Genomic DNA, 230,686 nt, shown 5'->3' with positions numbered 1-230,686 from the left:
GACCTGGTTTTCTTTCATGGTACCAGCACCAGAAATCAACTCGGCATTACCCAGACCTTTGAAGATCGGTAAATTAATTTTGACATCAGGAACGGCAATTCCTCCAATAACAGGTAAGTTTTGTTTAGACATCTGAGCACTCAACACGGCCTCAGAATTCACTGCTTTGACCTCGGCAAAGTTAAAAGAGCTCTTTGCTTTTTTATTTTGGGCAATTTGTTTTTTAGTAACTTTTGCCACCTGATATTTATTCGAATTCCGAGCGATCAGGGTATTGCGAATTGGCTTATTAAAGAGCAAAGCTAACCCGACCAACAACAAAATTATTGAAAGTAAGGAAGTTAAGCGGTGGCGCCATTTGCGCTTCTTTGGTTTGCGTTTGCGGTGTGTACGTTTTTCCATGTTTTAATAGTCCTTTGACTTTTCTTGGTTGGTTAGGTCGGTATGTTCTGTTGGATTAGCAGCTAATGATGCTTCATTATTTTCAGGTTCTACAAGGGCAAAAGTGACAATTGAAGAGAGCTTATCCAATCGCATCACCCGAACTCCAAGTGTAGCTCGGCCTGATTGCGAAATATTAGCTACATTGGTACGAATAATTACACCCTTGTTTGTAATAATCATGATGTCTTCATTTCCATCAATGGTTACTAGACCAGATAAATAGCCATTTTTTGAGGTAATATTTGCTGTCTTAATACCCTTGCCACCGCGCCCCTTTGTGGGGTATTCCGAGCCTCGGGTGCGCTTTCCATAACCTTGTTCGGTGATAACAAGAACTTCTTGGTCATCTGTGATGCGAGACGCGCCTACCACTAAATCGTCATCGCGTAAGGTCACGCCTCGAACACCTGTTGCTGAGCGGCCCATTATACGTGCGCTTGCTTCATTAAAGCGAACAGAGTAACCATATTTTGTACCAATGATAATATCTTCAGAGCCATTTGTCAATAAGACATTAATCAGTTCATCGCCTTCTTTGAGATTGAGGGCGCGTAAGCCATTTTGACGAATATTTTGAAATTCTGAAGACTTGGTCCGTTTGATTACCCCTTGACGTGTAGTGAAAAAGAAATGTTTATCAGCTACTTCTTCTTTACGGGCATTGATAATGGTTTGAATGGTTTCGCCTTCTTCTAATTTTAAGAGATTGACAATTGGTAAACCTTTGGCAGTGCGGCCATATTCTGGAATTTCATAAGCCTTAAGGCGATAGACACGTCCTAGATTCGTAAAGAATAATAACGTATCATGTGTACTAGTTGATACTAGTTCTTTGACAAAATCATCATCATTAACACCGGTGCCCTGAACACCACGGCCCCCTCGTTTTTGGGCTCTGAACTCATCTTGAGCGAGTCTTTTGATATAACCTTTGTTAGATAGTGTAATTAAGACATCTTCTTCTTCGATTAAGTCTTCATCTTCGAGGGAGAGGACTTCACCAACCATAAGTTCTGTGCGGCGCGGATTGCCATACTTGCGTTTGATGTCGTCCATCTCCTCGATGATAATGGCCTTGATGCGTTCAGGCTTTGCCAGAATATCAGCTAAATCGGCAATCAAAGCTAATAACTCATCATATTCTGATTGGATTTTATCGCGTTCTAAACCGGTCAAACGCCGCAAACGCATATCAAGAATAGCTTGGCTTTGGCGTTCTGATAAGGCAAAACGATTTATTAATTCAGCTTGGGCAATGATGTCTGTTTGACTATTACGGATGATGGTAATGACTTCATCTAAGTGGTCTAGAGCAATCAATAAGCCTTCTAAAATATGAGCTCGCGCTTCGGCTTTGTCTTTGTCAAATTGTGTACGGCGGGTGATGACTTCTTTTTGGTGTTCGATATAATTATCAATGATTTGACGCAGGGTCAGAATTTTAGGAACACCTTTTTCAATGGCCAGCATATTAAAGCTGAAATTTGTTTGCAGACTGGTTAATTTAAAAAGATTATTTAAAATAACGCTGGCCGATGCTTCGCGTTTAACTTCGATGACAAAGCGGACGCCTTCGCGGTTAGATTCGTCACGTACAGCAGTGATCCCCTCAATGCGCTTTTCTTGTGCTAATTTTACGATATGTTCGTGAACCTTGGTCTTGTTAACACCATATGGAAATTCAGATACGATAATTCGCTCGCGACCATTTGGCAAAACTTCGATTTCTGTGCGAGAGCGTAGGACGATTGAGCCCTTACCAGTATCATAAGCACGGTAAATGCCAGAGCGGCCCATAACCAGGGCACCTGTTGGAAAATCAGGTCCAGGAAGAACTTCCATTAAATCACGAGTGGTAACGTCGGGATTTTCCATAACTAATTTTACCGCGTCAATGGATTCTGCTAAGTTATGTGGAGGAATGTTGGTCGCCATTCCAACCGCAATCCCTGTGGCACCATTTACCAAGAGATTAGGGAAGCGAGCAGGCAACACTAACGGCTCTCGTTCATTGCCATCATAGTTGTCTTGAAAGTCAACTGTATTTTTATTAATATCGCGCAGCAATTCAAGAGCAATTTTGCTCATGCGTGCTTCGGTATACCGTTGGGCAGCGGCGCCATCGCCATCCATGGAGCCAAAATTTCCATGTCCATCAACCAGCATATGACGGTAAGACCACCATTGAGCCATCCGGACCATGGCTTCATAAATCGAAGAGTCTCCGTGTGGATGATATTTACCCATGACATCCCCAGTGATCCGAGCTGATTTTTTATGAGGTTTATCAGGCGTGACACCAAGTTCATTCATGCCGTACAGAATCCGCCGATGGACTGGTTTTAAGCCATCTCGGACATCCGGGAGCGCACGAGCCACAATAACACTCATAGCATAGTCAATAAAACTAGTCTTCATCTCGCTAGTTAAATTAACATCTATTAAATTGGTATCTTGCATTAAAGGAATGCTCCTTTTCTAGTCAAAACTCTATATAGTATGTATATTATACCATAAAAAAGGAATTTTCGGGAATTGGAAGCGTTATCCGAAAACTATTTTCAAATTCTTTGTGAAAGTGATGACAAACACCCCCTAAAGTGTTAAAATCTATAGATATAGGGCCTTTGCAACCCTAAAAAATTGAAGGAGATGTTTAGAAATGACTGCAACTAAACAACATAAAAAAGTTATCCTTGTCGGTGATGGTGCTGTGGGTTCTTCATACGCCTTTGCTCTAGTTACTCAAAATATTGCCCAAGAATTAGGGATTATCGATATTTTTAAAGAAAAAACACAAGGTGATGCTGAGGATTTAAGCCATGCTCTAGCTTTCACATCCCCTAAAAAAATCTATGCTGCTGACTACCCAGACTGTCACGATGCTGACCTTGTTGTATTGACAGCGGGTGCACCACAAAAACCAGGTGAAACACGTCTTGACTTGGTTGAAAAAAACTTACGTATCAATAAAGAAGTCGTTACTCAAATCGTTGCATCTGGTTTCAAAGGTATTTTCCTAGTAGCTGCTAACCCTGTTGATGTTTTGACTTATTCTACTTGGAAATTCTCTGGTTTTCCTAAAGAGCGCGTTATTGGTTCAGGTACTTCCCTTGACTCAGCGCGTTTCCGTCAAGCCCTAGCTGATAAAATTGGCGTGGATGCGCGTTCTGTCCATGCTTACATTATGGGGGAACACGGTGATTCTGAATTTGCTGTTTGGTCACATGCCAACGTAGCTGGTGTTACACTTTATGACTGGTTACAAGATAACCGCGACATAGATGAGCAGGGACTTGTTGATTTATTTGTTTCTGTTCGTGATGCTGCTTATTCTATCATTAACAAAAAAGGTGCAACCTTCTACGGTATTGCAGCAGCCCTAGCTCGAATTACGAAAGCGATTTTAGACAATGAAAATGCAGTTCTTCCATTGTCTGTCTTCCAAGAAGGTCAATACCCAGGTGTTGAGGATTGTTATATTGGACAACCAGCAATTGTAGGTGCTTATGGCGTGGTTCGTCCTGTCAATATTCCTTTGAGTGATGCCGAATTGCAAAAAATGCAAAGTTCTGCTAAGCAATTAAAAGATATTATTGATGAAGCTTTTGCAAAAGAAGAATTTGCATCTGCTGCCAAAAACTAATAATACTATCTGATAATTAGACCTTTTGCCATTTAGATTAAGAAAAAGTCTCTGCTAGCTTTTTTAAGATTGTGGCAATAGAAACTTTCAAAACATACTCACAAGCAAAAAACGAATGACTTAGAATTGAAACATCTGTTTCTTTGCGTCATTCGTTTTTTAATACAATCATCAATCAAGCAATGTCTATTTTAACCAAGAAACACGTTTTGGGACTATTCCAAACAGCATAGCTCTAAAACTACAAAACAAAATTGTAAAACCAAGAAAACTTGAAAGTTGTGCGATCTATGCTTTTTAGGACCGTTTTAAGCAAGACAGTCTACTGCTTTTGTTCACTATTTTTTCTAATTTTATAGCTTAAAAACTGATCTTATCCTTTTGGTATTGCAAGAGGTAAGACCAGTTTTTGATTGCTGTTTGGAGTAAGTAAATGTTCCTAGGTGTTAAGCATTAGTTTACTCAGCGCCTAAGGCAGCCATAGTGATGTAGTTATAGGGTTTGTTAAAGTGCGGTAAGAAGAAAATATCCATGAGTGACAATTCCTCAATAGTCACCTGTTTTTGGATAGCTAAGGAGAACATGTGGATCCCCATTGAAATGTCTTCGTATGACATTAATTGTGCTCCTAGGATATGACGTGTGTCTTTATCATAAATCACTTTGAGCGCCACTTCATGGTTATCATGAGTGATGAATTCTGGCTTTTGGAGGTCTTTATATTCTGTTTCAAGGGCATTAAAACCAGCTTGTCTTGCTTTTTCAAGGGTAAGGCCGGTAGAGACCATATTTAAACCATAAATTGAAATACCATTTGAGCCTTGCACACCAACGCCTTCTATTGGATGGCCGGCGGCATTATGAGCAGCAACGATTCCTGTGCGAACGGCATTAGAGGCTAGAGCAATATAGTTGGTATCTTGCCTTGAATTATCGTAAATGGTAGCACAATCCCCAATAGCATAGACATCTTTGATGCTGGTTTCTTGTTTTTTATCCACTACCCATGCACTGTTGCGGAAGGTTTCAAGTTTACCTGCTCCTAGAGCAGTATTTGGTCGAAAACCAACAGCAAGAATAACCATATCCACATCATAAGTTGCTTTGTCAGTAACCAGACGTTCTACTTTCTTGTCACCTTCTATTGCTTGGACAGTTTGGCCAAAGGCTAACTCAATACCATGGTCTGCTAAGTTTTTGTTCATAGCATTGGTAAAATCACGGTCATAGTAGCCGCCAAGTGATGTTTCAGCAATATCAACAAGGACAACTTCTTTGCCTTTGCGTTGGAAAGCTTCTGCTAATTCGACCCCAATATAGCCTGCGCCAACGACAGCTACACGATTAATTCCTGGTTTTTCTAATTTTTGAATAACTTCTTTTGCATTTTGATAGAGTTTGACAAATTGGAGGTTTTCAAGAGTGGCTTTAAATTCTCGTGACCCTTCTTGAATAGCAAGTCCTTTGATTGGCGGAATAATGGGCTGTGAGCCAGTGGCTAAGATTAATTTGTCATAATTTTCAACATGTTCTTTGCCCTCAACCAAAGCTAGGACTTCTTTTTTGTCAAAGTCAATATTTAGGACGGGTGATTCCATGTAAACGGTGGCACCCATGCTTTCAAGTTCTTCCTTGTCTGAATAGAATAGACCTTCTGGTCCTTTTATTTGTTCGCCAATCCATAAAGCCATCCCACAGCCTAAAAAAGAAATATTGGAGTTTTGATCAAAACAGACCACCTCATTTTCGCTTCCGTAGGTTGTTAAGAGTGTTTTTATGGCTGCTGTACCTGCATGGTTTGTTCCGACAACGACAATTTTACTCATACAAGATTGTTCCTCTTTTCACAATATTTAGTTAGGCTTTTATTGTAACACAAGGCTGAAGCAGATGAAAGCGTTTTGCTCAGAAAACGTGATGTTTTTCACTTTAGGCTGAGTACTTGTGGCTATTGAAGATAAGCTTAGTCTGCTGTTAGTTTGCCGCTGTCTATGATGCGAAATAAAAGCCACCTTATGTGCAGTTTTTGATTGCTCCATCGCCATAGGAGATAAGCTAGTAGCTTTTGCGATGCTACCAAAAAAGCAAACACTTGGCTTCCCTCGGGGATAGCTAAAAAACCTATCCGTGTGAATAGGCTTACTGATGCTAAAACAAACGCATGAATTCTATCAAATAGAGATTAAAATGGACTTGGCGTGCATAATAAATGTTACCACCGTTCTTATACAGTTGACCACCTGATATAAGGGCTAGCGGATGGTAATAAAAATAACTTTCTGCGGTTCTATTGCCAAGGCTTGGGGCAACCACGGTTCTTGAATAAGTTTTAGCAAGCTGGATGGTATTTCGTCCTCCGTGCTTGGCAATATAATCAATATAGGCCGGGCCAAAATTGTAAGCCTGGACGGCAGTCCAAATGTCAACCTGGTGCTCACGAGCGGTTGCTAAATTTTCGGACAATAATTTTACCCCATGTGCGATACTGACTTGGCTGTCGGTGATTGAATTGGCGCGTCCATTGTTGCTTTCGCTGGATTGCATGACATCAACTTCACCACCTTTAGTTTCTGTGTAAATCATCGCTAGCACGAGATCAACATTGGCTTGCGTGTTGTTTTCTGCTAGAGCTTTTTCGACCATCGGTTTGTAATGTAAGACATTTTGGACATTTCGATGGATGATAAAGGCTTGATAGAGACAAAACACAAAGAAGGCGAGGAAAATGACACGTTTGATTGTTTTAAACATGCTATTTATTTTGAATATCCTCTATATTTTTGATTAAAATGGAATAGGTCCCATCATCATTTAAGATAAATTCTACCGATTCGGCATCTTGATAGATAGCATTGGGTACCGTTAATTCAATACCGTTTGATAAGGATAATTTTTGGCTTTCTAATTTTTTGCTTTGCCGTGAATAATCAATATCAGAAACGCTGATGGGTTGGGGAATGGCTTCTTTTAGCTGATCCACAAAAGTCAAGCGAGCAGTCAAGTTGTCATCAAACAACTGGTCTGCCAGTTTTTCAGGTGACAGTTCTTGTCCTTGATCTAATTGCTGGTGCAAACTTGATTTTAATTTAGATTGGAAGGCAAAATCGTCCTTTTGAAAGCCTTCGGCAATCTTTTGGGCTGTTTGTTCGATTGTTTTAATGGATTTTTTGACTGATTGATTGGGCGTTACCTTAAGCAAGTTTTGCGAAAAATAATTTTCAAAGCTCCCGTTATGCTTAATCCGCTTTTCAATGAGGTAATAGTGCTTAGTAGCCAAATTAATGACTAGTGCCTCATCGGGTGCTTGTGTAGCATTTGGCAGTGTATTTTGTGAAAGGCTAAAGGGACTTTCGGGATCGTTGCTATTATGGGCCAAGCTTTCTTTTAGGGTCATTCGCAGGAACGCAAAATAGGGTTGCCCTTCCTTTTCAAACTGCAAAAACACCAGGTCGTTGGTTTTTTGATCTTCGGCAAAGACAAAAGCCTCTTTCCACTCTTTAGCAATAGCTTGACTACTGGTTATAATATCATCAGTGATCAAGGTTAAAAAAGCATTGTCTGATTCAAATTGGCCACGCTTGGCATCTTCTGAGAAAACCTTGGTTAATTTTTTGCGAAAATAGTCGTCAATGCGTGGACTGATGGTCACTAGCACCTCGGCTAAGGTTAATTCCGTTTCACTGGGTGAAAACTGATGAATAATAATTTGTTTAATGTAAATATCTAACATGGGTGATTATTTCTCATATAAAGGAAAGGCATCGGTTAATTGACGCACTTCTTGTTTAATTGTTTCTAAGATGGCTTGGTCGTTGTGATGAACGAGTGCTTTGATAATGAGTTTAGCAATTTGCTGTGCTTCTTCAACGCCCATACCACGACTAGTCATAGCTGCGCAGCCAATTCGAATGCCTGATGTTTGAAATGGCGATAAGGTTTCAAAAGGGATGGCGTTTTTATTCAGGGTAATGTGGACCTCATCTAAAAGATTTTGTGCTAGCTTACCATTAGCAATGACTTTGGTTACCTCTACGAGAAAAACATGGTTATCGGTTCCGCCTGAAATCACACGAAAACGCCCATCCTTAGCAAATATATCTGCCATGGCTTTGGTATTATCAATGACTTGTTGGGAATAAAGAGCAAAGGCTGGATCCAAGGCTTCTTTAAAGGCCACTGCTTTCGCTGCAATGACATGCTCTAGGGGCCCGCCTTGCAAACCCGGGAAAATCGCCGAATCAATCCGCTTGGCCAACGTTGCGTCATTGGTTAGGATTAAACCGCCACGCGGTCCACGTAGTGTCTTATGAGTTGTTGAGGTGGTGAGATGCGCATAAGGAACCGGATTAGGATGCAAGCCAGCTGCTACTAGCCCGGCAATGTGCGCCATATCGACCATCAAATAGGCTCCCACTTCATCAGCAATGGCACGAAAGCGGGAAAAATCAATTAGTCGGGAATAGGCTGATGCACCAGCGACAATTAATTTTGGCTGGACAGCTTTAGCCTGGGCTAAGATAGCATCATAATCTAGCATTTCTGTAGTTGGATCAACTGAATAAGCGACAAAATGGTAGGTCTGCCCAGAAAAATTCACCGGTGAGCCATGGCTTAAGTGACCACCGGCAGCTAAATCCATCCCAAGGACAGTATCACCTGGCTGAATCAAAGCCAGATAGGCTGCGGCATTGGCTTGACTACCAGAATGCGGCTGAACATTGGCATAAGCAGCGCCAAAAAGCTGCTTGGCACGGTCAATCGCTAACGATTCAATCTTATCGATAAATTGAGTGCCACCATAGTAGCGTTTACCCACATACCCTTCGGCATATTTGTTGGTTAAAAGAGAGCCTTGGGCCTTCATTACAGCTTTTGAGACACTGTTTTCAGAAGCGATTAATTCAATATTTTGCTCTTGACGTTGCTCCTCGGCATGAATGGCTGCCCATAAATCTGGGTCAAATGCTTCATAGTCATCTTTGTCAAAAATCATTTTGCTCTCCTTTGATTGCTTTGTACGAGAGGGGACTTTACCAGCTAGATACTCCTTAAATACAAGTAAGAAACTTTTAGAGGGAGTGGGTTTTTGCTTCAAAGACCAGATCGGGCACTACCTCTAAAATAGCTGCTTGAGTGATAGCTCCTTGTCGCAAAATCTTGGCTTTAGGGCCAGACAAATCAAGTATTGTCGAATCCTGGCCTGTTAAAGCGTGGTCGTCTGCATAACCGATCACCTTATGATCAAAGCTAGTGAGAATAGTGCTAAATTGCTTTCCACTTTCTGTCCCAGAAACATTTGCAGAAGGGCCAATTAAGGGACCGACCTCCTGGATAATCCGGCGTGTTACCGGATGAGCGGGAAGCCGAAAGCCAAGGCTGGCTAAGCCTGAATTAATCCATGGCGGCACTTGCTCATTTGCCTTTAAAACAATCGTCAGTGGGCCTGGTAAAAAGGCGTCATAAAGGGCTTTCAAACCACGAGGTTGCTCTTTTGAATAAGCTAAAATGGACTGATAGTCAGCGACATTGAGGTTCATAGCCTTATCACGTGGACGCTTTTTAAGGGCATATACCCTATCAACGGCATCTTGGTCCAAGGCCTTTGCAAACAAGCCGTAGACTGTTTCGGTTGGTAAAACAACAGCCCCGCCAGCCCTAATCTCTTGTATTAACGCTTCAATCATCAATAGCTACCATCCGATCCTTTCCATAACTATCTTGTAAAATGCGCAGGCGTTTCTCTGGCAAGTAGAGCGTACTCAGCTCTTGCACTTGCTTTGCCTGCTTATAGCCGATTTCTAAATAGATTTTCCCCTGGTTAGTAAGATGGGGTGTGGTCTGTGACAATAGACCCCGATAAGCAGCAAAGCCATGTTCAGCAGCAAATAAGGCCAAATGTGGCTCAGATGCTAAGACATTTACAGCGACTTCTGCCTGGTCTTCCGGTGCAATATAAGGAGGGTTGGAGACAATAATATCAAAAGAACCAGTGATGGCTGATAAAAGATCAGACTGGATAAAATCAAGCTGTATTCCTAAATCACGAGCATTTTGCTGGGCCACATCAAGGGCATCAGCAGAAATATCACTGGCCACTACTTGCCACTCAGGTCTGGCTTTTTTGAGGGCAATAGCTATCGCTCCGCTGCCAGTCCCCACATCTAGGACTCTCTTATAAGAGTTATCATTTTCCTGCAAGATTAGCTCAACCAGCTCTTCGGTCTCAGGCCGTGGGATAAGAACGCGTTCATCAACTGTGAGGACCAAGTCGCGAAAATAGGCTTTTCCTGTAATGTATTGCGGCGATCGGTGCTGCAGTAATTGCTGCATAATAGCTTGCAAAAGCGTTTGATCAGCATCTGTTGCTGCTTGATTTTGGTGGAGCACAAAATCCAAAGTGGTCCAGGCTTTTAATTCTTTAAATACATAGATAAGATTTTGTGGATCTTCATCAACCGCGACTAGCTCCAAGCTGTAGCGTTGGATAAGTTGGGCGTAATTCATTAATTATTGAGGGATTCTAATTTTTGTGTTTGGTCATACATTATTAGAGCGTCCACCACTTCATCTAGCTTACCAGCTAAAATGGTATCTAACTTTTGTAGTGTAAGGCCAATGCGGTGATCGGTAACTCTGTTTTGCGGGAAATTATAGGTGCGAATACGCTCGGAACGATCGCCTGTGCCGACTGTTGACTTGCGTTCTGCATCTTGTTCATCTTGGGCAATCTGGGCAAAGTGGTCGGCTACGCGGGCCCGAATAATTTTCATTGCTTTGTCACGGTTTTTTTGTTGGGTGCGTTCTTCTTGCATTTCCACCTTAATGTTGGTTGGCAAATGGACGATCCGTACAGCAGTGGCAACCTTGTTGACATTTTGTCCGCCAGCACCAGAAGCGTGGTAAATGTCCACGCGCAAATCTTTGGGATCAATCTCGTATTCAACTTCTTCGATTTCTGGCATGACTAAGACAGTTGCTGTTGAAGTGTGTACGCGGCCCTGACTTTCAGTAACAGGGACACGTTGGACGCGATGGGCGCCAGATTCGTATTTTAATTTGGAGTAAACGGATTGCCCAGATACCATAGCCACAACTTCTTTGATACCGCCAACGCCATTGTAGGAAGCTTCCATGACATCAAAGCGCCAGCCCTGGCTTTCTGCAAACTTTTGGTACATGTTTAAGAGGTCTCCGGCAAATAAAGCCGCTTCGTCACCTCCAGCTGCTCCGCGAATTTCCAAAATGATATTTTTATCATCGTTGGGATCTTTTGGCAACAGCAGAATTTTTAACTGGTCTTCATAGGTTTCTTTAGCTGCTTTTGATTCTTTGAGTTCTTCTTTTGCCATCTCTTCGATCTCAGCATCGCCACCAGCTTCTTTGATTAGTTCTTCGGCATCTTCAATGGCTTGTAAAATGTCCTTATAGTGACGGTAGGTGGAGACGGTGTCTCTGATGCTCGCCTCTTCTTTAGAGAGTTCCATAAAACGTTTCGTATCTGCAACTACCTCTGGGTCGCTGAGCAATTCTCCTAACTCTTCATAACGGTCTTCAACGGACTGTAGTTGATCATAAATGTTCATATCCTTATACTCCTCTTTTATCCGATTTGCTTATTCTGCTCATGTCTGTGCGTCTTTTTTTGGAGGATGAAAATAGTGCTTACGACATACGGGAATGTAGGTTTCATTGCCTCCGATTTGAATCTGGGCGCCCTCATAGACGGGCTTACCATTTTCTGTCCGCAAGACCATAGTAGCCTTTTTGCTGCAATATTGACAGATGGTCTTAATTTCGTCAATTTTGTCAGCAAGCAAAAGTAGGTATTTTGAACCTTCAAACAATTCATTTTGAAAATCATTCTTCAAGCCAAAAGCCATCACGGGAATATCGCACTCATCCACTAGACGGGCCAAATCATAGACGTTTTCCTTGCTGAGAAATTGGCACTCGTCAATTAAGACGCAGTAAGGTTTTTGCGGGAGTGCTGCTATGGTGTCATAGACAGACATCTCGCTAGTAATGGGAATGGCTCGTCGCTTCATCCCGATGCGACTAGAAACAATGCCATAGCCTTCGCGGGTATCTAGTGCACTTGTCATAATAACCACTGGTTTACCTTGTTCTTCATAATTATGGGCCACTTTGAGAATTTCAATGGACTTGCCAGAGTTCATCGTGCCATACTTAAAGTATAATTGAGACATTTTTGTTTTATTTCCTTTTTTGTACCAACTGTACTCAAAAAAGTTCAGTTGTCAGTTGGTTGTGTGAGTCATTTACCTGTATCAACTAGCTTACACAGCTGGTTGGCAGCTGCTTTTGTATTATTGTCATCATTCCTAAATAAGCCAGGTCTCCTCTAAGTAATTGTTGATAGTGATTGATAACACTCAGAAGATTATTATATCATAATTTAATCGGCTTTGCCTGAGGAGTTTTTTACTAATCAATTACGCCTAAAAACCAAAAGCCTTCCACCTAGTCTCACCAATGCAAAAAAGATAGCCAGGCTACCTTTTTTAAAGATCTTGCTTAGTTAGTTTCTGGCTTTTTTAGACAGGTTTTTATAATACAGCCACTTGCCAATCTGCAGACTGAAACAATAAGCAAAAACTATCATCAACCACCACATCAAGTAAGGAATCTGAATACGATACAATTGAATCATGTTTCCTAAAGGCGTTAACAGTAAAATGGCTCCCGCGGCTAATGCGCTAAATGTTGCAAGAAAAACAGGGGGTGAGGCATTGCTCTTAATGAAAGGAAGCTTTTTTGTTCGTAAAATATGAAAGGCTAACGCCTGTGTGGCCAAAGATTCGATAAACCAAGCTGACTGAAAGAACGGAGCCTGAATGGGTGTTTGGTAATGCATGACAAACCATAAAATAGCAAAAGTCGTCACATCAAAAAGCGAAGAAATCGGACCGATCCGTAAGGCGAATTGGGCCAGACCCTTGGTATCCCACTTTACAGGATGAGCAATCTCTTGCTCATCAACACAATCCCAGGGCGTTGCTAATTGGGACAAATCATAAATCAAATTAAGTGTTAGCAACTGGGTTGATAGCATTGGTAAAAAAGGAAGAAAGGCTGAGGCCACTAGGACCGAAAAAACATTGCCAAAGTTAGAGGATAGGGTAATTCGGAGGTATTTCATCATATTAGAGAAAATACTGCGCCCCTCAACCACGGCTGTCTCCAAAACTTGCAAGGATTTTTCAAGGAGAATAATCGAACTTGCTTCTTTCGTAATATCTGCTGCTGTATCAACTGATATTCCCACATCTGCTGCCCTTAAAGCCGGAGCATCATTGATACCATCACCCATAAAGCCAACGGTATTTGCCTGACGCAATATATCAATAATCCGCGTTTTTTGTAGGGGCGATAGCTTTGCAAATAGGTGGGCTTGCATAGCGGCATCAAACAATTCTTGATCAGACATGGCATCAATATCTGCGCCTAAGTAATAGGTGGCCACCGGTATGCCGACATCAGCACACACTTTTTTGGCAACAATGGCGTTATCTCCGGTTAGAACCTTAACGGCTACTCCATGCTTGTGCAGACTCTCGATTGCTGTCTTAGCACTTGCTTTTGCGGGGTCCAGAAAGCCCAGAAAGCCTATCAGGGTCATCTTTTCTTCAGCACCTTCATCAAAGTTTGCTAGCTCTTCTTTTGTTAACAAACGTTGGGCAACAGTTAGCACCCGCATCCCTTCTTTGTTCATGTCTTTGGAAACGTTCCGAAAGGCCTTTCGTTTTTCTGGAGTAATAGGGACATCTCGGCCCTCAAGCCGCATATGGGTACAAATAGCTTCGACTTCTTCTACTGCACCTTTGGTGACCATTAAAATCTTATTATCTTCTCGAACAACAACAGATAAGCGCCTCCGTTGAAAATCAAAAGGAATCTCATCAACTTTTTGCATATGGGAGTAATCAAATTCCCGTGGATGCTTATTGAAATATTGGATAACAGCAATATCCATGAGATTTTTCCAGCCAGTTTGAAAATAAGAATTGACAAAGGCAGCATGTAAAACATGGCGTTTCTTTTCCCCTAGAGGTCCGACATAAGACATCATCACCACGCGGTCTTCTGTTATCGTACCTGTCTTATCGGTACATAAAATAGTCATTGAACCCAGATTTTGAATAGCTGATAATTGCTTAACAATGACTTTTTGCTTAGAAAGGGCAACTGCTCCTTTGGCAAGGTTGGTATTAACGACCATAGGCAGCATTTCAGGTGTTAGTCCAACTGCCACTGCGATGGCAAAAAAGAAGGCATCTAGCGGCGACGATTTGGTCAGCCAGTTAATGATAAACACAAGGGGAAATAAGATGGCAACCATGGTCAGTAATAAATGCGATATACGATTGAGTCCCTTGTCAAATGCAGAGGGAACCTTAGCATTGATTGATGATTTGCTAGCAATATCACCAAACAGCGTTTGCCTACCGGTTTTTACAATGAGAATATCGCCAGTACCTGATAAAACATCTGTGCCCATAAACAAAATATTAGGGACATCAATACTAGAGACATGTTCCCAATCTATCTGCTCCTTTGCATCCAAATCCTCTAATAAGCATTTTTCTATAGGATAGGATTCGCCAGTTAGACTGGATTGATTGATAAAAAGATCTTTTGAATTTAACAAGATGCTATCTGCTGGAACCATGTCACCTGTTTGGAGATGAATAATGTCACCAGGAACCACTTCATCCATAGGAATTTCATGAAAAATGCCATTTCGTTTAACATTTGTTGTGTTTTCAATAATCTCACGAAGGGCAGTTGATGCCTTTTGGCTTTTATACTCCTGCACAAAGGCAACGATAGCTGAAAGAATAATCATCACACACATATAACCAGCTGGTTCTATATCACCGGTCACAACCGAAACAATAGCCAAAAAAGCCAGCACAAGCGAAAAGGGATTGCAAAAAGCATGCCACAAAATAATATACCAGGCAATTTCTTGTTGCGCTGCAATGACATTAGGACCATATTGGTCAAGCCGATCCTGTGCCTGTTCACTAGTAAGTCCTGTAAACTGTGTCTGGAAGCGTTGAAACAATTCTGTACGGGTAAGTTGAGCAAACTGCATTAAGGCATTGTCTTTTTTTCCTTGAGTCATTTTAGCCATATTGAGGTTCTCCCTGCTTCAAAATAGAAACAGTTTTCTTTTGGTTTTAGGAATTGCTTTTCATAAAGAGGCAGTAAAATAAAGGGGTGACAGCTAAGGTTCAGGATTTTTTTGCTGTCAGATGCTTATCAAGGCTTACGCGTATTTGTTATAAAGTCTATTGTTAATACTGAGCTTATGCTTATTGCCATTACTAATAACGCACTGATTGTAAACAAGAAAGCTTAAAAAAAGATTAAGTTAGCAAGCTTATCTAAATAGCATGGTTGTTTAGGTTAAAAGAATAAGAATGATAAAAAAGAGTATTTCCCAAAAGTATCGCATTTTTTTGAGCAACATGCTAAAATAATCTACAACTTATAAACGAAAACCACTCATGCCATTTGTGATCATTAGATTATTTAAAGGACGCTCATAGACCAAAAGACGCAACTCATCAAGGAAACCATTGAGGTGAGTGAGTGTCTGCCTGGCTGATTACCTCAAAGACGCCCGTCCATGTTTTTATTTCTGCCTTACCAAAAGGCAGTTATTTCCCAGCTGGTTAGATAGAAAAAGGCAATATTAGACCAGCTAGTCAAGCAAACAGATAAGTAATTGCTTGCTTTTAGTCCATCATATATAAGACCAGACAAGTGCAGATGACAATAAGACTAGGAGGTAATTATCTGTATTTAACACATCAACTCAAACTGATGGGAACCCAGATTGACATTGCAGTTGACGCTACAGAACCTCAAAAACACCTTGCCCACGTTGTAGAACTGCTCCATCACTATAAACAGCGTTTTAGTGCCAATGATTGGGATTCTGAATTAATGGTTATCAATGACAAGGCAGGAGTCAAGGAAGTTGTCGTTAATTCGGAACTTTATGAACTGATTGCTCTAGGAAAATACCATAGCTTAGCGCAGCCTAGTAATCTTAATATAGCCATTGGACCCTTGGTGCAAACGTGGCGGATTGGCTTTAGCGATGCTCGATTGCCCGCGCAGGATAATATAGCTGCTAAAATGCCTCTGACTAATCCTAGAGATATTCTGCTTAATCCAAGTAAACACAGTGTTTATCTGCGTCACAAAGGTATGAAAATTGATTTAGGGGCACTGGCCAAAGGCTATATCGCCGATCAGGTGATCGCTTATTTAGCGCGGCAGGCTGCTACTGCTGCTTTCATTAACCTTGGTGGAAATGTGCTTGTCTATGGTGATAATCCCAAACGCGCCGATGGCTTTTGGTTTATTGGTATTCAAGATCCGGACAAACCACGTGGTCAAATAGTGGGAAGGATTAAACTAAAAAACCAATCCGTTGTCACCTCGGGCATCTACGAACGCCGTTTAGTAGTTCAGGGGCGGTCCTACCATCATCTTTTTGATCGAGTTACGGGCTATCCGATACAGACACCAATGGCTAGTTTGACAGTCGTTGCTGATGCATCAATTGATTGCGAGATTTGGACGACAAGATTATTTGGCTTGCCCATCAACCAAGCACTTGAGCTTTTGAATCAAACGCCTGGTATTGAGGGACTAATCATCACAAAAGACCGAAAGCTTCTGCTTTCTGATGGCTTGGGCTCCTGTTTTTACGCAGTTCATCAGTAAATCTTACCTCAAAACCTTTTGCCTCAAGCCCTGTCGCCCAGTGACAGCTTGGCTTAGACGAAGGAACATTGCTTTTCACTCACATAGGCATACCTGGTCTGCCATCCCAAGTATCTCAGCTGTCCAAATACTTGGACAGTGGCTGTCATTTTAATCAAAAAGACACTCAAGCATGCTCAAGACTGATATGTGTCCAGGATTCTGGGTACATATCAGACCGAGTTACTTGGAGTGTCCTTTTTTAATCTGAAAATCATCACAACCAAGAGCGAAGCTGATTGGTCAGAAAGTGCCGATCAGTCTCTATCAACCAGAACTGAGGTCTTATCTTTAATTTTACCATTGAAAATTAGGTTTAAGAGCACTGCTGTTACCGTAGCAACAACGATACCATTGGTTAGAAACATATTGACAGTGGTAGGTAAGCTAGCAAATAAATGCGTGCCGTTAAAGCCTAGGCCAGCGGCAATGGAGACGGCCGCAATAATAAAATGATGCTCATTATTTTCAAAGTCAACACGATTTAGCATCTGAATGCCTTGCAGGGCAACCATACCAAACAAGACTAACATTGCTCCTCCAAGCACGGGACTAGGAATCATTTGAGCAAGGGCACCAAATTTAGGCAAAAGACCAATAATCACAAGAAACAATGCGGTGTAATAAATGGGACGTCGTGTCTTAATGCCAGAAAGTCGGACCAAGCCAACGTTTTGTGAAAAACCAGTGTAAGGAAAGGTGTTAAAAATACCACCCATCAATACAGCCAGTCCCTCAGCGCGGTAGCCATTACGTAACCGCTGACTGTCAAGCTTTTCTTGAGTAATATCTGATAAGGCTAAATAAACACCGGTAGATTCAACCATCGAAACGGTGGCAATAATACACATCATGATAATGGAAGTTATCTCAAATTTGGGGGCCCCGAAATAAAACGGCGTTGGAACATGTACCCATGGTGCGTTTGCCACCGCAGAAGTATCCACTAGTCCCATGCCTGCTGCTAAGAGGGTCCCTGAAACAAGGCCTATTAAAATGGCGATTGATTTGAGAAAACCCCTAGCACATTTTTGTACCAGCAAGATGATAAAAATGGTGGCCAGAGCTAAAATCATGCTTTGAGCGCTTGGTTGATCGGCGTTGTCCCCCATATTACCCACCGCCACAGGAATGAGTGATAAACCAATAGTGGTAATCACAGAACCAGTGACGATAGCTGGAAAGAAGCGCGCGATTTTTGAAAAAATACCAGCAACAAGAATCACGTAAATCCCTGAGGCAATCAAAGCGCCAAACATAGCACCTGATCCCTGATGAGCTCCAATAATGGATAAGGGAGCAACTGACTGAAAGGCACACCCTAAGACGACAGGCAAGCCAACACCGAAGTATTTGTTGAGCTGCAATTGTAAAAAGGTTGCCACGCCACACATAAAAATATCGGTGGAAATCAAGTAGGTTAATTCTTTTGCGGAATAACCCAGGGCCCCTGCAATCATAATGGGAACTAAAATTGATCCAGCATACATTGATAAGAGATGTTGAATACCCAAAATTGCTGATTGGGAATGTGAATGAGCGTAATGTTCTGACATGCTATGCATCAGCCTCCATAAAGTTTAATTGTCCATTTTCAAAGCTAGCAATTCGTGCTAGTGAGGTCACAGGGATGCCGCTTTCTTCAATCAATGAGCGACCTGGTTGGAAGGATTTTTCAATGACAATGCCAACACCAACCACGCTGGCGCCAGCTTGGCCAATTATATCAATCAAGCCTTTTGCAGCTTGGCCATTTGCCAAAAAGTCATCAATAATCAGTACCTTATCTTCTTTTGAGAGGAATTTACTAGAAATCGAAACGGTACTAGTAACCTGCTTGGTAAATGAATAGACTTCAGCTGTCAAAATGCCTTCTGTCATGGTAATGTTTTTATGCTTTTTTGCAAAGATCATGGGAACATTAAGGGCTTCAGCAGCATAAAGGGCTGGTGCGATACCAGATGCTTCAATCGTAACGACTTTGGTAATGCCAGCTTGTGCATAATGATCAGCAAAGACTGCACCGATAGCTTTCATCAACTTGTAATCCACTTGGTGGGTTAAAAATTGATCAACCTTTAAGATGTCTTTGCCCAAGATATTACCATCTTGTAAAATACGTTTCTCCAATAGTTCCATGACTTCCTCTTTTCTAAAAAACAAAAAAACTTGCCACAAGTAAAGGTCTTAAACACTTTAGTTGTAATGGTAAAAACCAAGCAAGCTTAAAAGCTTACTTATTGTTAGACATTCCGGTGTCTTGTAGAAACACTGTGCCAATTCACAGTATAAATAAGTAATTGATTATTCAATTGTTCTGTAAGGTATGTTTTATTGTAACATTTTTTTGGTAATTTTCAACACGTATTTTAAATGGAATCCCCATTCCAAATAGAATTTTTAACGATAACATAATTAACTCGGCGCAGACTATCAATATCATCTCCGCCAGCGTAAGAAATCGAGGATTGCAAATCTTGCTTCATTTCCGTTAGTGTGTCTGCTAGGTGACCCTTGGTTGGTAAAAGAATCTTTTTTCCTTCGACATTTTTGTGCTCACCTTTTTGGTATTCTGAAGCTGAGCCATAGTATTCTTTGAAGCTTTCACCATCGATTTCTACTGTTTTACCCGGGCTTTCGATATGCCCTGCAAATAAAGAACCAATCATGACCATGGTTGCACCAAAGCGAATGGACTTGGCAATGTCACCGTGGGTGCGAATACCGCCATCGGCAATAATGGGTTTGCGGGCTGCTTTTGCGCACCAGCGAAGGGCTGCCAACTGCCAGCCGCCAGTTCCAAAGCCTGTTTTGACTTTAGTAATACAAACCTTACCAGGACCTATGCCAACTTTTGTTGCATCTGCTCCAGCATTTTCTAATTCACGAACCGCCTCTGGTGTTCCGACATTGCCTGCAATCACAAAGGTTTCAGGCAATTCTGATTTAATATGCTGAATCATCTGAATAACACTATCGGCATGGCCATGTGCAATATCAATGGTAATAAATTCTGGCGCATCTTCTTTTAAAGAAGAGACAAATTCATATTCGTAAGCTTTGACACCAACTGAGATAGACGCAATCAATCCCTGCGCATGCATTTTAGCAATAAAGGGTTTTCGACTGGCCTCATCAAAGCGATGCATAATATAAAAATACCCTGCTTTGGCCAACTCTTCAGCGATTGTTTCATCAATGATGGTCTGCATATTGGCCGGAATCACTGGTAGCTTAAACCGATAAGAGCCAAGTTGAACCGTGGTATCGGCCTCTGAACGGCTTGAAATAATGCATTTGTTGGGTACCAATTGAATATCCTCATAATCAAATACAGGCATGTCATTAAACATTTACTACTCCTTTTGAAACCTGCATACTAGCTCTAAGAGCAAGCAGGTTTTCTGTAAAAAAATGACCTTCCTATGATTTCAAAGTGAAATCATCACTAGGTAAAACCTTACCTTTCCTTGAAAAATTCTAATCTAATATTTCGGTTATGTCAATTTTACTATTTATTTATGAAAAAATGTTCGGTTTTTCTGGTAATATTTTCTTATTTGCTGATTTTTCTCTTGATTAGTTCACTCGGTTTATTATCCTGATACAGCAAAAAAGAGCTGGTCTTTTGGGCCAACTCAATAACCATCGTCTTTTATTGAAGCTGCAATCTAAAAAGAACTGCTAACTTGTACGGTCTTATCCAAATACCAAGCTAGTAGCAAAAATCTAGCATTTAAAGCATGATAAAAGACCAGCTGCATCATCTTGATTAGGAATCATAGCTGCTATGACAGGCTGTCTGGGCTACCATTTCCCATAAGTAAATACTTAATGGCTACTACACTACGCGGCTGATTGTGCTGATCGGGCAGCTCTTGTTGCTAATCTAATCTACTACCGTTGCTTGCAATGACTTGCTTATACCAGGCAAAGGATTTTTTCTTTGTTCGCTTGAGCGTTCCATTTCCTAGATTATCACGATCAACATAGATAAAGCCATAGCGTTTTTGCATTTCACCGGTGCCAGCTGAAACCAAGTCAATACAGCCCCAGGTGGTATAGCCCAACAGCTCTACGCCATCAAGATTAATAGCAGCACTCATAGCCTGAATGTGGTCCCTGAGGTAATCAATTCGGCAATCATCGGCCACATAGCCATTCTCATCTGGTATATCAACTGCTCCAAGACCATTTTCGACAATAAAGAGCGGTTTTTGATAACGATCCCAAATGGCATTAAGAGTAATGCGCAAACCAAGTGGATCAATCTGCCAGCCCCACTCTGACGCGTTTAAATAGGGATTCTTGATTGACGCAAAAATGTTGCCTGCCGTCTGTTCATTAAGCTTTGGATCAGCTGACGCTACTCGGCTGGAATAATAGGAAAACGAGATAAAGTCAACTGTATTTTCCTGTAGCAAGATCAAATCCTCATCTGTGATGTCAATGTCACTTCCTGATTGTTCCCAGTATTTCTTAGCATAATTAGGGTAGTAACCACGCGCCTGAACATCAACAAAGAAATAACCTTCACGGTCACTTTGCATAGCGGCCCAGTAGTCTTTGGGATGACTGGTATAAGGGTAATATTGCCCAGCAGCCAACATGCAGCCAATCTTATTATCAGGATCAATGTCATGACCAATTTTGGTCGCTAAAGCTGACGCAACTAATTCATGATGGGCTGCTAAGTATTTGATTTGTTCAACATTTTCGCCAAAGTTTTTGAATAAAAGCGGTGCAGCGAGAGTTTTCGACTATCTTTCAAGACCAATTTCCAGTAGTACTTCAAGGCTCGGTATTCAAGGGATTTCTTGTCAAACCGTTTCATGAGTTGAATGCAGGTTTGGTTTAAAGCCCGATTCAGGTGCTGGACAATATGGAAACGGTCAAGGACAATCTCAGCCTTTGGGAATAGGATTTTGATGAGGGGAATGTAAGAACCAGACATATCAACAGTAACGATTTTAACGCTGTTTCTAGCCTTTTTAGAGTACCTAAAGAAATGATTGCGAAGGGTTGTTTGCGTCCGATTATCAAGGATGGTGATGATTTTCTTGGTTTCAAAATCCTGAGCGATGAAGGCGAGTTTCCCCTTTCGATAAGCAAATTCGTCAATGGAGAGCACCTCAGGCAGTTGCGAGAAGTCTTCCTTGAAGGAGAACTGCTTGAGTTTTCGATGGACGGTTGATGGAGAAACCGCTAGGTTTTGAGCGATGTGTGTCAGCGCTTTACGGTTGAGCAGTCCTTGAGCGACCTTTTGCCTAAGAGGCTCAGAGATTTGGCAGTTCTTTCGCACCAAATTGGTTTCAGAAACAGTAACCTTACGACAGCTTTTGCATTGAAACCGACGTTTTTTAAGCCTGATCAGACTAGGAAAGCCATTGATGTCAAGAAATGGGATTTTCGACGGCTTTTGGAAGTCGTATTTTATCTGTTTTCCACCACAAGTCGGACACTCTTTAGGCTCATAATCCAGCCTTGCATAGAGTTCAATGTGCGTCTTGTGTTGAAAAACATTGTCTAAAGCTATATTTTTGTCTTTAATTCCGATTAATTCTGTGGTATTCTTAAGGTGTTCCATAGGATGCTTTCTAATGAGTTGTTTTGTTGCTTTTCATGATAAGTCATATGGGACTTTTTGTCTGCATGAAAAAGGCTCATCATCTCCAGAGTGGATTTACCCACTACAGATATTATAGAGCCGAAAAAACCTAAACAAATACGAAACCACAATCATTCGCCCAAAAAGGTAACGATGATTATCATTTTGTATTTGTTTAGGTTTTGCCTGCCTCTTCAGTAACAATCCTTTTTATTAAGTTGAGCATACCATTGCTCAAATCATTTTGCAAGCGCTTTTTTACTTTTCTTAAAATTGGTCAATGCGGTGATTAACTGGTGTCCAAACGTTGAATATGAATTGTGATATAAACTTGTTCGTCTGGGCTCATCTGAAAATGATGAGTTGATTCAATATAGCTTTTAATTTTTTTGCGAACAAGCAAATGCTTCTGGATAATTAGCCTTAACCTGCTCATAAAGAAAACTATCGTTTTTCCCTTGAACTATCCCATTTACGACCCATTGCGCAAAATATTGAAGATGGGTGATAAAACGATTATAGCTAATTGATTCATTATCTTGAATATTGCCATAAAAGAGTCTAACAATCCCAAGGATATCTGTGACCATTTTCGAAACGTGATAGGATTCTTGATTTAAGTGTGACTCTTTTTGGGCATTAATAAAATGCAAAGCGATGGAGGAAATTTCGTCTTCTGGCAACAGCACACAGACCCGTTCAAAAATCATCTTCAGTGCTTCTTTGCCCACTTGGTATTCTTTAGGATAGAATTTTCGAATTTCCCAAGCTAGCGGATTGTTAATATAGAGCCCTTGGGCAGCTCGCTCTAATGTATAATGCAAATGATCGGCCAAAGCGACGTATAGCGACGCTTCAAAAGTGGTTGCTAAAATCTCTTGTCCGTATTTAATAATCGCAAGGTAGGTTGCCATTTCTTCTGGACTAAGGTCAGTATATACTCTGGATAAGTCTGTGGCGACAGCATTATTTTGTAAAACAAAGGTTTTTTCAACTAAAGATTGATCGATTTGGTCACCACATTTTCCCCAAATCCCAGTCCTTTTCCCATTACAATAATCTCTTGATTATCACTTGATTTGACATGAACCACATTATTGTTATAAACTTTGTCTATTTTCATTTAGGTTTTCCTCATCTATTGAAAAATCAATCGATTGTTACTGGCCTCTATTCTAGCAAAAAAGACATTTTTTTAAAATATATCTTCCAAAAAATAATAAATTGAACCGCATCTACTTTAATAACTATTGAGCTGTGCCTAGCACAAGCTCGTTTCTTAGAGACTGAGATTTAGAAAGACGCTGCTGTAAAACAAAGCAAGGCCAGACAAAACTCTATTATTTTAGCAGTATGGCTACTACAAAAAATAATAGAGACTTTTAAGTCTGGCAAGCAGAGCACAAGGTGGTTACTTTTTCTAAATCTAGGGCTTGATGAGGCCTTTTTTTATCAGGTAATCTTTTGCGACACGATTGGCGTCTTGTCCTTTGACTGACACCCGATAATTCATAGCTTGCATTTCTTTTTCGGTAATTTTACCAGCCAACTGATTGAGGATTTTTTTAAGCTCAGGATGCTTTTTAATCAAACTAGCTTTCATTAATGGGGCACCTTGATATGGCGGAAAGACATGCCGGTCGTCTTTAAGGACTTTGAGGTGGTACTTGATTAGTTCAGCATCAGTTGAGTAAGCATCGGTTACTTGGATGTTTTTGTTTTTTATTGCTTGATAGCGTAAGGCCGGCTCCATGGTTGACACTGGTAAGTGTAAGCCATAAGCTTTCTGCAAACCTTTGTAGCCATCTTCTCGGTCCTTAAATTCTAAAGTGAAACCTGCCTTTAATCCATTTTGGTGAGCAGCAAGGTCACTGATGGTTTCAATCTGCTCCTGCGCAGCTATTTTCTCAGGAATAGCAATAGCATAGGTATTTTGATAAGCAAAGGGCTTCAATAGGACGAGTTTATCTTGTTCATATATGCCGTTGCGCGCGTCCTGATAGACCTGCTGGCTGTCGGTGGAAAGAGCGGGCTTTTTGGTAAGGAGACTTGAGGTGATGGTCCCGGTAAATTCTGGGTAAATGTCAATATCACCAGATTTTAAGGCCTGATAGAGGAAGGTGGTTTTCCCAAAGTTAGGTTTAATAGTAACCCGTAAATCTGATTGGCCTTCGATCAATTCTTTGTAGATATTGATCAGGACATCTGGCTCTGCTCCTAATTTACCAGCGATGGTAATGGTAGCCTGCTTTTTATTGAATTGACTTAAGACAGTCGGTGCATAAGAGGCAAACAAAGCAAAGACGATCAGGGCAAAAGCTGATAGGATTTTACGTAAGGAAGCTTTCTCTAAATATTGCAAGATGGTATTAAACAAAATGGCCAATAAGGCAGAAGAAATCGCCCCAATTAAAATCAAGCTGGTGTTATTACGGTCAATCCCTAAAAGGATAAAGGATCCCAGGCCACCTGCTCCAATCAAGGAAGCTAGGGTTGCGGTACCAATAATCATAACTGCTGAGGTCCGCACCCCAGACATGATAACCGGCATGGCAATGGGAATTTCAAACTTCTTTAGGCGCTCCCACTTGGTCATCCCAAAGGCGGTGCCGGCCTCGACAAGGCTTGAATTGATGCCATTTAAGCCGGTAATGGTATTTTGGATAATCGGAAAAATAGCATAAATAACGAGGGCCGTAACGGCAGGTACGGTTCCAATCCCCATTAATGGAATGAATAAACCAAGAAGAGCTAGCGAAGGAATGGTTTGAAAAATGCCTGTCAGCTGCAAGACAAAGTCAGACCACCGCTTGCTTTTACTGAGCAAACTAGCTAGGGGGATGCCAATTAATAAGGCAATTAGTAAAGAAACCAGCGAAATTTGCAAATGTTCTGCGAGAGCTCTGGTCCACTCGCCAAAGCGTTCTTGAAAGGTTGCGATGAGGTTAGTCATTTAGTTCTCCTTCAAATAAGCTAGCAACAAACTGATTAGCTGGATGTGCTTGAATGGCTTGCGGTGTATCCAGTTGAATGATTTCACCTTGGTCTAGAATGGCAACACGCTGCCCCAACTTAAGGGCTTCTTTAACATCGTGTGTGACAAAGACGATGGTCATATCCAGTTCGCGATGCAAAGACAAGATTAGATCTTGTAGTTGTTTGCGCGAAATCGGATCTAAGGCAGAAAAAGGCTCATCCATCAAGAGGATTTTAGGTTGTGCAATGATAGCACGCACAATGCCTACGCGCTGCTGCTCACCTCCTGATAAATCTTTTGGGTAACGGTTCATGTAGTCTTTTGGTTGTAAACCTACTTTTGTTAACAACTCTACCGTTCGTTGGTGAATGGCCTCTTTTGACCAATTTTTCATTTCAGGAATAATTGCAATGTTTTCAGCAACCGTTAGATTGGGGAAAAGGGCAATCTCTTGTAAAACATAGCCAATAGAAAGACGCATGTCCCGCAGATTAAGATCTTTTTGGGCCACCTGATTTAACAGAATTTCCCCTGAACTAGGCTCAATGAGGCAGTTTATCATTTTTAATAACGTTGTCTTGCCAGACCCACTAGAACCTACTAGGACAAAGAACTCATGATCATTGATTTGAAAAGTTTGATTTTCCAAAACGCGATTGTCACCAAATTGTTTTGAAACATTGTTAAAACGTATCATAAAAGCTCCATTTCGTTTCGTAAGACAGGACGTCTGCTTTGTGGTAAGCAACTAGAACAGTATCGCCTGCGCAAGGTTGGAAGTTCATAAGAACCCTATTTTAAGGGAACCCATCTGTGCGATCTGATGTGAGTCCGATCCCTCCCATGTAAGTAAGCCAATACAGCCTTACTTCCTTAGTCAGTGCTTAAAGTGATTAAAAAGATATACGGTCACTTTGAGAGTTAGTCCAAACAAATGTTAGCCAGGTTGTGCTTGAGTCTGTGTCAATATCACCAGATTATCCATTAAAAAGCAGCGCTCTTTTTGACTAGATTTTGACCACATCTAATAATCTTAGAAATGTCACTATTATAAAATGTGACACCAAACAAGTCAACTATTTTGACTATAATATAGCCAAATCTTAGTGGAAATTCCAAAACGCTCTAATTGCTATTTTATCTAATAATCGCTATTATGATGTTATGATTAAAACTTATCGTGTCTTAGCTATTATTACCAATCAATCTGAAACACAAAAAGCCATCTATAGCTTTTTACAAGAGCACTTTGACTACCTTTTTGAGATTATCATTTACTACCAAAATGCCCTTCCTGAGGAGATAGCTGCCTATGATGTGATTTTTTCATTTAAAGACGATACTTATCCTATTAAAACCTTTCTCTTTAGTGAATCTGCAGATCAAGCAGGCTACTATCTTGTGCCGGACTCTCTAAAAGACAGTCAGAAAGCTTATGAACTGGCACGTACCCTGACGCAGCTCTATCAGCAATTAACAAGCAATCTTCAGACTTACCTGCAACAATTTCCTAGCCAAATGCGCATGGCTAACGCTAAAGGCCAGATCTTATATCATAACCATCAGTTCAATGGCAGCTTTTTGCCCAGTGATGAAAACCATTTAGAAACTTGGATTTGGCAACACTTACGCAAGCAAGGCAATTTGCACCTGCTCTTACCCTTTGCTTCCTTGGATCATATCTATTTTCAATCTTATTATGGCTTACAAGATGAGAATGGTTGCTACGTAGGCTCTCTTGACCTTGTCCAAGATCTAAAACCCATTTTGGCTCAGTACTTGGATGAGACCGCGCAAGCTATTGTTGGTTGGTCTGATGTAACCTCAGGCCCTTCAATCTCTACTGACAAGCCTGATTACCCTTGATTCACGCAAAGGCTAGGCTAACTTTTTCAAATAAAAACCCTTATAGCTCCTTTGTGGTGACCCCAAAAAGGAATTATAAGGGTTTTTGCATCATTTCATTTAGCGATTAGATTAGGAAATCGCTCGCGCTCGTTTGACGCGCATCAGGCCAAGCAAGGCGACAAACACTGCAAAGAGAATAAAATAAAGGGCATTGCGCCCACCAAGGCGGGCACCCATTTCAGGATAATGTGCTTGTGCTAGAGCAAAGAGTTGTGAGGATATGGCTACCGCAAAGGCGCCCGCAAATTGCTGAAAGGTATTTAAAATACTATTTCCATCCGCAAATTCATGCTCCTTTAGCTGTGAAAGCGAGGTCGTCACCATATTGCTAAGGCCAAAGCCCATCCCCATCTTGACCAACAAATCCGTTAAAAGCAGACCCCAAACACTTCTAGTCATAATCAATAAGGACATACTGAACAAGCCTAATAGCGTCAAACCAAGTCCAAGCGTGATTGGCTTAAAGGAGCCAATTTTATCTAACAGATGACCAGAAAAGGGATAGAGCGCAGAAGCTAAAATAGCTCCTGGAAACATAAAAAGACCTGCTTGGACCGAATTTTGCCCAAGGCCAAGTTGCAAATAATTAGGCAGAACATAAGAGGTTGCTAAGGGGACCATTTGATAAGCTAATACCCCATAGAGTAGGATGAGAAAGGCCTTGTTGTTAAAGACAGTAAGTTTAAGGAGCGGCTGTTTGCGATTGAAATAATAAAAGCCAACAAAGCCTAAAAGAGCAACACAAGCCAAAAGCAAGGATAACTTTTCAATCGTAAGCAATAAAAAAGCAAGACCAATGCCTAGACTGATAAAAGCAGGAACATTCAATGTTTCATTCTTTTGCACCAAGCGACTAGGAATAGCCTTCAAACCAACCAGACAAGAAACTAGCAAGACCGGTAGTAACAAGACAAAGATCATTTTCCAACCAAGCGTAGCCAAGACTACCCCACCATAGGTGGGGCCAATCGCTGGCGCTAAGGAAGTCGTCATTGTTGCTATTCCCATATAAAGACCACGCTTTTCAAGCGCAACCTGGTGTAAAATAATATGAAATAGCAAAGGCAGGGCAATTCCTGTTCCCATCCCCTGTAATACTCGTCCTAGCAGTAATGTTGGTAACTGATTAGCCAGCGCATCTGTTGTTACTCCTGCTATAAATAAGGCGTTGGCTAGGATAAAGACCTGCCGCTCAGAAAAATTTCTAATCAAATAGGCAGAAAGAGGGACAACAATGGAAACAGCAAGCAGATTGCCCGTAGTGGCCCATTGAATGGAGGTGGCAGGCACATGAAAAACCTGCATTAATTCGGGAAAGGTCACATTCATTGAGGTTTCAAAAAGAACACCACAAAAGCTTAAAATGGCGGTTGAAATAATCGCTGGTAAAACACGCCATGAATTGATCTGCATCATTAAGTCACTACTCCTTCTAACTGATATGAGAGCCGTAAGAAAGGTACTACAATCACTCATAGTACCCATTTAAATAGCCCACAGGCTGCTTAAAATTAAATTATTCTCTCTTTTTCATATAAACAAGATTTATTATAACACAAGAATGACATTAAGCAAAGGCTGATTTTCTCTTGCCATGTTTAAGTCCCTTGGAAAGAGAAAGAATAAGCCTGTAACAAAATTATTTAGCCCAGTTCATCCAATGATAGCCTCTAGGACGAATGCCGCTGACTATTGGCAGGGTTTAAAAGCAAAGACAGCAGGCTCTCACACTCAGACTTGGACCTCCTATTTCCTTCGTTTAGCATACCCTTTCCCATATTGTGGGTACAAACAAGCCAGAAAATACCTGGGTTTGCTTGTCGCACGTTGAGGTGATAGCCTTCTTTTTGATTGTGTATTATAAATCACGGTAAACAGGCTGGGGACCGTAGGATTGTGAAACCGGCATGATTTCGATGCGATTAACATTGATATGCTCCGGTTGGCTAACAACCCAAGCTACTGTTTTAGCAATGTCAATGGGCTGGATAGCATGTGCTCCCTGATATAGGGCTTGAACTCGTTTGTGATCACCCTGAAAGCGGACCAGCGAAAATTCCGTTCCCTCACACAAGCCTGGTTCAATAGTTGTCACACGGATTTTTGTACCAGCTAAATCGGCTCGCAGATTAAGAGAAAATTGCTTGACAAAAGCTTTAGAAGCGCCATACACATTGCTTCCTGGATAAGGAACCGTTCCTGCTGTTGAACCAAGATTAATAATCATTCCCTGATTCTTGGCTACCATTTGGGGCAATATTTTTCGTGTCAAATAGGCCAAGCCAATAATGTTAGTATTAATCATGGTTAACCACTGGTCAAAATCAGCTTCATAGGCCTTATCCAAACCAAGAGCTAAGCCTGCATTATTGATTAACAGATCAATTGCCTGCCAATCTTTAGGTAAATCAGCTAGCGCTTGATCAATTGCTGCAGTGTCTGAAACGTCCATAGCTAGAGGATAAAAATCGTTAGCACCTAAGGTCTGCTGTATGTCTGTTAATAGTGAATAGCGCCGTGCAGCGCCAATCACCCGATAACCTTGCTGTACCAATTCCTGAGCGATAGCTAAGCCAAAGCCAGCTGAAGCACCAGTCAGTAATGCTGTTTTTTTCATTTTAAACGCCTTCTTTCTAAGCTAGTAAAAAAGTGGATGGCAAAACCCCACTCCACTTTTAAAAGCTCCGCTTATTTAGCATTATCAAGGGCTTGCGCTGCTGTGATAATGGCAAGTTTGTAAATATCATCAGCACTTGAACCACGTGAGAGGTCATTTACTGGCATATTCAACCCTTGCAGGATTGGTCCAATAGCCTCAAACATTCCAAGGCGCTGAGCAATCTTGTAACCAATATTACCAGATTGTAAGTCCGGGAAGATAAAGACATTGGCCTGACCAGCAACCTTACTACCTGGTGCTTTAATAGCGGCAGTTTCAGGGACAAACGCCGCATCAAATTGGAGTTCGCCATCAAGGATAATTTCTGGTTTCATTTTATGTGCCAATTGAGTCGCTTCTTGGACCTTATCAACTTGTGGTGCTTTGGCGCTTCCTTTTGATGAGAAGCTCAGCATGGCAATTTTGGGGTCAATGTCAAAGATTCTTGCTGTATCGGCAGTGTTAATAGCTATTTCTGCTAGTTCTTGAGCATTTGGATCAATGTTGATAGCACAATCAGCAAAGATAAGACGTTGTTCAGTATTTTCACGGTTCATCAAGAAGACACCGGAGGTACGAGAAATGCCGGGTTTTGTTTTTATAATTTGGAGTGCAGGACGAACAGTGTCGGCAGTGGAGTGGATTGCTCCTGAAACCATACCATCAGCCAAGCCCATTTTAACAAGCATCACCCCAAAGTAATTGACATCTTTAAGTAAGCGATCAGCATCTTCCATTGTTGCTTTTCCCTTACGGATCTCTACAAATACTTCTTTCATCTTGTTAAAATCAGCGTACTGGCTAGGATTAATAATGGTATACTTTTGGTCTGTAAACCCTAGCTTTGTTAAAAGGCTACGAATAGCCTCTTCATCTCCAAGGATAATTGGTTCAACCAGCCCCTCAAATTTTAAGCGCGCAGCTGCTCGTAAGACGCGCTCATCATTTCCCTCTGGAAAAACAATCTTCATATCCTTTCCTACAACTTTTTCTCGTAAGCTACCGAACAATGTTCTAATACTCATGTTTACACCTTATTTACACCTTTCTTTAAATCTATGATAACGCTGTCAAAGTCATCTGTCAACTTATTAGTATGCCGACTGATTGATTTTGTAAAGGGGTTATAAAAACTTAAACTATGGCAATGTAAGGCTTGACGAGTGATTCCAAGATCTAAACGACCTCCGTATAAATCATCCCCTAATAAGGGAAAACCAATGTGAGCAAAATGAACGCGAATTTGATGGGTACGGCCTGTATGCAAGCGAATATCAACCAGGTGAACACCCTTAGGATAGCGCGCTACAACCTGATAGGTGGTTCGTGCGTATTTACCGTCTGCTACAACGCGGCGGGTAATAATGCTGTCTTCACTGCGACCGATAGGGGCAATAATTTCTCCATAATCAGGAAGGTCGCTTGGACCAGCTACCAAAGCATAGTAACGCTTTTCAATCGAACGTGCCTGCAGCTGCTTATCCAAACGCGCATGGGCATAACCATGTTTAGCTAAAAGCATCAAACCGCTGGTATCGCGGTCTAAGCGTGTGACAATATGAATTTGCTGATTGGGATAGCCTTGCTCTAGGTAGTAGGCTTTGACAAAATTAGCCATCGTATTAGAATGATTAACACTAGGAATACTAGCAAAACCATGTGGTTTGTTGAGTACTAAGAAATGATCATCTTCATAGACAATAGTCAGAGGGTGTGTAATGGCCTCCAATTTCTCAAAAGCTGGCTCATCAGGTATATCAACCGTAACAAGGTCGCCAGCTTGCAATAAATAAATGGCATTTTGTTCAATGCCATTTACGAGAATATTACCGCCCTTATATTTTATCTTAGCTAAAAGGCCACGTGAGATATCATGCTCTTTTAACAGCGTCTTTACTTTCACTTGGCGAGAAGCCAGAAATTCAAATCTCATGGTTCAATGTCTCCAATAAAAGCATCGCGGACCCGCTCCCAAAAGCTGGTATGGTTTGAAGAAGACACAAAATTAATTTTTTTACGATCAATAGTATAGGTAACCTTCACCACATTGCGATGGGTAAACGTTTTATTATCAATGGATAGGGTGTAATTTCCAAGGCGCTGCGGCAAAATTTCAATAACATCTTTTTTGGGAATGATAAGTGACGATCCCAAGGTCCGAAAAACGCGATTATTCAAACTAGAAATTTCGGTTAATTGCAGAGCTTCGATGGTTGGATGTAAGACAGCACCGCCCAGCGACTTGTTATATGCTGTGCTTCCTGTTGGGGTTGATACAGAAATTCCATCACCACGAAAACTTTCAAATTTCACCTGATTAATGAGCACATCAGCCACCATGGTTTTTTCAATCCGCTTGATTGTGGATTCGTTTAAGGCCCGTCCACGAATCAAACGTCCATCTTCTAAAGTGATCTCAACACTTAAGATGGGATAAGCTATTTTTTCGCCCTGATCATGTCGAAGGTCTTCGATTAATTGCTCTACCTCAAAATCACGATAGTCTGTATAAAAACCCAGATGTCCTGTGTGAATACCGACAAAACGGACGTGATTGAGTTCTTTTTCATACATATGGAAGGCTGAAAGCAACATGCCATCACCACCAATGCTAATGACAATATCAGGGTTTCGTTTGGATAGGTAAAAATCTGGATCATCTTTAAAAACGGAGAATAATTTAGAGGCAATCCGCTTACTTTGGTATTTGCCATTAGCGATAATGGCGACTCTGGTAGTTTTATCGGTATAATTCATCTGTGTCATCACTATTTCCGACCCCGTCATTAAAATTGCGCGTAATCGGATCAAACAATAATTGCGCTTCGCGAATATCTTTTCGAATCTTGCGCATTTCCTCATCCAATTCTAAAGCAATTTTAGCCGTTGTCTCTAACCTTTTTTTAATTTCTTCAGGGAAAACCCCATTATATTTATAATTTAATGAGTGCTCAATCGTGGCCCAAAAATTCATCGCCAAAGTTCTGATTTGAATTTCAGCCAGGACCTTTTTTTGACCATCAATAGTATCAACCGGATATTCAATAATGACATGGTAAGAACGATAGCCGCTTGACTTCATATTTTGAATATAATCACGTTCATAGACAATCGTCATGTCTTGACGTTTGCGCAGCAAAGCTAACACTTCTTCAATATCATCAACGAATTGAACCATCACCCGTAGGCCTGCAATATCTTGAATATCGCGGGCGATATTTTCTTCTAAGACGCCCCGTTGGACCATTTTTTCTTTAATGCTGTCGACGGATTTGACGCGCCCAGTGACAAACTCAATTGGCGAATAACGATTTTGTTTACGAAATTGTTTGCGAATACCGCGTAACTTTATTTTTAATTCTCCAACTGTCTGGATGTATGGATCCAAGAAAATTTCCCAATCTAAAGCCACAAGCTAGCTCCTTTCTTGTCAAACGGTTGACTTTGATATAAGATTAATTATAGCATAAAAAGAAAGCAAAAGGAATGTACAGTGACCGAGCTTGAAATTGAATATAAAACCCTGCTTAGCTATGAAAACTATGTTAAAATACTTAAGCAAATGATTGCCATCTCACCTGTTACACAGGTAAATCATTATTTTGACACGAGTAATTTTCAGCTGAAATCCCATAAAATGTCCCTGCGTATCCGTACATTTACTGATCATGCGGAGTTGACTTTGAAAGTGCCAGAAACGGTTGGTAATCGCGAATACAATTTAGCCCTCACTTCTGACCAAGCAAAAACAATCTTAGCTTCTAATCAATTACCACCATCAGAAATTGCTGCGCTAATCCAAGAATCTGGTATTGCACTTGATAGAATTGCTTGCTTTGGAGCTCTAACCACAGTACGACGTGAAGTGCAAACGTCAATTGGTAAGATGGCATTAGACCTAAATACCTATTTAGGAAAAACAGATTACGAATTAGAATTAGAAGTGAGCGATCCTGAACAAGGAAAAAAAGACTTTGATGCTTTTTTACAAGAAAACCAGCTACCATTTATCTTTGCAAAAAGTAAAGTTGCGCGCTTTAGCCAAGCCTTAGCGCAAAAATAATTAGGCAAGAAACTTAGCATATTACCTGCTTTTTTTCTTTTTTTTTGCTAAAATAATAGTACTTACTGTAACTATTAAATCGTCTTACCTGGTGATTTATGAACGAATTAAAGGAGCTCATTTTCTCATGGCAGAACAGTATGCTGACAAGCAAATCAAATTGTTTTCACTCACATCAAACCTTCCAATTGCTGAAAAAATCGCTGCAGCAACAGGTATACCACTTGGAAAGATTTCTTCTCGCCAATTCTCTGATGGTGAAATCATGATAAATATTGAAGAAACTGTCCGCGGAGACGATATTTATATTATCCAATCAACTAGTTTCCCGGTTAATGACAATCTATGGGAATTGCTGATTATGATTGATGCTTGCAAGCGAGCTAGCGCTAATTCAATCAATATTGTCTTACCATACTTTGGCTATTCGCGTCAGGATCGGATTGCTTCATCGCGTGAGCCCATTACTGCCAAACTAGTTGCTAACATGTTAACTAAGGCAGGAATTGACCGAGTATTAACGCTTGATTTACATGCCGTACAGGTACAAGGCTTCTTTGATATTCCTGTAGATAATCTTTTTACCATACCACTATTTGCCAAAGAATATTGCAAGCTTGGTTTATCTGGTGAAGATGTTGTGGTTGTTAGTCCCAAAAATTCAGGGATTAAGCGAGCGCGCTCTTTAGCAGAATACCTCAATTCTCCTATTGCGATTATTGATTATTCTGCAGATGACAAACACCGTGAACAAGGCTATGTTATTGGTGAAGTCGAAGGCAAAAAAGCTATTATCATTGATGATATTTTAAACACCGGAAAAACCTTTGCAGAGGCTGCAAAAGTTCTTGAGCGAGCAGGGGCAACAGATATTTATGCGGTAGCAAGCCATGGCCTCTTTGCTAATGGGGCTGCCGAGGTCCTAGAAACTGCTCCAATCAGAGATATTCTTGTGACTGATTCGATTAGAACACTTAATCGGACTCCTAATAATACCACTTATATCACTGCCAGCCAGCTGATTGCGGATGCGATTATCCGCATCCACGAACGTAAGCCCCTTAGTCCCCTCTTTTCTTTCACACCCGAAGAAAGTTAATAAATATGATTTACCTTGACAATGCTGCAACCACCCCTATGACTGAATCTGTTATCACTGCGATTAATAATTATATGATGTCATCTTTTGGTAATCCCTCAAGTATTCATTCTTATGGTCGAAAGGCTCATAAATTACTACGAGAGGCTAGACAAACCATTGCTGATTTATTAGGCGTTGCCTCACGTGATCTGATCTTTACAGCTGGTGGAACCGAAAGTGATAATGCAGCAATCAAAGGCTATGCTTTAGCCCACCAAAAACAAGGGCGTCATTTAATTACGACAAGTATTGAACACCATGCTGTTTTGCATACCATGGCCTATCTAGAAGAGCAGTTTGGATTTGACATAACTTATCTAGAGCCTCAAAAGGGCACCATTTCGGTACAGCAAGTTGAGGAAGCACTACGCCCAGACACCATTTTAGTATCAATGATGGCCGCAAACAATGAAACTGGTGATTTATTACCTATTTATGAAGTAGGTCAGCTGCTCAAAAACCACCAAGCTGTGTTTCACGTTGATGCTGTTCAAATCATTGGAAAAGCAAAAATCAATTTAGCAGACAGTGGTATTGACATGCTTTCAGCCTCCGCTCATAAATTTCATGGACCAAAAGGTGTTGGTTTTCTATACAGCCATCATCTAATCTGGGATCCCTTATTGCATGGCGGTGATCAAGAAGAAAAACGGCGTTCCGGTACTGAAAACATGATTGGCATTATTGGCATGGCCCAAGCTTTACAAGATGCCTACCGCCAAATGGAACAAAACTGGGAAAAAGTCACAGCCCTAAACAGCCTTCTCTTAGATCAGCTGGCTGGACTTCCCTATTATGTTAATGGTTCAGATAAACGTCTTCCACACGTTCTTAATTTAGGATTCAAAGGATTAGTGAATGGCACCATTCTCACTCAGCTTGATTTAGCTGGTATCGCTATCTCAACAGGATCAGCCTGCACCGCGGGCACAGTTGATCCAAGTCATGTATTAGCTGCTCTTTACGGTCCTGACTCGAATCGTTTACGAGAATCTATTCGTATTAGTTTTTCCGATCTGAACACCACAAAGGAAGTACAGATCTTAGCACATGAATTAAAAAAAATAGTGAAAGGTTAATCCGTTTCTCATGGCATTTGAAAAAGAAATCGCTTTAAAAGATTGTCGTTACAGCTATAAGCTTAATCCTTCGGTAAAAAAATACACCCTCCGAGATAATACGTTTATCCAAAATAAAATTGGGAATTACGAACTCACCCGACTCTTAGAAGAAATACCTAATTCTGGTGAGGGTTTCCCCCTTAAAATTACAATCAACAAAGAGTTGAACGGCTTCAAATTGGCTATTACTGATCAGAGCGGCTTGCGCTTGGTTAATATTTTTAAAGCAGAGCAACACCATATCCTACAAGATAAATTCTATTTTTTGATGGATAGTTTAGTAGAACGTCAGATTTTTACGAAACACCCTCAAGTGTAATGACATTTCTTAAAAAATTTATCCCACTCCTTATGACTATGTAACAAGGATTGAAAGTTTTCTCATTGCTACTGCTTTTGTCATCTAAACTTGACCAAAGCAGGGCAAAATACTAAGTCTAACAGTGATACTATTTCTTACTCAAAATAGTTATTTCAAGATAGTTAGTATAGGGTAGTGAGTTTTTAAACGTTATCAGAGGGCACTTACTTGTGACCAATAGTTTTGGACTATTGGTTTTTTTGTTGCTGGGTGTTTTTCCAGTAAAAATTGTCTAGCTGTTGCATCTTTCACAAACTTTTTGATACAATAGTGCTAGATAATGACTGAATAATGAACAAAAAGGAGCTAACAAGGTGGTTATTGATAAATCTATACCCAAGGCAACGGCTAAGCGCTTGTCTTTATATTACCGTATTTTTAAACGTTTTCATGCTGATCAAGTTGAAAAAGCGAGTTCAAAACAAATTGCAGATGCTATGGGCATTGATTCTGCTACGGTACGCCGTGATTTTTCCTATTTTGGGGAATTGGGGCGCCGAGGATTTGGTTATGACGTGACCAAATTAATGAACTTCTTTGCCGATCTTTTAAATGATCATTCCACAACCAATGTATTACTTGTGGGTTGTGGTAACATCGGTCGAGCTCTTTTACGCTACCGTTTTCATGATCGCAATAAAATGCAAATCGTGATGGGATTTGATCTAGAAAGTAATCCTCTAGTTGGAACAAAAACAGATGATGGTATTCCGATTTATGCTATCACAAGTGTCGACACACACATTCAAGAATCCGGAATTGAAACTGCCATTTTAACAGTTCCAAGTACCGAAGCACAAGATGTAGCTGATCAATTGGTCCAAGCTGGCATCAAAGGAATTCTTAGCTTCTCGCCAGTTCATCTTAATGTTCCAAAAGATGTGATTGTACAATATGTGGATTTAACCAGTGAACTGCAAACACTGCTGTACTTTATGCATCAAAATCGTTAATCAAACAATTGATTTACTCCACCAGTCAGGGAAATAACAGGAAATTCGAAAAAAAGTACCTAAAGCAATACGTCACGTGACTGGTGCTAGGTAAGTTCATTCTACTCCTGTTTTTTGTGTGACTGGTTTTTTTGTAAGCTTAAGAGTGTCATAAAAGCTGCCGCAGGTGCTCTTCCCTATTTTATGACACTATGGCTTTTCCTATAAAATATCCGTTTTTTCACGAAAGCTATAATAAGAAGTTCGTGAAACAATAATATGATCTAAACAGGTAATTCCTAGATGTTCACATGATTGTCTTATTCTTTGAGTGAACTGCCAATCATTTTCACTGGGTTCGGTAACACCAGATGGATGGTTATGCACAATAATGATGCTTGTAGCCATATTTCTGCAGGCATAATGCAAAATTTCTCGAGGCTCTGCAATTGAACGCCGGACACTGCCAATAAAAATGGTTTTTTCTTCAATAATGCGATTTTGGGTATCTAAATAAATGGCTACCAAATGTTCCTGACGCTTATCACCAAGTACAAACATCATTTTTTGGGCGACTTGATAACTAGATAGAAGTTGATTTTGGTCTTTATCAACTGATTGCTGGATTCGTAAGCCTAATTCAATCATCGCTTTAATTTCAATTGCTTTGACCTTTCCCAGACCAGATAAATTTTGTAATTCCTGCAATGAACGATTTTTAAAATCAGCCAAACTATCTAGTTCAGATAAGAGATAGGCTGACAATTCCATAACATGCTTGTTTTTTTTCCCAGTTCTAAGAAAAATGGCTAATAATTCTTGATTGCTTAAACTCTCCGAGCCAAATTGCAGTAATTTTTCCCTAGGTAATAAAGAATTCGTTCCTTGTTTTATTGAATACATTGAAATACCTCCACTTATTCATTCGAAATTGCTCAATAAAAAAGGAAGCAAAGCCGATGTTATCCTATCGGTTTTGCTTCCTTTTTGTTGTAGTCCTGCTGACATCTGAATTAGTTGGTGTGACTGTTCTTTTTCTGCTGATGCCTATAAACAGTATAGTCCTTGATCAATTGGTAAAAAGTGGCAGCTAAAGGCACGGCTAACAAAATGCCTAATATTCCTCCCAGGGCTCCGCCTAGTGTAACGGCTAAGAGTACCCACATACCTGGTAATCCGATTGATCCGCCGACAACCTTTGGATAAATGAGATTCCCCTCAAACTGTTGTAAGACAACAAGAAAAACCACAAATAGACAAGCATCTGAGACGGACTGTGTGGCAATGAGGACAAAGCCAACAACCAAGCCAATATAAGCACCAATTACCGGAATAAGGGCGGTAAAAGCAACCAATACTCCCACTGTTGCTGCATAGGGAAATTGAAAAATTAGCATGCCAAGCGCTGTTAAACTCCCCAAAATCATTGCTTCAATGGTTTGCCCAACAAAGAAATGGTAAAAGCGATGATGCAGAATCAACCGAACATTATTAAAAGTTTTGGCGTGTCTGCCTAAATACGTATCCACCAATAGCTTACCCTGCAAGCCTAATTTTTCCTTACTTGCTAAGACATAGATGGAAAAAATTAAGCTAATGAAGAGATTTAAAATGGTCGCTGCAATCGTTGACATAGAGGTTAACAGATTAGTCAAAACACCAAGAAGTTGACTTAAGACTTGTTGACCATAGTGATTTAAACGCGAAATGAGTTCTTTATCTGTCCCCAAGTAATTCACCAGGTGCTTGACTTCCTTGTTCTGATTGAGGTGTTCAACAATATTGGTTAAGGCCCCTTGATCAATGGACATCAGCGTTTTTAAACTATGAATAAGATCAGGAATCACAATTGAAAAAAGCCACAAAATTAAACCAATAAAGGTCAGATAAGCCAAGATCATCGCAATGGCCCGCTTAAAAGCCAGCGCTTTAGGATGCGATCTAACAAGGGAAACATAGGCTTTTTCATAAAATGACATCACAATATTAATGACATAAGCCACACCTGCTCCCATAATGAAGGGAGATAAAGCTTTAAAAACAACGTTAGCCTGACTAGAAACAAAACCCCAATAAGCTTGAATCGCATAGCAGATCACAAAGGTCAAAATAAAATAATAAAAATGCTTTTTCTCTAATTTCATAAAAACTCCCATATCATGATTAATACCATTATACACTAGTTTCTCCCACTAAAAAAGGGGGACCAAGTAATCCCCTTTTAGGATCAAAATGTGGCCCTAATATCAAATAGTTTACCGCATTAGCTTGAAGTAAGCTTTGATAAGTAAAAAAGCCAAGCCTTAGCCTGGAACTTTTTTATGGTAAATCGCTGCGCAAAGACCTTACAACAAAGAGGGGGAATTATGCTTTTGTTCCTAGAGACAGTTTTTCTCCAATAACCCTAGATATTTGTTCATAGCCTTTGAGATTAAGGTGCAAGCCATCTTTTGTATTGGAATCAGCCAAGCCTCCTTCTGCGTCTTTTAAAACATGATTGACATCTAAAAAATCAACATCGTTTAATTGTGCTAGCGCGTGATTAAGCCCATCAATCAGCTCGTTAGAGCGCACCTTAACCGTTTTAGCAAATTGACTGTTTTTAGAGACAGGAAGAATCGATAAGAGGGTAATAGGAGCCTTAATACCAAAAGCACGAATAGACTGAATTAATGTTTGCATTCGCTTAAGAATAAGCGTTTCAGAATGACCTAAACCAATGTCATTAGTCCCAACCAATAAGACAATCTGACTAGGGCTAAGCTCAAGTATCTGCTGATCAAGATGGTCAATCAGCCATTGGATATCAATCCCTGCTATCCCTCGGTTATAAATTGGCTTGCTGGTCGAAAAATATTTGCGAAGAGGATAGAATTCAATAATGGAATCTCCCACAAACACAATTGCATCCTTATCAACCTTTGTATTGGCGTCTGCATAATCTTTGATGCGATCATTTTGATAGGCTAACAACTCTTGTGTAACAGTTTCAATCATTAAAACATCCCTTCCTATTTTTAAAGATATATTTAGTATAACAAAAAGCTGTTACTTACACACATTTTCACTTTGTTTTTTTGAAAATCATGATGATTTTCATGTGCTGGTACTTCCCTTATTTTCAAAATTTTTCAATCTAGCATCGAAAAAATGTTCAGTCACTACTTTTTGACTGAAGCTTAAAAAAACCAAGTAAAGCCAGCAGTATTTGTCCTGATTCTTTGCCAAACTGATCCATTGAGCATTTTTACATTAAAAGCTCGCGCACTTGACCTAATTCATTTTGGTTGACAACCACAAAAATGGTAGCCCCCGCCTCGAGTTGTGTATTGCCCGTCACGACTTGGGTGCGATGATGGTTTAATTGCGTTGTGATCAAAACGTCCATAGGCAGATTAAGGTCCTTGACTTGTTTTCCAGCAATTTTATCTGTGACGGTGAGTTCAATTAAGGTTGGTTCTAAGGTGCGGGCTGGTTTTTGAATAGTCATCTTATCCAGCATAGCTTCATAGATAGGGTGGCCATTTAGTAAGTCCATCATCACATAGGCCACAAAAGTCACCACAGCAATTGCCATCAAGGGTTTGAAATCACCTACCATTTCAGTTACTAAAATCATTCCTGTTAATGGTGCTTTGGAGACAGCCGCAAAATAACCGGCCATACCAAGTACAATAAAAAGGGTGGCATAGCTGGCATCAATCAACTGCCAGTGAATAAAAAGACTGCCTATAATCAAACCGGCTAAACCGCCTAGGGTGAGGATGGGCAAGAAAATACCTCCGGGCAAGCCACTACCAAAACTCAGCATGCTAATCACAAAACGGATAATAAAATAGACTAATAACAACATGATCGGCTGTGAAGCCTGGGCCAGCTGCAAAATTAACTGATGGCCACCACCTAATAATATGGGCAAATAATAGCCAATCATGATAATAAAGGGCAAGGTCAATAAGGCCTGCAGCGATGTAGGTAAGCCAATTTTGCTTGCGCAGCTTTGATACCACTGACTGATCTTGAGAATAATAACCTCATAGTAATAGCCTAAACAGCCCAGCAATAATCCTAAAATAAGGAGTAACCAATAGTGCTTCAAGGTCAACGTCGGCAAATCAGAAGGCATGGCTAGGACCGGGGTTAGGCCAAAGATTTTGAGCGAGACGATATTGGCGACTAAGCTGGCAACTAAGGCAGAAATCCAAATGAGGCGGGAAAAGTGATGGTAAATCTCTTCGACGACAAACAAGAGGCCAGCTATTGGCGCGTTGAAGGCGGCTGAGAGTCCTGCTGCTGCTCCGCTGGCTATCATGACGCGGCGCTCCATGTGACTGGCGCCTAATCGCTTAGCTAAGCCTTTAGCAGACATGGCACCAAGCTGAATAGATGGTCCTTCACGTCCCAGCATAAAGCCCGCAGAAATACCTAAAATACCACCTAGAAATTTTTTCCAAAGAACAGACCACCAATTGGGGGACAGAAGACCCTTTAGTTCACCTTCTACGTGGGGAATACCTGAGCCCTTGATGTCAGGCTCTAAATGGGCAAGGTAGCCTGCAAGTACCACAGCAAGTGCTGAGCCTAAGGTAATTAGGATTAACAAGTAGGGCAACTGGTGCGACTGGTGATAAAGCATGATAACCCAACCACCTACTTTTTCAATGATTAAGCGAAATAAACTCACAACGATTCCTGCAATCAATCCAACAAGGGCACCACGCCAGACAAAGGCAATGATTGACTCGTTTGAGAATTGATATTCGCGTTGATGATTTTCCATTTTGACCTCATTTCTGTTCAATACCTTTCTATTGTATCAAAGCTAAGGTCAAGTTTCTAGGGGCAGTTTCAGCCAACAAGCCACTAGCCTCTAGTAGGAAGGAAAACGAGCCGTTAATTTATTTTTTAGTTTATAGGCTTTTTGAAGAACAGCCTATTTCTTTTGATTAAGGGATAACAAGCCAAGGCAAGGCGTCTAAAAAGACTGTAACAAGTAGTCACAGTCTTAGTTATTCTTTCAACAGAACATTTTTAAACCTTATGATCCGTGGCATCACGAACACTTTTGGCTACAAGATCAGCCACGCCCGCATCAAACGCCCCAGGTATGATGTGAGTGGGTGATAATTCCTCGTCCGTGACGAGACTTGCAATTCCTTTAGCAGCTGCAATTTGCATCTCAATGGTAATGGTTTTTGCACGCGCATCTAGTGCACCACGAAAGATTCCAGGGAAAGCTAACACATTATTAATTTGATTTGGAAAATCGCTTCTGCCCGTCCCGACAATATAAGCACCGGCTGCTAAGGCCTGATCTGGATAGATTTCTGGTACGGGATTAGCCATGGCAAAGATTATCGGTTTATCAGCCATTAAGGCAATCCATTCTGCTTTTAGCACACCTGGAGCCGAAACGCCAATAAAGATGTCTGCCCCTTCTAGGGCTTTGTCTAAGCCCCCACTACGACCTTCCTTATTAGTTACTTTTGCGATTTCAAAATGATGTGGGGCAAGTTTGTTTTGATCAGCCTGATTGATAATGCCAAATCTATCAACGACAGTCACATCAGTCGCACCAGCTGCAAGTAACTTGCGGGTGATGGATAAACCAGCTGAACCGCCGCCATTGACAACAATTTTGGCTTGTGCAAGCTCTTTTCCGATTAATTTTAAACTATTAAAGACGGCTGCTAGCACAACAATCGCTGTTCCGTGCTGGTCATCATGAAAAACAGGAATATCGCATTCTTCAATTAGGCGTTGTTCGATTTCAAAGCAACGCGGCGCACTGATGTCTTCCAAATTAATCCCACCAAAAGTTGGCGCCATTGCTTTGACAATTCTCACGATTTCATCCGGATCTTTAGTATCTAATACAATCGGTATGGCATCAACACCGGCAAATGCTTTAAAGAGCGCTGCTTTTCCTTCCATAACAGGCATCGCCGCCAGAGGGCCAATATCGCCTAACCCTAAAACTGCTGTCCCATCACTCACGACAGCAACGGTATTTTTTTTGGTAGTTAAAGTATAGCCTAGGGCTGGATCATTGGCAATAGCTGAGGAGACACTGGCCACACCGGGGGTGTAAGCAATGCTCAAATCTTCCTTGTTTTTAATGCTCACCTTGGGGCTAACTTCTAATTTACCACCATGCTTGCGGGCTTGATCGATCGCTCGTTGTCCTAAATCTGTTGTCATGTGAAACTCCCTTCAAGATTAATGATTAATGGAAAATAAACCGTAAAATAGCAGTCATGGTGATGACTGTAATCGCCCCACCAAGACGGGTTGCAACTTGGGCAAATGGCATAAGATTCATCCGATCTGCTGTGCTTAAGATGGCAACGTCACCTGTTCCTCCCATCCCACTTTGACAAGCAGAGACGATGGCTGCTTCGACAGGATTCATGTTCAAGAAACGCGAGACAAAAAAGCCAACTGAAACAACGGTAAGCACGACGCTAATCACAACAATGAAATATTGCCAACTCAAGGTAGCTACGACATCTTTAAGGGGAATATAAAGCAATCCCAGACCAGCCATAAGCGGAAAGGTAAAATTACTTGAGATGAATTTATACAGCTGCTTGGCGCCATTTTGAGTTTCTTGAGGAATAATATTGACATATTTTAAGAAAGCCGCCAGAATAATCATCAGAACCGGTCCAGGAAAGCCTGTCAAATGTTGCAAGAGTCCACCAGCAATAAAAAGCGTACAAGCTGTCAAAACACCCGCTCCCATCAATTTAACATCCAAGGCACCCGATTGATCTTGTAAAGCATCGGACATATCTTCGGTCTTACCTATTTTAACCAGCTGGCCTTGGCCTGAGTAGTCAGGATGTTTTTCTCCAAAGCGGTTGAGTAAGGCGGTGCAAAGGATGGCAAAAAAATTACCAATGATAGTAGCTGGAATTAATTGTGCTACTAACTGCTCACTAGCAACACCTGTAATGGAACTATAGCCTAAAGAAAGAGGTAAAATACCTTCGCCAATCCCTCCGGCTAAGACAGGAGTTACAATATAAAAGAGGGTGTGTTGCCACTTAAGTCCCAGCAGGACCCCAACGAGCGTTCCGACCGCCATGGCACAAACCATACCTAAAAACATAGGAATAATCATCCGAAAAAGGCCTTGAATCAAGATTTTTCGATTCATACCTAGGATACTTCCACAAACCAAACAAGCAATATAAAAATAGAGAAAGTTGGCTTGTTTCATCAAAATATTGGTTGCGGCCAAAACATTGGGATTTAGGAGATTGAAAAATACCAAGATGGACGGAACCAATAGAGACAAGATTGCCGGACCACCAAAATGTTTGAGTCCTGGAATGGTTGCCCCAATAGTTCCTAGCAGCCAACCCAGTGTTAAGATAACCGCAAAGCCACCTAGCATATTGACCGGTAACTGTTGCAGGTAGCCCGTAACAAAAATAAGCGCAGCCATAGCAAGATATACAGGTAGCGGCACTGAACCAACTTTGACTGTCATCCATCCTTTAGTTGGTGGTGGTGTTTTTGGTAAATCATGTGATGTTTGCATTTCCATGAAAAAACCTCCCCTTTGTGATGCTTTCAGTATAATAAAATCAACGTTCAAGCAAAAGATTATTTAATTACTTTAAGTTCTTCAACTATTTCAATTTATTTAATTAATTTAAAGCAAACCTTTGTGGTGCCAACATGGTATACTAAAAACATGAAAAGACGATTTTCGCTCTGGCAAAGCCTATCTTTAACTTTGTTATTGATAATCATGGTAACATCAAGCCTGTTTTATACGATCATGATTAAAGAAAACTATCGCCACATCAAGGCACAAGAAACCCATTTATTAACTGCCACAGCTCAGTTTTTAGCAAAAGATCAGCGTATCCAGCAACTGCTACTCAATCAAGCGGATGGTCGCTCCGTTAACCAATATACCAACCGTATTGCCAAATCCTATGGCCTAGATTATGTTGTCGTCATGAACCAAGAAGGGATTCGCTTAACTCATCCCAATCCTCAAAAAATCGGCAAGCCTTTTCAAGGTGGTGATGAAACAGCAGCCCTTCGCGGTCAGAAAATCTTATCAACTGCTCGAGGAAGCCTTGGCAAATCTGTACGCTATCTGGTCCCCGTTTTTAATCAGCACAAACAAATTGGGGCCTTGGCTGTGGGAATCAAACTCACCACCTTAAATGAAGTGGTCCTACAGACTAAAAAGAAATATACTCTAGCTTTTTTGCTTTGTTTAGCACTGTCTATCTTGGTTATTACCCTAATTGCGTTGCGCTTAAAGCAGCAGCTCCATAATTTGGAGCCGCAAGAGATTTTTCAGCTATTAGAAGAGCGTAATGCGATGCTTGATCAAACAGAGGCTGCAGTTTTTGTCATCAACCAAGAAAAGCACATTAAACTATCAAACCACGCCGCTGCTACCCTCATTCAAGAAAAATTACAGCTCAAGCTATCAAATGGACAATCTATTTACGAGCTTTTTCCCAATTTTGCTAAGATTGATCTAGCAAACCATCATGAGCAACTCTTTCGCTTTCAAGACGACGACTATCTGCTAACTGTTTCTCCAATTATTGTCAATCGTGATCTCCGCGGCTACTTGATTTTCATTCGTTACGCCCATGATGCGCTAGCCATGTTAGATCAATTAGCCTATACAACCACCTACGCTTCTGCGCTTCAAGCACAGACACACCGTTTTATGAATCAAATGCATGTGATTTACGGGCTGGTTGATATTGCCTATTACGATCAACTCAAGATTTATCTAGATAGTATTTTAGCACCTGAAAATCAAATTATTTCCAGCTTATCTGTTTTAATTAAGGAACCCTTGTTAGCAAGCTTCTTGATTGGTGAGCAAGAAAAATACAAAGAATTAAACATTCAGTTGCGCTTTGAGATTATGAGTGAAGTGCCGCTTGCGTATTCCAAAAACCAACTTAACCATTGCTTGGCACTCTATCGCTTCATCCATCCTAAAGTTATTACTAGCTGGAAACCCCAATCTGTGTTAATGCGTATTAGTTGGGAGCAGGGTTATCTCTCTACAACCTATCTCATTGAAGATGAAAATTTGCAAAGCACCTCAATTGCCAAACTGTTTCATATTGATTACTTTAAGCAACTGTTATCAGATACCCAAACGGTCTTTACCAGTCATATTACAGATAACCAAATTGCCTTTACCATTACCACCCCTTACAAAGGAGCTGACTATGAAAGTACTCATTATTGAAGATGACCCTATGGTAGACTTTATTCATCGTAATTATCTTGAAAAAACAAATCTATTTGATAGTATCATTTCTAGCGATGCTCTATCTGATGCCTTAACCCAACTAGAACATTATGCTTTTGATTTAATCCTGCTAGACATTCACATTAAAGATGGAACAGGTATCCATCTGTTAGAAATCATCCGAGCACAGCACCACAACTGTGAGGTCATTGTTATCTCAGCGGCCAATGATGGCCAAACCATCAAGCGAGCCTTTCATTTAGGGGTGGTTGATTATCTGATCAAACCCTTTACCTTTGACCGTTTTCAAGAAAGCATCAAGCGCTTTTTAGAGGTCAAAAACCAGCTTAATCAACAACGCATCCAGCAACAACAAATTGATCAATTAAATGCCCCACAAGTAATCACGACGTCCTCTCACGCTATTTTATTGGAAAAAGGGCTATCTGAAGCAACGTTTAACTTCATTCTTAAAACGATTCAAGACTTAAATCAAGCTTTTACCATCCAGGAATTGGCGGACATTACCCAACTATCACATGTCTCTATTCGAAAATACATCGCTTTTTTGGAAGATAATCATTATCTAAACAGCGAACAGATTTATGTTAAAGTGGGTCGTCCTTATCGTGTCTATCGCTTGCGCTAAATAAAAAAGACTAAGCTTAGTCATGTCATCTCCTATTAGAGAGTCTTCATTACTAATCTTAGTCTTTTTGTCGTATCTGCTTGTATCTAAGCTAAGCGATTGGCCGCTAATTATTATTTACGATACATCTTAAATTGTAAATACAAGTCATTATATATGCCTAACCAATGATTGCCTAGGTTGTTATAGACTTCTAATTTCTTGATTGTTTGTTCATCAGGATAAAAAGCTTTATCTTCTTTAATTTCTTTTGGTAGCAAAGCTTTAGCCTGATTATTAGGTGTGGCATAGCCAATGTACTCAGCATTTTGAGCGGCGTTTTTAGGCTCTAACATAAAATTAATAAAGGCATAGGCTTCTTTTTTATGTTTTACTGTTTTGGGAATAACGAGATTATCAAACCAGAGATTAGAGCCTTCACTAGGGACGACATAACGTAGATGAGGGTTCTTATCCAGCATCTCACTGGCTTCGCCTGAGAAGGTTACGCCTACGGCAGCATCCCCTTGGATCATATAGCCTTTCATTTCATCAGCAACAATTGCTTTGATATTAGGCGTTAAATCCTGTAATTTTTTTTCAACTGCTGCTAGCTGGTCTTTATTTTTCGAATTTAAACTATAACCAAAGCTATTTAGACCTAGCCCCATGACCTCGCGTGCCCCATCAACTAACATAATCTTATTGTTATATTCTGGACGCCATAGATCAATCCAATGCTTGGGCACCTGATCCACCAACTGTGTGTTATACACTATGCCAACCGTTCCCCAAAAATAGGGTATGGAATAGTCGTTTTGGGGATCGAAGCTTTTTCCGACAAAGGCTTCTCCGATGTTAGAAAATCCTTTGATTTGGTGCTTATCTAGCTTGACCAAAAGTTTTTCTTTAATCATTTTGTCAATGGTGTAGTCGCTTGGCACAGCTACATCGTAGGTGGTTCCGCCTTGTTTAATCTTGGTATACATGGCTTCATTGGAATCAAAGGTCTCGTACTGAACTTGGATACCCGTTTCTTTTGTAAATTTTTTAAGCAGGGCAGGATCGATATAATCACCCCAATTATACACAACCAGCTTATCGGATTGGTTAGCTGAGCCCGATTTTTTAGTAATGGTAAACGAGAGGGTCGCAAGCAGCGCAATAATCACAAGAACCCCCAGGATAAAGGAATACAGTTTACGCATGCTTGTCCTCCTTCTCTTTTGAAATGTAATAATAACCAATCACCAATAAAATAGAGAAGAAAAAAACGATGGTCGAAAGGGCATTGATCTCAAGGGAAATCCCGTGGCGAGCACGAGAATAAATCTCCACTGATAAGGTTGTAAAGCCATTTCCAGTTAAGAAAAATGTCACCGCAAAATCATCTAAAGAATAGGTAAAGGCCATAAAATAGCCTGCAATAATCCCTGGTGTTAAATAAGGTAGCATGACTTCTTTGAGCATTTGGAGATAGCTAGCGCCTAAATCATAAGCAGCATTCACCATATCTTGATTCATTTCTTTCAAGCGAGGTAAGACCATCAAGACCACAATCGGTATCGAAAAGGCAATATGGCTTAGCAAAACAGAAAGCAGGCCCAACTGAAACTTCAAAGTGGTGAATAAAATCAAAAAAGAAGCTCCAATCATGACATCTGGCGAAACCATTAGCACATTATTAACTGATAAAAAAGCATTTTGCCATTTTTGGCGTCTTTCATGGATATAAATGGCTCCAAAGGTGCCTATAGCTGTGGCAATTAAAGCACTTAAAAAGGCAAGAACAAAGGTTTGAAGCAAAATAGACATCAAGCGACTATCTGCAAACAGGGCTTGATAGTTATCTAAGGTGATTCCCTTAAACCCATTCATATCACCGCCCTTATTGAAGGAATAAAAAATTAAATAGAAAATCGGCACATAAAGCAATACAAAGGTAAAAGTTAAATACAAGTTAGCTATTTTTTTCATTTACTTCTCTCCTTTGTCGCCCACATAATCACAACCATAGTAATAATTAAAACAACTCCAATGGTCGAGCCCATGCCCCAGTTTTGTGTCGTTAGAAAATGCTGCTCAATAGCTGTACCAAGGGTGATAACCCGGTTACCACCAATCAAGCGTGTCAACATAAAGAGACTAAGACTAGGAATGAAAACTGACTGAACACCAGCTCGCACCCCATTTAAAGACAAAGGGAAAATCACTTTTAAAAAGGTCTGCCATTCATTAGCTCCTAAATCTCGACTAGCATTAATCACATTGGTATCAATATCATCTAAAACATTGAAAATCGGTAATAACATAAAGGGCAATTCAATATAGGACGCCACAAAAATAAAGGAAAAATCAGTAAATAGTATCTGTTTGGGACCAATGCCGATAAAGGTCAAAAAGGCATTCACACCACCTTCTTGACCAAAAATCCCCATAAAGGCATAAGCCTTAAGCAATAGATTTACCCAAGTTGGTAAAATAATCAGCATGAGCCATAATTGTTTATGTTTTAGTTGCCTTAAAAAGAAAGCAGCCGGGTAGGCTAACAACAAGGTAACCACAGTAATAATCCCAGCATATAAAATAGAGTTAAAACTCATTCTAAGATAAGTCCAAGAGCTAAAAAAAGTCTGATAATTAGCAACGGTTACCTTGCCTTGAATGTCAAAAAAAGATTTATATACAAGGAGAGCCACCGGTGCTAGTACAAACAAAAAAATCCACAGAAAATAAGGAAGGGAAAAAAGCTTAGAGGTTTTCTTCATTGCGTTCCTCCTCAATGGCATTAATTAAACCATCTTCGTAGTCTTCGCTTTCCACATATTCTTCAATCCGAGCATCGAACTCTTCTTCTGTTTCATTCAAACGCATGATATGAATGTCTTCTGGTGTGAAATTAAGACCAATAACTTCGCCTTCGATCGCCTTTCGTGTCGAATGAATCATCCATTCATTGCCTCGTTCATCATAGGCAATAATTTCATAATGCACACCACGAAATAGCTGTGTATCAACCTTAACCTGTAATTTCCCTTCTTCTGGCAAGGTAATTTGCAAGTCTTCTGGCCGAATCACAACTTCGACTGGTTCATTGGGGCGCATGCCACCGTCTACTGATTCGAAGGTTTGTCCATTGAAAGAAACCAAATAGTCTTCGATCATAATGCCGTTAATAATATTTGATTCACCTATGAAATTAGCGACAAAATGATTGATGGGCTCATCATAAATATCTACCGGACTTCCCGATTGCACAATTTCTCCTTCGTTCATTACAAAAATCCAGTCACTCATTGCAAGTGCTTCTTCTTGGTCATGCGTAACAAAGACAAAGGTAATACCTAAGCGTTGTTGCAGTTCACGAAGTTCATATTGCATCTCTGTGCGCAGTTTTAAGTCTAAAGCAGACAGAGGTTCATCTAACAGAACAAGGCGCGGCTGATTAATAATTGCTCGCGCAATGGCAACGCGTTGTCGTTGGCCACCTGATAGCTTTTGAATCGGGCGGCTTTCAAACCCTTCTAAGTGCACCAGTTTCAAGGTTTCTGCTACGCGAGCAGCAATTTCTGCTTTTGGCACTTTTTTCAATTTTAAGGCAAATGCAACATTATCAAAAACATTCATATGTGGAAACAAGGCATAATTTTGAAAAACGGTGTGAATGTCGCGTTTGTTAATAGGCAAGTCATTAATACGTTTGCCATCAAGATAGACATCACCACTCGTTGCATCCAATAGCCCTGCCATGATGTTTAAAATGGTTGACTTCCCTGAACCAGAGGCTCCCAATAAGGTATAAAATTTACCTTCTTCTAGCTCAAAGTTAATATCTTTAAGCACCCTTGTCCCGCTATCTTCAAAGATTTTGGTAACATGGTCAAATGCGATAATTGGCTTAGTCAATTGTCATAAATCCTCCATAACACTTTCTTCCATTTTCTCACCAATAATGCGAACTTCTCGCTCGAGCCTGACCCCAGAACGAGCTTCAACAGTAGTAATAACATGGGCGATTAGCTTTTCATAATCAGCGGCGGTACCATCGGCAACATTAATCATAAAGCCAGCGTGTTTTTGTGAAACTTCAACGCCACCAATACGATAGCCCTTTAAATGAGATTCCATGATTAATTGCCCAGCAAAATGCCCTAAAGGACGTTTAAAGACCGAGCCACATGAAGGGTATTCCAAGGGTTGTTTCAGACGACGCAAATGATTTAAACGATCCATTTCCTGCCCAATCTGATCATAATTGCCAGGTTTTAAGGCAAATTTTGCCGAGATCACAATATCACCGGTTTCTTGAATAGCTGAATGACGATAACCAAAGGCCATATCACGTGCCGAGAGGGTTTTTATCTCACCTTCTGGTGTTAAAACTTTGGCCGATAAAAAGATATGTGCCATTTCACCGCCATAAGCTCCGGCATTCATAAAAATAGCACCACCCACACTCCCAGGGATGCCACAAGCAAATTCAAACCCTGTCAAGCTATGAAATTTAGCCACTTTTGTTGTCTCAATTAAGTTAGCACCAGCTTCTGCCTCGATGGTGTAGCCATTAACCGTCACACTATTTAAGTTATCTAATAAAATAACAAAGCCCCGAATTCCACCATCTCGAACAATTAAATTACTTGCGTTACCAAGCACTAACCAGGGGATGTCATGCGCATTTGCATAGGACACCACTCGTTTTAATTCGTAGCGATTTCTTGGAAATACTAAATAATCAGCCGGACCGCCTACTTTAGTATAGGTATACTTTTTTAAAGGTTCGTCGAAACGAATATCAATTCCTTCTAATTCACTAATCATGGATAACTTCTTTCCAATTCTTTACCTTTGACATTAAAAAATCGACACAAGGCGGGTATTATTATACCAAAAAAAATTAAAAATAACGATAATTTTTTCAGACCCTGCCTTGTCTAATTAACTTTTCGAACACCTGATAAATCTAAGGCTGTTAGATAGTGCGACAGCAATTTGCCGTCTGGCTCCAGCCGCAAGTTTGGAGCGATTTCTAAAAGTGGTATCAGCACAAAAGCGCGTTGTGTCATATAAGGATGCGGGATAAGCAAATCATCAGAAGTGATGCGCTCATGATTAAAAAGCAGCAAATCAATATCAATTGTCCGTGGTCCCCACTTCTCATGTCGGACACGGCCTAAGGCCTGTTCGATAGCTTGCGTTTTTGATAAAAAAGCATGCGCAGACATAGTCGTTTCGACCTGACACGCGATATTCAAAAAATCTGCCTGATCTTCCTTGCCCCAGGCTGCCGTTTCATAATAAGAAGACACAGCTATTAAATGCGTCTCGGGTAAATTCGCAATAGCTTGAACAGCATCATTTAAATAGGCTGTCCGATCTCCCTGGTTACTTCCTAATGATAAAAAAATAGTATTCATCGGCTACGCTCCAAATAGATGCCAACAGAGTCATAGTGCCCTGCAATTGGCGGATTTTCTTTACGAATAGTAATACAGATGGTTTGAATGAGAGCATACTCCCTAAAGAGCTGCTGACAAATGGTCTCTGCCAAATGCTCAATCAATTGATGCCTGGTTTGCTCTACTTCCTTTTGTATCGTCTCGTAAACCAGGCCATAGTGGACGGTATCTTCCACCTGATCAGATCGTCCGGCAGGTGTTAAATCTAACCCTAATTCCAAATCAATCACAAAAATTTGACCAAGCACATTTTCTTCTTTTAAGGCGCCATGGTAGCCATAATAGCGGCAGCCATTTAATAATATCTTATCCATCCCTACCTCACATAAGCTGGCTAAAAATAGAGACAATGTCTTGGTTAGCCTTAACATTGTGGACACGAACAATCTGGCATCCCTGACTTATGGCATAAGCAGATAAGGCTGCTGTAGCTCCATCACGCTCAGTGGCTTTCGTTTGACCTCCCATTAAAACATCTACAATACGTTTGCGTGAAATTCCAAATAAAACAGGGTAACCCAGCTGACAGACTTGCTTGAGGCCCTTTAACAAATCCTTATTATGCTGAGCATTTTTAGCAAAACCAAAACCAGGATCAAGCCAGATATTTTCCTTGGCGATCCCTGCTTTTTGCGCCATAGCCGCTCGCTCTTTAAGAAACACACACACTTCTTTGGTGACATCTTGATAGCTCTCTGCTTTTTGATTATGCATCAAAATAATCGGGACCTGGTACTTAGCGGCCAACTCAAACATCTGGCCATCATAAAGGCCCGCCCAGACATCATTTAAAATATCTGCCCCGGCTGCTAAGGCAGCTTGCGCTGTTTTTGTTTTATAGGTATCAATGCTCACTAAAACATCACAATGCTTTTTAATAGCCTTGATGACCGGTACCACTCGATTGATTTCTTCAGCAGTGGAGACAAATTGGCTACCTGGACGGGTTGATTCCCCGCCAACATCAATAATTTTTGCACCCTCTGCAATCATTCGCTTAGCCTGTTGCAAGGCTAAATCAACTGAATTATAAGCCCCGCCATCAGAAAACGAATCCGGGGTCACATTTAAAATCCCCATAATTGCAGCTTTGCCATCAAGGGAATACTTTCCTATCTGCATGCTATTTTCCTTTCCTTACGATTTTAATAACGTTAATAGTTCCCTACGTGCTTCTTTGTCAGCCTGGTAGATTCCCCTTGCTGTCGTTGTCAAAGTCTTACTACCAGGTTTTTTAACCCCTCGCATGGTCATACACATGTGCTCTGCTTCGAGCAAAACATAGACACCTTTGGGATCAAGTGCCTCAACTAGGGCATCTGCCACTTGAGCTGTTAAGCGTTCCTGCAATTGCGGTCTTTTGCTAGCCACCTCAACTGCTCGTGCTAGTTTACTTAGCCCTGTCACTCGTCCACCACTAGGTAAATAGGCAATGTGGGCCTTACCATAAAAAGGGACTAAATGATGCTCACACATTGAATAGAAATAAATATCTTTTACAATAACAACATCTTCATGATTTTCTGTAAAGACGGCAGTAAACTGATCTTTGGGTTCTTTTTGTAAGCCGGCAAACATTTCCTTGTACATGTTTACCACACGTTTTGGCGTATCAACTAAACCTTCACGCTCTGGATTTTCCCCCATCGCCTCAAGTAAGTGATAAATAGCTTGTTCAGCCTGTTCGATATTCATTTTTTGATTCCTTTACTGTTAAGTTACTGAGGTGGGTTCTTCATTGAACCAATATTGTCGTACTTGGGCAATAAAATAAAGGGAGCCTGTCACTAAGTAAAAATCCTCATTACTGTTGACATGGCGTTTAGCTAACCAGTCACGAAAATGCGCAACTTTAGGATATTTTGCCGGATAAGCGTCCAAAGGATAGGCCTTTGGATGAGAAAAAGTCGTCACCTGCAAGTCGCCCTGGTCTCCTAGCAAATCCAGCATCTCCGCAATGGGTTTAGTATCAATAGCAGCAAATAAAATATGGATTTTTTTGAGGGCATAGCGCTCTTTTAAAACCTCAATCAAGGCCAAAACACTTTCTCTGTTATGGGCACCATCAATCATGACATTCTGAGCCAAAAGCTCCGTGCGCCCCTGCCAGTAACTCTCTGCCAGACCACGCTTAATAGCGGCTACAGTGATCTTAGGAAATCGCTTGCGCAATAAGCAAGCAGCCATGATGGCCAAAGCCGCATTGGACACCTGATGCTTACCTGGCATAACCACATCAATGCCAGCAATTGAAACTTGATCCGCGGTAAAATAAAAACCCTGCTCTGCTTTTTGTAAATTAAAATCACGAGAAAATTCATATAAAGGTGAGTTCAGCTGGGCTGCCTGCTCCACAAAAACCTGGCGAGCATCGGGATTGGAAATGGCGATTAAAACCGGCTCACTTCCTTTAATGACGCCAGCTTTTTGTTTAGCAATAGCCTGATAGGTTGAACCTAAGATGGCTTGATGATCTAAGCCAATGGATGGACAGATCACCAACTCAGCCTGAAAAACATTGGTAGAGTCATAAAGGCCGCCTAAACCTGCTTCGATTACTGCGATGTCTACCGGATGAACCTGACCAAAATACACAAACATGATTAGCGTAATTAATTCGAATTCTGTCAACTGGCCAAAGCTAGTTTCTTGGATTAGCCGTTTGGCAACAGGTTTGACCCGATTTGCTACCAACACTAAATCAGCTTCAGAGATCATTTGCCCATTAAGACTGATTCGCTCTTTGAAATCCATAATATAGGGTGATGTAAAAGTTCCCACCTCATAGCCAGATTGCGTTAATATATGTTGAAGATTATTTACAGTAGATCCCTTGCCATTCGTACCAACCACATGCACCGCTACTAACTTTTCTTGAGGATTATCTAATGCTGCCAAACACCAGCGCATACGCTCTAATCCTGGTTTGATACCAAATTTTAATTGCCCCTGTATCCATTCTAGAACTTCTTGATAAGTCATGAGCTACCTCTTTATTTCTCTCCTTAACTAGTATAGCACAGCATAAAAAAAGCGGAAGCGATTGCACAAAGCCACTTTTTTATATCATCTTATTATCAATTGTCCGATACAACTAAGCCATCTTGATCAACCGATAAAGCAAGAACCTCTCCAGCTAAATTAAGCTTATGAAGTGTCTCTAACAAGTCAGGAACCACTTCCATAGGACATAAGGAAATAACAGTCGGTCCGGCCCCTGAAAGATAGGTAGCATAAGCACCTACTTGTTTGGCGGTATGTTTAATTTCTTGAAATTCAGGAACTAGCTTTTGCCGGTAAATTTCATGAAATTGATCATTTTCAATAGCACGTCCAGCTTCAACCATATTGCCTGTTAAAAGGGCGGCAATGGCAACATTGGCAACAGAAGAGGAGGTGACTGCTTGCTTATAGGAAAACTGCTGCGGCAAGACCGCCCGAGAATCCGTTGTTTTTAATTCATAATCAGGAATATAGGCTACTATTCCGACTGTGGGAAAGGGAGCCTTAATATAAGAGACATCGCGATTAACTTGTGAGGCTATGATCAAGGAACCAAAAATCGCTGGCGCAACATTATCTGGATGCCCCTCAATGGCTGAGGCAATCGCAAGCTTCCGATCAGCTGTCAAGTCTAGATGAGCTAATTGGTTGGCCAACTCAACTCCAGCAACAATCACGGAAGACGATGCCCCAAGACCTCTGGCCAAAGGAATATCTGAAAGCATTCGCAGGCGATGAGGTTGTAAATCCGGAGCAATTTGGAGGGCTGTCTGTAAAAGCAAATTACTTTTGTCATGGGCAATCCCATCTAGTGTATGTTCAATAAACCACTCATCTGCTTCTTCTAGCACCTCTATTTCAAGGTATTTTGATAAAGCAACACCAACTGAATCAAATCCAGGTCCTAGGTTGGTTGATGTTGCAGGTACTTTAATGAGCATCTTCGTCTCCTAACACTTCAAAACGTTCAATGAGGTGAGGCTGGCCGTTTCCTAAAAAACACAACCCAACTCGGTGCTAACTACTTTTAGTCAATAACAGTGCCATCTTTAGCAAACAAAATAGATCCTGTCGGAAATCCCTATCCATTCACTAAAAAAGCTCCTGGTCTGTTCCCATTAATATGCAACTGGTATGAATACCTAATAAACTTAGATGAATGAAATCAGCAAAAATGGGTACAAATACCCAGCTGATTTGCTTTAGTGGCATGTCAAGATAGCTAAACTTTTTCAACATTCCATTTACTTCATTATACCAAAAATTAATGGCAAAGACAGCGTTTCCCCTCAGCAATCACTAAAAAAGCTCCCAAAGCTGATTTAAAGCTCATAAAAACATGGTATAATAAGGTATTGATTTTATAAAGGAGTTTACCATGCTAAAACGTATGTTATCTGGGCTTGTAGCCATTGTCCTTTGCTTAACACTTGTCCTTGGACTTCTCACCTTTTTTAAGCCAAATTTGGTAAGGACACTCATCCATCCAACCACAACACGACAGGTGTCAAGAGCCACTCATAAGCCAGTAAATCAAAGTAAGACCAACCCTTCTTCTCAGATACCTCAAACTAAAAAGGCAAAGCAGCAAAAGGCCAACTGGCAAAAAACAAAACAGCCGGTTGCTTTTCCCATTCTCATGTATCATGCCATCCATGTGATGGCCCCGCAAGAAGCTCCAAATGTCAATCTCATTATTGCTCCTAAGCTATTTGAAGAGCAAATCAAAGCCCTGAAGTCAGCCGGCTACTACTTCCTTACTCCTGCAGAAGCCTACCGGGTTTTAACCCAACAAGAAAAACCAGCTGAAAAGATTGTTTGGTTGACTTTTGATGATAGTATGATTGACTTTTATAAAATGGCTTACCCCATTCTTCGTAAATACCAAGCAAAAGCAACCAATAATGTCATTACCGGCCTGACTCAAGCCAAAAGTCCAGCCAACTTAACATTAGAGCAAATGAAAGAAATGAAGCAAGAAGGCATGTCCTTTGAAGACCACACCGTCAACCATCCAGATCTCGCACAGTCTGATCCTGCTACTCAAGAAGCAGAGTTAGCTGACTCTAAAAACTATTTAGACCAAGAACTGGACCAAACAACCACCACTGTTGCCTATCCTTCTGGCCGCTACACTGAGCAAACCTTAGCCATTGCTAAAGCACTTGGATATAAACTCGGGCTTACCACCAATGAAGGCTTAGCTAGCCAAGCAGATGGTCTGCTGTCTTTAAACCGTGTGCGCATGATGCCAACGACTTCTGCCCAGCAATTGCTAGCCCAAATCGCCATAGCAAATTAGACCTGTAGCTTTTGATGTCTATACAAGCATTTTTTAAAAGCTCCTCCTTTTCTCAAGACACTGATAAGATCTTGAGAAAAGGAGGAGCTTTTAGTGCATAACAAAAAAGATTGAAGAAAGCAGCACAAGAGGGGGCTTTCTTCAATCTGAGCGGCTGACTAAGCTTAACAGTTTAATCATTCATTCTTAACTGCAGTGCTTGTCTTTGATAATGCTTATAGAGTAGGCCAAAATGGCCACGATGGTGCTTGCGCCAAGGCTTATCTCGTCCACAAAAATGAAGAAACAACGTATTTGCAACAATCCAATCATCATTACATTGACCTGAACTTCTCAAATAATAAAGCTTTGCCATTCGCGTGTCGAAGTTATAATAGTCATCGGCAATAACTAAGATTTGATGGCCATATAGTGCATTAAGAATATCCTGGTCAGGTAAAAAGAGCAAGGGGCCTTTTTCCTCTATAAATGTCAAGATGGTTTGTCGTTTAACAGTAGTGCGAATAGCCTGTAAATTCATTAACAGAACCCCAGAATTTACATAATTGGAGGCCTCGAAGTTACCCAACCGGAATTTATTCATCAGCTCTGTCACATTTCGTTCCTTAGTATGACTTGCTGCTGCATACAAATAGTCTCCCAAATGCATATGATAAAAGCTGGTAATGTCATTTAGACAGAGAATATCCGCATCAAGATAAAGAATGCGCTCAAGTTTTTTAGGTAAAAATTCATGTGCTAAGAGACGATAATAAATAGTCTCAGGGTATCTATCACTAGTAGGGGCCTCGGAAAATTGATTGTCACCAATCACTACGGGATGATAGACGACACGCTCAAGCTGTTGACAAAAATCCCTAATGTCAGCATCTTTTTGCAGTAAATCTCTTTGCAAAACATAGACATCAAATGTTGCCTCAGGGGTCTGTTTGACCACAGAATATAAGGTGACCATAAATTGGTCCACATAACCGTCATCAATTGAAAATAAAAGGTTGATTGGTTGCATACGGGCTCCTTTATCTAATCAAAATCTATTATAGCGACTTTTGCAAGAGTTTTCAAGAAGGCATCTAGCACCAAGTTAAAGACATGATAATTGGCAAACTTCCCTTAGCTACTAGGAATGTCACTGGTCCATACCAAGTACCGTACTCAAGATACACTCACGTCTTCCTTGGAGATAAAACACTACTGGACCAGCCTCTTCATTCTTAGAATTGGACTTTTTTTCTGCCAGCAAACATCACCAAACCCTTATGCTAATCCCCCAATATATACAATGACTGCTTTTTCTCGGGTGTCAGCACGAAGCCCTACTTAGTTGCAAACTAAAAAGCACTGCCAATCACAGTGCCAAAGATCATCTAAGTTGTTCTATTTATTGTGTGTTTCGAAAAACAAACCATTTACTAAGGATATAGTTGACAACAATGACCACAACTTGGCCGATTAGGGTTTCTATACCATTGATACGCGTCACATCATTTTCGACAAATTGACCAATAAGCCCAGGAAAGCGTTCAACGAGAAGGTAAGCCATAGCGACATCCAAAGCCAAAGTGACTAATCTAGCTAGGCCAAATTTGATCAAACGCGCCAGCCATCCGGTAGAGACCTGCTTAAAGACAAGGATGTCGTTGGTCACAAAGGCAAACAAAATGGCAATAATGTTTGCCAAAGTCGCTGACAGCGTTGCCTGGCCGATTAGCCAAAACAAAAACAAGCGACTAAGGATATAAACCAAAGTTGTCAGTATCCCAAAGATAAGGTATAACACCAACTCGTGATGGAGGATTTTCTTAAAATGAATCAGCATGTTTCTCCTGTTTTTGAATGAGACAGAGCTAAGCTGTCTGCTGAGGCGAGCGCTATAGTTAGCACCTAGATCCTACCAGCTCTGCTACTTTAGGTCGGTTTCTTTGATAATATAAACAGGCCTTTTTTTAGTCTCTAAAAATATTTTGGCCACATATTTTCCAAGAATGCCCAAGCAAAATAGCTGAAGACCTCCAATAAAAAGAATGACAACAATCATACTAGCCCAGCCATCAACACTACCACCGACTGTAAGCTTACGCACAATGACAAAAAGAATACCAAGCAAGGAAGCGACAAACGACATCAAGCCACTATAGGTAGCAATACTGAGCATGGCTTCAGAAAAATTAATGAAGCCTTCTAACGAGTAACGCACCAATTGCCAAAAATTCCAAGAGGTCGCACCAGCTACTCGCTCCCGATTATCAAAGGCAATGTAATAGGTATCAAAACCCACCCAAGCAAAAATCCCCTTGGAAAATCGATTTACCTCTCCCATCTCTAAAATGCTATCAACCACTTGCCGAGTCATCAAGCGAAAATCCCGAGCACCATCAACAATCTTGGTCTCAGAGACAGCGTTGATAATTTTGTAGAATTGCTTCGCAAAAAAGGTTCGAATCAAAGGTTCCCCTTCGCGGTTTTTACGACGTGTACCAACAATGTCATAACCTTCGAGAATCTTCTGATACATGGCACCAAGGAGTTCAGGCGGATCCTGTAAGTCTGCATCCATGACAGTAACATAGTCCCCACTTGCATAATCCAAGCCCGCAAGTAAAGCACTCTCCTTACCAAAATTCCGAGAAAAGGAAATAAAATGGACATTGTCCCACTTAGCACTGATTTGCCTTAAAACCTCTAACGTCTTATCATTTGAGCCATCATTTACAAAAATATAATCAAATATCAACCTATCTGCTAACTGGCTTTCATATTTTTGTGTCTCTGCCAAAAAAAGCTCAATTGTTGCCTCTTCATTATAGCAAGGAACCACAACCGACAAACGCTTCGTCCTATCAGCCATAAACTCACCTTCTCCTTATTTACACATTCATGCCATTTAACTCATCTATTTTATCACAAAATTGATTTCTTGGAGACATTTTCTTGCAAATCGCAGATAAAACCTGACTGTTTGCCAAGCTTTGCTTTGGTTACGAAAAATGTGAAAATTGCAAGTAAACAGCGCCAGCTATTCCTTAAACTGGTGCCAAACTGCGCTTGCCGCCCCATCATTTAGGAACTGAGCTCTTTAAATTAAAAAACAGAAGGCTAAATTTTAGCCTTCTGGGTATTCATGTGGTGTCTTGATAACTGCCTTGCTTGATAATGTTTAGCAGCCCTCAACACCAGCAGTTAACAATGTGTTTAAGCTTACTTGTTTGTGATCTTACTGATCATCATATTTTTTCTTGGACCGTTTAAAGAGGAATCCGCTCGTCAACAGGGCAAGCATTCCAGCGATTATTCCCTGACTCTTCTTATCTGCAGTGTTAGGAAGGACTTGTTGCAGCGTAGCTGTTTCAGTTAGCTCGGTTACCTGTACTGGTTTTGTGTCTAACTTGCTTGCTTTAGATTCTGCCCCTACTTCTTCTAAAGAAGGCTTCGCTGGGTTAGGGTTAACATCTGGAGCTGATACTTTTGGCAAGTCGTTTCCTTGCTGCGGCTGCTCAGATGGCGCTTTTGGCTTTTCTTGGTTAGGTTCTTGTGGGAGTGTATCAGTGTTTTTATCTGGATCAGTAGCCTTAGCTTTATTGAGCAGATCTGATAGCTTCACAGTCGCAAAATTACCAGCCTTGTCTTCAACAACTACTGTTAATTGCTCAAGAGCAACAGCAATCTCTTCACCATCACTTTGAATGATTTCTGGCAGCTGGACTTTTCCGTCTTTGTCTACTGGGAAGTAGTGATAAAGCGTTTGTTCACCCAGCTCTTCATCATTTGAAACATAGGTCAAGACTAGCTGAACACGGTAGACAGGTGTCTGAGTCACCTCTTTAGACAAGTCCAGAGTGACTGTGCGATCATTGTCCTCAAAGTGAGCACTTAAAGGCAGCATTGGGGCCTGCGTGCTAACTTGAACAAGGAAATCAGTCTTTTGCTGAATTGCTCCTTCAGCAACTGGGGTATAAAGTAAACGATAAGTGTACATACCATCAGCTACTATCTTTTCAGCTTTATCTAAACCTGACCATTGTAATAATTCCATCGGTGTATGACCAGCATTTCGAGTAGAATCATTAGAGAAATTTTTACGATAAGAAGGTACTGATTCGCTTTCCCAAATAATGTTTCCGTCTTTGTCAATAACTTGAGCTGAAATATCTTTAACATTTCTTAAGAATGTGGCTTGTGGGATAATCTCATCGCGGTTACCATCCTGATTAGGTGAAATCGCAAAGTATGGTTGATGGTTTGCATCTACTTCTAAGACATGTATCATTTGTTCGTTGACATCACGCTCAAAAGTACCTAAGATGATTCGCTTAGGACTTTCTGGAGCTAATTCTAGCTCGCCATCATTATTAACATAATCAACATAACCCCATGAGGCAGACTGTGTCAGAAGTGCAGTATAGTTATTGGTCTCAAATGGAGCATTTTCATTATATTCCAATTGGTCTTTATGATCAGAAGGATTTGGAGTGTAGTAGAAAGTTCCCTTTGAAAGATTATTGTAAATAGACTCTTCAAGAGCATCTAAATTAGCAAAGTCACCTTTAAAACCGACAAATGGGATACTCATTAATTCAGTAGCACTCGTTTCAGTTTCTTTAAAGCGTACAAAACCTTCTAAGAAATAGCCCTTGGCCATTTGCTCTGTTAATTTTTGAGTGAATTGACTGGTATCAATGGTGAATTTTAATTGAGTCTCTTTGCCGCTTAGGCTGACCTTTTGCCATGGAGTATCCAGTAGAGCTTGAGGTTTGAGGGTGAAGGCGCCATTTTCCACCTGATCTGTTACCACATTAACCTGATAGAATAAATCTTTGTTTTCTTTTCCAAGATTATGGATTGTAACCATTACTTCAAATTGGTCACCAACTTGTTTAAGATTAATTTTTGCTTTTCCATCAGTTCCTGTCACATAGTAGTGAGCGGCCATTGCTTTTTCTGCATCAACTACTCCTGCACCTTGTTGCCGAGGTGAATAGTAAGCCTGACTCTCTTGACTATATAAGGCTGTTGCCGAACTCATTAGAATGTTTTTAGTCATTTCTAACAATTGCTTAGGCGTTAAGTTCATATCCTTATATTTTTCTGCCAGGTGGCTTTTAAGCATTGCCATAATTCCTGCTACATGAGGAGCAGACATACTAGTACCAGACAAGGTTTGATAGTCATTATTATAAGCTGATGAATAGATTTCATAACCAGAGGCAGTTATATCCGGCTTGATATTTCCTTCAGGTGTCACACCCCAACTAGATTGTGGCAACATACGATTACCACCCACACTCTCAACAACTTCAAAGTCATGGTTAAATGTTAAAGTAGGAGCTCCGCTCTTTAAGCGATTACCTGCTGAGTTACTCATCACACCCACAGGTAATTCTCGATAAGGAATAAGAAAATTACCTTCTTTAACCTGATCATTGAAAATAACTACGCCAGCAACTCCTGCTTTTTGGGCATTTCTGATCTTAGTGGCAAAGTCAAGGCCGCCACCACGCTCAATAAGAGCGAGTTTTCCTTGGAAAGCTGTGGCATTAAAATCTTGCTCTGTACCATAATGGGCATAGACTAAATCGTAAGTTTTTCCCTTATTAAAAGGTTTAGAGGTTGTAATAGGAATTTTTAGAGTCTCGCCATTAACAGTTGCTACTACCACCTCACTCAATGTCGCTGCTGCCTCATAACTAGCAACACTCAAAGTATTCTCTGAAATGGCTGGGCTGTTAACAGTCCCGTAATCAGGATGTAGAGCGCGTGGCTTTCTGTAATCCATGCCAAAGGCACCCTCATTACCAGCTGCAACCACAAGAGCTACGCCTTTTTCGGCAGCTAATTGTAATGCTGCTTTCACCTTGTCATTAAGAATATTAAGGGAGTCTGCAGCTCTTCCAAGACTCATATTGATGGTTTGAGCTCCTAAGTTGACCGCATCAGTAATTGCTTGTGCATAAGATTCTGAAAATTTATCTGACATACGTTCAGCAGCAATTCTTTCTGGAATCCGCAGCAGCATTAACTGAGCATTCGCAGCTAATCCTTCCATCAAAAATCCATTTGCAGCTGGACGCTTACCATTTCCCGCTAAAATTCCTGCAACATGCGTACCATGTAGGATATTTCTGGCTTCTGGTCCATAGACGTCTGCCATTGCCGCTGCTGCATTTCCAATGATTTCTGTATTTTTATCATAATTATGAGCAAAAACAATCTTATCATTTATCCATTTACCATAAGCAATATTTTGCTCAGCTTTTAATTTTTCAAAGTCTTCCTTAGTGCGAAGCAAGCGTTTGCCGTCGGTTTGGTGATCAATACGGAAAATCTCATGATTAACATCAAAACCTGTATCAATAATCGCCACTAATGTGCCTGCACCTTTTTGAGTTGCAGCTTGTAATCCCGTAACCTTAGAAGGGTCCACAACAGTTAATAATGACTTGCTACCAGGAACACCTTCTTCCTCATAAGCAATTGGGCTATTTTCTGAACCATCTAAAGTTAAGGCTAATGTATCTAGATTGTCAGCTTGATTTTTAGGAGAATCTAGTGTTGACTCTGCTGCGTCAGGCTTAGTCAACCCCTCATTCTCAAGTCCAAGTCCCAGTGTCGATAGATCAAGATCCTTTGATAGTTCTTCTAATAGTTCATCTTCGGTTTTACCATCAAGATCAGCGGTTAAATCAAGATCTTCAACAGAGACTGTACTCTTGACCACAGTTTCACTAACAGCTGGCATTGCCTGCTCTTGTGCATTTGCGGCTTTTTCTTCTGCTTGGATCTGATTACAGTGCATCAGTAAAATACTAGTCGTAATAAGTGTTAATTTTAAAATTGCTTTTTTCGAGTGACGGTTGTTCACTATATGTTTTCCCTTCAAAATAAGTCTGTATATTATATTACAATAAAGTTAAAAGATTAACAATAGGTTTAAGTAAAATAATGGCTACTTGGTCAAAAATTAAGCAGCAAGACTTCATTCCTGCAACTCTAGGTTAGTTTTAAAGCAGCATGAAGCATCAGCAAGTTCAAAAAACATTCTGTTTATGGCATTTCCTATCAAGGAATTTCTTAGCTTATGTTTTGTACAAGGACCTAATTTCAAGTAACGTCAAGCATCTCAGAGGAATCCTTCTTATTACATTAAAATACTCTCATTTTCAAACCTTGTGATGCTTATTCTCTTATCTTTTAAGAGAATAAGCAATATGACAGCTAAAAGCAAAGAGCAAAGAGCTTTGTAGCCGATAACCAGCCACTTTAGATCGGCAAATTAGCTGTCAAACATCCAAAGGTCGGGGCACAGATGTCCACAGCCTTTGCTAACTTTCTTCTTATTTAAAAGACTAATAAATAAACGATGACCAGACCTGAAACAATTAAGACACATGGAATCGTGTAGGCCACAATCTGGTTAAATTTGAGTTTGAAATTGGACAGGTAAGACAGAGCCCAAAATGGCACAATCAAGTTAGTTGTCGCATCTCCCAGTTGATAGGCTTGTAAAATTTTCCCTAGATCATTGCCAACTTCAATCGTTGCAGGGACAATGTAGGGCGCTTCAATCACAAATTTAGAGCCACCTGATGGCACTGCAATGTTAAGCAAGGCTGAATAAATATAAGCAAAAACAGGCCAAGTGGTACCATTTGAGATATTGACAAAGAAGTGAGAAATCTCTAGTCCCAAACCTGTGCTTTGAATAATCCCAAAAATACCGGCATAAAAGGGAAATTGAAGCACTAAGCCCCAAGAAGACATCACGCCGTCTTTAAAGAGTGACGCGTAGTAATCAGGACCTTGTTGACCGCAAAGTAATAAACCTAGACCAAGGAATAAGAAGTTGAAACTATTCAAATCAAGGCCAGATAAGCCCACTACTGAGAAGTGATAGAGGCTGTAACCAAAAATGGCTCCACCAATAAGGTACATCACCACCCGTGAAGCGTTCATCTTCTCAGCTGGTGTATTTCTAGGAATGACGATATGTGAGGCCCCGTTAATACTATTTTGATAGATCTCATCATCCAGTTCCATAATTTTAGCGTCGTCTTTTGGATGTGCTAACAAGGCAAAACAAAGGGGTACTAGCATACACACAATCAAAAGACTGATGAAAGGAACATTTAAAACAGATTCTGTTAAGGGAACACTTTCAGGTACCACCTGTTTATAGGCTTGTGCAACACTGTTGCGCAAATAGTTTGGCGTTGCCGAATAAAGAACGGCTGCCCCTGACAAACCAGAAGTTGCTGGTAAAAAGGTAAAGAATAAGGTTGCAACAAACAAAGGGGTGTGAACTTTAATTCCTTTTTGTCGGGCTTGGACGAGCAATTCTCTACCAAATACAATCGCCACCATCATGCCTAATCCCCAATGTAAGAAACCAAAAACAGATCCTACAATGATTGAAAAGATAAAGATTTGCGTCCTTGTTTGAGGTAGTTTTGCTAAAAATTTAAAGAGTTTATGAGCTGGTGGTGAACTAGCGACTGCATTTCCGGTTGCCAAAAGCACTGTCATCTGCATGGCAAATGATAAGAGTCCCCAAAAACCATTGACCCAGCCATAGATAATTCCGCCTGTTTTTTCTGCACCAATCAAGGGACTATCTGTCATAAATATAGCCATTGCTACCACTAAAAAGGTTAGGATAAAACAGATAAACAGCGACTCTGGCATCCATTTCATGAAGCCATCAATGTAACGATCCATAAATCTTTTTTTGCTTTTGATATCATTCATGTTGTTCTTTCCTTTCGTATGGTCTGAAGAACTTTTCCCTATTTATCACACGATCTTTTTGACGAGTAGTTGTAAGCGCTTCGTCGGTTGTCATCCAGGTCTGTGTTACTTTTTTAAAGTTTTCATCCACATCTCAATTATGACAGCATTTTCAAAATAAACAACTATCTCTTTTTTATTGCTGCCATAAATGCTTCTTATGGACGTAAGCCTAGCTCATACAATAGAGTCACCATCAAGTGACAATGAGAAAAATTAACTATGGCAAACCAAAGCTCGTGTTGGCCAAGAACTTGAGCAGTCAAACAAGCTATGCTGATAGCCATTTTCAAAGAAGGATAGCAATAAGCTGTTCGTTCAACTTGTAAGTCCTTCCAATAGCCTTTATCACGGGGGTTAAGAGTATGAAGTATAGGCAGATGAAGCAATCACTTAGAAATAAAAAACCAGATGCTTAACACGTATAAACACCTGGTTTTTCTTGTTAATCACGTAGTTGTAAAGCAAACTTTTGTGGCAGGCTAGCGTGAAAGCCTTGACTCCTTTAGGAGTTTACAGTTTACTTTCATTATCTGAGCAAGGCTAGCTCATTTGATTTTTTCAGTAATGTAGCCTGCCAAGTCTGAAATAGAGAACTAGCTATACCAGGACAGGCCAGCTTAAGGCACTCCTATAAAGACTATCAGAAGCTGACTATCTAACCTTTTGCCATACTTAAAGCAACCCCACTTGCTGCTTGAATATCATCAAAAGTGAAGCCTTCGCTAATTTCAATCACCTTAATACCATCAGGTGTTACTTTAAACACACCCATTTCTGTGATAATAAGATCAACAACCCCCTTTGCTGTTAGAGGTAACGTGCATGCTTTTACAAGCTTATGTCTACCTTTATTGGTATGTTCCATCGCTACAATCACTTTTTTAGCGCCAACTAACAAGTCCATTGCACCACCCATGCCAGGAACCATTTTCCCCGGGATGAGGTAGTTGGCAATATCTCCATTTTCTGCAACTTCCAAAGCACCTAAAACAGTGAGATCAACGTGTTCTCCGCGAATAATTCCAAAGGAATCGGCACTATTAAAGAAAGCAGCGCCTGGATAAACAGTAACAGGCTGACCACCTGCGTTAACAATCACGGATTTGGGATCATCTGATTTGGGGCCTAAACCAATAAAGCCATTTTCAGATTGGAAATAAACTGTCACATCGTCAGGCACAAAATTAGCTACTTTTGTTGGTAAACCAATTCCTAGATTAACCAAAGCACCATCTGTCAATTCTTGTGCGACACGCTTTGCAATACGATTTTGAATCTCTTCTTTACTTAATTCAATGGCCATAGCTATGCTCCTTCTTCAACAATATAGTCCACAAAAATATGTGGCGTGTGAACATATTCGGGTTGTAAGGCACCGACTGGCACCACTTCTCTGGCTTGTACAATCGTAGTCTTAGCACAGGCTGCCATCAACTGGTTAAAATTATTTTCTGACCCACTATACTGTAGATTTCCAAGTTCATCAGCCTTATTGGCAAAAATCAAGGCAACATCTGCTTCAAATGGGTATTCTAACAGATAAGTTCTGCCATTAATGGTTTTCGTTTCTTTTCCTTCAGCCACCAAGGTTCCTACGCCAGTTGGTGTGTAGAAGCCTCCAATACCATAAGCTCCAATCCGGATTTTCTCTGCAAAGGTTCCTTGGGGGATGAGCTCGATGGTAGTTTCTCCAGCAGTCATCTGTCGTCCTGCCTCTTTGTTTAAACCAATATGGGTCGCATAAATCATCTTAAATTGGTGTCCAGCAACCATTTTGCCAACTCCTCGGTCAATGAACCCCGCATCATTACAAATTAAGGTTAAGTCTTTTGTGCCTTTTTCCACCAGTGCATCAATTAACGCTTCTGGTGTTCCATTAGCCATGAACCCCCCCACCATAATCGTATCACCATCTTTAATATGACTGATAGCCTCTGCGATTGAAATTGTTTTACTCTTTTTCATACGATTACCTTCTATCTTGCTACAATTAAACTTTGACCTTGTCCACCACCGATACAGAGTGTGGCTAGACCATAGCGCGCATCACGCTTAGCCATTTCTGCTAGTAGAGTCACTAAAATACGGGCACCAGAAGCACCAATTGGATGGCCTAGGGCAATTGCACCACCATTGACATTAACCTTGTTATCATCAAATCCAAGGTCTTTAGAGACTGCCAAGGCCTGAGCCGCAAAAGCTTCATTTGCTTCAATTAAGTCCATATCATCAATCGCTAATTGTGCTTTTGCAAGGGCTTTTTGTGTCGCAGGAATCGGACCGCAACCCATAATACTTGGATCCACACCAGCACTAGCATAGCTAACAATTCTAGCCAAGATTGGTAAGCCCAACTCCCCAGCTTTTTCCTTACTCATCAACAAGAGCGCTGCAGCTCCATCATTAATTCCAGAAGCATTACCTGCTGTTACCGTTCCGTTGTCCTTCAAAAAGGCTGGTCGCAAGGCTGCTAATTTTTCGGTAGTTGTATCAAATTTAGGGTATTCATCTTGATTAACGATAAGCGGGGCACCCTTACGCTGAGGAACCGTTACCGGAGCAATTTCATCTTTAAATCGGCCTTGTTCAATGGCATTCTGTGCTTTTTGTTGGCTATTAGCTGCAAATTGATCTTGCTCTTGTCTTGTCAGCTGATACTTCTGAACAATGTTTTCAGCGGTCATTCCCATGTGATAACCTTCAAAAGCATCACTCAAGCCATCTTTAAGCATGGTGTCCACTACTTTGGCATCTCCCATGCGCGATCCCCAACGTTGGTTTTGTAAAATATAAGGAGCTTGACTCATATTTTCTGCACCACCAACGAGGACAATCTCGGCGTTACCAGCTTGAATTTTTTGAGCACCTAACTCAACTGTTTTCAATCCTGACCCACAGACCATATCAATGGTAAACGCTGGTGTCTCATAAGGTAACCCTGCATGAAGAGCAATCTGCCTAGCGACATTTTGCCCAAGTCCAGCATGCAAGACATTTCCAAAAATAACTTCATCAATAGCATTAACAGGAACCTTTGTCTCTTCTAAAATTTTCTTTACAACTGTAACACCTAAGTCTACAGCTGAAATTAATTTAAAGGCGCCACCAAAACTCCCAATTGGAGTACGAAATGCTGATGTAATAACAACTTCTTTAGCCATAATTTTCTCCTTTTTTTAATTATTGAAACGCTTACATTTTTATTATATAATTTAACTTATAATATACAAATATCGTTTTATTATATTTTCCATAAGGAAAACTTATCGAAATGAGGGGGCCTATGAATATTTCGAGTTTAGTTTATTTTGTTGAAATCGTTAATTGCAATTTTAACCTTACAAAAGCGGCACAGAAAAATCATATTTCACAGCCAGCCCTAAGTAGTTACATCAAAACTATTGAAAATGAAGAAGATGTGGTCTTGTTTCAAAGAGAAAAAGGCCGACTCGTTGGCCTGACTTCAGTTGGAGAACGCTTTTTTGAGAATGCTAAAGTGGTGATTTCATCCCATGAACAACTCATAGCTGATCTTAGAAATGAATCAAAAAAATATAAGGGAGAAATCACTATTGGGATTCCCCAATTAATTTCTGGCATTATCTTTTCAGAGCTCATCCCGATTCTCATTGAGGAAAACCCAGATATCAAGTTTAATATCATTGAGACTGGGGCATATGAGCTGCAAAAAAAGCTATTTATAAAAGAAATAGACTTTGCTATCCTACTGACTCCTACAACGCTAGATCCTAATATTGCTGATATTGAAATCCTGCTAAGAGATCAACTGTGCCTTTATATGGGAGAAAAAACCTTTCAAGAGAAATTTCATCGAAATGCTCACATTCATATCAAAGACCTCCATCGGGATAGTCTAGTGACTTTTGATTCAACTTTCATGATTAATCATCAGCTCCAAACCCTATTTAAAAGCGAGTGTATCAGCCCCAAAATCAAATACTACTCAGCCTCCTGGGACTTTTTACTTAATAGCACGCGCCATTCTTCTTATCTGACCATTTTGCCAAGACCGATCACCCACTTTGCTAATATGAAGGGCCTTGTTGAAATCCAGCTCGTCGAACAACCCAAATGGGAAGTCGTGCTTGCCTCCTTAAAAAGTGATAAAACCAGCCATTTAAAAACATATATCAGAAATACCATTGTAGATTATTTCAGCAATCAGCATTTCTAAGCAAAAGTGCCAATCTACCAATATCACTAGTAACTGAGCAAACCCTAAACACAGCAAAAAATAGCCTTATTGAAAAGACGTACCCCAAAAGTTAGACAGAAAATCTAACGATTGGGGTGTTTTGGTATAAAATTAACCTATGCGACAAGTTTGATAAGCACTGTCATCACTCCTTTTTTAACGAACTCTAAAAAAGAACGTGTCCAATGGAAACAAGGTTTATCGCCATTGAACACGCTCAACTGAACTATTTTAAACTGTTAAAAGGGAAACTTACCGGTCACATTTACTCTTTTTCTGTTGCTAAATAGTTATAAATAGCAATTACTAATGCTAGTAAACTCAAGACACCAATGACTTGCACCAATAATTTGGTGGGCTGCCTAAGCGTCTGCATCTGTGTCAACATAATGAAAATAGCATTTATAAAAATGATAAAATGACATAAAATACTTACTATTTGAAATTTCATATGCTAGCTCTTTCTTATTTTTATGATATGGTCTACTTTATTATAGACATCAGGGGAGTGTGTCGCTATAATGATAATTCTTTTATCATTTTTTAGTTCCAATATGAGCTCAATGATTTCATCACTATTTTTTTTATCCACAGAAGCTGTTGGTTCGTCTGCCAAAATAATGGGAGAGTCTTTTAGGATTGTTTTAGCAATGGCTACACGCTGTGCTTCTCCGCCTGATAAGGAAAATATTTTTCTACTTAAAGCAAGATCCAAGTTTACTCTCTTAAGTGCGGTTCGCATCTGGGCTAAGCACTCTTTTTTTCCTAGTTTTTTACCAATAAAGGCCAGCTCTAAATTCTCTTGGATCGTTCTATTTTCTATTAATCCAAAATTTTGAAATAAATAGCTCAGATAATGCTTAAAATAGACCTTTTCCCTGATTTTACTTAGCTCAACTCCATCAACAAAGATGACACCAGAATCAATTGTTTCTAATTTGCCGATAATATTTAAGAGAGTGGTCTTACCAGACCCTGACTCTCCTATCAAAGCATAGGACTCTCCCTCACAAAACGCATAGCTAAAATCTTCTAAAACAGGGTGCTTATCAAATTTTTTATCAACATTTCGTAATTCTATCACGCTACTGCCCTTTCAAATAATCACGATGTACTCTTTTTTCCCTTGCTAGTTGACACGAAAATAGGAGTAACAACAAACTTAAATAAAGTATCGGTACTGTTGCTACAGTATAAGAATAGCCCAAAAAGAAGGTCACTAACCCAAGGAGAACATAACTCATGCAAAGGGTGAGCAAATACTTTTGATGTATGGCTACTAACCCTTGTCCCGCTAGACGCTCTAAAAAATGCACCCTTCTGCCTTGATAAAAATAGACCCGATTCATTAATAGGAATAATAAAAATGATGTCAGTGTGCTTATCCCTGTTGAGATGATTAACATGACTTTTTGGGTTAACATACTAGTCATGCGCGTTTCAATAGATAATCGTCCATTTGTTAGTGAACCAAAGAGAGCTGTTAACTCATGCTTTTGAATCATTTCGATGACTGTTTTAGGGTTATTTACCAATAGAGTGGCGGTCGATAACTCCTCAAAATTTGGTTTTTCAACAATAATAATCGGATCTTTAACACTAGCCACATTTGAGCATCGTCTACCAATAGTTGAGTAAACAGGATAGGTAAACACATCACCACCATCATATAAAAAAGCATTTATTCTTGCATTAGGATGAGGATTTTTAAATGTTGCATCTTTGGGCAAAAATCCCCTTTCTTCAAAGTAAGTCCATTGCTGCTTTAACACATGGAAATGACGCTTTTGCATGTTTGGAATCAAAATCATTTTATCATATGTCTTCATCTCGCTCATAAATCCTCTGGCCGCTTTGGATAACTGTAATCCTGTTTCTTTGACATAATTATTATTAACATAGATCACATTAGAGGTTAAATCTGCCGTCGGCTCATACTTAGAAGATTTTTGCTTAGTGGGTAGCACCGCTATATTATCCAACATATCAACCCTATAAATAATGGTGGTACTTTCAGATACCGCTTTAAAAAAGTTAGCCTTTTGTTGCTTTAATAGTGATGGTAGCTGCCTAGCGCCTATCGGAACATATGTATTTTGTAATTGTCCTGTTTCGTTATTTAATGGTTCTACTATTCTTCTAGCTAAGATTAATCTTTTTTCCCTAACAAAATGGCTAAGCTCCTTTGGAAAAACCACTGTAGATTTTTCAACAACAATAATATCTCTAAATCCGCCAAATAGTTCACTTTCGTGAGTTTTAATAAAGAGAGTGCCTATCACACTAAGCAACAGAAAAGAAAAGAGAATCAAAGCTCTTTTAAAATTATGATACATTTTTGTCCTTCACCTAGTATAACTTCCAGACGCTAGCTGGAATGTTCTTCTAAAAAAGGAGGATTTCTCCTCCTACATTCATCCGATAACAGGTGCATGTTTTTTTCTGTACACGCCAACCAGGCTAAACATTGCACTTGAACGGGATAGATACAAGCCCTGCTAACCTATGCAATGCTTAAAGGTAAAAGCTCTAATTAGCATAAAATCCGCTTGGATTGTAATAAAAAGTTGCAGGATCCCAAAGATCACCAATAGAAGCTTTAGCCCAAACACCTGGGCCCGCATTTTTAAAATTTTGGACTCCATTATTTGAATTAACCACTTTTGCCCCATGATTATTGTAATCATGCTTATAGTGAGAATAGGCATATCCAACTCCATAGCCATAATTCCACGTATCACCCAAAGTCCTAACGGACTCAGCGTAAGCAGTTGATCCAGCAGAAAGTGAACTAGCTATCGCACCAACAAATAATAATTTGTGAAGCTTTTTCATAGTATATCCTCATCTTTTTAAAAAATATTATATATTGCTAATTTTAAGAAAACCTGGACATTTTAACCAAGTCCATTCTAAAGTAAATTTATTTTTTACTTGTAACAACAAATAATGTTAAGAAATCACTCATCTACTTACCAATACTAAACCCAGTTGATTCTTGATAAAAGTGAATTTTTCATTTGTGTATTCTATCTATTCGATTTTTAAGTCAAAATCTTACAAAGAATAACCAAATTTTCAGTAAATATGCTTATAGTCAAACGGGGTCACCTATTAAAATGCCGCAATTTTTCTTTACTTAAAATGAAACCACTTTTATTTATCTAAATATATTTAATCATAAACTTATTATTTTATAAATATCTTTTTTGTTTTAGTTAATTTTTTATCATTTTTGACTTGTTAAGAAAAAGGAGACAGAAGGTTAAGGTAATTAGTAACTATTTTTTCAAACTCTATTGTCGATTGGTAGCCTAATACCAATTAGAGACATTGAAGGGTGCCATAAGCTTTAATCTTATTTAAAGATTTCAAGATGAGCTTGCTCAACTCTTCTGCTATAAATATCTCTAAATACAGATAAATAAAGGGTACTGCTTTAGTTGATATATAAGTTAAATCTTCCAGCTGCCATTCCATAGTCAATATCCGATAGATATTTTCTAGCCGTATACCCACCTTCAACACTGGCAAGTATTGCTGTATCCATAATTTCAAATTGATTTATTATTGTATTTGTGATGAATACCGCCTAAAATTTCATTTTTGGCTAGTTGCAATCAACCTTGATATCTTCAGTATAAAATGTTTACACAAAAAATAGCTCTCTGTTTCCTGAACAGTTATTAAAACGTCCTGAATGGTTACGATTTTATTGTGTAAACCCATTAAAGTAGGTCCATTAAAAAAGCCCTTAGAAAATGAATTCTAAGAACTTTATCTTCAATCTGACTTCTTGTTGTCCAACAAGAAGTTCATTATAAAAGACTGTTCCGTACCCGCCTTTATCTGAAGGAAGTCTCAGTAAAGGAATAAATTAACTTTCCTGAACGCTTAAAACGGCTAGGAAGAAAAGCTAATTTAACCTCAATATAAGCTGACTCTTTTAGTGTCAAAGAATCAGCTTATGCATGATAGGAGCAAGGATAGAGAAAAACTTATCGTAAAATACTTGAAAAAATTTGCCATGTTTTGCAACGCTTTTGTTGACTATTTGCTTAGCCTAACAGACATCAGGAATCCAACTGAACTATCTGAAATTGAAATTTTATTTAGTCAATTGACTAATGTCCAATAGGAAAAAGATATCTAAATTATTAAAGAATTACTTAATGAAAAATCAACTTAATTATGACTAAATACTCATTTTTAGTCATAATTATCAAAAAAACGGTCAACATCGATTTCATCAAAGTATTGACTTTGCCAGACAACCCTTTCTTCCCCAATATCACTAACATAGTTTAATTGATGAAATTCAAAATAACCTTTGGTTCTTTCTTCAAACCCATTTAATTCAAGTAATAGTGATACTGAGATTTTAGCTAGAATTTCATCATAACCAATTTTATCTTTTAATAATTCTAGATACTGTTTTTCAACTTTCGCAACAATTTTATCTATTGATTTTTGCTTAGAAGATTTAAAAGTGAAAGTACAATCATTACTTAGTTCATCCCATTTCGCATACTTATCATCAACAACAAATTTAGCTTGAAATACTAGATTATCTTTTCCAATAGAAATAGTCGTTAGAACTCCAACTATTTCTATTTGTTCATCATGAAGCCACATCTACTTCACCTCCTCTAAAATTACTCTTAAAATATTTTTATTTATTACATAAATGAGAAAGCAATATTCTTTCTGTAAACTGTTTATAAAGTATTTTTCTTAGCGATTAAACGCTTGGTTATCGGCGATTGGCAGTTGAGACTACCATGAATACAATGATAATCCAGCAGTGGATATATTCCTTAATTTTAAAAATAGTTCTTATAGCGAATGGAAGCTCTCTTAGTTGATAAATTCTGGCTTGAAGGAGCGATAACTAAATTTAGCTACCACATTATCAGATGAACAACCAACTTGACTGAGTGAATAAATATTCCCAAAAGCTTCTAATAACTCATCTATCAGCTGATTATCGAACTCCTTCTCACACATCTAACTTCGGTCAGGACGTATGGCACGGCATGCTTTGAATAACTTGTTTAACCCGTTTAGATATCTTGTGCTACCTAATAGATAAACTAATGATTTCACGATTATAATGATCTATCATGAGGAAAAGACCACCGCTGATATAGACACAAGTCAAGTCTATTACGATCGCTTCAATTGCCTTTTCTTGATTGAGTTGTCTGGCTAAGTGATTAGGAATTGGTACATTATTCTTTCCTTTGGAATGTAATCTAAAAGCAGGATTCTTGTAAACAAATACCAAATGGAAACTCTTCATGATGCTACGAATCCGACAACGAGATAGACATCTTCTTTTTCCAAACATTTATTGATTTTCTTAGCACCATATCTGAACTTACTTTCAAGGAAAATAGTTTTATCTGTAAGGTTATCAACAGACTTGAAGGGGACTATGTTTTATCCTATCTCTCACTTATCGAAGGTCGAGGGGGTAAATCATATTCTTTGACGAGTTCACTCCGATTCCTTCCTGCATGGTGAAGATCAACGACTTGTTGCTTAAAGTCATCAGTGAAGTGGCGGCGAATTTTTCTAGATAGATTTTTTCTCCTGTTTCTTATCAGTGTAGAACACTTTATAAGACTGTCCAGATTAGTGTAACTGATTCATATTTTAATTTTAGTTTTTTCACTTTTACTTAGTTTAATGCCTACTATATTTTATGAAATTCATTCTACACTCTACACTAATCCAATCAATTACTGGACCTGCTGAAATAATACCATTAGGATTAATCGTTTGTGACTACCATAATAATGAGCCTTAATATGATCAAAATTGACGGTGTCTTTAATGTCTTTCATATTGTATAGACGTTTTGTATATTTCCAAAGATTTGAAAAATTTATTAATCACTAATGGATTTAGATTACACTTAAAGTAACCAAACCAAAACAAAACAAAACAAAATAAACATAACCGAAGCGAACTAAAGTTGTGAATAATCTAATATCAGCTTCTGTGATTTAATAAGCAACCAACCAATCCTGGTTTTCTATTCGAATATAGGATATCGTGTAGTGATTTGCAATTGAACCTAAGCAGGGAATTAGAAATAAAGTTGCTAGATTAAATACTAGTAACACTAAGACGGCGCAATCTAATAGTATGAATACAAATTTTCTAATATATGTCATACTTCCACCCTTAAAAGTCTTGCAATTTTGAGCTTACAGACAAAAACTAAAGAAGAGAGAGCAAAATGATCTCTTTATCACGATCCAGAAATCGCTTTTATAACTAGACTAACTACTGTAATAACTAGCCAACAAATAGCCCCCAATGTAATGACTTTTCCTCGTTTCCACTTAATTTTGTGTCTACTTTATTATACCAAGTCCAATCTTTACTTAAAATATAATGTCCAACTTTTTGGGGTCAATACATCTTCCTTTCTTTTGAATTTAGGTCATGAAACCTATCAAAGATGTCAGGAGTCATAAGAATACTATCCAAAAGAGACTTTGCACTTACTCTACGAGTCTCATCTACAAAAGGGATACTTTCATCAGTTACATAATCAAATTCCGTAAAAAATTTTTCTTCATCTATTCTTTTGATATCCTCTAAACTATTTATTGTAGTATGACGTGTTAACATATCAACAATTTCAACTGACAATTTCTCAGTTTCTTCATCTGAAATGCCCTCTTTGAAATTAATGTGATAGTTTTTCATTGGTAAGAAGAATTCTTCCAACGGAACATCTTCTAGATAGGATTTTGGTAAATCTACTTCAATGAAATTGTCAATTAAGTCCTTGACCATAAATCCTATTTTAAAGATACTATCGGTTTGTAACTTCCCCATTGCCTCAGGTATAATGCTATTAACAAAATGCTTATCATACCATAACTTAAATTTTATATTAATTTGATTGAAATAAAATTTAGGTTCCGAATCATTAAAAAATTCTGTAATGACGTGTACCTTAAACGAACTTACAATTTTTTTATTCAGCAATGCCCATACTATTTTAAACATAGAAACTACATCAATATCTTTATCAGAACTATCTTCAAACCTTCTTATTTTATACCACCTATAATAATCTCCAAAAATAGTAAATATTTCCCTAAATTTTTCATAAGTATCTGGAGAAATATCATCTTGAAATTCTTCTGATTTAAATGGAGATTGCATAACTGGGACTCTACTTGATAAGTTTTACCAGTACACGATGATAGACGAGGCCTCCAGAGAGCGATTCATTTTCCCCTTCAAAGAGCAGAGCTCCCACTCCACTGTCCAATTTGTCAAAATGGCTATCAAACACTTTAGATACCAACCAGAAATCATTCAAACTGACAACGGCTTTGAATTCACTCATTTTAGGGAAACCGACAAGATTCATCCTCTGGACATCCTCTGTCAGCAGATCGGCAGTGAAAATAAGTGTATCAGACCTAGGACGCCAAGACATAATGGAAAAGTCGAAAGGAGTCATCGCAATGACAACATGCGATTCTACCAACATCTCCAATTCTACTCCTACGACGATCTCATTAAGCAAATGGAGCGCTACCTCTACAAGTCCAATCGACTACCCATGCAGACCCTTGACTGGCTCTCACCCATCGAAACAAGAAAAAAACTAGAAGCAGCTAGCTCCTTCTAGAGAATAGCATATTCAGTTTCTTTCAATCCCCGTTTGGGTCTCACATCATTGACAAAGGTACACAAAAGTTGTTTGAGCTAGTAAAAATTTTATATAAGAAAAAGACCCCACCAAGCAAAAGCTTGGTGGGGTCTTGGTGGGGAATGAAATCATTTTCCACCATATTTTCGCTGTTTGACATTGCTCAAAACCTTGCTACGCTGGGATTTCGCAATGTAATTGCATACCCTTATTATTTAAGAGTAACATAAGCAAATCGCTTTTAAACCTTAGTATTATGCATTTTTTTAGTCAAATATTATTGATAGTGGTCCTTATCGGGGTGTTGATGAAACACCCTCCTTTTTCAATAATTCTGTTATCTCATTACCTACTGTCTGCTTTCTAGCATTGTAAAAATGAGAATAAGTATTTAGAGTTGTAGCTTTATCAATTCTACCTGAACGTTGAGAGACTGCTAAAACATCTTTTCCTAGGACATTGATCATAAATGAATCATGACTATGTCTCAATCCTTTACCAGTTATCTCAGGTACTCCTGCTAACTTAGCCTGTCTCTTCAACATTCTAGTTAAGGTACTCTTAACCATAGGTTCACCAAACTTAGATAAGATGTAGTTATCATCAGAATTAGCAACTTGAACTTTTCTCCAACGTTCTAAGACATTAATCGTTTCATCATCTAGATCAACAAATCGAACCCCTGCATCCGTTTTAGTCTGGTCTTTTATACGATAAATACCACCTTTTAACGCTTCTAAAGTTGAATGGACAAAAATTCGCTTATTCTCTTTATCATAATCAGACCACAATAAAGCAAAACCTTCACTGACTCGCACCCCAGTCATGTAGTATAACCAAGTTGTCGTAAAGCGATGTAAATCTTCATAGTCTTCTGTATCAAAGGTTGCAATAACTTTTTTGAACTCGTCGAATGTCCAAAATTTTGTATCTGGTCGCTTCCCTTTCGGATTATCAAGACTCTTACATGGGAAAGTTTTAATATATTCCATTCTTTCCGCATATCCTAAACATTGTTTGAAACGGATCCAAACACATTTTGCATAATTAGGAGAATGATTTGCTATAAGTTTCAATCGAAATCTCTCGCAATCACGTGGCTTAATATCACGCAATTTCATTTTACCGAATTCCTCTATAAATAAAGTAAAATGAGTGATTGCAGTTCTATAGGTTGAATCCTGTACCGTTTGTCTATAATACGGTAAGAAAATATCTTCCATGTACTGAGCAAATGTTAAATTATAATCTGAATAATCGAATTTATCATAAAACTCAACTCTTGCTCGACAAAGCTCATCATAAGCTTCTTTCTCTGTCGTGAAAGATTTTCCCCACATATTTCGATAACGTTTAAAACGTTGACGTTTCCCAGTTGCAGATACCTTAAATTCAGTTTGACAATATATCCTACCTTTATCATCTCTAAATACACCTTTATATTTCTTAGACATTTATCTGTTTTCCTTTCTTTCATCAGTTATTGGAAAACCGAGCAACTCCTCTACGATAACTTTAGGAGCTAAGTCTAATCGTCTATTATCAAAAGGCGATTTTCTTAATTTTACCGCATTGTTATCTAAATGACTAGTATAAAATTGTTCAACAGCTATTGCTTTAGCTTCTCTAATAATCAGCTTTGATGCTGTCTTAGAAAAGCCAAGTTTCATAATATTTTTATGTGTAATAGTTTCCATTGGATACTCCTTCTATTTTATTCTGATAAACTCTCAGATAATAGTAAAGTACCAATTTATGTTTGAAAAAGTTATCACAGTACAGTCATTTCTAAAATACTACTTTAAAACTTTCATTACTTAAAATTAAAGTAAGTAAATCCCTAGGATTAAAACAGCTATACACTATAAAATAAAATCTACTAACCTATATACTTTTCACGAAACTCTCTACTCAGTGGTTGCATCTGACTAACTTCGAAAATTAAATCTTGAACACAGGTCAATAAAATAGATACATGTTCCTGAGTCACTTGATTATTCACTCTTGCGACAGTCATAATTTCATGAACATCACGTCCAATCTGTTCTAACTTTTGAGTTTTCCAAAATGAAAACCACTCTTTAGCAGTTAACTGTTTATCATCAGTCATTAATAATTGATCTCTGACAAATGGTGAAAAGTGTCGATAACGCTTCTCCCTCATTAATTGTTCAATTTGTTTTAACTCATTGGCTGTTAAATTTATTTCTTTTCGAATATCTCTATATTGTTCAGACATGTTATTTTCTCCTTTTTATCCTTTCTCGGGTAATCCCCGACCCCGTATGTCATACGGGAAATTCCCTAAAGACCTTGTTGGGTCTTTGCGAGCTCAGGCATTGTGGTCACAATACCCAAAAAATCATATCGCCAGCAGACCAAAACTTTCCAGTTTTGACAGCCAACGATAAGATAACTTGGTGGCTTTGCCCCCAAACCCCCAACAAAAAATCAAGACTTGATTTTCTTAGGAATGATATTAGGATAACAAGGATGATTTGGAAAAGTTATCACATCACTCAATAAAGCATAATAAAAAGAGAACTAAATGCTCTCTTTAATACTTTATAATGAACTTATTATTAGTATTGAACTTGTTGAGGAGGTGCTTTATGAATCAGCTTGAGTTTCAGCGTAATCACCTGCAAATGGACTATTATAGCGAGAGCTACCAAGATTTTGAACGTGACTTCTACCGCTACTCCAACATGAATATTCCATTGACCTTCCTGACTGATGATATCCTCAAAACAATGGCGACTTCTCGTAAGAATTACTTTGTCCTAAATAAGGAAAAAGCTAGAGATAATCGTGATCACTTCTTCATATTTGAAGTAAGTACCGTAGATGAGAATCCGCTAATCTATCATTATACATATAAGAAAACTACAATATATTTAGCAGAAAAATAGGAGCAGTTCAATTGACTGTTCCTATTTTTAATATTCATAAAATCTAAAGTCTTTATACTCTTTAACAATGGAGTCGCCAACCAGAACAGACTATACTGACCAGCGACTACCTTAAATTTAATGTTTCAGATTTATTTTCTTATCTCTAATTTCATAAACTACATCTGCTACATTTTCGAGTAATCGTTTATCGTGGGTGATAAACACGATAGTTCCGGTGTACTCCTTCATTAATATTTCCAAAGCCTCTAAACTTGGTATGTCAAGGAAGTTACTGGGTTCATCCATTATTAGGATGTTATATCTACCCATGAGCATTTTAGCAAGCAACAATTTTATAATTTCTCCACCGCTTAAAACAGATAAACTTTTTCCAATATCGTTCTGTTTGAACCCCATAGATGCTAGCACTGAACGAATTTCTGATATATTGTAGTCACAATCCTTCTGCATAAACTCCATAACATTCTGATTACTGTTGTACTTGTAGCCATTCTGTGCAAAGTAACCTATTTTTGCCTTAGGCGAAATAGAAATTCCTTCTTCATGGTTTAAGATCATTTGGATTAAAGTTGTTTTTCCGATTCCATTACCACCAGTTAACGCCACTTTTGCTCCTAACGGAATTTGAAAAGATGCATTTTCAAACAGAGCCTTATCCCCAAATACTTTATTAATTTCTGCACCGACTATAGGGTATGGATTATGGAGCTCCAATGCTTTACTTTGCCTGAAACGAATTCTGCGAATGCCTTCCGGAGCTTCTACTTTTCCTAAGGCCGCAATCCTGTGCTCTAGGGTTTTAGCAGCATTATACATCTTTTTTTCCTTACTTCCTATTGATTTTTGATGAGCTAAACGCCCTCCGTCTTCAGTACTTTTTTTCTTTGAAGAACCTTTTGCCTTCTGTTCTATTTTACGAGCCTGTTTTCGCTTTTTCTCCGCAGCCCTTTCCAATCGGGCACGTTCCACAATAAATTGTTCGTATTCTGCAGCTTGGCTCTTACGTTCTTCCTCTTTCTGACGAAGATAATCAGAATAGTTTCCCCAATACTCAGTGATTTTGCCATCTTTCAGTTCCCATATTTTATCTACTATTTCATCAAGAAAATAGCGGTCATGGCTAATAACTAACAGTGCACCTGTAAAATATTTTAGCTGTCCTATTAGAAAATCAATTCCTTCACGGTCTAAATGGCTCGTAGGTTCATCCGCTAAAATACCATGAACCTGTGCCGATAAGGCCTGTGCTATTTTAAGCCTTGTTTCTTCACCACCGCTCATAGTCTGTATATTTAATTGCTCAACACCTAGCTTGCCTACAAGTGCAAAATCTTTTTCCTCCTGCAGAGTTACTTCGTCCAACTGGGGAATATAGGCAAGTTCACCCAGACGATTCATTTTACATCCTGGGGGAGTTAATTCTCCTAAAAGTACCCTGAGTAAAGTGCTTTTTCCAGCACCATTTGCTCCTACTAAACCAATACGGTCATAATCATATACTTCTAATTCATTTATATCTAAAACATCGCGTCCTTTGAATTCCACACGAATGTCTTTTGCTTTTAATATTAATTCCATAACATTTCCTCCTGTCTATAATCGCATGCTTTCATTTGCTTGTATGCAGGGAAAACCCTGCGATTTTAGCAGGAAGAGTTACATGAAAATAAGATACATAAATATTCCTCCAATATTGTTTATTTTAAATCTAATTTTCTAACCTCAGTTATCATTTGGCAAACTATAGCAATGCCAATAATTAAAATACCTGATAGTAAAAACCAATGATTTACACCGATTTTATCAGCAAAGAATCCAGAAAGAATTAACCCAATTGGCATAGCAAGTGACATGATACTTCCGGTCAAAGAAAATACACGTCCTAAATATTCAGGCTTAATTTTCTCCTGAAAAAGAGCTGTTTGCACACCGCTATAAAATGGCACCGAAAGCCCCATTATTGCACAGCAAACTACGAATATTACAAATCCATTTGGAGGAAGTATTCCCGAAACGGCTAAACTGGTCCCCATTATAAAAAATGAACTTGTTATTAGTAATACATGCTTTTCGAAGCCCCCTAATCTTCCTAATAATAAGCCTCCTGCTAGCATCCCAAATGCAAAGGAAATTTCCGTAATAGAAATATGCACAGGCGTTCCATTAAAGTGTTCCATGCTTATTAAAGGAAATAGTGCATTGATTGGCATATAAACAAAAGTATATAGTGTTCCTAAGAGTAATAAGGCAAACAATCCTTTGTTTTGTCTCAGAACCACAACTCCTTCTTTCATCTCTCTTATGAAATTTGGTTCTAAACTTTGCACTTGATTACCCAGCTTAGGTATACGTACAATTGCTACCGTAATAGATGCAATCACAGCACCCAATACGTCGATGGCAATAATAGCATTTAAATCCCAAACGGAGTATAAGAGTGCTGCAACTGCCGGACTAACAATATAGCTTATAGACTGCAAAGACTGACTATAGCCTGCGCATTTCGTTAGCTGTTCTTCTGGTACTAAAAGTGGTGTAACCGCATTGAGTGCTGGGGTATGAAAAGCTGTTCCAATGCTACGGATAAACAATACTATCATAATCATCCAGACAGGTAGCTCCATACAGAATGCAACAATAGCAAGCACTGCACCAGCTGCTGCGATAATTAAATCGGCACCAATCATTATCTTCTTCCTATCATGACGATCCACTAGCACACCAATGGCAGGTCCCAAAATCGCATAGGGTAAAAAACCTACTAATGAAGCCATAGACAAGACCATCGCAGATCCTGTTTTTTCTGTAAGGTAAAAAATAATCGCCATTTGCAGGATGGCACTAGTGATTAATGATACTGCTTGCCCTGCCCATATTGCATAAAATTTTCGTTTCCAATTGTTGTATTTTTCCATTTATATTATCTCCTGCATATTATTTTGCTTGAATTTCTATTTTGAATAGCATTCTAGGCAATAAAAAATGCAGGCCAAACCCCACAATGTGGCTTTTGGTCTGCATACATACAATTTGGAAACATTCATATTAAAGACATAGTTAAATAAAGGTATAGTTAAATAACCAATATCCTCACCGTAACTAATGAATGCTCAATATCGTATAAATAAGCACAACAAAAAAGCCTATCATCGGGTATAGATTCTGCTTTTTTTATTGCCAGCTTATCTTAAACGCATTGAGGCTGTCATAGTTTCGGTTCCTCCTACATCTTTGTTTATATCAATTTATAGTATAACACAACAAGATGATATGTTCAATATAAAAGTTATGGAATGAGTCTCATACTTCCAATTCGATGCCAGATTTAACGGATATGACGAAGTGTTCTTCATAGACTGTAACGCTCTGGATTATCTTCCTTAGTAGCAAGCGATTAGCTTTCACAAAATCTTCTGTTTGTAGTTTTAAAAATTCATCAGGATTTTCTAACTCAACCTCAAAATATTTCAATTTACATTCCCTCATTTCATTTATTGATAAATTGAGTTTACAAAAAAGAGTGGACAATTTTTGTCTACTCTTAACCTTTAAAATAGTTTTTTTTAATCGATTTGAAGTTGCCTAAATTATTACTTATTCGGTAAAATGAAGTATTGCTTTCAACAGATTTCCTTCAACTACACTTCACTTGATTCAAACAAGGTGGGTACATTTCTATTCCCACAAACTCCTTGTCAATGGAAACAAACACGTACCCACAGGGTAAATGGAAATAGAAACTGATAATTTCTAGCTATCACTTCTACTCATTCCAAAAATTTTCTCACTCTGATACTTACCCACCATAAAGCAAAAAGCCTTGCAATCAAGGCTTTCATTATCCCTTTCGTTCAAAGGTTTCTAAGCTTTTACGAGCAGAGTAACACACTCCACATGATGTCTAATTGGGAACAAATCAACAAAATAAATTTTTTCTATAAGAAAGAATAATTGCAACTTCATACATCTCTCAGTCATAAGATAAACTGATATATTTTCCAGCTATATTGCAATCTAATCTTTTTAATTCATTAACTAAATACAAATATTCTCCATGTAAGCATTCATCTAAATTAGGAAAATCATTTTCTTTGGTATTGATAATAACTTCAAGTTGATTAGTTAATTCTCTGATTGAAAAACTATAATCTAAAGTTTCTTCTTCATATGAGTCCTTAAGTTCTATATATCTTTCATATTCAACATTATTTTTAAAACAAAGAGTTAACATTTCTTCTAACTCATAATATAAATCTTCACTAAACATAAGTTCACTCCTCTGTATTTGTCATTAGTTTACCGCAACAAATATAGAATGTCAGCTAGAAACAAAACACCCCCACAAAAATTTGTGGGGGTGTTTGTGGGGAAATTTCAATTGAAATTATCCCTTCTTAATCACCTTGACTTTAGCGAAAAGGCTTTAGAACTCGGCTTTCAGCCTTAAACAATCAATAATTGATTATTTAAGAGTAACTGAAGCTCCAGCTTCTTCAAGTTTAGCTTTGATTTCTTCAGCTTCTGCTGTTGCAACACCTTCTTTAACGTTTGCAGGTGCGCCATCAACAAGAGCTTTAGCGTCTTTAAGGCCAAGTCCTGTGATTTCACGAACAACTTTGATAACGCCAACTTTTTTGTCGCCTGCTGAAGTTAATTCAACGTCAAATGAATCTTTAGCAGCTTCTTCAGCTCCACCAGCAGCACCTGCTACAGCTACAGGAGCAGCAGCTGTTACACCAAATTCTTCTTCGATAGCTTTTACAAGGTCGTTCAATTCAAGGATTGAAGCTTCTTTAATTTCAGCAATAATGTTTTCAATGTTTAATGCCATTGTATTTTCCTCCAAAAATGTTTTTTAAATTGTATAATCTTCGAGCACTAGGCTAGTAGTAAACGTGTTAGGCCACGTCTTCTTTGCTTTCTGCAACTGCTTTGACAGCATATGCAACGTTGCGGACTGGCGCTTGAAGTACTGAAAGGAGCATAGATAGCATACCTTCGCGGTTTGGCAATGCAGCAAGTGCTTGGATTTCTTCTTTTGAAGAAGTAGCGCCTTCGATTGCTCCACCTTTAATTTCAAGTGCGTCTGCTGATTTAGCAAAATCATTGATGATTTTAGCAGGAGCAACAACATCTTCGTTTGAAAATGCTACTGCAGATGGTCCTACAAAGATATCTTTCATACCTTCAAGGCCAGCTTTTTCTGCTGCACGTGTTAAAATTGAGTTTTTGATAACTTTGAATTCAACATCCGCTTCACGAAGTGAACGACGTAGAACAGTATCTTGCTCAACTGTAAGACCACGTGAATCAACAACAACGATACTTGCTGCATTTTTCATTTTTTCAGCAACAAGTTCCACTTGTTCTGCTTTTTTAGCAATAATTGCTTCACTCATTAGTTTTACCTCCGTTATTATTTTGATGCTTAGGCACAAAAAAATCGCACCTAAACCTAGACACGAAAGTACAAAGACGTTATTTCAGTAATATCGTTTTGTGCCTCGGTAGGATGATTATGAGTCTGGCTCCCCTACTGTCTTAGGTCAGTTTCTTTCAAAACCTTATTCATTGTATCGCATCTGATAAGTGCTGTCAAGTCTAAGAACCGCTAATTTTTTCCTATTTTAAAAAAATCAAAAGTTATCACAAAAAACATTGACCTTTTTTGACCAAAAGAGTATACTATAAATAGAAGGTCAGTAAAGGTCAAACTTTAGTCCCTGAAGATTCTCCTTTTTTTCTGTTTTGTATAGAAAATAAAAAGCCTTCTTTTTGATCATAGACGTATCTATGAAATAGAAATTAAGTGAGGTACATCAAATGGCAAACTACTATAACAATGATCCTTTTAATCAAATGGATGATCTCTTTAATCAATTAATGAGTAATATGAATGGCTTTAATAGTGAGAAACGCCGCTATATGGTCAATGGTCGTGAATTAACACCAGAAGAGATTCAAATCTATCGGCAAACTGGCAAACTGCCTCAAACATCTACTGCTGCACAACAACCAAACCAAGCTAATCTTAAGCAAGATGGTATTTTAGCTCAACTTGGGACCAATCTCACTGAAGCTGCTCGGCAAGGTCAGTTAGATCCCGTTATTGGCCGCAATAAAGAAATTCAAGAAACAGCTGAAATTTTAGCACGCCGCACCAAGAATAACCCGGTTTTGGTTGGGGATGCTGGTGTTGGTAAAACAGCTGTCGTTGAAGGCTTAGCGCAAGCTATTGTGCACGGAAATGTGCCAGCTGCGATTAAGAATAAGGAAATTATTTCCATTGATATTTCTGGTCTAGAAGCTGGGACTCAATATCGCGGAGCTTTTGAGGAAAATATTCAAAAGCTAATCAGTGAAGTAACAACAGCTGGTAATATTATTTTGTTCTTCGATGAAATTCATCAAATGCTTGGCGCTGGTTCCACTGGTAGTGACAGTGGTTCAAAAGGCCTTGCTGATATAATTAAACCGGCCCTATCACGCGGAGAATTAACCGTTATTGGCGCCTCTACCCAGGATGAATACCGCAATACCATCTTGAAAAATGCTGCGCTAGCTCGCCGCTTTAACCAAGTAACAGTTAATGCGCCTTCTGCTGAGGATACCTTCCAAATCTTAATGGGTATCCGTAATCTATACGAAAAGCATCATAATGTCATTTTGCCTGACACTGTTTTAAAAGCTGCGATTGACTACTCCATCCAATATATCCCCCAACGCAGTCTGCCAGATAAGGCCATTGACCTGCTTGATATGACTGCGGCTCACTTAGCAGCCCAACATCCGGTAACTGATCTTAAATCTCTCGAAGAAGCCTTAAAGACTGCTAAAACAGAACAAGAACAGGCCGCCCAAAAAGAAGATTTTGAAACAGCACTCAAAGTAAAAAGTAAGATTGAAGATCTCCAAAAGAAAATCGCTAATCATGGTCAGGAGCAAAAAGCAACCGCAACGGTTAACGACATTGCACAATCTGTTGAGCGCTTGACTGGCATTCCTGTTTCTAAGATGGGCGCTAGCGATTTAGAAAGGCTCAAAGCCATCGGTGATCGCTTAAAAGGGCATGTCATTGGTCAAGATCAGGCGGTGGAAGCTGTAGCTCGCGCTATTCGACGGAACCGCGCTGGCTTTGATGATGGTAACCGTCCAATTGGTTCCTTTCTCTTTGTTGGTCCAACTGGTGTTGGTAAAACAGAATTAGCCAAGCAATTAGCAGTTGATATGTTTGGCTCAAAAGATGCCATTATCCGACTCGATATGTCTGAGTATAGTGATCGTACTGCAGTTTCTAAGCTGATTGGTACCACTGCTGGCTACGTCGGATATGATGACAATAATAATACCTTGACAGAACGCGTCCGGCGCCAACCTTATAGCATCATCCTCTTAGATGAAATCGAAAAAGCCGATCTCCAAGTGATAACCCTCTTGCTGCAAGTATTAGATGACGGACGTCTAACTGATGGACAAGGTAACACTATCAACTTTAAAAATACTGTGATTATTGCCACTTCAAATGCTGGCTTTGGCCATCCAGCAGGCAAGGATGATTCTGATACGGCGCCAGCTATTATGGACCGGATCGCCCCATACTTTCGTCCTGAATTCCTCAATCGCTTCAATGGTGTGATTGAATTTGCCAGTCTACAAAAAGAAGATCTCAAAGATATAGTTGAACTCATGTTGAGCGAGGTGCGTGAAACCATTCAAAAGAAAGGGATTAGCTTAGAAGTCAGCGAAGAAGCCAAACAAGAACTCATTCGCTTAGGCTATGACAAAGCTATGGGTGTTCGACCACTGCGCCGCGTCATCGAACAAGAAATGCGTGATAAAATCACAGACTACTATCTTGATTATCCAAACGTTAAGGAATTAACCGCAACTATGCAAAATGGTCAAATCACCATTACTGAAAAGACACACTAATGCCCAAAAGTCCAACAAATGATATTTAACATGTAGTCAAAACTGCATTGGGGTATACTACACCCCGCTAAAACCTTAAACTAATGATTAGCAGCTTAAAGGAAAGGTCCTGATACTGACCTTTCTTTAAGCTGCTTTTTTTGTGGGGTAAGCATCCAACAAATGATAGCCAGTTTACAATCAACTTGGTGAGATGATTTCACCCACAACGGACAAATGGTTATAAAACGCTTAAAGATCAGCTAGCCCAATACTGCCTTTTCCAGCATGGTAAACGAAGCATTGCGGTAAGAGCTGTATAAAAACGGCCAGTTGTCAGCTAGCCTCTTTATTAAAGATAACTAACAGCCGGTTTACCTTTTAAAAGATTTGGCTAAAGCCTTGCAAAACCAAATGCATTTTTTTAAGAAAAGCGATAAAATAGTACTGTTTAGATGTCACTATAGAAAGAGGATTAATCGTGCCAAGTCAAACTATTATGCCCCAAAATAGTCGCTTTAATGCCATTGCACTAGGCTTTATGGGTGGGGCTTTAGATATTTATTGTCAAATTCATTATAATTCCTTAGTCGCTACTCAAACCGGGAATATTTTATTACTCATTGCAAATATGCATAGTCAGGCACTTGCAGAAACCCTCATTCGATTGTGCTCCATTTTATTTTTCTCCCTCGGTTTTATCTTTGGTATTATTCTTAAAAACCATGCTAAGAGTGCTTTTTGGCGGGTGCATGCCATCGCTCCCTTGATGCTACTGACCTTCTTGCTACCTTTTCTACCCGAAACAAAATTGGTCTTAGTTAGTCTTTTAGCCATTGCTACCGGCATGCTTACCTTAACTTTTTCAGGAAGCCAAATTGAGACTCACTCCTATACCATCCTAATGACTTCAGGGAATTATCGCAAAATGCTCAGCTCCTGGTTTGCCTATCTCACTAGTAAAGAAAAATCTCCTTTGCTAAAACGCGAAGCGATTAATTACAGCCTGGTTGTTGGCAGCTTTGTCAGCGGTGCCTTTAGCATTTTTCTCTTAGAGCCGCTCTTACACCGAAAAACCATTTGGCTGGTTAGTTTGTCTTTAGTGTTAGTTATTTACCACTACTCTAGTAATGTTATTCGCTATAAACTTCACTATATTAATATTTAAAAAAACTTCTTGGTGTCAATCACCAAGAAGTTTTTATACTGATGCTAAAATAGCATCCCATGCTTCATCTAATCCTACTCGATTAACAGACGAAAAAATAATAAATTGGTCGGTTGGGGCAAATTGCAGCGCTTTTTGAATCACTGCTTGGTGCTTATTCCACTTGCCTCGAGGGACTTTATCAGCCTTTGTCGCTACGATAATCACTGGTATCTCATAATATTTGAGAAATTGGTACATTTGAATATCATCTTTTGTCGGCTCATGGCGTAGGTCAACGAGGCTGACAACAGCTCGCAGATTGTCACGCGTGGTCAAATATTCCTCAATCATTCTTCCCCATTTCGCTCGCTCTGTTTTAGAAACCTTTGCATAGCCATAGCCAGGCACATCAACAAAACGTAATTTATCATCAATATTGAAAAAGTTTAATAATTGGGTTTTGCCTGGTTTACTTGAGGTACGTGCTAAGTTTTTCCGTCCCAATAAGGTGTTGATAAAACTTGATTTGCCAACGTTTGAACGTCCTGCCATAGCAATTTCAGGTAGGTCATCTTGTGGATAATGTGCTTTATTCGCCGCACTCAACAGGATCGAAGCATTGTGGGTATTTAAGACTTCTTCGGTCATCTTAATCTCTCCCTCAAGCTGTTTCTAAAATGGGTTTTTCAGAACCATCTACAGCTGCTTTGGTAATAATGACTTTCACGGCATCTTCTTGGCTTGGAATTTCAAACATAATATCAAGCATGGTTTCTTCGATAATAGAGCGAAGCCCTCTAGCGCCAGTTTTACGTGCGATGGCTTTTTTGGCAATAGCTTCTAGGGCTTGGGTTTCAAATTCTAATTCAACACCATCATAAGACAATAGAGCTTGGTATTGCTTCACCAAAGCATTTTTTGGTTCTGTTAATATTTTAATCAGATCAGTGGTTGTCAACTGCTCAAGCGCAGCAATAACCGGTAAGCGACCGATAAATTCAGGAATAAGGCCGAATTTTTGAATATCCTCTGAAATGATTTCTTGCATATAAGAAGCCTTATCATCAAGTTTTCGGTTGTTTTGGCCAAAACCAATGATCTTTTCACCAAGGCGCTGCTTGACAATCTCTTCGATACCATCAAAAGCACCACCAACAATGAATAAAATATTTTTGGTATCAATCTGAATCATCTCTTGGTTAGGATGCTTACGTCCACCTTGTGGTGGGACACTAGCAACCGTTCCCTCAATAATTTTGAGCAGGGCTTGCTGCACTCCTTCGCCAGAGACATCCCGGGTAATTGATACATTCTCACCTTTTTTAGCAATTTTATCAATTTCATCTACATAAATAATACCACGTTCAGCTCGTTCTACATTGTAATCAGCAGCTTGGATCAATTTGAGTAAAATATTCTCCACATCTTCTCCCACATAACCTGCTTCAGTCAATGATGTGGCATCAGCAATAGCAAAAGGGACGTTTAAGCTTTTAGCTAGAGTTTGAGCTAGGAAGGTCTTACCAGACCCCGTTGGTCCGATCATTAAGATGTTTGATTTTTGCAATTCGACATCTTCATCTTGACTTTCAGGAAAGGAAACACGCTTATAATGGTTATAAACAGCGACTGCTAAGGCGCGCTTTGCTCGTTCTTGCCCAACCACGTATTGGTCCAAAGTGGCTAGGAGTTCTTTAGGCTTAGGTGTTTCTGCTAAATCCGCTAAAACTTCGTCCGCTAGTTCTTCTTTGATAATTTCCTGGGATAACTCGACACACTCATTACAGATAAAGACATTGTTACCTGCAATCATTTTTTTAACCTCATCTTGGCTTTTTCCACAGAATGAGCAATGAACCTTTACTTCTGTTGTTCGATTTACTGCCATAATTCCTCTATCTTTCTTTCATTACCACCAACTTAAAATAAAGTTCCAGAGAATGCATGGATGGTATTTACTAAATTGGTAAATGCATTCAATAAAAATAAGGTGCCTAACCCATATCGTTTCTTTCTAAGAGCGGTTAGGGCACACAATACACAAATAGCACATAAGCATGCTGTAAATACACCAAAAACGCTACGCTGCATGGTTTTTGCAAGCCTCCTTACTTTTTAACAAAAACAGAGACTGTGAAATCATGAGAATTCTTTTCGTCTTTTTCGTAGAAAAGAGCATCTTGTTCCTGGTAGTGACTGTAATCAAAAGTAGGGGCATAGGTATCACCTGAAAAATGCCCATGGACACGGGTACGAATCAATTTATCATAGTAGCCTGCAAAAGCCTCCAAGACCTTTCGCCCACCAAGAATATATAAGGTTTTCTCTTGGGCATGATACCATTCAAGGGCTTTTTCCACTGAATTGACCACAATGACTCCAGGATAATCATAGGTAAGGTCTCTTGTTAAGACAAGTGTTTGCCGGTTGGGAAGTAAGCGCTGATTCATCCCATCAAAAGTCACCCGCCCCATTAATATAGCTTGCTGCCAGGTGGTCTTCTTAAAGTGTTGTAACTCCCGTGGCAGGTGCCAAGGTAGGGTGGCGTTTTGGCCAATAACCCCGTCTTCATCTTCTGCCCAGATGGCTATTATTTCTTTTGTCATTACCTTATTTCCTCATTATTAGCTCATTCTATTTTATCAAAATTTACCATTTTTTGCTTCCAAAAAGCAAAAGCTTTGCTTTGTCATCTTAAATTGCAAGATCAAATTTGAGTTGCGGTTTAACAGGAATATAATCAATTAACTCAAAATCACTTGCTCGAATATCATAGAAATTAGTGCCGTCTGGTACATTTAAAATAAGACGTGGCTGGCAATCACTCGGCTCTCTTCTTAATAATTCTTTGGCCTGCGGGAATTGGTTATCATAAATATGAAGATTATTAACAAAGTAATAGAAATTTCCCACTTGCCAACCAAAGTGCTTAGCAATCATCATTTGAAGAGCTACATATTGCATCGCATTAATATGATGTGCAACTAGCATATCATTAGAACGTTGAGTCAAAGTGGCATCCAAATACATGGTATCACCGACTTTTCGCACATCAAACATGGTTTGAAAAGCACATGGTAATAACCCATCAGTCGCTTCAAATGCTTCATAATCCCAAAGCGAGATGACATTGCGACGATTCCACGGATTTTCCGCTAATTGCGCTAAAATGTTATCAATAATATGGTGTTTTTTGACAACTGCTCCATACCGTTGACCAATAGTCCTTGTCTGACCAACTTCCCAATCATTCCAATAGTGCACCTTATATTTATCTTCTAACACATCCAAACTGTTTGTTTGGTCCTGATAAATCCATAAGATTTCCTTAATGGCCGACTTGATAGGAATAGGACGTAACGTCGTAATCGGGAATTCGCCCTTTGCTAAATCATACGTTGCAAAAACGCCGGTCACGTATTTCGAATGAGCTGTTTGGCCATTTTTATACTTTGGCCGCGCCTGCTGACTTAGGACGCCTTCTTCTAAAATTGTTTTTATATTGTCTTTAAAAATAATATCTGCTTTGGTCATCATGATACCTTTCTCAAACAGTTCATACTGTTTAATATTTTACCAAAAATCTTAAAAATAGCTAGAAGAAAAGGTTGAAGGCTGAGAGAAACCATTATTAATATGCTTTTGGATTTTTAAATCAGGCTCAATGGCCGAAAATATGGTAAACTATTAAAGGTAAAATTTCGATTTAGGAGAATGGAAGGCGAAAAATGAAAATTGGTATTGATAAAATGGGCTTTGCCACAAGCCAATATGTGCTTGAAATGGCCGACCTGGCCCTTGCTCGTCACGTTGATCCAGCTAAATTTAGCAAAGGCTTATTACTTGACTCACTCAGCATTACCCCTATTTCTGAAGATATTGTCACCCTTGCTGCTTCAGCAGCTAATGACATTCTTACTCAAGCAGATAAACAAGCCATTGACATGGTGATTGTCGCAACAGAATCTGGCATTGATCAAAGCAAGGCCGCGGCCGTTTACGTGCATCAGCTACTTGGTATTCAACCATTTGCTCGCGCCATAGAAATGAAAGAAGCTTGTTACAGTGCTACTGCTGCTCTTGACTATGCTAAATTACATGTGGAAAAACACCCTCAGGCCAAGGTACTGGTCATTGCTTCTGATATTGCCAAATATGGTATTGGCACGGCAGGAGAGTCCACCCAAGGAGCTGGTAGTATTGCTATGCTTATCAGTGCAGATCCAGCCATCTTAGTCCTTAATGATCAGCGACTTGCCCAAACGCGTGACATTATGGATTTTTGGCGTCCTAACTACTCTTTGGTACCCTATGTTAATGGCTTATTTTCAACCAAACAATATCTTGACATGCTCCAAACAACCTGGACAGAATACCAAAAACGCTATGATACATCTTTAGCAGACTATGCTGCATTTTGTTTTCATATCCCTTTTCCAAAGTTAGCCCTCAAAGGTTTTCATAAAATCTCTGATAAGACCTTAAGTTCAGCGCACAGCCAGCGGCTAAAAGAAAACTTTGAACATTCCATCGCCTATAGCCAAAAAATTGGTAATTGCTACTCTGGTTCACTTTATTTAGGATTGCTGTCACTGCTTGAAAGCAGTCAGCAACTAAAAGCAGGTGACGCCATCGCCTTTTTCTCTTATGGCAGCGGAGCCGTAGCAGAGATTTTCACTGGCTATTTGGTCGATGGCTTTCAAAAACAACTCAAACCGCAGCAGCGCATGACAGAATTAGCACAGCGTAAGCGGCTATCAGTCGCCGAATATGAAACATTATTCTTTGAAGAAGCCCAGCTTGATGCCAAAGGCAATGCGAACTTTAAAGAATATCAAACAGGCCCATTTGCTTTTACGGCAATTGAACAGCATCAACGAATTTATAAGAAACGAACAAACTAATATGCCAAAACTATCCTGGACTGGTTTTTCCAAAAAAACGCCACAAGAACGCATCCAATTCATCAAAGAACACCTGCCAATAGTCAGTGCAACGAGTGATAGGCTACAAGAGCAAGAGCTCCTGTCTTTGACTACGGCTAATCAGATGACTGAAAATGTCATCTCTCGTATGGCCCTTCCTTTTTCTGTAGTGCCAGATGTCTTAGTGGATGGACAGCATTACCACCTGCCTTATGTTACTGAGGAGCCTTCTGTTGTGGCTGCCGCTAGCTTTGCCGCTAGTATCATCAAACGCTCCGGCGGTTTTCAAACAAGCCTTCACAATCGCCAAATGATCGGTCAAGTAGTCCTCTACAATGTCCCTCATATGCAAAAGGCCCAAGCAGCTATTGCAGCAGAAACAAAAGCCCTACTAGCTATTGCCAATGAAGCCTATCCCTCAATTGTGAAGCGAGGCGGTGGTGCTAAAATGCTCACGCAAGAAGAAAAAGGCGATTTTCTTATTGTCTATGTGACGGTTGACACTAAAGAAGCTATGGGAGCAAATATGGTTAACACCATGATGGAAGCCCTCGCCCCTCGTCTCGAAGAGCTAACCGGAGCACCAAGTCTTATGGCTATTCTCTCTAACTATGCCACAGAGGCTTTAGTGACGGCCACCTGTACTTTAGAGTTACGTTTTCTCAGTCGTAATCAGCAAGAAGCTGTCACCTTAGCTGACAAAATAGCTCGCGCTAGCCAATTAGCCCAAGTTGATCCTTACCGGGCCAGCACACATAATAAGGGGATTTTTAATGGGATTGATGCCATCGTCTTAGCAACTGGGAATGATTGGCGGGCGATTGAAGCGGGCGCCCATGCTTATGCCGCACGAGATGGCCAATACCGGGGCTTGGCTACTTGGGATTATCTGCCGAATAAGGCCTGCCTTAAGGGCAGTCTAACGCTACCTATGCCAATTGCTACCAAAGGCGGCTCAATTGGCCTTAACCCAAGTGTCAAGACCGCACACGATCTCCTTGGTAACCCCGATGCCAAAACGTTAGCTTCACTTATTGTGGCCATTGGCTTGGCCCAAAACTTTGCTGCTCTAAAAGCCTTGGTTAGCACTGGTATTCAAGCTGGCCATATGAAGTTACAGGCTAGGAGCTTAGCCATGCTAGCTGGAGCAAAAGAAGCAGAAATTCCTCAGCTAGTCACCGAACTCTTACAGGCCAAGCATATGAATTTAGCCACAGCGCAAGCCATTCTTAAGACTTTAAAAAAATAACATAAACAACAGCCGGACTTTGCTGCCTCCCAAGGACTAGGGTTTCGCCCTAAGCTTTGAATGTGGTAGATATTGTCCGCTTTTTTTACCCATCTAACAGCTAGTCTAGAGTTTTTTGCTGCTAACTAAATCCTCTAAAAATTTGACCTTGACGTATATTATTATAAGTGTATAATCTAGTTATAAAGACTAGATAAAGGAGTTTTAATAATAAATGACTCAACCCATTCCTCAGTGGAACCAATTGCCCCAACTTGATTTGTATTTAGATCAAGTGCTCCTCTATGTTAATCAAGTGACCAGCTCTGCTATTTTCCCTAAGGATAAAGGACTTACTGCTTCCATGATTAATAATTATGTCAAACATGGCTATATGCCTAAACCACAAAAAAAGAAATATAATCGTCAGGCCCTAGCACGTCTAATTGTTATTTCGATACTCAAACCGGTATTTGCTATTCAAGATATTAGTCGCTGTTTAGCAATTCTAACCGCAGATGGGCAATCAGAAACTGCTTACAATAGTTTTGTGGCCTGTATGAATGGTCAAGAGGTGGCAGACTTGCCCCCTATCATCACTTATGCCTGTCAAACCCTTAATTATTACCAAAAAACACAAGCTTTAGTGTTACAGTACCAAGAAGGAGAGCAAGATGTCTAAAGATCTTTCTGCTAAATTAAGCCTGCCTTTAACCTTTGGTGAAGAGCTAGCAAATAGTGTGACGCATGGTGTTGGCGCTCTGATGATGCTGCTGCTTCTACCACTAACGGCTATCTATAGTTTTGAACATTTTGGACTGAAAAACGCCATCGGTACCGCAGTTTTTGTCATTGCCCTCTTTTTAATGTTTTTATCTTCGACGATTTATCATGCCATGGCTTATAATAGCCTGCAAAAGTACATTCTTAGAATGATTGATCATTCCATGATTTATATTGCTATTGCAGGGAGCTACACCCCTGTTGCCCTGTCTTTGGTGGGAGGTTGGTTAGGCTATCTCATTATTGTCTTACAGTGGTCACTTACACTATTTGGCATTCTTTATAAAATTTTTGTTCCTACAATTAATGAAAGATTTAGTTTGATACTCTATTTGCTCATGGGATGGTTGGTTGTTTTTATTTTTCCAGCGATTATCACCAAAACGGGCCCTATTTTTTGGCTCTTACTGCTGGCTGGAGGGCTATGTTACAGTGTTGGGGCATTCTTTTACGCGCGCAAGCGCCCCTATGATCACATGATTTGGCATTTATTTATCTTGCTGGCCTCAGCCTTGCAATATATTGGTATTGTCTATTTTATGCTTTAAAAACCCTTACAGCTACCATTTTTTGATGAAAGACCCGGTCACTTGTAGTCCTGGTCTTTATTTTTTGCCAAGATAAGCTGGCGCACAAAAAGAGGTGGCATCGGCTAGCTTTTCGCCCGAGAAAGCAAAAAAAGTGAGGCCAGACGCCTCACCTCAAATTCAATCATACTAACACCTGAACGCGTAAATGCTGAGATAATTTTTTCGCTTTTAGGCTGCTTAAGCATTGGCTTCTTTTAGTCGCCCATAAAGGAGATAATCGACAGAGCTCAGCTCGGCCAAATTACGACAATTTAGCGCACACATAATGAAACGCAGCTCTTCTTTCCAGCCATTAATGACAGCAACTGCTTCCTCATGCGTATGGGTTTCAACCAACTCTAGGACCACCCGAGATAGGCCAACTGCCCGCGCCCCCAACACAAAAGCTTTGACCATATCTAGCGGATGACGAATACCACCTGAAGCTAAAATCTCTACTTCTTTCATCAAAGGAGCAGCATTGAGCAAGCATTGGGGAGTCGTTTGCCCCCATTGATTAAGATAAGTGCGCTGACTGCCTCGCTGATTTTCAATATAAGCAAAAGAGGTGCCGCCACGGCCTGATATATCGACGGTTTTAATACCTAAATCACGGGCATAGGCTATGGTCTTCGTATCCATACCAAAGCCAACTTCTTTAAGTACGAGCGGAACAGGAATCTGGTCCACATAGTCTTTTAAGTGCTGACGCCATGAGCGAAATTGGCGTTCTCCCTCAGGCATTAGCAGTTCTTGCATGACATTGATATGGACCTGTAAGAGCAAAGGGTGCATCTCTGCTACTGTACGTAACCCCAAGGCAACTGGCTTATCTAAGCCAATATTTGTAGCCAGTAATAAATCAGGCGCTAGCTGACGCAAACGATAGGACTGATCTTGCGGATTTTTTAAAGCAGCACTGTATGAGCCTGTCACCATCATAATGCCTGTGGCTTGGGCAAGGCGGGCTAACTTTTGATTGACGTCGAGTGCCTTGGCACTGCCACCGGTCATCGCATTAATATAAAAAGGAAAGGCAAAATCATGCCCTGCAAAGTGGGTGGATAAATCAATCTCTGCCACATCATATTTGGGTAAGGAGGCATGAATTAATTCTATCTCATCAAAAGCGTTATAGGCTGAGTGATAGGCTAGAGCATATTTGATATGGTCATCTTTTCGATTGGTCATAAATTTCCCCATTTCTCCTGATAAAGAGGCTGAATACCCGCTTCAGTCCATTGTTTGCAAATAGCTTGGGCCGCGTCATCATCAAAAGCAAAAGCTATCCCACAATCGCCTCCACCAGAACCAGATGATTTTGCAACCGCACCATTTGCTTGAGCAATTGCCACCAGACGCTGTAAAGCGGGATGATAAATAGCTGGATCTAAATCCTGCAAAGCCTGATGGAGTTGCGTAATAGCTTTGATAAAGGCTGTTTGATTGGCCGATTGCAAAGCAGCCAAACAGCTATCACTGGCTAGTTGCGAAGTCTGCAAAAAAGTTGGGGTCATCTGATCCCTGACCTGATTAACCATATGCTGAGAAATCGCAGGCTCTTGTGTCCAGCCCACCAGAAAGTGTGTCCTAAGCTTAGGGCTAAGCCGTTCAATGCGGTAGCCCCAATTCAATCTAAGAATCTCTTCCAAGGATTTGACCTGAATGTGCTCTTGTAGCCATTGACGATCAAAAGAAGTATAAACGATGAGATCACTACAAATAATACAGGCAAGATCGCCCATAGAACCATTGTCCCCATTTTTCAACAAAGTATAAGCAGCTAATTTGAACAACAAATCATCAGATAAGGTTAATTGATAAAAGGCCGCCAAAGCTTTGAGAGTTAATACAACGACACTACCACTAGAACCAATGCCAAATTTTTTGCCCTTCTCCCCTAGCTGGCCGCTAATCGTCAACCTAAAAGGCAGGAGCTGACAGTGTTTTTTTTGCAAAAACATGGTCATGGTATGAATCGCTGATTGGACTAAGGCATAGCCTTTATCAGGCGTCATCCCAACAGTATAATCAAACATATCTGAAGTCAAGCTAATACTAGGTGCTGGCTCAATACAGGCCGTCATTTTAATCGGTATATAGTTAATAATCGCCCTTTGCCCTGGGATCAAGATAGCATACTCACCCGTAAGATATAACTTGCCGCCCGTTTCCACCTGATAACGTGTCATCTTATAGTTCCTTTGTTTTAGACTTAATAATCGTATAATCCTTTGCTAATGCCTGAGCGACAGCTTCTAGGTCAGCTTGCTGACACAGAACCTTTACATTTGGACCTGCATCCATGGTAAAATAGCACGCTAAGCCCTGCGCACGCAATTCCCTAACCCTGTCCATAGCCTGATAAGAAGCTGGGGTTAAATAGGAGAAAGCCGGTGAAGCTGTTTTGGTTGTCTCATGCATGGATAAGGCATTTGCCTCAGTTAATTGACCAACTTTTGCAAAATCATTGGCCTTTAAATAGCCAAGCATTGCGTGATAGTCTTGGTCAGATTGCTTGATCCAGTGTGAAAAACTAGTTGACGTTTCTGCACAACGTTGCATTCCCTCGCGGCTTGAAATGGCTTTTTTAGCATCATCAAGAATAATCACCACCATAGCGAGCTTAAGATCAGTTGGCACTCGGAAAATAGAGCCTGTCTGCTTTTCCCATGCGGCAACTGGGCCAAAAAAGGAACGTGAAGCAGAGCCTGAAGCAAATTTTGCGCATTGGGCCAGCTCAGCCTGGCTCAACCCACAATCAAACAAGTCATTGCAAGCTTTGACTAGGGCAGATAAACCACTCGAACTCGATGAAAGCCCTGCTGCTGTTGGCATAGTATTGGTTGTTTCGACTTTAACAAAAAGCTGCTTATCTTGTCGGTATTGATCAATGATGGCCGAAATTTTAGCATGCTCTTTTGGACTTTGCACTTCTCCATTAATCAAAAAAACATCAGCAGTGGCCGTAGCATCAAGACAGGTCAATCGCGTTTCTGTATACAAATCTTCCAAGGTTACAGAAATACTACTTGTTGATGGCGTCATCTTTTGAGCATCAGCCTTGCCCCAGTATTTGATGAGCGCAATATTGGCATAGGATTTAACACTTACAGTTTTTGGATCCACGAGTTTACGGCCCCTTCTTCTCTTAATTTCGCTTGAATGCTTGCTGCACTGGCTTGATCCTTAGCAAGAGCAATGATACAGCCACCTAAGCCACCACCAGATAGTTTAGCGCCCAGTGCCCCCTGCGCTTGTGCTACTTGCACCAGATGATCGGCTTGACCCACACTGACACCAATGGCCTGTAAACAAGTATGGGCCTGTGTCATGGCTTGACCAATGGCTTGGCAATCCTTGGTTTGTATCGCCCCTTCAACCAAGTTTGTCAAACGGCCTAACTCTGCTAACACGGGTAAATTTGCCTCTTCAAACTGCGCCACCTTGTTAACTGCCTCACGGGTGTGGCCATGAATACCTGTATCAGCAATGACTAAATATGCCCCTAAATCAATAGTAAGGCTTTCAAAACCAATATTACGAATAAACTTAATAGCCTGATCACTCAGACAGGTCTTAGCATCTAGTCCGCTAGGATTTGTATGAGCAATAATTTCGGCTTTATTAACTAAAATTTCCAGCAAATGATCTGATAAGGTTTTCCCAAAATAGTCATATACCGCACGAATCGCAGCAATTGAAACAGCAGCCGAAGATCCCATCCCACGTTTTGGTGGAATTTGGGAAACAATGTGGTAGGCTATAGGCTCCTTCTTTTTGCCTAATTCTTCAAGCGCTGCGTAGACTGCTGTTGCCAAAGGGTCATAAAAATCAAATACCAAAGGTTTATCGGCTGGAACTATCTGGCATTCAACTTCAATTGTTAGTAAGGGTAAAGCTATAGCAGGATAGCCATAAACTACGGAATGTTCACCCATCAAAATTATTTTGCTGTGGGCCTTTCCCACACCTATTTGCTTTGTTATCATCTTATTTTTCGATCATTTCATTTTTGATTTACCTTACTATTTTACATGTCTAATGGCAATTTGTCACGTATTCTTACCATAACTGCTAGATTTAGACGGCTAAACTATTCGTAGGGCAAATCTGTAGCAAAAAAGCAGCATTTTGCAAGGTTGTGAGGAAAAACAGCACGATTTAGGTTCCTAGCAAAATATATCACTACAGTTTATCGCCAAAATGTGCCTTCCTCAAAGTACTTTTTCATGTTTTTTAACAAACTAAACTCTCTTTAAAAGCCAAAACATACGTTTATTGCGAACTTTATTCGATATATGTCATTTTTTTAAAGAAATATCAGATAAATAGCGATCATTAGCTTGCTTATTAGCCTTATTCATTGTAAAATTTAATAGTAACATCATATTTTTCAAATTTAGGAGATTTTATGAAAAAGCATCTTGTGTTAAAAAGCAGTATTTTAGGTTTTGCAGCCAGCTTATCTGTCTTGACAGGAGCAGCTCACGCTGACCAAGTTGATGTGCAACTCCTAGGAGTTAATGACTTTCATGGTGCCCTAGATCAAACAGGCACCGCCTCTATGCCAGACGCAAAAGTCGCAGGAGCCGGTTCAGCTGCTCAACTGGACGCTTACATGGATAAAGCCGAAACTGATTTCAAATCAACCAGTCCTAACGGGACAAGCATTCGCGTTCAAGCTGGTGATATGGTTGGAGCTAGTCCTGCAAATTCTGCGCTCTTACAAGACGAACCAACTGTAAAAGTCTTTAGCCAAATGGATTTTAAATATGGAACGCTTGGCAACCATGAGTTTGATGAAGGCTTAGCTGAGTATCATCGCATTATGACAGGTACAGCGCCAGCAGCAGATTCTTCTATTAATACGATTACTAAGTCTTATGACCACCAAGCTGCTAAACAACAAATCGTCATTGCCAACGTCATTGATAAAGCTACAAACCAGATTCCTTATAATTGGCAACCATATGCTATTGAAACTATTCCTGTTAATAACACATCAGCCAAAATTGGCTTTATTGGCGTTGTTACTTCTGAAATTCCAGATCTTGTCCTTAAACAAAACCATGAAAACTATACTTTCTTAGATGAAGCTGAAACGATTGTACACTATGCCAAGATGCTGCGCGCCCAAAATGTCAATGCTATTGTCGTCTTAGCTCATATCCCTGCAACCAGCAACAAAGAAGGTCAAGTTGGAGACCAAGTTGCTATGATTATGAATAAGGTCAATCACATCTATCCTGACAACTCTGTTGATGTGGTTTTCGCAGGTCATAATCACCAATATACTAACGGAACTATTGGCACCACACGTGTCGTACAAGCTCTCTCCCAAGGTAAGGCCTATGCTGACGTCCGTGGACGATTAGATACAGATACTCAGGATTTCATCACTACGCCATCAGCTACCGTCACAGCTGTCGCACCAAAAATATTAGCAGGCAGTGCAGAAGTTCAAGCCATTGTCGACCAAGCAAATGCCATTGTTGCACAAGTCACCAATGACAAAATCGGTACAGCAGCTACCAGTGCTTCTATTTCACGCGAAGTCAACCAAGACATGGAATCGGCTGTTGGTGATTTAATCACACGCGCCCAATTAATGGCTGCCCGCGACTCCTACCCGGATGTTGATTTTGCCTTCACAAATAATGGCGGTATTCGTGCTGATTTGGTCGTCACTGATAACCAAACCATTACCTGGGGTGCCGCACAAGCAGTCCAACCTTTTGGCAACATTCTCCAAGTCGTTGAAATGTCCGGTCAAGATATTTACAACGTCCTTAACGAACAATATAACGAAAACCAACGCTACTTCTTACAAATGGCTGGCCTACGCTATACCTATACTGATAATCCAGCTGGTGATTCAACAACACCATTTAAGGTCGTTAAAGCCTATAAAGAAAATGGTCAAGAAATTATTCCAAGTCAGACTTATAAAGTCGTTATCAATGATTTCTTATTTGGTGGGGGTGATGGCTTTGCAAGCTTCCGCAAAGCAACCTTGCATGGAGCTATTAAGCCAGATACCGAAGTCTTCATTAATTACATTAAGGACCAAGAAGCAGCTGGCAAAAAGATTTCGTCACGCCTAGCTGGCACTAAAACTTATGTTAAAATAACAGTAGAAGGCTCACAAACCAGTGATGCCAACGGAAAACACGATACAATGACCCGTATTTTCCGTGATTGTACTGGACAAATTGTAGGTACCGAACCCATTTCAGAACTCTTCACTCCAAAAGCTGATCATAAGCTACAAGTCTCTCAACCAGCACAAAGTTTAGCAACACCGCAAACCAAGTCCCTTAGTCCTATGGCTCGTGCTAACCAAGCGGCTGTTACTAGTCAAGCAACCCTTCCAAAAACAGGTTCTAAACAAGGTAACGTGCTTTGGACTAGTCTACTTGGCTTATTGAGTCTAGGATTTGCAGCCCAGCTTAAGAAAAAAACCAAAGCTTAAAGGAACGTCTGTTCAATCCTTCCAAGTTAACTGTTAACTGAGACAAGCTCAACGACATACATGTGCTATGCCAAGCAAAAGTTTAAATGCTAAGCAAGACACGGACTTAGACGATTATTAAGCAGCAGACAGTCACCCAACTATTTCTGCTGACCCCTCTTATGACAGTACTGCTCTTAATGATGCTCCTAAGGCTTGTAGCATTAGCTTTTCATATCACAAGCTTATCTTATGGCGAGCAAAACAACCTAAATAACAAACTGCCGGTACAGACCCTTTACTAAGGTAAGAAGGGCTTACCGGCAGTTTTTGTATTTCACGATTAGAAGCACATAGCTGCGCGAGCCATTGGCTCTCTTTTTGGGCTCAAAATTTTATTATCCACTTTTTCACTATTTTTTAAAGCCCAAATAGCATCGTCTATATAACCTAATAATTTTCTTTTATCCATAGAATCAGGTATATCATTAAGTACTGCTTCTCTAAAACTTGATATTTTTTGTAAGGCAGTTTCTAAAAATTTTTTATCTTCCATAACAATAAACCTCAAGGTATAGGATTATGTATATCCCCCCAGAAACCTGCCATATGATTTGCTACATTATGAACAATATTTCCCCAATTAACTTTACAATTACCATTATTCATATTAGCAGGAGTATATGGTTTTCCAACTTTACAAATAATATTATTACTAACAGAACTAAACGGCGAATACCACTAAGCAGCATTAGCTGTTACAGTAAAACCTAAACCAAAAAATAAACCAATGAACATGGCAATAAAAACTTTTGTAACAGATCTTCTCATAATCTTACTTCTTCCACATTAACTTAATTGTGATTTTAACACCTTCAATATACTCCTAATCTCTAAAAATACAAGACTGTTTTTTAAAATATTTTTGTAGCATAATGGAAGTTATAAGCAACAAAATAAATATAAAAAGCCGCCTTCTAAAAAACGATTAGTTTAGATCAATTTATTATTGTCTAACTAATCGTTTTTTGTCGCATCAAGATCAAGTAACCACGGATTTAATTCTCATTTTAACAGGTCATCAGGGAAATTATTGAGGTGAGAAAAACAAGTCTAAACCTTCAAAATTAACTCTAGTCCACTCTTTAATAAAGGGTCTAATCATGATTGGTTACCTATTTTTACGCATAAGTACAAGGAGCGGCTCTAATCTAAAAAGCAAGAGCCGCCTTTTGGCCGCAACCACCATCAGACTGCTCTTTTCCTTGGGATTAACATCAATAGGACCTCACATCCTAGTGTGTCATCAGCAAGCACGCTAGGAAGTAAGGTTCTAAAACGACCATACTCTTAAACAACTCCTTGCGCGTGCATAGCCTTGGCCACCTTTAAAAAGCCTGCGACATTCGCACCAAACACCAAATCACCTTCCTTGCCAAAATGCTTCGCAGCAGCTGAGGACTCCTGGTAAATGGTTTGCATGATTGTCTGCAATTCAGCATCCACACTTTCAAATGTCCAAGTCCTACGGCTAGCATTTTGCGCCATTTCCAAGGCAGAAACAGCCACACCGCCGGCATTAGCTGCCTTAGCGGGAGCAAAAAGCACCTTGGCTTTTTGAAACACGTTGATTGCCTCAAGTGTACTTGGCATATTGGCTCCTTCTGTGACGGCAAGCACACCATTTTCCACTAACATTTGGGCGTGCTCTTTTGTTAGTTCATTTTGGGTAGCACAAGGAAAGACCAAGTCTGCTTTTATAGACCAAATGCTGCCTTGATCAGCAGGGACAAACTGGGCACCAGGATGGTTAGTTAAATAGTCTCTAACACGACCACGCTCAACCTCTTTAATCTGCTTCAAACTCGCCAAATCAATGCCCTTTGGATCGTAAATATAGCCTGATGAATCAGAAACCGCAAGGACATTTGCCCCTAATTCTTGCAACTTTTCTACTGCATAAATAGCCACATTGCCTGAGCCAGATACAAGTGCAGTCTTATCAGCCAAGGTTTCACCTTGTTCGGCTAACATTTCTTTTGCAAAGTAAACGGCACCATAACCAGTGGCCTGCGTTCTAGCCAGAGAGCCTCCATAACTTAAGCCTTTTCCTGTAAGGACACCAGCCTGGTAACTATTGAGACGCTTGTATTGTCCAAATAAATAGCCAATTTCCCGTGCTCCAACGCCAATATCACCGGCTGGAACATCTAAATCCGGCCCAATATGCTTTTGCAATTCTGTCATAAAGCTTTGTGCAAATCGCATGACTTCCTTGTCTGATTTTCCTTTGGGATCAAAATCAGAACCGCCTTTACCACCACCGATGGCTTGGCCTGTCAAGGCATTTTTAAAAATTTGTTCAAATCCTAAAAATTTAACAATCGACTGGTTAACTGAAGGATGAAAGCGTAGGCCCCCTTTATAGGGTCCAAGAGCTGAAGAAAATTGAACACGGTAACCACGATTCACCTGAACACGATCCTGATCATCAAGCCAGGGGACACGAAACGTAATCACACGTTCCGGTTCAACCAAGCGTTCCAATAAATTTTCCGCCATGTATTCTGGGTATTTATCAAAAACAGGGACTAAGGAAGCAAACACTTCTTCTACTGCTTGTAAAAATTCTGCTTCATGTGCATGGTGACTTTTGACGTTCTCTAAGACCTGAGCCACATATGTTTTCCCATCAATCATTTTCAAACCTCGCTTTTTGTTTTATATTCAAGTTCTTATTAGTATTATAAATTGTCAGAATATTCTTGTCAAATCTTGATAACGGCTACTGCTTTTTCGTTGACCAGCCAAATTAAAAAGTGCTCACGCTTTCTTGAGTTCAAAGTAGGTGTTCATTTTATTTCATTTGCTGTGTGGTGTTGATCAATCAATCTGACGGAGCTCCTATTTTACCGGCTAAATACTATTTTCTGAAGCTTAGTAGTAGTTTTAATGTCATCTGGTAAGGTTTATTCAGAAAGCTCACTAAGGTAATCAAAGCGAGTATATTTCTCAAGGAGTCTGTCATTGGCTTGATCGAGTTGGTGTTGTAACTCAGCTAAACGTCCATAATCACTGGTAAGATCATTCATTTGATCAGTGATTGTCTCAATGTCTTGTTCGATTAACGCAATATCAGCCTCTATGTTTGCCCATTCTTGTTTTTCAAGGTAAGACATCCGTTTCTTATTTGTTTTTGTCTGTGTTTGTTGACGAGCTGGGGCAGCTGCTTTTAAGTCCGTAGAAGATGAAGACATTTCTTGTAAAAACTGACGCTCATCTAAAAATTCACTGTAGTTACCAAAGTATAGTTTAATGCGGCCATTTTCAATCGATAAAATCTTATTTGCGACCTTATCTAAAAAATAGCGATCATGACTGACCGTAATAACCGGGCCTGCAAATTGTTGCAAGAAATTTTCTAAAACTGTCAAAGTAGCAATATCAAGATCATTAGTTGGCTCATCCAAAAGCAAAACATTGGGCTTTTCAATCAGGAGTTTTAAGAGATAGAGCCGCTTTTTTTCGCCACCTGAGAGTTTACCAATCAGGGTTCCGTGGCTAGCCCTCGGAAATAAAAACTGTTCTAAGAGATCACTAATGCTAGTCGTCCCAACCTTTGTTTTGACCTCATCTGCCACTTCTTGGAGGTAGGAAATAACCCGCTTGTTATCATCCATGTCCCCAATTCCTTGCCTAAAATAAGCAATGCGAACCGTTTCACCAATGCTAATCTGACCCTTGCAAGGTTGCAAATCACCATTAATCAATTGTAGCAAGCTTGTTTTCCCAACACCATTATCACCAACTATGCCAATCCGATCTTGATTTTGAATCAGTAAGCTAAACTCCTCAAATAAAGGTGTTGCATCATAACCAAAGGAAACCTGATCAAAGCTAATCACTTTCTTACCGATACGGCTTGTTTCAAAATGCAATGTCAGCTCCTTGGCCTGTTGATCGTTACTTACTGCCTTTTGTAACTCATGAAAACGATCAATTCGGGCTTGCTGCTTGGTGGCTCTGGCCTGTGGTTGACGGCGCATCCAGCTTAGCTCTTGTTTATATAGTTGTTGATTTTTATGATGTGTTGCAGCTTGTCGCTCATCTGCTTCTGCTTTTAAGCGTACATAATCCTGGTAATTACCTTGGTATTCTGTCAACTGAGCTTGGTCTAACTCAAAAATCTGGGTCGCCAAGGCATCCAAAAAATACCGATCATGGGTAATAAAAAGAACGGTTTTCTTACTGGAAATCAGGTAATGGGTCAGCCATTGAATGGTAGCACTATCTAAATGATTGGTCGGTTCATCTAAAAGCAAGAGGTCAGCATCATTAAGCAGGGCTTGTGCTAGTTGAACTCGACGGCGTAAACCGCCTGATAACTGACCTACTGGTTGGGTTAAATCATGAATGCCTAATTTAGAAAGAACGGTCTTAACCTCGCTTTCAATTGTCCAGGCAGCTGTGCGGTCCATCTCTGAAATGAGCTCTTCTAACCGTGATTGATTGGTCTGCTTGTATTGTGACATTAGTAATTCATAGTCACGAATCAAGCGCATTTCTTCGATATCTGCTGACAAAACAGTATCTAGCACCGATGCCTGATCATCAAAATGGGGTGTTTGCGTCAAATAAGCTATCTGATAATCATTTGATTTGATAAAAGGCGAAACATCACCATCATAACCAAGCTTACCAGCAATCACATCTAGCAGGGTTGTTTTACCTGTGCCGTTGACACCGATAATGCCAATCCGATCCAAAGAATGTACAATAAAGGAAATATCTTTAAAAACGGTTTTATCGCCGACACTTTTGCTCAATTTCTCAACAATTAAATCACTCATTGGCTAACTCTTTCTTAACAAAATTAAGGATAGCTTCTTTGGTATTAGCCAAGTCACCATCTACTATTTTTTCTTCTATTTGTTTGAGGATATGGCCTAATTTTGGACCAGGTTGAATGCCAAAGGTTTGGATTAAGTCTCCCCCCTTAATGACAATCGCATGCTTATCGTAAATCGTTAGTGCCTGATAGAGCTGATCAATCGCCCTAAAATCAGTGGACAAGCCTTGGGCATGCCGCAAATTCTCTACTAGCTGGGCTATTTCCTTGCCATAATGGTAGAGATCAGCCTTGCTTAGTGCCCTCTTTGTTCTCAATTGATACAAGGCCACCATTTGCAAAACGGCATTTTGAAACTCATTTGAGGTTTTCCAGGCCTTAAGAAAAGTTCTGGGCTCAGCAATTTTCAAATACAAAATGAGCGCCCCCCATGCTTGGACATCATTTTGGAAGCAAAAATCAGGGCCCAGCTGATCAATCATCAGCAAACAGGCCTCCTTGGCCTGCTCAAGTCCAGGCAAATAGTGATGAGCACAAGCCTTAAGCAATTGTTTAAGTCCCTTTGTCCAGGCTTTAGCCAGCAAGAGTTTATCAAATTCAATAAAGGAACGTTCAACTGAAATTTTAGCTAATAATGGTGCATGGCTAACCATAGCTTGATAAGTAGACGCCTCAATGTCAAAATCAAGTGTTGCTACAAAACGAAAGCCACGCATAATACGTAAGGCATCTTCTTCAAAGCGTTCTTGAGCCTTGCCCACAGCTCGTAGCTTTTTGGCTTTTAAATCGGCTATGCCAGAAAATTTGTCAATCACAGTGCCATCACTCGCTAAGGCAAAGGCATTGACTGTAAAATCACGTCGCTTTAAATCTTCTTCTAATGAGCGGATGAAAGCAACCTGACTTGGTCTTCGGTAATCAACATAGACGTCTTCTGTTCGAAATGTCGTGATTTCATATTCATGATTATTTTCTAGAACCAACACAGTACCGTGTTCAATGCCAATATCAACCGTCCGTGCAAACAACTGTTTGGTTTCATGAGGATAAGAGCTTGTCGCGATATCAACATCATGAATCGGTCGTCCAAGCAAGCTATCACGGACACTGCCACCGACAAAATAGGCCTCGTAGCCTGCGGCTTTGATTCTTTCTAAGATTGGTAAAGCCTCCTGAAATTCAGAAGGCATGGTTGTTAATTTCATTTAGTTTCTTTCTTGCATTTGGGTTATTTACGAATGCCGCTCCTTAATTATTATAAGGTATAAAAAAGAAAGAGTCAGCATTAGCTACACTAACAGTTAGTAAATGACATTGGCATTTTAGGAGTCATACCAATTCCGATCGCCCCTGGGCCTAGATGCACGCCCACTACCGCACTAAACTGTGCTAATTCAAACTGATCAGCAAAGCCATTTTCAAGCAGGAGGTGATGGAGGGCTGCAACCTTCTCATCCGCATTGGCACCAATAATCGAAAACTCATAATCTCCTGTTTGAGCAAATGCTTTGACCAACTCAACAATTCGCTTTAAGGCTTTCTTTTCTGTGCGTACTTTTTCATAAACCACGATTTTACCCTCATCATCAAAATAAAGGATAGGTTTGATGCTCAATAAACTCCCTAATAAGGCCGAACCGTTTGATAGGCGACCGCCCTTTACGAGATGATTCAGATCATCTACAACTATAAAGGCAGTAGTTCGTTCAATCTGATCCTGCAAAAGCGTAACGATTTGAGTAAAATGCAGGTCATTTTGCGCCCAATTCAGAACATTTCGAATCATAAGGCCAACAGGCACAGAGGCGATTTTACTATCAGGAAAGGCAATTGTTAACTGAGTGTGTTCTTCTACTAAAAATTGAATATTTTGCCAAAAACCTGAAATTCCTCCAGCTAAAAAGAGGCCAATAACATGCGTGTAACCCTTATCTTCTAATTGATGCAATAAATCATCCAGCTCGGTTAAAGCTGGCTGACTCGTCTTAGGTAGCTCACTTGAGTTAGCCATTGCTTGATAAAAGTCATCACGTTCTAAATTGTGACCTTCATAGTAGGTTTGACCATTCATCATGATAGGAAAATCAATCACAAAAAGGTCAGGGTGCCCCTGTATGCAATCAGGAAGGGCCGCAGTGTTATCGGTAATGACAGCTAATTTCATTAATTACTAAACTCCAAATTAATTCCAGGTTGATCCAAAGCAATTTCAGTTACTTCAAGCGTTAAGCGTTGTACCATATTCAACAAAGGCGCAGCTAGGGACTCGACTTCTACTTGTGAAAATTCACTTGGGCTTTCTACCAGACGATTCATGATCCGAACCATTTGCGAAATAACCCCACTAATCACAAACTCTTCTTTAACGATGATAAATTGCAAAACAGAAACAACGGTCGTTTCATTCGCTTCCTCGTCACGGTTAACCAGTTGGAAAGTCACTTCAAAATTTGTTTCCGGAGTACCGTTTTCTTGTTCCCATTCTAAATTACGGGCATCATAATGGTATTGGTTAACAAATTCTTTTTCGCGTTCTAATTGCATGTTTCTTCTCCTTGAGATCAATATGACTCATTATAACATAGTTTAAAAGAATGTTAAAGTCAGCTTAAAAGGTACCGCACAGCAAGTGATCGTAAACATAGACTAGTGTTTAACAAAGAAAAAGAACACTAGGCCAGTTTGTTATCGTGCTCAAACCCCATTTAGGGAAATGGCACCACTACTGATCAGGATTGGCCTGTTTTAGCTACTAGAAGCTCAGTAGCTTTCTGCTTCTGCCGAAATTTTGATTGGACACAATTTCCTCTTTTTTGCCGCTTTTCCCTTCTTGCGCAGGCCCTTGCCTTAGTTCCTTTTCATATTTCGCTTGAAAATAGGCTTGCGCAGCTATTCGTTTACGTACTGAGGAGAAAGGTAGAGGAGTTCTGTATATTTTTGATAGATTTCTGTTAGTGCTTTCATTGATTTTATTATAGCAAACCACCAAAAAATCATCCCGTAGGATGATTGGAAAAGGTTAATGACCAGTAGGATAGCGCTGTGCCCACGCCTCATCTATCTGTAAGGTTTGTTCATCAGTGTAGGCTTTGCGATAATGATTCCACACTTTTTTTACTACTGCTACCTGAGTGGGTTCTGATGCATTTGCACCCACTTGAAGCTTGGAATTAGCTTGAGCACCAGTATCATAAGCCGTTAAGCCGTAATTTTGAATAATACTGTTTAACTTAGTATTGTAAGACGTATCCGTTGCATATAAGCCGGTCAATGCCGCAGTGGCATCTTGGTAGGACAGCGTATTAGACTTGCGTACCCCAGCATAAAGATCTGAACCAAGCAAATTAGCATAATCACTGAGGGAGGCATAGATACTAGGATAGACTCTAAAAGGTTGGTCAACTTCATAGGCTCGGCCTGTGCCATCATCTTCCCAGGTCTTCATCAGGATTGAGCCACCATTATAGCTCCCTTTTATACCAAAAAAATTATAATGAGGGGCTTGACTTAGGCCTGACTGACCACTTGCAGATTCCAAAATAGCTTGCGCAATCATGACAGAGGCATACAAGTCATGCTCTTGTGCGATTTGACTAGCTGTTCCCCCGATCTCATTAATAAACGCTTGTGTTGGTGTTGTGGTCACAGCTTCTGCTACAACATCATTTGCTTTTTTTGATTGCACTGTTGCAAAAACGAGTCCGATGACCGTTATAGCCACAGCTAAGCAAGCAAAGACGTTTTTTCCTTTCCTAAACATGGTATCTCCTATTATGTATAATGTCACTTTTCTTTTTATTTTAGTAGGAATAGTATACCACAGGATAAAAGTATTTAGATACTAACTTCTAGTATTTAACCAATTCATAATGTTTGTCTTCAAATTGAAATATTTAATCAGGTGATTACTGCCCTACTTGACAAAGTCAAATAGGGTTAACTGGTATTGCTCAATCAAGGCATTTAACTTATCCTGATAATGACTATCAGTCGCATAGGTTCCAGTTAAGCTAGCGGTAGCACTGTGATAAGATTGGCCTATCTGCTTATGAGTATTTTGATACAAAGGATCCGATAAGACCATTGCATAGTCTTCAAAACTCCTTGCTGGAGAGCCATAGGCCCGAAAGGCTGCATCTACCTGATAAAGCTGGCCTGTCCCATCATCCTCACTTGTCGGGAGAATAACCGACTTGCCCCGGTAGTCACCTTTGATACCAAAAAAATTATAATAGGGCTTTTGGCTAAGTTGCGATTGCCCCTTGTGCGACTCAAGAATTGCTTGCGCTAGCATCACTGAGGGATAAAGCTGGTGCTTGTTGGCCACAGATTGAGCTGGCTGGCTGATGGACGCGATAAATGAAACGGTCTCACCGCCCCTATACGGCTGCAAAGCCTGACGATACCACTTAAGGGTACGCCAACTCGTAAACACCGTTAGCAAGATAATCAATAGTGCCAAGCGTCTGGTCAATTGCTTGGCTGTTTTGGGTGCAAATCGATAAGCGTGCAAACGTTTTGTTCTTTGTTTAGGCATCTACTTCCTCTTGGTTTCTAAGCTTGACTGATTTACAGGATAAGGTCCAATCCCTTACCACAATAAACCTTAACCTAATCCTATCATAACTAAGGTCACAAAGCCCAGTAAAAAGCTAAACCTTTCTAGTAATAGTGTAAGAGCTGAGCAGCCGTTAAAAACTGACCTTTTGAACTAAAAAACCAAGGCGAAGAGCCTTGGCAGTTTAATCTATGTACAGCACCCATTATTTTTCTTTACGAAGGGCACCAAATAAAATACCTGATACAATAGCGCCAATAATAACAAAGACTAAATAAAGAATGGGATTACTGGTAAGAGCGATAACAAAGATCCCTCCATGTGGTGCCAGTAATTTAATCCCGGTAAGGCCAACGAGAGCTCCTGCAAGGGCTGAACCGACAGCAAAGCTTGGAATGGCACGAGCTGGATCGGCAGCAGCAAAAGGAATAGCACCTTCAGTGATAAAGGAAAGCCCCATCACAATATTGGTTAAACCAGAATCACGCTCTTCTTTGCTAAACTTATTTTTGTACAATAAAGTAGCAATAAAGACCGCAAGCGGCGGTACCATACCTCCTGCCATAACAGCAGCCATAACCACAGAACCGCCATTTGTCACTGTAGCAGCAAGTGTACCAGTACCAAAGACATAAGCCGCTTTATTAATCGGCCCACCCATATCAATAGCCATCATACCACCGACTAAAAGTCCAAGGAGCACGGCTGAACTACCAGATAAACCAGTAAGGAAATCATTTAAAGCTGTATTAATAGCAGCCATTGGAATATTAACTGCAAGCATTAAAAATCCTGTTAGTAAGACACCTAGCAAAGGTAGCAGCAAGATTGATTTAGCACCTTCAAGTGAACGCGGTACCTTAACATATTTTTTAAGCGCAAGGACAACATAACCTGCTAGAAAACCACCTACCAGTGCGCCAAGAAAACCTGATGGAACACCAGCTAAAGCAAGTGTTTTTTCTCCACCAGCAGCATAAGGAATTCCTCCATAAGCAAAGCCACTTGCCGCAATTGCTCCTGCTACGAAACCAGAAACCAAGCCTGGTTTTTCAGCTATGGAGTAGGCAATATAACCCGCTAGAACTGGAAGCATAAAGCCAAAGGCTGCTCCACCAATGTTTTTAAACATAGCGGCAATTTCATGATAGGATCCAAGGTTACTTAGTTGGTCTTTAGGAACTCCAAGCATATTATCAAGCAAGAAAGCAAGCGCAATCATAATCCCACCACCAATAACAAATGGTAGCATTTGGGATACCCCACCCATCAAGTGTTTATAGAAGGCTTGAGCAGCAGTTAACTTTTCGTCACGCACTTCGTTTTTAGCACCATTTTGGGCATGATAAGTATCAGCTTGATTATTTAAAATAATCTGAATCAATTCCTCAGTTTTCTTAATCCCATCTGCGACAGGTCGATTAACCAAGGGTTTCCCATCAAAGCGTGCCATATCAACTGCTTTATCAGCGGCAATAATAACTCCCTTAGCCTTTGCAATCTCTTTTGCTGTTAGTTTATGAGCAACGCCTGATGCCCCATTCGTTTCTACTTTGATGCCAACGCCCATTTCAGCAGCTTGTTTTTTGAGGGCTTCTTCAGCCATGTAGGTATGGGCAATACCCGTTGTACAAGCGGTAACAGCAACTATAAACTCTTGACCAGCCACTGGTGTTGCTTGTGCGGACTGCGTTTTTTGCTTTTCTTGGGCATCAAAGATAGCAAGCACATCTTCAGGCTTTTTAGCACCGCGCAACTGATCAGCAAAACCATCTTTTAATAAGTACTGAGATAATTCTGCTAGCGCAGCTAAGTGGGTATCATTGGCTCCGTCTGGCGCAGCAATCATAAAGAAAAGGTCTGTTGGTCGTCCATCTAAAGAGGCATAGTCAACTCCTTTGGCTGACTTAGCAAAGAGCACTGTTGCTTCTTTGACAGCAGCATTTTTGCTGTGGGGCATTGCAATCCCATCGCCTAGACCAGTTGTCATTTGGGCTTCGCGGTTCATGATGCCAGTTTTAAAGGTATCATAGTCAGACACCACACCATGCTTAGTAAGGCTGGTAATCATTTCATCAATAGCAGCTTCTTTTGTCGTTGCCTTGAGATCCATAATCATGACTTTTTGATTGAGTAAGTCTTGAATTTTCATCGTTTTTCTACCTCTACTTTTTGATAAATATCTCTAATAAAATCAGCTGTAGCCAGATCATCAGAAAAAGTTGTTGCTGTACCACAGGCTACGCCCCACTTCAAAGCTTCAACAGGATCTTTTGACTTGACATACTCACCTGTAAAGCCAGCAACCATTGAATCGCCTGCGCCAACTGAATTCTTAACTTGACCTGTGATTGGTTTAGCAAAGTAGGCTGCCTCTTTTGTGACCAAGAGTGCGCCATCACCAGCCATTGAAATGATCACATGCTTAGCTCCCTTAGCTAAGATTTGACGTGCATAAGTTTCAATCGCATCAAGTCCATCAAGCTCCACCCCAAAAATAGCAGCTAACTCATGATTATTTGGTTTTACCAAGAGTGGTTGGTATTCTAGTGCATCTAAAAGGGTTTGACCCTCAAAGTCACAGACCACTTCGGCACCAGCCTGCTTAGCAATAGGAATTAACACATTGTAAACATGATTGCCCAAGCTAGCTGGGGCAGAGCCTGCAAAGACAACTGTATCCTCCTTGCTTAATCCTGCTAAGATGGTTTCTAAGCTCTCTAGCTGTTCTTGAGAAATAGTAGGTCCTGTGCCGTTGATTTCTGTTTCTGAATTCGCTTTAATCTTCACATTGATGCGGGTATCTTCGTTGACTTTAATGAATTCAGGATTAATGCCTTCCTTGATAAGGCCTTCTTCGACAAACCGTCCTGTAAACCCTCCAATAAAGCCAGTAGCGACATTATCAATGGCTAAGCGCTTTAGTATTCGGCTGACATTAATGCCCTTTCCCCCGACGAATTTATCATCACTAACCATACGGTTAACATTACCTAGTTCTAGGTGATCTAGGCGGACGATAAAATCAATCGAAGGATTTAAAGTCACAGTATATATCATACTTCAATGACCTTCGCTTTCTCTTTAATTTTTTTCAAGACCATCCCAGCAGAGGCTTGCGTGATAATGCCAATGTTATCAATTGGTGATACTTTAACGAAGGACACTTGATTAATCTTTGAGCGATCTGCTAGAACGTAGGTCTGCGTGGCATTTTTAATAACGGCACTTTTGACGACTGCTTCTTCCATATCAGGTGTTGAGAGGAACTGTTCTGTCACACCATTCATCCCAATAAAAGCCTTATCAAAATTAAGTTGCTGGATCTGTTGCAAAGCCACACTGCCAATACTGGCATCTGTGGTTTCTTTAACATGACCACCAATAATAATGGTTTTAATCTTTTGATCCACAAGCCGTGCGGCATGATGAATCGAATTGGTCACAACAGTGAGATTAGCCTGCTGTAAATAAGGAATGAGCAGCTCTGTGGTCGTACCAGCATCTAAGAAAATCACATCGTTGTCATGGATTAGCTGGGCGGCTTTTTGCGCAATTTGCTGTTTATCATGACTGTTTTTGACAGATTTTTCACTGTTAGATAACTCGCTCATCAAAGCGGGGAGCCGTTCTGCTCCACCATGAACCCTATGTAACTTCCCTTCTGCCTCAAGTTCATCAAGATCCCTGCGAATAGTTGATTCTGAGCTATCAAGAAGGCACATTAAATCATCTAAAGTCACAAAGTTATCTTGACTGATCTTCTCCAAAATCAGTTGTTTTCGTTTCGTTTTTAAAATGATAACCACCTCCTGCTGAAATCGGTTACAACTATATTATACGCTTTCATTTTTCAATGTCAAGCATTTTCTTTCAAAAACTGTCAGACCATGCCACAAAAAAGCCAGCTTTTTAGCATAAGCTGACTTTCGGGTAATTAGTTAATGCTTAAGATCTTCTCTTTAGTGTGTACCATCTCAGTAATCAAGCGACAATAGGGTGTCTCAATACCGAGTTTTTGGCCTTTGGCATTGACCGCACCATTTAGAAAATCAATCTCTGTTTTACGATGGTTTTGCACCAAGTCCTGGTGCATTGATGGGTAATGGTGTGCTGCTTTCACTGAAGTGTCCATTACATAGGTGGTGATTTCTTCCTCATTGAGCTCTACACCTTCAGCCTTACCAACAGTGACAAACTCGTGAATGATACTATTGACCATCTTCAACCCATCTTGACTTGTAAATAATTCACCAATAGTACAGTCCAAAAGGGCACATAGGGAATTCATCGAGCCATTGACACAGGCCTTGCGCCAAATATGAGGTAAAACATTATCATCATAGGTGGCATTGAGTTTGGCTTGGTTTAATAGCTCAGCTACTTGGTGGCCAGCCTCTTGGTTAGCAGGATCCAAGCTTTGAAGATTGAGTGCACCCACACCTTGCAAATGCGCATGTCCAGGACCTTTAAGACCTGCTGTCCAAACGGTGACACCCATTAAAATGTTATGAACTGGGATATAGTGGCGAATGACATCCTCATGGCCAAGGCCATTGAGTAAGCAAAGCACCTTGGTCTCTTGTCCAATAATGCCTTTAATGTCTTGCAACATTTGTGGCAATTGCATGGCTTTTGTAAAGAGGATGATTAAATCAGCTTCTCGTGTCGCTTCGGTTGGTTTCATAATAGGTAATGACACATTGTCCTCAACATCACCAGTGATGGTCAAGCCCTTGTCTTTGATGGCAGCAATGTGCTCAGCCCAATTATCTAATAAGATAACTTCGTGATTTGTTTGTGAAATTTGGTAACCAAAACGGCAACCCATAGCACCAGAACCAGCAATATAAACTAACATCTTTTTCTCCTTTTATATAGATAAGATAATAAGTGACCTTAACCTTCAAAGATGAAAATATCATCTTGATAGAGCTTGAGCACATTTTTACAAATGTAATGTGCTACAAAGCCAAGGCCAAATGGGATAAGAAGCCAGGCGATAAGGATAATGACTACATTACTCCCCCCTGCCAAAGAAGCAATCGGACCAACCGCTCCAACCAGACCAAATCCTGAGGAGGCTGGCGTTCCAACCAGATTAAAAATCGGGACGCTCAAAGAACTAAGAGTTGCTGTAACAATCATTGGAATGGCCATTACTGGGTGTTTTAGGAAATTTGGCATCATCATTTTCATTGCGCCAAGAGCAATGGCAAGTGGAACACCTGATTTATTCACTTTTAGTGTTGCCCAAACCAAGACTGCTGTCGTTGAAGCAATTCCCATAGAAGCTGCTCCTGCCGCCATACCATTTAAACCGATTGCTAAACCAATCGCTACTGTTGAAATCGGACTGACAATTAAAAGAGCAAAGGCAATAGCAATTAAAATAGACATCATAAATGGTTGAAGTGTCGTAAAAGAGTTTATTCCTTGACCAATCAACGTGGTGACATACGAAACATAAGGAAGTAATTTCCAGCCGATGTAACCAACACCTGTACCAATTAGGATAGGAAGTAAGATAATCGTTAAAGAACCTAATTTGTCACCAAACCATTTAACGGCTAAGACAGCTAAGGCTGCTGTCAGCATCATATTGATTAAATCACCGATGCCTTTTAATTGAAAGGTGCCTACCACAGTCCCTTTTTGGATAACTTCAGTATAAGCCCAAGCCCCAGAGCCAATGTAGGCTGCGCCTCCAACAGCAAGTTGCTGCATTGGATTAAACTTAAATTGTTGCCCAATCAAAAAACCAGCCATAATTGGTGTAAAGAATTGGAAAACTTGGACAATATGTAAAAACTCTGCCGCTGCTGCATTTGGAAGCAATGGCTTCAAAAAGGTTGCCAATATAGCATTTGGAATCAAAGCAACGACAATGGCAGTGGCCGTGCCCGAAAGAATCTTACTGACAAATGAGCCAAACGACTCTTTTGACGGTGTAGTAGCTGTCATGTAAAGACCTCACTTTAATTTATTATGTGATTTATATCTCATTCACATGTTAATTATATCACATAATCACTCCAGCACTACATCTTTGTGAAAAAATTTACTATCATTTTTTTCAATAGCATTATCATTAATCGTTATAGCCCTAATTTAAAAGCGAGGTAGAATGAACAATACGGTTATCACGCTCAGGATAAATATAGTTAATAGCTTGATTAATCGCCGTTGGCGCCTCACCAAAGCCAGTAGCAATTAAATCAATCTTGCCTGGATAAGAGGCCGCATCACCAATCGCAAAGATACCTGCTTGGCTAGTTTCAAATAAGGAAGAAACCAATAGACTAGAACGCTTATAATCCAGGTGCCAATTCTTCAAATTTTTATTGGACGTTGAAAAACCAAAACTCACAATTAAGGCATCTAAATCAAGGCTTAAGACTTCTTCAGACTTTACTTTTTGAATCATTAAAGTATTTGCTTGATCATCTTCTCCAGAAATGGCTATCGGCACGTAGGGCGTGAGGATCTTCACCTGTGTTTTTCCTAATAGTTCCACGCTGTGTTCATGGGCTCTAAAGGCTTCTCGTCGGTGTACAATCGTCACACTTTCGGCCAAGCCATATAAGGCTAAGGCCCAATCAACTGCCGAATCACCACCACCACAAATAACTACCTTTTTGCCGGCAAACTGGTCTAGCTTGTGAACATTGTAAAAAATATTTTTTTGTGCATAGCGTGCTTCCCCCTCAATCCCCAAAGTCCGTGGTGAGAAAGCACCATTACCACAAGCAATGACAATAGCCCGTGATTGGTGGCTACCTTTACTCGTCTCAATATGGAAAACACCATCGATTTTTGTAAATGTTTGCACCTCTTCATTTAAATAAACCGAAATCCGATCAGAAAAGCGACTAATTTGTTGAATCAAATTTTCCGTTAAATCAGCCCCTGTAATAGCTGGAAAAGCTGGAATATCATAAATCATTTTTTCGGGATAAAGGATCGCCGGCTGCCCCCCAAGTTCTGATAAACTTTCAATGATATTAACCGACATTCCCCGCAAACCAGCATAAAAAGCGGCAAAAAGGCCAACTGGTCCGCCACCAATAATTGTAATATCAGCAATCTGTGCTTCCATTTTGTTTTTCTCTCTCCTGTCTTTTGATCTTGGTCAAAATCGCTTGCGCTTCCTCAGTTAGAGGATAGGCCTCTAGCAAGTCTGGCCTGCGTAAATAAGTCTTCAAAAGGCTTTGCTCCAAACGCCATTTGCGGATATTTTCATGATGCCCGCTCATCAAAACATCTGGCACCTTCATCCCACGAAAATCATAAGGTCTAGTATACTGTGGATACTCCAACAGACCCGATGAAAAGGAGTCGTCCTGATGGCTGACTGCCTTACCAATAACTTCTGGAATCAAACGGACAGTCGCATCAATAATGGTCATAGCAGGCAATTCCCCACCAGTGAGAACAAAGTCCCCCAGGGAAATCTCATCTGTCACCAGGCTTTTAATCCGTTCATCATAGCCTTCATAATGTCCACAGATAAAAACCAACTGTTCTTCTTGTGCTAATTCTTCAGCGAAGCTTTGTGTAAAGGAACGTCCAGCTGGATCCAACAAAATCACTCGGGCATTTTTTGCCTTGATGCGATCCATTGTATCAAAGATTGGCTGCGCGCGTAGTAGCATACCTTGGCCCCCACCATAGGGCTCATCATCAACATGGCGGGCTTTTTCTGCATTTTCTCTGAAATTATGATACGTAATATCAAGCAGGCCCTTTTCTTGGGCCTTTCCTACAATCGAATGTTGCAGTGGGGCAAACATTTCAGGGAATAACGTGAGAACATCAATCTTCATCATCTAATCCTTCCATGATTTCAACTTGAATCCGCTTGTGCTCCAAATCCACTGCCAAAACGACCGGCGGAATATAAGGTAATAAGAGATCCTTTTTCCCTTGCCTTTTAACTACCCAGACATCATTAGCACCCGGTTGCAAAATTTCCTTGATCTGGCCAATCAGATTTTCTCCTTCATAAACATCTAAGCCAATAATATCATGGTAGTAATATTCTCCCTCATCTAATGCCCTTAGATCTTCTTCTGCGACTTTTAGTGTGTAGCCTTTATAGTGTTCAATGGCATTGATATGGTACATATCCTTAAATGTCACAATGTCAAAGTTTTTGTGTTTGCGATGACTAGCAATTTCTACTGTCATGACGTAGTGGTCTTGGGCATCAAAAAGGGCTAACTGTTGACCTTTTTGGAAACGTTCATCCGTAAAATCTGACACACTTAAGACACGCATTTCTCCCTGTAGACCTTGCGTATTAACAATTTTTCCAACATTATAATATTTCATGCTATCTCCTGTAAATGGTTTTCAAAAAGAAACAAGAACAGTTCTTTTCATCTAACTCAACTTCCATTTTAACATGTTCACAAGCAATTTGCACCCAGATAACAAAGAAGAAAAGCATGCTCAAAAGCATTCATCAGCTGAGCTAGGGAGGCGACAAAAAAACCAGTCTTGCAACTGGCTTTTAGTCCTTCTCATCAATAATGAGTCTTACTTTTTTACCTTGTGTAGGAACCGAATAGACAATCGATCTTATCGCTGTAATGGTGCGACCTTTTTTTCCGATAACACGACCGATGTCTTGTGCATCTAGATCCAGATGATACTCCAAAAAATCAGGAGCATCTTCTATCTTAATTGTAAGCTTATCCGGTTGTGAAATCAGTGGTTTCACAATGGCGATAATAAGATTTTCAATGGTATCCATAGGCTTTTATTTTTTGGAGAACTTTAGTTCGTGGAATTTAGTCATAACACCTGCTTTTGAAAGGATGTTACGCACAGTATCAGAAGGTTGTGCTCCTTTTGATAACCAATCAAGGATACGGTCTTCTTTAAGTTCTACTTGGTTTTCAGTAACCAAGGGATTATAAGTTCCAACTGTTTCAATGAAACGTCCGTCACGTGGAGCACGAGAGTCAGCAACGTTGATACGGTAGAAAGGTTTTTTCTTAGAACCCATACGTGTTAAGCGGATTTTTACTGCCATTTGATTATAGTCTCTTTTCTTTAGATAATCTTGAGAAAGCAGCTAAGCTTTTCTCACTGTTTTAAGTATAACTCACCTGGCAAGAACTGTCAAGTTTTTTTCTTGACATCTTTCAGCTGCCCTTAGCTCAAGACCCAAAAAGAGGATAGCTTGGCCAGCAAATGGAGAAAAAAACTGGCTTTTGTCGATAAGTTAGGAACTTGCGCGGCTCTTTTGCGATTAGGGCTGAAAACTCCCCAAGCGCCATATCAAAGTATGCTCTACCAACTGGGAACAAGGGAGGGGTGATACAAGCTAACAAATGAGCTTGTCTGTCTGACAGAAATTGTAATTGAGCGAGCAGAAATCTCACTTGAAATTGGCCAACAACATCTCAAACGCATAAGACAAGCACTATAAAAAACAAGAGACAATCAACTCAAAAGAGAGTGATATTCTCTTGTTTTTAGGTTATTAATGCAAAAACTGCTTGATAAATGTTCCGCCGTAAATCCAAAAATAACTATAAGTTATCATTGAAACTGGTCGACACAGCACAATAATCGTTAAAAAACGTTTAAAGGTAATCCGACTAAGTCCTGTTATCATAATCATGACATCTGCTGGTGCCATGGGCGATAACATATTGAGGATAAAGATCGTCTCATAAGTACGGCTAGCTAATTGCTTGTCATATTTTTGAATCTTCTTTTCATCAATAAAGAGAAGAATAAAGGGCCGTCCAAAGCGTCTAACCAGGTAAAAAAGAATACAGGATCCTAAAATAATGCCGGTAAAATTAAGGATAAAACCTAATATAGGCCCAAAAGTGAGAAAACCAACAACTGTAGTCACACCACCTGGTATAATCGGGATAACCACTTGGATGATTTGAATAATAAAGAACACGATTGACCCAAGAAGGATATGATTTTTTATTAAATCAGCCAAAGCTTGAGGATTATTAAAAATGTCCAATTTTCCAATCAAATAACAAACAAATAGTATTGAAAGGATAATTGACACAATGCCAATACCGCGAATGAGTTTTTTTAGCTTAGAGTGTCTAATACCATGCTTATTCATACCTTAATGCCTCAATCGGATCCAATTTACTTGCATTATTGGCCGGAAGCATTCCAAAAATAATTCCGATGGCTGCTGAGAACGCTATCGCAATCAAAGCAGTGTCTAAAGATACAGTAGCTTCTTTTAATTTTAGGGCATTTCCTAAAACTCCTACAGCTGAATAAGATAATAGAAGACCAAGTAAGCCACCTAGAATCGTTAAGACCACAGATTCTATGAGAAATTGTGTTAATATCTTGGCACGTGTTGCTCCCAAGGCCTTTCTCAAGCCAATCTCGCGAGTACGCTCTGTGACCGATACCAACATAATATTCATCACACCAATCCCACCAACAAGAAGTGAAATGCCTGCAATTGAACCAATAACTGTTGTCATTATAGCAAATTGACTATTAACTTCCCTAATGATTTGACTATTATCTGGAATAACATATTTTCCATCACGCACATGTGAAAGCTTGGTTAACATATTTGCCGCTTGCTTTCCCAAGCGCTCGCTATCTTGGATATTAGTCACATGGACGAAAATTGATCCGACCTCATTAGTGTGAAACTCTGAAGCCACCTGCGTGTTTGCCATGACGGCTTGGCCAACTTCACTGCCATCAATTCCGATAGATGGCTGGTCAGTTTTGAAAACACCGACTACGAGATAGTCTTTATTACCACCAATTTTCACAACCTTGTTGAGGGCTTCTTTGTAGTTACCTTTGCCAAATAGTTTATCTGCTAAAACGCTGTCCAATAACATAATACGTGAAAAATTATGATAATCACGATCGGTTAAAGTGCGTCCTGCAAGGAGATTATATTTTTTAACCTTAAAGTAAGCTTGACTGGCACCCGTAATTGTTGTGTTTTTCGCATTTTTCTTTTCATAACTAATATTACCATTAGCTGAATTGGTCACATAATAAGATTCAATCCCATCAATATCACGAACGATTTGATCAAGCCATTCATATTTAAAATCACGGGTATTTTCTGCAATATTAAAACTTGCATAAGGATTATCTTCATCCTTTTTTGTTTGTAGATACAGTTGAATGTCCTTTTGGTTATTTGCAAAGGAACTCGTGACGCTCTTTTTCATGGCATTCCCAAGCCCCATGATAATCACTACAGCGGCAACACCAATAATAATACCTAGCATGGTCAAGAGCGATCTTAATTTGTGGCCCCAAATTGAAGACAGGGCAAATTTCCAATTTTCCATTTTCTCTCTCTTAGTCTATTCTGACACTTTCTGTCGTGTCGGTCGTAATTTCACCGTCTCGAATGACGATTTTTCGCGTAGCATAATCGGCAATATCAGGTTCGTGGGTTACCATGATGATTGTCTTTCCTTCCTTGTTCAACTCTGTAAGCAGTTCCATAATTTGCTCACCCGTTTTCGTATCGAGCGCTCCGGTTGGTTCATCGGCCAAAATAATTGATGGGTTATTAACCAAGGCACGAGCGATCGCCACCCGCTGCTTTTGCCCACCAGAAAGCTCTGATGGTAAGTGCTTCATCCGTTGGCCCAGTTCCACTTTTTCAAGAAATTGCTGCGCTAAACTATGGCGTTTTGCAACCCCCACACCAGCATAGATTAAAGGGAGTTCCACATTTTGCAGAGCTGTTAATTTGGATAACAAGAAAAATTGCTGAAAAACAAAACCAATTTCTTCATTGCGCAATTGTGCTAAGCGACGGTCTGACAAACGATCAACTTCATGGTCATGTAGCCGGTACTGTCCTTGGGAAGGACGATCTAAAAGACCGATGATATTCATCAGGGTTGACTTACCCGATCCTGATGGTCCCATAATGGCCAAAAAGTCTCCTTTGTAGACCGTTAAGTCAATCCCTTTTAAAACCTGAAGTTCTTGATCACCATTTTGATAACGCTTAACGATATGTTTTAAAGTGATTAATTCTTCTCTATTAGCTGACACCCTGTTTACCTCTTACCTATTTTTTTGTATGTTTTGTTGATGGCTGACTGGCTGAGTCATCAATATGTTCTAAGGTCTTACCACTTGTAAGCTTTTTATCCGGATTTTTGATTAATATTTGCCCAACTTTCAAGCCAGAAGTGATTTCTTGTTGACGCGCATCAGCATTGCCTACTTGTACTTCTGTTTTAATAGCTTTTTTCGTACTTGCATTGTATAACCACACATAGTGCTTTGTTTTATCTTTAACAACGGCTTTTAAAGGTACCAAGGTCCGTTTATTAGGATTTAAGACTTCAACAGTAACAGCAAACCCTTGTTTTAAATTCTTAATGGGGCTGGTAATATCTGCTTTATATTCATAGTTAGAAGCCTGGGAATTAGTGTTCTCTCCCTCAGGCTGTGGACTAGCAGCGGCTTGAACGGTCGGGTAGTTAGAAATATAGGCCATCTTGCCTTGCCATTCTTGATCACTATATACCTTAGACTTGATCTTGACGTCTTGGTCTTTTTTAATATTGGCTAAATCAAATTCTGTCAGGGTTCCTTTTACTTGCAGTTTTCCTTCAGAGGCGACATGCACAAGCGTTTGACTATTTTTAGAGGAAGGGTCAATATCATTGTTAACCTCAACCACTGTACCTTCTACATCACTAAGAACTAAGGTTTGATTTAAAGCTTCTTTTGCTTTGTTAACTTCGGATTGGGCATCAGCATAAGCATCATTTAAGTCTTGTAATTGTTGATTGTAACTTTGGGTAACTTGGCCGGCTGCGCTAGCACCTTCTGTAGGGGTCGCTACTGAACCGTAGGTTCGAAAACTATTGATCTGACGTGCTGCTTTGTTTAAATTCCGCACCGCAGTATCATAGGCAGCTTGAGCAGCAGTCGCATTGTACTGGACTAATTGTTGGCCCCGCGCCACTTTATCGCCGACTTTAACGACAACACTCGCTCCATTTCCGCGAGCAGGATCATAGTAGACATACTGTTCTGATTCTGACTTGACAGTGCCAGACAACAAGGTTGATGAGGAAATTGTCCCTTCGGTAACTTTGATGGTTTGATAGTTACTTTCCTTGTTTTGTCCAGCTTGGGAAGGCTGAGATTTAAACCACAAAAAAGTTCCAAGGCCAACCAGGCTAACTGCCGCCACACCGCTGATAAGTATCTTAGTCTTTTTAGTCATTTTTTGTTCTCTTGCGCGAGCCATTTTCCTACCTCTATCTCTCTAGATTTTTGTATTATTTTTGTAAGACAAGTATATAATCTTTTGATTTGCCTGTCAAGAATAAATCCCACATTTTATCTTTATGAGTAAATTCCTTATCTTGTCTCTATGATAGCACATTACTACTAGGCATAAGCTTACAAGTTTGTAAGAAAAAACAATAAACGATTGTTTACTGTTTTTACATTTCTTTAATTTATTTTTGCTGCACGGCCATTTAAAATAGCTTCGATAATTGCCATTCGCACATAGACACCGTTGGTCATTTGGCGAACAATTCTGGATTTTTCTGCTTCGACTAAGCTATCGGCTATTTCCACATCACGATTGATAGGAGCAGGGTGCATAATGATGGCATGCTTTTTCAACTTATGATAACGTTTGGGGGTCAAGCCATGCAATTGGTGATAGCTTTCTTTAGAAAAACTCTCTTGTCCATCGTGACGCTCGTGCTGCACGCGCAGTAACATCAATACATCCACTTCCTCCACAATCCGATCCATGGCTAGATACTGACCATAAGCATCAAATTCTTTGCTATACCATTGTTGTGGGCCAGAGAAATATAGAGTTGCTCCTAGCCTGTTTAGGATCTGCATGTTGGATTTTGCGACCCTTGAGTGAGTCAAATCACCAACAATCGCAATTTTTAAGCCATCAAAGTGGCCGTACTCTTCATAAATCGTCATTAAATCAAGTAAGCATTGACTAGGATGCTGTCCTGAGCCATCACCTCCGTTGATAATTGAGGCTGTAATGGTGGGACTCGTTATGAGAGATTTATAGTAATCTTCTTCTGGGTGTCTAATCACACACACTTCCGCTCCTAAAGCAGACATTGTTAAGACAGTATCGTATAAGGTTTCACCTTTTTGTATCGAACTGGTATCAGTGTCAAATGCAATCACATTTAAGCCTAGCTGATGCTCTGCAACCTCAAATGACTTATGTGTCCTTGTGGAATTCTCAAAAAAGAGATTAGTAACAAACTTGTCCTGGTAATGAGGACAGGCTACTTGCTTAGACTTAAATTGCTCGCCTCGCATGATAAGTCCCATGACCTCTTCATTAGTAAGTAACTCCATTGAAACCAAATGGTTTAGTGTAACCTTATTATCTACTACTGGCATGACTGTCTCCTTTGTTGCTTATTTTTAACTAGTTAGCTGAATGAGGAAGAATTTGATATAGGATAATTCCTAAGAGTGTTGAAAAGGCAACACCTGAAATCTGTAGTCCTTGAATTTGCAGCATCAAGCCACCAATTCCCGAAACCAAGATAACACTAGCAATTAATAAGTTTTTCTTATCATCCATATCAACCTGTGATTCCACCAAAATTTTCAAGCCACTTGAGGCGATGACCCCAAAGAGAGCGACAGAAATCCCACCAAGTACTGGCGAAGGGATGGATTGAATCAACGCTGATACTTTCCCGACAAAGCTTAGCAGCAGAGCAATGACAGCCGCTCCTGCAATCACATAGACAGAGTAAATCTTATTTAGTGCCATCACTCCAATATTCTCACCGTAGGAAGTGACCGGTGGGGCACCTAGGAAGCCAGCCACAATCTGGGCTAAACCATCACCTGTTAGAGTGCGATCCAAGCCTGGGTCCTTAAAATAATCACGTTTTGTTAGGCTATTTAAGACCATGATATGTCCAAAGTGTTCCGTCATAGTAACAAAAGCAATCGGTGCCATTGTTAAAATTGCACTTGGATAAAGCTTTAAGCCATAATTGACCAAGGGGAGTTCAACTGAAGGCAGGCTAAACCACTTGGCTTGGGCTACCGATTGAAAATCAATGATTTGCTGCCCCGTGACCAGGCCAATCCCGATGGCAAAGATATAACCAACAATTAATCCTAGTAAGATAGGGATAATGCCCACGATTCCTTTGCCATAAATATTGAAGAAAATCACAGCCAAAAGAGTAACCATCCCAATAAAGAAATATAAAAGGTTGTAATGGCCATTCTTTAGCATAATATTATCAACAGCAGTTGTGGCAAGGCTAAGTCCGATAACCATCACAATTGGCCCAACAACAATTGGTGGTAAAATACGATCAATCCAATCATTGCCGACTGCTCGGACAATTAAACCCACAATCAGGTATACTAAGCCACCAGTGACAGCGCCCTGAGCAACAGCAGGAATGCCATCTGTTTTCATGAGCATCTGCATGGCGGCAATATAGGCAAAGCTAGATCCCATATAAGCGGGAATTTTAAACTTGGTGACCGATAAATGTGCCAGGGTTCCTAGCCCACTTGATAGAAGGGCTACAGCCGGATCAATGCCAACTAGGATGGGAACTAAAACCGTTGCCCCAAACATCGCAAACAAGTGCTGAAAGGATAAGCCGACCAGGACCCCTGCTTTAGGCATCTCGTTGACGTCATAAAGAACATCTTTCATTATCTTATTTTCCTCTTTTCTTGCTTTAGTCTGGCGCTACAATGCTGATGCGGTCCTGTCCATCCACTTCAGCAACTTCAACAACAATGGCTTCATCACTACTTGTTGGGATATTTTTCCCAACATAATCGGCACGAATCGGTAGTTCGCGATGGCCACGATCAACAAGAACGGCTAAACTAACCCGCGCTGGACGACCCAGACTGACCAGATTATCAATCGCTGCGCGAATCGTGCGCCCGGTATATAAAACATCATCAACCAAAATCACATTCTTACCGGTAATGTCCGTTGCCATTTGGGTGGTATTTTCAGCAACCTTCATATCATCGCGAAAGGGCTTAGTATCTAACTCACCTGCAGGGACCTTAAGACCTTCTAATTCATAGAGCCGGTCTTGAATCCGCTGCGCCAAATGCACCCCACGCGTCTTAATGCCTGCTAAAACTAATTGATCCAGATCCTTATTTCGTTCAATGATTTCGTAGGTGATCCGCGTTATAGCCCGCTTCATTGTCATCGCATCAACAATTTCTTTTGACTTCACTTCTTTTTCTCCTTTCGGCACAAAAAAATCTCCTTGATAACAAGGAGATGACACCAAATAGTCATATGCTTCACAGGCAAGCAAAGCACACTCTTTTATGCTGGACTCCTTGACAGCCTCACGGGACTGTTTTAAAGGATTATTTAATTTTTACTAGTATATCAAAATGCTTTTTAGGATGCAAGAGCTTTTTGGAAATTTAAGCACATGATTTACAAAAAAGCAAGCTACAGGCAAGCAGTTGCCAGTTTTGGTACTTTTAAGGATTGTGCTATCTGCTCCTATGACTGACGCAAACGAGCTAAGGTCGCTTGAAACAAATCGGGCGGTTGAACTGTAAAGGTCAGCCATTCACCCGAATCAGGATGAGTCAGACCTAAGGTTTGGGCATGCAGGAATTGCCCCTGCCCGACCAAGGTTTTTCTAGGACCATAGACCGGATCACCTGCGAGCGGATGGCCAATATAAGCCATATGAACACGAATTTGGTGAGTACGGCCAGTTTCAAGCCTTAGAGACACCAGGGTGTAATTGCCAAAGCGTTCAAGGACCTGAAAATGGGTAATAGCTGGCTTGCCTTTTGCTGTGATGGCTTGTTTTTTGCGATCCTTGTCACTGCGGCCAATCGGAGCATCAATCACGCCTTTATCGTTTTTTATATTACCATGTACAATTGCCAAATATTGCCGATGGGCCTTTTGCTTTTTCAATTCATCAGCCAAGCGTTGATGAGCCTGGTCATTTTTAGCAACCATTAAAAGCCCTGAGGTATCTTTGTCAATGCGATGCACAATTCCTGGACGCACCACCCCATTAATCGTGGATAGATCCTTGATATGATACAACAGGGCATTGACCAAGGTCCCAGAAGTATGGCCGGCAGAAGGATGAACCACCATGCCCTGAGGTTTATTGATAATAGCAAGAGCACTATCTTGATAGATAATATCTAAAGGGATATTTTCTGCCTGATAATCTAATGAATCTATCTGAGGTAATTCATAGGTGATGTGGTCACCTTCTTGCACCATATATTTTGCCTTTTTGATGGCACCGTTGACCCTAACTGTTCCAGCCTTTATCGCCTCGTTGGCCTGAGAACGTGACAAGATGCTCTGCTCTGCCAATGCCTTATCCAAGCGTAAATTGCCCAGTTGATTGATTATGTTCATCACACTTCTTCCTTCCATAATACTATAAAGAGTAAGGCAACTCCTATGCATAAATACGAATCTGCCACATTAAAAATGGCAAAATCAATAAAATCAAGGTGCACCATATCAATAACATAACCTAGTCGTAAACGGTCACTAAAATTGCCAAGTCCACCAGCGATTATAAACATTAGGGCCAACTCCTTCAACCAAAGCCCTGTGTCCCGCTTAAAATAATAATATAAAGCTGCGCCTAGCACCACAAGGCTGACTAAGGTGAAAAACCATTGCTGATGCTGGAGAATAGAAAAAGCAGCACCGCTATTTTGCAAATAGGTCAAACTAACCACTCCCTTAATAAATGGTTTGATTTCTCCTAGCTGCAAGTGACTTACCGTCCAAAATTTAACCCACTGATCAAGGGCAAGCAACAGGCCAACACTGATCACAAGCTTAATTGTTTTTACCATCTTCTTCTCTCATACTTTCAAAATAGGACTGCATTATCTTAATAAAGGTTAGGGCAGCCGGACTCAAAGCCTTGTCCATTCGTTTAATGTAAACCATAACATTTTGACTGTGGTCCGCCAGTGGAATAACCGAAATGCCATTAACACTATTATGATCTAAAAAACCTGACCCCGTAGCAAAGGCCTCTGTTCGCTCCAAAATACCATTTAAGGTCGCACGGTCTGTCACATAGTAGGTCAAGCTATCATCACGCGTATTGACAAAATTTTCGGAATAATATAGATATTCTTCCTTTTCTTGGGTAAATCGCACCGCAGGATAGCCTTCCAGGTCTGCTAATGTTAGTGAGGTTCGGTGAGCTAGTGGGTGTGCACTTCCCAGATAAATATGTGTTTGAAAAGGCATTAATACCACATACTCTAGAGCAAGCTTGTCCATCCGCTGCAACAAGCCTTTGCGATTTTGGGCATTGAGATAGATAATCCCAAGTTCACTGCTGCCCTGAGCTACTTCGTCTAATATGTGAATCGTTGTGGTTTCAAAAAGTCGCAGAGCTTTAGGTTCTGGATAGACTTGTGCAAAGGTCGCAACCAGCGGGGCTAAAAAATCATAGTGCTGACTGGCCACTGAGAATTCGTTTTTATCAATCGCAGAGGGTGAAAATTGTTTCTCAAAGGAGTCAAAGCCCTTAACCACTTCTACGGCTTTTTCATAAAAAGTCATTCCCTGGGAAGTTAAAACAGTACCACTGGTAGTACGATGAAAAATTTGAAAGCCAAGCTCTGCCTCTAAATCCCTAATGGAAACCGAAAGACTGGGTTGGCTAATATATAATTTGGCCGCTGCTTCACGAAAAGTGCCATTGTTAGCAATGGCTACTACATAGCGTAATTGTTGAATATTCATAAATCCATATTAGTTCCTATCCATGATGATTTTATTATATCAGATTTCTGTCTCATATGCGCTTTGATTGCATTGTCCGCCTAATCCGTTGGGAAGGCTGCTGAGAATGCACTCGAGAAGGGTCTCAAAAACGCTTGAAAAACACTTGAAAAAGTCACTAATGATATTTCACCTGCTCACTGACAAATAAAAAACAGACTTTTTTCCGAGTTTTCGGGAAAAAGTCTGATCTCATGCGATTAAATAACTTATTTTGCAATTGGGTAAACTGATACTTGTTTCTTATCGCGACCTTTACGTTCGAAGCGTACAACGCCTTCAACTTTAGCAAAAAGAGTGTCATCACCACCACGACCAACGTTTACACCTGGATAGATGTGTGTACCACGTTGACGGTAAAGGATTGAACCACCTGAAACCGTTTGACCATCAGCTGCTTTAGCACCAAGGCGCTTTGCTTGTGAGTCACGTCCGTTTGATGTAGAACCTCCACCTTTTTTGTGGGCGAAAAGTTGCAAGTTAGCAAGATTCATTTTTAACATAATGTTGTTTCCTCTCTTATTATAAATCTAAATGACTGTTGTCTGGACAAATTCCGAGGCATTTTCAGATATATTAGTCATTCCTAAAAGAAATGATTCAAATAATAATTGACCATTCTTTGACGTGTCATGTGGGACTGAGACTCTCATGTACCCACCTTCAACTGCATCCATTGTTACGTCTGCTTGTGTCTGCGTTAAAGCCTCTAGGGAATTAATAAAGTTAATCGCTAGTGCACTCACTGCCGCACAAACAATATCAAAGCCATACTCGCCACTACCGGCATGGCCAGTCAGAGTAACGTCACGTAAGGTGCCATCCTCATCGCGTGAAAAGCTTGCTTTAATCATAACAAAAACTAGGCGTTGATTGCGTTGATGACAACTTTAGTGTAAGGTTGACGGTGACCTTGTTTACGGTGACTACCTTTTTTAGGTTTGTATTTAAAAGTAACAACTTTTCGTTGTTTACCTTGTTTTTCAACAGTTCCAACTACGGTAGCTCCTTCAACAAGGGGAGTTCCAACAACAGTATTTTCGCCACCAACAAGGACAACTTCGTTAAATGTTACTTCTGCACCAGCTTCAGCGTCAATTTTCTCAACATAGATCGCTTGACCTACTTCAACTTTAACTTGTTTTCCACCAGTTTTGATGATTGCGTATGTGCTCATGATGCACCTCCTATAAATAATTTTTAATTGAGGTTTCCCTCTGTGAAGACTCGCCTATGATCGTGAGGTCACCCTACTTAAACGATTGTCGCGCGGTTGCACAGGACGTGCATTAAGTCAACATTACTATTATAGCACTCTCTTTTATGCATTTCAAGCTTTACACAGCATTTTTTCTTTTGGTGGCTTTTGCCATTGCCAGCGATGTTTTTCTTGGCACACAATCCTCACTGCTGTCATTGCAAGAGCTGTATGTGGCGAAAAACTGTCTTAACTTTCGACAAGATACGCAGATGATTTTACCATTTCAAGCCAACATGTTGCTGCATTTCTGTATAGGCTTGATCAACTTTTGCTTGCGTGCCTGCATCCAATTGCTTGCGCAAGCGGCCTCCTTTAATAAAATCTTCCAGAATGAGCGTTCGATAATTATAAAGTTCATAGCCTTCCTCACCGTAAACGCCCTTGCTTTTAGCTAAGACCATTGTTGGGTGTGCTTTGGCCGATTTGATGGAGGTCTTTCCGGCTTTTTTCTCAACAACCAAATCCATCAGTAAACCACGTTCTGTCCAAATATCACCTACCGTTTCTAAGCGCTGATTGGAAAGAAAATTCCCCATGGAATAGATAATGAGCTTTTTTGCCTTGTTTTTCGTTACCACTTCTGCCGGCTCAACAACATGCGGATGTCCCCCAAAGATCACATCAGCTCCCCAGTCAATCATCTTATGATACAAGGCCTTTTGCTCACTAGTGGGTTGCATGGCGTACTCTGTTCCCATCTGTGGCATGACAATAGTAATATCAGCCGCGCGTTCAGCCTTTTTAAGGTCTTGCTTGATTTTTGCCTCATCTAAATTAGCCAGGTGCTTGTCATATTCTTCCTGGCTTAGATTAGCTTCCATTCCATTGTAACCATAAGAATAACCTAAAATAGCAATCCTAATTCCGTTGACTTTCTTGATTAAAAGAGGATCTGTTTGCCGATTTTTAGGATAAAGGCCGATACTATCAATCCCTCTTTTTTGAAAGACCTGTCGGGTATAAAGAGCGCCCGCTAAGCCGGAATCTAAGATATGATTATGGGCCAAGTCAACGACATCGTAGCCCGTTTTTTGGATTGCATCTGCAATGGCCAAAGGCGCATTAAACAACGGGTAGCCAGCAAGAGGATAATCTGGGCTGATTGTGCCTTCATAGTCGCCAATTGCCAAATCTGCTTTACTTATCCAGGGTTTGACATACTCAAAATAGGGTGTAAAGTCATAATGACCCGGTCGGGTTTTGGCACTGCTATAGAGAACATCATGAATGAGAATGTCACCATTAGCCATAATACGTGCTGTTTTATTTCTTGCTGATTTTTGAGTCCTTGCCGTCTGAAAAGGGCTTACCTGGTAATGAACACCAAAAAAATCATAACCTAAGGAAAATAAAAGACTACCGACAATAATCGCAATTGCTGGCACCGTGAACCTTTTAATTGGGAACTCCTTTTTCATATGATTGCCTCCTTATTTATTATATTATAACACTTTCATGAATGGACAGGTAATACCGCTTTGTATAACTAGTTATATTGCATACTAAAAAAGACATGTAAGCCTTTTTAAGCCACCTGTCTTTTCAAACTCGTTTGGACGTTTTTAGAGGGTAAGATAATGGCAAATATACTTGCTCAGCACCATAGTTAGACTGAAAAAACAAGGCAGCTAACTTCCCATCTCAGCTAAAAATGCAAAGCTTTGCTTTAAAGCAACTGGTCTATAAGCTCTGAGACATGATCAACGTCTGCTTCTGGGGTAATCTCGGTAATCTCAACGCCGGCTAGTGCACGCGCAACCAAGCCATCAATATCAAAGCGGGTCTCATAGGCTTCCACCTTTTTTAGCTTGGGATTTGTTTTTGGCCGATCTGGGGCAAAAATGGTACAACAATCTTCAAAGGGTTGAATGGAAATATCAAAGGTATCAATTGCCTGAGCTATGTCAATAATTTCTAATTTGTCCATAGTCACCACTGGGCGAATAACCGGCGTAGTAGTCACAGCATTAATAGCCTGCATGCTTTCTAGGGTTTGGCTGGCGACTTGACCAAGACTTTCACCATTGATGATGACCAAGGCATTACGCCGCTCTCGTAGAGCATCTGTGATGCGCAACATAAAGCGACGTGTTAGGGTCATTAAATACGCTTCAGGTGCCTTGTTTTTGATTTCTTCTTGAATTTCGGTAAAAGGAACTTCGATAAATTGCATATTGCCGCCAAAGCGGGTTAATTTCCGGGTTAAATCTTTAGCTTTTTTTAGAGCACCTGGACTTGTGTAAGGAGGACTTGCAAAATGCACAGCTTCAATAGCCACGCCTCGCTTGAGGGCCAGATAACCCGCTACAGGGGAATCAATACCTCCTGATAGCATCAACATTCCCTTGCCAGAGCTACCAACAGGCAGACCTCCTGCACCTTTAATCTCTTCGTGAGAAATATAAGCTGCTTCTTCTCGAATTTCAACTTTTAAGGTGACATTAGGTTGCTTCATTTGAGCCTTAATCTCTGGTAAAACCTCAAAAACTGCCGCACCCAGCACTTGATTGAGTTCTCGACTATCCAGTTCAAAGTTATGATCACTTCGTTTGCTTGCGATTTTAAAGGTCATGCCTTCGTGATAGAGCTCACGCATGAGCTCTTGCACAGCTTTTTTAAGAGCTGCTATGTTTTTATCAATTTTATAAACGGGAGAAAGTGCTTGGATACCAAAGACTAATTGTAAAGACTCCATAACGGGTTGATAATCTGTCCCATGGAGGTATACATGGGTACGGTCACGATCTGAGCGAATGTGGACATTGGGATAAATGGATAGGACATCAGTGATATTGCGCTTTAGTTTATTGATGAAGCGCATTTTATTTTTTCCTTTTGTAGAGAGTTCACCATGGCGAACCATAATTTCTGAATAATGCATGCTTACCTTACCTTTTGTGTTTGTGTGTATACCATTTTAAAAACAGTTAAAAATTGCTCAACTTGACTCATATCATTTTCTTCATCAAGACTAATGCGTACTGCTGTTTGGGCTTGTTCGGCAGGGATGCCCATAGCAATCAAGGTGCCTGCTGGCTTACCTGCTTTAGACGAACATGCACTGGTGGTGGAGATATAGATGTCATGGCCCTCAAAGGCATGCACCAAGACCTCGCCTCGTACGCCTTTGATGCCAAAAGTCACAATATTAGGTGCAAAATCATCTTGGCCAGAAAAAAGCACAAGGTCATCGTAGGTGCTCAAAGCCTCCATTATAACCGTTCGCATCGCTTGAAGTTTTACCAAAGTAGGCTCTTGCTTTTCTATCATTAGCCGCAAAGCTTTAGCCATACTAGCAAGACCTGGAACATTTTCGGTTGTAGAACGAAGATTGCTTTCTTGGCCACCACCATTTAACAAGGGACTGATCGTTTTTCCTGTTTTTTTGTAGAGAAAACCAACCCCGCGCACAGCATGAAATTTGTGACCTGAAAAAGAGGCTAAATCTACCCGCTCGGTCAAATAATTGGTTAAGGGCACCTTACCAAGTGCTTGAACAGCATCCACATGAAAGGTAATGCTGGGCTTATCAGCTAACATTTTAGAAATAGCCGAAATGGGTTGGATAGCGCCGATTTCATTATTGACAGCCATGCACGATACCAAAATCGTATCTTGCCTAATCAACTGGCTAAGCTCCTCCACATCCACAAAGCCGGCTTTTGTCACGGGTGCAAAGCTCACATCAAACCCCTGTTCCAGGAGCCACTTGGCACTCTCTTTTACGGCAGGGTGTTCAATATCAGACACAATAATGTGCTTGCCAAAAGCTTTTTTCGCAAAAGCTGTGCCTTTTATCGCCCAGTTATCGCTTTCTGTGCCACCAGAAGTAAAAATAATGGTATCTGGTTCAACACCTAGTAGCTCAGCAATTTGCTTGCGCGAAGCTTCTAAAATACGGTGGGCGTTGGAACCTAGGACATGTAAGCTGGAGGGATTCCCAAAAATCTTACTAGCTACCTCACTATAGGTTTTTAGCGCCTCTGGATAGGGACGGGTTGTTGCTGCATTGTCAAAATAAATCATATGTCACCTTCACTACTACTCAATCAGTTTATTGTATCATATTTTTACTAACTTGATAAAGAGTGAATCTTAAGCTGGCCCTATAAGCTGCAGTTACAAAAAAGCTCCCACTAGCACAAACCAATCATTACCAATACAGCAATAAATACCACGCAAGACCAAACCACAAAAAGATGAAGGCAGAAGCAATCCCCGCTTTGATGGGAAATAAGTTTGTCAGAGTGCTTAGTTCCCTTAGATGTTAAGCACAGCTTTTTTTAGGCCATTATCCCAGATAGTTCAGTGATAGTTGGCTCATGGTAAAGCTCTTAGTTGGCTACCCCAAACCGAGGAAACAAGGCTTAGTAAATGATTGACTTAGCCACCTTACCATACTATACTTATATGAGTATAAGTATCCAGCAAGCTTTTTTTATTATCCTTATTCATAGTCTAGATACTTTAATGCAGTGAATTAAAAAGGAGTTATTATGTCTAACCAATATTCCCGACAATCCAAAAACCCTAATAACGATCCCAGCAAACATATCAAAACCGGCTTTACGGCCTTGCAAAAAATGATAGCACTTATTGGGGGGATTTTAAGTATTATTGTTGCTACTATCACCATATCTAGGACTTTACATCCTAGTGATGATACCAAAAAAACTGACAATGGAACCTCAAGCTCAACAGTTGTCCATATTATTGAAAAAGATACTAAAGATACCACCAACCATGACAATGCTACAACACCGTCATCAACCGCACAAGAAACTCCGCAAACGTCATCAACACAAGCATCCTCTACAAGCCCAAGCACACAAAGTAGTCCTTCAACAAACTCTTCATCTGTTCCAGAAACCTCCAACGCCACAGACATAAGCCAACCTACACAATAAAATCCCACCTAGCAATAACTGTTTAACGATTAAAAAACCACAAGCAGGTTTTTGAACGATACTCCACAAGTTAGACCAAAAATCTAACCAATGGAACGACGTTCCTATTCCCTTGCCTGTGGTTTTTAATATGGCATTTAGAGGAGCCAGCTGCTAACACAACAGCTAAGTAAGTGCTGCCAAGCCACCAGTCTTAGTTTTTAGCGCATGGTGACAAATTCTTCAGCTCCGGTTGGATGGATGGCAACGGTACGATCAAAATCAGCTTTGGTGGCCCCCATATTGATCGCTACAGAAAAGCCCTGAATCATTTCATCAACGCCATAGCCGATGCCGTGCAGACCAACAATCTTTTCTTTCTCACCGACTGTGACTAGTTTCATGAAACATTTTTGCCGATGCTCACCAAGTGCTGTGTACATAGGTGTGAAGGTGGATTGATAACAATGCACCTGTTTTGCACCATATTCATGAATAGCTTGCGCTTCTGTTAGACCAATTGCCCCAATGGCTGGATGGCTAAAAATGACACTAGCAATATTATTGTAATTGAGTTTTGCTTTAGTCTGATGATTAAAGAGACGTTCTGAGAGGTAGCGACCAGCTGCAATAGCAACTGGTGTGAGAGCTAGTTTGCCATTAACATCCCCGATTGCATAAATCCCTTGCACAGAAGTTTGCTCGTAGTCATCTGTCTTGATATAACCTTTATCGTCTAGGGCCACACCAATTTTTTCTAATCCATAGCCACTCGTATTTGGTTGCCGGCCGATAGCCCAGATGACTTGATCAACGATTGTAGACTGACCATTGGTAAAAGATAATTCCAGCTGACCGTTGGGTAATTGGGTCACAGCTTTGGCATCAGAGTGTGTCACTAGTCTAGGACCAGACTTGGCCATTTGTTCGACCAAGACCTCAACGACATCACTATCAAATGTGCGCAAGGGACGATCATGCCGAACATACAAGCTCACGTCAGAACCAAGGGCTTGTAAGACACCAGCAATTTCAACAGCAATATATCCTGCACCCACAATAGCGACTTTTTTAGGTAACTCTTCCAGTGCAAAAAAACCATCTGAGGTGATGCCCAACTCAGCACCAGGGATTTTGGGCACACGCGGTCTACCGCCAGTCGCAAGTAAAATATGCTCAGCAGTATACTGTTGATCACCAACTTGGACGGTATGTGAATCACAAAAACGCGCATAGCCCTTTAAGACTTCAACACCTGTTTGCTTAAACCCATTCTCATAAGACTTATGAATCCGCTCAATATAGGCCTCTCGATTGTTTTTTAAGGTTGCAAAAGTAAAATCCGTCTGCCCGACTTCAAAACCATAGTCCTTGGCATAGCTCGATAGGGTTTCAGCAATTTGGGCGCCATACCACATGACTTTTTTAGGCACACAGCCCAAATTGACACAGGTTCCTCCGATTTCCTTGGCTTCAATCAGCAAAACTTTTGCTCCTCGCATCGCCGCCCGGTTAGCAGAGGCAATGCCGCCACTCCCGCCACCTATAACAATATAGTCATATGCTTTCATGTTTTCTTCCTTTCCTATTATGCTGTCATGGCTTTGCTTTATTCAAACTTACATCAAAAGGCATTAGTTCAAATGAAGCTAATGCCTTTTTGGCCGGTCGTCAATTAGACGAGGTCTTTAAGTGGTGCAAACACAATACGTTCAATATCGGTGATATAGACTGAAAGATGTTGTTGGGCATCAAAGTAGGCTTTGAGCAAGGTATTTCCTTCAATTTTTTGGCTAAGTTCTTGGATTTCTGCTTGTTCGTCAGCAGATGGGGTTTGACCAGATTGCATCAGCCCCTGAATTTTTTCTTGCATGGCAACAAAGTCAGAAAAAAGCGCATCTGCTTCGGCATTTTGGGCAATCGCTTCTTTTGCGGCCTCTACTTGTTTGAATTCTGGGAGAGAACGCAAGGCGCGCTCTAAATGATTAGCATGGTCATAAATTTCTTGTGACATGATAGTCTCCTTTTTAAATGGTAGTCTCATCATACCATAATTTTATGGATTAGTCGCTTAATAGTCTTTTAAATACTGACGATAAGTGTGCAGGTAGTGTCGCAAATCCTCCATAGATGCAGCCGGAAAGGACGCTAACAGTTCTTGCGCCAAAACAGTGGCAACCACATGTTCCATTACCACGCCGGCTGCCGGTAGAGCTGTAGGATCAGACCGCTCAACAGTAGCTTTATAAGGCTCATGGCTATCAATATCTACCGACATCAGAGGCTTATACAAAGTGGGGATGGGCTTCATCACGCCATGGATAATCAGAGGCTGGCCATTAGTGACGCCACCTTCAAAACCGCCTAAATGATTCGTTTTACGGCTATAGCCCTTTTCCTTGGTCCAGATGATTTCATCCATGACTTGAGAACCCTTTAGATGGCCCATGGCAAAGCCCATACCAAAGTCAACCCCCTTAAAAGCATTGATAGACAAGACAGCCTGGGCTAGCTTGCCATCTAACTTTTTATCCCAATGACTGTAATCACCAAGACCAGCGGGCACGCCTTCGACAACTGTCTCAATAATGCCACCAATCGTATCGCCTTCTTTTTTGATGGCATCAATCTGTGCCTTGATGCTTGCCTCCTGGTCTGGATTAACAATTCCTAGATCCGACTGCGCTGTGAGCGCCCTAATAGTGGCCACATCTAATGAGTCTGGCAATGCAATCTCTTGACCGCCAAAAACTAAAACGTGATTAGCCAACTGAATCCCTACATCTGCTAAGAGCAGCTGGCAAACTGCTCCCACAGCAACACGCATCGTTGTTTCCCTGGCAGACGAGCGCTCTAAGGCATTGCGCAAATCCCTGTGATGAAACTTCATGCCACCGACCAAGTCAGCGTGGCCAGGCCGTGGGCGGCTAACCCGGCGTTTTCCTTTTAAAGCAGCAGGAATATCCTCAACAGCCATAACCTCTAACCACTTTTGATGGTCTTTGTTGTGGACAGTGAGGGTGATGGGGCCACCTGTGGTTTGGCCATGGCGAACGCCTGAGGAAATCTCAACCTGATCTTTTTCAATGGCCATTCGGGCTCCACGCCCATAGCCGCCTTGGCGCCGCTTTAGGGCGTGATTGATGGCCTCAGCTGGCAAAGACAATCCTGCTGGAATGCCTTCAATAATAGCTGTTAATGATGGGCCGTGTGATTCTCCTGCGGTTAAATAACGCATGACAGCTCCTTTGCATTTTTATAGTTATTACTTACTGATTGCTTTTCGTTGATGGAAAAAGCATTATTCTTACTGTAAGAATAATGCTTTATTAAGATAACAGTCATACTTCCATTTCAAGGACCGTCATGATTTTTTTCATATCAGACAAAGACACCTGGCCTGGGGCACTGCTTTCATCCATAGAGACAAAAGTCCAGGAAGAGCCAACCACATCTCCTGATAAACGTGAAATTCGCCCTAATTTTCCCATGGACATGGTCGCATAGGTCTGCTCAGGATTTAAGGTTTTAAAACCACGAGTATAATTCATCAAATCAAGGACATCTTGCTCGCTCTTTGGCATGACTGCAATCTTGACGACTCGAGGAGCCAATTTTGTCATTTCTGAAAAAGCTTGCATTAGGCTTTCTGGCGTTTCTTCGAAGTTATGGTAGGAGAGTATCAGATTAGGAAACTCTAACATTTGATGAAACACGTCTTTGTGCGTAAAATATTCAAAATCAATATAATCAGGATTATAGATGCTATTAATTTCCTTGAGGATTGCGACGTATTCGTCATCAGTCAGCGAAAGCTGACCGCCTTGCTCAGAGGTGCGCAAGGTGAAGATAATCTCCCGTCCGGCAAATTTTTCAAAAATAGCTGGCGCAACGGAAATAATGGCTTCTTTTGGAAGATAGTCTGCTCGCCACTCAATGAGATCTACATCATCATATCTTGCAATATCAATAGCTTGTGCTTCTTCAATGCTATGGGGCATTACGGGTGCTACAATTCTCATTTTTGTACCTTCATTGTAAAAACCTTTAAATAATTACTTCTTTCGTCTGCTGAATTTATTGTAAAATCATCGGGCAGTTGTTGGAAATCAACCACTTGAACACTGTGTTCCCCAAAGCCTTTTTGGAGTTGTTGCTTAAACTGCTGCTTGGACATATTGGCAGCATTGGTTGATGCTATCAAATAGCCACCTGGCTGTAGTAAATCAAGGGCCTGGGCGATTAATCTATGATAATCTTTGGTAACAGAAAACGTCTGTTTTTTGTTACGCGCAAAGCTTGGAGGATCAATCACGATAACATCATACTTTAAGTTTTTACGTTTGGCGTATTTGTAATACTCAAAAACATCCATGACATAAAAACGATGCGCCTTTGGGTCCAAACCATTTTCGCGGAAGTGAGCAAGCGAGAGTTCTTTAGAGCGTTTCGCTAAATCAACCGAGGTTGTAGAGCTTGCTCCGCCAATTGCCGCTGCGGTTGTAGAGCTTGCTCCGCCAATTGCCGCTGCGACAGAAAAAGCTGCCGTATAGGAAAAGAGGTTTAGTACGGACGCTCCTCGTGCGAGCCCTTGTACCAGTTTTAAGCGAACGTCATGCTGGTCCAAAAAGATCCCCGTCATTAAGCCATTATTTAAAAAAACATGGTAGCGTACGCCATTTTCCGTAATAACATAATCTTTTGGGCAGTGTTCTCCATATAAGTGCGAGGATTCCGGCAAGGCTTGCTGCGTTTGGTATCTTATCTTACTATAAGCTCCTTTAATGTCGGGGAAAACTGCCTGAAAAGCTTCCGTAATTATCGGCAGCTGCTGATACACAAAATGATTGTACCAAGAAAACACCGCAAAGTCATCATAGCGATCAATGGTCAATCCACCAAAATCATCACCTTCTTGATTAAAAAGTCGATAGGCAGTTGTATCCTTGGAAGTTTCAAAGGCCTTGCGTTTAGCTTTAGCTGCTTGGAAGAGTTGAACAAAATAAGCTTTTGTTAAGCTGATTTTTCCCTGTCCCAAAAACCAGCCAGAACCTTTATTTTGGCGTGATAAATAGGCTGTGCCAATTAAGCGCTGTGATGACTTAGCATAGAGATAGACGATCTGGTCAGTCTTCATCTGATGATCTAGGGCTTCTCCATCTAGCAACTGAACGCCAGACATTAGCTTCTTTTCTAAAAAAGAATTGATATAGAGCTTACTCATAGTCTATATTATACCAAATACTCTTAAAAAATCATAGTAAATTTGAACTCAAGCCAAGCAAGTGCGTCTTTTTTTTGATATAATCTAATTTGAGATTTTGTCTTTAGGAAAAAATAGTTAAGGAAGTTCCTAGTGTGAATAAATTAAAAACGTTTTGCAATAGATTAATCAATACCAGGTTTGGCTTTGTTCTAGCCTTGGTTTTCCTTTATTGGATAAAAACTTTTTGGGCCTATCATGTTGACTTCTCACTTGATATTTCCAATCCCTATCAGCTGTTTTTAACAGTAATTAACCCAATTCCTTTTGCCTTGCTCCTCATCGGCTTGGCTCTTTATATCAAAAATACAAAAGCCTTCTATATTACATCGTGGCTCTTGTACATCGCACTTAACTTATTACTGATTTCAAATTCCATCTACTTCCGTGAATTTTCTGATTTCATTACTGTTAGTGCTATGCTAGCTAGTAGTAAGGTTTCTGCTGGTTTAGGGGATGCTGCCGTCAACTTGGTACGCATCTGGGACCTGATTTATGTGCTTGATTTTCTCATCCTCATTCCTTTATTTATCACCCAAAAAATCAAGCAAGATCGCAGGCCCGTTAACAAACGCGCCTCATTTGCCATTACAGCTTTGTCCTTTCTACTCTTATCAGTCAATCTATTTTTAGCAGAGATTGATCGACCAGAGCTATTGACGCGCGGCTTTTCCAACACCTACATTGTTCGGGCTTTGGGCTTACCAGCTTTTACTGTCTATAGTGGCAATCAAACCTATCAGGCCCAAAAAGAACGCAATGGCGCCACTGCCAGCCAACTCAGCCAGGTACAACATTATGTTAAAGAGCATTATGCTGCCCCAAATCCCAAATATTTTGGTGTGGCTAAAAACCGCAACGTTATTGTCATTCACTTAGAGAGTTTTCAACAATTTGTGATTGATTATAAACTAAAAGATGCTGATAAAGAGTACGAAGTCACTCCCTTTTTAAATTCCCTTTACCATTCAAATGACACGCTGGCTTTTTCAAACTTTTTCCACCAGGTAAAAGCCGGAAAAACCTCTGATGCAGAAACCATGATGGAAAATTCTCTGTTTGGCTTAAATAGTGGATCCTTTATGGTTAACTACGGTGGTGAAAACACCCAGTTTGCTGCTCCAAATATCCTAGCACAAAAAGGCGGCTACACTAGCGCAGTGTTTCACGGGAATGTCGGGACCTTCTGGAACCGCAATAACACCTACAAGCAATGGGGCTACAACTACTTTTTTGACTCCAGCTACTTCTCCAAACAAAACGACCGCAATTCCTTCCAGTATGGGCTTAACGATAAATATATGTTACGTGACTCCATTAAGTATCTGGAACGGCTGCAACAGCCCTTTTATACCAAGTTCATCACTGTAAGTAATCACTACCCTTACACGAGTCTAAAAGGTGAAAGCGATGAAGAAGGTTTCCCCTTGGCTAAAACCAAAGATGAGACCATCAATGGCTATTTTGCCACTGCCAATTATCTGGATTCTGCCTTAAAGGCCTTCTTTGACTACCTCAAGGCAGCAGGACTCTATGATAATGCCCTTATCGTTTTATATGGTGACCACTACGGTATTTCCAATTCACGCAACACCAGCCTTGCTAAGCTCTTAGGGAAGGACCCAGAGACCTGGTCCGACTATGACAATGCCATGTTACAGCGGGTCCCTTATATGATTCATATCCCAGGTTTCAAACAAGGGGGCATTCATAATACCTTTGGTGGGGAAATTGATAATCTACCAACCTTGCTTCACCTTTTAGGGATCAATACTACGCATTTTGTCCAACTGGGACAAGACCTCCTATCTCCTGACAACAAGCAAATCGTTGCCCAAAGGACCTCAGGAACTTATATGACCCCACAGTATACGAGCTATGGCGGACGCCTCTATAATACAACGACTGGCGTTGAAATCACCAATCCTGATAAGGTAACAACTGCTAAGGTCAAAGAAATTCGTGAAGCTACAGCTAGCCAATTAGCGATGAGTGATTTGGTGCAAACAGGTGACCTGCTGCGCTTTGATACCCATAATGGGCTCAAAGCAGTTGATCCTAGCGCCTTTAACTACACCCATCAATTAAAACAATTGGTCAAGGTAGAAAAGGAACGCGGCGCCCATTCCACTAGCTTATATGACCAGCGTCAACAAAAAAGCTCGCAGGATTTATTTGTAGCACCTTCTTACCTCCAATTAAATCCCGAGGCCAAGCAGCCTGAAACCAGCAAAAGCAGCGAAGCGGACAAGACTAAGCAATAAGCTAAACTAAGCTAAGGCGGCAACCTAGGTCGCCAAAAACAAATCCCTCCCTTGAATGATAGTTATGCTATCACACAAAGGAGGGATTTCATTTATTTAAAAAAGGAGAGCCGCTGGCTGTCTGGTTAATGGTTGGAGGGTTATAGAGTTTGTTATCTAAACCAACGAATGTCTTTTATGTGTGATGGAGTGGTTAAACACTTCTCTAAATCTGCTAGCCTATTTGACTTCATAGACTCTGTGAAATAAATATCTTGTTGCATTTTTTCTAAATATTCAAGCGCAAGTATTATCTCATTTTTATATCTAGTTTTCTTAATTTCATTAGCTTTAACTCTCACATGTGTCAAGCGTCTATCAAATTCTCTATCAAACGTACTTTTATTTGCTATATTTGCTTCGGTAACTTTTACTTCTTTTTCAAGAGTATAGAGTTTATAGCCATCATCCAGAGCATCAATTCTTTCTTTAAATTGATCTTTTAGATTTTTAATATCAGCGACTTTCATTAGTCTTTCCTTCTCATCTTTGAGTGCTTGGTCAGTGGAAGATAAGCCATAGTAGTATGTTCTACTAAACGCCTTAACAGGTCGGGTTCCTAGGGTAAACATTAGTCCGGCAAGGACTGTTAAGCTGCCCATAAGGCAGGCTACTTTAGATAATTTCATGATAATCTTCAAATGATAGGGAAGGCCTTTCTAAGCTTGGGTGGGCCCGCTGGCTTTCGCTTAGGAGACATCCCTATCTATTTTCCTTTCTGATAATGTGTTTTCGCTCTTTGGCAATAAAAAAGAGCAGGCTTGTGATTTTAAGTTATAGCCGGCTAATCACTAACACATTATATTATAATAAGATTATAATATAAATACCTTATCTCTCTTATTTTATTGATTTTTGCTAAAAAATGACCCTAAAAATCAGGTCTGATCAAAGCTCGCTAGCATTGTTTTTGAGCGGACAAATGAAAGCTTGATCTGCTGCTTTTTCTTTATCCTATTTGCTTTCATCTTTATTTAATCTGATTAATTTTTGGCTAGACAAGTTAATATAAGCTGCTATAATGTTATTACCTGTTGATGAAGGAGATATAAGAGAGATATGTTTACACAATCCAAACAAGGCATCACAAGAGGCGTCATAGCCATCCTCGCCTTAGCTGGCCTAGGTACTTACACAAGGTCAGCGCAAGCCATTACCCAATGGGAAGATTATAAGGCTAAGATGGTCTATTATTACACTAGCGAGTATGCTCAGATTGATAATAGCGTCCGCTATAGTAAGGAAGTTCAAGAAAAGGATGGCAAAAAGGTCCTGCACTGGACGATTAATTTTAACCCCACCCAAGAAAAGTGGAATCATCCTAAAAGGGTGCTTTTTCTGCCCAAGGAAGCTAAGCCCACTACTATTAAGATGGGTGTTTGGGATCAACAGCATGTCAATAACACCTGGACGGGACACTACCGGGAAAATGCTACCAAGGATTATAATACTCAGGCTTTGTTGGAGAGGGTTCACTATGAATCTGAACCCAGAACAGAAACCTACGCTGTATCTTTTGAGACCCAACGAGCGAATTTCGAGAGTCTCTGGAGCTCGACTATCCAACAAACCCAAGAAGGCGACTCACTCAGTAATTTCAACGCCATCAAAGACCAGGGGCGGTTTGGTCTGGCCGTTGTCCAGCACTCAAATGACCACCTGGTTAATCTGATTTTCCGTTGGGAATTTGACACCCCGCTCGAAAATGAGGTTGATGCTGAAAACACGCCCTTCATTGTCGGTACCATCATTGAAAATGGTTACTATCCACGATTCCTGGGTGAGATGGAACGTGAAAAACTCACGCTTAACACTAGAAACAAGCATTTCTGGCAGGATTCGCATTATCACTTGAAAAATTCAAATGATGACTTTGTCTGGCGAAAACGCTGGGGCACAATCACGCCACAGGTTAAGGAACAAGTCTTAAACAAAGTTGAAATTGAAAATGGGTATGTGCCTTTAGACCTCTTTAGTCTACAGGAAGAAGCAAACCAAACGCCTGTATTGGTGTTACCAGAAGCTATCAAAGAAACAGAAAAAACAAATGCCACTCCAACCATGTTTGATACCCATCCTGACTTGCGAAGCAAGGCTCACTTTTACAATCCTTCCATTTTTAGCTGGCTCTTTCGCCGTTAAAAATCAAAGGGCTTGGTAAGCAGCCACTAGCCCTTTGGCTTCAAGCGAGATAAAATATAACGATAACCCCCAAGTAACGGTCACACCTTTCCTTTACTTGGGGGGCTTTGTCGTCCTTAGCACCATGCCTAACCACGTGATGCATGGTATAGCTCTTCTTAGCTTGCTTGTGAAAAAGCTTCGCTACATTGCTAGCAAGCGGAGCTAAACTTGCTCTAGCTAAGTATTTTCAAAAGAGCGCCAGTGTTAAAGGAATAATCCGGAACAATGCTTCATCTTTCTATCATTTTATGAATGTTTGATTAGACAATTTGTGTTTAATGATTATAATAGAATTACATATCAATAAAGGAGATGTAGAGATGTTAACGCTATCTAAACAATGCATCAAAAAAAGTGCCCTACTCATTGTAGCCTTGGTTGGGTTAGGCACTTACGGACAAGCAGCGCAAGCTAATACCCAGTGGGAAGACTATAAGGCCCAAATGGTCAACTCCTACTACGATAGTGACTATCGAAATATTGATAAAAGCGTCCGCTATAGTAAAGACATTAAAACCGACACAGATGGAAAGCAATATATCCACTGGACGGTGAACTTTAACCCCACCCGAGAAAGGTGGAATTACCTAAGAGCGGTCATGTTTTTACCAAAGGAAGCCAAGCCAACCACAATTAAGATGGGCGCCTGGTATCAAAACTATCAAAACAACACCTGGAAAGGCAACTATTATCATAATGCTGTCTATGACCATAAGACCGAAGATTTGTTAAAGCAGCCCTTCTTTTCCTCTACCTTAGGAAGTGATTATTATGCCGTTTCTTATCATGATAATTATTCTGACTTTGCCGACCTTTGGAGCAATACTATCCAACAAACACAAGAAGGCAATTCACTCAGCAATTTCAATGCCATTAAGGATGAGGGACGTTTTGACCTGGCATTTGTCCAATATGCAAAGCGTATTATTGCCGACACCGTCATTTATCGTTGGGAATTTGATACCCCAATCACCGAAGGTGTGGAGACGGACAATATTCCCTTTATCGTTGGTGTGATTGGTGAGGCGAACAAATATCCCCGCTTCTTAGGTGAGATGGAACGTCAAAAGATTAAGATTGGGGATAAAGGATTCTATTCCTCTCATTATCATTTTAGAAATCCAAATGATAACTATGTTTGGATTAAACGCTGGGGTGATATTACCACTCAGGTTAAGGAACAGATTTTAAATAAAGTAGAAATTGAGAAAGATTACGTCCCTCTAGATCTCTTTAGTATTCGTCAGGAAGCCAATAATGAGTCTGTAATCGTTCTACCACAAGTTGTTCGTGTTGATAGTGCTGGTAGCTATGCTGGACAAACTTTACCCGAGACCGAACCTAGCTTAAAAGACAAGATAAAACGTTATTATCCAAATAGTTATCGGAATTGGTATGGATATAGACGCCACTAGGATAAAACGAAGCACTTAAGCTCAATAACATAAGCTTTCATCCCAAGTGAGTTTTTCACTTGGGATGTTTTCTTTAGACTATTTTAAAAGGGAATACCACACTGGTCTTCCCTTTCTTGATAAGTTTGCCCTATATACTACATAGGCGTGACTTGTGCGTCTTGTTGCTGAACCGGAAATATCAACACTTGCCGGAGGTGCAATAAGGGCAGGTGTCCACTCAGCAGATACTACTTGTAGTTCAGTGATTGAGATTTGCTTGATTGATAGTGGTTATAGTTATAGTTATAGTTGTAGTTATAGTTGTTGCTGTAGTTGTGGTTGAACCGAGGCGAGTATGGGCTATGATACCGATACTGAGAATTCGGCGCTTGAACAGAGGCTGCCGCCGCTCTAGTAGGGGCCGGTGTTGGCTGCGATAATGGAGCAGGCGCTGGTCTAGCAGGTGCAGTTACTGGTTCATGATTACTGAATAACCTGCTAAACCTTCCCTCTCTAGATCTCAACTCCGGAGTTTTATAGTATGACTGTGGCTGAGCCGGAGCTGGAGTCCTAGGACTTCTAGGTGTAGCTACTGCTCCTTGATTATCTAAGGATCTCCTATTTCTTGGACTTCTAGGTTCCACCCTAGCACGTGGTTGTGAGTAAGTTGGGGCCTCACTTCTAGGTGTCGCTACTGCTGGCGGCGAAGCTGGTTCTGAGGCTGTTTTCGCTTGTGCTAGGACAGCAGGTGCAGATGCTGGTGCTGATTCATGATTATCTAATGATCTTCTAAATCTTGGCCTTCTAGTCTCTAACTCCGTGCTTCTAGCGCGTGATTGTGGCTGAGTTGGAGCCGCACTTCTAGGTGTCACTACTGCTGGTTGCGAAACCGGTGCTGAGGCTGCTTTAGCTGGAGCAGGCGCTGGTCTAGCAGATGTAGGTGAAACAGTTGGCTCTTGAGGTGCTAATGCTCTCCGAACTCTTATCTTCGGACTTTCCGACTCTGACTTAGGATGCGCCTGCGGTGCTCGACTTGCAGTAGGTGATGCTGAAGAAACCGGTTTTGCTTGTTCAGTTGAAGAAAACTCCCGATGGGCGGCTTCTGACATCGTATTATCCAATTTTTGAGATTCTTCTTTAATTCTCTTTTCAAGCTTTTCTCTATCTTCTGCGGTTAAAATGGTAGATGAGCGCTGACTTCTTTGTGCTAAATATTTGGCTTCTTCTTGCTTAGCTTTCTCTTCTGATTCTCTAACTTTATCAAGTTCTGTCTTATGTACTTTCTCGAAATATTTCTTCTCATCTATAAATTTATTTTCAATATCCCTTATAATACTTTCATAAGCAGTAAATTGACTAGGCATACTTGGGCTGAGAGCTCGTTGTAATTCATTATAAAAAATAATATTAGTGGATAAAGCTGAGTTTAGAATTTTATAGTCTTCTTCTGTTGTTACTTTATCTGAACTTATTTTTTTCTGATCCTCGTCTATCGAAGAAATCAGGCCGGCAATCCTTTCTTTAAGAGAATCATTTGACTGTGCAGCTGCTTTAAAAGTTTCAAAATCATTCCTTAATTTTTCGTTGACAGTCTTGAATTTCTCTCTAATCTCTTGAGAAACAACCAAAGGAACACGCTCACGTAAAGCAGCCTCAGCATTAACATAGAGGAGTTTAGCCGTTGATTGGCCTTTGGCCCACTCTTCAAACTCCTTATTAATCACCATATAATTTCTATCGTTATATTTTTTCTCTGCTTGAGTCACATTCTTGTATTGATCTAAACTGTTTTTAAAGTAAAAATCATAATAATATTCTGATTGGTTTTCATCTGCACCGCCACCGGTTGAATCAACTAAATGCCAGGCATTGTCAAAGAAGACCCGGGTGGTGGCATGTAGCGCTCCGTTTTTTGTTACACCTTCCACCATGTAGGAGGGTAAACCTAAGAGGTTCATAGCGCGAGCGGTTGCGATACTATAGCCCACACACATGGCTTTTTTACGTGTAGCCACAGAAAATAAATCTGATGAGATATTATAGGATTGACGATCAGTTCGATAAACTTTCAGAGCATCGAAATCATAAGGGATTTTCTTTTTCAAGTAAATTACCCAGCGCTTAACTTTTTCCCGTTCTGTGGGAGCATGAGCTGCACCTGATTCCTTTAACATTTCTAAAAGTTTTTTATCATTGTCCTTAATTTTTTCTAAAGTAATCTCACTATTTTCATATTGCTCTGTGTAAGTGTTCGCCAGTCCCAAAGTATTCGAATGCAGGGTAAGACCGTTAATCCCATTATAGGTTCCCAGAGTTTTTCTAAGACCATTTGACCCTAGAATAATATCTAGATAATTATCTTTTTTTAGGTCAAAGAGGGAATGAACCCCAAATGTTCCAACTTTTTGACGAATATCTTTCGTTTTTGCTTCATAGTCGGACTGGTTATTAACCAAAATGTCATCTTTCTTGACAATGAAAACAACTCTGTCACGATGCAATTTCCCATCAATAGTGACTACTTTATAATCATCTGAAATTTTGGAGGCCAAATCACTAACCTTAACATTCTGTTCCTTAAAGTTAGATAAACCTAATTCCCAAATTCTAAGGTCAGTCACGTCACCCAATTCTTTTTTTAATGCTTCACTATAGGCTTGACTTGTACCATTATACTTCTCAAAACTTGTTGCTACCGGCCCCGCCGGTTGCGCCAAGGCATAGGTCGGTGAAAAACTGCTGCTCTTGGGCAAATGCCCGCCTGTAAACGCTGTCATTCCTATAATTGACAAAGTCAACAGCGATATAGTTGTTGTCTTTCTTTTTCCCATTTTGATTCCTTCATATGTTGTATGTAGTGATTCCCTGACCGTTTGACAGAAGACCACTAGTCAGAGCCTAAGCCCGCTCCTAAGGTCCTTGCACTTAAATCACCTCATGTCGCTCACTTGCAAACTCTACTTCTTATCAGGAGAATCGACTCATCAGAAATAGCACGTCCTAAGTAAGCTGGTTAAACTAAAATGTCCCAATGCCATAATGGCTGGACTACCTAGCTGCTAACTTACCAATATTGCATCTTTTCCAAAGTCAACCCTCCCCACACTATAATGTATGAGTATTATATTAGAATTCCTTAAAAAGTACAAGGCCATTTTCGAGTTATTTCTTTGCTTATGTACCCTCACTCAGGCCTGAAATAACAAGCTTTTTCTTATGTTTGTGAATACCTTCACAATAATAAATAACCTGTTTGCTCCCGCCTTGATAAGTAGCAAAGACAGAAAGCTGATCGAATCCACTCAGACTGCTCCTTGGGCTTGGCAGTAGGTCTGAGATTACAGGACCTAGCCCTGGAGCAAAACCGATCCAAAGGCGCACGGAGTGGAACTGCTAGCTTTTGGACAATAAAAAAATTGAAGAAAAGACTCCATAATGGGCTTTTACTTCAATCTGAGATTAGGTTTTTCAACCTTTACTTTATTTGCCTAATTTGTTTTTTGCGGCATCTGCAAGTGCAGTGAAGCCTGCTGCGTCACTAACGGCTAAGTCAGCAAGCATTTTACGATTGACTTCGATCTCCGCTAATTTCAAACCATGCATGAGTTGGGAATAAGATAAACCATTCATACGTGCTGCTGCATTGATACGCGTAATCCATAGTTTGCGGAAGTCACGTTTTTTCTGACGACGGTCACGGTATGCATAGTAGTAAGAATTCATTACTTGTTCTTTTGCTGTACGGAACAAGATATGTTTTGCACCATAGTAACCTTTAGCTAATTTAAGTACACGTTTACGACGTTTACGTGAAACAACGCCACCTTTTACACGAGCCATTTATATTTCCTCCAAATAATTCTTATCAATCTAGTAACTGTTTAGCTGGATCTTTTATTTAAGACCAGTAAGCATTGCTTTAATGCGTTTGAAATCGCCTGCGCTCACCATTGAAGCTTTACGAAGGTGACGACGTTGTTTTTTCGTTTTTCCGTGGAAACGGTGTGATGTAAACGCGCGGAAGCGTTTTAATCCGCCAGAACCTGTACGTTTAAAACGTTTAGCTGATGCGCGGTGTGTTTTTTGTTTTGGCATTTTAATATTCTCCTCTTAACATGATAGATAAATTGACAATTATTTCTTGTCAGGAATAGGTGCGAGCTGCATAAACATTTGACGGCCATCCATTTTTGCTCTTTGCTCGATTATCGCAATATCCTGGGTTGCTTCTGCAAATTCCGCCAAAACCTTGGCACCAATCTCTTTGTGAGTAATCATCCGTCCTTTGAAACGAATAGAAACCTTAACCTTATTTCCCTTTTCGAGGAATTTACGGCCATTCCGAAGTTTCGTCTCAAAATCACCCTTATCAATCACGGGACTAAGACGGACTTCTTTTACCGTCACAACGCTTTGTTTTTTACGTTGTTCTTTTTGTTTCTTTTGGTACTCAAATTTGAACTTACCATAGTCCATGAGTTTGGCAACTGGAGGCGTAGCTTGCGGTTGGATTAAAACCAAATCAACATTTGAAGCATCTGCTAAGCTTTGTGCTTCAGATAATGGCTTAATGCCTAATTGCTCACCTTCGAGACCAACTAGACGAAGTTCACGTACGCGAATTTCATCATTAATGAATAGATCTTTTTTAGCTATGATCTTCACCTCTTTATTTTTTTAGAGAAAAACAAATTCGGGCCTGAAAAATCAAGCCCGAAACACATAATATCCACAATGGATCTTGACATGTAGGGCCAGACAACACAGAGTCGTAAGGCGAGAAGCTCTCGCTTCTGCTTTTCTCATTAGTACTAGTCTAACATATCTAACAAGACCTGTCAATGATTTTTTCTGCTTTTTCTTGAATAAAGGCAATCACACCTTGAATATCAATACCAGTTGTATCAAAATGAATGGCATCGGCAGCTGGTTTTAAGGGGGACAAGGCCCGGTGACTGTCCTTATAGTCTCTGGCCTCAATTTCTTTTTTCAAGGTTTCTAAGTCTGTCGCAATTCCTTTTGCAAGATTTTCCTTGTAGCGGCGTTCTGCACGTTCCTTGGCTGAAGCCACCAGAAAAATTTTCAGCTCAGCGTCTGGTAAAACGACCGTGCCAATATCGCGGCCATCCATGATGATGGCACCTGCTTTAGCAATTCGCCGTTGCTGCGCAACAAGCTCTGCTCGAATTTCTGGAAGTGCAGAGACCCAGGACACGTTGTTCGTGACATCATTTTGCCGAATGGCAGAGGTAACCTCTTGGTCTCCTAAGAAGACCAGCTGTGAGCCATCCGCAGCCTTAGCAAAGGAAATCGGGTGACTTGCGAGCTCCTTTAGGATGAGCTGTACATCAGCAGCTTGGTAATGATGTTGCAAAGCAATGTAAGTTGCGCAACGGTACATAGCTCCAGTGTCTAAATAGGTGTAGCCAAGATTTTTGGCAATAATCTTGGCAACGGTACTTTTGCCACTAGAAGCGGGTCCGTCAATAGCAATGCGAATGGCTTTCATGATTTTCCTTATCTAATTAATATAAACGCTGTCGCCAGGGTTGGCATACCAGTAACCCTGCGTCATATGATCTGGATTTAACTGCTGCAATTGGCTGACAGAAATGCCAGCCCGACCAGCAATTGCTGCTACTCCTTCACCTGGTAACACTTGGATTGTTTGGCCTTTTTGTTCACTAGAGCTTGAAGGTGCTGTACTAGATGAACTAGATGGCTGTGTTTCTTTTGCCTTGGATGAGGAGGTCTTGGTACTTGAGGCTTTGCTTGCTTTTGGCTTTGCCTTTTTTGATGCGTGTCGACGTGACCGATGTCTTGAGGTGTGCTTGGTGGCTGTTTTGGACGTTTGGGCTCCATAAAAACCACCTGTCTCTGAGTCCTTATTGCCACCACTATTAGAAGTGTAGAAAAACACAAACAAAATGGCAACAATAATCACAAAGAAAACACTTAATAACCCTGTCAACCAGGGCGTGCTTAGTACTGTTTTGGCATGCTTCTTTGAACGCGTTTCTGCTTGATCGTTCACAATTTTTTCTTCCCATGGTTCTTTAGCCATGTGCTTCCCCCTTGTTAAATTATCGACTTCATATTAAAATAATAGTATGAAAGTATCGATCATTCCTGAAAAATGTATTGCTTGTGGGCTTTGCCAGACTTATTCCTCACGCTTTGACTATCATGACGATGGTATTGTCAAATTTGCTCATTCTGATGAACTTGTTCAGACGATTGATGACAATGATCAAGAAACACTCAAGGCTGTCAAAACCTGCCCAACCAAAGCTCTTACCCTCCTGTAAGAGCTTTTTTATCATTCTTATAGGCTTCAAAGTAGTCTAAATTGACAAAATTATCAACCAAGATAACTTCTCCTTTAAAGTGAGAATTAATAGCCAAATCATCCAAAAAATATTTTTTAGGCCATTTTCTCATATAAAAGAGGTAGGTCTTATCGTTAATAAACAAACGAATAGTGGATTTGCTTACTTCGATTTTTGAAATATCAGAAATTAACACACGGTGTGGGCCCCAAATTTTAAAGGATACAATGCGTAGGATGCCATTAGGCTCAATTGTAAAATACCGATGCAGGCCTATGCCAACCAAAATGATAAACAGGGCAAATAACACAAAAACGCGGCTGGGAATTTCCGTTCTTTCATAAAGTAAGGATAGACCAAGGAAAATTGGGGCAAAAGCAATTGACCAGTAGATAATGGAAAAGGATAATTCCGGTTGCCAATGATACCTAATCTTACCAAAAAGTTTAATCAAATCGTTTCACCTCGTTTCTTTGCTTCTAGCAGGTAGCATGCTTACTGCTTTTGGACTATGCCAAGAATGACATCAACTGCTTTAGTCATTGTCTCTAGGCTGACATATTCAAAGCGCCCGTGCATGTTTTCGCCCCCTGCAAAAAGATTAGGGGTCGGAATCCCCATAAATGAGATTTTAGAGCCATCTGTACCTCCGCGAATGGGCTCAATCACTGGGGTGATGCCAGCTTCTTCCATAACGGTTTTAGCTAGCGTGATCGGTGTCATATCTTTTTTGATCACCTGCTTCATGTTATAGTACTGGTCTTTTAGGGTGATGAGAACACGCTTTGCACCTAGTTCGTTGTTCATTTTGTCAGCGATAGCCTGAACCAATGCTTTACGCTTGGTGAAACTTTCATCCTCAAAATCACGGATAATATACGATGCTTTAGCTTGATCAACCGTGCCAGAAAGTTCAGCAAGATGGTAAAACCCTTGGTAACCTTCGGTTTTTTCTGGGCGGTCAGCTTCTGGTAGCTGGGCATGGAAATCCATGGCTAACTGCAAGGCATTAATCATTTGATTTTTTGCTGTCCCTGGATGGACATTGCGCCCCATGAAATGGGCCTCTAATCCTGCGGCACTAAAGGTTTCGTATTGCAGCTCACCGAGTGGTCCGCCGTCTACAGTGTAGGCAAAGTCAACGGCAAAATCAGTGACGTCAAACTTATCTGCACCGACACCAATTTCTTCGTCAGGGCCAAAGGCTACCTTAATCTCACAGTGCTCAATGTGGGGATTTTGAATCAAATACTCAACTGCTGTCATGATTTCAGCAATGCCTGACTTATCATCAGCCCCTAAGAGCGTGGTCCCATCGGTTGTAATCAAGGTTTGACCATGGTACTTTGTAAGGTTAGGAAATTCTTTGGGGTCAAGAACATAACCTGACTTTCCTAAAGAAATGGCGCTACCATCATAGTCCGAAATGACTTGAGGATTTATGTTTTCAGCATTAAAATCAGCGGTATCCATATGGGCGATAAAGCCGATTTTGTGTTTAAAACGAGAATGACTGGCAGGTAGGGTGCCAATAAGGTAGCCATTTAGGGGATTGTAGTGTACATCTTGTAAGCCAATGGCTTCCATCTCGGGCTGCAAGACATCCAAGGCAAAGGCCACTTGGCTGTGCGTACTTGGTGTTGTTAAACTGGTCGCATCGCTGCGAGTATTTACTTTTACATAGGTTAAAAAACGCTCTAGTAGCTTATCATAAGTCATAATTCACCTCAATAATTTCCAATTCTATTATAGCATAAACCTTTTTAAAAAAACTGACTGGTATCAGTTTTTTCCTTGTTTACAGTTATATAGTTTTAGAGAAAACATTAGTATGTTTTGTTCACAACTGCTGCGACTAATCAGCTTTGGCTGATGGGACAGATTTGCTTAAGTTTAGTAAACAAGTCTAGCCTGCTGCCTTATTTTACTCTGTGTGATCTTTAAACAAAACTGATACCAAATGCTGCGCTGTCTGCGACCAAGTGAAATGCTCTTTGACGCGCTGTTGTAAATTTTCCTGCAGGCTTTGGCGTTTGGCAGGCTGGGCTACTAAATCTTCCAGGGCACTTTGTAGGGCCTGTTGATTTTCTTCAATAATAAGCCCAAGGTCCGCATTGGTGATGACCTCTACCGTTCCACCGCGGTCAGTAGCAATCACGGCACAGCCTAATAAGCCAGCTTCTAAAATCGAAGTGGGCAAACCTTCTGGGTACATGGATGGATAGGTAAAAATATCAGTCTGGGCTAGAAGAGACATGGTCTCGTCATAATTCAATTTTCCTAAAAAATGAATCTGTGGACTTTGGTAACGGGCTTTTAACTCGGCCAAAATCGGACCATCACCAGCAATTTGGAGCTGAACAGAGTCTGGAAATCTTGCGGTTGTAAACGCTTGAAGCAGCATTTCAACGCCCTTTTCTCTGAGGATGCGGCCGGCATAGGTGATAAAGAGGGTACCGTCTGGCTTCTCTTTGTAGGTTGCTTGCCCAAACTGCGCCAGCAAATTATCTGCGACCGAATTGTAAATAACCCCATCAGCTTGGATGTTGAAGTGTTTGAGCCAATCGGCGCTCCTTTGCGATACGGCAAAAAAGCTAGGCTTATAGGCCTTGACGCGTCTGGTTAAGGCATGCTCATAGAGTGCACCAAAGCTATCCAAAAGCTTGTTATTTACTGTAAAGTGGCTACTACCATGATCAAGGACTAAGGCTGGTACTTGTTTTGTTTTGGCATAATCAAGTCCGATGAGTGTGGTAAGCTGAAAGCGGGTATTGCAGATGACATAGTCTACTGATTCTGCTAATAGGCGAGTATACAGGTCTTGGAAAGTCTTATTTTTGGCCAACAACGGATAACGTTGCTTAAATAGCGATTGGCTCGGCAGTCGGTAAATTTTGCGGCCTTGATTGACTTCGTAGTCGGGTAAGTTAGCATGATTACTGGTGACAATAATGATCTGATAGCCTAGCTTGACTAACTCGAGGGATAATTTGTCCGTGTAGCGTTCGATTCCCCCTAAAAATGGCAGAAAATAACCTGAGAAAAACACGATTGTCTTAGTCTTGTTCATCTTGATTTACCTCCATCTGCAGACCATCACGCAGGCCTTTGGCCATGGCTGTTATTTTGGCCCATTTATCCTCTTCAAATAAAAGCACCCGTAAGAATTCATCACGAATATAGACATATAAGCCCTTGGTCAACTGCCTGTCGTATTTTTTCTTAAGATAGATGGTATTGCGCACCATATAGTATTTACGAAAGGCGGAATGGTTATAAATATAGCGTTTTTTGCCTAAGAAATAAACTTGTCTAGCATGACCGATTTCATGGTCAAATCCAATGAATGCTATTTTATAGGTGTAATAGCCCAGCTGGCTATAGTGAAAATTCAAGTCAAAATCAACAAGATCAATAAACATCTTGTCATCAAAGCCCTTGCTTTGGGCAAAGATAGCAGTATTCATAAAAGCTGCTGAGGTAATGCATTTATCAACGATTTCATATTCTACCTCAGGTATTTGGATTGCTTCTTTATTAATGTCTTGAAACAAACAAGTGAGGATGCCTGCCTTAGGCAAATCAATGTAGGGTAAGTAAGAAGCAATTAAGTGAGGTTTCACTACGGTGTCTTGGTCAAGGGTTAAAAACCAGTCATATTGTTTGGAAACAGCATAGGATCCGATCTGATTTAAAGCTGCGGCAATCCCTCGATTTTCGTGCAAGGGAATCAGTGCAAGCTCTGGAAAACGGTCCTTAATTTGTTGGAAATTGGTTGACCCATTATCAACGATTAACACCTGATCAACCTGAGGTAGAATAGCTTGAACATTTGCTGCCAAGCGATCCATATCGGGATTAAAGGTAACAATACCTGCTAAAGTTTTTATCATTTTTTCTCACGTCTCATATCTGAAAACAAGCTTAACACGGGAGTTTTCATTACTATTATCATAATGGCATAAATCAAGACACCCACCATAGCTTGTAGGGCATAATTGAGGATGCTTACCGGCATGTGTGTATCCATTAGATGGAGGACAAAGGCCACTACCGCTGCGGCAATGCTATAGCGCAAAAGGCCACGGGTCAATTCTTGGAAGGTAAAGACATCTTTGAGGGATAAAGCCTGATAAGCAGACACCACCAATTCGGTCACGACTGTTGAAATGACCGCTCCCATCGCTCCTAACAAAGGAATCAACAATAGGTTCAAAATAACATTGCAAATCAAACCTGCCACAGCCGATAAGGTGTAGGCCGTCTGCCTACGCGAGGCGAGTAAAAATTGAGTGCCTAAGGCATTGCCATAGGAAATAAAAATAATCATTAGGGACTGCACCGCCATTAGAGGGCCAACTGGTTCATAGCCTTTCCCGAAAAAGAAGACGGCAAAACTAGAAGAAACTCCAATAACACCGCCAATCATCAACATAGAAAGGGCATTACTGAGATCAACTAATTTTAACAGCAAACGCTTGGCCTCATCGACTCTGTCCATGGAAAACAAACTGGATAAGCGCGGCAAAAAGACACCGCCAATAGCTGTTACAATGGTGAATAAAATGCGGATTAATTTATCAGATTGGTCAAAATAGCCCGCTGAAACGACCCCGTCTAAGGCCCCGAGCATATTTTTATTTAAAGAAAGATAGATCTGCATAGTGATCTGGGGCAAAAAAAGCATTAAGGTTGGCTTGAGGTGCTTAAAGATTTCCAATTGCTTAAAGGGAATCCAGATGACTTCCTTTCTTAAAAAGGGCCAAACTGTCAGATTACCTAACAACATCGAAAAAGAAATCAAAAAGATATACAGGCCTAAGTCTTGCCGGCTCTTAATCAGGACAAAGGTTAAAATGACGGTCGTTACCTTAACAAAGGTATTACGAACGACGATTTTTTTAAAATCTTCAACGCCGATAAAATACCAGGAAATATCAGTTAGGGTGGCTAATAAATTAATACCATTGAGCAAATAATAGATTTGCCAATCCTTTGACATAAAAACAAAGCCTAAAAAGAGTACAGAAGCAATCCCTACAGAAACAAACTTAAGAAAGACCAGTTCCCAAAAAACTTTACTTCTTTTGTACTTATTTCGCTGGACAAAGGCAATTTCGCGGTTCCCATATAGGGAAATCCCAAGGGCACCAATCAAGGTAAAATAAGTGACAATAGCACTAGTATAGGAATTAATCCCCACACCTACAGGTGTCAAGACACGTGAGACATAGGGCACGGTAAATAGGGGAATAATTAGTGTTAAGATTTGATAAGTCGTATTATAAAGAATATTTTTAATTAATTTCATGACTACCTCAAAATCAAGCTAATCACCGTATCAAACAACAACAAACCATTTGATACCAGGATGAGCCCCAACAAGAAAAGCGGCACAAGGCGCCTTGCTGCTTGGTTTAGGCGACTAGCGGTACTAGCAGCAAAAACTTGCAGCGTTAATAAGGTCGGGGTGAAATAGCGCCCTTGCACACCTTCGATGTAGCTTGTTCTGGCACCATTATAGTCTAGCATGATAAAAAATACTCCAAACACACCTAAGAAGAAAAAGGCAAGATAGGTCAAGCCAACCGAACGGCTCGCAATGAATTTTTCTTCTGAGAATAAAACGGCAAAAATCAATAAGTACCAAACGGCCGATACCCAGGTTGGAATATAGTTGAAACTAGGGTAAGGCGCTGCCAACCAGGAGGTAATGTCATTGCTTAGTAAATCCGTTCCAGCATAATTATAGCCAAAAGTCATCAAATAGCGACGAATCACAATAAAGGGGCCACCGTGCGGCAGTGTTACGATCACAAAACCAGCAAGTAAGAGGGCTAGGATTCCTAAACGCAGCCACCACTTGCTCTTGACATAGGCAGTGTACTGACTTAATTGTTGACGATAGGCTTGTGCTTGTGGATAGTCACAGTTTAGTAAGACCACAGGAATTAGCAGCAACAACAACCAATAATTTTGTTTACAGCCAAGCAGTGTCAAGAGTGTAACAAGTAAAAAAGCAATCAGACGTCGCTTGGTGATTTGCCGATCAACCAAGGTATTAATCTGTAATGCCATGAGCCAGGCAACAATTACAAAACCGGTCGCATCATAAGACAGACTAGCAAAGGCATTCAAAGCAACCGGACTCAAAAAGACAGCAAAGTAAATCAAGTGCCCTTTTTTGAGTGACTTTATAATCAACGTCAAGGCAGTAATTGCCATCAAGGAGGTGAACAAGCGAGCAACCGTAATCATCACTCCCATTGAAGGATAGATGAGCCGCCCTAGTCGTAAACCAATAGCCGGGATAACATGTCCCCAATAGACAAAATTAAATTTAGAATAGTTCACTTCGCGAGGGGCTTCTTGCCAGGAAATAAATTTGGCTCGGTTTAAATAGTATTTCTCAAATCGTGTCCCATCCTTATACGAATCTTGTTGAGACACCATGCCAGAAATAATATCCAATTCTCCATAACGAGAAGTATCAATAACGGTATTGCCAATACGACCAGAAACAGCCAAATGATATTGGCCGTCAGGTTCATTAAAAAATGGCATCAACAAGCTAAACACAAAGGTAATGGTTAAGCCAAGCACAAAAAAGGTCTTATAAATTGTTTTTGGCGAGAAAAATTCTGTTATTCTGTTCAAGACTGATGATTGCATGTCAACCCCATTATTTTTTAAAGATAAAGATTAGGTCGCGAATGCGATTTGAAAACGTATCGTAATACTCTCCTTCAAAACACATTTGCTGCAAGGTTTTCCACAAATGCCGTGACCTTGCATTCTCTAAGCGCTGCTGGTAAAAGTGATAATACTGTGTTATGCGGGCTTCTTTTTTTGATTGCTTCTCATGTAAGACAGCTTTAGCAATGGTAAAGTAGCCAAGGACAAGGTTTAATTCATAGATTTGCCTAGCGTGAGTGCTATGAATATTTAATAAATGGCCACTGGCATTGCCACCATGGCGCCTGTGCAAACCTACTGCTTGGTTAAGATTATAGCCTGTTCCTAAAAGTCCGGCAATTCCTGTGGTTAAATTATCATGGGAAACAACCAAGTCCTTTGAGTAATGCTTTATGATTGTTTTTAGAAAGGAATGGCGCATACAAAAGGTCCAGCCCTGCCGGTAATTATGATAGGTGTAATCAAGTGGGTACTTAGAAAGTAGGGCCTGACTGTCTGCAAATTGATAATTGTGTGGGACAGTGGCCGCATCACCAATCGTTTCAATATCAATATCCGCGCTAAGTAAATCAATCTGCGGATGCTTTTGCATCATTTGAACTTGGAGTTGATTTTTATCAGCATACCAAGTATCGTCTTGATCACTAAAAAAAATATAATCTACATCTAATTCAGTGGCATCACTCATGAGTTGCCGAAAATTTAAGCGCCAGCCCAGATTTTTCGAATTGCGAGTAATAGACCAACCCGTGAGCTGATGACGCGTGATATAGTCTGTGACCAATGCCACTGTCTGATCAGTCGAGCCATCATCTCGCATGAGAACATAATCTGGTTGTAAGGTTTGGCGACGTATAGAATCCAATTGACTTAAAATAAAGGCTTGGCCATTATAGGTAGCCATTAGAACTGCTGTTTTTACCATAGGTGATTTATTCCTCAAAGCTAGCGACGGTTTGCTTGAGCCCATCTTCTAAGGTGATGTGGCGTCGCCAACCAAGTGCTTCTAGTTTGCTTGTGCTTAGGCGTGTTCGGCCCATTTTGCTGTAGGCTGCATTTTCGGTTTTTGGAATGTCAAAGACAACTTGTAGGTGTTTTTCAGCAAAAAGGGTGACCAATAATTGTGCCAAGTCTCGGATCATAATTGGCTGATCTTCATTAGCGACGTTATAAGCTTGCGCAATGTCGCCATTTAAAAGAATCAAAAAGAGTGCTGTGGTGGCATCGCTTAAATAACAAAAAGCTCGTTCGGCACTGCCGTCACTTTTTAAAACAATATCCTCAGCCTGCACAATGTTATTAATCAAATCGCTCATAATACGACCATCATTGGCAATTTCCATACCTGGTCCATACACATGGGCTAAGCGAGCAATGGTAAATGGCACCTGAAATTGATCATAATAAGCTCTTAACAGGCTTTCTGCTGCTCGTTTGCTTTCTGGATAACAAGCCCGGCTGGCTAAGATGTCAAAGGCACCATATGCCTCTTCATTGATTGTTTCAGAGATGGCCTTGCCATAAATTTCACGCGTAGACAAGAATAAGAAATTTTTCACGTGTTTGGCTTTGGCGAATTCCAATAAATTGAGTGTGCCTAGGGTATTGGCTTTAATGATACCTACTGGATCTGACAAGATGTAGCGAGGACTGGCGTTACTAGCTGCATGAATCACATAATCAACTGGACCAGCATAGGTCAAAGGCTCGTTAACATCATGCGCTAGCAATTGAAAATAGTCCTTCTCCAGCAAATCCTTAAAACGTAATTTCGCCTTTGGCAGATTTCTTGCGGTGGCCACTATCTGGACTTGCAGTCCCTTGTGCTCATTCAAAAAGGCCAGTGTATAAATCATGTAGGTCGCTAGCATACTGTTAGCCCCTGTTAATAGGACTGTCTGATTAGCTAAGCTTTGCCAGGCAATGGCCTGATCAGCAGTGATCTGAGCCAAGTCTCTTTGGACGCTTGGCTGGCTGTAGTGTATTGTTTTAGAATCCATAAATCTGTGCATTTTCCTTTGCGTCAAACAAGGCCTTGAACGTATAAAAATCATCAGGTGTCGTAATCTTGATATTTTCATACGGTCCTTCTACGATCGTCAGCTTTTTATTGTACATACCCATGAGGGTGCTTGAGTCAATAGCATTAGTAATGCCTTTAGCAATAGCATCACGCTGGACTGCTAAAATATCCTTGAGATAAAAGCTCTGGGGAGCCTTAGCAATGTAAGAACGCGTCCGATCAACGACCTCTTCAATTTCTTTTTTCTGATTGATTAAAACAACTGTTTCTTTAGCGGCAACTGAAGTGATGGCTGAGCCTGTTTCTTTTACAGACTGTATATTAGCTGATAAGAGGTCTTCATTGATTAAAGGGCGTACGCCGTCATGTATCAAGACAATGTCGTCTTCTCCTTTGGCTATTGCCTCAGCCGCCTCAAGACCATTAAAGATTGACAGCTGGCCTGTTTCACCACCTGGAACAACTTGTTTAACCTTTTTAAGGTTAAACTTATCTACCAAGTCATTCATAAAGTCCAACCATTCTTTAATACAGACTACAATAGTGGCATCAATCTCTGAATTATTTTCAAAAATTTCCAGTGTATGAACAATAATGGGTTTACCATGGACTTCCAAGAATTGTTTGGGACGCCCTTTTGAATTCATCCGGCTTCCGACGCCACCAGCAAAAATTATTCCAATATTCATACTAAGTTTCCTTCCAATACCATGTATAATAACTATGATTTTCACGCTTGTTTTCAGGAGGTAATTCCATGTAGTTCTCACCATAGAGTTGCCGCAAATAAGCATGAGCGTTTTTTATTTTACGCGCCTTAACGTTTTCAAATAGGACATCTTCGTATTCGGTGAAAATCTCTTTTGGGAAACATTCTTTCAGGCGATAACGCGAATCAGTATAGCCAATATAGGGGACATCCTGCTGATTATAGCTTGCCATTATGCGATCAACCCGCTCTGCTTGCTGTTTTGCCTGGCCATGGTATTTCAAAAAGCGAGGCAGGCCCAAAATTAAACGCGCATTGGCATAAAGTTTTCGTGAGCCACTTGCAAAGTTTGGATAAGTAGTACACATGAGGTTTGTGGCAGCTGAATGGACTTTTTTAAAGAAAGCTTGACGTTCTTTTGGACTTTCAGGTAAACGGTCCATCGGAAAAATATCAATAAAAATACCAGTCCAAGGATGAATGCGATCTGTCTTGCTGACATACATTGATTTGGTATGATACAGTTTAGCAAACGGCCATAAATTGCGCTCGAGCGAATGGTGTAATAACCGATAATCTTGATTTTTACTGTGTGCAAGGATGGCCATGAGGCGCTCATACTGGTCACGTTCTAGCATGAGATCAATATCATCATCCCAGGGAATAAAGCCTTGATGGCGTATTGCCCCAAGCAAACTTCCACCTCCTAGGGAGTATTCGATGCCATGCTCGCGTGCGATGGAATCAATATAAGAAAGCATTTCAAGTTGAACTTTTCTTATTTCTTCGACTGACATTTTTTTCATTACATTCCTCTTTAGCCCTGATTTAATTCTTTACATTGGTATTGGTGCACAGACAGATGCTGCTGGATTATTTTTTGATGATATAGTAGATAAGCACAAGGTAGAATAAGCTTACTGCTCCTACAAAAATAATAATAAGAGTGACTGGACTAATCTGTTTTTTAGGTTTGGACTGTTTTTGTGTGATCAAAATGGCATTGTATTCCTCAGAACCATATGCCATATCCACAATCGAACCATTGACCCGGTAGTTGGTCTCTTGGGCCTTTGCGATGGAATCATCATTCACCTGAAAATAAATCGGCTTTCCTTGGTTGACACTGGTATTTTTATGTACTGGCCATAAAAAGTACTGTCGCTGATTTGAAAAGCCTCTTAGTTTGTACAGGGCCTTGTTAGCTTTTGTTTGATTTTTGGCATCATATGCCCAAATCCGGTCATTGATAGGAATGGTCTTGGTTTGACCATCAGTATAGGTTGTACGATTGGATTGAAAAGCCAGGGCTTTTTGACTGTGGGGTGCCTGCATAAATTGCTTCACATTCAAATTAGTGTTGACCCATTGCCCTTGGCCTTTTGAGCTTGTTGCTAGTAGATATACTTTTTTCTTATGGATTTTACCTACTAAAAAACTCGGACCACTAACTGGGTTATTACTATCATCATGGGTAACAAAATTAATACCGTAGGACTCTACTTGAGGTGTGATGCGATAACCCTTAGCATCCTCAATAAACAGGCCTTGTTTTGAATAAGCACTATAAACATCGAGATTTTGCGTTTTTGGTGTCATTTCACCATTATCAGATTCAATGATTACTGGTAACTGATAATTGACACGGCCTGAGACATGCCCCTTAATCTCTAAGGTTCTTACGGACTGGTCAATATTAGAAAAAGTGAGCTTATCAATAGAGCCTAACTTTGTTGCGTAGGTGGTTAAATCCTTGCTTAGTTTCTTTTGCTCAATAGCACTTGCACCTGATTGATCAGCAGTGAGCTGAATATGACCATCTATAAGCGTGGGGCTATTTTTGACCGCAACAATTTCTCCCTCTTGAATAGTGGTCCGTAATTTTGGTTCTACAACCTTAGTGTAAGGAAGATTGGTCTTATCAACCACAAAGTTCGGCGAAACCCTTACCACGATTTGATCGCTCTGTATCGGAATCTGATAGGTTACTTCTTGTCCATACTCCTTACTGATATTTTCTTCTTGCTGTTCAAGTAAGACCGGCGCCTGATCCTTTATTGTATTTCCTAAATAAACTGTTGCTCCGTCTTTAACATTAAGGGCTTTAAAGCTTTTGCGGATAGCTGTATCTTGGAAGATTGTAAAGCCCTTCTCAACGTGACCGACAGCTCGTCCTTTTTTATTGGTAAATTTATAATGGGTGTTATTAGGGTTTTTAAGCAGTACTTCACTTTTTAAGCCATTGACGTATGTCAGGTAACTTTTATTATGCTGAAAAAGTAAGGTGACAATTTTTTCGGCATCAGCCTGACTATTTTGGATATTGTTACCAAACCGGTATTGGCCCATTGCAACCTGATCATGGGAAACCTGATAGTCTTTTTTTACAGTCTCAAAAGTAAAGTGGGAAAAGTCATTTGGAGCAAATTTCCCGCTTTTGATTTTGCGCAAAGCTGTTTCATAATTGAGTGCATAAATATGAACACCATAGCGGGGCTCATTATCATAAATAAAATAAGCTGAAACATCAACTTTGGGATAATGCTGCGCTGCCTTTTTTGAATGAGAGCAAGCCGACATAACCATTACAACTGCCATTGCCAGGGTCAAGAAAACATACTGTTTCTTCATTGATTCTTTTCCTTTAATTCCTTTTCTTCGAGTTCTTTTTTCACTAATGAAATTTCTTGAATCAAACGCTTAATCTGTTCATCACGCTTGGTATTACTGCTTATGTCGAATAATTCTAAGAAAAATAAGAATAAGATGGCACCAAAGAGTAAGAAATTCATGGTTAAGGCAAAACCAAGTCGGTGAGCCACAAAGGAAACAACACCTGGAAAGACACTGATAAAGACTAATGAAATCCCCACTAATAACCAGGGCAAGGAGCGTTTGACCGAAAAAGTATTTCTATTAACCATACGAACAATCATGTACAGTAATAGCACTGCCAGCAGGAACATTTCAATTTGTAGGGTTAAACTCATCTAGGCATCCTCCTTTAAAAACCCTGCTATAATAATTGAGGTTAAAACATCTGTCATGTAAAAAATAGCTTTTAGGCTGCTAATGCTTGAGACACCGGCTTCTCTTTCAAACATATTGGCAGGCACTTCCTTTAAGCGAAAGCCCTTTTTCAAGAGTCTGGTGGTTGATTCTGGTTCAGGATATTGTACTGGGTAGTGGTCAGCAAAATAAGCAATCACCGTCTTATTGGCTGCGCGATAGCCACTTGTTGTGTCATAGACGCGCTTGCCTGTTGTTAACTTGATTGCATTTGAGATGAGGTTGATGCCTACACGCCGCATAACAGTCGATTGAAAATTTTCGAGTGTCTTATTCACAAACCGAGACCCAATGACAAAGTCGGCCTGATTAGCCAAAATAGGCTGAACCACATTTTGAATACTACGAATATCATGCTGGCCATCTCCATCAAATTGGACGGCAACATCATAATCTTGGCGTTGGGCATAAATGTAACCGGTTTGAACACCACCGCCAATACCTAAATTTTGGACGAGATCAATATGATTAAAGCCATGCTTATCTAAAATAAGCCCAGTATTATCTTTAGAACCGTCATTTATAACCACATAATCTAACTCAAATGGCAAAACAGTCGTTGAACGATAGGCTTCAATGGTTCGAACTGTTTTTTCAATGCTTCCTTCTTCATTATAGGCAGGAATAATTAATAATACTTTTTTCATTTTGTTCTCGCATTATAAAGATTTGTTAGGAGTAATAACCGAAAAACAATGATATGTTTCCATTGATTTTTGGTGTAGCGATGCTTGATGAGCCGTCTAAGCCGTTCTCTAAACGGCTGCTGATCAAAATCCACATAGTCTGCTAAAAGCTGATGCTTCTCAGGCGTAAGCTCTGTCGCATAATCATCAATGATATGTTGGGCCTGCACTTGGGATTGATGAATTAAGTGCCAGTAACGGGTAAAGAGTTTTTTAGGGCCCTGGCGAAATAACTTAAAACGCTTGTCTAAGGTTCGTGCACCCAGCACATTATTGGCATGCTGACGGTATAATTCACCAGGCTGATCAATATAAATTAACTTTCCAAGGGCCGTTGCTAGAAGCGCCAAATACCAATCATGCATAATAAGGCCATCATAGCGGGTCCATTTTTGCGCCAAGGCATGGTTAATTGCCGAAACTCCACCTGTAACAGCGTTTTCTGTTAGCTCTTGGACCAGTTTAGTATTAGGATGGGCTGATTGTGAGCGAATCATGCTTTCGTTCAAAACATTGAGGTCTTGATCAACCACTTTAAGATCCATATAAACCATCACAGGCAACTGCGCAGGCTGATTTGTAAAAGCGCTGAGCTGAGTCTCAAGCTTGTCTTTTAACCAAACATCATCTTGATCACTAAAACAGTAAATGTCCGCTTGATCATACTTTAACAAGGTGTAAAAATTTTTAATGACCCCAAAGTTTTGCCGATCATCACGATTAATAAACTGAATTCTTGAATCTTGTGCTTCAAAGGCCTTAATGATCTCGGGGGTTTGATCAGTCGAGCCATCATCTCGAATCAACAGCTTCCAATCTGTCACTGTCTGATTTTGAATGCTTTGAATTTGTTGCGCTAGGTAAGCTTCACCATTGTAGGTGGACATCAAAATATTAATTTTCATCTAAAAATAAAGCCTCGTAGGCTGCGACTATCTTTTCCCAAGTATAAGTCTGAGCCATGTGTTGTTTTGCTTGCCTGCCTAAGTCTTCAAAGGTCTCTTGTTTATCAACGCTGTCAATCAGCTGCGCTAATTCCTGGTTTTTCTTGGTCCAATACAGGGCTGTTTTCTGGGCGACCGATTGATTAAAAGGGACGTCTAAAACTAAATTTAAATCGGTATGGGCAAGTGCTTCAAGTAAGCCAGGATTAGTTCCTCCGACCTCATGTCCATGAATATAGGCAAAGGCATTTTGCCGAATGTAGCTCAAGAGTGCCTTGTCATAGACAGTGCCAACAAACTTAATCCGAGCATCCTGAGTAAAGCCGGTGGCATGTTTCAATTCAGTGACATAGGAATTCCCTTGGTAATTGCAAATAAGGACTAAATCACGTGAGGTATCACTGGCCATAAACTCCCGAATCAGTGTTTCATAGTTGTTTTCAGGCACAAAACGACCAACAACTAAGTAGTAACCTTTTTCAGTAATGCCGTGTTTTTGAAAATAGCTGCGAACCTGATCACTTTGAGCGGTTAAGCTAGATTGGGTCAGATCTGTACCATAGGCAATAAAGGTTGTCTGTGACCATGGGTAGACTTTCTGGATATAATCAGCAATCCCCTGATTATCTGAAATGATCATATCTGCGGCTTTAGTCATTTGTTTTTCAGCATATTTTAAGTACCGTTGTACCGGCTTTGACCATTTTGCCCGCTTCCATTCTAGACCATCAGGATTGACAAAAAGTTTGCCTTGCATCTGATGGATTTTTTTAGCAAAGGGCTTAATAAAGGCACCTATGGTATTTCCTAAAACATATACGATTGGCTGTGAGATGTGATGTTGCCGACAATAGTCTAAGGCATAGCCGATAGCCATCATATCATACAGAATAACACGCGCTGCTCCAACTTGAGGCGGATTAATGAAAAAGCAATCAACACCCAAGTAGGTGTCATGTCGCTTGTGCTTTGTATCTGATAAACAGGCAACATGATAGCAGATTTTATCAGACTTTCGATGAGAGACTAGCTCTTCAACAAATGTTTCAAAACCCCCATAGTTTGCAGGCAGTCCTCGACTACCTATGATAAAAACATGCTGCATGTCAATAAGCCCCATTCTAGAAATAATCCATGTTATTATAACATAAAGCAAGGGCAAAAGCGATAAAAAACCAATGCAAAGCGCCTCAGATAGACTGATTTACACCCCTTATAGCCCTTCTAACTAACAAGAGTGTCTAGAATAGCTTAAAAGCTGGCGATTAGCTTAGCGATGCAAGGTAGGCGCTAGCGTTTTCTTATAAAGCAAACGCATCAAGGATTTCTTGACTTTTACCATGAATTTGGATATAACAAAACTATGACATCGAAAATTACCATTAAAGATATTGCGCGAGAAGCAGGCGTTTCTGTGGCGACGGTTTCTTACGTATTAAACCAGCGCGACGATCAAAAAATCAGCGAAGAAACCCGCAATAAGGTCCTTCATATTAGCAACCTTCTTAACTATACACCTAATCAAGCAGCCAGATCATTGGTGACACGTCAATCCAACAGTGTGGTTCTTTATTATAAATACGCTGATTCTATCCTAGCTAGAGCAGAACAACTGCATACTATCAACTGCCTTTCTCAGCGACTGCATGAACAGGATTATCAACTGGTCTGTCTCAATGAAGATAGCATTGAAAAATTTGATTGGGCTGATTTAATCTTGACTTTGGATATTGATAATGACAGCTTTTATAAGATTGGAAAACTTAATTTCAAACCTTTAATTGCTATTGACAGCTTCATCGATGATCCCCTCTTTTTTCAAATTAATACAGATTATGTGGCTCTCAAAGACCAGGCAGATCAGTTTTTCAATGGTGATACCTATAGTCTACTCACCTTGCCTATAAATAATCAAGAACGGTATGAGCATATCTCTTCTCTTTTTCCACAGCTACATATAGTTGATGATATGAGAGAACTAACTTACTTTGAAAAAGATAATCTTTTGCTGATTGATGAGAGTTTAAATCAATTCTTTGGCAACAAGCCACAGAACCTCTATTGTCCAAGCTTTCATTCCCAAAAAGGCCAAGTCATCTTAAATGCTATCGAATGGGCCAAGAAACGCCAGTCCGATAAAAATCACAACCTTCTGGTGTAATAGCAGAAAGTTAGTCTATATCTGACCACCCTTTTTAAGAAAAACCCTTTCCCCTCGTCTGGAGGAGAAAGGGTTTTTATGTTAAGGATCAACTCATACCTTCAAATCGTCTCTAAAATGCGTTTTATAAAATACCACAGTCAGCATCAGTAAGGTTCCAAACACTTGGCAATTCATGACTAAGATCGGGTCCTGGATAAAAAAACTCAGTAGGATAGCTAGCAAACTTGGCCAAGCCAAACAATTAACCATCAATCCAAGACCTTCTGAAAAGCTTCGAATCATAAACAAGCGTGATTGTTTTGTCAGAGCCAAGAAGAAAGCACCCAGACCAATCACAATAACAGTTCCCACATAGACCATGAGGACAAAACTAAGCAAAAGAAAAGCAAGTACACTGGCTTTGTTACTGTCATACCATTGCTGGTTGACAAAGGCCCTAACTGCTTTGGCTGTCGTCAACGTGACCAATGACTGGTCCTTACCTCTAACTTGTGCTCTCAGTTCCTTGCCTTTTGGCTCAATAAACCGCCACTCATTGTGAGTAACAATAATTTGTCTGGTTGATTCTGCTGTTAATTTTTCTAAGTCTCTCTTTGTCGGTAAAACAGCTAGCACTAATTCGCCATCTCGACAAATGAGAGATGGACCCTGAAACGTATTTTCCTCAATTTTGCCTTGCGTCAATGCGTGATAAGTCTTGTCCGTGATGGGAGCCAAACTCTTAGCCACAATCCGCTCTAAGGGATACGTTGGCATGCGAGCATAGTGTAAAGTGACCGGAATCATCATTAAGGCATTCAAAAAAACAATGATCAGAAGGTTTTGCCACCAAGAAAACTCACCTCGACTGGCAAACATTGCCTTAGGAGATCGGCAATGCGAGATGTAAGAAATAGGAAATTGCTTTTTATCTGGCATTAAAAATACTCCTTGTCAACTTAGCCCTTGGTGCCACCACTGGTTAAACCTGAAACAAAATTCTTTTGTAAGAAGAAAAAGAGAACTGAAATAGGCACTGCAATCAAAATAGCTCCCGCAGCAAACAAGGTTACCTTGGGATTTCTAGCATCATTGGTGATAAAAGACTGCAGACCAACTGCTACCGTATATTTTTCTTGAGCGCGTAACAAGAATTTAGCCAACATAAAATCCCCAAAAGGCCCCATAAAAGCCCATAAAGATTGCACTGCAATCATCGGTCGTACAAGGGGAAGGACAATCTGATAAAAAGTTCTAAAATGTCCAGAACCATCCAACTTAGCAGATTCGTCTAAATCATAAGGAACTGTGTCAAAATAGCCCTTCATCAACCAGGCATTCATCGGAATACCACCACCCACGTAAATCAAAATCAAAAACCAATACTGATTTAAAGCATTAAATAGCCAGGCCATGACAAAGTAAGCCGTTAAAGCCGCCATCGTAGGAACCATTTGGACGACTAAGAAAAAAACCAAACTTTTTTTGCGGCCAAAGAAATGGTAACGGCTATACGCATAGCCTGTTAAGGTAATGACGGCTACCTGAATCAGCATCGTAAAGAAGGCCACAATTAAGGTATTCCAATACCACCGCAAATATAAGGTATCTTGAAAGAGCGTCCTAAAGTTAGCCAAGGTCCACGGCCCGTTAAAATGAAAGCTAAAGGCTGTTGTATTTCCTGGTCGAAAAGCTGAGCTGACCGTTACTAGTATTGGAAATAAAATCACGATAGCTAAAGATATTAGATAGATATAAGTTAATAATTGGGCTAAAAAACGTTTGTGTTTCATTGACATTGCAACATAAGTCTTTCTCACTATCTCTCCTCCATATCAAAAGCTTTAAATTTCCTAAAGGTAATCAAAGACACTGAAATCACTATTACAGAAATGATTAAGGTCACTGCTGATGCCATTGAAAATTGTGGTGACGTCTGTGTAGTTAATTTATAAATCCAAGAAATCAGTATGTCGGTTGTCCCAGCTCCGCCTCCAACAGTACCAGGTCCCCCATTATTAAAAAGGTAAATAATAGAGAAGTTGTTGAAGTTAAAGGTATATTGTGAAATAAGGGTTGGAGCTGCAACTGCAAAAATCATAGGTAGCGTAATATGACGGAATTTCTGCAAGACGGTCGCACCATCAACTGTTGCTGCTTCGTACAAATCAGCTGGAATGGCCTGCAAAATGCCTGATACCAAAATGTAGATATAGGGAAATCCTAGCCAACCTTGCACCATAATCACAGCTACCTTTGTCCAAAAAGGATTTGTCTTCCAAGGCACAATGCCAAAATCAACAAAAGGAAGGAATTTCTCGATGAAAGGTAGAACTTGAACATTCATGGCTCCAATAGAATCATTAAAAAAATTACCAAAGCTCATAATAGAGATAAAGGCTGGAACTGCCCACGGTAATAAGAATATCACACCAAAGAGGCGTTTTCCTCTAATAAACGACTGATTAGCAATAACAGCCGTGGCAATGCCAATAATAATCTGAAGACTTGTCGCTGCTAGGGTCCAGATCAGCGTCCATGACAAAACAGACGTAAAAGCTGTTTTGAAGGTGCTTAATTCTAAGATATTAAGGAAGTTTTTCAAGCCCACCCAATCCAATAAGCGATAAGGAGGGATATGCCTAAAATCGTAATTGGTAAAGGCAATTAATAAGGTCACCAAAACCGGAAAAATAATCGCGAAAGCCATGGCCAAATAGGCAGGAATAATGAGCAAGTAGGGAAAGCCCTTTTCATAAATAACCTCAAGGGTCTCCTTGGCTGTTACAGGAACCTTTTTACCTTCATTTTGTTGTCGAGTAACTAACCTAGCATCCCTCATAGCAACCAAATGAAAAATGACAAATAAGGCTAAGATAACTAATTGCATAGCCCCTTTAATCAACATGAACAAAGAGTGATCTTGCATGGGGACACTTCCAAGACTGTAAAGACCTGCTAAAGCAGGAATTCCCCAAAACACCATTTCTAACAATTCCAGCAAAAAAATAAGGAGCAAGACCACGCCTTTAACGGTTTGCTTATTATATAATTGTCCCAAACCTGGGATAAGAGATAGCCACATAGCTAGATGGGGCTTTCGCTGTCTTTGGTTATCTACCATTTTTTATTCCTCTTTCCATAAATGATTTAAGGCTATCCTCCTGATTGTACTAACCACTTTTTAAGTTGGCTAGTTTATTTTTTGATGGTAATGGTTTGTGCTTCATGGCCTATCTTTATAGTATAAGTCTCAGGACTTGTCCACAAGACATTACCAGCACCATCTTTTTTAACAAGTTTGACTGCTATTTCTTTATTGATTGGTAAGTTAACATCAAAGAACCAGTTTGGATACTTGGCAATGGTCTGAGTATTATTAAATAGAGGACCAACAGCATTTTTGGCATCATTTGCTCCCATTTCAAAAACATCACCCATGAGATATAGTTGTTCTCCTAGTTTTGTCTCAAAGTTATTGACTAATAAACGAACAGGAACTTGTTTATCAGTCAAAACTTCAAAGGCTTGATAACTATTGCTGGTTTGCTTATCAGCAGTTGTCACTGAAATATTATAATAATTAGCTGACACCGTTGGTACTTTTAAAGTGATAAGAGTATCTGACCAAGAAAGGATTTCAGCAGAGGTTTCTCCAAAGGTTACTTGACCTTTAGTATTACCAAAACCTTGACCTGAAATAGTAATCGTATTTCCAGGAATACCAACTGAGGCATCAACATCTCCAAGTTGAGGCGCTTTGTCTTCGCCTTCATAAGTCCATACTGCGACTTGACCAGCTCCCAGTTCAAAGCTATTAATAGTACCATCCATTCCAACTGTTAATTCTTGACCACCAAGCAGACCTTCTAATTTGTCCTTGTATTTATGTTCAGGCAAGGCTGTTTTAGCGTTAGTAATTGTATAACCATTGGTTTGATCTCTATTAATAGCTACTAGAGCGACATCATTACCAAATTTACGCTCAAATACCAAAACATGATCATTTATCCAACGTTGTTCAGTTGTCCCATAAGCTAAAGCTTGATTTTGTTTTCTTAAAGGAGCTAGTTTACTGATTACTTTGTAGGCTTGTGACTCTTTATTAAAACTTGGCATATCACCACGATTATCAGGATCTTTATCACCTGTTGCATACTGCTCTGTGCCATAATAAATATTAGGTACACCTCTAGACGTTAAAAGCAAGACATAAGCTTGATTAACAGCGGTTTGATTACTAGCCACTTTTGTTGCGAAGCGTTCCATGTCATGATTATCAATAAAGATCACCTGATCCGTCACTTCATTAGTCACGTAATCTCTATTCTCAAGAACCCTATAAAAATCTCGCATAGTAAATGTTGAAAAACCTGTATATAACCGTCTAACAGCCTCGGCAAATCTAAAATCTAAAAGCCCCATCCCGCTATTGTTAGCAAATGTCGTCATATCGTAATCATCATCGGTATGTCCTGAAAACCATTCCCCAAAAGTAAAAATATTATGCTTTTCATAGATATGGCTCAACCAATTTTTTTGCCAACCTTGTGACATATGCTTAACAGCGTCAACTCGAATGCCATCAATACCCATGTCTAACCATTTATCAATAGCTTCTTTCATGTACTGATCAACCTTTGGATTGATGTTATTTAAATCAGCTAGTCCATACATTGAATGGTAAATAGAATTTTCATATGTGCTAAAATTAGTCCAAGACTCGTGATTGAAAATCTTATCCTTATCGTCTGAAAATTTACCAACCAATTCACCATTTTTATATAAAGCGCCATCTTCTGGGAAAATTGTTCCTTCTTTTTCGGCCGTGGACGTATGATTAGGAGCAAAATCAATAACAACTTTAATATGGTGCTGATGAGCCACTTGAACTAATTGTTGAAAATCTGCCTCAGTGCCAAAATGCTGGTTCGTTTTAAAGAAGTCCTTAGCCCAATACCCATGATATGCAGCACTACCATTAGAAGGATCAACACTATCGATATTTTCAACAGGAGAAGAAATCCAAATAGCAGAGATTCCCATATCCGTCAGATAACCATCCTCAATCTTAGCGATAATTCCTTGCCAATCGCCTCCATGATATTTTTTAAGGTTATTTTTATCAAAAACATCAGCGTTACCATTATTGGAGGCATTACCATCGTTAAAACGATCCGTTACAATCTGGTAAATTGTGTCTGTCGAAAAATCTGCTTTGTTGGTGACAGAAGCATTATCAGCAGCAAAAACAGTTAGTGGAAATGAGATTAAGCCAATTAAAATAGCACTTTTGGTTAACAACTTATAAGATTTGAGATTCTTTTTTTTCATCACTTTTTCCTTTTCAAATGTTTCAAATAGCCTTCTGGTCACTTATCACTACAAAGCCCCCTGGAAGCAATTGGGCACGCTCTTTGTCCACCTTATTACCAGTTAACACTTGCCCCTTTTCCTTAATAGGATAAGCAGCCTCCCCATTGTTAAAAACAAGCGTAATGATTTGTTCACCTAAGCTGCGCTGTAGAATGAAGCAATCTCCGTCATGAGCAATGCTGATTGCTCCTTCTTGAAGAGCCGGCTGCTGACGAAGAGTGATGATTTCCTTCACCTTATTGAAGAAGACTTTGTCCCACCCAGCGTCATTCCACGGAAAACCTCGCCGCGAATCTGGGTCGTAACCTCCTTTCATGGCTACCTCTGTCCCATAATACAGGCAAGGCATCCCTATAAACGTAAAAAGTAATGCTAAAGCAGCCAGAAGTTTGCCTTTTGACCCCTTAACTTGAGTGAAAAAACGATGTGTATCATGAGAATCCAAGAGATTTAAATTCATGCGATTGACTTGCCAAGTGTTTCGCATCAAGATATGACTTAATTTTTCAGCCAATTGCTTTGACGTCATGGTTTCAAAAGCAAAATAATCTAAACATGCTTTGGTGAAAGCATAATTCATGATTCCATCATATTGGTCCCCTGCCAAATAAGGATAGGCATCATGCCAGTTCTCACCAATCAAAATGGCATCTACTTTTTCAGCTTTAATGACTTGGCGAAAACGTCGCCAAAAATCATGAGACACTTCATCAGAAACGTCTAAGCGCCACCCATCAATATCAAATTCCCTAATCCAGTATCGTCCAATCTCAATCAGATAGTCTTGAACATCTCTGTTTGAGGTGTTCCACTTTGGCATATAGTCACATCCGGCAAAGGTCTCGTAGTTAATCAGCTCCATTGATGGGTAATCATCATGGAGCATAAACCAATCAAAAAATTTAGACTTCTTGCCATATCGCAAAACATCTTGAAATTCAATCGTATCACTGCTGGCATGATTAAAGACAGCGTCTAGGATAATCTTGATTCCCATTTGATGGGCCAAATCAATCAACTCTTGCAAATCGTGCTTACTACCAAATTGAGGGTCAATAGCATAGTAATCACTAATATCATATTTATGATTACTAATGGACTGGAAAATCGGGGTTAAGTAAATCACAGTAATCCCTAGATCCTTGAGATAATGTAACTTGTCTGTAATCCCCTTTAAATCTCCACCAGCAAAACTTTTAGGAGTTGGTTTCTCTAACCAATCCATGTTGACATAACTGTCATCTTTTTTCCAATCCCCACGATTAAAACGATCAACAAAAATTTGGTAAAAGACCGCGTCTTTTGTCCAAGGAATGACCTGATGAACGTCTACTGCATTAATATAAGGCATTTGAAAGAAATTATAAAAACCATTCGAAAAATCATAGCTAGTGGTTAAGCCATCCTCACTAAAATAATAGATCTGACCTTCTTCCTCAATTTTAAAAATATAAGCTAACCTTACGTCATCAAGCGTTAAAGTCGTTTCATAATAAGCATGTGCCTGATCTAGGTAAGCCACTGACATTTCCAATTCTTCTTGGAAGTCATGGTAACCATATTTTGGACCATACACCAAACTAACGGTTATATCTGCATCTTCTTTAGCGACACGTAATCGGATGACAAGTTCTTTTTGAGATAAGGCAAAGCAATATCTCGAATCAGGAATATGTAGCATTCCGGCAATATTCATTTCTACCTCCATTAAGTAGTCCTTCTTTAGTCACCCTTAGCTAATCGGCAAAAAGAGGCAAACTAAAATTACTCTTACTTGTTTTGTCCACTTCTTGTTTAACGTTACCAGCATTAAACTTAAAATAGAAGCTGGGTGCATTTCTTTGTCCCAGCCTCCCTTTTTCTACTTTATTCCGCGTATTTTTGTTCAATCGTTACCTTAATCGCCTTAGCTGCCTCTTTGGCTGCTTTAGAAGCTCCTTTCTTACCAGAAGCTACATTAAAGAACATATTGGCACCAGGCTCCCAAACTTCTGCCATTTCTGGAATATTTGGCATTGGTTGTGCACTCTCAAACTGACTAACCACAGCTTTTGTTAATTCGTTTCCTTCTTCTGACGCATAATGCCGAGCTGTTAAGTTAGCTGGAATTTCTTGCGTTTTATCATAGAATCGTTTTTGATTTTCCGTATTTGTCACATAGTCAAGGAATTTTTGAGCAGCTGTTTTTCCTTTAGAATAATTGGAAATAACCCAGGCTTTACCACCAGCAAAAGGTTGGTATTTCTTACCATTGATTAATGTCGGAATCTCTGTTACACCAAAGTTAACTCCTGCCTTTTTAAATGAACTTGCTGCCCATGGGCCGTCAACAATAACTCCAGCTTTTTTAGAGGTGAATTGCTCTGTAATAAAGTCACCGGCTTTTTTAGTGTCTTGCATTCCTTGCGGCCAGGTATTGTACCACTGTTTTGCGTAGTTTAAACCTTCCACAGTTCCAGAATTTCCAAGACCAAGGTCGCTTGGCTTAGTTCCATTATCACCAAAGACATAACTGCCGTAACCAGCAATCAACCCATAACCATAATAAAAATCTGTCCACTTGGCCAAAAAACCAACGGCTTTACCTGACTCAGAAGCAAAGGCAAATTTTGGATCTTTTTGCAAGCTTTCTAATTCAGCAAACGTTTTTGGAGCATCTGCCACCAAATCTTTATTATAATAAGCCACCAACGTTTCAATCACATCTGGTGCACCATAAGTCTTACCGTTAATAGTTACTAATTTCTTAACCGTATCATCAAACTCTTTACTATTAGCCAAGGCTACCTCAGCAATTTGACCTTCAGATCCAAGACCACCCACGCGGTCATAGGGGGCTAAAAAGACATCTGGCGAGGCCCCTGTTGGACCATCTGTTGATAACTTATCAAGTGTATCCATCATGCCTTCTTTTTTAACTTTGACGGTGATTTTATGTTCTTTTTCAAAGTCACCCTTAATGCTATTAATATAGTCAGCATACCCTTCATCAACAGAAACTACAATAGTCTTGCCATCTGCTTCTTTAGTTTTTTTAGCATCTTTAGTACCCCCACTCGTACAAGCAGTTAGTGTTAGCACTGGAGCCAATGATAATATTCCAATTACAGATGCTTTTGTCCAATTCCATGCCATAACATGTTCCTCCAAAATGTTTTTCCTTAATAACCAGTCACACAATCTATCTACTCTTGTCACATTAGCTGATAAATGGCTAACATAAGACGTCCAAAGTTAATAACTGTAGCCTTTAGTATTATATGACTTAAACGTTTAAGTTAATTTTATTTTATAGTAATCGCTTACAAATGTCAATATCTTTTAGCATTTTTCTAAAAACATTTAAATGATTCTTTTACCTCACCACTTCCACTTATGACTTAGTTCCTTTACCATGTTTTTATTCAGGTACTTCTTAATCTAAGAAAGACTTCTTACAACCATTTCAACCTATGAGCTGTTGCCTAACGCAAACCAAAAAACTCTATAATAGTCCTGTAGTGGGTGATTCCACAATGGCTATTATAGGGCTGTTTATAGCTATATAAAGTTAAATCCCCTCTGACTGATAATGAAAAGCACTCAGCATCAACATCAGACAAGTCTATCGTCTGCCACAAGTCATGGGATTGAAAGGTAGCAAGATTACTTTGAACATGCAAAAAAAGAAGACGTCTTTCGTCTCCTCTCGTGCTTAGCTAGTAGGCCACCCATTGCAGTTGATATAGAGTTCAAAAACCTCACTAAGATGATACTCCTAGCAAGGAAAGACTGTTGTTTGATTATCCATCGTTAGTCAGCGTGATTGCCTAGCTACCTGGCACACAGCTAATGTTTTTTGTTCTCTCTACCGCTACAGATAGCTGCAACAGATAAAAAGAATTAGCCAAGTCAGGCAAACAAAGCACTTGAAGGGGTTCCCCTTCTAGGTCATTGTCATTTTAAGGACGTTCTTGGCGGTAAAATTCTTGCAAGGCTTCTTGCCAGGTTGGAATAACAAAGCCAGTTGCTTTAGCCTTAGTCAAATTTAATGTTGAATTAAAGGGACGCTTAGCCTTAGCAGGAAATGCTGAAGAGTCTACTGGAACTACTTCGACTGCTGTATCTTTTAGGATTTCTTTTGCAAAGTCAAACCAAGTGGTATCTTCTTTAGCATCGTTAGACAAATGGTAATAACCAAAGGCCTTGTTGTTTTCAGCTAAATGACACATAAATTCCGCTAATGTGCGGGTCCAAGTCGGACGACCATGCTGATCATTGACAACTGTTAGGCGGTCATGAGTTTGGGCAAGGTTTTGCATGGTAAACACAAAATTTTTGCCATAATGACCAAAAACCCAGGCCGTACGAATAATGTAATAACTATCAAGATAATGTTCTACAGCTTCTTCGCCTAAACGCTTTGTCCGACCATACTCTGTTTGTGGATCAGGCTGATCTGTTTCTAGCCATTCTTCGCCAACTGGTTTATTGCCATCAAAAACATAGTCGGTTGAGATATACACCAAGGTGGCCTGATGTTTTTGACAAGCTTTAGCAACATTTTTTGTTCCAGTGACATTAATGGCATAGTCTAATGCTTTGCCTTCGTCTTCTGCTGCATCTACAGCCGTATATGCCGCACAGTGATAAACCAAGGTCGGTTTTACTTGCTCAAAAACCGATTCCACCTTGCTAAGGTCGGTAATATCCATTTCGGCAACATCAACAGCCACATAATCAACGGAGCGTTCATCTAGCAAGTGACGAAGTTCCGTTCCTAATTGTCCATTACTACCTGTAATTAATATCATAAAGTCTACCTATCCTTTCCTTCTTGCGGTTTTTGAAAGTTGGTTAATAACAATAAGGTCATGGCTATGGTTTCAACGACAGATTTGCGTCGTAATTTGAGGGAAAAAAGCAAAGCCAGTCGCTGAAAAAATGAGGCCTGATCCAGAGCAATAAACTGTTCAAAAAAAGTTTTTATCTGAGGTGCCATCTGTGCTTGACAATCCTGATATATCAATTGCGCTCGCTTGAAAGATGTGTCCATCATTTGCCAAAAAGTGGCGATGCCATACTGACGGCCATAGTTATTCAGAGACTCTGACTGTGCTTGCCGTCGCCACAAGGTAGTGCTAACAGGAATATAGACAACGTCACCTATTGCATAAGCCAAGGTGCCAAGATAGGAGTCATGGGCCCCAATTGGCTCAAACTGCCAGACCTTAGCTAAAGCATGGTTAATCATGATAGCCATTCCATTGATCTGGTTAAAAGCTATTTGCTCAGCTAGGACTGTTTTTTGGTCGTTTTCCTTGAGGAACGTTAGCTCTTCATCAACAGTTGTCCAAGTCGAATAGACCAATAACGGACGGTGAGCATCCTTGTTTTGACAAGCAGCTAAATAGACAGCTAGTTTGTCTGTTTTCCAAATATCATCAGCATCACACAGAACATAGAAATCCGCTGCTTCATACTTAACTAATTCGAAAAAAGTCCGATGTCCCCCAAGGTTTTTCCCTTTTCCTGGATTAATGAGACGAAACCGTGGATCCTGTGTGACAAATTCATCAATAATGGCCAGGGTTCCATCAGTTGATTGATCATCTCTAATGTTACAAATCCAATCAGAGTAGGTCTGCTTTTGAATACTTTCTAGCTGTGCACGCAAATGCTTTTCAGCATTAAAAGTGGCAAGACAAATAATCACTTTTTGAGGCATGTTGCTTCCTTTTTTCTACCCTCTATCTAATTCCCAATGCAATGCGGGCATAACGGCTCATTTTATCAGGAGACCAAACCGGGTACCAGACCAATTTGACCTCTACCTTGGTTACTTCTGGTACCGAACGCATAGCGTCATGAATCTGATCTGTCAATAAATCTGCCAAAGGGCAGCCCATCGTCGTCAAAGTCATATCAATTTCGGTATGGCCGTTGTCTTCAAAACGAATGTCATAAACCAGTCCCAAATTAATAATATCAATGCCTAACTCTGGATCAACAACCAGTTCGAGGACTTCCAGGATGCGATCTTTAATATGATTCACTTCCTCTAATGTATAGTTTGGATTTTCTGTCATTTGTTTCCTTTCGTTTTCATTCCAACGCCAAAGACTAGAGTCATGACTTCTTAAACAATCAATTCCAGGAGAAATAAAGGCTCCAGTCAGTCAAGACTAACAAGCTAGGTGGCCAAATCAAGCGATGAGGGCATAGAAAAATACCCCACCGAATCCCAGAATGATTTCCTCTCATCAAAGACAACTTATGCGGTATCATCCCTTTTTATTTACCAGGCGCCGACCTAAAACACCACACTTGGACCTCTTCGGCGCTTTCTAATTTCTTGGCGCCGACCTAAAACACCACACTGTGGTGTTTTAGTCCTCAATAAAGTCTCTTAATTGTTTGCTACGGCTTGGATGGCGTAATTTACGGAGGGCCTTGGCTTCGATCTGACGAATCCGCTCACGCGTTACATTAAAGACCTTACCGACGTCTTCTAAGGTACGCATTTTACCATCATCCAGGCCAAAACGTAGACGTAGGACGTTTTCCTCACGGTCAGTCAAAGTATCTAGGACTTCGTCCAATTGCTCGCGCAAAACAACCCGCGTAGTGTAGTCAACGGGATTTTCAATGACTTCATCTTCGATGAAATCACCCAAATGACTATCGTCTTCTTCTCCAATTGGTGTTTCCAAAGAAACCGGTTCTTGTGCAATCTTGAGGATTTCACGCACCTTATCTGGTGTCATCTCCATTCGCTCTGCAATTTGTTCTGGGGTTGGATCTTGACCAAGTTCTTGCAAGAGATTGCGTTGCTCACGCACTAATTTGTTGATCGTCTCAACCATGTGAACCGGTATCCGGATGGTTCTTGCCTGATCGGCAATAGCTCGCGTAATTGCTTGGCGAATCCACCAAGTGGCATAGGTGGAAAATTTAAAGCCTTTTGAGTAGTCAAACTTATCAACAGCCTTCATCAAACCCATATTACCTTCTTGAATCAGGTCCAAAAACTGCATACCCCGACCAACATAGCGTTTAGCAATTGACACGACCAGACGTAAGTTTGCTTCGGCTAGTCGTTGTTTAGCCTCTAGGTCACCTTGGGCTACTGCCACAGCCAGTTCTTTTTCTTCTTCACTTGTCAAGAGTGGCACAACACCAATTTCTTTGAGATACATCCGAACCGGATCGTTAACTTTGGCTGAATTACTACCCAGCAACTCCTCATCAGATAATTCCTCAGGTTTGGGCTCTTCAACAATATACTTGGCTGAAGGATTGCCATCTTTATCTGTAATCGAAATACCACCATCTGTTAAACGTTCTAATAAATCGTCAATTTGATCAGCATCCAGACTAAAAGGAACCACTAAGACTTTTGTAACTTCCTCATCAACTGCTGTTCCAGCTTTTTTGTGGTTGCGAATAAACTCGGCCACTTGAACATTATAGGTTGTAATTTCTTTTTCTTTTGCCATATTTTCCTCTATTCCATATTTCTTCGTTGCGCAATCAATTGTTCCAAGGTTTCTAATGCTAATGCATGGTTGCCATTGCTGCTTGATTCACGGATCTGTTTTCCTTGTTGTTGGATTTTTCGTTCCTGCAATAATCGCTGGCGCTTCAATAAGACCTCTTCGATTTCATTTGGTCCTATTTCTTTTGGCAGATTTTCTTCAAGCACACGGTAATAAGCCTGATTGATAGCCTCGGGCTGGTGGGACAAATCAACTGATGTAATCTCACCAGCTTCCTTTAACAGGTCAAACAAAACCTGAAATTCTGGCGTATCAAATTGGAAGTGATCTTTAAAGCGAAACTCATTTAAGATAACATCATTAGTCAGTAAGCGATGCAATAAATGTGTCTCTGTTTTGACCAAAGCCGACAAACGCTTTGATAAGGACAGATCAATCGTTACTAAAGCAGTCGGATCGTGGACGCCTTGCCTGTGCTTGCGATCTTGTAAACGTTGCTGATTAACAGCCTGCTCCACTTGGAAATAATCAAAATCTGGTAATAAATCAGCCAGCTTGTGGATATAAGTATTTTGAGCAGTGATTGAAGGACTTGCAGCAATAATCGGAGCTATCTTGTCCACATAAGCAATCTGTGCCTGCAAATTATCACTATTTTCTGGTTGCAATTGCTTCATCTGAAATTCAATATGGCTAATGCGGGATTGTTGCAACAACTGAGCAAATGCCTGTGCTGAATGCTTTTGAACAAATTCGTCTGGATCCAACTTGTTGGGAATTTGCACAATTTCTACATTGAAGTCTTTGAGCAATTCTAGGGACTTGGCTATAGCGTTTTGACCCGCCGCATCACCATCATAAACCATAACAATCGTTGAGGTTAAGGCCTTGAGGCGGCGAATGTGCTGTTCTGTAAGTGCCGTCCCCATCGAAGCGACAGCATTTTCAACACCTGCTTTATAGGCGGCAATAACATCCATAAAACCTTCCATGAGAAAAACTTCGTGGGTTTTAGTGATGACTGGCTTAGCCTTATCTAGATGATAGAGTTCATACGATTTATTAAACAGCTTGGTGGCGCGGCTATTCTTGTATTTGGCTTGCCCTGTTTCTTGGTCTTTTGATGTCCAAATTCGTCCGGAAAAAGCAATTGGCTGACCGTCTTCGTCTGACAAAGGAAACATAATACGATTGCAAAAGGCATCATAGATACGATTGTTTTGTTCAGAAACATTAAACAAGCCTGAGGCTAATAGGCTGTCTTCCTTGTATTTTTTGGATAAAGCTTGATAGAGATAATCGTTTTCTGCTGGGGCAAGACCGATTTGAAAATGCTTAATTAATTCATCTGTGAGCCCACGTTGGTAGAGATATTCACGCGCCGCTTGGCCATTTTTTGTGGTCAGTAAGACGGCCTGATAAAAAGAGACGGCGTCTCGATGAAGATCCAATAAATCTTGGTTGGGACGGACTTTTTTGGGTTGACCTTGAAAGATTGTTTTCTCAAGGGGAATCCCAGCTTTTTCAGCAACAATCTGCACACTTTCTAAAAATGGCACCTGCCGGTAATCTTCTATAAATTTAAAGACATCACCAGATTTTCCACAACCAAAGCAATGATAAAACTGTTTGTCTTCAATGACATTAAAGGAAGGCGTTTTCTCCTTATGGAAAGGACATAAACCTAAATAATGACGACCAGACCGGGTTAAGGGGACCACTTCTCCGATAATATCAACGATATTAACATCATGTTTTATCTGGGAAATTTTATCTTTGTCAATTGCCAAATCGTCGCCTCCCCATAGTAATCCCATTATAGTTTTATATTTCATTATAGCATGCCACCCTTTTTTTGTAAATTTAAAAGGACGAGTCGTATCGGTGGTCTAGGGGCCAAACTTATGATAAAATGGGCAAGAAAGGTTAGGAATTTTAGAATGATTAAAGAACTCAAAGCATTTTTATTCAAAGGTAATGTCCTTGACTTAGCAGTTGCCGTTGTCATTGGGGCCGCCTTCAAGGCCATTATTGACTCTCTAGTTGGAGATGTCATTACACCTTTGATTTTAAATCCCGTCTTAAAAGCTGCCGGGGTGCAAAATATTGCCCAATTGACATGGAACGGAATCAAATACGGTAACTTCTTAGCAGCTGTTATCAACTTCTTAATTATTGGTATGACTCTATTTTTCGTTGTAAAAGCAGCCAATAAAGTCATGAGCTTTAACAAAACTGAAGCAGAAACTGTTGAAGCGGCAGCACCAAGTCAAGAAGAACTCCTTATGGAGATTCGTGACCTACTCGCTCGCAAATAAGCATAAAAAAGGGCCCTGTGGCCTTTTTTGCTGCTCCAATGTCGCAGCTCCATTGTTACTTGATTGACAAAGGACAAAAAGGCCTCCTACGCAGTCAAGATATACACCCACTCAAACGTTTATGCTATCCTTGTTACAGAAAAAAACGGCAATGCTAGCAACCGACATTAAAAGCAGCCCCTGCAAGGTGACTGCTTTTTTGCTTGTGCGCTTAGAATTTTTTACGTTTGCGTGCTGCTTCTGATTTACGTTTACGTTTAACAGAAGGTTTTTCGTAGAATTCACGTTTACGTGATTCTTGAAGAGTACCAGCTTTAGTAACAGAACGTTTGAAGCGACGAAGTGCATCATCAAGTGATTCGTTTTTACGTACTACTGTTTTTGACATTAATTTCACCTCCTCAAGATAGCGTAACATTTTCACGTTCCTAACTATATTATCCGTTTTTTCGGAAAAAGTCAACTACCTTTTTCCAAGATTTTATGAAAAATGGTTATTGCTTTCCATTCAAGGCACAGCGACTACTTCTACTTTTTCACCGCCCAGTAAGATAAGATAGGCATCAATCTGTTCAATACGGTAGGCTTGGCGTAGGGCCTGTGTGTAAAGTTGCATTTGGTGCTGGTAGCGATCGATCAGTTGCTTAGGGTCTTGGTAGCGATCTGTCTTATAATCAAAGACAACAATACGATCAGCCAACAAGATATAACCATCTATAATGCCGCGTAGGACAAAGTCTTCCTGGCTAGCAGGATCTGTTTTTAAGCTGGCAAAGGCAGCTTCGCGATGTAAAGTTACCTTGTGGTCCTGGATAAACTGGCCTAGTTCTGTCTGGTTAAAGAACTCATAGACTTTTTGAGTATCAAGGGCTTCTTTGACTGCTGTATCGGCATTGACCGCTTGACGGGCTGCTTCGATAACAGTATGGCTTATCGGTGCTTCTAGCGGGATACGCTGCATGAGCTCGTGCATCGCTGAGCCGATTTGACGTGCTTCTACCTGTTTTGCTTGGTCAAAATCAGGTAAAGTAAAATCCCCTGCTCTAGCGGCTTGACTATCCATGATTTGCACGCCATCCAAATCCATAATCGGCTGGTAAAATGCTTTTAATTGACTTGGGGTTCGGACGGTTGGTAGATTGATCGCTGCTGCGTACGTTTGATTTAAGGCATTGACTTCTTCTACCATTGCTATGGCTTTTGCGATTTGCGGACTCTGTCTAAGATCTTTTAGGTCAGTCAGATCAAGCCTTGATCTTGGCTGGAGTGTACCGATTGCCTCGTCAGTCAGTTCAGACGCGCTAACATAGGCCACCTGATAGTCTAAGTCCTTAGCTGAAAAGGCGCTAGCGATTGCCAAAAGCCACTCTTGAAAAGACAGTAACTTTTCACGAAGGTCTGTGGGTAGCACCTTGCCTGGACTGCTTGTGGGGTACTTATCCTGCAGCTTACTTTGGCTGCCTTTTCCGACAAAGTACAGGCCTTTTTCAGCCCGAGTCATCGCTACATAGAGGAGCCGCATTTGTTCAGATAACGTGGCATGGCGCAATTCTTGTTTATTAAGCTGATAGGCCACTGTTTCAATAGCTACCTTAACACTTGCTAGCTGCTTTTCGTGCAGCTCTTTTTTTAAGTCGGTCAGCCATTTAATCCCAACACCCTGGTTGCGGTTCAAAATCACAGGTGCATGAACATCTGTAAAACTAAAGCGCTGATCACAATTCATGATAAAAACATAGGGAAACTCAAGGCCCTTAGATTTATGTATCGTCATCACTGATACAGCATCTTTAGGCTGCTCAATAGGGACATCAGCCAGGTCATTGTCAGTTTCTAGGATGCGGTCAATCATTCGAATAAATCGCGATAATCCCTTAAAACCTGACTGCTCGAATTGCCCAGCACGAATGGCTAGCGCATACAGATTAGCTTGTGCTTGTTCGGCTTTAGCGCTTGTTCCTACATAGTCAAAATAGAAGCGGTCATTGTAAATTTGCCAGATTAAGGCATACAAAGAGTGACTCAGCGCATACTGACGCCAGGCTAAGAGCTGGTAGTGAAACCGTTCAATCTGCTGGTAGAGCTCCTCTGTGATCAAGTCAGGATGACTGCCTAAGCGGCTCAGGCTGTTTTTTAATTTGCCATAAAAGCTCTCAGCAACCTGATCTGGCTGAGACTGTAAGGCTATCCGAGCCAGCTGGTCTTCTGTAAATTGGAACATGGGTGATTTGAGCAAGGCGACTAAAGCATAGTCGTTGAGAGGGTTATTAATGGTGCGCAAGGTATCTAGCATGACCATAACTTCTACTGATTTGAGGTAATTAGCCTGACCACCATCGCCTACTACAGGAATACCATAGGCAGCAAATGTTTGAAAAATCTGTTCATTGCGGGTCCTTGAGCGGACCAACAAGGTTATATCAGAAAATGCAACCCCTTCTTCTTGATGGAGACGACTAATTTCTTTTACAACTAACTTGACCTCAAAAGCAGATAATTGTCCCGTTTCTTGATCAGGGGGCTCTTGGCCATCTGCTGCTTGTTCCTCACTAGCCTCTTTTGTATCAGTATCATAAATCAGTAATTGAGGCACTATCCCACCAAGTTCTTGTGTTTGAGTGTCACTGCCTGCAAGCAGCTCATGCTCTTTTTCATAAGTCACATCACCAATTGTCTCATCCATGAGATGCCTAAAAACACTATTAGTTGCTGCTAGGACTTTGCTGTGACTGCGGAAATTCTCTTTTAACACAATGAGCTTGCCTTTTGTGGGATCCTGTTTAAACGTTTTGAATTGATGATTAAAAATCTGAGGATCAGCCTGGCGAAAACGATAGATGGATTGCTTAATATCGCCGACCATAAAGCGATTATGGCCATTTGCTAATAATTCCAAGAGGCACTCTTGCATATGATTATTATCTTGGTATTCATCGACCATGACCTCATGGTATTTGCTTTGAAAAGCCCTTTGTAGGTCCTGATTTTGCCGAAGAATATGAATAGCTAAATGAGCAATATCAGCAAATTCATAGCTATTTTCCCGTTTTTTGAGTTTGAAATAATGCGCTGAGAAATCACCCACAAACCTTTGTAAAATATTTAAAGCTGGTAAACTCTCTGGCTGATGGGCTATGATAAGCTCCAAATGGCGGAGCGTTTTTATCTGGTCCTGAAGGCTTCTAAAAACAGGATATTTGATACCTGAAACGGTTACCTGGTCCGAAGAAGGCAGCAGGGCGGTCAGATCCTGCGCCAGCTGACCTAGATGAGATTTACTATAGTAAAAATCAAAATGATTGGCCCACTCTTGCAAACTTTCAATAATAGCTAGATGCTTGGTATATTTGGCTGTTGGTTTACCCGTTTTTGTCATTTGGCTATAATCAGGCAAATCTGTCACATCCTGTAAGGCATTCGCCGTTTGCAACATCACCTCAGTTAATTGTTGAATTAGCGTGTCTGGCAAGGCAGCATAGTCCTGATAGGTTTTTGCCCCGCGTAAAAAGACCTCCTCCAGCCAATAGCTGGGGTCAGCCGTTGACTGGGCAAACTGATAAGAGGCAAATACAACTTGCTTAAAACCAGCCGAATCTTTGCGCTGTCCTGAAAAATTTTTCACCAATTGGATAAAGGTGGACTGATCAGGACCTGCCATGTACTCTTCAAAGAGCTCTTGGTAGACCTGATTTTTCAAAATATCTTGCTCAGACTGGTCTTGGAGGATACGATAACGCGGAGCAATTCCAATGGTATAGCCGTATTCTGAAACTAACTTTTGAGTGAAGCTGTCCATGGTTCCAATATCTGCTCGTTCTATGGCTTCGATTTGTTCATTTAAGTAGTTTTTCCAAGCTGGATCTTGCTGTTTTTTAAGTTCTGTGACTAATTTTTGGTGCAGCCGTTCTTTTAGTTCAGTGGCTGCTTTGACGGTAAAAGTTGCGATAAACAGGGAGTCAATCGGTATTCCGCGCAGGATTTTATCAACGATACGCTCAACCATAACAAAGGTTTTACCTGAACCAGCCGAAGCAGAGACAAGTATATTTTGGCCACTGCTATAGATGGCTTCGATTTGTTCTGGTGTCCGTTTTTGAACCTTATCAGAATGCAGCTCCTCTTCTTGGAGCTGTTTGATTTTGGCAGCTGTTAAAAAGGGTTCAAACCTCATCATGACTTTCTCCTTCTTGCATTAAGGCCAAAAAGCCCTCTTTTTTATTCTTAGCAGGCAATTTCACCAGATGTCTGGCTTGAGCCAAATCAAGGTCTGCTTCAAACCCGGTGATCGCCTTTAATTGATCGCCTTGGACGGTTTTACCATCTTGTGTATAAGGATTAATCAGAAAATGTCCCTTGGTGATTAGCTGTTTTGCCCGCTCAAATAAAGCCTGGTTATAGGTTAGCATTAACTCAATTTCCGCCTGACTATAAAGGCTATTGCGAAGGTAATAGCGACCATTGGCTAGATGTTCTTTTGCCTCTTCCATAAAAATGCCGCGATAAGTCAGTTCCTGATAGACTGCCTCAACTAACTTACCACCGATTTCTTTAAACTGATTGAGTTCCAGTTTTGGTTCATGCATATGAAAATACATAGCACCGTAAAAAGGGCGCTGAGCTTGCTCTTGCTCACTTGCTTGCAAGGCTGATAAATAAGTAACCAATTGTGAATTGAGGCCATTGTAGAATTTACCAATATCAAAATTAGTCTGACTAGATTTATAATCCACCACTCCTAACTGACCATCTGCTAATTGGTCAAGCCGATCAATTGTCCCACTAATCTGGAGATGATCTGATAAGGGTAAGACAAAGTGTTTCTCACGTTCTAAGACCTGTAAATCAGTTTGCTGCTCCAAAATCGTAGCTGTTGACCAAATAATGTCTTTTAAAATTTCAAAGTCATAGCGACCTTCAGCCGTTGTTTGGTAATAAGTAGCAATATCTCGGTAGTGATTAGCTTGTTCAATAGCTGCCGCAACCTTTTGGTCAAATGGTACCGCACTGTGATCTGATAAAATCAATTCAAACACTTTATGTAGATAAGTACCATGATTATTGGCCTTTGCTTTAGAAGTTTCAAGCTGGTGTAAACCTAGTACATATTGGAGGAAATACTTGTATTGGTTGTTATAAAAGCTCGTTAAGGCAGAAGCAGAAAGCTTTAGCGGTTGTTCTGGCGGGAATATAAGAGCTAAAACCTCTGGTGAGAGCGGCTGTGTTTGTAAACGTTTAGAAGCACTAGGCCAGCTAAAATGCTCCCGCTCTAAACGACGTTTGACATAACGCAGCATGACTGTCCAAAATTGGCGTTCCCCATCATTTAGTTCTTCCGTCACATCTCCTTGATTAATCGCAACCACGCTGGATAAGAGGGACTTGAAATTGCCAATATCAGTTGCTTCCATTGAGAAGCGATTTTTCCCGATAGTAGTCAAAGGAATGCCTAATGACAGCAATTCTTTCAGATAGGGTGATAGCTCTTGGCTGACATCATTTAAAAGCGTTGGAAAGCTAATCACCAGCTCTTGGGTCGCTGACTGATACAAAGACATAGCAGTAAAATGATTCTTTTGGCTATTATCATAACTTGGTATTGGCATTTGATGCAGGGCATCCTGGTGCTCATTGCTAGCAAGGCGTTCTTGATCTGAAATCAGAGTAGTGTTAAGAGCTGGTTTTGGAAAATACGACCGAGACATTCCAATAGCATACACAAATTTATTTGTATGTGGCTCAATGAGGTCATAAGATTTGATGGTCACCACATCAACAGTGGCAGGTACAACCCGGTAAGTTGCCGCCTGCATGCCAGCTCTAAGCACGGCCAAGCAATGCGACAGCGTCATTTTTTCTTGTGCAAATAAGGAGAAAAATTGCTCAAGCAAAGCTGTAAAAGCCTTCCAAACTTCCAAATCTTTGTCCTGCTCAAGTGCTGGTTTAGTTAATGATATAGCCTGAAATTGCTGGGGCAACTGGATAGCTACTAAAAAATCTCGGACCTGTCTGACCAATGCAGCTGCCGATTGAGCTCTTTGACTTAACAGAGTTTGGAGCGGTTGTACCACTTTTTTTCTAATCTCATTTAAGAACGCCAAATCAAAAGTAGCACGACCTTGCTGGTCATAGCTCGTTTTGGTAAAAGGCTTGGCAAAATCCCCTAGACCATTTAGGTCTGCATAATTGAGATAGTATTCCAGCTGGTCACTTTCTGGTTGCGTTATCCCTCCAAAGAGGCCCGATTTCAACAGATGACACAAGTCATCAGCGCGCCAATGATATTTTTTGAGGCGATAAAGGGACTCAACAAATTGGACCAGTGGATGATTGGTCATGCTTTCAGCTTTTCCTAAATAATAAGGAATCTCATACTTATCAAAAATCGGACCGATTTGCTGATAATATGTCTCCACATCACCCAATAAAACCAAGTGATCCTTGTAACGGTAGCCTTGATTGAGCTTTGCACGGATGGCTTTGGCGATGTGTTCAATTTCTTCTTTTTGGTTAATGGATTCCCACAGGGCGACCCTACTTAAATCAGCAGCGAAAAAATCAACTGATGTCTCCGTGAAATCATGCTGCGCTTCGACAGCTTTTCCTAATTTCTGAAAGGTTTGAGGATAAGTATCTGTATCAGCTAAATACTGTGGCTGCACCTGATAGCGACCGGCCAGCTTAAGGAGAAACTCTAGACTGGCCTCATAGACATTACCTTTTGTATAACTAGCACGAAAAGCCTTCTGGCTACAGTAAGCACCTATAATGACTTGCTGGCAGTAGCGATGAAGCAAGTCAACCAAGGCTTCTTCTTCAGCTGAAAAACGGGTGAAACCATCAATCACAATTACTGTTTTAGCCAGTCTATCATTCAATTGACCTGTCAAAATACTTTTAGCAAACAGGCTTAAAGGACTACTTGCTGTCAAAGCATTCGCCTGCATAAGGTCAGTGACCCGCGCAAAAATGGTGCTTAATTCGCTGGTCTTTCTGGGATTATCCAAAATCAGATCGCTAATAGATAAATGTGACTGTCGTAGCTCTTTAAATAAATCAACCAGCTGCTCAATAAAGCCAAAATCTTCTTTGAGAGCATAAAACATCGGAAGGTCTTCTTGATCTAATTGCAATAAGGCTCGATAAAACAGCATGGTCAGGCCACTATCATCCACTGGCTCTGACTCAGTCACCTGATCTAGTAAAAAATAACGAGACATCTGGGCAAAACGGGTGATCACAATATCAAAAGATGCCTGCTCTGGTAACAATTCTAAGACTGTTCGTTCTTTTTCAAAAGATAACGAATTGGGGGCAATATAAAAAACCCGGTAGCCTTTTTTAGCAAAGGCGTCCGCTTCTTTTACGAGCAATCGGGTTAAATCGTGGTGCATTTCTGTGTATAAAAGTTTCATAATGCTCCTTTATCAGTTCGACGAATCAATACTCTTATTATAGCAAAATGCGAACAGGAATGCTCAGTCAAAATGCATAAGAACAGCCAGACAGCACGACCACGCAACGTTTCTAGTAAAAGAGTCCCTCACAAAAAGCAAGTAACACAGCTAAGCCAGGGAATAAGAAAGAAACGGCACCGCCCCTTTGTTTTATCCAAGGAGTCGGAGCCTCAAGCCTAGCTGACAAGCTGTTTCTACACCAAGAATCACAAAAACAGCCACCTGTGGTTGAGCTAGGTCTCCGTAACAAGCTCAAATCAACTAAGTCCTCGCAAAAAATCCAACCCAACTACAATCAGCTAAAGGTCTAACTAAAATCGGCTAAAAATCCTAACCAGTCCAAACCAGCTCAAAATCCTGAACCTGCCAGCAAAAAACAGCAGGAAACACAAGCCACAAAGGCTGAGGCTACTCTGCTGCTAGTTGTTGTAAGAGTGACGCAAAAGTCTTAGATCAAAAAGGCTTTTTGCTTAGAGTTATACTTGCTTGCCTGTCTCTTAGATTCGCTAGCTAAGAAATGGTAGAGGCCATACCTAAACGTCGTTATTGGTGAGTAAGTTTATCTAACTCACTGACTAAAAGGTCTTGGCGCTGCTGAGTGCGCCTTGTCGCACCTAAAAAGATAAGCAATAAGACCATAAGTACAATGGCTGCAATAAATGAGGCGATATAGATGGGTTCAATTTGTAGAGCATCAGCAACAACCATGGCATTTCCATTTTCATTTGGCACACGGTGTCCTCGCACGAGCAGCCGATGCGTATTAACACCGTAGGGCGTACAAGTTACCAAAGTTTGATAGTCCTTGCCCTTAACAATCTGTAAATCTCTTAAATCATTTGGCCTAACAATTCGAATTTGATCAACTTCATAGCTATAGGAGTGATTTAAAATACTGACTGTCCATCGGTCGCCTATTTTTAACTTATCAAGATCTGAAAATAAGCGTGAAGAAGGCAAACCGCGGTGACCTGATAAGATTGCATGGGTTGATTGACCACCGATTGGGAGACTACTGCCTTCAATATGCCCGATAGAGGTTTGTAAAACCTTGTCATTGGTCCCATGATAGAGCGGTAACTTGACATTGATCTTTGGAATCGTGATATACCCCATGTTGCCGGTTTGATCAATAGACAATTGTGAATTATAGGCTTCGCGTTCTTTGGCTGTTAAGTGCCAATGAATACCACTGCTTTCAAATTGGCTATTATATTGCTTAGCACGCTGTAAAATGCTCTCATACGCTTTTGTATCCATGTGTGTCACACGTTCTTGGTAAGTCATGATTGCTCTTGATTGGTGAAAGGAATTCCAATAATTAGCAAGTAAAGGATAGACCAACAAGCCTACCCCCACAAGCAATATAGCGACAAGCACAATGGTGCTAAGATGTTGTCGGATTTTTTTCATTGATGTTATCGTTGTCCTGTCTGACTTAGTGCAATAAGTTTAAGATTGGAGGCGACGTTTGGCGACAAAGATGACACCCACTGTAATAACTAGAATCCCTCCAATTGCGTAGAATAAGATTGTACCAATACCACCTGTTGATGGAAGTTCCGAGCCTTTATTATTTTTCACTGTAGGCGTGACCAAAAGGTTATCTGAGTTAGTCGCGTCACTCGCCCCACTACCAAGAGTAATGGCTTGTGGCTCAGACAATAAATTATAACCTGCGGGAGCTTTTTTCTCTACTAAATAGTAGGTCCCTTCCTTTAGGCCTGTGATGGTCACCAAGCCATCTGCGTCAGTTTTGTACTCAGTCGCTTGATCTTGACTACCCCAGGCTACATCGTCAGGATTACTGAAATCCAAAAATTGCCCAGCAGCATTTTTCAAGATAAAGACCGCACCAGAAAGAGCAGCATTACTTGAACCATCAACTTTTTTAATGGTGATTTGACCCTCTCTGACAGTAACCGACTTACTTGGCGCGTCTGTTTTGTCATTGGGATTTATCGTAGCCGTATTCGTATTACTAGGTAGATCGCCTGAACCTGGCTTAGCCGCCTTTTTCAATACACCTGTATAGGTAACTGTAATGGTGTTAATGCCTTTATAGAAAAAATCATCAGCTGCGCCATTTTGGTTGTTTTCTGTCGGTGTATTTGTGCTTGCCCAAGGAATCGTCAGCGTGAAGGCATCATTAGTTTCAGTGAGGGAGTAATGACCTTTTGACTTGTCCGTTCCTTGTGTCAAGGTGGTGATTTGGCCAGCCGCATCAGTCACCGTTACAGTATAATCTTTATTTAAAGCAATTGCTGCCGCATCAGGTATCTTGTCTTTGAGGACATATTGATAAACTTTTTGAGCGCCATCATAATTAACAGCATTCTTATAAGTGATTGTGTACTTAATGGTGTCACCAACAGAATAAGAGGTTTGATCAACCGTTTTGCCACCGCCATCACCCCAACTGGCATTGGTATTTTTTTCATGAATGGTGGCATTTGGTGAAACAGAGGTGACCATGACCACCGCACCATTATTGACATCACTTGCAACATAATAATAACCATAATCACTGACTGTCAACACTTCTGAACCATCTGCATCATTTTCAGTGGCTGTTTTGACAGGTGTCTCTTTTGCCGAAATTGCCTTAGCCCAGTTAGCAATATCAGTTGCTGAAGCATTGTCTTTTTTACTCACATAAGTGCGTCCGCCGTTGACTGTGGTGGCAAATAGAGTATCAAACTTGTCAGAGGCTTTATAGGCTTCTTCTTTTCCTGCTGGAATCATGTATGCGACGCCATCTTTATTGGCATCACTTGCACTTGAATCTGCAATGTCAGCATCAAAGATTTTATAAGCACTGTAGGTAGCACCTTTTTGAGTATCGGTAACAGTGATGGTTCCTGTCATTGCAGCGATAACTGGGACAAGCAAGGGTGAGGTAGTTGTCCCTAAGGCGAGAGCTACTACTAAAAGTAATTTTATTAATCTCTTTTTCATTTCTAATTCCTCTATGTCTTTTTACGAACGTAAATGCTGCTTGACTACTTTTTTATAATATAAAAGTAAGCCAGCGGGTAAGGCCAGCAAAAGCCCAACCACTAGATAAATGTAGGTGCCAATACCACCTGTACTTGGCAACTCAGTGCCTTTACTATTTGTTATTTTAAAGGTAAAGACTGTTGAGCCATCTGGGAGGGCAACCCTACTTGGGCTTATACTGTTGCCATCTTGATCCAAACTCACATCTGTAGCAATCACTAAGGTTGCCAGATCTTTCTTTGGCAAGAGGTAACCCGGCGGAGCCTGAGTTTCTGTAAAATAGTATTTCCCCAAAGGTAATTCCACATAATTTTCATTACCAATAATTAAGAAACCTTCCTTGTTGGTTACGACATGGGTATAAAGCGGGGTACTTTCCTTATGTCCTGCTGCGTCGGCAGCATAAATATCAAAAACAGCGCCAGCTAAAGGTTCATCCATCTTTTCGGCATTGACTTTTTCTAGTCGAACCTTTTGTTTAATGCGCGTGTTAGTAAAGGTAATAGCCACATCACCTTTTACTGTAAGCGCAACTTCCCCATCAAGATCATAAGCCTTATCACTTGCACCATTGGCCAGATTTGTTTCAACCACATGCTCAGTCGCTTTAAATTCATCCGTTACTTGTTCATTAATGCGGATTGCCGTCCCATAAGGAACATTAACAAAGGTCTTGGTTTGCCCATCTTTAAGTGCCAAGTTGGCCTGTTGAAGAGAGTTACTGGTTTCAAAGATAAATCGGCGTGCCTTGTCTTCTTCAAGCCCAACAACCGTCTTTGAAACACTAACAGTGTATGTCTTTGGCTGCCAAACAGCGTAAAGGATATTTGAAGCATCTGGCTCATTGTCAATTCCAATGACTTGGCCAGCCTTAAATTCAACATGACCTGTGTTGGCTAAATCTTTATCATGATTCCAGCCAATTAGATTGTAGCCTTCTCTTGCAAAATAGTCATTTTCTGGTATTGTTGTGGTACTGTTCAAATCCATTGACGGCAAGGTAACCTGATTGACCACACTACCATCAGCCAAGGTTTTTGTACCGCCATTACCATCATATTTAATCGATGTATCCCCTAATTTAATATCACCTATGGGAATAATCACGGGGTTGATGGTAATATTCTTAGCAGCATCTGCTAAGTGCGCATCAATGACGATGGAATCATAGGGATTGTACAGTTTTCCATTGTACCACCAGCCACGAAAACGGTAACCATCTGGCATGGTCGGGCGTCTTAAGAGCGCAGAGTGAGAAGCATCATCATAGGAATCAGCATCGATTGGTTCATTACTTGTTTTAACCTGATTACCTAAAGAGTCTGTAACAGGTTTTCCATCAAAACCAACCGCATTATTGCTATAAATAAGGTGATAGTCTCCTACTTTGCGCCAAATGGCTTTGATGGTTATGTCCTGAGTAACCGCACCAGAAAAATTATAGGGACGCATGGTTCCATCGGGATTCACATAATACCAGCCAATGAGTTTGTAGGCATCTTTTTCATACTTGTAGCTTGGACTTGTCCTAACATTAGGCAGTTCAGTATTTTTAGTGTAGTAAGCTGTTTTTGTCTTAGCAGGGTCGGATTCTCTGGTATCGTATTTATAGTAGTAAGTGCCGGTAGAATCTTCAAGGTAATCACGTGAAATATCTTTATAGTCCGGGATATGTTCACCATAATAAAGGTCCAGATAAGTTTCGTCTGCTGGTGATAGTTGCCCACCATTTGGATCAATGTTAACCTTGTATTTAATTTTTTTCCAACCCGCGTAGACTTTCACGTCATGGGCAGGCATAGCCGTATTAAAATTAAATTCCTGGGTTTGCGCCTGATCCTTATACCACTTCCCATCCCAGACATAGCCTGGTAAACTTGGTTTTGGCTGATTGACGGTTGTAACTGGTTTAAATGTAGATAAATTTTCTTCGTATAAGACATCTTTAGCCTCAAAATTAGGCAAAGCTGTATTATCTAAAGGATCAAGATAGTGAATTTTGTATTGCTTGCGCTCATACCAAACCTTCAAATTAAGGTATTCTCTATAATAACTGCCATAATTATCATAATAGGAATCGGATACCGGAATAGTTGTATTCACACTGGTTTGTTGTCTAGCTGCATCAAAAAGGCTATTGTCTTGATAGAGACGTTGGTAAAATTTTACATTAAAACCAGTGTACTTTTCTGTAAAGGTAAAGACATCTGCTCCTGCTCCCCCACCTGTATCAGACAAGACATAGCTACCATCCAAGGCCTGTTTGTAAAACAAATAGGTTTGGACTCGCTGCCCTGCTGGGTATAGTCTAATGTCATAAGGATTTGCGCCGCGAACATTCCCAGGGGCAATAAATTCACCCAAATAGCTCATACCAGTATAACCAGAAGTGGTTAAATAGCGCCAAGAGCCGGTTTTCCATTGATAGCCATTTGCAGCCAAGGTTGTCCCATAAAGACCGGTATAGGTTTCTGCATAGGATGAATTGGTCCAAGGATAGTTGTTATTTAAGTAATCCCTTTCAGCATAGCCTCCTTTTGCAAAGCGTATGGTTACCAGCTGACGATCATAATAGACATTTATCACACTGGAACCATCATCTTTAATCATGACACTGGTCTGAGTAAAGGTATCATTGACTTTGAAACCTTTTGGCAAGTTAGCATTTATATCTGCCAACGATAAGGTCTCACGGCTCAGTGCTAAGCCTGAACGTGTTACCTGGCCAGCATATTCATAGTTTTTTTGCGCATCTGTTGCTGTCTTACTATCAGTAATGGATTGCTGCCAGTAATTAATGGTATAGGTTGTTTGGGCAGGAGCCCAATGAGCATATAAAACGGTATCGCTCGTTAGGTATTGATTAAAGTCAAATAAACTACCACCATTTTCAGCCGTATACCAGCCAGTGAACGTATAACCCTTTCTGGTCGGATCAGTTGGTTTTACGGTAGAAGCCAGCTGATCAGTCGTCAAACGTCTAGGAGCCACGTAGGTAACCCCAGTTGATAGGTCTCCTGTATCAAAATCCATTTTATGGGATTCTTTAAAAACGGGATATAAATCAAGATCTCCAGAAACAGCCAAGGCTTTGATTTCAGAATCCGTTAAGGGACTACCATCTGCTGTTTTTGACCAGCCAACAAACAAAAGGGTTGAGCTTGGTGGGGTTACCTTGTAGGTACTCAAGTCAGCCGTTCCTTTTCCACTACTGTCTAGAGGCACCTCATAACGTTCGTAGATATTTTTACCCGCACTATCATCAAATAAGGTAACGGTGGCAATCTTATTCATAAAGGGTCTAACGATGATTTCTTTCGTTTGAGTTACCGTAACAGGTTGCCCAAAAACAATAGGATCACCATATTTTCCTGTTGCTAAGTCATAAGTGTACCAACCATTAAAATGTTCCCCTGGCTTAATAATTGGAATTCCCACTTCACCAAGTGATTCTCCGTTTTTAAGGATTTGCTGATGCGTTTGCAAGCCAGAATCCGTTAAAAAATGATAGTCAGTTCCATCGTTATTTTGAAAATGATACGTGAATCGAGGAACGATGCTATTATCTGCTTGCACGATGGCATAAATAGAGAAAGAATTGGTTTTAAAAGCGACATCGCTTCGACTTTGTCGGGACTCTGCGCTAGCTTTTGATGCTAAAACTTCAGTTTGCCCATCATCTTTAAAGTGGACAATTTGCAGCTCATCATCTTTGGCATCCAAGGCGTGATCATAAGTGACGTCAACCTTGACAGCTTCAGCTGGCTCTATTTCTTTACCGTCTGATAAAATGCTTATGTCATAAAGCTTAAACGTTTTGATCTCTTTATCTTGCTTTTCTACCTGAGCCAGCGCTTTTGCTTTATAGCTTTCAAAGGCATGATCTTGTCGCTTTAATTCTGTCACTTTTAACTCTGCATTGTTTGGGATATTGGCTGCTTTGGTGAAACTAACCGTGACCAAATAATCAGCTCCGCGATAAGACAGGGGCGGTTGCTGCTCCTGCTCTTTAGCCCTATCACCTGCTTTTTCTTGGTTAGCAATCGAGCTGTTTGCTTTTACTGGAGCATCCGATGACTGCTGTGCTATAGAACGTGCTGAGCTTTCTGGCTGATTAGGCTGCAAGCTTAGCCCAACCTCACTAGTCTTGCTACTATCAACTGTAATAGCAGGTAATAGTAACAAGTAAGTGGTCAAAAAAATTGTTAAAGGTACCAATACCCACAAACCAATCTTCCATCGCCGCTGACTTTGTCTATTCCCTAGTGAGTCTATAATCAAAGCATGGAACTTTTTTAGCATCTACTATTTTCCCTCCAAATCTAATGAATAAAACCAAGTTTATCTAAAGGCCAAATTCTAAAAGCTACCTTTCCAACCAGCTGCTCTTTAGCAATATCGCCAACAGCGGTGTTACGCGAATCAATGGATGCTTGGCGATTATCACCCATGACAAAAATTTTCTTATCTGGTACTTGATAAGGGTACTTAATATTATTCTTTCCTAAAGCTTTATTAAGGACATAGGGTTCTTTGAGCTGCTTTTGATTGACATAGACATTACCTCTAGTGTCGACATTCACCCAATCTCCTGATTGGGCAATGACTCGCTTAACCAAAACCTTATTATTATAATAAAAGGCAATCACATCTCCTGTTTTAAAGTCTGAGCCTTTAACCGTTAGCACCACATCTCCTGCAACCAAGGTTTTATTCATCGAATGACCATAAATGCGTAAAACGGGTAGCCATAAAACGGCTATTAAAATAGCACTTGCAGCAACCGCCATAAGCACATACACCGTATTTTTCACTACCTCTACAAAACGCTTTCGATAATTCAAGCGGTCCAGCTCCTTAGCCAACGTCTCTGAATTAATCTTTTGTGTCATCATCCATCCCTTTCACAGCTGACTGTTCCTCTATATTGGCCAAATAAATATCCGCTGCTGCTTGGGCGGCTTCAAAAATACCGCTTAATTGCAGAGCGGCTTCTGCCAGGTTGCCGGATGCCTTTATTTTAATTGACCGACTTTCTAACTCGGATTTCATTTTATTGATTTCTTGTTCTTGTTTTTCAATTAAAATTTGCTGCTCCAACATCATTTCGAGCAGCTCTTTTCTTTTTAATTTTTTTAAAATTGTCACTTACCTCCCATCTTTAACACAAAAAGTTCAGTAAATTCTACCAAATGCGCTTCTAATTGTCGAAAAATAATACTTTACTTAAACACATATAATCTATCAAATTTTTTATTATTCGTCAATTCGTAAGATTAAATTTTTAGAATTATAGTTTCTGACGTCATACATTGGACCTGATCACCGTTCCCTTATTCCCTAAACCAATTAAGCTAACTCTTGGGCAGACATAGGATGGTTTGTCACAAGCACTTGCCAAAGTGTGGTATTTTCTTCCCAGCTAAAGAAAAAAGATTGAAGAAAATGACCAAAATGGACAATATCTTCAATCTGAAATAGCTTTAGTGCCAATTAATTTTGTGAAGGGGTAATAAGTAAAATGGAACCAGTTTCCTGAAAGAGAAGCAAATTTGCTAATGTGCTTGAGTAACATACAAGCCAAAGCTACACAGTTCATCTCATTCATTCCTTGTAGTGTTAGAGCAGTTTTAAGGATAGACAAGGCAGGTTAGAGTCACAGCCGCATTAAGGAGCTGCTACTTCTTTGCCCACTATTTACTAACTGCTTATGCTAGCTGCTCTCATACCAAAGCATATCTATTATTTTAGGTATTCTGCTCTAATGTTAGCTGTTAATATCTATAGACTACTGAGCTTTGGCTTTTACCCAAGTGTCTTGGTCAGCCAAGAGGCCTTTTTTTCGAACATGAGAAACATGACGATTGCCTAAAACATAAAAACATAGAGGCTCTTCTTTCCAATGATCGCTGCACGTTACCCCAATCCGGGCACGGCTGCCGATGACTTTAGGCCTTGCTCCCATTTTTAAAGTCAATTGAGAGCTTGCTAGTGACTGGCCATCAAAAACCTTAGTGATATTAGCTAAGCGGGTCAATTTTCCCGGGCCATTGGCCTCAGGTAGCTGCCCTTTTGTCTCCAAAGCTCGTATCAAAATCGCCTCTGGAATGTCTTTTGGACGTGTGACAAGGTTTAGCATATAATAACCATACATCTGATAAACATACCAATGACCTGCCTGCAAATACATGGCTTCGTTACGAGGAGTTCTGCGACCCTTAGCACTATGACAAGCACTGTCATTTACCCCTAGATAGGCCTCTGTCTCGACAATTCGCCCAAGGCATATTTCACCTAGATAGAGGTCCATACCTAATAATTGCTTAGCACTTGCTTGGGTATCTGTCAAAAGCAAGTCATGAAACGCGGACTCCATACCATCCTCCTTTTGGTTATAGTCTTTTCAAAGCTTCAGCTCAAGTAAGCTAGTCGTGATAAGCCCAGAAAGAAGCAAGTGGCTGCACTTGCTGTGCCTAACGCTCAGCCAGCTACTCCTATTAATCGCCCGCGTGCCTCCTGGCCTTGGTCTCACCAGGAAAAATGCGCCAAGAATTCAGCTAAGTGATCACACAGATACTAACGAATCTCGGCTTGAACTTCCTCTACTAAGGATTTGGTAATCTTCTCCATGTACTTAGCAACTTCTTCATCTGTTAGGTTATCTGTCGGATTTTGGAAAGTTAGACTGTAAGCCATTGATTTAAAACCAGTCGCAATTGTTGGGCCAAGATAGACATCAAAAAGTTTCACTGTTTTAAGTCGTTTAACCCCAGCTAGATTAATCGCGTCCAAAATCATTTGATGGCTAGTGTCTTGTGGCACCAAAAGAGCAATATCACGACTTACAGCAGGGTACTTAGTAATGTCTTCAAAGACAAATTCTTCTACCATCAAGCTTTGGATAAGGGCTAAATCAAGTTCGGCCACATAAGTCTCTGTAATACCATACTGACTTGCGACCTGTGGATGCACCTGCCCTATTATCCCAACCAACTGGTCTGCAACAAGAATTCGTGCGGTACGACCAGGATGCATGTGAGCCAGGTTGGTTTCTCTCTCAAATACAGCTGAGATACCCAATCTCTCAAAAAGCATTTCCAAGATACCTTTGGCATAGAAGAAATCAACTGGTGTAGCTGGTGTTTGAAAGTCTTTTTCACTGACTAGTCCTGTGACTGCAAAAGCAAAATGTTCTATCTCTTGTGGCAAGTCAACTTGTGGGTCCTGCTCTTGTTTAAAAATTTTGCCAATTTCATAAACAGCCAAATTACTATTTTTACGAGCCTGATTGTAGGCTAAGGTATCCAAGATCCCTGGAATAAGGCTTTGCCGTAGCGTAGAACGCTCAACAGACATTGGCCACATCAGTTCTGTTAATTGACTTGGCGCGAGGGTAAAACTGACTGCCTTTTCTTGAGTGGTTAAAGCATAGGAAATGATCTCATTAAGCCCTGCACCTTCAGCTAAACGTCGAACCTTGCGGCGTAAGGTTTGCATAGCTGTCAACTCACCACTAGTGCCAGCAGTTTGAGGTAAGGTTGTCGGAAGCTTATCGTAGCCATACAGTCTCGCAATTTCTTCTACGAGATCTGCTTGAATCGTAATGTCCCACCTACGGCGTGGAACTTCGACTGTAAAGGCTTTAGCATCCCCATGAATGGCAAAGCCAAGTCGATCAAAAATAGCCATCAGATCAGCGTAGCTGAGTTCCGTGCCTAAACGGACATTCACATAATCCAAAGTGGATAAAACAGGTACAGGTGTGCGATCAACACTACCTGCTTGGACAACACCCGATAAGACTTGACCACCAGCTAGTTCTTCTAATAATGCTGCTGCATAATCTAATGCGGTGAGAACCGTATCATGATTGATGCCTTTTTCAAAACGCGAAGAGCTCTCTGAACGTAGGTTTAAACGGCCACTTGTTTTACGAATAGCTTGGCTGTTGAAGACTGCTGCTTCAAGGACAACCGTTGTTGAGCTGTCATCAATTTCTGTCGCTTGGCCACCCATGACTCCAGCCAGGGCGACCGGTTGATCCTCAACCGTAATCAAAAGATCACCTGCCAGCAACTCCCGTTCTTCGCCATCTAAAGTCACTAAGGTTTCACCTGTCCGTGCCTGCCGCGCAGCAAGGTGACTACCGCTGAATTTAGCATAATCAAAGGCATGCATGGGCTGGCCAAAGGTTAAAAGCACATAATTAGTGACATCCACCACATTATTAACCGGTCGAATTCCAGCATTCATGAGACGATTTTGCAGCCACTGCGGACTGGGCGCAACGGTGACATCTTCGACCACACGTGCAGCATACATGGCAACCTGATCAGTTTCGATACGGACTGAGAGCTTCTTAGCAGCTGCTGCTGACACTTCATGAGGGGTTTTATCTGTAAACGTCAAAGCCTTATCATAGATAGCTGCCACCTCATAGGCAACACCTCGCATGGATAGGGCATCGGCACGGTTTGGCGTAATAGATAATTCAATAATCTCATCATCCAAGCCCAAATAGTCAAAGACACTCTCACCTGGAATAGCATTATCTGGCAAGATCTGGATACCATCCACAAATGCTTTAGGAATAATGCTCTCAGGCAAGCCTAATTCTTGAAGGGAACAAACCATACCAAGTGATTCCATGCCGCGAATTTTACCCTTTTTGATTTTGTAATTATCGGCAATACGCGCACCTGGTAAAGCAACAATCACTTTAAGACCAGCAGCAATATTTGGAGCACCACAAACAATTTGGCGCGGCTCATCCTCACCAGTGTCAATGAGACAACGGTGCAAATGGGTATCTGGCACGTCTTCACAAGTTAAGACATGACCAACTACTAGCTTAGAAAGACCAGCTGATGGGACAGTAATCCCTTCAACTTCAATGCCTGTTGTCGACATCTTTTCTGCTAGAGCTGGCGCTGGAACATCAATAGCGACAAGTTCTTTTAACCAATTATAGGATACTAACATAACTTTTTTCTTTCTATTTTGCAAAAATAACCTAAGTAGGCCAGGGCTTATTTGAATTGTTTAGAAAAACGACTATCACCAAGGTAAAAACCACGAATATCATTAATACCATAGCGGAGCATGGCAATGCGTTCTTGTCCTAAACCAAAGGCAAAGCCAGAATAGCTCTTTGCATCAACACCGGACATTTCTAAGACCCGAGGGTGCACCATTCCTGCTCCTAGGATTTCAATCCAACCTGTTTTTTTGCAGACATTACAGCCCTTGCCCCCACATTTAAAGCAAGAGACATCCACTTCGACTGATGGTTCTGTAAATGGAAAATAAGAAGGCCGTAAGCGAATCTTGCGATCTGCTCCAAACATTTTTTGAATAATCAACTCCAAGGTGCCTTTTAGGTCAGCCATTGAGATAGCTTTGCCCACCACTAACCCTTCAATTTGATGAAATTGATGAGAGTGTGTCGCATCATCTGTATCGCGGCGAAAAACTCGGCCTGGCGAAATCATTTTCAAAGGCCCTTTTGTAAAATCATGTTGATCCAAGGTCCTTGCCTGCACCGGAGAAGTATGTGTTCTAAGAAGGATTTCTTCAGTAATATAAAAGGTATCTTGCATATCACGCGCTGGGTGTCCCTTAGGCAGGTTCATGCGCTCAAAGTTATAGTAATCTTGCTCTACCTCAGAGCCATCAATAATTTGAAAGCCCATCCCTAAAAAAATATCTTCAATTTCTTCACTAATTTGAGTTAAAATATGGCGGTGTCCACTGGCTATCTGACGGCCAGGCAAGGTGACATCTAGGCTTTCAAGTTCTAACTGGGCCTGGATTTTTGCTGCCGCAACAACCTGAGCTTGTGCCTCAAACGCAGCCGTCAGCACATCACGAACCTGATTGACCTGCTTGCCGACAAGAGGACGCCTATCACTTGGTAAATCCTTCAAACCTTTTAGTAACTCAGTCAAGTTGCCCTTTTTCCCTAAAACAGCCACCTTTAACTCCTGCAATTCCTTTGATTGATCGCCAACCATTGCTTGCAGCTCTTTTAAGGTTTGCGTTTTTAGCTTTTCTAATTGTGCTTGTAAATCCATAATAACCCTTCCTTGTTGGTAAGAAAAAACGTGCCTCAGCTCCATTCACCTTCGGAGCGTTGACACGCGGTACCATCCGTTTTTATCTGAGTAGTCAGACCTTAATTGGCTTGTCTTATGCGTGAGTGAATTCCTAATGCTTTGCTTAAGAAGGCTTTCAGTCTATGGCCTTCAGTCCCTGATAAGTTCCCTATTAGTACTAGTCTCACCGACAACTATTTAATTAACACTAGTGTATCAAAATTTTCTGATTTTGACAACGACGACTTTTTAGCCACAGCTAGACAAAAGCTGCGCAGACAGCGTTCGCTACTGGGCAGGTGATTGTTATGGGCTACTTTTTGCTGAGGCTAATCTGGCCACTATAGTAATCAACCTCTAGGCCTTTTTGCACATTAGGGACAAAGACGTTAAATTCTAACGAGCCATCGGCAGCTTTGGCTTCAATATGGCTGCCGCGCGCCAGCAATTCTTCCCCCTGATAAATCAGTGTTACTCTATAACGCACCCGGTGATGCTGGTCCAAAGCTCGACGAACGAGTGATTCATAGTAGTTTTGTCCCGTCGAATCAGCGGCGTTTGCTTGATTAGCCCAAGCAAGCTGTGTGGCGATGTTTTGGGGATTACTGGTTGAGGCATCAAAGCCTTTTAGACCACCAACCAAGGCATAAGCCAAGACATGACCCCGATCAACAGCATGGTCGTAGGTCCCAGGTAAATGGTGCAATTGGTGCCACCCTGCTGGCTGAAAGGTGGTATAGCCCTGGCCGAGTTTCTGACGATTTTGGTATTGGCGCGTCTGTTTGCTTAAAAGGGCATTGCCTTGTGTTGGAACGAGGCGACCTTGTACGTGTTTTGTCTGGTTAACAGCATAGACCTTACTACGCACACTAGCATCTAGATTAGTCCGGTTTTGATTGATAATAAAGGCTCCTGCGCCATTCCAAGTAATAGCAGAGCCCAGTTGTTTTCGTACCTGCGGGGTTAAGACCGAACTTGCTAAAGCTTTTGAAGGGCGAGCTGGATTAGCTGAATCACCAAAAGATGCACCAGGCAAGGGCTGCTTAACCAACTGATGGTAAAGATTTGTAAAAAGCTCTTCTTGATCTTTTTGGCCACTTAGAGCTAAATAGCCAAAGCAAAGCATTACTAAAATCACTAATAGCAGATTAATCTGCTTTGGGTGAAAAGGTTTTTTTGACATGGTTCCTCCAAAGAAAAAGTAGGCCAGAGCCTACTTCCCAGTAAATTTGTGAACTAATTCTGCCCATTTAGCCAGTGATAAGATTGATGTCACATGCTGTCCATCGCCAATCACACCATAGCCAATCATTAGACCAACTGCTAAAAATAAGACAGCAAGCAAAGCGACAAGAAAGATAAGGGATAACTGCTTTAGGACATATTGCCAACCTGTTCTCATTGATTAGTCCTCACTAATACGTTCGATATTAGCACCTAATTGTGCCAACTTTTGATGAAAATGGTAGTAACCGCGATCTAAGTGTGATAGCTTGGTGACCGTTGTGGTGCCCTTTGCGACCATGCCCGTCAAAATCAGCGCTGCACTAGCCCGCAAATCCGTAGACATAACTGGGGCGCCTTGGAGTTCCTTACCACCATGAATCATAGCAGTATCCCGCAAAATCTCTGAATGTAATCCCATCCGGCGCATCTCTTCCAAATGTTGGAAACGGTTCTCAAAAACAGTCTCAATCATGGTAGATTCCCCCTTAACTACCGCCATCAAGGCCGTAAACTGGGCCTGCATGTCCGTTGGAAAACCTGGATGGGGCATGGTTTTGACGGTAACTGGTTTTAAACTAGCTGTATCAGCTTGTACACGGATACCCCGTGCTTCTTCGGTGACTAAAACCCCCATCTCCAATAATTTGGAAATTAAGGGACGATTATGTTCCCAGACAGCATCTCTAATCAAAACATCACCAGAGGTCATTGCAGCAGCTACCATGAAGGTACCCGCTTCAATGCGGTCTTGGACCACATCGTGTTCTGTCCCGTGGAGCTGTTCCACACCCCTGATAGTTAAGGTTTCGGTGCCTGCTCCCTTGACACTAGCGCCCATTTTGTTGAGCAGCTGAGCTAAATCGACGATTTCTGGTTCTCTTGCTGCATTTTCAATGACAGTTGTTCCTTGCGCTAAGGTAGCAGCCATCATCAGGTTTTGTGTTGCTCCGACTGAAGGAAAATCCAAGTAAATGGTTGCCCCCTTTAAACGATCAGCTGAAGCTGTAATATCCCCGCCCGTCTGACTGATTTGAGCACCCATTGCTTCTAGTCCCTTGAGGTGAAGATCAATCGGGCGACTGCCAATGGTACAACCACCCGGCATTGAGACCTTAGCGTGGCCATTTCTGGCAAGTATTGGCCCTAAAACCACAATAGAAGCCCGCATTTGGCTTACATACTCATACGGAGCAACGTCCAAAATATCACGAGAAGCATCCACTGTTATTTCATTTTGCTCTTCATCAAATGTAACGGCAATGTCAAGCCCCCGAACTACATTATTCATGGTATAAACATCTGATAAAATCGGAACATTCCGCAGTATTGTTGTACCTTGTGATGGTAAAATTGTCGCTGCTAATAAAGGTAGCACTGCATTTTTTGCCCCTTCAATGACGACTTCACCTTTTAGCTGGGTTTGACCACCTTCAATAATAATCTTATCCACCCGATAACTCCATTCTTTTTTCCAATCCTATAATAGAAATTATATCATATTTCTTGATTTGGCACCCTGTCTTGACCTTAAAACAGAGTATGTCCCATCTGGACGAGCTCTAAGATAAAGTGGCTAACAAGATAACCTAAAACAATAGCCAGGAAAAAAATAAAGAGTTTGAGTTTACCAAGATTCTCTGGAAGACGACGAATAAAGCGCGACCAATCAAAGAGACTCATCAGTAATTGGTAAGAAATCGCAATAAAAAGCAAATGACAGGATAATATTAATAATTGATTCAGATAATTCATAACTCTATTATAGCAAATTCCAATTAGTTTAAACAGCTAAAAAAGAGTCTTTCACAAGACCCCATTTTATTTATTACCAACATTAATTCGGTTAAGGGCACGGCGCAATGCCACCTTAGCCCGACGAACGTCATCAATGTTATGTGTTGATTCCCCTTGCGCAATTACACGTTCTGCTCGTAATTTTGCTCGCTCTGCACGGCTTACGTCAATATCACGATCACGCTCAGCAGAATCCGCTACAATAGTAACTTTGTTATTTTTTACCTCAATAATCCCACCATTGATAGCAATCCAGTCAACCTTATCTGATTCACCAACACGGCGAATTTTCATTTCATGAATCGTGAGTGGTGCAATCAAGTTGATATGTTCTGGCAAAACTCCCATCTCTCCTTCAGGCGTTTCAACCGAAATAAAAGTTGCATGGTGATCATACTTAATACCATCAGGTGTTACTACTTGAACAGTCATTTGGGTCATGGCATCACCTCACTAAAAGCCCATTTTTTTGGCTTTTTCGAGAACATCATCAATGCCACCAACCATACGAAAGGCGTCTTCGGGAATCTCATCATGTTTACCATCAAGAATTTCCTTAAAGCCACGTACTGTATCTTCAATAGAAACATAGGAACCGGGTTGTCCGGTAAATGTTTCGGCAACGTTAAAGTTTTGTGACAAGAAGAACTGAATACGGCGTGCTCGGCCTACCAAGGTTTTTTCTTCATCAGACAATTCATCCATACCAAGGATGGCGATGATGTCTTGTAATTCGCGGTAGCGTTGAAGAACACGTTGAACTTCTGTTGCTACTGCATAATGCTCTTGTCCAACAATTTCAGGTGTTAAGGCCCGAGAACTTGAGGCTAATGGGTCAACAGCAGGGTAAATCCCCATTTGCGTCAATTTACGTTCAAGGTTAGTTGTTGAATCCAAGTGCGCAAAGGCAGTAGCTGGCGCTGGGTCAGTATAGTCATCGGCTGGCACGTAGATGGCTTGGATGGAAGTAACAGAACCTTTTTTCGTAGAGGTAATGCGTTCTTGCAATTGCCCCATTTCAGTACCAAGAGTTGGTTGGTAACCAACGGCTGATGGCATCCGTCCTAGGAGGGCTGACACTTCAGAGCCGGCTTGAGTGAAGCGAAAGATATTGTCAATAAAGAGCAAAACATCTTGTCCTTCGACATCACGGAAATATTCGGCAATGGTCAGTCCAGTAAGGGCAACCCGCATCCGTGCTCCAGGTGGCTCATTCATTTGACCAAAGACCATGGCTGTTTTTTCAATAACGCCTGATTCTTTCATCTCCCAGTAAAGGTCATTTCCTTCACGTGTTCGTTCCCCAACACCGGTAAAAACAGAAATACCTCCGTGTTCTTGCGCGATGTTATGGATCAGTTCTTGAATCAAAACGGTTTTACCAACTCCGGCACCACCAAACAAACCAACTTTTCCCCCTTTTAAGTAAGGGGCAAGTAAGTCAATAACTTTAATTCCTGTTTCAAGAATTTCTGAAGCAGTTGATAGTTCATCAAAAGCGGGAGCTTTTTTATGAATAGGTTCGCGAAGCGCTTCTTGGTCAAATGGCTTTTCAAGGTCAATGGTATTCCCCAAAACATTGAAAACCCGCCCTAGCGTTTCTTTACCTACTGGCACGCTAATTGGCCGGCCGGTATCAAGAACTTCTAAGCCCCGTGTAAGCCCATCAGTTGATTCCATAGCGATAGTTCGAACCATCCCGTCCCCAAGTTCAAGAGCAACTTCAAGAACGATTTTTTGTTGTTTATCACTATCTTTATAAACTATCAATGCATTATTAATCTCTGGTAGTGCATCGCCACTTGCAAACACAACGTCTACAACCGGACCAACTACCTGAGCAATTTTGCCTGAGCTCATTTATTTCTCCTTCATATCAATTTTGCAAAGAATATGATAACTAAGCTTCTATCATTATCCCTTTAGGTAACTCATCTCTTGTGATAAGTTTTTTATAACTAGTGCCTTTTTTAAGTGCTTACCGTCACATTAGTCAAGTGCATTTGCTCCCGCTACAATTTCGGTAATTTCTTGCGTAATAGCTGCTTGACGCGCTCGGTTATATTGAATAGTCAAATCATTAATGACACTTGTGGCATTATCCGTTGCAGTTTGCATCGCTGTCATACCGGCTGCATGCTCAGCCGTTTTGGCATCGATGATTGCCCCATAAATCAAGCTTTCAGTAAACTGAGGCAATAACTGATCAAGGATAAGGTCTTTATCTGGTTCCAATTCAAAGCCTGTCACACCCGTTTTTGTTGCTTCTTCGGCAACTAAGTCAGAGATGGGCAACATGCGTTGAACCCGAACTTGACTGGTCAAGCTATTAACATGGTGATTATAGCAGACATACAATTCATCAAACAGTTCGTTTTGATACATTTCAACAGAGTGGGTAATAATTCGTCGAACATCTTCAAAACTTGGTTGATCCTGTAAACCACGTAATTCAAAAGAAACATTCATTCCTCGTGCCTTAAAGAAATCAGAACCAATACTGCCAATTGAGATGATGGCATAATCATCTGCAGCATGATATTCTGCAATCATATCCATAACAGCTTTTAAAATCTTGGAATTATAACCACCGACTAGGCCCTTATCAGAAGTAATGACAATATAGCCTGTTTTTTTAACTGGACGTGAGGCCAACATTGGGTTATCAGTGCCAGAGTTAAGCTCTGATTTCAATAAGTCCGTTGTGATTTGACGAATTTTCGAAGCGTAAATTTGAAAATCGCGGGCGGCTTGCTCGGATTTTACAAGTTTAGCTGAAGAAACCATCCGCATGGCACTAGTTATTTTACTTGTTTTCTCTGTTGAATTAATTTTAGCTTTAATTTCACTTAGAGAGCCTGCCATACTAGAATCCTCCCTTATTCTTTAAAGTTAGATTGATCTTTAAATGCTTCAATAGCAGCCTTAAGGTCATCCTCATTAGGAAGATCTTTTGTTGAACGAATGGTCTCAAAGAGATCTTGATAGTGGGCATCAAAGTAATCATAGAGTGCTTCTTCAAAAGCAAGAATATCATTGACTGGCACATCATCCAAATAGCCATGTGTCAAAGCATAGAGAATGACTACTTGCTTTTCAACCGGTAGCGGTTTATGCAAGGGTTGTTTCAAAATTTCCACTGTTCGACGACCGCGGTTGAGTTTTGCTTGCGTTGCCGCATCAAGATCAGAACCAAATTGGGTAAAGGCTTCTAACTCACGGTAGGAAGCAAGGTCCAAACGCAGGGTCCCGGCCACTTTTTTCATGGCCTTGATTTGGGCTGAACCACCAACCCGCGATACAGATGATCCTGCATCAATCGCTGGACGGATCCCTGAGTTGAAGAGATTTTCTTGCAAGAAGATTTGCCCATCGGTGATGGAGATAACGTTGGTTGCGATATAAGCCGAAATATCACCTGCTTGGGTTTCGATAAATGGCAGCGCTGTGATGGAGCCACCACCTAGGTCATCTGATAACTTAGCAGAACGTTCTAACAGACGGCTATGAAGGTAGAATACATCCCCAGGATAAGCTTCACGACCTGGTGGACGACGAAGCAAGAGTGATAATTCACGATAAGCAACAGCTTGTTTAGATAGGTCATCATAAACAATCAAAACATGCTTGCCATTGTACATAAACTCTTCGGCCATCGCCACACCTGCATAAGGAGCAATAAAGAGCAAGGGCGATGGTTGTGAAGCAGATGCTGTCACCACAATGGTATAATCAAGGGCACCATACTTACGTAATGTTTCGACTTGAGTGCGGACTGTCGATTCTTTTTGGCCAATTGCCACGTAGATACAAATCATATCTTGACCCTTTTGGTTCAAAATTGTATCAATCGCAACGGACGTTTTACCTGTTTGCCGGTCACCGATGATTAATTCGCGTTGGCCACGACCAATCGGAACCAAGGCATCAATGGCTTTTAAACCTGTTTGCAAAGGCTCAAAAACGGATTTACGTTGCATAACCCCTGGTGCTGGATTTTCCACTGGTCTAAAACCGCTAGTTTTAATGTCACCAAGACCATCAACTGGTTGACCAAGCGGATTGACCACCCGCCCAATAAGTGCCTCACCAACTGGTACTTCCATGATTTTGCCGGTACGCTTGACAACATCACCTTCGCGGATTTCGTAGAAATCTCCTAGAATGATTATCCCAATGTCATTGGTTTCTAGGTTTTGGGCCATGCCATATGTACCATTTGCAAATTCAAGGAGTTCACCGCTCATGGCATTGTCAAGTCCACGAGCACGAGCAATCCCATCACCGATATAGGTGACAACACCAGTTTCTGTGACATCGAAATTTGGCTGGAAGTTTTCAATTTGCTTTTTGATTAAAGCGCTAATTTCTTGTGCATTAATTGCCAAAAGTCACACCACTTTCTATACTAATTTGGATTTAAATTCTTGTAATTGACCACGAATGCTGGTATCAATTACTTTATTATTGACACTAACGATAAAACCACCGACAATGGCAGGATTAATGTCTTCAATAATTTTAGCGGCTTTAACGCCAACTTTTTTCTCAACGATTGTACGGATTCGATCCTTTTGTTGGTCTGTTAAAGGGACGGTTGTCGTCACCTTGACCTCGAATTCATTTAATAGCTGAGCGATTTTAAAAGAACTAGCCTTTAATATAGAATATAAGAGGGCTTGACGTTGATTTTGTATAATGACATCAAGAAAATTATTCATATATGTTGAGCTTGAGTCTTTTAATAATCGAAGGATTTCTTCTTTATATTCTTGTGAAACAGCAAAGCTGCCTAGTACCTCATCCAAATCTGTTTGCTCAAATACTTGAATCAAAGCAGCAAGGTCTGTCTGCAATTGATCAAGCATTTGATGCTCATAATAGACTTCAACAAGGCTCTTTGCATACTGTTCAACAAGAGCTTGTTCTTTTTTAGTCATTAAGCTTCTCCTAGATCATCAAGGTAACGATCAATGAGCTGACTTTGCGCTTCTTTATCTAAATGAGCGCCCATGATACGTTCAGCTAATGTGACGGTTAAATCAGACATTTCAGCCTTGACACTTGAGATGGCTTCTGTTTTGCTTTGAGCAATATCAGCTTGCGCCTTGTCTTTTAAGTGGCTTGCTTCTTCTCTTGCTTCATCAATGAGCTTATCACCTTGTGCTTGACCGATTTCTTTGGCATCAGTGATAATTTTGCTGGCGTCTTCTTTGGCACCAGCCAACTCCGTTTGACGTTTTTGCTCTAACTGCTCAGCTTTTTGACGGGCTTCTTCAGCTCCGTCAATATCTTTGGCGATTTTTTCGGCACGCGCAGCAAAGATACCTGTAATTTGTTTCCATGCAAAAAGTCTGATGAGAACAAGTAAAAGGATGAATGAGCCAGTAGCAATAATGATATTACCTAAACTTGTACTATTAATGAGTAATGACATCTGTAACTACCTCCTTTCTTATTCTTCCTCATGATTAACTTTCTTACCAATATAACTTGATGATAGTAAGACGAATACATAGGCTTGAATGGCTGAAATAAAGATTGAAAAGGCAACCCAGATGACATTAATAATAAAGGCAACTGGAGCCGCAAAAACACTAACGTGTGCAAAACGCAGTAACAAATCAAGCACAATTTCGCCCGCATAGATATTACCAAATAGCCGAAGGGTTAAGGAGATGACACTCGTAAACTCTTCGAGGATATTCATCGGTAGCATAATTGGCACAGGTTCAATGTATTCTTTTAAGTACCCTTTAATGCCAGATTTGCGAATCCCTTCAAAATGAACAATCACTGCAACTAAAAGAGCTAGACCGAAGTCAGCTGCCGCATTAGCTGTAGGAGATGTCCAAAGATTGTATTCACCAATCTCAAGCTTGGTCATAAGACCAATGTTATTGGCAATTAGGACAAAGAAGAAAAGGCTGAAAGTGAGGAGGCTATAATTACGATTATATTTTCCTAAATTTTCTTTGGTGATTCCTTGGACAAATTCAAAAAACCATTCTAAGACATTTTGTTTCCCTTTTGGTTTGATAGTCATATTCCGACTGGCCCAAAAAATAAAGCCAAAAGCAATGACAACGGTCAAAAGAGACATGGCAAGAATAGTTAAGTCAAATGTAATGCCAAAGATTTGCACTGTTGGATTCATTAATTTTTCCAACCTTACCCCTCCTTTTCTATATTAACTAATCGGCAACAATTAGTTAACGAAGAAAGTAGAAGCAAGTAGTACGAAGAAAGTCCCTTCGATAAAGGCAACACCTAGGATTAATAATGATTGTAATTTAGAAAACATCTCTGGTTGACGAGCAGCCGATTTAGCAACATTGGCAACCATGATACCTTCACCAATACTTACGCCCAAAACAGCAATACCGAGTGCTAAAATTTTTAAATTCAACATTTGAATTCTCCTTATAAATTTTTTTACCCTGCTATTCTATTCCTTAAATAGCAGAATGTCAACCGAAATTCGTAATTGGATTCGCTTTCTTAAACCAAAATTTACCTATTATATATGTTCTTATTTATTATGGTTAATAGATGCAAAAAGTGGCAATAAATTCTTAAAAGCCTGACCATTCTTGATGATTAATAGCAGATTAAGCCTAAATCCCATGAGCAAAAAACGGCCCAAAGCCGTCTTTGTTTCAGAAAAAAAGCAGTTCTAAGTAAGGAACGAGTTCTCACAAGATAGTATGGTAGAGCTCAAGATAGGCCTGGCTAGCCGTATCCCAAGAAAAGTCCCGTTTCATAGCATGTTCTTGTAGGATAGCCCAGTCATCTGGTTTATTGGTGTAAACTTCAAGTGCCATTTGAAGGGTTTTAGTTAGCCAATAACCGTCAAATCGCTCAAAGCCAAAGCCTGTTCCACTATGATCAAACTGATTATAGGCTTCTACGGTATCTTTGAGGCCACCGATTTGGTGGACAATTGGCAAAGAACCATAGCGCATAGCCATCATCTGCGACAAGCCACACGGCTCAAAAGCACTAGGCATCAAAAAGATGTCACTAGCAGCATAGATGTTTTGCGCCAGCGATAAGTCAAAGGTAATATGAGCTGACATCTTTTTTGCATAAACTTGACTAAACCAAGCAAAGGAATGCTCGTAGTCAGGATCACCTGTGCCAAGCACCACTAATTGGACATCGTGCTTGAGAATATGGTCGAGTTCTTGGACCACCAGATCAAAGCCTTTTTGCTTGGTCAAGCGTGAAACAATCCCAATCACAGGCACTTCGGGCCGTTGAGGCAGTCCCAGACGTTCTTGCAGGGCTTGCTTATTTTTAGCTTTGCCACTTAAATCAGCAACCGTATAATGATAGGGAATCAGGTTATCTGTTTCGGGATTAAAGAGTTCTGTATCAATACCGTTGAGAATCCCTGAGAGTTTACCTGCCTCCATGCGCATCAGCTGATCTAAGCCTTTACCAAAGGCTGGGGTTCTTATTTCCTTGGCATATGTGGGAGAGACCGTTGTTACCTGATCGGCGTACAATACCCCTGCTTTCATCCAATTGAGGCAGTCATGCCAGCGTAGAGTGCCATCAAGGTAACGTTCATTTCCGACACCAAACAAATCCCCCAGCATGCCTGGATCAAATTGGCCTTGAAATTCAATATTATGAATAGTAAAGACCGTTTTGATCGACCGATAGGCAGAAAGCCAATGGTACTTTTCACGCAAAAGGTAGGGAATCATCGCCGTATGATAATCATGCACATGTAAAATGTCAGGGATAAAGCCGATACGCTCCATGCTCTCAAGAGCTGCTAACTGAAAGAAAGCATAGCGTTCACCATCATCCCAATCACCATAGACATGCCCTCTGAAAAAATAATATTGATTATCAATGAAATAAAAACTGACACCCTCTTTAATGATTTTTTTAAGGCCGACATATTGGCGTCGCCAACCGACTTGGATGTCAAAGGACAAGACATCTTCCACTTGGTCGTGGTAGTTGTAATCAACCATATCATAGTAGGGCAAGATGACCGCAACTTCCTGACCGTGCTTAACCAAGGACTTAGGTAAAGCACCAATCACATCACCTAAGCCACCTGTCTTAGCAAAAGGTGCTCCTTCTGCGGCTACAAATAATACTTTCATTTTATAATATCCTCTGTTACATGTGTACCTTTTGGAATAACCAGCGGTTTTTCCTTTGTTCCGCGAATGGTCACACCATTATCAACCTCAACTAACTTATCAATAATCGCATACTCAATGGTTGTTCCAATACCAATTCTTACCTTGGGAGCTATAATACTATTTGCCACTTTAGTATTGACATCAATATAGCAATTACGAGAGACAATTGAATGGTCTACATGGCCCTTGATAATACTGCCTGAGGCAAACTGGGAATTATTAACATAGGATTCCTCAGCAAAATAAGTGGCTTCTTCATTTTTAATGCGCGTGTAAATACGCTGGTTAGCATACAACAAAGCATAGAACTTATCTGGCTCTAGCATATCCATATTAGCATCATAATAGGATTTTGCTGAGTGGATATTGGCTAGATAGCCCGTATATTCAAAAGCCAGGGCACCTTCACTAATGGTTAAGTCACGCAACAGATAACGCAGATTCGCCGGATTCTCCTTGCTAGCTTCTTTTTCCATTTGCTCAATGAGCCAGGGCGTGTTAACAATATAGATACCTGTGGACATTTTTTCGTAGGCAGTTGGTGCAAAAGCCCTACTCTTACCACGAACTATATCCCTTGTTTCATCAATGTCTAAAATATCATTGACATCAGTAATCAGCTCTTTTGGTGTTTTTTTATAAACAACCGTGATTTGCCGTTGATTGGCCTGATGCAACTGAATCACTTGTTCCAATTCTATATTACAGATAATATCACAGCTCATATAAATGGTTTGGTCAGAGCCAGAGCGTTTTAAGTAGGTTAAGATTTGATCGTAATAATCAGCATCTGCTTCAACAGATGTACCTTTGGAACGATAAAAACCTAGAAAAGAATGGCTAAGCAGGGTATTTAAGCCCCATTCGCGGCCACTACGTACATGGTCAAAGACCGAACGGATATTCTCTCCGCGGAAAATGCCATAAATATTGCGAACACCCGCATTCGCCAAACTAGAGAGGTGAAAATCAATCAAGCGAAATTTACCATCAAAAGGTAGGTTAGCAAGCGGGCGTGAATCAGTCAGACCTTCCATTTCATCATAGCTCATGGCGCTGCCTAGTATGGCGGAATATTTGTCAATTTTCATTTGTAACCCCCACTACTTCCTTATAACCAATAACCTGGATTTGATCGGTCCCATCAATGACGACATTATCGCCAATTTTAGCACCTTCACCAATGATCGCTCGCTTAATTACTGCTCCTTCACCAATCGTGACATTGCTCATAATAAAGGAATCGCTCACCTGCGCATGCTGTTTCACCTGAACATTCGCTGATAGTATCGAATGGTCAATTTGACCCGAAATATAGCAGCCATCTACAACCAAAGAATCATTGACTTGGGCTCCTTGCGCAATAAAATTGGGTGGTGCAATATGGTTACGTGAATACATTTTCCATGAGCGATCGCGGCTATGGAGTTCATTATCTTCACCGATATATTCCATATTAGCTTCCCAGAGAGATTCGATGGTTCCGACATCCTTCCAGTAGCCCGCAAATTCATAAGCATAGACCCGCTCACCAGAGTTTAAGTAAGTTGGAATGACATGCTTACCAAAATCAGACATGTCCAAATTGTTCTTTTCAGCATCCACTAACATGCTACGGAGGCGCTGCCAACTAAATATGTAGATCCCCATTGATGCCTTAGTTGATTTAGGCTGCGCTGGTTTTTCTTCAAATTCGACAATTCGGTTATGGCTATCAGTGTTCATAATGCCAAAACGACTAGCATCTTTTAGAGGAACATCTAACACTGCCACAGTAAGACTAGCCTTATTAGCCTTATGGCTTTGCAGCATTTCGTCGTAATCCATTTTATAAATATGGTCGCCCGATAAAATCAAGACATACTCTGGATTGACACTGTCAATATAGTCAATATTTTGATAGATGGCATGACTGGTCCCCTGAAACCATTTATTACCCTCGGTTGCTGAATAAGGTTGCAAAATTGTGACACCAGCATCAATGCCATCCATCCCCCAGGAGGAACCGTTACCAATGTGGTTATTGAGCAAGAGCGGCTGGTATTGGGTAATCACACCAACATTTTGGATGCCTGAGTTGGCACAATTTGACAAGGCAAAATCAATAATCCGATAACGCCCACCAAATTGCACTGCAGGTTTTGCTATCGTTTGCGTTAGTTTACCAAGCCGGGTGCCTTGGCCACCGGCTAGTATCAAGGCTAACATTTCCTTTTTCATAAGCAGATCTCTCCCCTTCTACTTTTTACGACGTTTGATTTTCCAAATACTTGCCCCAAGTGCTGGCAATGTGAAACTAAGGGTTTGCTGGTAGTCTTTCCATGGTTGTGTGAGCGTAGCCGTCTGTGGATTATGCTCTTGCCAGACGCCGCCAAATTGTACCATTTCAGTATTAAAAACTTCTTCATATATCCCTTTTTGAGGGACGCCAATCGTAAAATTTCTGCGCTCAACAGGTGTCATATTAAAGACACATAATAACAAGTCTCCCTTGTCATTTTTGCGGCAAAAACTTAGAACGCTTTCTGAGGCATTATCAGCATCAATGATTTCAATACCATCATAATTGTGATCATTTTGCCATAACATATTATGGTCACGGTAGAATTGATTTAGGGTGGCAGTAAAACCAAGCATCTTCTTATTTAGCTCGTCGTCTAAATTTTGCCATTCAAGTTGATCATCGTATTTCCATTCCAAAAATTGGCCAAACTCTGAACCCATAAAAAGTAATTTTTTGCCTGGATGACAGACCTGATATGTTAGTAAATTGCGAAGCCCGGCAAATTGATTGTAGCGATCACCCCACATTTTATGCATAAGACTCTTCTTACCATGGACAACTTCGTCATGAGAAAATGGTAAAATGTAATGTTCCTTAAAGCAATACATAAAACTAAAAGTGAGAAGATTAAAATCAAATTGGCGATGAATGGGATCTTCAGCATAAAACCGTAAAATATCATTCATCCAGCCCATATTCCACTTATAATCAAAACCTAGCCCATTTTTTTCGATAGGATGGGTAATAGGCACGTATGACGTTGCCTCTTCTGCGACCAGCATGACATCAGGATAGAGGTCATGGATGGTCTGTGTCAGTCGCTTTAAAAATGCAATTGCTTCTAAATTTTCATTGCCACCATAGATGTTAGGTTGCCAGGGTCCTTGATCGTAGTCAAGGTAGAGCATATTACTAACCGCATCAACGCGCAAGCCATCTATATGGTAATGTTCAATCCAAAATAAGGCGCTAGAAAGTAAGAAAGACTGAACTTGGTTTTTACCAAGATCAAAATTCAGAGCACCCCAGCCCACATTCCTGGCTCGGTCAGGATCTTGATACTCAAAGGTTGGCGTGCCATCAAAGTAAGCAAGGGCATCATCGTTTTGTGTAAAGTGACCAGGCACCCAGTCAACCAAAACGCCGATGTTGTTGAGATGGCATTCTTCAACGAAAGCTTGAAAGTCCTCTGCTTGGCCAAAGGTTGCTTCAAAAGCAAAGTAACCCATCAACTGATAACCCCAGCTCATCCCAAGAGGATGAGCCATTAGAGGCATGAACTCAACATGCGTATAGTTCATCTTCTTGAGATAGGGAATTAAGTGTGCTTGAAGTCGTTTCATATCATAAGGCTGGCCTGCCGAATCCATCCGCCAAGAATTAGCGTGCACTTCATAAATGGAAACCGGCCGGTTCTTATGACCAAAGCGTTTTCTGCGCGCCATCCACAAACCATCACGCCATTTTTTCTTAGCTAGGTCCTTGACCACGGCAGCTGTACCGGGACGCTGTTCAAAGGCAAAAGCTAGCGGATCAATTTTTTCGACCCATTGGCCGCTCTGACGCTTGACCAAATATTTATAGAGTTGACCTGGGACTGCCTTGGTAGTGAAAACTTCCCACACACCAGCTTCGTTTCGGATCATTGGTAACTTATGAGCCATCCAGGCGGTAAAGTCACCAATAAGATAGACTTCTTTGGCATGTGGCGCCCATACCCTAAAGACATAGCCCGTCTGGGTATCACGCTGGCTGCGATGGACCCCCAAGTATTCTTGCACACGGATGTTCTCACCAGTGCCAAAGGTATATAAAGCTAGCTCGTCATTCATTTCCTGCTACCTTTCCTTGTGAATTTTTTCGTTAAAAAGAAACAAAAATAACCTGAAAACTCAGGTCATTTTGGTATGTCAAGGATCACCACTGACAATTCATTCATTAGAGAATCTGAAAATTGAAAGCGCTTATCGTTACTTTCAATTATAGCATAGTTGGTCTCTTTCAGCAAACGTTTACGATTATTGGTGAAAATAATTTTAAGCTTCTGCTTATCTTCAACCGTAAAGCTGATAAAACCGCTATTTGGCTTAGCTGATTCAATGTAAACATGCTGCCTAATCTCTGAAAATGTAGGATATGAAAAATAGGGTGATTTCGTTTTCAATGCGAGCAGTTTTTTTACAAATGCAATGGTTGGTTGCTCACGGCTTACATAATCCCAATTAATTTGATTGACGTCATCAGAAGCATTATAAGAATTCATGGCCCGTTCTTGATCTTCTTGAGTTAGCTTTTGGCCTAAACCAGTCGGATATAGCTTGGTTCTTAAAAATTCTTGGCCAATTTGCATAAAAGCTATCCCCTGCATCAAAAGATTAATAGCAGTTGCTACTTGTACACGCTGGCGGTGGGTATCGTCACTGTCTTTAGGATGCAAAGCCCATAAAAGATCGTTAAGATTGTAATTGTCGTGTGCTTCAACATAGTTTATTATCTGACTAGGTCTTTGGTAGGTGCCTATTTCATCACTACCTAGGAGGGCTTTGGCAAGAAGGCCTTCGCTGGCTAGACCCGACACAAAGCCTTTTTCTAGCGAGCCATAAACTTCTGCTCCCTTAATAGCATTTCGTTCATCATCATTAAAAAAGCCAATCCCTGGCAGTTGATCAGCGTTACGCTTGATTGCTTTTTGCTGTGACGGCAGACCATTTCCCATATCCCAGCCCTCACCATAGATCAGAATCCGTGGGTCAACAGCATCAACTGCTGCTCGGATACGCTGCATGGTCTCTACATCATGTAAGCCCATTAGATCAAAGCGAAAACCATCAATATTATATTCTTGCAACCAGTAAAGAACCGAATCAATCATATACTTGCGAAACATCTCTTTTTCACTAGCTGTTTCATTGCCACAACCAGAACCATTTTGAAAGCTACCATCTGGGTTCATTCGGTAGTAATAATCCGGAACAGTTAGTTGAAAAGCAGAATCCTTATTAGAAAAAGTATGATTATAAACCACATCCATAACAACGTTTAGACCAGCATTGTGATAAGCTTGGATAACTTCTTTTAATTCCTTGATTCGGGTTGCTGGCTGGTCAGGATTGGTCGTAAAACTAGCGTCAGGCACATTATAATTTTCAGGATCATAGCCCCAGTTGTAGTTATACTGGCCGCTGTGGTCAAAGGTGTGATGGTGGTCAAATACTGGCTGCAATTGAATATGCGTAATACCAAGTGTTTTAACATAATCAAAGCAGGTGCTATCTCCAAAGCGGTTTTTAGTGCCAGTTTCAATCAAGCCCTTAAACTTACCGCGATGTTTAGCAGAAACACCTGAACTCACTGATTGGGAAAAGTCGCGCACATGCATCTCATAAATAACAGCCTGGTTCGGATTCTCTAAGCGCCAGCTAGCGGCCTGACCATGCCTTACTTGAAACCCCTTAGGCACTAGCTCAGCTTGGGCAACCACTACTGAGCGTTGACCGTTGGCCGTCGTAGCAATTGTATACGGATCACGAGAATCAGCAAATGTCCGTTTGCGATAATAGATGCGATAACAATAGGCCTGATAATTATAATCGCCTTCAAGTTTTAAAAACCAGACACCATGAGTATTCTTACGATGGTCATTCGGGTCACTGACACTGCCACGGCCCATTTCTAAAACCGCCGAGACACTAGCATGTGCAGCCGTTGAATGATACAAAATCAATTGAACCCTTTCTGCCGTAGGCGCCCACAAGCGAAAAGAAGTTTCAAATGGAGAATAGCGAAAACCTAACCAGCCATCAAACCCCCATTTTTTGTCAAAAGCTTGGCTGTTAGTTGCCATATCATAGGCATCACGTTTGCGCCTCTTGTAGTGTTTGCTTGCTACTGCCGCCTGACGTGAATAATAAACCCTAGCATCCCCATCAACAAGCCAGACCTCAGTTTTAGGCAGGCCCTCGGTTCGCTGGATAGCATAATCCCCCGTCTGGCTTTGCCAAAACTGTTCTTTAACGATGACGTAAACTTGGTTTAGAAAATAAGGAGCATCATAAGCTAGGCAGGCAACTGCCCCAAAGCTGTCATAGCGTGAAAAAGAGGCCTCTTGACCTGCCTGACCATCTTGCCACTGCCATAGATTGTGCTTAAAATAATTTCCGCTGGGAGTGTGGTAATGTACAATAACAGTATTTTTCATTGCTCAGCCCATTGATTGCCCTGCTCTTCTAAATCTTCGACTTCATGGGCAAATTTCTTAGCAAAATCATCCAGTTCTGCCTCTTTGGGATTAATAGTATAGGCATCATCAGAAATCAAATCAGTATCAGCAAAGAACGTAATATGATTTTTTAAGTTTTGCAAAACAATCGGAGCATCACCACCGTACTCACCATCCAAGTTAATCATCATGCGTTCATTGTTTTGAGGCTCAATAATCACTTTTTTTGTTTTAATATACTCAACACGGCGATCCTTGATGTGCTTTCCGCCATCTATTACCAGTCGCAACAAATGCACAATTTCAAATAAATTAGCTGTTTTCACCAATATTAAAGTGAATTTGCCATCGTCTAGTTTTGCGTCTGGAGCAATCTGTTCAAAACCACCCACAGAGTTAGTAATAGCCGCAAAAATCATTGAGACCTCGCCTTCAAAAACACCCTTATCATGGGTGATTTTAACCGGTACATTTGTCACGCGAGGCAATAGCTCAACACCCTTTGCGAGATAAGCCAGGTAGCCAAACATCGTTTTTAACTGGCTGGGCACGCTGTAAGTCAACTCCGTTAAGCTACCCGCGGCAGCAATATTAATAAAATAATGGTCTTCTCGAGCTTGGCCAATATCCATCTTGATCAGTTGGTTTTTACCAATGATTTCAGCAGCTTTAAGCGGATTGCCACGAGGGATCTTCAAGGCCCGCGCAAAGTCGTTAGTTGTCCCCGTAGGAATAACAGCGATCTTTGGTCGGCGCTTTAAGGGAGCAACGCCGCTTACAACTTCGTTAATCGTTCCATCACCACCAGCAGCGATGATAAGATCAAAGCCGGCCTGACTAGCCCGTCTAGCCTCGTTTAGGGCCGAATGTTTTTGAGCTGTTGTTTGAAAAGCTGAGGTCTCATAACCAAAGCCTTCAATAATATTTAAGACATCAGCCACATTTTTTTTCATCATTTCTTGACCAGATGTCGGATTATAAATGAGACGAGCTCTCATTTGTTTTTTCATGTTTATACCTCACTACTACAATTGACGGAGCCAATCTTCATCTTGTATCTCAATACCAAGCTTGAGAGCTTTATCTAATTTTGAGCCGGCATCACTACCTGCAATCACTAAATCCGTTTTCTTAGACACACTAGAAGTGACCTTAGCTCCTAAGGCTTCTAATTTGTCTTTGGCTTCTATCCTGGTTAACTGTTCTAATTTTCCCGTCAAAACGACCGTCATGCCAAAGAGCTGTGCCGTTTTATCTAATTTTTTCCCAAGATAGTCAAGATTAACACCAGCCACACGGAGTTCATTTACCAGCAGATGCACTTCTTCCTTAGCAAAATAACGAACTAAAGAATCGGCAATCACACTCCCTAGGCCATTAATAGCGGCAATCGTCTCCCGCTTAGCTTGCATCAAATGCGGCAGTGTTTCAAACTCTTCGAGCAAAAGACGGCTAGCTTTCGCACCGACATGCCGAATACCCAAACCAAACAAGAGTTTATCAGCCGAATTAGCTTTCGAAGCGGCAATAGCAGCTAATAATTTGTCCGCTGACTTTTCTTGTACCCCATCTAGGGCTAGTAAATCAGCCTGGGTTATATGATAAATATCAGCCACATCTTGAATTAAATTTGCAGCAAAAAGCTTATCAACCATCGCTGGACCCAAGCCAGCAATGTTCATAGCATTGCGGCTGGCAAAATGTTCCAAACCACGCTTTACAAGACTCGGACACAAAGGATTAATACAGCGTAAGGCCACCTCTTCTTCAAGATGAACAAGCTCACTGTGACACGATGGACACAGCGTGGGGATGACTAATGGTTCTTGGTGGCTGCGCTTATCTGCCACCACGCGCAAAACGGCAGGGATAATATCACCAGCTTTATAGACCACAACCGTATCACCCAGCCGAATGTCCTTTTCGGCAATGTAATCAACATTATGAAGAGTGGCTCGACTGACTGTTGTTCCGGCCAACTGCACAGGGCTTAAATTAGCTGTAGGGGTGACCACGCCAGTACGGCCAACAGTCCAATCAACCGAGAGAATTTTAGCTTCTTTTTCTTCAGCAGGAAACTTATAGGCAATGGCCCAGCGTGGGGCTTTAACTGTAAAGCCAAGCTCTTCTTGCATGGCTAGGCTATCAACCTTAACCACAATGCCATCAATCTCATAAGAGAGCTGTTCACGCTCCGTTTCGATGGTTTGAATAAAGTTCCAAATGACTGCCATATCACCCGATGCTTGGCGCGTAGGGTTGACAGAAAAACCCAGCTCATGTAGCTTTTCTAGCACAGCTGTTTGACTGCTTGCTTGGCTTGGGCTAGCTTCTTGATATAAAAAGGTGCCTAATTGGCGTTTAGCTACCACTGAGGTGTCCAACTGCCGCAAGGTCCCAGCGGCAGCATTACGCGGATTAGCGAATTCTGTTTCACCATTTTCGTGCCGCTCTTGATTAATCAACATAAAAGAATGCCTGGGCATGTAGGCTTCTCCTCGAACGGTAATATCAATGGGTTTGTTTAACTGCCTAGGAATGTCTTTGACCTGTTTGAGGTTTTCTGTGATATTTTCACCCACACTCCCATCACCACGCGTAGCTCCAGTCACTAATTTACCTTGCTCATAGCTTAGGGAGATGGATAAACCATCAATCTTTAATTCAGCAACATATGTGGCATTAGGAAACTCTGTTTTAATCCGGCGATCAAAAGCTAGTAATTCCTCGTGCGAAAAGGCATCTTGAAGGCTATATAAGGGATAAGGATGTTGGTATTTTTCAAATCCTTTGAGAATTTGCCCGCCAACAGCCTGTGTGGGACTATCTTTTTGGACCCATTCGGGGTAGCTAGCTTCTAGATGTACTAATTCTTGATACAAGCGATCATACTCAGCATCAGACACCGAAGGGTTGTCATTTGTATAGTATTCGTGACGATAACGATTTAGTAATGCGGTTAACTCTTTTATTCGTTTTTCCATATCTTTATTTTATCATAAAAGTAACCTTTTGCATGGCTGGCCGCTACTGAATTCCTTAAAAGCTTAGCAGGAAAATGTCTAAGCGGTGCGACTCTTGCTCGCTAGGGGACTTATGCTAGCAAGACCAGACTTTGCTTACTAGTTTTGAGCCTAGCTAAAAAAGACCGGATCAAATCCAGTCTTTGCCAAAATCAGTTCTTGTTTAGCGACAGCTCTACTTCGTGAAGTCAATCCGCTTGGCCATCTTGTCAATGATAATCGAGCCAAGCAAAAGCGAAGCCAATTCACCCACCGCCGTGGTAAACCAGGTCAATAAGAATGGGGCATTAAAAAAGCTTAATTCAATAGCGACGGTAATCATGGATGCTGCAAAAAATAGGGAAAAGTAACAAAAGGCCTTGTTTAAAAAACCATGAAAGAAATAGTCCTTTTGATAGCGTTTGAAAAGCCAAACACCCAAGCTCACAATGACTAAGGTTGATCCACCACCAACGAAAACATCAATTAAGCCAAAACTGTAAAGGTTAGCAATCATGCAACCAATCGTTACTGCATAGATGTATTTCTTATTATAGAAGGCTAAAAAATTCAACATTTCCGAAACGCGAAATTGGTACATGCCATAAGAAATAGCATTGAGGGGTGGGGTAATGGTCAAAACCACATAAAGGGCAGCAACCAAAGCTATGTGAACATAATCACGAACAGTATAATGTGTCATTGTATCTCCTTTGACGTACGACACATCCCTTTTATGGGATGAGTGACGTGTGTAATATGCTTGGTGAAAGGGAATAAGCACCAAGGGTTGCCAGGCAACGCCCCTATTATATCACGCTTGTGCTCTTTTCGGATAGTCCTTTTAGACTTTTTCTTATTTTAAATAGCTGTTTAGGGGTTCGTTTTTCATTTGCGATACTGGCTAACCACAGGTAAAATAGCAGGCTAGACGGCTACTGGCACCAACAGGTGATAGCCACCATCACCTTTTTTATCAAAGAAAAGAAGCTAACGCAACTCATCCGAGTTGGTTACAAGCCCAGATACAACTAATCAGCCTAGCCAAACAAAAAAACAGATTGAAATAAACAAGGCGCCTTTACCTGCTTCAATCTGTTTAAAATCAGTTTTTTAGGCTATTTGACTTTCATAATCCGAACCAAGTTAGACCGTTCTGCTTCTTCTAATTTCAACTCAATGTAGTGAATGGTTTCCTCTAATTGGGGTATAATGGAATATTCTAAGCCA

The 230,686-nt window shown here is 40.6% G+C and carries 201 protein-coding genes, 6 pseudogenes, 2 riboswitches and 3 other annotated features (2 of these 212 running past the window's edge); of the genes and pseudogenes, 28 read left to right on the top strand and 179 right to left on the bottom strand.

What is annotated here, in order from left to right:
• Positions 1-402, bottom strand: the 5' portion of a protein-coding gene (locus K5J94_RS06855) for a class A sortase (protein ID WP_159545213.1). It extends 363 nt beyond the left edge of the window; the window shows 402 of its 765 coding nt (coding positions 1-402); it begins with the start codon at positions 400-402; the stop codon falls past the left edge of the window.
• 3 nt (positions 403-405) lie between these two features.
• Complete coding sequence (gene gyrA, locus K5J94_RS06850; RefSeq protein ID WP_221912696.1) at positions 406-2,904, bottom strand: DNA gyrase subunit A; 2,499 nt, start codon at positions 2,902-2,904, stop codon at positions 406-408.
• Between the two features lie 202 nt (positions 2,905-3,106).
• Between gyrA and K5J94_RS06845 the strand changes: the two genes are divergently transcribed.
• The gene (locus K5J94_RS06845; protein WP_159545217.1) at positions 3,107-4,090 is read left to right on the top strand and encodes an L-lactate dehydrogenase; all 984 of its coding nucleotides are present in this window, start codon (positions 3,107-3,109) and stop codon (positions 4,088-4,090) included.
• Between the two features lie 458 nt (positions 4,091-4,548).
• Here K5J94_RS06845 and nox read toward each other — a convergent pair whose 3' ends face one another.
• The 9 genes from nox to mgtA form a co-directional block, all read right to left on the bottom strand.
• A complete protein-coding gene (gene nox, locus K5J94_RS06840) occupies positions 4,549-5,916 on the bottom strand; it encodes a H2O-forming NADH oxidase (RefSeq protein ID WP_221912695.1) in 1,368 nt (455 codons plus the stop codon).
• 322 nt (positions 5,917-6,238) lie between these two features.
• A complete protein-coding gene (locus K5J94_RS06835; protein WP_159545221.1) occupies positions 6,239-6,841 on the bottom strand; it encodes a lysozyme family protein in 603 nt (200 codons plus the stop codon).
• Between the two features lies 1 nt (position 6,842).
• Positions 6,843-7,820, bottom strand: coding sequence for a nucleoid-associated protein (locus K5J94_RS06830; protein WP_221912694.1), 978 nt, complete (start codon positions 7,818-7,820; stop codon positions 6,843-6,845).
• Positions 7,821-7,826: 6 nt separating this feature from the next.
• Positions 7,827-9,083 (bottom strand): serine hydroxymethyltransferase, encoded by a 1,257-nt coding sequence (gene glyA / locus K5J94_RS06825; protein ID WP_221912693.1) that lies wholly within the window; start codon positions 9,081-9,083, stop codon positions 7,827-7,829.
• A gap of 76 nt (positions 9,084-9,159) precedes the next feature.
• Positions 9,160-9,774 carry an L-threonylcarbamoyladenylate synthase gene (locus K5J94_RS06820; protein WP_159565185.1) on the bottom strand — a complete coding sequence of 205 codons (615 nt, stop codon included), beginning with the start codon at positions 9,772-9,774 and terminating at the stop codon, positions 9,160-9,162.
• Positions 9,767-10,594 (bottom strand): peptide chain release factor N(5)-glutamine methyltransferase, encoded by an 828-nt coding sequence (gene prmC / locus K5J94_RS06815; RefSeq protein WP_221912691.1) that lies wholly within the window; start codon positions 10,592-10,594, stop codon positions 9,767-9,769. The genes K5J94_RS06820 and prmC overlap by 8 nt, the downstream gene beginning before the upstream one ends.
• Complete coding sequence (gene prfA / locus K5J94_RS06810) at positions 10,594-11,673, bottom strand: peptide chain release factor 1 (protein ID WP_159565181.1); 1,080 nt, start codon at positions 11,671-11,673, stop codon at positions 10,594-10,596. Before prfA ends, prmC begins: the two co-directional genes overlap by 1 nt.
• Positions 11,674-11,712: 39 nt before the next feature.
• Positions 11,713-12,297, bottom strand: a complete 585-nt coding sequence (locus K5J94_RS06805) for a thymidine kinase (protein ID WP_159565179.1) — start codon at positions 12,295-12,297, stop codon at positions 11,713-11,715.
• Between the two features lie 332 nt (positions 12,298-12,629).
• The gene (gene mgtA / locus K5J94_RS06800; protein ID WP_221912689.1) at positions 12,630-15,248 is read right to left on the bottom strand and encodes a magnesium-translocating P-type ATPase; all 2,619 of its coding nucleotides are present in this window, start codon (positions 15,246-15,248) and stop codon (positions 12,630-12,632) included.
• A 668-nt stretch (positions 15,249-15,916) separates the two neighbouring features.
• Here mgtA and K5J94_RS06795 point away from each other — a divergent pair.
• Positions 15,917-16,855, top strand: a complete 939-nt coding sequence (locus K5J94_RS06795; RefSeq protein ID WP_221913796.1) for an FAD:protein FMN transferase — start codon at positions 15,917-15,919, stop codon at positions 16,853-16,855.
• A 296-nt stretch (positions 16,856-17,151) separates the two neighbouring features.
• On the opposite strand, the gene K5J94_RS06790 is transcribed toward K5J94_RS06795, so the two are convergent.
• The 8 genes and pseudogenes from K5J94_RS06790 to K5J94_RS06755 all read right to left on the bottom strand — a co-directional run bounded on the left by K5J94_RS06790 (position 17,152) and on the right by K5J94_RS06755 (position 26,176).
• Positions 17,152-18,450 carry a nucleobase:cation symporter-2 family protein gene (locus K5J94_RS06790; protein WP_159795928.1) on the bottom strand — a complete coding sequence of 433 codons (1,299 nt, stop codon included), beginning with the start codon at positions 18,448-18,450 and terminating at the stop codon, positions 17,152-17,154.
• A 1-nt stretch (position 18,451) separates the two neighbouring features.
• Positions 18,452-19,033, bottom strand: coding sequence for a xanthine phosphoribosyltransferase (locus K5J94_RS06785; RefSeq protein WP_159545237.1), 582 nt, complete (start codon positions 19,031-19,033; stop codon positions 18,452-18,454).
• An 81-nt stretch (positions 19,034-19,114) separates the two neighbouring features.
• Positions 19,115-19,210, bottom strand: a riboswitch (purine riboswitch).
• Positions 19,211-19,263: 53 nt separating this feature from the next.
• Positions 19,264-20,247 (bottom strand): GMP reductase, encoded by a 984-nt coding sequence (guaC, locus tag K5J94_RS06780; protein ID WP_159564588.1) that lies wholly within the window; start codon positions 20,245-20,247, stop codon positions 19,264-19,266.
• 531 nt (positions 20,248-20,778) lie between these two features.
• Positions 20,779-21,627 (bottom strand): annotated as a pseudogene (locus K5J94_RS06775) (family 1 glycosylhydrolase); the annotation flags it as partial.
• A pseudogene (locus K5J94_RS06770) lies at positions 21,603-22,481 on the bottom strand (ISL3 family transposase); the annotation flags it as partial. The pseudogenes K5J94_RS06775 and K5J94_RS06770, both read right to left, overlap by 25 nt.
• 310 nt (positions 22,482-22,791) lie before the next feature.
• Positions 22,792-23,625, bottom strand: a pseudogene (licT, locus tag K5J94_RS06765) (BglG family transcription antiterminator LicT).
• Positions 23,626-23,928: 303 nt separating this feature from the next.
• The gene (locus tag K5J94_RS06760) at positions 23,929-25,455 is read right to left on the bottom strand and encodes an ABC transporter permease/substrate-binding protein (protein WP_221912687.1); all 1,527 of its coding nucleotides are present in this window, start codon (positions 25,453-25,455) and stop codon (positions 23,929-23,931) included.
• Positions 25,448-26,176 (bottom strand): ABC transporter ATP-binding protein, encoded by a 729-nt coding sequence (locus K5J94_RS06755; protein ID WP_159548137.1) that lies wholly within the window; start codon positions 26,174-26,176, stop codon positions 25,448-25,450. Before K5J94_RS06755 ends, K5J94_RS06760 begins: the two co-directional genes overlap by 8 nt.
• 467 nt (positions 26,177-26,643) lie before the next feature.
• On the opposite strand from K5J94_RS06755, the gene K5J94_RS06750 reads away from it, so the two are divergent.
• Positions 26,644-27,345, top strand: coding sequence for a hypothetical protein (locus K5J94_RS06750; protein WP_221912685.1), 702 nt, complete (start codon positions 26,644-26,646; stop codon positions 27,343-27,345).
• A 111-nt stretch (positions 27,346-27,456) separates the two neighbouring features.
• Here K5J94_RS06750 and K5J94_RS06745 read toward each other — a convergent pair whose 3' ends face one another.
• The 6 genes from K5J94_RS06745 to K5J94_RS06720 all read right to left on the bottom strand — a co-directional run bounded on the left by K5J94_RS06745 (position 27,457) and on the right by K5J94_RS06720 (position 33,458).
• On the bottom strand, positions 27,457-28,800 hold the full coding sequence (locus K5J94_RS06745) for an MFS transporter (protein ID WP_221913794.1): 1,344 nt from the start codon (positions 28,798-28,800) through the stop codon (positions 27,457-27,459).
• A gap of 445 nt (positions 28,801-29,245) precedes the next feature.
• Positions 29,246-30,004: an SDR family NAD(P)-dependent oxidoreductase gene (locus tag K5J94_RS06740; protein WP_159548133.1), complete on the bottom strand. Its 759-nt coding sequence runs from the start codon at positions 30,002-30,004 to the stop codon at positions 29,246-29,248.
• 71 nt (positions 30,005-30,075) lie between these two features.
• Complete coding sequence (gene pta, locus K5J94_RS06735) at positions 30,076-31,071, bottom strand: phosphate acetyltransferase (protein ID WP_159564584.1); 996 nt, start codon at positions 31,069-31,071, stop codon at positions 30,076-30,078.
• 2 nt (positions 31,072-31,073) lie between these two features.
• Positions 31,074-31,979, bottom strand: a complete 906-nt coding sequence (locus K5J94_RS06730; RefSeq protein WP_159564582.1) for an RluA family pseudouridine synthase — start codon at positions 31,977-31,979, stop codon at positions 31,074-31,076.
• Entirely contained in the window at positions 31,976-32,812 is an 837-nt protein-coding gene (locus K5J94_RS06725; RefSeq protein WP_159545259.1) for an NAD kinase, read from the bottom strand. Before K5J94_RS06725 ends, K5J94_RS06730 begins: the two co-directional genes overlap by 4 nt.
• Positions 32,787-33,458, bottom strand: a complete 672-nt coding sequence (locus K5J94_RS06720; RefSeq protein ID WP_159545261.1) for a GTP pyrophosphokinase — start codon at positions 33,456-33,458, stop codon at positions 32,787-32,789. The genes K5J94_RS06725 and K5J94_RS06720 overlap by 26 nt, the downstream gene beginning before the upstream one ends.
• 81 nt (positions 33,459-33,539) lie before the next feature.
• Between K5J94_RS06720 and K5J94_RS06715 the strand changes: the two genes are divergently transcribed.
• The 5 genes from K5J94_RS06715 (at position 33,540) to K5J94_RS06695 (ending at position 37,685) form a co-directional block, all read left to right on the top strand.
• Positions 33,540-34,109, top strand: a complete 570-nt coding sequence (locus K5J94_RS06715) for a CYTH domain-containing protein (protein ID WP_159564580.1) — start codon at positions 33,540-33,542, stop codon at positions 34,107-34,109.
• A 127-nt stretch (positions 34,110-34,236) separates the two neighbouring features.
• Complete coding sequence (locus K5J94_RS06710) at positions 34,237-35,208, top strand: ribose-phosphate diphosphokinase (RefSeq protein WP_159548127.1); 972 nt, start codon at positions 34,237-34,239, stop codon at positions 35,206-35,208.
• A gap of 5 nt (positions 35,209-35,213) precedes the next feature.
• The gene (locus K5J94_RS06705; protein ID WP_159795910.1) at positions 35,214-36,329 is read left to right on the top strand and encodes a cysteine desulfurase family protein; all 1,116 of its coding nucleotides are present in this window, start codon (positions 35,214-35,216) and stop codon (positions 36,327-36,329) included.
• Positions 36,330-36,339: 10 nt separating this feature from the next.
• A complete protein-coding gene (locus K5J94_RS06700) occupies positions 36,340-36,690 on the top strand; it encodes a DUF1831 domain-containing protein (RefSeq protein WP_159559659.1) in 351 nt (116 codons plus the stop codon).
• Positions 36,691-37,046: 356 nt separating this feature from the next.
• Positions 37,047-37,685 (top strand): redox-sensing transcriptional repressor Rex, encoded by a 639-nt coding sequence (locus K5J94_RS06695; protein WP_159548123.1) that lies wholly within the window; start codon positions 37,047-37,049, stop codon positions 37,683-37,685.
• 201 nt (positions 37,686-37,886) lie between these two features.
• On the opposite strand, the gene radC is transcribed toward K5J94_RS06695, so the two are convergent.
• The 6 genes from radC to K5J94_RS06665 form a co-directional block, all read right to left on the bottom strand.
• Positions 37,887-38,567, bottom strand: coding sequence for a RadC family protein (radC, locus tag K5J94_RS06690; protein ID WP_221912683.1), 681 nt, complete (start codon positions 38,565-38,567; stop codon positions 37,887-37,889).
• Between the two features lie 110 nt (positions 38,568-38,677).
• Positions 38,678-39,808 (bottom strand): AI-2E family transporter, encoded by a 1,131-nt coding sequence (locus tag K5J94_RS06685; RefSeq protein ID WP_159548238.1) that lies wholly within the window; start codon positions 39,806-39,808, stop codon positions 38,678-38,680.
• A gap of 220 nt (positions 39,809-40,028) precedes the next feature.
• On the bottom strand, positions 40,029-40,661 hold the full coding sequence (locus K5J94_RS06680) for an SGNH/GDSL hydrolase family protein (RefSeq protein WP_159543769.1): 633 nt from the start codon (positions 40,659-40,661) through the stop codon (positions 40,029-40,031).
• Between the two features lie 250 nt (positions 40,662-40,911).
• Positions 40,912-42,444, bottom strand: coding sequence for a ClC family H(+)/Cl(-) exchange transporter (locus K5J94_RS06675; RefSeq protein WP_159564572.1), 1,533 nt, complete (start codon positions 42,442-42,444; stop codon positions 40,912-40,914).
• 251 nt (positions 42,445-42,695) lie between these two features.
• A complete protein-coding gene (locus K5J94_RS06670) occupies positions 42,696-43,865 on the bottom strand; it encodes an NAD(P)-dependent malic enzyme (RefSeq protein ID WP_159543773.1) in 1,170 nt (389 codons plus the stop codon).
• Between the two features lie 25 nt (positions 43,866-43,890).
• Positions 43,891-45,162, bottom strand: a complete 1,272-nt coding sequence (locus K5J94_RS06665; protein WP_408022843.1) for a 2-hydroxycarboxylate transporter family protein — start codon at positions 45,160-45,162, stop codon at positions 43,891-43,893.
• A 207-nt stretch (positions 45,163-45,369) separates the two neighbouring features.
• Between K5J94_RS06665 and K5J94_RS06660 the strand changes: the two genes are divergently transcribed.
• Both K5J94_RS06660 and K5J94_RS06655 read left to right on the top strand, forming a co-directional pair.
• A complete protein-coding gene (locus K5J94_RS06660) occupies positions 45,370-46,911 on the top strand; it encodes a Spo0B domain-containing protein (RefSeq protein ID WP_159564570.1) in 1,542 nt (513 codons plus the stop codon).
• Positions 46,892-47,563, top strand: a complete 672-nt coding sequence (locus K5J94_RS06655) for a response regulator (protein ID WP_159564568.1) — start codon at positions 46,892-46,894, stop codon at positions 47,561-47,563. Before K5J94_RS06660 ends, K5J94_RS06655 begins: the two co-directional genes overlap by 20 nt.
• Before the next feature lie 113 nt (positions 47,564-47,676).
• On the opposite strand, the gene K5J94_RS06650 is transcribed toward K5J94_RS06655, so the two are convergent.
• The 11 genes from K5J94_RS06650 to thrB form a co-directional block, all read right to left on the bottom strand.
• Positions 47,677-48,750 (bottom strand): ABC transporter substrate-binding protein, encoded by a 1,074-nt coding sequence (locus K5J94_RS06650; RefSeq protein WP_159564566.1) that lies wholly within the window; start codon positions 48,748-48,750, stop codon positions 47,677-47,679.
• Entirely contained in the window at positions 48,743-49,519 is a 777-nt protein-coding gene (locus tag K5J94_RS06645; RefSeq protein ID WP_221912682.1) for an ABC transporter permease, read from the bottom strand. Before K5J94_RS06645 ends, K5J94_RS06650 begins: the two co-directional genes overlap by 8 nt.
• Complete coding sequence (locus tag K5J94_RS06640) at positions 49,516-50,310, bottom strand: ABC transporter permease (protein ID WP_159543783.1); 795 nt, start codon at positions 50,308-50,310, stop codon at positions 49,516-49,518. The genes K5J94_RS06645 and K5J94_RS06640 overlap by 4 nt, the downstream gene beginning before the upstream one ends.
• Entirely contained in the window at positions 50,294-51,448 is a 1,155-nt protein-coding gene (locus K5J94_RS06635; protein ID WP_159543785.1) for an ABC transporter ATP-binding protein, read from the bottom strand. The genes K5J94_RS06640 and K5J94_RS06635 overlap by 17 nt, the downstream gene beginning before the upstream one ends.
• A 3-nt stretch (positions 51,449-51,451) precedes the next feature.
• Positions 51,452-52,363, bottom strand: a complete 912-nt coding sequence (murB, locus tag K5J94_RS06630; protein WP_159564564.1) for a UDP-N-acetylmuramate dehydrogenase — start codon at positions 52,361-52,363, stop codon at positions 51,452-51,454.
• Positions 52,364-52,476: 113 nt separating this feature from the next.
• Positions 52,477-52,959 (bottom strand): 2-amino-4-hydroxy-6-hydroxymethyldihydropteridine diphosphokinase, encoded by a 483-nt coding sequence (gene folK, locus K5J94_RS06625; protein WP_221912680.1) that lies wholly within the window; start codon positions 52,957-52,959, stop codon positions 52,477-52,479.
• On the bottom strand, positions 52,956-53,315 hold the full coding sequence (gene folB / locus K5J94_RS06620; RefSeq protein ID WP_159559643.1) for a dihydroneopterin aldolase: 360 nt from the start codon (positions 53,313-53,315) through the stop codon (positions 52,956-52,958). Before folB ends, folK begins: the two co-directional genes overlap by 4 nt.
• Positions 53,316-53,322: 7 nt before the next feature.
• A complete protein-coding gene (gene folP / locus K5J94_RS06615; RefSeq protein WP_159583866.1) occupies positions 53,323-54,123 on the bottom strand; it encodes a dihydropteroate synthase in 801 nt (266 codons plus the stop codon).
• A gap of 15 nt (positions 54,124-54,138) precedes the next feature.
• On the bottom strand, positions 54,139-54,696 hold the full coding sequence (gene folE / locus K5J94_RS06610; protein ID WP_159564558.1) for a GTP cyclohydrolase I FolE: 558 nt from the start codon (positions 54,694-54,696) through the stop codon (positions 54,139-54,141).
• Positions 54,697-54,714: 18 nt separating this feature from the next.
• Entirely contained in the window at positions 54,715-55,983 is a 1,269-nt protein-coding gene (locus tag K5J94_RS06605) for a bifunctional folylpolyglutamate synthase/dihydrofolate synthase (protein ID WP_159564556.1), read from the bottom strand.
• A 95-nt stretch (positions 55,984-56,078) separates the two neighbouring features.
• The gene (gene thrB / locus K5J94_RS06600; protein WP_159543799.1) at positions 56,079-56,945 is read right to left on the bottom strand and encodes a homoserine kinase; all 867 of its coding nucleotides are present in this window, start codon (positions 56,943-56,945) and stop codon (positions 56,079-56,081) included.
• Positions 56,946-57,382: 437 nt separating this feature from the next.
• Between thrB and K5J94_RS06595 the strand changes: the two genes are divergently transcribed.
• Positions 57,383-58,306, top strand: a complete 924-nt coding sequence (locus K5J94_RS06595; RefSeq protein WP_221912678.1) for a polysaccharide deacetylase family protein — start codon at positions 57,383-57,385, stop codon at positions 58,304-58,306.
• Positions 58,307-58,478: 172 nt separating this feature from the next.
• Here K5J94_RS06595 and K5J94_RS06590 read toward each other — a convergent pair whose 3' ends face one another.
• From K5J94_RS06590 to K5J94_RS06555, 8 genes are all read right to left on the bottom strand, one after another.
• On the bottom strand, positions 58,479-59,315 hold the full coding sequence (locus tag K5J94_RS06590) for a glycosyltransferase family 8 protein (protein WP_159548095.1): 837 nt from the start codon (positions 59,313-59,315) through the stop codon (positions 58,479-58,481).
• 372 nt (positions 59,316-59,687) lie between these two features.
• Positions 59,688-60,125, bottom strand: a complete 438-nt coding sequence (locus tag K5J94_RS06585) for a GtrA family protein (protein WP_201447706.1) — start codon at positions 60,123-60,125, stop codon at positions 59,688-59,690.
• Positions 60,126-60,209: 84 nt separating this feature from the next.
• Positions 60,210-61,154, bottom strand: coding sequence for a glycosyltransferase family 2 protein (locus K5J94_RS06580; RefSeq protein ID WP_159559631.1), 945 nt, complete (start codon positions 61,152-61,154; stop codon positions 60,210-60,212).
• Between the two features lie 366 nt (positions 61,155-61,520).
• Positions 61,521-65,165, bottom strand: coding sequence for a S8 family serine peptidase (locus tag K5J94_RS06575; RefSeq protein WP_221912677.1), 3,645 nt, complete (start codon positions 65,163-65,165; stop codon positions 61,521-61,523).
• 476 nt (positions 65,166-65,641) lie between these two features.
• On the bottom strand, positions 65,642-67,048 hold the full coding sequence (locus K5J94_RS06570; RefSeq protein WP_167547766.1) for a short-chain fatty acid transporter: 1,407 nt from the start codon (positions 67,046-67,048) through the stop codon (positions 65,642-65,644).
• Between the two features lie 697 nt (positions 67,049-67,745).
• A complete protein-coding gene (locus tag K5J94_RS06565; protein WP_221912676.1) occupies positions 67,746-68,393 on the bottom strand; it encodes a 3-oxoacid CoA-transferase subunit B in 648 nt (215 codons plus the stop codon).
• A gap of 2 nt (positions 68,394-68,395) precedes the next feature.
• Entirely contained in the window at positions 68,396-69,055 is a 660-nt protein-coding gene (locus K5J94_RS06560; RefSeq protein WP_159548089.1) for a CoA transferase subunit A, read from the bottom strand.
• Positions 69,056-69,066: 11 nt separating this feature from the next.
• Positions 69,067-70,251 (bottom strand): acetyl-CoA C-acetyltransferase, encoded by a 1,185-nt coding sequence (locus K5J94_RS06555; protein WP_221912675.1) that lies wholly within the window; start codon positions 70,249-70,251, stop codon positions 69,067-69,069.
• Between the two features lie 122 nt (positions 70,252-70,373).
• Here K5J94_RS06555 and K5J94_RS06550 point away from each other — a divergent pair, with 122 nt between their 5' ends.
• Positions 70,374-71,285 carry a LysR family transcriptional regulator gene (locus K5J94_RS06550; RefSeq protein WP_221912674.1) on the top strand — a complete coding sequence of 304 codons (912 nt, stop codon included), beginning with the start codon at positions 70,374-70,376 and terminating at the stop codon, positions 71,283-71,285.
• Between the two features lie 286 nt (positions 71,286-71,571).
• On the opposite strand, the gene K5J94_RS06545 is transcribed toward K5J94_RS06550, so the two are convergent.
• The 8 genes and pseudogenes from K5J94_RS06545 to K5J94_RS06515 all read right to left on the bottom strand — a co-directional run bounded on the left by K5J94_RS06545 (position 71,572) and on the right by K5J94_RS06515 (position 78,494).
• Positions 71,572-71,757 carry a hypothetical protein gene (locus tag K5J94_RS06545; protein WP_159543810.1) on the bottom strand — a complete coding sequence of 62 codons (186 nt, stop codon included), beginning with the start codon at positions 71,755-71,757 and terminating at the stop codon, positions 71,572-71,574.
• Between the two features lie 3 nt (positions 71,758-71,760).
• Positions 71,761-72,390 (bottom strand): ATP-binding cassette domain-containing protein, encoded by a 630-nt coding sequence (locus K5J94_RS06540; protein WP_221912664.1) that lies wholly within the window; start codon positions 72,388-72,390, stop codon positions 71,761-71,763.
• Between the two features lies 1 nt (position 72,391).
• A complete protein-coding gene (locus K5J94_RS06535; RefSeq protein ID WP_221912662.1) occupies positions 72,392-73,642 on the bottom strand; it encodes a DUF1430 domain-containing protein in 1,251 nt (416 codons plus the stop codon).
• Positions 73,643-73,835: 193 nt separating this feature from the next.
• The gene (locus K5J94_RS06530) at positions 73,836-74,141 is read right to left on the bottom strand and encodes a lactococcin 972 family bacteriocin (RefSeq protein WP_221912661.1); all 306 of its coding nucleotides are present in this window, start codon (positions 74,139-74,141) and stop codon (positions 73,836-73,838) included.
• 1,374 nt (positions 74,142-75,515) lie between these two features.
• Positions 75,516-75,941 carry a hypothetical protein gene (locus tag K5J94_RS06525; RefSeq protein WP_221912660.1) on the bottom strand — a complete coding sequence of 142 codons (426 nt, stop codon included), beginning with the start codon at positions 75,939-75,941 and terminating at the stop codon, positions 75,516-75,518.
• Positions 75,942-76,024: 83 nt separating this feature from the next.
• Positions 76,025-76,912: pseudogene (locus tag K5J94_RS06520) on the bottom strand (IS3 family transposase).
• Between the two features lie 82 nt (positions 76,913-76,994).
• Positions 76,995-77,317: pseudogene (locus tag K5J94_RS09550) on the bottom strand (hypothetical protein); the annotation flags it as partial.
• 412 nt (positions 77,318-77,729) lie between these two features.
• Positions 77,730-78,494 carry a hypothetical protein gene (locus K5J94_RS06515; protein WP_221912659.1) on the bottom strand — a complete coding sequence of 255 codons (765 nt, stop codon included), beginning with the start codon at positions 78,492-78,494 and terminating at the stop codon, positions 77,730-77,732.
• On the opposite strand from K5J94_RS06515, the pseudogene K5J94_RS06510 reads away from it, so the two are divergent.
• Positions 78,490-78,969 (top strand): annotated as a pseudogene (locus K5J94_RS06510) (DDE-type integrase/transposase/recombinase); the annotation flags it as partial. The gene K5J94_RS06515 and the pseudogene K5J94_RS06510 overlap by 5 nt on opposite strands.
• A gap of 314 nt (positions 78,970-79,283) precedes the next feature.
• On the opposite strand, the gene K5J94_RS06505 reads toward K5J94_RS06510, so the two are convergent.
• The 3 genes from K5J94_RS06505 to K5J94_RS06495 all read right to left on the bottom strand — a co-directional run bounded on the left by K5J94_RS06505 (position 79,284) and on the right by K5J94_RS06495 (position 81,229).
• On the bottom strand, positions 79,284-80,444 hold the full coding sequence (locus K5J94_RS06505; protein ID WP_159587527.1) for a tyrosine-type recombinase/integrase: 1,161 nt from the start codon (positions 80,442-80,444) through the stop codon (positions 79,284-79,286).
• The gene (locus K5J94_RS06500; RefSeq protein WP_024397053.1) at positions 80,445-80,687 is read right to left on the bottom strand and encodes a DUF3173 family protein; all 243 of its coding nucleotides are present in this window, start codon (positions 80,685-80,687) and stop codon (positions 80,445-80,447) included.
• A gap of 182 nt (positions 80,688-80,869) precedes the next feature.
• Positions 80,870-81,229: an SAG1252 family conjugative relaxosome accessory protein gene (locus tag K5J94_RS06495; RefSeq protein ID WP_024397052.1), complete on the bottom strand. Its 360-nt coding sequence runs from the start codon at positions 81,227-81,229 to the stop codon at positions 80,870-80,872.
• Positions 81,230-81,602: 373 nt separating this feature from the next.
• On the opposite strand from K5J94_RS06495, the gene K5J94_RS06490 reads away from it, so the two are divergent.
• Positions 81,603-81,902, top strand: coding sequence for a DUF5960 family protein (locus K5J94_RS06490; protein WP_014636306.1), 300 nt, complete (start codon positions 81,603-81,605; stop codon positions 81,900-81,902).
• A gap of 117 nt (positions 81,903-82,019) precedes the next feature.
• Here K5J94_RS06490 and msr(D) read toward each other — a convergent pair whose 3' ends face one another.
• The 6 genes from msr(D) to rplJ form a co-directional block, all read right to left on the bottom strand.
• Positions 82,020-83,483 carry an ABC-F type ribosomal protection protein Msr(D) gene (msr(D), locus tag K5J94_RS06485; protein WP_221912658.1) on the bottom strand — a complete coding sequence of 488 codons (1,464 nt, stop codon included), beginning with the start codon at positions 83,481-83,483 and terminating at the stop codon, positions 82,020-82,022.
• Positions 83,484-83,602: 119 nt separating this feature from the next.
• Positions 83,603-84,820 (bottom strand): macrolide efflux MFS transporter Mef(A), encoded by a 1,218-nt coding sequence (mef(A), locus tag K5J94_RS06480; protein WP_024052921.1) that lies wholly within the window; start codon positions 84,818-84,820, stop codon positions 83,603-83,605.
• Between the two features lie 385 nt (positions 84,821-85,205).
• Complete coding sequence (locus tag K5J94_RS06475) at positions 85,206-85,376, bottom strand: DNA recombinase (protein ID WP_221912657.1); 171 nt, start codon at positions 85,374-85,376, stop codon at positions 85,206-85,208.
• A gap of 499 nt (positions 85,377-85,875) precedes the next feature.
• Positions 85,876-86,172, bottom strand: a complete 297-nt coding sequence (locus K5J94_RS06470) for a DUF5962 family protein (protein ID WP_159587533.1) — start codon at positions 86,170-86,172, stop codon at positions 85,876-85,878.
• 195 nt (positions 86,173-86,367) lie between these two features.
• Positions 86,368-86,736 carry a 50S ribosomal protein L7/L12 gene (gene rplL, locus K5J94_RS06465; RefSeq protein ID WP_159543915.1) on the bottom strand — a complete coding sequence of 123 codons (369 nt, stop codon included), beginning with the start codon at positions 86,734-86,736 and terminating at the stop codon, positions 86,368-86,370.
• Positions 86,737-86,803: 67 nt separating this feature from the next.
• Positions 86,804-87,304: a 50S ribosomal protein L10 gene (gene rplJ / locus K5J94_RS06460; RefSeq protein WP_159543824.1), complete on the bottom strand. Its 501-nt coding sequence runs from the start codon at positions 87,302-87,304 to the stop codon at positions 86,804-86,806.
• A 29-nt stretch (positions 87,305-87,333) separates the two neighbouring features.
• Positions 87,334-87,469, bottom strand: a sequence feature (ribosomal protein L10 leader region).
• 259 nt (positions 87,470-87,728) lie between these two features.
• Here rplJ and K5J94_RS06455 point away from each other — a divergent pair.
• Entirely contained in the window at positions 87,729-89,837 is a 2,109-nt protein-coding gene (locus K5J94_RS06455; RefSeq protein ID WP_221912656.1) for an AAA family ATPase, read from the top strand.
• Between the two features lie 460 nt (positions 89,838-90,297).
• Positions 90,298-90,984 carry a YoaK family protein gene (locus tag K5J94_RS06450; RefSeq protein WP_331461840.1) on the top strand — a complete coding sequence of 229 codons (687 nt, stop codon included), beginning with the start codon at positions 90,298-90,300 and terminating at the stop codon, positions 90,982-90,984.
• Positions 90,985-91,017: 33 nt separating this feature from the next.
• Here the strand turns inward: K5J94_RS06450 and yihA are convergent, their stop codons facing one another.
• The 4 genes from yihA to K5J94_RS06430 all read right to left on the bottom strand — a co-directional run bounded on the left by yihA (position 91,018) and on the right by K5J94_RS06430 (position 94,500).
• Entirely contained in the window at positions 91,018-91,614 is a 597-nt protein-coding gene (gene yihA, locus K5J94_RS06445) for a ribosome biogenesis GTP-binding protein YihA/YsxC (protein ID WP_159559603.1), read from the bottom strand.
• 13 nt (positions 91,615-91,627) lie between these two features.
• Positions 91,628-92,854 carry an ATP-dependent Clp protease ATP-binding subunit ClpX gene (gene clpX / locus K5J94_RS06440; RefSeq protein WP_159543831.1) on the bottom strand — a complete coding sequence of 409 codons (1,227 nt, stop codon included), beginning with the start codon at positions 92,852-92,854 and terminating at the stop codon, positions 91,628-91,630.
• A gap of 220 nt (positions 92,855-93,074) precedes the next feature.
• On the bottom strand, positions 93,075-93,572 hold the full coding sequence (locus K5J94_RS06435) for a dihydrofolate reductase (protein ID WP_221912655.1): 498 nt from the start codon (positions 93,570-93,572) through the stop codon (positions 93,075-93,077).
• Between the two features lie 88 nt (positions 93,573-93,660).
• Positions 93,661-94,500, bottom strand: a complete 840-nt coding sequence (locus K5J94_RS06430; RefSeq protein ID WP_159559686.1) for a thymidylate synthase — start codon at positions 94,498-94,500, stop codon at positions 93,661-93,663.
• 194 nt (positions 94,501-94,694) lie between these two features.
• Here K5J94_RS06430 and K5J94_RS06425 point away from each other — a divergent pair, with 194 nt between their 5' ends.
• The 4 genes from K5J94_RS06425 (at position 94,695) to trhA (ending at position 98,450) form a co-directional block, all read left to right on the top strand.
• Entirely contained in the window at positions 94,695-95,870 is a 1,176-nt protein-coding gene (locus tag K5J94_RS06425; protein ID WP_159564303.1) for a hydroxymethylglutaryl-CoA synthase, read from the top strand.
• A 1-nt stretch (position 95,871) separates the two neighbouring features.
• Positions 95,872-97,140, top strand: coding sequence for a hydroxymethylglutaryl-CoA reductase, degradative (locus tag K5J94_RS06420; RefSeq protein ID WP_221913792.1), 1,269 nt, complete (start codon positions 95,872-95,874; stop codon positions 97,138-97,140).
• A 214-nt stretch (positions 97,141-97,354) separates the two neighbouring features.
• Positions 97,355-97,801, top strand: a complete 447-nt coding sequence (locus K5J94_RS06415) for a DUF1836 domain-containing protein (RefSeq protein ID WP_159543840.1) — start codon at positions 97,355-97,357, stop codon at positions 97,799-97,801.
• Complete coding sequence (trhA, locus tag K5J94_RS06410) at positions 97,794-98,450, top strand: PAQR family membrane homeostasis protein TrhA (protein WP_159564305.1); 657 nt, start codon at positions 97,794-97,796, stop codon at positions 98,448-98,450. Before K5J94_RS06415 ends, trhA begins: the two co-directional genes overlap by 8 nt.
• A 219-nt stretch (positions 98,451-98,669) precedes the next feature.
• Here trhA and fni read toward each other — a convergent pair whose 3' ends face one another.
• From fni to mvk, 4 genes are read right to left on the bottom strand one after another with little or no spacing between them, the layout of a single operon-like run.
• Positions 98,670-99,662, bottom strand: coding sequence for a type 2 isopentenyl-diphosphate Delta-isomerase (gene fni, locus K5J94_RS06405; RefSeq protein WP_159564307.1), 993 nt, complete (start codon positions 99,660-99,662; stop codon positions 98,670-98,672).
• Positions 99,659-100,663 carry a phosphomevalonate kinase gene (locus K5J94_RS06400; RefSeq protein ID WP_221912654.1) on the bottom strand — a complete coding sequence of 335 codons (1,005 nt, stop codon included), beginning with the start codon at positions 100,661-100,663 and terminating at the stop codon, positions 99,659-99,661. Before K5J94_RS06400 ends, fni begins: the two co-directional genes overlap by 4 nt.
• A 1-nt stretch (position 100,664) precedes the next feature.
• Complete coding sequence (gene mvaD / locus K5J94_RS06395) at positions 100,665-101,600, bottom strand: diphosphomevalonate decarboxylase (RefSeq protein ID WP_221912653.1); 936 nt, start codon at positions 101,598-101,600, stop codon at positions 100,665-100,667.
• The gene (mvk, locus tag K5J94_RS06390; protein ID WP_408022826.1) at positions 101,582-102,463 is read right to left on the bottom strand and encodes a mevalonate kinase; all 882 of its coding nucleotides are present in this window, start codon (positions 102,461-102,463) and stop codon (positions 101,582-101,584) included. The genes mvaD and mvk overlap by 19 nt, the downstream gene beginning before the upstream one ends.
• A gap of 422 nt (positions 102,464-102,885) precedes the next feature.
• On the opposite strand from mvk, the gene K5J94_RS06385 reads away from it, so the two are divergent.
• Positions 102,886-104,946, top strand: coding sequence for a surface-anchored 5'-nucleotidase (locus tag K5J94_RS06385; RefSeq protein ID WP_221912652.1), 2,061 nt, complete (start codon positions 102,886-102,888; stop codon positions 104,944-104,946).
• 322 nt (positions 104,947-105,268) lie between these two features.
• Here K5J94_RS06385 and K5J94_RS06380 read toward each other — a convergent pair whose 3' ends face one another.
• The 34 genes from K5J94_RS06380 to K5J94_RS06215 all read right to left on the bottom strand — a co-directional run bounded on the left by K5J94_RS06380 (position 105,269) and on the right by K5J94_RS06215 (position 138,436).
• On the bottom strand, positions 105,269-105,481 hold the full coding sequence (locus K5J94_RS06380; RefSeq protein WP_159564315.1) for a hypothetical protein: 213 nt from the start codon (positions 105,479-105,481) through the stop codon (positions 105,269-105,271).
• A gap of 794 nt (positions 105,482-106,275) precedes the next feature.
• Positions 106,276-107,625, bottom strand: coding sequence for an NADP-specific glutamate dehydrogenase (gene gdhA, locus K5J94_RS06375; protein WP_159564317.1), 1,350 nt, complete (start codon positions 107,623-107,625; stop codon positions 106,276-106,278).
• Positions 107,626-107,894: 269 nt separating this feature from the next.
• Positions 107,895-109,775 carry an ABC-F family ATP-binding cassette domain-containing protein gene (locus K5J94_RS06370; RefSeq protein ID WP_221912651.1) on the bottom strand — a complete coding sequence of 627 codons (1,881 nt, stop codon included), beginning with the start codon at positions 109,773-109,775 and terminating at the stop codon, positions 107,895-107,897.
• A complete protein-coding gene (locus K5J94_RS06365; RefSeq protein ID WP_159543857.1) occupies positions 109,768-110,979 on the bottom strand; it encodes a CCA tRNA nucleotidyltransferase in 1,212 nt (403 codons plus the stop codon). The genes K5J94_RS06370 and K5J94_RS06365 overlap by 8 nt, the downstream gene beginning before the upstream one ends.
• 89 nt (positions 110,980-111,068) lie before the next feature.
• Entirely contained in the window at positions 111,069-111,938 is an 870-nt protein-coding gene (locus K5J94_RS06360; RefSeq protein WP_221912650.1) for a DegV family protein, read from the bottom strand.
• A complete protein-coding gene (locus K5J94_RS06355; protein WP_159543861.1) occupies positions 111,938-112,318 on the bottom strand; it encodes a DUF1149 family protein in 381 nt (126 codons plus the stop codon). The genes K5J94_RS06360 and K5J94_RS06355 overlap by 1 nt, the downstream gene beginning before the upstream one ends.
• 475 nt (positions 112,319-112,793) lie before the next feature.
• Positions 112,794-113,534 carry a glycoside hydrolase family 73 protein gene (locus K5J94_RS06350; RefSeq protein WP_221912649.1) on the bottom strand — a complete coding sequence of 247 codons (741 nt, stop codon included), beginning with the start codon at positions 113,532-113,534 and terminating at the stop codon, positions 112,794-112,796.
• Positions 113,535-113,687: 153 nt separating this feature from the next.
• The gene (locus K5J94_RS06345) at positions 113,688-114,311 is read right to left on the bottom strand and encodes a glycoside hydrolase family 73 protein (protein WP_159593219.1); all 624 of its coding nucleotides are present in this window, start codon (positions 114,309-114,311) and stop codon (positions 113,688-113,690) included.
• A 226-nt stretch (positions 114,312-114,537) separates the two neighbouring features.
• Positions 114,538-116,484: a PTS fructose transporter subunit IIABC gene (locus K5J94_RS06340; protein WP_159543867.1), complete on the bottom strand. Its 1,947-nt coding sequence runs from the start codon at positions 116,482-116,484 to the stop codon at positions 114,538-114,540.
• Positions 116,481-117,392 carry a 1-phosphofructokinase gene (gene pfkB, locus K5J94_RS06335; RefSeq protein WP_159564327.1) on the bottom strand — a complete coding sequence of 304 codons (912 nt, stop codon included), beginning with the start codon at positions 117,390-117,392 and terminating at the stop codon, positions 116,481-116,483. The genes K5J94_RS06340 and pfkB overlap by 4 nt, the downstream gene beginning before the upstream one ends.
• Positions 117,389-118,132 (bottom strand): DeoR/GlpR family DNA-binding transcription regulator, encoded by a 744-nt coding sequence (locus tag K5J94_RS06330; RefSeq protein WP_268892464.1) that lies wholly within the window; start codon positions 118,130-118,132, stop codon positions 117,389-117,391. The genes pfkB and K5J94_RS06330 overlap by 4 nt, the downstream gene beginning before the upstream one ends.
• A gap of 137 nt (positions 118,133-118,269) precedes the next feature.
• Positions 118,270-119,193 carry a 2-dehydropantoate 2-reductase gene (locus K5J94_RS06325; protein WP_159564329.1) on the bottom strand — a complete coding sequence of 308 codons (924 nt, stop codon included), beginning with the start codon at positions 119,191-119,193 and terminating at the stop codon, positions 118,270-118,272.
• Positions 119,194-119,231: 38 nt separating this feature from the next.
• Positions 119,232-120,296 carry a PTS transporter subunit IIC gene (locus tag K5J94_RS06320; protein WP_159550246.1) on the bottom strand — a complete coding sequence of 355 codons (1,065 nt, stop codon included), beginning with the start codon at positions 120,294-120,296 and terminating at the stop codon, positions 119,232-119,234.
• Positions 120,297-120,438: 142 nt separating this feature from the next.
• Complete coding sequence (locus tag K5J94_RS06315; protein ID WP_159550249.1) at positions 120,439-121,431, bottom strand: NAD(P)/FAD-dependent oxidoreductase; 993 nt, start codon at positions 121,429-121,431, stop codon at positions 120,439-120,441.
• Positions 121,412-122,158, bottom strand: coding sequence for a tRNA (guanosine(37)-N1)-methyltransferase TrmD (gene trmD, locus K5J94_RS06310; protein ID WP_159564355.1), 747 nt, complete (start codon positions 122,156-122,158; stop codon positions 121,412-121,414). The genes K5J94_RS06315 and trmD overlap by 20 nt, the downstream gene beginning before the upstream one ends.
• Entirely contained in the window at positions 122,148-122,666 is a 519-nt protein-coding gene (gene rimM / locus K5J94_RS06305; protein WP_221912648.1) for a ribosome maturation factor RimM, read from the bottom strand. The genes trmD and rimM overlap by 11 nt, the downstream gene beginning before the upstream one ends.
• Positions 122,667-122,847: 181 nt before the next feature.
• Positions 122,848-123,090 carry a KH domain-containing protein gene (locus K5J94_RS06300; RefSeq protein WP_159543879.1) on the bottom strand — a complete coding sequence of 81 codons (243 nt, stop codon included), beginning with the start codon at positions 123,088-123,090 and terminating at the stop codon, positions 122,848-122,850.
• 6 nt (positions 123,091-123,096) lie between these two features.
• Complete coding sequence (gene rpsP, locus K5J94_RS06295; RefSeq protein ID WP_159543881.1) at positions 123,097-123,372, bottom strand: 30S ribosomal protein S16; 276 nt, start codon at positions 123,370-123,372, stop codon at positions 123,097-123,099.
• A gap of 453 nt (positions 123,373-123,825) precedes the next feature.
• Positions 123,826-124,437 (bottom strand): TVP38/TMEM64 family protein, encoded by a 612-nt coding sequence (locus tag K5J94_RS06290; protein ID WP_159543883.1) that lies wholly within the window; start codon positions 124,435-124,437, stop codon positions 123,826-123,828.
• The gene (locus K5J94_RS06285; RefSeq protein WP_159560459.1) at positions 124,430-125,656 is read right to left on the bottom strand and encodes an ABC transporter permease; all 1,227 of its coding nucleotides are present in this window, start codon (positions 125,654-125,656) and stop codon (positions 124,430-124,432) included. Before K5J94_RS06285 ends, K5J94_RS06290 begins: the two co-directional genes overlap by 8 nt.
• A 10-nt stretch (positions 125,657-125,666) precedes the next feature.
• Positions 125,667-126,377: an ABC transporter ATP-binding protein gene (locus K5J94_RS06280; protein ID WP_159543887.1), complete on the bottom strand. Its 711-nt coding sequence runs from the start codon at positions 126,375-126,377 to the stop codon at positions 125,667-125,669.
• Positions 126,378-126,393: 16 nt separating this feature from the next.
• Positions 126,394-127,590, bottom strand: a complete 1,197-nt coding sequence (locus K5J94_RS06275) for an efflux RND transporter periplasmic adaptor subunit (protein ID WP_159564333.1) — start codon at positions 127,588-127,590, stop codon at positions 126,394-126,396.
• 209 nt (positions 127,591-127,799) lie between these two features.
• Positions 127,800-128,738 (bottom strand): aspartate carbamoyltransferase catalytic subunit, encoded by a 939-nt coding sequence (locus K5J94_RS06270; RefSeq protein ID WP_221912647.1) that lies wholly within the window; start codon positions 128,736-128,738, stop codon positions 127,800-127,802.
• A 28-nt stretch (positions 128,739-128,766) separates the two neighbouring features.
• Positions 128,767-130,032, bottom strand: a complete 1,266-nt coding sequence (locus tag K5J94_RS06265; RefSeq protein WP_221912646.1) for a uracil-xanthine permease family protein — start codon at positions 130,030-130,032, stop codon at positions 128,767-128,769.
• Between the two features lie 25 nt (positions 130,033-130,057).
• Positions 130,058-130,579, bottom strand: a complete 522-nt coding sequence (gene pyrR / locus K5J94_RS06260; RefSeq protein ID WP_159543929.1) for a bifunctional pyr operon transcriptional regulator/uracil phosphoribosyltransferase PyrR — start codon at positions 130,577-130,579, stop codon at positions 130,058-130,060.
• Positions 130,580-130,860: 281 nt separating this feature from the next.
• Positions 130,861-131,751 carry an RluA family pseudouridine synthase gene (locus K5J94_RS06255; protein ID WP_159550267.1) on the bottom strand — a complete coding sequence of 297 codons (891 nt, stop codon included), beginning with the start codon at positions 131,749-131,751 and terminating at the stop codon, positions 130,861-130,863.
• A complete protein-coding gene (gene lspA / locus K5J94_RS06250) occupies positions 131,751-132,203 on the bottom strand; it encodes a signal peptidase II (protein WP_159543897.1) in 453 nt (150 codons plus the stop codon). The genes K5J94_RS06255 and lspA overlap by 1 nt, the downstream gene beginning before the upstream one ends.
• Positions 132,187-133,110 (bottom strand): LysR family transcriptional regulator, encoded by a 924-nt coding sequence (locus K5J94_RS06245; protein ID WP_159564339.1) that lies wholly within the window; start codon positions 133,108-133,110, stop codon positions 132,187-132,189. Before K5J94_RS06245 ends, lspA begins: the two co-directional genes overlap by 17 nt.
• Before the next feature lie 248 nt (positions 133,111-133,358).
• Positions 133,359-133,652: a 50S ribosomal protein L27 gene (rpmA, locus tag K5J94_RS06240; RefSeq protein WP_003065365.1), complete on the bottom strand. Its 294-nt coding sequence runs from the start codon at positions 133,650-133,652 to the stop codon at positions 133,359-133,361.
• Positions 133,653-133,679: 27 nt separating this feature from the next.
• A complete protein-coding gene (locus tag K5J94_RS06235) occupies positions 133,680-134,003 on the bottom strand; it encodes a ribosomal-processing cysteine protease Prp (RefSeq protein ID WP_159564341.1) in 324 nt (107 codons plus the stop codon).
• An 8-nt stretch (positions 134,004-134,011) separates the two neighbouring features.
• On the bottom strand, positions 134,012-134,326 hold the full coding sequence (rplU, locus tag K5J94_RS06230; protein ID WP_159543903.1) for a 50S ribosomal protein L21: 315 nt from the start codon (positions 134,324-134,326) through the stop codon (positions 134,012-134,014).
• 36 nt (positions 134,327-134,362) lie between these two features.
• Positions 134,363-134,434: a sequence feature (ribosomal protein L21 leader region), on the bottom strand.
• Positions 134,435-134,625: 191 nt separating this feature from the next.
• A complete protein-coding gene (locus K5J94_RS06225; protein WP_221912645.1) occupies positions 134,626-135,828 on the bottom strand; it encodes a CapA family protein in 1,203 nt (400 codons plus the stop codon).
• Positions 135,829-136,076: 248 nt separating this feature from the next.
• Positions 136,077-137,291, bottom strand: a complete 1,215-nt coding sequence (thiI, locus tag K5J94_RS06220; protein WP_221912644.1) for a tRNA uracil 4-sulfurtransferase ThiI — start codon at positions 137,289-137,291, stop codon at positions 136,077-136,079.
• Positions 137,292-137,293: 2 nt separating this feature from the next.
• Positions 137,294-138,436: a cysteine desulfurase family protein gene (locus K5J94_RS06215; protein ID WP_159564347.1), complete on the bottom strand. Its 1,143-nt coding sequence runs from the start codon at positions 138,434-138,436 to the stop codon at positions 137,294-137,296.
• A gap of 470 nt (positions 138,437-138,906) precedes the next feature.
• Between K5J94_RS06215 and K5J94_RS06210 the strand changes: the two genes are divergently transcribed.
• Positions 138,907-139,317, top strand: coding sequence for a DUF6556 family protein (locus K5J94_RS06210; RefSeq protein ID WP_159564637.1), 411 nt, complete (start codon positions 138,907-138,909; stop codon positions 139,315-139,317).
• A gap of 200 nt (positions 139,318-139,517) precedes the next feature.
• Here the strand turns inward: K5J94_RS06210 and gorA are convergent, their stop codons facing one another.
• From gorA to K5J94_RS06185, 5 genes are all read right to left on the bottom strand, one after another.
• Positions 139,518-140,867 carry a glutathione-disulfide reductase gene (gorA, locus tag K5J94_RS06205; protein ID WP_159564635.1) on the bottom strand — a complete coding sequence of 450 codons (1,350 nt, stop codon included), beginning with the start codon at positions 140,865-140,867 and terminating at the stop codon, positions 139,518-139,520.
• A 104-nt stretch (positions 140,868-140,971) separates the two neighbouring features.
• Complete coding sequence (locus K5J94_RS06200) at positions 140,972-141,310, bottom strand: YlbF/YmcA family competence regulator (RefSeq protein WP_159545688.1); 339 nt, start codon at positions 141,308-141,310, stop codon at positions 140,972-140,974.
• Between the two features lie 57 nt (positions 141,311-141,367).
• Positions 141,368-142,534, bottom strand: coding sequence for a chorismate synthase (gene aroC / locus K5J94_RS06195; RefSeq protein WP_221912643.1), 1,167 nt, complete (start codon positions 142,532-142,534; stop codon positions 141,368-141,370).
• A 103-nt stretch (positions 142,535-142,637) separates the two neighbouring features.
• The gene (gene aroD, locus K5J94_RS06190; RefSeq protein WP_159545692.1) at positions 142,638-143,318 is read right to left on the bottom strand and encodes a type I 3-dehydroquinate dehydratase; all 681 of its coding nucleotides are present in this window, start codon (positions 143,316-143,318) and stop codon (positions 142,638-142,640) included.
• On the bottom strand, positions 143,315-144,520 hold the full coding sequence (locus K5J94_RS06185) for a class I SAM-dependent rRNA methyltransferase (RefSeq protein ID WP_221912642.1): 1,206 nt from the start codon (positions 144,518-144,520) through the stop codon (positions 143,315-143,317). Before K5J94_RS06185 ends, aroD begins: the two co-directional genes overlap by 4 nt.
• 134 nt (positions 144,521-144,654) lie before the next feature.
• On the opposite strand from K5J94_RS06185, the gene K5J94_RS06180 reads away from it, so the two are divergent.
• Positions 144,655-146,823 (top strand): LTA synthase family protein, encoded by a 2,169-nt coding sequence (locus K5J94_RS06180; protein WP_221912641.1) that lies wholly within the window; start codon positions 144,655-144,657, stop codon positions 146,821-146,823.
• 152 nt (positions 146,824-146,975) lie between these two features.
• Here K5J94_RS06180 and K5J94_RS06175 read toward each other — a convergent pair whose 3' ends face one another.
• Positions 146,976-147,491, bottom strand: coding sequence for a hypothetical protein (locus tag K5J94_RS06175; RefSeq protein WP_221912640.1), 516 nt, complete (start codon positions 147,489-147,491; stop codon positions 146,976-146,978).
• 430 nt (positions 147,492-147,921) lie between these two features.
• Here K5J94_RS06175 and K5J94_RS06170 point away from each other — a divergent pair, with 430 nt between their 5' ends.
• Complete coding sequence (locus K5J94_RS06170) at positions 147,922-149,004, top strand: hypothetical protein (RefSeq protein WP_221912639.1); 1,083 nt, start codon at positions 147,922-147,924, stop codon at positions 149,002-149,004.
• Between the two features lie 362 nt (positions 149,005-149,366).
• A complete protein-coding gene (locus K5J94_RS06165) occupies positions 149,367-150,461 on the top strand; it encodes a hypothetical protein (RefSeq protein ID WP_221912638.1) in 1,095 nt (364 codons plus the stop codon).
• Positions 150,462-150,691: 230 nt separating this feature from the next.
• Here K5J94_RS06165 and K5J94_RS06160 read toward each other — a convergent pair whose 3' ends face one another.
• The 6 genes from K5J94_RS06160 to K5J94_RS06135 form a co-directional block, all read right to left on the bottom strand.
• On the bottom strand, positions 150,692-153,274 hold the full coding sequence (locus K5J94_RS06160; RefSeq protein ID WP_221912637.1) for a transglutaminase domain-containing protein: 2,583 nt from the start codon (positions 153,272-153,274) through the stop codon (positions 150,692-150,694).
• Between the two features lie 649 nt (positions 153,275-153,923).
• Positions 153,924-154,283, bottom strand: coding sequence for a 50S ribosomal protein L20 (gene rplT / locus K5J94_RS06155; RefSeq protein ID WP_159545708.1), 360 nt, complete (start codon positions 154,281-154,283; stop codon positions 153,924-153,926).
• Positions 154,284-154,337: 54 nt separating this feature from the next.
• Positions 154,338-154,538 (bottom strand): 50S ribosomal protein L35, encoded by a 201-nt coding sequence (gene rpmI, locus K5J94_RS06150; RefSeq protein ID WP_159545710.1) that lies wholly within the window; start codon positions 154,536-154,538, stop codon positions 154,338-154,340.
• A 39-nt stretch (positions 154,539-154,577) separates the two neighbouring features.
• Entirely contained in the window at positions 154,578-155,108 is a 531-nt protein-coding gene (gene infC / locus K5J94_RS06145; protein ID WP_159545712.1) for a translation initiation factor IF-3, read from the bottom strand.
• Positions 155,109-155,122: 14 nt separating this feature from the next.
• Positions 155,123-155,248: a sequence feature (ribosomal protein L20 leader region), on the bottom strand.
• A gap of 20 nt (positions 155,249-155,268) precedes the next feature.
• On the bottom strand, positions 155,269-155,952 hold the full coding sequence (gene cmk / locus K5J94_RS06140; protein WP_221912636.1) for a (d)CMP kinase: 684 nt from the start codon (positions 155,950-155,952) through the stop codon (positions 155,269-155,271).
• 12 nt (positions 155,953-155,964) lie between these two features.
• Positions 155,965-156,507, bottom strand: coding sequence for an SAG1386/EF1546 family surface-associated protein (locus tag K5J94_RS06135; protein WP_159545716.1), 543 nt, complete (start codon positions 156,505-156,507; stop codon positions 155,965-155,967).
• Positions 156,508-156,553: 46 nt separating this feature from the next.
• Here K5J94_RS06135 and K5J94_RS06130 point away from each other — a divergent pair, with 46 nt between their 5' ends.
• Positions 156,554-156,751, top strand: coding sequence for a ferredoxin (locus K5J94_RS06130; protein WP_159545718.1), 198 nt, complete (start codon positions 156,554-156,556; stop codon positions 156,749-156,751).
• On the opposite strand, the gene K5J94_RS06125 is transcribed toward K5J94_RS06130, so the two are convergent.
• From K5J94_RS06125 to cps2T, 15 genes are all read right to left on the bottom strand, one after another.
• Positions 156,738-157,226, bottom strand: coding sequence for an EbsA family protein (locus K5J94_RS06125; protein ID WP_159545720.1), 489 nt, complete (start codon positions 157,224-157,226; stop codon positions 156,738-156,740). The two genes, K5J94_RS06130 and K5J94_RS06125, sit on opposite strands and share 14 nt — an antisense overlap.
• Before the next feature lie 41 nt (positions 157,227-157,267).
• Entirely contained in the window at positions 157,268-158,491 is a 1,224-nt protein-coding gene (gene pepT / locus K5J94_RS06120; protein ID WP_221912635.1) for a peptidase T, read from the bottom strand.
• Between the two features lie 205 nt (positions 158,492-158,696).
• Positions 158,697-159,842, bottom strand: a complete 1,146-nt coding sequence (locus K5J94_RS06115; protein WP_159564615.1) for a glycosyltransferase family 4 protein — start codon at positions 159,840-159,842, stop codon at positions 158,697-158,699.
• On the bottom strand, positions 159,829-160,662 hold the full coding sequence (locus K5J94_RS06110; protein WP_159560475.1) for a glycosyltransferase: 834 nt from the start codon (positions 160,660-160,662) through the stop codon (positions 159,829-159,831). Before K5J94_RS06110 ends, K5J94_RS06115 begins: the two co-directional genes overlap by 14 nt.
• Positions 160,662-162,083, bottom strand: coding sequence for an oligosaccharide flippase family protein (locus K5J94_RS06105; protein ID WP_159545726.1), 1,422 nt, complete (start codon positions 162,081-162,083; stop codon positions 160,662-160,664). The genes K5J94_RS06110 and K5J94_RS06105 overlap by 1 nt, the downstream gene beginning before the upstream one ends.
• Before the next feature lie 2 nt (positions 162,084-162,085).
• Positions 162,086-163,444 (bottom strand): DUF2142 domain-containing protein, encoded by a 1,359-nt coding sequence (locus K5J94_RS06100; RefSeq protein WP_221912634.1) that lies wholly within the window; start codon positions 163,442-163,444, stop codon positions 162,086-162,088.
• 10 nt (positions 163,445-163,454) lie between these two features.
• Entirely contained in the window at positions 163,455-164,393 is a 939-nt protein-coding gene (locus K5J94_RS06095) for a glycosyltransferase (RefSeq protein ID WP_221912633.1), read from the bottom strand.
• A gap of 7 nt (positions 164,394-164,400) precedes the next feature.
• Positions 164,401-165,468 (bottom strand): NAD-dependent epimerase/dehydratase family protein, encoded by a 1,068-nt coding sequence (locus K5J94_RS06090; protein ID WP_221912632.1) that lies wholly within the window; start codon positions 165,466-165,468, stop codon positions 164,401-164,403.
• The gene (locus tag K5J94_RS06085) at positions 165,458-166,180 is read right to left on the bottom strand and encodes an IspD/TarI family cytidylyltransferase (RefSeq protein WP_159545734.1); all 723 of its coding nucleotides are present in this window, start codon (positions 166,178-166,180) and stop codon (positions 165,458-165,460) included. The genes K5J94_RS06090 and K5J94_RS06085 overlap by 11 nt, the downstream gene beginning before the upstream one ends.
• A 1-nt stretch (position 166,181) precedes the next feature.
• Positions 166,182-167,006, bottom strand: coding sequence for a LicD family protein (locus tag K5J94_RS06080; RefSeq protein WP_159549550.1), 825 nt, complete (start codon positions 167,004-167,006; stop codon positions 166,182-166,184).
• Positions 167,007-167,073: 67 nt separating this feature from the next.
• Positions 167,074-168,831 (bottom strand): hypothetical protein, encoded by a 1,758-nt coding sequence (locus K5J94_RS06075; RefSeq protein ID WP_221912631.1) that lies wholly within the window; start codon positions 168,829-168,831, stop codon positions 167,074-167,076.
• On the bottom strand, positions 168,828-169,190 hold the full coding sequence (locus K5J94_RS06070) for a DUF2304 domain-containing protein (RefSeq protein ID WP_159545740.1): 363 nt from the start codon (positions 169,188-169,190) through the stop codon (positions 168,828-168,830). The genes K5J94_RS06075 and K5J94_RS06070 overlap by 4 nt, the downstream gene beginning before the upstream one ends.
• A complete protein-coding gene (locus tag K5J94_RS06065; protein ID WP_159545742.1) occupies positions 169,191-169,916 on the bottom strand; it encodes a glycosyltransferase family 2 protein in 726 nt (241 codons plus the stop codon). It abuts the gene before it with no gap.
• Entirely contained in the window at positions 169,913-170,860 is a 948-nt protein-coding gene (locus K5J94_RS06060; RefSeq protein WP_159564605.1) for a glycosyltransferase family 2 protein, read from the bottom strand. The genes K5J94_RS06065 and K5J94_RS06060 overlap by 4 nt, the downstream gene beginning before the upstream one ends.
• Positions 170,850-172,004 carry a beta 1-4 rhamnosyltransferase Cps2T gene (gene cps2T, locus K5J94_RS06055; protein ID WP_221913789.1) on the bottom strand — a complete coding sequence of 385 codons (1,155 nt, stop codon included), beginning with the start codon at positions 172,002-172,004 and terminating at the stop codon, positions 170,850-170,852. The genes K5J94_RS06060 and cps2T overlap by 11 nt, the downstream gene beginning before the upstream one ends.
• A gap of 258 nt (positions 172,005-172,262) precedes the next feature.
• On the opposite strand from cps2T, the gene K5J94_RS06050 reads away from it, so the two are divergent.
• Entirely contained in the window at positions 172,263-173,060 is a 798-nt protein-coding gene (locus K5J94_RS06050) for a LacI family DNA-binding transcriptional regulator (RefSeq protein ID WP_221912630.1), read from the top strand.
• A 93-nt stretch (positions 173,061-173,153) separates the two neighbouring features.
• Here the strand turns inward: K5J94_RS06050 and K5J94_RS06045 are convergent, their stop codons facing one another.
• From K5J94_RS06045 to dnaG, 11 genes are all read right to left on the bottom strand, one after another.
• A complete protein-coding gene (locus tag K5J94_RS06045; RefSeq protein WP_221912629.1) occupies positions 173,154-173,981 on the bottom strand; it encodes a DUF1189 domain-containing protein in 828 nt (275 codons plus the stop codon).
• Positions 173,982-174,001: 20 nt separating this feature from the next.
• Positions 174,002-174,862, bottom strand: a complete 861-nt coding sequence (locus tag K5J94_RS06040; protein ID WP_159544137.1) for a sugar ABC transporter permease — start codon at positions 174,860-174,862, stop codon at positions 174,002-174,004.
• The gene (locus K5J94_RS06035) at positions 174,862-176,166 is read right to left on the bottom strand and encodes a carbohydrate ABC transporter permease (RefSeq protein WP_221912628.1); all 1,305 of its coding nucleotides are present in this window, start codon (positions 176,164-176,166) and stop codon (positions 174,862-174,864) included. Before K5J94_RS06035 ends, K5J94_RS06040 begins: the two co-directional genes overlap by 1 nt.
• Positions 176,167-176,240: 74 nt before the next feature.
• Entirely contained in the window at positions 176,241-178,376 is a 2,136-nt protein-coding gene (locus K5J94_RS06030; protein ID WP_221912627.1) for an alpha-amylase family glycosyl hydrolase, read from the bottom strand.
• A 22-nt stretch (positions 178,377-178,398) separates the two neighbouring features.
• On the bottom strand, positions 178,399-180,114 hold the full coding sequence (locus K5J94_RS06025) for a glycoside hydrolase family 13 protein (RefSeq protein ID WP_221912626.1): 1,716 nt from the start codon (positions 180,112-180,114) through the stop codon (positions 178,399-178,401).
• Positions 180,115-180,284: 170 nt separating this feature from the next.
• Positions 180,285-181,553, bottom strand: a complete 1,269-nt coding sequence (locus K5J94_RS06020) for an extracellular solute-binding protein (RefSeq protein WP_159564595.1) — start codon at positions 181,551-181,553, stop codon at positions 180,285-180,287.
• 806 nt (positions 181,554-182,359) lie between these two features.
• Entirely contained in the window at positions 182,360-183,211 is an 852-nt protein-coding gene (gene rfbD, locus K5J94_RS06015; RefSeq protein ID WP_159549029.1) for a dTDP-4-dehydrorhamnose reductase, read from the bottom strand.
• Between the two features lie 5 nt (positions 183,212-183,216).
• Positions 183,217-184,125: a glycosyltransferase gene (locus K5J94_RS06010; protein WP_221912625.1), complete on the bottom strand. Its 909-nt coding sequence runs from the start codon at positions 184,123-184,125 to the stop codon at positions 183,217-183,219.
• A 22-nt stretch (positions 184,126-184,147) separates the two neighbouring features.
• A complete protein-coding gene (locus K5J94_RS06005; protein WP_221912624.1) occupies positions 184,148-184,486 on the bottom strand; it encodes a metal-sulfur cluster assembly factor in 339 nt (112 codons plus the stop codon).
• Positions 184,487-184,786: 300 nt separating this feature from the next.
• Complete coding sequence (gene rpoD, locus K5J94_RS06000; protein WP_159544151.1) at positions 184,787-185,896, bottom strand: RNA polymerase sigma factor RpoD; 1,110 nt, start codon at positions 185,894-185,896, stop codon at positions 184,787-184,789.
• Between the two features lie 8 nt (positions 185,897-185,904).
• The gene (gene dnaG, locus K5J94_RS05995; RefSeq protein ID WP_221913788.1) at positions 185,905-187,713 is read right to left on the bottom strand and encodes a DNA primase; all 1,809 of its coding nucleotides are present in this window, start codon (positions 187,711-187,713) and stop codon (positions 185,905-185,907) included.
• 123 nt (positions 187,714-187,836) lie between these two features.
• Between dnaG and mscL the strand changes: the two genes are divergently transcribed.
• Positions 187,837-188,214, top strand: coding sequence for a large conductance mechanosensitive channel protein MscL (gene mscL / locus K5J94_RS05990; RefSeq protein WP_159564593.1), 378 nt, complete (start codon positions 187,837-187,839; stop codon positions 188,212-188,214).
• A gap of 211 nt (positions 188,215-188,425) precedes the next feature.
• Here the strand turns inward: mscL and rpsU are convergent, their stop codons facing one another.
• The 32 genes from rpsU to K5J94_RS05830 all read right to left on the bottom strand — a co-directional run.
• Positions 188,426-188,602 carry a 30S ribosomal protein S21 gene (gene rpsU / locus K5J94_RS05985; protein WP_000048058.1) on the bottom strand — a complete coding sequence of 59 codons (177 nt, stop codon included), beginning with the start codon at positions 188,600-188,602 and terminating at the stop codon, positions 188,426-188,428.
• Positions 188,603-188,722: 120 nt separating this feature from the next.
• The gene (gene addA / locus K5J94_RS05980; RefSeq protein WP_221913785.1) at positions 188,723-192,385 is read right to left on the bottom strand and encodes a helicase-exonuclease AddAB subunit AddA; all 3,663 of its coding nucleotides are present in this window, start codon (positions 192,383-192,385) and stop codon (positions 188,723-188,725) included.
• Positions 192,375-195,626 (bottom strand): ATP-dependent nuclease subunit B, encoded by a 3,252-nt coding sequence (rexB, locus tag K5J94_RS05975; RefSeq protein WP_221912622.1) that lies wholly within the window; start codon positions 195,624-195,626, stop codon positions 192,375-192,377. The genes addA and rexB overlap by 11 nt, the downstream gene beginning before the upstream one ends.
• Positions 195,627-196,211: 585 nt before the next feature.
• Positions 196,212-197,081: a class C sortase gene (locus K5J94_RS05970; protein WP_159564042.1), complete on the bottom strand. Its 870-nt coding sequence runs from the start codon at positions 197,079-197,081 to the stop codon at positions 196,212-196,214.
• Between the two features lie 39 nt (positions 197,082-197,120).
• Positions 197,121-198,626, bottom strand: coding sequence for a SpaH/EbpB family LPXTG-anchored major pilin (locus K5J94_RS05965; RefSeq protein WP_159564043.1), 1,506 nt, complete (start codon positions 198,624-198,626; stop codon positions 197,121-197,123).
• Positions 198,627-198,647: 21 nt separating this feature from the next.
• Positions 198,648-202,970, bottom strand: coding sequence for an InlB B-repeat-containing protein (locus K5J94_RS05960; RefSeq protein ID WP_221912621.1), 4,323 nt, complete (start codon positions 202,968-202,970; stop codon positions 198,648-198,650).
• Between the two features lie 20 nt (positions 202,971-202,990).
• Positions 202,991-203,563 carry a signal peptidase I gene (lepB, locus tag K5J94_RS05955; RefSeq protein ID WP_408022825.1) on the bottom strand — a complete coding sequence of 191 codons (573 nt, stop codon included), beginning with the start codon at positions 203,561-203,563 and terminating at the stop codon, positions 202,991-202,993.
• Positions 203,544-203,771 (bottom strand): hypothetical protein, encoded by a 228-nt coding sequence (locus K5J94_RS05950; RefSeq protein ID WP_159561646.1) that lies wholly within the window; start codon positions 203,769-203,771, stop codon positions 203,544-203,546. Before K5J94_RS05950 ends, lepB begins: the two co-directional genes overlap by 20 nt.
• A gap of 685 nt (positions 203,772-204,456) precedes the next feature.
• Positions 204,457-205,044, bottom strand: a complete 588-nt coding sequence (locus K5J94_RS05945) for a DNA-3-methyladenine glycosylase (RefSeq protein WP_159564046.1) — start codon at positions 205,042-205,044, stop codon at positions 204,457-204,459.
• Positions 205,045-205,244: 200 nt separating this feature from the next.
• On the bottom strand, positions 205,245-207,650 hold the full coding sequence (pheT, locus tag K5J94_RS05940) for a phenylalanine--tRNA ligase subunit beta (RefSeq protein WP_221912620.1): 2,406 nt from the start codon (positions 207,648-207,650) through the stop codon (positions 205,245-205,247).
• 47 nt (positions 207,651-207,697) lie between these two features.
• Positions 207,698-208,741, bottom strand: coding sequence for a phenylalanine--tRNA ligase subunit alpha (pheS, locus tag K5J94_RS05935; protein ID WP_221912619.1), 1,044 nt, complete (start codon positions 208,739-208,741; stop codon positions 207,698-207,700).
• A gap of 334 nt (positions 208,742-209,075) precedes the next feature.
• The gene (locus K5J94_RS05930; RefSeq protein ID WP_221912618.1) at positions 209,076-209,945 is read right to left on the bottom strand and encodes a DNA/RNA non-specific endonuclease; all 870 of its coding nucleotides are present in this window, start codon (positions 209,943-209,945) and stop codon (positions 209,076-209,078) included.
• A 30-nt stretch (positions 209,946-209,975) separates the two neighbouring features.
• Complete coding sequence (locus tag K5J94_RS05925) at positions 209,976-210,164, bottom strand: DNA-directed RNA polymerase subunit beta (RefSeq protein ID WP_159544175.1); 189 nt, start codon at positions 210,162-210,164, stop codon at positions 209,976-209,978.
• Positions 210,165-210,167: 3 nt separating this feature from the next.
• The gene (gene murA / locus K5J94_RS05920; protein WP_159544177.1) at positions 210,168-211,439 is read right to left on the bottom strand and encodes a UDP-N-acetylglucosamine 1-carboxyvinyltransferase; all 1,272 of its coding nucleotides are present in this window, start codon (positions 211,437-211,439) and stop codon (positions 210,168-210,170) included.
• Positions 211,440-211,516: 77 nt separating this feature from the next.
• On the bottom strand, positions 211,517-211,741 hold the full coding sequence (locus tag K5J94_RS05915) for a DUF1146 family protein (protein WP_159544179.1): 225 nt from the start codon (positions 211,739-211,741) through the stop codon (positions 211,517-211,519).
• Between the two features lie 66 nt (positions 211,742-211,807).
• Complete coding sequence (locus K5J94_RS05910; protein ID WP_159544181.1) at positions 211,808-212,224, bottom strand: F0F1 ATP synthase subunit epsilon; 417 nt, start codon at positions 212,222-212,224, stop codon at positions 211,808-211,810.
• A gap of 12 nt (positions 212,225-212,236) precedes the next feature.
• Positions 212,237-213,643, bottom strand: a complete 1,407-nt coding sequence (gene atpD / locus K5J94_RS05905; RefSeq protein ID WP_159544183.1) for a F0F1 ATP synthase subunit beta — start codon at positions 213,641-213,643, stop codon at positions 212,237-212,239.
• Positions 213,644-213,772: 129 nt separating this feature from the next.
• Entirely contained in the window at positions 213,773-214,648 is an 876-nt protein-coding gene (locus K5J94_RS05900; RefSeq protein WP_159544185.1) for a F0F1 ATP synthase subunit gamma, read from the bottom strand.
• Positions 214,649-214,662: 14 nt separating this feature from the next.
• Positions 214,663-216,171, bottom strand: a complete 1,509-nt coding sequence (gene atpA / locus K5J94_RS05895; protein ID WP_159544187.1) for a F0F1 ATP synthase subunit alpha — start codon at positions 216,169-216,171, stop codon at positions 214,663-214,665.
• Between the two features lie 15 nt (positions 216,172-216,186).
• Positions 216,187-216,723 carry a F0F1 ATP synthase subunit delta gene (locus K5J94_RS05890; RefSeq protein ID WP_221912617.1) on the bottom strand — a complete coding sequence of 179 codons (537 nt, stop codon included), beginning with the start codon at positions 216,721-216,723 and terminating at the stop codon, positions 216,187-216,189.
• Positions 216,723-217,220, bottom strand: coding sequence for a F0F1 ATP synthase subunit B (gene atpF, locus K5J94_RS05885; protein WP_221912616.1), 498 nt, complete (start codon positions 217,218-217,220; stop codon positions 216,723-216,725). Before atpF ends, K5J94_RS05890 begins: the two co-directional genes overlap by 1 nt.
• Before the next feature lie 18 nt (positions 217,221-217,238).
• Positions 217,239-217,952 (bottom strand): F0F1 ATP synthase subunit A, encoded by a 714-nt coding sequence (gene atpB, locus K5J94_RS05880; protein ID WP_159544193.1) that lies wholly within the window; start codon positions 217,950-217,952, stop codon positions 217,239-217,241.
• 39 nt (positions 217,953-217,991) lie between these two features.
• Positions 217,992-218,195 carry a F0F1 ATP synthase subunit C gene (locus tag K5J94_RS05875; RefSeq protein WP_159544195.1) on the bottom strand — a complete coding sequence of 68 codons (204 nt, stop codon included), beginning with the start codon at positions 218,193-218,195 and terminating at the stop codon, positions 217,992-217,994.
• Between the two features lie 283 nt (positions 218,196-218,478).
• Positions 218,479-219,909, bottom strand: coding sequence for a glycogen synthase GlgA (gene glgA, locus K5J94_RS05870; RefSeq protein ID WP_159564052.1), 1,431 nt, complete (start codon positions 219,907-219,909; stop codon positions 218,479-218,481).
• Positions 219,906-221,042 (bottom strand): glucose-1-phosphate adenylyltransferase subunit GlgD, encoded by a 1,137-nt coding sequence (glgD, locus tag K5J94_RS05865; RefSeq protein ID WP_159564053.1) that lies wholly within the window; start codon positions 221,040-221,042, stop codon positions 219,906-219,908. The genes glgA and glgD overlap by 4 nt, the downstream gene beginning before the upstream one ends.
• Positions 221,032-222,171, bottom strand: a complete 1,140-nt coding sequence (locus K5J94_RS05860) for a glucose-1-phosphate adenylyltransferase (RefSeq protein ID WP_221912615.1) — start codon at positions 222,169-222,171, stop codon at positions 221,032-221,034. Before K5J94_RS05860 ends, glgD begins: the two co-directional genes overlap by 11 nt.
• Before the next feature lie 18 nt (positions 222,172-222,189).
• Positions 222,190-224,067 carry a 1,4-alpha-glucan branching protein GlgB gene (gene glgB / locus K5J94_RS05855; protein WP_159564055.1) on the bottom strand — a complete coding sequence of 626 codons (1,878 nt, stop codon included), beginning with the start codon at positions 224,065-224,067 and terminating at the stop codon, positions 222,190-222,192.
• A 65-nt stretch (positions 224,068-224,132) separates the two neighbouring features.
• Positions 224,133-226,433 carry a type I pullulanase gene (pulA, locus tag K5J94_RS05850; RefSeq protein WP_221912614.1) on the bottom strand — a complete coding sequence of 767 codons (2,301 nt, stop codon included), beginning with the start codon at positions 226,431-226,433 and terminating at the stop codon, positions 224,133-224,135.
• A complete protein-coding gene (locus K5J94_RS05845; RefSeq protein ID WP_159544207.1) occupies positions 226,430-227,464 on the bottom strand; it encodes a diacylglycerol kinase family lipid kinase in 1,035 nt (344 codons plus the stop codon). The genes pulA and K5J94_RS05845 overlap by 4 nt, the downstream gene beginning before the upstream one ends.
• 15 nt (positions 227,465-227,479) lie before the next feature.
• A complete protein-coding gene (ligA, locus tag K5J94_RS05840; protein ID WP_159564057.1) occupies positions 227,480-229,438 on the bottom strand; it encodes an NAD-dependent DNA ligase LigA in 1,959 nt (652 codons plus the stop codon).
• Between the two features lie 214 nt (positions 229,439-229,652).
• On the bottom strand, positions 229,653-230,159 hold the full coding sequence (locus tag K5J94_RS05835) for a QueT transporter family protein (protein WP_221912613.1): 507 nt from the start codon (positions 230,157-230,159) through the stop codon (positions 229,653-229,655).
• Positions 230,157-230,275: riboswitch (PreQ1 riboswitch) on the bottom strand. Its footprint overlaps the gene before it by 3 nt.
• A 299-nt stretch (positions 230,276-230,574) precedes the next feature.
• A protein-coding gene (locus K5J94_RS05830) for a V-type ATP synthase subunit D (protein WP_159544213.1) crosses the window boundary here: on the bottom strand, positions 230,575-230,686 show its 3' end. The gene runs 506 nt beyond the window's last position; only the last 112 of its 618 coding nucleotides appear in the window; the start codon falls outside the window, past its right edge; it ends in the stop codon at positions 230,575-230,577.

The sequence above is a fragment of the Streptococcus halichoeri genome (assembly GCF_019774635.1).
Lineage (GTDB): Bacteria > Bacillota > Bacilli > Lactobacillales > Streptococcaceae > Streptococcus > Streptococcus halichoeri.
Note: the sequence above shows the minus strand (reverse complement) of the source record. Positions and strands in the feature narration are given on the sequence as shown.

Coding starts and splice junctions, on each gene's coding strand:
- gyrA (WP_221912696.1), bottom strand. CDS start 2,904: ATGCAAGATACCAATTTAATAGATGTTAATTTAACTAGCGAGATGAAG.
- K5J94_RS06845 (WP_159545217.1), top strand. CDS start 3,107: ATGACTGCAACTAAACAACATAAAAAAGTTATCCTTGTCGGTGATGGT.
- nox (WP_221912695.1), bottom strand. CDS start 5,916: ATGAGTAAAATTGTCGTTGTCGGAACAAACCATGCAGGTACAGCAGCC.
- K5J94_RS06835 (WP_159545221.1), bottom strand. CDS start 6,841: ATGTTTAAAACAATCAAACGTGTCATTTTCCTCGCCTTCTTTGTGTTT.
- K5J94_RS06830 (WP_221912694.1), bottom strand. CDS start 7,820: ATGTTAGATATTTACATTAAACAAATTATTATTCATCAGTTTTCACCC.
- glyA (WP_221912693.1), bottom strand. CDS start 9,083: ATGATTTTTGACAAAGATGACTATGAAGCATTTGACCCAGATTTATGG.
- K5J94_RS06820 (WP_159565185.1), bottom strand. CDS start 9,774: ATGATTGAAGCGTTAATACAAGAGATTAGGGCTGGCGGGGCTGTTGTT.
- prmC (WP_221912691.1), bottom strand. CDS start 10,594: ATGAATTACGCCCAACTTATCCAACGCTACAGCTTGGAGCTAGTCGCG.
- prfA (WP_159565181.1), bottom strand. CDS start 11,673: ATGAACATTTATGATCAACTACAGTCCGTTGAAGACCGTTATGAAGAG.
- K5J94_RS06805 (WP_159565179.1), bottom strand. CDS start 12,297: ATGTCTCAATTATACTTTAAGTATGGCACGATGAACTCTGGCAAGTCC.
- mgtA (WP_221912689.1), bottom strand. CDS start 15,248: ATGGCTAAAATGACTCAAGGAAAAAAAGACAATGCCTTAATGCAGTTT.
- K5J94_RS06790 (WP_159795928.1), bottom strand. CDS start 18,450: ATGTCAGAACATTACGCTCATTCACATTCCCAATCAGCAATTTTGGGT.
- K5J94_RS06785 (WP_159545237.1), bottom strand. CDS start 19,033: ATGGAACTATTGGAGAAACGTATTTTACAAGATGGTAATATCTTGGGC.
- guaC (WP_159564588.1), bottom strand. CDS start 20,247: ATGTTTAATGACATGCCTGTATTTGATTATGAGGATATTCAATTGGTA.
- K5J94_RS06760 (WP_221912687.1), bottom strand. CDS start 25,455: ATGACTAACCTCATCGCAACCTTTCAAGAACGCTTTGGCGAGTGGACC.
- K5J94_RS06755 (WP_159548137.1), bottom strand. CDS start 26,176: ATGATACGTTTTAACAATGTTTCAAAACAATTTGGTGACAATCGCGTT.
- K5J94_RS06750 (WP_221912685.1), top strand. CDS start 26,644: ATGATTAAAACTTATCGTGTCTTAGCTATTATTACCAATCAATCTGAA.
- K5J94_RS06745 (WP_221913794.1), bottom strand. CDS start 28,800: ATGCAGATCAATTCATGGCGTGTTTTACCAGCGATTATTTCAACCGCC.
- K5J94_RS06740 (WP_159548133.1), bottom strand. CDS start 30,004: ATGAAAAAAACAGCATTACTGACTGGTGCTTCAGCTGGCTTTGGCTTA.
- pta (WP_159564584.1), bottom strand. CDS start 31,071: ATGAGTATTAGAACATTGTTCGGTAGCTTACGAGAAAAAGTTGTAGGA.
- K5J94_RS06730 (WP_159564582.1), bottom strand. CDS start 31,979: ATGAGATTTGAATTTCTGGCTTCTCGCCAAGTGAAAGTAAAGACGCTG.
- K5J94_RS06725 (WP_159545259.1), bottom strand. CDS start 32,812: ATGACACAGATGAATTATACCGATAAAACTACCAGAGTCGCCATTATC.
- K5J94_RS06710 (WP_159548127.1), top strand. CDS start 34,237: ATGGCAGAACAGTATGCTGACAAGCAAATCAAATTGTTTTCACTCACA.
- K5J94_RS06705 (WP_159795910.1), top strand. CDS start 35,214: ATGATTTACCTTGACAATGCTGCAACCACCCCTATGACTGAATCTGTT.
- K5J94_RS06700 (WP_159559659.1), top strand. CDS start 36,340: ATGGCATTTGAAAAAGAAATCGCTTTAAAAGATTGTCGTTACAGCTAT.
- radC (WP_221912683.1), bottom strand. CDS start 38,567: ATGTATTCAATAAAACAAGGAACGAATTCTTTATTACCTAGGGAAAAA.
- K5J94_RS06685 (WP_159548238.1), bottom strand. CDS start 39,808: ATGAAATTAGAGAAAAAGCATTTTTATTATTTTATTTTGACCTTTGTG.
- K5J94_RS06680 (WP_159543769.1), bottom strand. CDS start 40,661: ATGATTGAAACTGTTACACAAGAGTTGTTAGCCTATCAAAATGATCGC.
- K5J94_RS06675 (WP_159564572.1), bottom strand. CDS start 42,444: ATGGAAAATCATCAACGCGAATATCAATTCTCAAACGAGTCAATCATT.
- K5J94_RS06670 (WP_159543773.1), bottom strand. CDS start 43,865: ATGACAACAGATTTAGGACAACGAGCGATCGATCAAGCCCGCAAGCAT.
- K5J94_RS06665 (WP_408022843.1), bottom strand. CDS start 45,162: ATGACAGTCAAAGTTGGTTCAGTGCCGCTACCTGTATATCTTGCTATG.
- K5J94_RS06660 (WP_159564570.1), top strand. CDS start 45,370: ATGAAAAGACGATTTTCGCTCTGGCAAAGCCTATCTTTAACTTTGTTA.
- K5J94_RS06655 (WP_159564568.1), top strand. CDS start 46,892: ATGAAAGTACTCATTATTGAAGATGACCCTATGGTAGACTTTATTCAT.
- K5J94_RS06650 (WP_159564566.1), bottom strand. CDS start 48,750: ATGCGTAAACTGTATTCCTTTATCCTGGGGGTTCTTGTGATTATTGCG.
- K5J94_RS06645 (WP_221912682.1), bottom strand. CDS start 49,519: ATGAAAAAAATAGCTAACTTGTATTTAACTTTTACCTTTGTATTGCTT.
- K5J94_RS06640 (WP_159543783.1), bottom strand. CDS start 50,310: ATGAAGAAAACCTCTAAGCTTTTTTCCCTTCCTTATTTTCTGTGGATT.
- murB (WP_159564564.1), bottom strand. CDS start 52,363: ATGATTAGTGAATTAGAAGGAATTGATATTCGTTTCGACGAACCTTTA.
- folK (WP_221912680.1), bottom strand. CDS start 52,959: ATGAATACTATTTTTTTATCATTAGGAAGTAACCAGGGAGATCGGACA.
- folB (WP_159559643.1), bottom strand. CDS start 53,315: ATGGATAAGATATTATTAAATGGCTGCCGCTATTATGGCTACCATGGC.
- folP (WP_159583866.1), bottom strand. CDS start 54,123: ATGCAGATAGGAAAGTATTCCCTTGATGGCAAAGCTGCAATTATGGGG.
- folE (WP_159564558.1), bottom strand. CDS start 54,696: ATGAATATCGAACAGGCTGAACAAGCTATTTATCACTTACTTGAGGCG.
- K5J94_RS06605 (WP_159564556.1), bottom strand. CDS start 55,983: ATGACTTATCAAGAAGTTCTAGAATGGATACAGGGGCAATTAAAATTT.
- thrB (WP_159543799.1), bottom strand. CDS start 56,945: ATGCTCATTAAAGTACCTGCAACATCAACCAACCTAGGACCTGGATTT.
- K5J94_RS06595 (WP_221912678.1), top strand. CDS start 57,383: ATGCTAAAACGTATGTTATCTGGGCTTGTAGCCATTGTCCTTTGCTTA.
- K5J94_RS06590 (WP_159548095.1), bottom strand. CDS start 59,315: ATGCAACCAATCAACCTTTTATTTTCAATTGATGACGGTTATGTGGAC.
- K5J94_RS06585 (WP_201447706.1), bottom strand. CDS start 60,125: ATGCTGATTCATTTTAAGAAAATCCTCCATCACGAGTTGGTGTTATAC.
- K5J94_RS06580 (WP_159559631.1), bottom strand. CDS start 61,154: ATGGCTGATAGGACGAAGCGTTTGTCGGTTGTGGTTCCTTGCTATAAT.
- K5J94_RS06570 (WP_167547766.1), bottom strand. CDS start 67,048: ATGAATGATATCAAAAGCAAAAAAAGATTTATGGATCGTTACATTGAT.
- K5J94_RS06565 (WP_221912676.1), bottom strand. CDS start 68,393: ATGGCCATTGAATTAAGTAAAGAAGAGATTCAAAATCGTATTGCAAAG.
- K5J94_RS06560 (WP_159548089.1), bottom strand. CDS start 69,055: ATGAAAAAGAGTAAAACAATTTCAATCGCAGAGGCTATCAGTCATATT.
- K5J94_RS06555 (WP_221912675.1), bottom strand. CDS start 70,251: ATGGCTAAAGAAGTTGTTATTACATCAGCATTTCGTACTCCAATTGGG.
- K5J94_RS06550 (WP_221912674.1), top strand. CDS start 70,374: ATGAATATTTCGAGTTTAGTTTATTTTGTTGAAATCGTTAATTGCAAT.
- K5J94_RS06545 (WP_159543810.1), bottom strand. CDS start 71,757: ATGAAATTTCAAATAGTAAGTATTTTATGTCATTTTATCATTTTTATA.
- K5J94_RS06535 (WP_221912662.1), bottom strand. CDS start 73,642: ATGTATCATAATTTTAAAAGAGCTTTGATTCTCTTTTCTTTTCTGTTG.
- K5J94_RS06530 (WP_221912661.1), bottom strand. CDS start 74,141: ATGAAAAAGCTTCACAAATTATTATTTGTTGGTGCGATAGCTAGTTCA.
- K5J94_RS06525 (WP_221912660.1), bottom strand. CDS start 75,941: ATGTGGCTTCATGATGAACAAATAGAAATAGTTGGAGTTCTAACGACT.
- K5J94_RS06515 (WP_221912659.1), bottom strand. CDS start 78,494: ATGCAATCTCCATTTAAATCAGAAGAATTTCAAGATGATATTTCTCCA.
- K5J94_RS06505 (WP_159587527.1), bottom strand. CDS start 80,444: ATGTCTAAGAAATATAAAGGTGTATTTAGAGATGATAAAGGTAGGATA.
- K5J94_RS06500 (WP_024397053.1), bottom strand. CDS start 80,687: ATGGAAACTATTACACATAAAAATATTATGAAACTTGGCTTTTCTAAG.
- K5J94_RS06495 (WP_024397052.1), bottom strand. CDS start 81,229: ATGTCTGAACAATATAGAGATATTCGAAAAGAAATAAATTTAACAGCC.
- K5J94_RS06490 (WP_014636306.1), top strand. CDS start 81,603: ATGAATCAGCTTGAGTTTCAGCGTAATCACCTGCAAATGGACTATTAT.
- K5J94_RS06470 (WP_159587533.1), bottom strand. CDS start 86,172: ATGTTTAGTGAAGATTTATATTATGAGTTAGAAGAAATGTTAACTCTT.
- rplL (WP_159543915.1), bottom strand. CDS start 86,736: ATGGCATTAAACATTGAAAACATTATTGCTGAAATTAAAGAAGCTTCA.
- rplJ (WP_159543824.1), bottom strand. CDS start 87,304: ATGAGTGAAGCAATTATTGCTAAAAAAGCAGAACAAGTGGAACTTGTT.
- K5J94_RS06455 (WP_221912656.1), top strand. CDS start 87,729: ATGGCAAACTACTATAACAATGATCCTTTTAATCAAATGGATGATCTC.
- yihA (WP_159559603.1), bottom strand. CDS start 91,614: ATGACCGAAGAAGTCTTAAATACCCACAATGCTTCGATCCTGTTGAGT.
- clpX (WP_159543831.1), bottom strand. CDS start 92,854: ATGGCAGTAAATCGAACAACAGAAGTAAAGGTTCATTGCTCATTCTGT.
- K5J94_RS06435 (WP_221912655.1), bottom strand. CDS start 93,572: ATGACAAAAGAAATAATAGCCATCTGGGCAGAAGATGAAGACGGGGTT.
- K5J94_RS06430 (WP_159559686.1), bottom strand. CDS start 94,500: ATGACCAAAGCAGATATTATTTTTAAAGACAATATAAAAACAATTTTA.
- K5J94_RS06425 (WP_159564303.1), top strand. CDS start 94,695: ATGAAAATTGGTATTGATAAAATGGGCTTTGCCACAAGCCAATATGTG.
- K5J94_RS06420 (WP_221913792.1), top strand. CDS start 95,872: ATGCCAAAACTATCCTGGACTGGTTTTTCCAAAAAAACGCCACAAGAA.
- K5J94_RS06415 (WP_159543840.1), top strand. CDS start 97,355: ATGACTCAACCCATTCCTCAGTGGAACCAATTGCCCCAACTTGATTTG.
- trhA (WP_159564305.1), top strand. CDS start 97,794: ATGTCTAAAGATCTTTCTGCTAAATTAAGCCTGCCTTTAACCTTTGGT.
- fni (WP_159564307.1), bottom strand. CDS start 99,662: ATGACCAATCGAAAAGATGACCATATCAAATATGCTCTAGCCTATCAC.
- K5J94_RS06400 (WP_221912654.1), bottom strand. CDS start 100,663: ATGACACGTTATCAGGTGGAAACGGGCGGCAAGTTATATCTTACGGGT.
- mvk (WP_408022826.1), bottom strand. CDS start 102,463: ATGATAACAAAGCAAATAGGTGTGGGAAAGGCCCACAGCAAAATAATT.
- K5J94_RS06385 (WP_221912652.1), top strand. CDS start 102,886: ATGAAAAAGCATCTTGTGTTAAAAAGCAGTATTTTAGGTTTTGCAGCC.
- K5J94_RS06380 (WP_159564315.1), bottom strand. CDS start 105,481: ATGGAAGATAAAAAATTTTTAGAAACTGCCTTACAAAAAATATCAAGT.
- gdhA (WP_159564317.1), bottom strand. CDS start 107,625: ATGATTGATGGGAAAACATATGTGGCTCAGGTCTTAGAGAACGTCAAA.
- K5J94_RS06370 (WP_221912651.1), bottom strand. CDS start 109,775: ATGAGTGATTTAATTGTTGAGAAATTGAGCAAAAGTGTCGGCGATAAA.
- K5J94_RS06365 (WP_159543857.1), bottom strand. CDS start 110,979: ATGAAATTAACAACCATGCCTTCTGAATTTCAGGAGGCTTTACCAATC.
- K5J94_RS06360 (WP_221912650.1), bottom strand. CDS start 111,938: ATGAAATTAGCTGTCATTACCGATAACACTGCGGCCCTTCCTGATTGC.
- K5J94_RS06355 (WP_159543861.1), bottom strand. CDS start 112,318: ATGCAATTAGAACGCGAAAAAGAATTTGTTAACCAATACCATTATGAT.
- K5J94_RS06350 (WP_221912649.1), bottom strand. CDS start 113,534: ATGTTTAGGAAAGGAAAAAACGTCTTTGCTTGCTTAGCTGTGGCTATA.
- K5J94_RS06345 (WP_159593219.1), bottom strand. CDS start 114,311: ATGCCTAAACAAAGAACAAAACGTTTGCACGCTTATCGATTTGCACCC.
- K5J94_RS06340 (WP_159543867.1), bottom strand. CDS start 116,484: ATGAAAATTCAAGACTTACTCAATCAAAAAGTCATGATTATGGATCTC.
- pfkB (WP_159564327.1), bottom strand. CDS start 117,392: ATGATATATACTGTGACTTTAAATCCTTCGATTGATTTTATCGTCCGC.
- K5J94_RS06325 (WP_159564329.1), bottom strand. CDS start 119,193: ATGTTAGTTTATATTGCTGGTTCTGGTGCTATGGGTTGCCGTTTTGGT.
- K5J94_RS06320 (WP_159550246.1), bottom strand. CDS start 120,296: ATGACAGCTACTACACCGTCAAAAGAGTCGTTTGGCTCATTTGTCAGT.
- K5J94_RS06315 (WP_159550249.1), bottom strand. CDS start 121,431: ATGGAAGCACAGATTGCTGATATTACAATTATTGGTGGCGGACCAGTT.
- trmD (WP_159564355.1), bottom strand. CDS start 122,158: ATGAAGATTGATGTTCTCACGTTATTCCCTGAAATGTTTGCCCCACTG.
- rimM (WP_221912648.1), bottom strand. CDS start 122,666: ATGAAATATTATAATGTTGGAAAAATTGTTAATACGCAAGGTCTACAG.
- K5J94_RS06300 (WP_159543879.1), bottom strand. CDS start 123,090: ATGGATACCATTGAAAATCTTATTATCGCCATTGTGAAACCACTGATT.
- rpsP (WP_159543881.1), bottom strand. CDS start 123,372: ATGGCAGTAAAAATCCGCTTAACACGTATGGGTTCTAAGAAAAAACCT.
- K5J94_RS06290 (WP_159543883.1), bottom strand. CDS start 124,437: ATGAATAAGCATGGTATTAGACACTCTAAGCTAAAAAAACTCATTCGC.
- K5J94_RS06285 (WP_159560459.1), bottom strand. CDS start 125,656: ATGGAAAATTGGAAATTTGCCCTGTCTTCAATTTGGGGCCACAAATTA.
- K5J94_RS06275 (WP_159564333.1), bottom strand. CDS start 127,590: ATGGCTCGCGCAAGAGAACAAAAAATGACTAAAAAGACTAAGATACTT.
- K5J94_RS06270 (WP_221912647.1), bottom strand. CDS start 128,738: ATGCCAGTAGTAGATAATAAGGTTACACTAAACCATTTGGTTTCAATG.
- K5J94_RS06265 (WP_221912646.1), bottom strand. CDS start 130,032: ATGAAAGATGTTCTTTATGACGTCAACGAGATGCCTAAAGCAGGGGTC.
- K5J94_RS06255 (WP_159550267.1), bottom strand. CDS start 131,751: ATGAACATAATCAATCAACTGGGCAATTTACGCTTGGATAAGGCATTG.
- lspA (WP_159543897.1), bottom strand. CDS start 132,203: ATGGTAAAAACAATTAAGCTTGTGATCAGTGTTGGCCTGTTGCTTGCC.
- K5J94_RS06245 (WP_159564339.1), bottom strand. CDS start 133,110: ATGAATATTCAACAATTACGCTATGTAGTAGCCATTGCTAACAATGGC.
- rpmA (WP_003065365.1), bottom strand. CDS start 133,652: ATGTTAAAAATGAATCTTGCTAACTTGCAACTTTTCGCCCACAAAAAA.
- K5J94_RS06235 (WP_159564341.1), bottom strand. CDS start 134,003: ATGATTAAAGCAAGCTTTTCACGCGATGAGGATGGCACCTTACGTGAC.
- rplU (WP_159543903.1), bottom strand. CDS start 134,326: ATGAGCACATACGCAATCATCAAAACTGGTGGAAAACAAGTTAAAGTT.
- K5J94_RS06225 (WP_221912645.1), bottom strand. CDS start 135,828: ATGAAAAAGGAGTTCCCAATTAAAAGGTTCACGGTGCCAGCAATTGCG.
- thiI (WP_221912644.1), bottom strand. CDS start 137,291: ATGCATTATTCAGAAATTATGGTTCGCCATGGTGAACTCTCTACAAAA.
- K5J94_RS06215 (WP_159564347.1), bottom strand. CDS start 138,436: ATGATTTATTTTGACAATGCAGCAACAACCCGTCCCTATCCAGAGGCG.
- K5J94_RS06210 (WP_159564637.1), top strand. CDS start 138,907: ATGTCTAACCAATATTCCCGACAATCCAAAAACCCTAATAACGATCCC.
- gorA (WP_159564635.1), bottom strand. CDS start 140,867: ATGAAAGCATATGACTATATTGTTATAGGTGGCGGGAGTGGCGGCATT.
- K5J94_RS06200 (WP_159545688.1), bottom strand. CDS start 141,310: ATGTCACAAGAAATTTATGACCATGCTAATCATTTAGAGCGCGCCTTG.
- aroC (WP_221912643.1), bottom strand. CDS start 142,534: ATGCGTTATTTAACCGCAGGAGAATCACACGGCCCATCATTAACAGCT.
- aroD (WP_159545692.1), bottom strand. CDS start 143,318: ATGAGAATTGTAGCACCCGTAATGCCCCATAGCATTGAAGAAGCACAA.
- K5J94_RS06185 (WP_221912642.1), bottom strand. CDS start 144,520: ATGAGTAAGCTCTATATCAATTCTTTTTTAGAAAAGAAGCTAATGTCT.
- K5J94_RS06175 (WP_221912640.1), bottom strand. CDS start 147,491: ATGAAATTATCTAAAGTAGCCTGCCTTATGGGCAGCTTAACAGTCCTT.
- K5J94_RS06170 (WP_221912639.1), top strand. CDS start 147,922: ATGTTTACACAATCCAAACAAGGCATCACAAGAGGCGTCATAGCCATC.
- K5J94_RS06165 (WP_221912638.1), top strand. CDS start 149,367: ATGTTAACGCTATCTAAACAATGCATCAAAAAAAGTGCCCTACTCATT.
- K5J94_RS06160 (WP_221912637.1), bottom strand. CDS start 153,274: ATGGGAAAAAGAAAGACAACAACTATATCGCTGTTGACTTTGTCAATT.
- rplT (WP_159545708.1), bottom strand. CDS start 154,283: ATGGCTCGTGTAAAAGGTGGCGTTGTTTCACGTAAACGTCGTAAACGT.
- rpmI (WP_159545710.1), bottom strand. CDS start 154,538: ATGCCAAAACAAAAAACACACCGCGCATCAGCTAAACGTTTTAAACGT.
- cmk (WP_221912636.1), bottom strand. CDS start 155,952: ATGAAAGCCATTCGCATTGCTATTGACGGACCCGCTTCTAGTGGCAAA.
- K5J94_RS06135 (WP_159545716.1), bottom strand. CDS start 156,507: ATGGCTAAAGAACCATGGGAAGAAAAAATTGTGAACGATCAAGCAGAA.
- K5J94_RS06130 (WP_159545718.1), top strand. CDS start 156,554: ATGAAAGTATCGATCATTCCTGAAAAATGTATTGCTTGTGGGCTTTGC.
- pepT (WP_221912635.1), bottom strand. CDS start 158,491: ATGACTTATGATAAGCTACTAGAGCGTTTTTTAACCTATGTAAAAGTA.
- K5J94_RS06115 (WP_159564615.1), bottom strand. CDS start 159,842: ATGAACAAGACTAAGACAATCGTGTTTTTCTCAGGTTATTTTCTGCCA.
- K5J94_RS06105 (WP_159545726.1), bottom strand. CDS start 162,083: ATGAAATTAATTAAAAATATTCTTTATAATACGACTTATCAAATCTTA.
- K5J94_RS06100 (WP_221912634.1), bottom strand. CDS start 163,444: ATGCAATCATCAGTCTTGAACAGAATAACAGAATTTTTCTCGCCAAAA.
- K5J94_RS06095 (WP_221912633.1), bottom strand. CDS start 164,393: ATGGTAAAAACAGCAGTTCTAATGGCTACCTATAATGGCCAAGCCTTT.
- K5J94_RS06090 (WP_221912632.1), bottom strand. CDS start 165,468: ATGGATTCTAAAACAATACACTACAGCCAGCCAAGCGTCCAAAGAGAC.
- K5J94_RS06085 (WP_159545734.1), bottom strand. CDS start 166,180: ATGAATATTGGAATAATTTTTGCTGGTGGCGTCGGAAGCCGGATGAAT.
- K5J94_RS06080 (WP_159549550.1), bottom strand. CDS start 167,006: ATGAAAAAAATGTCAGTCGAAGAAATAAGAAAAGTTCAACTTGAAATG.
- K5J94_RS06075 (WP_221912631.1), bottom strand. CDS start 168,831: ATGAAGAAACAGTATGTTTTCTTGACCCTGGCAATGGCAGTTGTAATG.
- K5J94_RS06070 (WP_159545740.1), bottom strand. CDS start 169,190: ATGAGTTTAACCCTACAAATTGAAATGTTCCTGCTGGCAGTGCTATTA.
- K5J94_RS06065 (WP_159545742.1), bottom strand. CDS start 169,916: ATGAAAAAAGTATTATTAATTATTCCTGCCTATAATGAAGAAGGAAGC.
- K5J94_RS06060 (WP_159564605.1), bottom strand. CDS start 170,860: ATGAAAATTAATATTTTGATGTCCACCTACAATGGTGAAGCTTACCTA.
- cps2T (WP_221913789.1), bottom strand. CDS start 172,004: ATGCAGCATGTTTTTATCATAGGTAGTCGAGGACTGCCTGCAAACTAT.
- K5J94_RS06050 (WP_221912630.1), top strand. CDS start 172,263: ATGACATCGAAAATTACCATTAAAGATATTGCGCGAGAAGCAGGCGTT.
- K5J94_RS06045 (WP_221912629.1), bottom strand. CDS start 173,981: ATGCCAGATAAAAAGCAATTTCCTATTTCTTACATCTCGCATTGCCGA.
- K5J94_RS06035 (WP_221912628.1), bottom strand. CDS start 176,166: ATGGTAGATAACCAAAGACAGCGAAAGCCCCATCTAGCTATGTGGCTA.
- K5J94_RS06030 (WP_221912627.1), bottom strand. CDS start 178,376: ATGAAAAAAAAGAATCTCAAATCTTATAAGTTGTTAACCAAAAGTGCT.
- K5J94_RS06025 (WP_221912626.1), bottom strand. CDS start 180,114: ATGAATATTGCCGGAATGCTACATATTCCTGATTCGAGATATTGCTTT.
- K5J94_RS06020 (WP_159564595.1), bottom strand. CDS start 181,553: ATGGCATGGAATTGGACAAAAGCATCTGTAATTGGAATATTATCATTG.
- rfbD (WP_159549029.1), bottom strand. CDS start 183,211: ATGATATTAATTACAGGTAGTAATGGACAATTAGGAACGGAACTTCGT.
- K5J94_RS06010 (WP_221912625.1), bottom strand. CDS start 184,125: ATGCCTCAAAAAGTGATTATTTGTCTTGCCACTTTTAATGCTGAAAAG.
- K5J94_RS06005 (WP_221912624.1), bottom strand. CDS start 184,486: ATGACAGAAAATCCAAACTATACATTAGAGGAAGTGAATCATATTAAA.
- rpoD (WP_159544151.1), bottom strand. CDS start 185,896: ATGGCAAAAGAAAAAGAAATTACAACCTATAATGTTCAAGTGGCCGAG.
- dnaG (WP_221913788.1), bottom strand. CDS start 187,713: ATGGGATTACTATGGGGAGGCGACGATTTGGCAATTGACAAAGATAAA.
- mscL (WP_159564593.1), top strand. CDS start 187,837: ATGATTAAAGAACTCAAAGCATTTTTATTCAAAGGTAATGTCCTTGAC.
- rpsU (WP_000048058.1), bottom strand. CDS start 188,602: ATGTCAAAAACAGTAGTACGTAAAAACGAATCACTTGATGATGCACTT.
- addA (WP_221913785.1), bottom strand. CDS start 192,385: ATGAGGTTTGAACCCTTTTTAACAGCTGCCAAAATCAAACAGCTCCAA.
- rexB (WP_221912622.1), bottom strand. CDS start 195,626: ATGAAACTTTTATACACAGAAATGCACCACGATTTAACCCGATTGCTC.
- K5J94_RS05970 (WP_159564042.1), bottom strand. CDS start 197,081: ATGAAAAAAATCCGACAACATCTTAGCACCATTGTGCTTGTCGCTATA.
- K5J94_RS05965 (WP_159564043.1), bottom strand. CDS start 198,626: ATGAAAAAGAGATTAATAAAATTACTTTTAGTAGTAGCTCTCGCCTTA.
- K5J94_RS05960 (WP_221912621.1), bottom strand. CDS start 202,970: ATGCTAAAAAAGTTCCATGCTTTGATTATAGACTCACTAGGGAATAGA.
- lepB (WP_408022825.1), bottom strand. CDS start 203,563: ATGATGACACAAAAGATTAATTCAGAGACGTTGGCTAAGGAGCTGGAC.
- K5J94_RS05950 (WP_159561646.1), bottom strand. CDS start 203,771: ATGTTGGAGCAGCAAATTTTAATTGAAAAACAAGAACAAGAAATCAAT.
- K5J94_RS05945 (WP_159564046.1), bottom strand. CDS start 205,044: ATGGAGTCCGCGTTTCATGACTTGCTTTTGACAGATACCCAAGCAAGT.
- pheT (WP_221912620.1), bottom strand. CDS start 207,650: ATGTTAGTATCCTATAATTGGTTAAAAGAACTTGTCGCTATTGATGTT.
- pheS (WP_221912619.1), bottom strand. CDS start 208,741: ATGGATTTACAAGCACAATTAGAAAAGCTAAAAACGCAAACCTTAAAA.
- K5J94_RS05930 (WP_221912618.1), bottom strand. CDS start 209,945: ATGTCAAAAAAACCTTTTCACCCAAAGCAGATTAATCTGCTATTAGTG.
- K5J94_RS05925 (WP_159544175.1), bottom strand. CDS start 210,164: ATGAGAACAGGTTGGCAATATGTCCTAAAGCAGTTATCCCTTATCTTT.
- K5J94_RS05915 (WP_159544179.1), bottom strand. CDS start 211,741: ATGAATTATCTGAATCAATTATTAATATTATCCTGTCATTTGCTTTTT.
- K5J94_RS05910 (WP_159544181.1), bottom strand. CDS start 212,224: ATGACCCAAATGACTGTTCAAGTAGTAACACCTGATGGTATTAAGTAT.
- atpD (WP_159544183.1), bottom strand. CDS start 213,643: ATGAGCTCAGGCAAAATTGCTCAGGTAGTTGGTCCGGTTGTAGACGTT.
- K5J94_RS05900 (WP_159544185.1), bottom strand. CDS start 214,648: ATGGCAGGCTCTCTAAGTGAAATTAAAGCTAAAATTAATTCAACAGAG.
- K5J94_RS05890 (WP_221912617.1), bottom strand. CDS start 216,723: ATGACTAAAAAAGAACAAGCTCTTGTTGAACAGTATGCAAAGAGCCTT.
- atpF (WP_221912616.1), bottom strand. CDS start 217,220: ATGTCATTACTCATTAATAGTACAAGTTTAGGTAATATCATTATTGCT.
- K5J94_RS05875 (WP_159544195.1), bottom strand. CDS start 218,195: ATGTTGAATTTAAAAATTTTAGCACTCGGTATTGCTGTTTTGGGCGTA.
- glgA (WP_159564052.1), bottom strand. CDS start 219,909: ATGAAAGTATTATTTGTAGCCGCAGAAGGAGCACCTTTTGCTAAGACA.
- glgD (WP_159564053.1), bottom strand. CDS start 221,042: ATGAAAATTGACAAATATTCCGCCATACTAGGCAGCGCCATGAGCTAT.
- K5J94_RS05860 (WP_221912615.1), bottom strand. CDS start 222,171: ATGAAAAAGGAAATGTTAGCCTTGATACTAGCCGGTGGCCAAGGCACC.
- glgB (WP_159564055.1), bottom strand. CDS start 224,067: ATGAATGACGAGCTAGCTTTATATACCTTTGGCACTGGTGAGAACATC.
- pulA (WP_221912614.1), bottom strand. CDS start 226,433: ATGAAAAATACTGTTATTGTACATTACCACACTCCCAGCGGAAATTAT.
- K5J94_RS05845 (WP_159544207.1), bottom strand. CDS start 227,464: ATGAAAAAACAAATGAGAGCTCGTCTCATTTATAATCCGACATCTGGT.
- ligA (WP_159564057.1), bottom strand. CDS start 229,438: ATGGAAAAACGAATAAAAGAGTTAACCGCATTACTAAATCGTTATCGT.
- K5J94_RS05835 (WP_221912613.1), bottom strand. CDS start 230,159: ATGACACATTATACTGTTCGTGATTATGTTCACATAGCTTTGGTTGCT.